General features: G+C 63.5%; 192 protein-coding genes, 3 tRNA genes, 1 pseudogene and 1 riboswitch (1 of these 197 cut by a window edge). Of the genes and pseudogenes, 98 read left to right on the forward strand and 98 right to left on the reverse strand.

Translation table 11 applies throughout. The annotated features are described in order from the left end of the window. Nucleotides 1-36: 36 nt before the first annotated feature. From dnaA to RND64_RS00055, 11 genes are all read left to right on the forward strand, one after another. A complete protein-coding gene (gene dnaA, locus RND64_RS00005) occupies nt 37-1677 on the forward strand; it encodes a chromosomal replication initiator protein DnaA (RefSeq protein ID WP_064863561.1) in 1641 nt (546 codons plus the stop codon). A 567-nt stretch (nt 1678-2244) separates the two neighbouring features. Further along, a complete protein-coding gene (gene dnaN, locus RND64_RS00010) occupies nt 2245-3411 on the forward strand; it encodes a DNA polymerase III subunit beta (RefSeq protein WP_064863560.1) in 1167 nt (388 codons plus the stop codon). 75 nt (nt 3412-3486) lie between these two features. After that, nucleotides 3487-4437 carry a phosphogluconate dehydrogenase (NAD(+)-dependent, decarboxylating) gene (gnd, locus tag RND64_RS00015; RefSeq protein WP_064863559.1) on the forward strand — a complete coding sequence of 317 codons (951 nt, stop codon included), beginning with the start codon at nt 3487-3489 and terminating at the stop codon, nt 4435-4437. Nucleotides 4438-4449: 12 nt separating this feature from the next. Further along, nucleotides 4450-5646, forward strand: a complete 1197-nt coding sequence (recF, locus tag RND64_RS00020; RefSeq protein ID WP_064863558.1) for a DNA replication/repair protein RecF — start codon at nt 4450-4452, stop codon at nt 5644-5646. Further along, nucleotides 5643-6206: a DUF721 family protein gene (locus RND64_RS00025; protein ID WP_005205889.1), complete on the forward strand. Its 564-nt coding sequence runs from the start codon at nt 5643-5645 to the stop codon at nt 6204-6206. The genes recF and RND64_RS00025 overlap by 4 nt, the downstream gene beginning before the upstream one ends. 391 nt (nt 6207-6597) lie before the next feature. Continuing rightward, nucleotides 6598-8640, forward strand: coding sequence for a DNA topoisomerase (ATP-hydrolyzing) subunit B (gyrB, locus tag RND64_RS00030; RefSeq protein WP_331436324.1), 2043 nt, complete (start codon nt 6598-6600; stop codon nt 8638-8640). A gap of 26 nt (nt 8641-8666) precedes the next feature. Further along, complete coding sequence (gene gyrA / locus RND64_RS00035) at nt 8667-11156, forward strand: DNA gyrase subunit A (RefSeq protein WP_331436325.1); 2490 nt, start codon at nt 8667-8669, stop codon at nt 11154-11156. A gap of 142 nt (nt 11157-11298) precedes the next feature. Beyond that, entirely contained in the window at nt 11299-12300 is a 1002-nt protein-coding gene (locus tag RND64_RS00040) for a DUF3566 domain-containing protein (protein ID WP_005205883.1), read from the forward strand. Between the two features lie 420 nt (nt 12301-12720). After that, nucleotides 12721-13815 (forward strand): IS110 family transposase, encoded by a 1095-nt coding sequence (locus RND64_RS00045; RefSeq protein WP_064861632.1) that lies wholly within the window; start codon nt 12721-12723, stop codon nt 13813-13815. Nucleotides 13816-14033: 218 nt separating this feature from the next. After that, a tRNA-Ile gene (locus tag RND64_RS00050) sits at nt 14034-14107 on the forward strand. A gap of 63 nt (nt 14108-14170) precedes the next feature. Further along, nucleotides 14171-14243, forward strand: a tRNA-Ala gene (locus tag RND64_RS00055). Nucleotides 14244-14488: 245 nt separating this feature from the next. Here the strand turns inward: RND64_RS00055 and RND64_RS00060 are convergent. The 3 genes from RND64_RS00060 to RND64_RS00070 form a co-directional block, all read right to left on the reverse strand. Next, a complete protein-coding gene (locus tag RND64_RS00060; protein ID WP_331436326.1) occupies nt 14489-16123 on the reverse strand; it encodes a hypothetical protein in 1635 nt (544 codons plus the stop codon). Between the two features lie 3 nt (nt 16124-16126). After that, nucleotides 16127-17092 carry a hypothetical protein gene (locus tag RND64_RS00065; protein WP_331436327.1) on the reverse strand — a complete coding sequence of 322 codons (966 nt, stop codon included), beginning with the start codon at nt 17090-17092 and terminating at the stop codon, nt 16127-16129. A gap of 148 nt (nt 17093-17240) precedes the next feature. Then, the gene (locus RND64_RS00070; RefSeq protein WP_007241293.1) at nt 17241-17447 is read right to left on the reverse strand and encodes a hypothetical protein; all 207 of its coding nucleotides are present in this window, start codon (nt 17445-17447) and stop codon (nt 17241-17243) included. A 383-nt stretch (nt 17448-17830) separates the two neighbouring features. On the opposite strand from RND64_RS00070, the gene RND64_RS00075 reads away from it, so the two are divergent. The 6 genes from RND64_RS00075 (at nt 17831) to RND64_RS00100 (ending at nt 28215) form a co-directional block, all read left to right on the forward strand. After that, a complete protein-coding gene (locus RND64_RS00075) occupies nt 17831-19354 on the forward strand; it encodes a type I restriction-modification system subunit M (protein WP_331436328.1) in 1524 nt (507 codons plus the stop codon). After that, on the forward strand, nt 19354-20553 hold the full coding sequence (locus RND64_RS00080; RefSeq protein ID WP_331436329.1) for a restriction endonuclease subunit S: 1200 nt from the start codon (nt 19354-19356) through the stop codon (nt 20551-20553). Before RND64_RS00075 ends, RND64_RS00080 begins: the two co-directional genes overlap by 1 nt. A 160-nt stretch (nt 20554-20713) precedes the next feature. Then, nucleotides 20714-24157 carry a DEAD/DEAH box helicase family protein gene (locus tag RND64_RS00085; RefSeq protein WP_331436694.1) on the forward strand — a complete coding sequence of 1148 codons (3444 nt, stop codon included), beginning with the start codon at nt 20714-20716 and terminating at the stop codon, nt 24155-24157. Nucleotides 24158-24356: 199 nt separating this feature from the next. Next, nucleotides 24357-25118: a hypothetical protein gene (locus RND64_RS00090; protein ID WP_331436330.1), complete on the forward strand. Its 762-nt coding sequence runs from the start codon at nt 24357-24359 to the stop codon at nt 25116-25118. Between the two features lie 7 nt (nt 25119-25125). Then, nucleotides 25126-27258: a hypothetical protein gene (locus RND64_RS00095; protein ID WP_331436331.1), complete on the forward strand. Its 2133-nt coding sequence runs from the start codon at nt 25126-25128 to the stop codon at nt 27256-27258. Between the two features lie 528 nt (nt 27259-27786). After that, complete coding sequence (locus tag RND64_RS00100) at nt 27787-28215, forward strand: DUF1622 domain-containing protein (protein WP_331436332.1); 429 nt, start codon at nt 27787-27789, stop codon at nt 28213-28215. Here RND64_RS00100 and RND64_RS00105 read toward each other — a convergent pair whose 3' ends face one another. From RND64_RS00105 to RND64_RS00115, 3 genes are all read right to left on the reverse strand, one after another. After that, nucleotides 28216-28989, reverse strand: a complete 774-nt coding sequence (locus tag RND64_RS00105; RefSeq protein WP_331436333.1) for a cutinase family protein — start codon at nt 28987-28989, stop codon at nt 28216-28218. Nucleotides 28990-29168: 179 nt separating this feature from the next. Further along, the gene (locus tag RND64_RS00110) at nt 29169-29381 is read right to left on the reverse strand and encodes a DUF4190 domain-containing protein (protein WP_210734719.1); all 213 of its coding nucleotides are present in this window, start codon (nt 29379-29381) and stop codon (nt 29169-29171) included. A gap of 1119 nt (nt 29382-30500) precedes the next feature. Continuing rightward, entirely contained in the window at nt 30501-30677 is a 177-nt protein-coding gene (locus RND64_RS00115; RefSeq protein ID WP_231895104.1) for a hypothetical protein, read from the reverse strand. Between the two features lie 68 nt (nt 30678-30745). On the opposite strand from RND64_RS00115, the gene RND64_RS00120 reads away from it, so the two are divergent. Both RND64_RS00120 and RND64_RS00125 read left to right on the forward strand, forming a co-directional pair. Then, nucleotides 30746-31276: a peptidylprolyl isomerase gene (locus tag RND64_RS00120; protein ID WP_082933721.1), complete on the forward strand. Its 531-nt coding sequence runs from the start codon at nt 30746-30748 to the stop codon at nt 31274-31276. Nucleotides 31277-31473: 197 nt separating this feature from the next. Continuing rightward, nucleotides 31474-32178, forward strand: coding sequence for a rhomboid family intramembrane serine protease (locus RND64_RS00125; RefSeq protein ID WP_331436334.1), 705 nt, complete (start codon nt 31474-31476; stop codon nt 32176-32178). A 127-nt stretch (nt 32179-32305) separates the two neighbouring features. Here the strand turns inward: RND64_RS00125 and RND64_RS00130 are convergent, their stop codons facing one another. Beyond that, a complete protein-coding gene (locus RND64_RS00130) occupies nt 32306-32791 on the reverse strand; it encodes a hypothetical protein (protein ID WP_049699176.1) in 486 nt (161 codons plus the stop codon). A 79-nt stretch (nt 32792-32870) separates the two neighbouring features. Beyond that, complete coding sequence (gene crgA, locus RND64_RS00135; protein WP_005205869.1) at nt 32871-33161, reverse strand: cell division protein CrgA; 291 nt, start codon at nt 33159-33161, stop codon at nt 32871-32873. A gap of 428 nt (nt 33162-33589) precedes the next feature. On the opposite strand from crgA, the gene RND64_RS00140 reads away from it, so the two are divergent. Beyond that, a complete protein-coding gene (locus RND64_RS00140; RefSeq protein ID WP_049699444.1) occupies nt 33590-34297 on the forward strand; it encodes an aminodeoxychorismate/anthranilate synthase component II in 708 nt (235 codons plus the stop codon). Between the two features lie 45 nt (nt 34298-34342). Here the strand turns inward: RND64_RS00140 and pknB are convergent, their stop codons facing one another. The 7 genes from pknB to RND64_RS00175 form a co-directional block, all read right to left on the reverse strand. After that, complete coding sequence (gene pknB / locus RND64_RS00145) at nt 34343-36292, reverse strand: Stk1 family PASTA domain-containing Ser/Thr kinase (protein WP_049699175.1); 1950 nt, start codon at nt 36290-36292, stop codon at nt 34343-34345. After that, nucleotides 36289-37755 (reverse strand): protein kinase domain-containing protein, encoded by a 1467-nt coding sequence (locus RND64_RS00150; protein ID WP_049699174.1) that lies wholly within the window; start codon nt 37753-37755, stop codon nt 36289-36291. Before RND64_RS00150 ends, pknB begins: the two co-directional genes overlap by 4 nt. Continuing rightward, the gene (locus tag RND64_RS00155; protein WP_049699173.1) at nt 37752-39254 is read right to left on the reverse strand and encodes a peptidoglycan D,D-transpeptidase FtsI family protein; all 1503 of its coding nucleotides are present in this window, start codon (nt 39252-39254) and stop codon (nt 37752-37754) included. Before RND64_RS00155 ends, RND64_RS00150 begins: the two co-directional genes overlap by 4 nt. After that, entirely contained in the window at nt 39251-40690 is a 1440-nt protein-coding gene (locus RND64_RS00160; protein ID WP_049699172.1) for an FtsW/RodA/SpoVE family cell cycle protein, read from the reverse strand. Before RND64_RS00160 ends, RND64_RS00155 begins: the two co-directional genes overlap by 4 nt. Further along, nucleotides 40691-42208, reverse strand: coding sequence for a PP2C family protein-serine/threonine phosphatase (locus RND64_RS00165; protein WP_331436335.1), 1518 nt, complete (start codon nt 42206-42208; stop codon nt 40691-40693). Then, nucleotides 42205-42669 carry an FHA domain-containing protein FhaB/FipA gene (locus RND64_RS00170; RefSeq protein ID WP_049699170.1) on the reverse strand — a complete coding sequence of 155 codons (465 nt, stop codon included), beginning with the start codon at nt 42667-42669 and terminating at the stop codon, nt 42205-42207. The genes RND64_RS00165 and RND64_RS00170 overlap by 4 nt, the downstream gene beginning before the upstream one ends. 202 nt (nt 42670-42871) lie before the next feature. Next, nucleotides 42872-44131, reverse strand: a complete 1260-nt coding sequence (locus tag RND64_RS00175; RefSeq protein WP_049699169.1) for a DUF3662 and FHA domain-containing protein — start codon at nt 44129-44131, stop codon at nt 42872-42874. Nucleotides 44132-44508: 377 nt separating this feature from the next. Here RND64_RS00175 and RND64_RS00180 point away from each other — a divergent pair. Then, nucleotides 44509-44594 (forward strand) — tRNA-Leu (locus RND64_RS00180). 435 nt (nt 44595-45029) lie between these two features. Here the strand turns inward: RND64_RS00180 and RND64_RS00185 are convergent. The 5 genes from RND64_RS00185 to RND64_RS00205 form a co-directional block, all read right to left on the reverse strand. Continuing rightward, a complete protein-coding gene (locus tag RND64_RS00185) occupies nt 45030-45395 on the reverse strand; it encodes a MarR family winged helix-turn-helix transcriptional regulator (RefSeq protein ID WP_200903255.1) in 366 nt (121 codons plus the stop codon). Nucleotides 45396-45418: 23 nt separating this feature from the next. Further along, a complete protein-coding gene (locus RND64_RS00190; RefSeq protein WP_049699167.1) occupies nt 45419-45673 on the reverse strand; it encodes a hypothetical protein in 255 nt (84 codons plus the stop codon). A gap of 161 nt (nt 45674-45834) precedes the next feature. After that, entirely contained in the window at nt 45835-46935 is a 1101-nt protein-coding gene (locus RND64_RS00195) for a serine/threonine-protein kinase (protein ID WP_049699166.1), read from the reverse strand. Further along, nucleotides 46932-47390, reverse strand: a complete 459-nt coding sequence (locus RND64_RS00200) for a hypothetical protein (RefSeq protein WP_152930079.1) — start codon at nt 47388-47390, stop codon at nt 46932-46934. The genes RND64_RS00195 and RND64_RS00200 overlap by 4 nt, the downstream gene beginning before the upstream one ends. Nucleotides 47391-47647: 257 nt before the next feature. Further along, nucleotides 47648-51097 carry a DEAD/DEAH box helicase family protein gene (locus RND64_RS00205; RefSeq protein WP_049699443.1) on the reverse strand — a complete coding sequence of 1150 codons (3450 nt, stop codon included), beginning with the start codon at nt 51095-51097 and terminating at the stop codon, nt 47648-47650. A gap of 291 nt (nt 51098-51388) precedes the next feature. Here RND64_RS00205 and RND64_RS00210 point away from each other — a divergent pair, with 291 nt between their 5' ends. Continuing rightward, nucleotides 51389-53098: a GIY-YIG nuclease family protein gene (locus RND64_RS00210; RefSeq protein ID WP_152930078.1), complete on the forward strand. Its 1710-nt coding sequence runs from the start codon at nt 51389-51391 to the stop codon at nt 53096-53098. 62 nt (nt 53099-53160) lie between these two features. On the opposite strand, the gene RND64_RS00215 is transcribed toward RND64_RS00210, so the two are convergent. Further along, entirely contained in the window at nt 53161-54303 is a 1143-nt protein-coding gene (locus tag RND64_RS00215) for a restriction endonuclease subunit S (RefSeq protein WP_083444384.1), read from the reverse strand. Beyond that, nucleotides 54300-55823: a type I restriction-modification system subunit M gene (locus RND64_RS00220; RefSeq protein WP_049699163.1), complete on the reverse strand. Its 1524-nt coding sequence runs from the start codon at nt 55821-55823 to the stop codon at nt 54300-54302. The genes RND64_RS00215 and RND64_RS00220 overlap by 4 nt, the downstream gene beginning before the upstream one ends. Before the next feature lie 922 nt (nt 55824-56745). Here RND64_RS00220 and RND64_RS00225 point away from each other — a divergent pair. Both RND64_RS00225 and RND64_RS00230 read left to right on the forward strand, forming a co-directional pair. Next, nucleotides 56746-57273: a hypothetical protein gene (locus RND64_RS00225; protein ID WP_331436336.1), complete on the forward strand. Its 528-nt coding sequence runs from the start codon at nt 56746-56748 to the stop codon at nt 57271-57273. Between the two features lie 86 nt (nt 57274-57359). Continuing rightward, the gene (locus RND64_RS00230) at nt 57360-57611 is read left to right on the forward strand and encodes a hypothetical protein (RefSeq protein ID WP_152930077.1); all 252 of its coding nucleotides are present in this window, start codon (nt 57360-57362) and stop codon (nt 57609-57611) included. 109 nt (nt 57612-57720) lie between these two features. Here the strand turns inward: RND64_RS00230 and RND64_RS00235 are convergent, their stop codons facing one another. Further along, nucleotides 57721-58740 (reverse strand): HIT family protein, encoded by a 1020-nt coding sequence (locus RND64_RS00235; RefSeq protein ID WP_083444383.1) that lies wholly within the window; start codon nt 58738-58740, stop codon nt 57721-57723. After that, on the reverse strand, nt 58737-59228 hold the full coding sequence (locus RND64_RS00240) for a TIR domain-containing protein (protein ID WP_049699160.1): 492 nt from the start codon (nt 59226-59228) through the stop codon (nt 58737-58739). Before RND64_RS00240 ends, RND64_RS00235 begins: the two co-directional genes overlap by 4 nt. A 246-nt stretch (nt 59229-59474) precedes the next feature. Here RND64_RS00240 and RND64_RS00245 point away from each other — a divergent pair. Both RND64_RS00245 and RND64_RS00250 read left to right on the forward strand, forming a co-directional pair. Then, nucleotides 59475-60619, forward strand: a protein-coding gene (locus RND64_RS00245) for an IS3 family transposase (protein ID WP_442903957.1) whose coding sequence is annotated in 2 segments (ribosomal slippage) — nt 59475-59742 and nt 59742-60619 — 1146 coding nt in all. Because the reading frame shifts where the segments join, the coding sequence is not laid out codon by codon here. 247 nt (nt 60620-60866) lie between these two features. Next, nucleotides 60867-61904 (forward strand): hypothetical protein, encoded by a 1038-nt coding sequence (locus tag RND64_RS00250; RefSeq protein WP_152930076.1) that lies wholly within the window; start codon nt 60867-60869, stop codon nt 61902-61904. An 804-nt stretch (nt 61905-62708) separates the two neighbouring features. Here the strand turns inward: RND64_RS00250 and RND64_RS00255 are convergent. The 3 genes from RND64_RS00255 to RND64_RS00265 form a co-directional block, all read right to left on the reverse strand. Then, nucleotides 62709-63377 carry a TetR/AcrR family transcriptional regulator gene (locus RND64_RS00255; RefSeq protein WP_049699441.1) on the reverse strand — a complete coding sequence of 223 codons (669 nt, stop codon included), beginning with the start codon at nt 63375-63377 and terminating at the stop codon, nt 62709-62711. Between the two features lie 105 nt (nt 63378-63482). Next, nucleotides 63483-64904 carry an amino acid permease gene (locus tag RND64_RS00260; protein WP_049699158.1) on the reverse strand — a complete coding sequence of 474 codons (1422 nt, stop codon included), beginning with the start codon at nt 64902-64904 and terminating at the stop codon, nt 63483-63485. Nucleotides 64905-65067: 163 nt separating this feature from the next. Further along, complete coding sequence (locus RND64_RS00265) at nt 65068-65985, reverse strand: DUF5995 family protein (RefSeq protein WP_235434360.1); 918 nt, start codon at nt 65983-65985, stop codon at nt 65068-65070. 182 nt (nt 65986-66167) lie between these two features. On the opposite strand from RND64_RS00265, the gene RND64_RS00270 reads away from it, so the two are divergent. The 4 genes from RND64_RS00270 to RND64_RS00285 all read left to right on the forward strand — a co-directional run bounded on the left by RND64_RS00270 (nt 66168) and on the right by RND64_RS00285 (nt 72294). Beyond that, nucleotides 66168-67637: a class I adenylate-forming enzyme family protein gene (locus RND64_RS00270; RefSeq protein ID WP_049699157.1), complete on the forward strand. Its 1470-nt coding sequence runs from the start codon at nt 66168-66170 to the stop codon at nt 67635-67637. Nucleotides 67638-67741: 104 nt separating this feature from the next. Beyond that, entirely contained in the window at nt 67742-69577 is a 1836-nt protein-coding gene (locus RND64_RS00275) for a DUF3556 domain-containing protein (protein ID WP_049699156.1), read from the forward strand. A gap of 3 nt (nt 69578-69580) precedes the next feature. Further along, complete coding sequence (locus tag RND64_RS00280) at nt 69581-71002, forward strand: phytoene desaturase family protein (RefSeq protein WP_049699155.1); 1422 nt, start codon at nt 69581-69583, stop codon at nt 71000-71002. After that, nucleotides 70999-72294 carry a PucR family transcriptional regulator gene (locus RND64_RS00285; RefSeq protein WP_049699154.1) on the forward strand — a complete coding sequence of 432 codons (1296 nt, stop codon included), beginning with the start codon at nt 70999-71001 and terminating at the stop codon, nt 72292-72294. Before RND64_RS00280 ends, RND64_RS00285 begins: the two co-directional genes overlap by 4 nt. A 147-nt stretch (nt 72295-72441) precedes the next feature. On the opposite strand, the gene RND64_RS00290 is transcribed toward RND64_RS00285, so the two are convergent. Continuing rightward, complete coding sequence (locus RND64_RS00290) at nt 72442-73365, reverse strand: phosphatase PAP2 family protein (RefSeq protein ID WP_235434359.1); 924 nt, start codon at nt 73363-73365, stop codon at nt 72442-72444. A 285-nt stretch (nt 73366-73650) separates the two neighbouring features. On the opposite strand from RND64_RS00290, the gene RND64_RS00295 reads away from it, so the two are divergent. From RND64_RS00295 to RND64_RS00355, 13 genes are all read left to right on the forward strand, one after another. Further along, nucleotides 73651-74034 carry a cupin domain-containing protein gene (locus RND64_RS00295; protein ID WP_049699153.1) on the forward strand — a complete coding sequence of 128 codons (384 nt, stop codon included), beginning with the start codon at nt 73651-73653 and terminating at the stop codon, nt 74032-74034. Nucleotides 74035-74039: 5 nt separating this feature from the next. Then, complete coding sequence (locus tag RND64_RS00300) at nt 74040-74624, forward strand: dimethylamine monooxygenase subunit DmmA family protein (RefSeq protein WP_049699152.1); 585 nt, start codon at nt 74040-74042, stop codon at nt 74622-74624. Beyond that, nucleotides 74621-75622, forward strand: coding sequence for a PDR/VanB family oxidoreductase (locus RND64_RS00305; protein ID WP_049699151.1), 1002 nt, complete (start codon nt 74621-74623; stop codon nt 75620-75622). Before RND64_RS00300 ends, RND64_RS00305 begins: the two co-directional genes overlap by 4 nt. Before the next feature lie 23 nt (nt 75623-75645). Beyond that, on the forward strand, nt 75646-77217 hold the full coding sequence (locus RND64_RS00310) for a heme-dependent oxidative N-demethylase family protein (protein WP_152930075.1): 1572 nt from the start codon (nt 75646-75648) through the stop codon (nt 77215-77217). Continuing rightward, complete coding sequence (locus RND64_RS00315; protein WP_049699149.1) at nt 77214-78212, forward strand: PDR/VanB family oxidoreductase; 999 nt, start codon at nt 77214-77216, stop codon at nt 78210-78212. The genes RND64_RS00310 and RND64_RS00315 overlap by 4 nt, the downstream gene beginning before the upstream one ends. A 157-nt stretch (nt 78213-78369) precedes the next feature. Then, nucleotides 78370-79416: a heme-dependent oxidative N-demethylase family protein gene (locus RND64_RS00320; RefSeq protein ID WP_049699148.1), complete on the forward strand. Its 1047-nt coding sequence runs from the start codon at nt 78370-78372 to the stop codon at nt 79414-79416. Between the two features lie 169 nt (nt 79417-79585). Further along, a complete protein-coding gene (locus tag RND64_RS00325; RefSeq protein WP_049699147.1) occupies nt 79586-80965 on the forward strand; it encodes an ammonium transporter in 1380 nt (459 codons plus the stop codon). Nucleotides 80966-81278: 313 nt separating this feature from the next. Beyond that, a complete protein-coding gene (glnT, locus tag RND64_RS00330) occupies nt 81279-82625 on the forward strand; it encodes a type III glutamate--ammonia ligase (protein ID WP_049699146.1) in 1347 nt (448 codons plus the stop codon). A gap of 162 nt (nt 82626-82787) precedes the next feature. After that, nucleotides 82788-83684: a glutamine amidotransferase gene (locus RND64_RS00335; RefSeq protein ID WP_049699145.1), complete on the forward strand. Its 897-nt coding sequence runs from the start codon at nt 82788-82790 to the stop codon at nt 83682-83684. Then, nucleotides 83672-84403, forward strand: a complete 732-nt coding sequence (locus RND64_RS00340; RefSeq protein WP_049699144.1) for a protein glxC — start codon at nt 83672-83674, stop codon at nt 84401-84403. Before RND64_RS00335 ends, RND64_RS00340 begins: the two co-directional genes overlap by 13 nt. Nucleotides 84404-84677: 274 nt before the next feature. Then, nucleotides 84678-86012 (forward strand): FMN-binding glutamate synthase family protein, encoded by a 1335-nt coding sequence (locus RND64_RS00345; RefSeq protein ID WP_049699143.1) that lies wholly within the window; start codon nt 84678-84680, stop codon nt 86010-86012. After that, nucleotides 86009-87199, forward strand: a complete 1191-nt coding sequence (locus RND64_RS00350; protein WP_049699142.1) for an NAD(P)/FAD-dependent oxidoreductase — start codon at nt 86009-86011, stop codon at nt 87197-87199. The genes RND64_RS00345 and RND64_RS00350 overlap by 4 nt, the downstream gene beginning before the upstream one ends. Nucleotides 87200-87202: 3 nt before the next feature. Next, complete coding sequence (locus RND64_RS00355) at nt 87203-87937, forward strand: helix-turn-helix domain-containing protein (protein ID WP_416259128.1); 735 nt, start codon at nt 87203-87205, stop codon at nt 87935-87937. Nucleotides 87938-88256: 319 nt separating this feature from the next. Here RND64_RS00355 and RND64_RS00360 read toward each other — a convergent pair whose 3' ends face one another. After that, nucleotides 88257-88955, reverse strand: coding sequence for a glycoside hydrolase family 16 protein (locus RND64_RS00360; protein ID WP_235434358.1), 699 nt, complete (start codon nt 88953-88955; stop codon nt 88257-88259). 764 nt (nt 88956-89719) lie between these two features. Between RND64_RS00360 and RND64_RS00365 the strand changes: the two genes are divergently transcribed. Beyond that, nucleotides 89720-90955, forward strand: coding sequence for an AAA family ATPase (locus RND64_RS00365; protein WP_083444381.1), 1236 nt, complete (start codon nt 89720-89722; stop codon nt 90953-90955). A gap of 14 nt (nt 90956-90969) precedes the next feature. On the opposite strand, the gene RND64_RS00370 is transcribed toward RND64_RS00365, so the two are convergent. Beyond that, entirely contained in the window at nt 90970-91506 is a 537-nt protein-coding gene (locus RND64_RS00370; RefSeq protein ID WP_083444380.1) for a hypothetical protein, read from the reverse strand. A gap of 164 nt (nt 91507-91670) precedes the next feature. Here RND64_RS00370 and RND64_RS00375 point away from each other — a divergent pair, with 164 nt between their 5' ends. After that, the gene (locus RND64_RS00375) at nt 91671-92315 is read left to right on the forward strand and encodes a TetR/AcrR family transcriptional regulator (RefSeq protein ID WP_049699140.1); all 645 of its coding nucleotides are present in this window, start codon (nt 91671-91673) and stop codon (nt 92313-92315) included. A gap of 6 nt (nt 92316-92321) precedes the next feature. On the opposite strand, the gene RND64_RS00380 is transcribed toward RND64_RS00375, so the two are convergent. The 5 genes from RND64_RS00380 to RND64_RS00400 form a co-directional block, all read right to left on the reverse strand. Continuing rightward, the gene (locus RND64_RS00380; protein WP_049699139.1) at nt 92322-93530 is read right to left on the reverse strand and encodes an acyl-CoA dehydrogenase family protein; all 1209 of its coding nucleotides are present in this window, start codon (nt 93528-93530) and stop codon (nt 92322-92324) included. Then, entirely contained in the window at nt 93527-94912 is a 1386-nt protein-coding gene (locus tag RND64_RS00385) for an LLM class flavin-dependent oxidoreductase (protein WP_049699138.1), read from the reverse strand. Before RND64_RS00385 ends, RND64_RS00380 begins: the two co-directional genes overlap by 4 nt. A 497-nt stretch (nt 94913-95409) precedes the next feature. After that, on the reverse strand, nt 95410-96366 hold the full coding sequence (locus tag RND64_RS00390) for an adenosine deaminase (RefSeq protein WP_197494620.1): 957 nt from the start codon (nt 96364-96366) through the stop codon (nt 95410-95412). Nucleotides 96367-96388: 22 nt separating this feature from the next. Beyond that, a complete protein-coding gene (locus RND64_RS00395; protein WP_049699137.1) occupies nt 96389-97102 on the reverse strand; it encodes a GNAT family N-acetyltransferase in 714 nt (237 codons plus the stop codon). A 26-nt stretch (nt 97103-97128) separates the two neighbouring features. Next, entirely contained in the window at nt 97129-98424 is a 1296-nt protein-coding gene (locus RND64_RS00400) for a TY-Chap domain-containing protein (RefSeq protein ID WP_049699434.1), read from the reverse strand. Between the two features lie 211 nt (nt 98425-98635). Between RND64_RS00400 and RND64_RS00405 the strand changes: the two genes are divergently transcribed. After that, nucleotides 98636-99892, forward strand: a complete 1257-nt coding sequence (locus RND64_RS00405; RefSeq protein ID WP_049699433.1) for a lipase family protein — start codon at nt 98636-98638, stop codon at nt 99890-99892. Here the strand turns inward: RND64_RS00405 and RND64_RS00410 are convergent. Further along, on the reverse strand, nt 99846-101597 hold the full coding sequence (locus tag RND64_RS00410; protein ID WP_049699136.1) for a DUF3556 domain-containing protein: 1752 nt from the start codon (nt 101595-101597) through the stop codon (nt 99846-99848). The genes RND64_RS00405 and RND64_RS00410 overlap by 47 nt on opposite strands. Nucleotides 101598-101688: 91 nt before the next feature. Further along, nucleotides 101689-102849, reverse strand: a complete 1161-nt coding sequence (locus RND64_RS00415) for an epoxide hydrolase family protein (RefSeq protein WP_049699135.1) — start codon at nt 102847-102849, stop codon at nt 101689-101691. A 140-nt stretch (nt 102850-102989) separates the two neighbouring features. On the opposite strand from RND64_RS00415, the gene RND64_RS00420 reads away from it, so the two are divergent. After that, nucleotides 102990-103316, forward strand: a complete 327-nt coding sequence (locus RND64_RS00420) for a DUF2853 family protein (RefSeq protein WP_331436337.1) — start codon at nt 102990-102992, stop codon at nt 103314-103316. Nucleotides 103317-103879: 563 nt separating this feature from the next. Here RND64_RS00420 and RND64_RS00425 read toward each other — a convergent pair. Then, complete coding sequence (locus RND64_RS00425) at nt 103880-104851, reverse strand: ketopantoate reductase family protein (protein ID WP_049699133.1); 972 nt, start codon at nt 104849-104851, stop codon at nt 103880-103882. Between the two features lie 126 nt (nt 104852-104977). Here RND64_RS00425 and RND64_RS00430 point away from each other — a divergent pair, with 126 nt between their 5' ends. After that, a complete protein-coding gene (locus tag RND64_RS00430; RefSeq protein WP_049699432.1) occupies nt 104978-105463 on the forward strand; it encodes a pyridoxamine 5'-phosphate oxidase family protein in 486 nt (161 codons plus the stop codon). Nucleotides 105464-105799: 336 nt separating this feature from the next. On the opposite strand, the gene RND64_RS00435 is transcribed toward RND64_RS00430, so the two are convergent. Both RND64_RS00435 and RND64_RS00440 read right to left on the reverse strand, forming a co-directional pair. Further along, the gene (locus tag RND64_RS00435; protein WP_049699132.1) at nt 105800-107455 is read right to left on the reverse strand and encodes a nuclease-related domain-containing DEAD/DEAH box helicase; all 1656 of its coding nucleotides are present in this window, start codon (nt 107453-107455) and stop codon (nt 105800-105802) included. Between the two features lie 241 nt (nt 107456-107696). Next, nucleotides 107697-108779 carry an HNH endonuclease gene (locus RND64_RS00440; protein WP_049699131.1) on the reverse strand — a complete coding sequence of 361 codons (1083 nt, stop codon included), beginning with the start codon at nt 108777-108779 and terminating at the stop codon, nt 107697-107699. A gap of 168 nt (nt 108780-108947) precedes the next feature. Between RND64_RS00440 and RND64_RS00445 the strand changes: the two genes are divergently transcribed. Further along, complete coding sequence (locus tag RND64_RS00445; RefSeq protein ID WP_235434357.1) at nt 108948-109658, forward strand: N-acetylmuramoyl-L-alanine amidase; 711 nt, start codon at nt 108948-108950, stop codon at nt 109656-109658. A 12-nt stretch (nt 109659-109670) separates the two neighbouring features. Here the strand turns inward: RND64_RS00445 and RND64_RS00450 are convergent, their stop codons facing one another. Next, a complete protein-coding gene (locus RND64_RS00450; protein ID WP_235434356.1) occupies nt 109671-109997 on the reverse strand; it encodes a PASTA domain-containing protein in 327 nt (108 codons plus the stop codon). Nucleotides 109998-110246: 249 nt separating this feature from the next. After that, nucleotides 110247-110759, reverse strand: a complete 513-nt coding sequence (locus tag RND64_RS00455; RefSeq protein WP_152930074.1) for a MarR family winged helix-turn-helix transcriptional regulator — start codon at nt 110757-110759, stop codon at nt 110247-110249. Between the two features lie 114 nt (nt 110760-110873). Between RND64_RS00455 and RND64_RS00460 the strand changes: the two genes are divergently transcribed. Next, nucleotides 110874-111815 (forward strand): NADP-dependent oxidoreductase, encoded by a 942-nt coding sequence (locus RND64_RS00460; RefSeq protein ID WP_049699431.1) that lies wholly within the window; start codon nt 110874-110876, stop codon nt 111813-111815. Nucleotides 111816-111948: 133 nt separating this feature from the next. Then, on the forward strand, nt 111949-112344 hold the full coding sequence (locus RND64_RS00465) for an excalibur calcium-binding domain-containing protein (protein WP_083444377.1): 396 nt from the start codon (nt 111949-111951) through the stop codon (nt 112342-112344). Nucleotides 112345-112374: 30 nt separating this feature from the next. On the opposite strand, the gene RND64_RS00470 is transcribed toward RND64_RS00465, so the two are convergent. Then, complete coding sequence (locus RND64_RS00470) at nt 112375-113997, reverse strand: long-chain fatty acid--CoA ligase (protein WP_049699127.1); 1623 nt, start codon at nt 113995-113997, stop codon at nt 112375-112377. Between the two features lie 227 nt (nt 113998-114224). Next, the gene (locus RND64_RS00475) at nt 114225-117299 is read right to left on the reverse strand and encodes a DUF3427 domain-containing protein (protein WP_049699126.1); all 3075 of its coding nucleotides are present in this window, start codon (nt 117297-117299) and stop codon (nt 114225-114227) included. A 198-nt stretch (nt 117300-117497) separates the two neighbouring features. Here RND64_RS00475 and RND64_RS00480 point away from each other — a divergent pair, with 198 nt between their 5' ends. After that, nucleotides 117498-119333, forward strand: coding sequence for a DUF2075 domain-containing protein (locus RND64_RS00480; protein ID WP_049699429.1), 1836 nt, complete (start codon nt 117498-117500; stop codon nt 119331-119333). Between the two features lie 14 nt (nt 119334-119347). After that, nucleotides 119348-120847, forward strand: a complete 1500-nt coding sequence (locus RND64_RS00485; protein ID WP_290727225.1) for a P-loop ATPase, Sll1717 family — start codon at nt 119348-119350, stop codon at nt 120845-120847. 70 nt (nt 120848-120917) lie between these two features. On the opposite strand, the gene RND64_RS00490 is transcribed toward RND64_RS00485, so the two are convergent. Continuing rightward, nucleotides 120918-122180 carry a vWA domain-containing protein gene (locus tag RND64_RS00490; protein WP_049699124.1) on the reverse strand — a complete coding sequence of 421 codons (1263 nt, stop codon included), beginning with the start codon at nt 122178-122180 and terminating at the stop codon, nt 120918-120920. Between the two features lie 96 nt (nt 122181-122276). On the opposite strand from RND64_RS00490, the gene RND64_RS00495 reads away from it, so the two are divergent. From RND64_RS00495 to ggt, 3 genes are all read left to right on the forward strand, one after another. Then, nucleotides 122277-122987, forward strand: a complete 711-nt coding sequence (locus RND64_RS00495; protein ID WP_049699123.1) for an NUDIX hydrolase — start codon at nt 122277-122279, stop codon at nt 122985-122987. Nucleotides 122988-123246: 259 nt separating this feature from the next. Then, a complete protein-coding gene (locus tag RND64_RS00500) occupies nt 123247-123738 on the forward strand; it encodes a hypothetical protein (protein ID WP_049699122.1) in 492 nt (163 codons plus the stop codon). Nucleotides 123739-123993: 255 nt separating this feature from the next. Beyond that, on the forward strand, nt 123994-125955 hold the full coding sequence (gene ggt, locus RND64_RS00505; RefSeq protein WP_049699121.1) for a gamma-glutamyltransferase: 1962 nt from the start codon (nt 123994-123996) through the stop codon (nt 125953-125955). A 19-nt stretch (nt 125956-125974) separates the two neighbouring features. Here the strand turns inward: ggt and RND64_RS00510 are convergent, their stop codons facing one another. Continuing rightward, complete coding sequence (locus RND64_RS00510; RefSeq protein ID WP_049699120.1) at nt 125975-126436, reverse strand: polyketide cyclase; 462 nt, start codon at nt 126434-126436, stop codon at nt 125975-125977. A 150-nt stretch (nt 126437-126586) separates the two neighbouring features. After that, nucleotides 126587-126704, forward strand: a riboswitch (SAM riboswitch). Between the two features lie 22 nt (nt 126705-126726). Here RND64_RS00510 and RND64_RS00515 point away from each other — a divergent pair. The 5 genes from RND64_RS00515 to RND64_RS00535 all read left to right on the forward strand — a co-directional run bounded on the left by RND64_RS00515 (nt 126727) and on the right by RND64_RS00535 (nt 131328). Then, nucleotides 126727-127725, forward strand: a complete 999-nt coding sequence (locus tag RND64_RS00515; RefSeq protein WP_049699119.1) for an amino acid ABC transporter permease — start codon at nt 126727-126729, stop codon at nt 127723-127725. A 35-nt stretch (nt 127726-127760) separates the two neighbouring features. Beyond that, a complete protein-coding gene (locus tag RND64_RS00520) occupies nt 127761-128546 on the forward strand; it encodes an amino acid ABC transporter ATP-binding protein (RefSeq protein WP_049699428.1) in 786 nt (261 codons plus the stop codon). Between the two features lie 88 nt (nt 128547-128634). Beyond that, entirely contained in the window at nt 128635-129573 is a 939-nt protein-coding gene (locus RND64_RS00525) for a transporter substrate-binding domain-containing protein (protein WP_049699427.1), read from the forward strand. A 383-nt stretch (nt 129574-129956) separates the two neighbouring features. Continuing rightward, nucleotides 129957-130553 (forward strand): sulfite oxidase-like oxidoreductase, encoded by a 597-nt coding sequence (locus RND64_RS00530; RefSeq protein WP_049699118.1) that lies wholly within the window; start codon nt 129957-129959, stop codon nt 130551-130553. 58 nt (nt 130554-130611) lie between these two features. Next, entirely contained in the window at nt 130612-131328 is a 717-nt protein-coding gene (locus RND64_RS00535; RefSeq protein ID WP_049699117.1) for an FAD-binding oxidoreductase, read from the forward strand. 186 nt (nt 131329-131514) lie between these two features. On the opposite strand, the gene RND64_RS00540 is transcribed toward RND64_RS00535, so the two are convergent. From RND64_RS00540 to RND64_RS00560, 5 genes are all read right to left on the reverse strand, one after another. Continuing rightward, on the reverse strand, nt 131515-132888 hold the full coding sequence (locus RND64_RS00540) for an ABC transporter permease (RefSeq protein WP_049699116.1): 1374 nt from the start codon (nt 132886-132888) through the stop codon (nt 131515-131517). Beyond that, nucleotides 132885-133637, reverse strand: a complete 753-nt coding sequence (locus RND64_RS00545; protein ID WP_049699115.1) for an ABC transporter ATP-binding protein — start codon at nt 133635-133637, stop codon at nt 132885-132887. Before RND64_RS00545 ends, RND64_RS00540 begins: the two co-directional genes overlap by 4 nt. 108 nt (nt 133638-133745) lie before the next feature. After that, nucleotides 133746-134387, reverse strand: coding sequence for a response regulator transcription factor (locus RND64_RS00550; RefSeq protein ID WP_049699114.1), 642 nt, complete (start codon nt 134385-134387; stop codon nt 133746-133748). Continuing rightward, a complete protein-coding gene (locus RND64_RS00555; RefSeq protein WP_049699113.1) occupies nt 134384-135565 on the reverse strand; it encodes a sensor histidine kinase in 1182 nt (393 codons plus the stop codon). Before RND64_RS00555 ends, RND64_RS00550 begins: the two co-directional genes overlap by 4 nt. 38 nt (nt 135566-135603) lie before the next feature. Continuing rightward, complete coding sequence (locus tag RND64_RS00560) at nt 135604-137034, reverse strand: serine hydrolase domain-containing protein (RefSeq protein ID WP_270485268.1); 1431 nt, start codon at nt 137032-137034, stop codon at nt 135604-135606. 299 nt (nt 137035-137333) lie between these two features. Between RND64_RS00560 and RND64_RS00565 the strand changes: the two genes are divergently transcribed. After that, nucleotides 137334-137831: an HNH endonuclease gene (locus RND64_RS00565; protein WP_005206366.1), complete on the forward strand. Its 498-nt coding sequence runs from the start codon at nt 137334-137336 to the stop codon at nt 137829-137831. A 27-nt stretch (nt 137832-137858) separates the two neighbouring features. Here RND64_RS00565 and RND64_RS00570 read toward each other — a convergent pair whose 3' ends face one another. Further along, the gene (locus RND64_RS00570; protein WP_270485264.1) at nt 137859-138557 is read right to left on the reverse strand and encodes a PE-PPE domain-containing protein; all 699 of its coding nucleotides are present in this window, start codon (nt 138555-138557) and stop codon (nt 137859-137861) included. 306 nt (nt 138558-138863) lie between these two features. On the opposite strand from RND64_RS00570, the gene RND64_RS00575 reads away from it, so the two are divergent. Together RND64_RS00575 and RND64_RS00580 are read left to right on the forward strand one after the other, a co-directional pair. Further along, nucleotides 138864-139976 carry a ferredoxin reductase gene (locus RND64_RS00575; RefSeq protein ID WP_064868622.1) on the forward strand — a complete coding sequence of 371 codons (1113 nt, stop codon included), beginning with the start codon at nt 138864-138866 and terminating at the stop codon, nt 139974-139976. Nucleotides 139977-139985: 9 nt separating this feature from the next. After that, nucleotides 139986-141224, forward strand: a complete 1239-nt coding sequence (locus RND64_RS00580) for a fatty acid desaturase family protein (RefSeq protein ID WP_270485259.1) — start codon at nt 139986-139988, stop codon at nt 141222-141224. A gap of 49 nt (nt 141225-141273) precedes the next feature. On the opposite strand, the gene RND64_RS00585 is transcribed toward RND64_RS00580, so the two are convergent. Further along, on the reverse strand, nt 141274-142479 hold the full coding sequence (locus tag RND64_RS00585; RefSeq protein WP_270485256.1) for a PucR family transcriptional regulator: 1206 nt from the start codon (nt 142477-142479) through the stop codon (nt 141274-141276). Nucleotides 142480-142623: 144 nt separating this feature from the next. On the opposite strand from RND64_RS00585, the gene RND64_RS00590 reads away from it, so the two are divergent. Beyond that, entirely contained in the window at nt 142624-144153 is a 1530-nt protein-coding gene (locus tag RND64_RS00590; protein WP_331436339.1) for a flavin-containing monooxygenase, read from the forward strand. A gap of 69 nt (nt 144154-144222) precedes the next feature. On the opposite strand, the gene RND64_RS00595 is transcribed toward RND64_RS00590, so the two are convergent. The 9 genes from RND64_RS00595 to RND64_RS00620 form a co-directional block, all read right to left on the reverse strand. Beyond that, nucleotides 144223-145017: a DUF3558 family protein gene (locus tag RND64_RS00595; protein WP_331436340.1), complete on the reverse strand. Its 795-nt coding sequence runs from the start codon at nt 145015-145017 to the stop codon at nt 144223-144225. An 8-nt stretch (nt 145018-145025) separates the two neighbouring features. Further along, nucleotides 145026-145676, reverse strand: coding sequence for a DUF3558 family protein (locus tag RND64_RS23085; RefSeq protein WP_414652030.1), 651 nt, complete (start codon nt 145674-145676; stop codon nt 145026-145028). Next, a complete protein-coding gene (locus RND64_RS00600) occupies nt 145677-146066 on the reverse strand; it encodes a hypothetical protein (protein WP_270485252.1) in 390 nt (129 codons plus the stop codon). It abuts the gene before it with no gap. A gap of 41 nt (nt 146067-146107) precedes the next feature. Then, the gene (locus tag RND64_RS00605; RefSeq protein WP_270485250.1) at nt 146108-147151 is read right to left on the reverse strand and encodes a DUF3558 family protein; all 1044 of its coding nucleotides are present in this window, start codon (nt 147149-147151) and stop codon (nt 146108-146110) included. A 40-nt stretch (nt 147152-147191) separates the two neighbouring features. Next, entirely contained in the window at nt 147192-147842 is a 651-nt protein-coding gene (locus RND64_RS23090; RefSeq protein ID WP_414652029.1) for a DUF3558 family protein, read from the reverse strand. Further along, nucleotides 147843-148232, reverse strand: a complete 390-nt coding sequence (locus RND64_RS00610) for a hypothetical protein (protein ID WP_270485247.1) — start codon at nt 148230-148232, stop codon at nt 147843-147845. It abuts the gene before it with no gap. A 41-nt stretch (nt 148233-148273) separates the two neighbouring features. Further along, entirely contained in the window at nt 148274-148948 is a 675-nt protein-coding gene (locus tag RND64_RS23095) for a DUF3558 family protein (protein ID WP_442903962.1), read from the reverse strand. After that, entirely contained in the window at nt 148926-149354 is a 429-nt protein-coding gene (locus RND64_RS00615; protein ID WP_270485245.1) for a hypothetical protein, read from the reverse strand. Before RND64_RS00615 ends, RND64_RS23095 begins: the two co-directional genes overlap by 23 nt. Nucleotides 149355-149563: 209 nt before the next feature. Further along, complete coding sequence (locus tag RND64_RS00620; RefSeq protein ID WP_270485243.1) at nt 149564-151207, reverse strand: DUF6777 domain-containing protein; 1644 nt, start codon at nt 151205-151207, stop codon at nt 149564-149566. Nucleotides 151208-151467: 260 nt separating this feature from the next. Between RND64_RS00620 and RND64_RS00625 the strand changes: the two genes are divergently transcribed. After that, nucleotides 151468-152100 (forward strand): pyridoxamine 5'-phosphate oxidase family protein, encoded by a 633-nt coding sequence (locus RND64_RS00625; protein ID WP_414652028.1) that lies wholly within the window; start codon nt 151468-151470, stop codon nt 152098-152100. Between the two features lie 250 nt (nt 152101-152350). Here the strand turns inward: RND64_RS00625 and RND64_RS00630 are convergent, their stop codons facing one another. Then, nucleotides 152351-154072 (reverse strand): AMP-binding protein, encoded by a 1722-nt coding sequence (locus RND64_RS00630; RefSeq protein ID WP_270485237.1) that lies wholly within the window; start codon nt 154070-154072, stop codon nt 152351-152353. 111 nt (nt 154073-154183) lie between these two features. Here RND64_RS00630 and RND64_RS00635 point away from each other — a divergent pair, with 111 nt between their 5' ends. Beyond that, a complete protein-coding gene (locus RND64_RS00635; RefSeq protein WP_270485236.1) occupies nt 154184-154987 on the forward strand; it encodes a LuxR C-terminal-related transcriptional regulator in 804 nt (267 codons plus the stop codon). Nucleotides 154988-154989: 2 nt separating this feature from the next. Next, complete coding sequence (locus RND64_RS00640) at nt 154990-155784, forward strand: IclR family transcriptional regulator (protein ID WP_270485234.1); 795 nt, start codon at nt 154990-154992, stop codon at nt 155782-155784. Between the two features lie 174 nt (nt 155785-155958). On the opposite strand, the gene pcaC is transcribed toward RND64_RS00640, so the two are convergent. Genes pcaC through RND64_RS00665 form a run of 5 tightly spaced genes read right to left on the reverse strand, consistent with a single transcriptional unit; the run spans nt 155959 to nt 160121 of the window. Further along, nucleotides 155959-156327, reverse strand: coding sequence for a 4-carboxymuconolactone decarboxylase (pcaC, locus tag RND64_RS00645; RefSeq protein ID WP_270485232.1), 369 nt, complete (start codon nt 156325-156327; stop codon nt 155959-155961). Then, nucleotides 156324-157562 (reverse strand): lyase family protein, encoded by a 1239-nt coding sequence (locus RND64_RS00650; protein WP_270485230.1) that lies wholly within the window; start codon nt 157560-157562, stop codon nt 156324-156326. The genes pcaC and RND64_RS00650 overlap by 4 nt, the downstream gene beginning before the upstream one ends. Next, nucleotides 157559-158110 carry a protocatechuate 3,4-dioxygenase subunit alpha gene (gene pcaG / locus RND64_RS00655; RefSeq protein ID WP_270485227.1) on the reverse strand — a complete coding sequence of 184 codons (552 nt, stop codon included), beginning with the start codon at nt 158108-158110 and terminating at the stop codon, nt 157559-157561. The genes RND64_RS00650 and pcaG overlap by 4 nt, the downstream gene beginning before the upstream one ends. Continuing rightward, complete coding sequence (gene pcaH / locus RND64_RS00660) at nt 158107-158949, reverse strand: protocatechuate 3,4-dioxygenase subunit beta (RefSeq protein WP_270485226.1); 843 nt, start codon at nt 158947-158949, stop codon at nt 158107-158109. Before pcaH ends, pcaG begins: the two co-directional genes overlap by 4 nt. Beyond that, nucleotides 158934-160121 carry a 4-hydroxybenzoate 3-monooxygenase gene (locus RND64_RS00665; RefSeq protein ID WP_270485223.1) on the reverse strand — a complete coding sequence of 396 codons (1188 nt, stop codon included), beginning with the start codon at nt 160119-160121 and terminating at the stop codon, nt 158934-158936. The genes pcaH and RND64_RS00665 overlap by 16 nt, the downstream gene beginning before the upstream one ends. A 137-nt stretch (nt 160122-160258) precedes the next feature. Here RND64_RS00665 and RND64_RS00670 point away from each other — a divergent pair, with 137 nt between their 5' ends. From RND64_RS00670 to RND64_RS00710, 9 genes are all read left to right on the forward strand, one after another. After that, nucleotides 160259-161032, forward strand: coding sequence for an IclR family transcriptional regulator (locus RND64_RS00670; protein ID WP_270485221.1), 774 nt, complete (start codon nt 160259-160261; stop codon nt 161030-161032). 87 nt (nt 161033-161119) lie between these two features. After that, nucleotides 161120-162133 (forward strand): PDR/VanB family oxidoreductase, encoded by a 1014-nt coding sequence (locus RND64_RS00675; RefSeq protein ID WP_270485220.1) that lies wholly within the window; start codon nt 161120-161122, stop codon nt 162131-162133. A 60-nt stretch (nt 162134-162193) separates the two neighbouring features. After that, entirely contained in the window at nt 162194-163432 is a 1239-nt protein-coding gene (locus RND64_RS00680) for a cytochrome P450 (protein ID WP_270485218.1), read from the forward strand. 62 nt (nt 163433-163494) lie between these two features. Further along, nucleotides 163495-164931, forward strand: a complete 1437-nt coding sequence (locus RND64_RS00685; RefSeq protein WP_270485215.1) for an aldehyde dehydrogenase — start codon at nt 163495-163497, stop codon at nt 164929-164931. 105 nt (nt 164932-165036) lie between these two features. Further along, entirely contained in the window at nt 165037-167529 is a 2493-nt protein-coding gene (locus RND64_RS00690; RefSeq protein WP_270485213.1) for an ATP-binding protein, read from the forward strand. A 158-nt stretch (nt 167530-167687) separates the two neighbouring features. Beyond that, on the forward strand, nt 167688-167888 hold the full coding sequence (locus RND64_RS00695) for a ferredoxin (RefSeq protein ID WP_270485212.1): 201 nt from the start codon (nt 167688-167690) through the stop codon (nt 167886-167888). Continuing rightward, nucleotides 167885-169072 (forward strand): NAD(P)/FAD-dependent oxidoreductase, encoded by a 1188-nt coding sequence (locus RND64_RS00700; protein ID WP_270485209.1) that lies wholly within the window; start codon nt 167885-167887, stop codon nt 169070-169072. Before RND64_RS00695 ends, RND64_RS00700 begins: the two co-directional genes overlap by 4 nt. Nucleotides 169073-169088: 16 nt before the next feature. Beyond that, a complete protein-coding gene (locus RND64_RS00705; RefSeq protein ID WP_270485208.1) occupies nt 169089-170273 on the forward strand; it encodes a cytochrome P450 in 1185 nt (394 codons plus the stop codon). Nucleotides 170274-170330: 57 nt separating this feature from the next. Then, a complete protein-coding gene (locus tag RND64_RS00710; protein WP_270485205.1) occupies nt 170331-171446 on the forward strand; it encodes an NAD(P)-dependent alcohol dehydrogenase in 1116 nt (371 codons plus the stop codon). 75 nt (nt 171447-171521) lie between these two features. Here RND64_RS00710 and RND64_RS00715 read toward each other — a convergent pair whose 3' ends face one another. Further along, on the reverse strand, nt 171522-171791 hold the full coding sequence (locus RND64_RS00715; RefSeq protein WP_049699098.1) for a DUF7218 family protein: 270 nt from the start codon (nt 171789-171791) through the stop codon (nt 171522-171524). A gap of 187 nt (nt 171792-171978) precedes the next feature. Between RND64_RS00715 and RND64_RS00720 the strand changes: the two genes are divergently transcribed. Next, nucleotides 171979-172560 carry a Rho termination factor N-terminal domain-containing protein gene (locus RND64_RS00720; protein WP_270485200.1) on the forward strand — a complete coding sequence of 194 codons (582 nt, stop codon included), beginning with the start codon at nt 171979-171981 and terminating at the stop codon, nt 172558-172560. A 20-nt stretch (nt 172561-172580) separates the two neighbouring features. Here the strand turns inward: RND64_RS00720 and RND64_RS00725 are convergent, their stop codons facing one another. From RND64_RS00725 to RND64_RS00735, 3 genes are read right to left on the reverse strand one after another with little or no spacing between them, the layout of a single operon-like run. Next, a complete protein-coding gene (locus RND64_RS00725) occupies nt 172581-172958 on the reverse strand; it encodes a hypothetical protein (protein ID WP_270485197.1) in 378 nt (125 codons plus the stop codon). Further along, nucleotides 172951-173301: a hypothetical protein gene (locus RND64_RS00730; protein WP_331436341.1), complete on the reverse strand. Its 351-nt coding sequence runs from the start codon at nt 173299-173301 to the stop codon at nt 172951-172953. The genes RND64_RS00725 and RND64_RS00730 overlap by 8 nt, the downstream gene beginning before the upstream one ends. 8 nt (nt 173302-173309) lie before the next feature. Beyond that, nucleotides 173310-173837 (reverse strand): hypothetical protein, encoded by a 528-nt coding sequence (locus tag RND64_RS00735; protein WP_331436342.1) that lies wholly within the window; start codon nt 173835-173837, stop codon nt 173310-173312. Nucleotides 173838-174049: 212 nt separating this feature from the next. On the opposite strand from RND64_RS00735, the gene RND64_RS00740 reads away from it, so the two are divergent. Genes RND64_RS00740 through RND64_RS00750 form a run of 3 tightly spaced genes read left to right on the forward strand, consistent with a single transcriptional unit; the run spans nt 174050 to nt 176769 of the window. Next, entirely contained in the window at nt 174050-175105 is a 1056-nt protein-coding gene (locus tag RND64_RS00740; RefSeq protein WP_331436343.1) for an alcohol dehydrogenase catalytic domain-containing protein, read from the forward strand. A gap of 10 nt (nt 175106-175115) precedes the next feature. After that, nucleotides 175116-176411 (forward strand): helix-turn-helix transcriptional regulator, encoded by a 1296-nt coding sequence (locus RND64_RS00745; protein WP_331436344.1) that lies wholly within the window; start codon nt 175116-175118, stop codon nt 176409-176411. Beyond that, nucleotides 176365-176769, forward strand: coding sequence for a hypothetical protein (locus RND64_RS00750; RefSeq protein ID WP_331436345.1), 405 nt, complete (start codon nt 176365-176367; stop codon nt 176767-176769). The genes RND64_RS00745 and RND64_RS00750 overlap by 47 nt, the downstream gene beginning before the upstream one ends. Here RND64_RS00750 and RND64_RS00755 read toward each other — a convergent pair. Further along, on the reverse strand, nt 176756-178522 hold the full coding sequence (locus tag RND64_RS00755; protein ID WP_331436346.1) for a sigma-54-dependent Fis family transcriptional regulator: 1767 nt from the start codon (nt 178520-178522) through the stop codon (nt 176756-176758). The two genes, RND64_RS00750 and RND64_RS00755, sit on opposite strands and share 14 nt — an antisense overlap. A 191-nt stretch (nt 178523-178713) precedes the next feature. On the opposite strand from RND64_RS00755, the gene RND64_RS00760 reads away from it, so the two are divergent. The 8 genes from RND64_RS00760 to RND64_RS00795 all read left to right on the forward strand — a co-directional run bounded on the left by RND64_RS00760 (nt 178714) and on the right by RND64_RS00795 (nt 188854). Beyond that, nucleotides 178714-180315, forward strand: a complete 1602-nt coding sequence (locus tag RND64_RS00760; RefSeq protein ID WP_331436347.1) for a flavin-containing monooxygenase — start codon at nt 178714-178716, stop codon at nt 180313-180315. A gap of 46 nt (nt 180316-180361) precedes the next feature. Continuing rightward, complete coding sequence (locus RND64_RS00765) at nt 180362-181567, forward strand: serine hydrolase domain-containing protein (protein ID WP_331436348.1); 1206 nt, start codon at nt 180362-180364, stop codon at nt 181565-181567. Nucleotides 181568-181695: 128 nt separating this feature from the next. Continuing rightward, nucleotides 181696-182790 carry an S-(hydroxymethyl)mycothiol dehydrogenase gene (locus tag RND64_RS00770; protein WP_267625661.1) on the forward strand — a complete coding sequence of 365 codons (1095 nt, stop codon included), beginning with the start codon at nt 181696-181698 and terminating at the stop codon, nt 182788-182790. Next, nucleotides 182787-183416: an MBL fold metallo-hydrolase gene (locus tag RND64_RS00775; RefSeq protein ID WP_049699089.1), complete on the forward strand. Its 630-nt coding sequence runs from the start codon at nt 182787-182789 to the stop codon at nt 183414-183416. The genes RND64_RS00770 and RND64_RS00775 overlap by 4 nt, the downstream gene beginning before the upstream one ends. Before the next feature lie 205 nt (nt 183417-183621). Further along, nucleotides 183622-184911 carry an MFS transporter gene (locus tag RND64_RS00780; protein WP_331436637.1) on the forward strand — a complete coding sequence of 430 codons (1290 nt, stop codon included), beginning with the start codon at nt 183622-183624 and terminating at the stop codon, nt 184909-184911. A 124-nt stretch (nt 184912-185035) separates the two neighbouring features. Then, complete coding sequence (locus RND64_RS00785; RefSeq protein ID WP_270485171.1) at nt 185036-185494, forward strand: DoxX family protein; 459 nt, start codon at nt 185036-185038, stop codon at nt 185492-185494. Nucleotides 185495-185549: 55 nt separating this feature from the next. Next, on the forward strand, nt 185550-187343 hold the full coding sequence (locus RND64_RS00790) for a SulP family inorganic anion transporter (RefSeq protein ID WP_331436349.1): 1794 nt from the start codon (nt 185550-185552) through the stop codon (nt 187341-187343). Then, complete coding sequence (locus tag RND64_RS00795) at nt 187340-188854, forward strand: ATP-dependent DNA ligase (RefSeq protein WP_331436638.1); 1515 nt, start codon at nt 187340-187342, stop codon at nt 188852-188854. The genes RND64_RS00790 and RND64_RS00795 overlap by 4 nt, the downstream gene beginning before the upstream one ends. Nucleotides 188855-189216: 362 nt before the next feature. Here the strand turns inward: RND64_RS00795 and RND64_RS00800 are convergent, their stop codons facing one another. From RND64_RS00800 to RND64_RS00865, 14 genes are all read right to left on the reverse strand, one after another. Further along, complete coding sequence (locus tag RND64_RS00800) at nt 189217-189507, reverse strand: GIY-YIG nuclease family protein (RefSeq protein ID WP_270485166.1); 291 nt, start codon at nt 189505-189507, stop codon at nt 189217-189219. Between the two features lie 319 nt (nt 189508-189826). After that, nucleotides 189827-190624: an IclR family transcriptional regulator gene (locus tag RND64_RS00805; protein ID WP_331436350.1), complete on the reverse strand. Its 798-nt coding sequence runs from the start codon at nt 190622-190624 to the stop codon at nt 189827-189829. A 162-nt stretch (nt 190625-190786) separates the two neighbouring features. Continuing rightward, a complete protein-coding gene (locus tag RND64_RS00810; RefSeq protein ID WP_387314173.1) occupies nt 190787-192361 on the reverse strand; it encodes a GMC family oxidoreductase in 1575 nt (524 codons plus the stop codon). Next, nucleotides 192358-193905, reverse strand: coding sequence for an APC family permease (locus RND64_RS00815; protein ID WP_331436351.1), 1548 nt, complete (start codon nt 193903-193905; stop codon nt 192358-192360). Before RND64_RS00815 ends, RND64_RS00810 begins: the two co-directional genes overlap by 4 nt. 17 nt (nt 193906-193922) lie before the next feature. After that, nucleotides 193923-195428, reverse strand: coding sequence for an aldehyde dehydrogenase family protein (locus tag RND64_RS00820; protein ID WP_064865332.1), 1506 nt, complete (start codon nt 195426-195428; stop codon nt 193923-193925). Then, entirely contained in the window at nt 195425-197137 is a 1713-nt protein-coding gene (locus tag RND64_RS00825; RefSeq protein WP_331436352.1) for a BCCT family transporter, read from the reverse strand. The genes RND64_RS00820 and RND64_RS00825 overlap by 4 nt, the downstream gene beginning before the upstream one ends. 31 nt (nt 197138-197168) lie before the next feature. Continuing rightward, complete coding sequence (locus tag RND64_RS00830) at nt 197169-199625, reverse strand: GcvT family protein (protein ID WP_331436353.1); 2457 nt, start codon at nt 199623-199625, stop codon at nt 197169-197171. A 184-nt stretch (nt 199626-199809) separates the two neighbouring features. Beyond that, nucleotides 199810-200658, reverse strand: a complete 849-nt coding sequence (gene purU / locus RND64_RS00835; RefSeq protein ID WP_331436354.1) for a formyltetrahydrofolate deformylase — start codon at nt 200656-200658, stop codon at nt 199810-199812. A gap of 10 nt (nt 200659-200668) precedes the next feature. Then, nucleotides 200669-201268 (reverse strand): sarcosine oxidase subunit gamma, encoded by a 600-nt coding sequence (locus RND64_RS00840; RefSeq protein ID WP_331436355.1) that lies wholly within the window; start codon nt 201266-201268, stop codon nt 200669-200671. After that, on the reverse strand, nt 201261-204065 hold the full coding sequence (locus RND64_RS00845) for a 2Fe-2S iron-sulfur cluster-binding protein (RefSeq protein ID WP_331436356.1): 2805 nt from the start codon (nt 204063-204065) through the stop codon (nt 201261-201263). Before RND64_RS00845 ends, RND64_RS00840 begins: the two co-directional genes overlap by 8 nt. Beyond that, a complete protein-coding gene (locus tag RND64_RS00850) occupies nt 204062-204328 on the reverse strand; it encodes a sarcosine oxidase subunit delta (RefSeq protein WP_331436357.1) in 267 nt (88 codons plus the stop codon). The genes RND64_RS00845 and RND64_RS00850 overlap by 4 nt, the downstream gene beginning before the upstream one ends. A gap of 43 nt (nt 204329-204371) precedes the next feature. Further along, nucleotides 204372-205580 (reverse strand): sarcosine oxidase subunit beta family protein, encoded by a 1209-nt coding sequence (locus RND64_RS00855; protein WP_331436358.1) that lies wholly within the window; start codon nt 205578-205580, stop codon nt 204372-204374. 7 nt (nt 205581-205587) lie between these two features. Continuing rightward, nucleotides 205588-206619 carry a hybrid-cluster NAD(P)-dependent oxidoreductase gene (locus RND64_RS00860; RefSeq protein ID WP_331436359.1) on the reverse strand — a complete coding sequence of 344 codons (1032 nt, stop codon included), beginning with the start codon at nt 206617-206619 and terminating at the stop codon, nt 205588-205590. Then, nucleotides 206619-207896, reverse strand: coding sequence for an aromatic ring-hydroxylating oxygenase subunit alpha (locus RND64_RS00865; RefSeq protein ID WP_331436640.1), 1278 nt, complete (start codon nt 207894-207896; stop codon nt 206619-206621). The genes RND64_RS00860 and RND64_RS00865 overlap by 1 nt, the downstream gene beginning before the upstream one ends. A gap of 423 nt (nt 207897-208319) precedes the next feature. Between RND64_RS00865 and RND64_RS00870 the strand changes: the two genes are divergently transcribed. Next, nucleotides 208320-210035 carry a flavin-containing monooxygenase gene (locus RND64_RS00870; RefSeq protein WP_290723579.1) on the forward strand — a complete coding sequence of 572 codons (1716 nt, stop codon included), beginning with the start codon at nt 208320-208322 and terminating at the stop codon, nt 210033-210035. Nucleotides 210036-210100: 65 nt separating this feature from the next. On the opposite strand, the gene RND64_RS00875 is transcribed toward RND64_RS00870, so the two are convergent. The 11 genes and pseudogenes from RND64_RS00875 to RND64_RS00925 all read right to left on the reverse strand — a co-directional run bounded on the left by RND64_RS00875 (nt 210101) and on the right by RND64_RS00925 (nt 222092). Beyond that, nucleotides 210101-210985, reverse strand: a complete 885-nt coding sequence (locus RND64_RS00875) for an anti-sigma factor (protein ID WP_290723577.1) — start codon at nt 210983-210985, stop codon at nt 210101-210103. Further along, complete coding sequence (gene sigK, locus RND64_RS00880) at nt 210978-211547, reverse strand: ECF RNA polymerase sigma factor SigK (protein ID WP_005207638.1); 570 nt, start codon at nt 211545-211547, stop codon at nt 210978-210980. The genes RND64_RS00875 and sigK overlap by 8 nt, the downstream gene beginning before the upstream one ends. Before the next feature lie 146 nt (nt 211548-211693). Beyond that, complete coding sequence (locus tag RND64_RS00885; protein WP_290723571.1) at nt 211694-212524, reverse strand: DUF1295 domain-containing protein; 831 nt, start codon at nt 212522-212524, stop codon at nt 211694-211696. Beyond that, nucleotides 212521-213891: an SAM-dependent methyltransferase gene (locus RND64_RS00890; RefSeq protein WP_290723634.1), complete on the reverse strand. Its 1371-nt coding sequence runs from the start codon at nt 213889-213891 to the stop codon at nt 212521-212523. The genes RND64_RS00885 and RND64_RS00890 overlap by 4 nt, the downstream gene beginning before the upstream one ends. A gap of 247 nt (nt 213892-214138) precedes the next feature. Continuing rightward, nucleotides 214139-214852: pseudogene (locus tag RND64_RS00895) on the reverse strand (DUF1365 domain-containing protein); the annotation flags it as partial. Beyond that, entirely contained in the window at nt 214849-216198 is a 1350-nt protein-coding gene (locus tag RND64_RS00900; RefSeq protein ID WP_331436360.1) for an NAD(P)/FAD-dependent oxidoreductase, read from the reverse strand. The gene RND64_RS00900 and the pseudogene RND64_RS00895, both read right to left, overlap by 4 nt. 76 nt (nt 216199-216274) lie before the next feature. Next, entirely contained in the window at nt 216275-216691 is a 417-nt protein-coding gene (locus tag RND64_RS00905; protein WP_331436361.1) for a YccF domain-containing protein, read from the reverse strand. Between the two features lie 39 nt (nt 216692-216730). Further along, nucleotides 216731-218602 carry an ABC transporter ATP-binding protein gene (locus tag RND64_RS00910; protein WP_331436362.1) on the reverse strand — a complete coding sequence of 624 codons (1872 nt, stop codon included), beginning with the start codon at nt 218600-218602 and terminating at the stop codon, nt 216731-216733. Next, the gene (locus RND64_RS00915) at nt 218602-219582 is read right to left on the reverse strand and encodes an ABC transporter permease (protein WP_049700269.1); all 981 of its coding nucleotides are present in this window, start codon (nt 219580-219582) and stop codon (nt 218602-218604) included. Before RND64_RS00915 ends, RND64_RS00910 begins: the two co-directional genes overlap by 1 nt. Beyond that, complete coding sequence (locus RND64_RS00920) at nt 219575-220501, reverse strand: ABC transporter permease (protein ID WP_083444445.1); 927 nt, start codon at nt 220499-220501, stop codon at nt 219575-219577. Before RND64_RS00920 ends, RND64_RS00915 begins: the two co-directional genes overlap by 8 nt. 4 nt (nt 220502-220505) lie before the next feature. Continuing rightward, the gene (locus RND64_RS00925; protein ID WP_387314418.1) at nt 220506-222092 is read right to left on the reverse strand and encodes a peptide ABC transporter substrate-binding protein; all 1587 of its coding nucleotides are present in this window, start codon (nt 222090-222092) and stop codon (nt 220506-220508) included. A gap of 214 nt (nt 222093-222306) precedes the next feature. Between RND64_RS00925 and RND64_RS00930 the strand changes: the two genes are divergently transcribed. The 8 genes from RND64_RS00930 to exaC all read left to right on the forward strand — a co-directional run. Further along, entirely contained in the window at nt 222307-222564 is a 258-nt protein-coding gene (locus RND64_RS00930; protein ID WP_049700268.1) for a hypothetical protein, read from the forward strand. 107 nt (nt 222565-222671) lie between these two features. After that, a complete protein-coding gene (locus RND64_RS00935; protein ID WP_049700267.1) occupies nt 222672-223940 on the forward strand; it encodes a helix-turn-helix domain-containing protein in 1269 nt (422 codons plus the stop codon). 88 nt (nt 223941-224028) lie between these two features. After that, nucleotides 224029-224697: a response regulator transcription factor gene (locus RND64_RS00940; protein ID WP_270485136.1), complete on the forward strand. Its 669-nt coding sequence runs from the start codon at nt 224029-224031 to the stop codon at nt 224695-224697. Nucleotides 224698-224771: 74 nt separating this feature from the next. Next, a complete protein-coding gene (locus tag RND64_RS00945) occupies nt 224772-225872 on the forward strand; it encodes a sensor histidine kinase (RefSeq protein WP_331436363.1) in 1101 nt (366 codons plus the stop codon). Further along, the gene (locus tag RND64_RS00950; RefSeq protein WP_331436364.1) at nt 225860-226861 is read left to right on the forward strand and encodes a hypothetical protein; all 1002 of its coding nucleotides are present in this window, start codon (nt 225860-225862) and stop codon (nt 226859-226861) included. The genes RND64_RS00945 and RND64_RS00950 overlap by 13 nt, the downstream gene beginning before the upstream one ends. A 183-nt stretch (nt 226862-227044) precedes the next feature. Next, nucleotides 227045-228142, forward strand: a complete 1098-nt coding sequence (locus RND64_RS00955; protein WP_152930130.1) for a baeRF11 domain-containing protein — start codon at nt 227045-227047, stop codon at nt 228140-228142. Between the two features lie 3 nt (nt 228143-228145). Continuing rightward, complete coding sequence (locus RND64_RS00960) at nt 228146-229111, forward strand: linear amide C-N hydrolase (RefSeq protein ID WP_049700263.1); 966 nt, start codon at nt 228146-228148, stop codon at nt 229109-229111. Between the two features lie 157 nt (nt 229112-229268). Next, a protein-coding gene (gene exaC, locus RND64_RS00965; protein WP_049700262.1) for an acetaldehyde dehydrogenase ExaC crosses the window boundary here: on the forward strand, nt 229269-230686 show its 5' portion. Its footprint extends 106 nt past the window's final position; only the first 1418 of its 1524 coding nucleotides appear in the window; it begins with the start codon at nt 229269-229271; the stop codon falls past the right edge of the window.

Raw genomic sequence — 230686 nt, forward strand, 5'->3', positions numbered from 1 at the left:
ATGCTGGTAATTTTCTCGGGGTGGGAAGGCCTGACCGTGACTTCTGATCGCGACTCGTTCGGCGAGGTCTGGCAACAGGTCGTCGCAGAGCTCAACGACGATTCCGCCGGCGGAGACCACGAACTTCTCACCCGGCAGCAAAAAGCCTGGCTCTCGCTCGTGCAGCCACTCACCCTCGCCGAGGGATTCGCACTGCTCACCGTCCCGACGCCGCTGGTCCAAGAACAGATCGAGCGCACGCTTCGCGACACCATCCGCAGCGCACTCTCACGTCACCTCGGGCAACCCGTCGACCTCGGGGTGCGGATCGCGACACCCCCGCCGAGCACAGACACCCCCGCCGAGCAGCCATCCCAGGTCGGGGTTCCCCGCTCATCGGCACCTGCCGGGGGAATCGGCCAAGCACCTATCTCCACATCGGGCGTCGACGTGAGCGACTTCGGCAACGGCCAATTCCCGCTCCGCCAGCCTGCCCCCACAGACCATGCAACCTCCGACTCCCTGAGCACCGACTCATTCGGCGCACAGCAGTCCCCTCAACTGTCGACGCCCGCTACCAACGGAGCAGCGTCGGATTCGCGAGGTGCTCCGACCAACTGGCCGTCGTACTTCGCAGAACGCCCGACCGCGGCACCCACACCCTCTGGCGCCAATCTCAACCCCAAGTACACCTTCGACACCTTCGTGATCGGAGCGTCGAATCGCTTCGCGCACGCGTCGGCCGTTGCCGTGGCCGAAGCCCCGGCGCGCGCGTACAACCCGCTGTTCATCTGGGGTGAGTCGGGACTCGGCAAGACGCACCTGCTCCACGCCGCCGGCCACTACGCCCAACGGCTGTTCCCGGGAATGCGCGTCAAGTACGTCTCCACCGAGGAATTCACCAACGACTTCATCAACTCGCTGCGTGATGACCGTCGAGTCGCGTTCAAGCGCCGCTACCGCGACGTCGACGTACTGCTCGTCGACGACATCCAGTTCCTCATCGGCAAAGAAGGTATCCAGGAAGAGTTCTTCCACACCTTCAACACGCTGCACAATTCGAGCAAGCAGATCGTCATCTCCTCCGACCGACCGCCGAAACAGCTTGCGACACTTGAAGATCGGCTCCGCACGCGATTCGAGTGGGGACTGATCACCGACGTTCAGCCACCCGACCTCGAGACGCGCATCGCCATCCTGCGCAAGAAGGCGCAGATGGACAGCATCGCTGTTCCCGACGACGTCCTCGAACTGATCGCGTCGAAGATCGAGCGCAACATCCGCGAGCTCGAGGGTGCATTGATCCGCGTCACCGCGTTCGCCTCCCTGAACAACACCGACCTCGACAAGTCGCTCGCAGAGGTTGTCCTTCAAGCGCTGCTACCCAACTCCGGCACCCTGGAGGTCAGCGCGGCGTCGATCCTCGCGATCACCGCGGAGTACTTCGACATCTCGGTCGACGAACTCCGGGGGCCCGGCAAGACCAGGGCAATCGCGCAGGCGCGTCAGATCTCCATGTACCTGTGCCGAGAGCTCACCGACCTCTCGCTGCCGAAGATCGGCGAAACCTTCGACCGTGACCACACCACGGTCATGTACGCCGAACGCAAGATCCGCAAGGAGATGGCCGAGCGTCGCAAGGTCTACGACCACGTCCAGGAGCTCACCGCGCGCATCAAACAGCGCGCTGTCGGCTGACCGGATCCTTCTGAACCCCTCGAGTCCCTTCGCTCCAACACGGCGCGGAGGGACTTGTCATCTCCAGGCCCAAACCACAAGTCTCAACCCCAACCCAAGGGTCTCCGACGATCTGATCGGGTGGATTTTCATGTCATCTCGACGTCGCCGTCCACCGTTCCAGGGTCTCGGAAAGGCTGTGGATCGACTGTGAGTAAGAGAGGTCTTGATGTGTACAGAACGTGGACGATGCTCGAACAGAATTCGTCATGTGCACAACTCGACCGACCCACCCAGGATCCGTACACGTTCGATCCACAACCCTGTCGGTGCTCTGACATGGGATCCGTCGTGTTGTCCACAGTTTGCACAGTGCCTATGACTGTTATGGATCCCTCTCTTAAAAGAACTTCTTTTAAGAAGCCGTTGTGCACACCTCGCTCGAGCCGCGGCGTCGACTCGTCTGGATCTGCCTCGCACAAACGCTCGGCGCGGCGTGGCGACTTGACCCCAACGACTCCCCGTCACGCGATCGCGCTCTAGAGTGGGAACTCCTGGCGAATACCGAGAGAAGGGCAACCACCGAGCATGAAGTTCCGTGTCGCGCGTGACGAGTTCGCCGATGCCGTCGCCTGGGTAGCGCGCAGTTTGCCGTCTCGCCCGCCCGTTCCCGTGCTCGGTTGTGTGGTCCTCCTGGCCGACGACGCTGGGCTGACCGTCTCCGGCTTCGACTACGAGGTCTCGGCACAGCAGCAGATCGGCGCCGAAGTCGCAGAACCGGGGCAGGTGCTGGTGTCCGGGCGTCTGCTGGCCGATATCACCAAAGCTCTTCCGAACAAGCCGGTCGACGTCTCGCTCGACGGATCCCGCGTCGCCATCACCTGCGGCAGCGCGAAGTTCTCGCTGCCGACCATGCCCGTCGAGGACTACCCACAGCTTCCTGACGTCCCGGCCGTCACCGGACTGATCCCGGCGCAGGTGTTTGCCGAGGCCATCTCCCAGGTCGCCGTCGCCGCCGGCCGCGATGACACACTCCCGATGCTCACCGGCGTGCGCGTCGAGATCGACGGCAAGACCGTCGTCCTGGCGGCCACCGATCGCTTCCGCCTCGCGGTACGCGAATTGGAGTGGGAGCCAGCCGATTCCGGTGCTTCGGGTGCGGTCCTCGTGCCGGCGAAGACGTTGTCCGAAAGCGCGCGGACCGCGAGTTCCGACTCCGGCGACGTGAAGCTGGCATTTGGCAGCGGTTCAGCACTCGGTGGCGAGGGGATCCTGGGCATCGTCGGCGAGACCAAGCAGACGACGACCCGTCTCCTCGACGCCGAGTTCCCGAAGTTCCGCCAGCTGTTGCCCGCGAGCCACACCGCCATCGCGACCATCGAGAGTGCACCTCTCATCGAGGCGATCAAGCGTGTGGCGCTGGTCGCTGAACGCGGTGCACAGGTGCGCATGGAATTCCGCGACGGATCCGTACTGCTCACGGCAGGCGGCGACGAAGCAGGCCGCGCCGAAGAAGAGCTGCCCGTGCAGTTCTACGGCGAGCCGCTGACCATCGCGTTCAACCCGACGTATCTGCAGGACGGACTCTCCGCGATCGGCGTCGCAGTCGTCGACTTCGGATTCACGACGCCGAGTCGTCCCGCGGTACTGCGCCCGTCGACCGGCGACGAACCCATCGCCGACGAATCCGGAGCGTTCGTCGCACCCGACAGCGTTTTCACCTACCTGCTGATGCCGGTTCGCCTGCCCGGATAGCGGCTCATGCGCTGAGGCCGAGTAACGAAACATCAAGGCAGCACTGATCTTTCACGCACACGCGAAGGGGAAGCCATGCAGCTCGGGCTGATCGGCCTCGGCAAGATGGGTGCCAACATGCGCACCCGTATCGAGCGCGGTGGCCATGAGGTCGTCGGATACGACCCGCGCCCGGAGGTCTCCGACGTCGCGTCGATGGCCGATATGGTGGCCGCGCTCGACGCACCTCGCGCGGTGTGGATCATGGTGCCCTCCGGCGAACCCACCCAGCAGTGCGTCGCAGAACTCGCAGGCCTGCTGGATTCGGGCGACGTCGTCGTCGATGGCGGTAACTCGCGGTACACCGACGATGAGCCTCACGCAAAAACCTTGGGCGACAAGGGAATCGGTTACCTGGACTGCGGTGTTTCCGGCGGTGTGTGGGGCTTGGAAAACGGATACGGCTTGATGGTCGGCGGATCCGACGCCGACGTCGAGCGGCTCATGCCGATCTTCGATGCACTCCGCCCGCCGGGTGAGCGAGCCGACGGATTCGTTCACGCCGGACCCGTCGGCGCAGGCCACTACGCCAAGATGGTGCACAACGGCATCGAGTACGGCCTGATGCATGCCTACGGCGAGGGTTACGCTCTACTCAACGCCGAGCCGCTCATCGTCGATGTCGAAGGCACGATGCAAGCCTGGACACAGGGCACGGTGATCCGGTCGTGGCTCCTCGACCTTTTGGTTCGCGCCCTGCAGGAAGATCCGGGCCTCACCGAAATCTCCGACTACACACCGGATTCCGGTGAAGGTCGATGGACCGTCGAGGAAGCGATTCGCCACGCGGTGCCTGCCAATGTCATCTCGGCGGCGTTGTTCGCACGCTTTGCGTCGCGGGAGAAGGGCGGTTCGCCCGCGCTCAAGGCAGTGTCGGCGCTGCGTAACCAGTTCGGCGGACACTCCATGCAGAACACCGCGGGCAAGAACGTCGGCGAGACCGGAACGCCGGTTCAGAATCCGTCGAATACCGCTCCGCCCAACTGATCTCGACGTCCCGTGTTTGTTCGTGAACTACACCTGCGCGACTACCGATCGTGGCCGTTGGCCGACCTCACCCTTCGCCCCGAACCGACGATCTTCACCGGCCGCAACGGTTTTGGAAAGACCAACCTGCTCGAAGCGCTCTTCTACATCGCGACACTTCGGTCACATCGGGTGAGCTCTGACGCGCCGCTGGTCCGATCCGGGGCGACGTCAGCGTCGGTCGGAGCGACCGTCGAGAACGCTGGTCGTGAACTCGCGGTCAGCCTGCAGATTGCTGCCGAGGGGTCAAATAAGGCCTGGCTCAACGGATCTCCGTGTCGACGCCCACGCGAAATCCTCGGTGTACTGCGTGCGGTGCTGTTCGCCCCGGAAGACCTACTACTGATCCGCGGCGATCCGAGCGATCGTCGACGCTTCATCGACGAGCTCGTCGCCCAGCGCGGACCCCGTTGGGCTGCAGCACGTTCCGACTACGACCGGGTGCTGCGGCAACGGTCTGCGCTGCTCAAGACTGCGGGCGCGGCGCTGCGTCGAGGGGGCTCCGACGCCGACTCGGTGATCAGCACCCTCGACGTGTGGGATGCTCAGCTCGCCGATCTCGGTGGCCAGGTGACCGCTGCGCGGATCGAGGTACTGCGTGATCTCGAACCACACTTCGTCGCGTCGTACTCGTCGATCGCTCCGCATTCTCGTCCTGCCTCGTTGAGCTACCGCGCGTCGGCGGGGCCGGAGCTGGTGCCTGCGCGCGACGTCGAACCAGATTCGGAAATAATCGCGACACAACTACTCGAGCGGCTTGGGCAGACGCGCACCAAGGAGATCGAGCGCGGCGTCAGTCTTGTCGGTCCGCACCGCGACGACATCGACATCGTTCTCGGGTCCGAGGTGGCCAAGGGTTTCGCTTCGCACGGAGAATCGTGGTCGCTCGCGTTGGCGTTGCGACTCGGGTCGGTCGAGCTCGTGCGCAGTGAGGGGATCGAACCCGTCATCATGCTCGACGACGTCTTCGCTGAACTCGACGCCGCGCGACGTCGCAAACTGGTGGAGTTCACCGCCGGTGCCGAACAGCTGCTGATCACCGCTGCTGTCGCCGAGGACATCCCCGAAGGTGTCGGCGGCAGACGTATCGGAGTCAACGTTGTCGACGAGGCCGACGGCACGCGGCATTCCGAACTGATGTCCGAGGCAACTGAGAGCATGGACTCATGAGCGACACCCCCGAAGAGCAGCCAGGCACCGAGTCGCCTGGTGGCGACGCGTCGAGCGGGTATGAGCGGGCACGCCGCGCCTTGGAGGAGGCACGGGCGTCGGCGCGTGCTGCGGGCAAGTCGGTGGGTCATGGCCGGGCGTCGCCGATTCGACGTCCGCGCGGGTCGTCGAGTCGTCGACGCTGGTCGGGCGCCGGCCCGGATTCGCGGGATCCGCAGCCCTTCTCCAGGCTCGTCGGCGGCCTGGCGCGCGACCGCGGGTGGGAGCCTCAGATCGCCGAGGGCACGTTGTTCGGGCAGTGGCTGCAAATCGTCGGACCGGACATCGCCGCGCATGCCAAGCCAGAAGCGTTGCAGGACAAGGTACTTCACGTACAGGCCGAGTCGACGGCGTGGGCGACGCAGCTGCGGTATGTGCAGCGCCAGATCCTGGCGAAGATCGCCGCGGCCATCGGCGACGACATAGTGACGTCGTTACGGATCACGGGCCCCAAGGCGCCGTCGTGGCAAAAGGGCAAACGCAACGTGCCCGGGCGGGGTCCTCGCGACACCTACGGCTGAGCCAGACGAAGCCGGGCGAGAGGCGACATACACGCCGACACCGACAAACCTCGTCCGACGCGGCTCTGAGCCGACTTTTATCCCAAGACCACCGCCGATCGCGCTTCTTGTGCAGAAAATCGTTCTGAGCGCGCGTTAGCGGCCCCGGATGGTGCTTCCTGAGCGAATGAGGCAGTACACTGGAGACACTTGTCCCGGCAGGGGAGATAAGCAGCCGTGACCGGCGGTCACATACGCGAGCGGGCGAAGGCCCGGCATCTCGTCGTGTGTCCGTGGTCGGCGCTGGTCACGTCACCCTGCCCAGCATGACACGACTGGAGTCCAGCCGTGAACGAGACAGCGCGTACACACACCAGCGCAGTCGAGAGCAGAAGAGGAGCGGACGCACCCCGTGGCCGACACGAATGACAAGAAGAGCCGTAAGAAGCCAGGTGAGTACGGTGCCGAGTCGATCAGCATCCTCGAAGGACTCGAAGCAGTCCGTAAAAGACCAGGTATGTACATCGGCTCGACCGGTGAGCGGGGCCTGCACCACCTGATCTGGGAGGTCGTCGACAACTCCGTCGACGAGGCCATGGCCGGCTACGCCAGCAAGGTCGACGTGACGTTGCTCGAGGACGGCGGCGTCGAGGTCGTCGACGACGGTCGCGGTATCCCGACCAGCATGCATGCGACCGGCGTACCCACCGTCGAGGTCGTCATGACGCAGCTGCATGCAGGCGGCAAGTTCGACTCCGACGCGTATGCCGTGTCCGGTGGTCTGCACGGCGTGGGTATCTCCGTCGTGAATGCGCTGTCGACCAAGGTCGAGTTGGAGATCAACTACGGCGGTCACCACTGGGAGCAGACGTACAACTACGCCAAGCCCGGGCCGCTGGTCCAGGGTGCGGCGACGCGCAAGACGGGTACGACTGTCCGGTTCTGGGCCGATCCGGAGATCTTCGAAACCACCACTTACAGCGCCGAGACCGTTGCGCGTCGTCTGCAGGAGATGGCCTTCCTCAACAAGGGCCTCACCATCACGCTGACCGACCGGCGACCGCAGACCGCCGCGGCCGACGCCGTCGTCGAAGGTGACGAAGACACCGCTGAGAAGCCCAAGACCGCCGAGGAAGAGGCGGTGGCTCCCACCGTCACGAAGCCGCGGACCCGCACGTATCACTACCCCGATGGCCTGATCGACTACATCAAGCACCTCAACCGCACCAAGACGCCGATCCACCAGTCGGTCATCGGTTTCACCGCCAAGGGCACCGGTCACGAGGTCGAGATCGCGATGCAGTGGAACTCGGGATACTCCGAGTCGGTGCACACCTTCGCGAACACGATCAACACCCACGAGGGCGGCACCCACGAAGAGGGCTTCCGCGCGGCTCTGACCTCGACGGTCAACAAGTACGCGCTCGACAAGAAGCTCCTCAAGGAGAAGGACGGCAAACTCAGCGGCGACGATATCCGCGAGGGTTTGGCAGCCGTCATCTCCGTCAAGGTCGCCGACCCGCAGTTCGAGGGTCAGACCAAGACCAAGCTCGGCAACACCGAGGTCAAGAGCTTTGTGCAGAAGACGTGCAACGAGCACCTCGGTCACTGGTTCGAGGCCAATCCTGCCGAAGCCAAGATCGTCGTCAAGAAGGCCGTCGACTCCGCGCAGGCCCGCCTCGCGGCTCGCAAGGCGCGAGAGTTGGTGCGCCGCAAGACCGCAACGGATATCGGTGGCCTGCCCGGCAAGCTTGCCGACTGTCGCAGCAACGACCCCACCAAGTGTGAGGTCTACATCGTGGAGGGCGACTCCGCCGGTGGCTCGGCCAAATCCGGCCGCGACTCGATGTACCAGGCGATCCTGCCGATCCGCGGCAAGATCATCAACGTCGAGAAGGCCCGCATCGACCGCGTCCTCAAGAACACCGAGGTCCAGTCGATCATCACCGCGTTCGGCACCGGCATCCACGACGAGTTCGATCTCGCCAAATTGCGCTATCACAAGATCGTGCTGATGGCCGACGCAGACGTTGACGGCCAGCACATTTCGACGCTGCTGCTGACGTTGCTGTTCCGCTTCATGAAGCCGCTGATCGAGAACGGTCACGTCTACCTGGCACAGCCGCCGCTCTACAAGCTCAAGTGGCAGAAGCGCGAACCCGAATTCGCTTACTCCGACCGTGAACGCGACGGACTGCTCGAGGCCGGTCGGGCCGCGGGCTGGAAGATCAACACCGACGACGGCATCCAGCGCTACAAGGGCCTCGGCGAGATGAACGCGAAGGAACTCTGGGAAACCACAATGGATCCCGCCGTTCGCGTGCTGCGCCAGGTGACCCTCGACGACGCCGCCGCGGCTGACGAACTCTTCTCCGTGTTGATGGGCGAGGATGTGGCCGCGCGCCGCAGCTTCATCGCCCGCAACGCGAAAGACGTTCGCTTCCTTGACGTCTGATCTCTCACGAATCGAAAAGGATACTGATGACTGACACCACACTCCCGCCAAACGGGGGAGCGGGCGATCGCATCGAACCGGTCGATCTCGGCCAGGAGATGCAGAACAGCTACATCGACTACGCGATGAGCGTCATCGTCGGTCGCGCACTACCCGAGGTGCGCGACGGACTGAAGCCCGTGCACCGTCGACTTCTCTACGCGTCCTACGACGCCGGGTTCCGCCCAGACCGCGGTTACGTGAAATCCGCGAAACCCGTTGCAGAGACGATGGGTAACTACCATCCCCACGGCGACAGCGCGATCTACGACGCGCTGGTGCGCCTCGCGCAGCCGTGGTCGATGCGGTACCCGCTGATCGACGGTCAGGGCAACTTCGGTTCGCGCGGCAACGATGGCGCGGCCGCCATGCGTTACACCGAGGCACGCCTCACGCCCCTCGCGATGGAGATGTTGCGCGACATCGACGAGGAGACAGTCGATTTCACGCCCAACTACGACGGCAAGACCAACGAGCCGACGGTTCTGCCCGCACGTATCCCCAACCTGTTGATCAACGGGTCGGGCGGTATCGCGGTCGGTATGGCCACCAACATCCCGCCGCACAACCTCAATGAGGTTGCCGACGCGGTCTTTTGGGCTCTGGAGAATCCCGAGGCCGACGAGGAAACCATGCTCGCGGCGTGCATGGAAGCCATCAAGGGGCCCGACTTCCCCACGGCCGCACTGATTGTCGGCAGCCAGGGCATCCGCGATGCCTACACGACAGGCCGCGGCAGCATCCGTATGCGAAGCGTCGTCGACATCGAGGAGAACAAGGGCACCACCACCCTCGTCGTCACCGAGCTGCCGTACCAGGTCAACCCCGACAACCTGATCGCGTCGATCGCCGAACAGGTCAACGAGGGAAAACTCAAGGGCATCAGTCGAATCGAGGATCAGTCCTCCGATCGCGACGGCATGCGCATCGTCGTCACCCTGCGTCGCGACGCCGTCGCCAAGGTCGTGCTGAACAACCTCTACAAGCACAGCCAGTTGCAGACCAGTTTCGGCGCCAACATGCTGTCCATCGTCGACGGCGTGCCGCGCACCCTGCGTCTCGACCAGATGATCCGCTACTACGTCGCGCACCAGATCGACGTCATCGTGCGTCGTACGCGGTACAGGTTGCGCAAGGCAGAAGAACGCGCGCACATTTTGCGCGGTCTCGTGAAAGCCCTTGACGCACTTGACGAAGTGATCGCACTGATCCGTGCGTCGGCCAACACCGACGCGGCGCGACAGGGCCTCATCGGTCTCCTCGACATCGACGAGATCCAGGCCGACGCCATTCTGGCGATGCAGTTGCGTCGTCTGTCCGCACTCGAGCGCCAGAAGATCATCGATGAGTTGGCCGAGATCGAACTCGAGATCGCCGACCTCAAGGACATCCTCGCCAAGCCCGAGCGTCAGCGCGCCATCGTGCGTGACGAGCTCAAGGTGGTCGTCGAGAAGTTCGGCGATGAGCGTCGAACAAAGATCATCGCCGCAGACGGAGACGTCACCGACGAGGATCTCATCGCGCGCGAAGACGTCGTCGTCACCATCACCGAGACCGGATATGCCAAGCGCACGAAGACCGACCTGTACCGCAGTCAGCGACGTGGCGGCAAGGGTGTGCAGGGTGCAGGCCTCAAGCAGGACGACATCGTCAAGCACTTCTTCGTGAGCTCCACCCACGACTGGATCCTGTTCTTCACCACCAAGGGTCGCGTCTACCGCGCCAAGGCGTACGAGCTTCCTGAGGCCAACCGCACCGCGCGCGGCCAGCACGTCGCCAACCTGCTGGCCTTCCAGCCGGAGGAGCGGATCGCTCAGGTCATCCAGCTCAAGACGTATCAGGATGCGTCGTATCTGGTGCTCGCCACCCGCAATGGTCTGGTGAAGAAGTCCAAGCTCGAAGACTTCGACTCCAACCGCTCTGGCGGTATCGCGGCCATCAACCTCCGCGGTGAGGACGAACTTGTCGGAGCACAGCTCTGCAGCTCCGACGACGACCTGCTGCTCGTCTCCCAGAAGGGCCAGTCGATCCGGTTCCACGCCGACGACGAGACCCTGCGACCGATGGGACGCCAGACCTCCGGCGTTCAGGGCATGCGCTTCAACGGCGACGACGAGCTGCTCTCGCTCAACGTCGTGCGTGAGGGCACCTACCTCCTGGTCGCGACGTCGGGCGGCTACGCCAAGCGCACTCCGATGGACGACTACCCGGTGCAGGGCCGCGGCGGCAAGGGAGTGCTGACCATTCAGCACGACCGCAGACGCGGCGTACTGATCGGCGCGATCATCGTCGACGACGATTCGGAGCTCTACGCGATCACCTCGGGCGGCGGTGTCATCCGCACGGCCGCCAAGCAGGTGCGCAAGGCCGGACGTCAGACAAAGGGTGTCCGTCTGATGAACCTCGATGAGGGGACAACCCTGATCGCCATCGCACGGAACGCCGATGAGCCCGACGTCGAGGCTGCTGCCGAGTAGCCCTGGGGGTTCGGCGCGCCAGTGTCGACCCCACGGCGGTCGCTTCAGCCAGTGGGAGCGGTTCAACCGTTAGTGTGGTGTGCAACGCCGGCCCGCGTCGTTGTGGCTGGGATAGCACGCGTTATGGAGTGAGGGAACACGAGTGAGCACACCGAACGACCCGGACGACAAGAAGTCGACGACCGGCCGGCCTTCGGGCCCCACCGACTCCGGTAATCCCGGGGGTCCGGCTCGGTCGTCCGGTCCGGGTCCTTCGGGTGCTCAGAACTCCGGGTCAGACGCGGTGACCCATCCCTCGATGCCATCGAAGAACCAGAGCCCGGTCGGAGCTCCCAAGCAGGGTGGCCTGGTGCCGCCCTGGCAGCGCGGTGGAGTGCCGCCGCAGGCACCCAACGGCCAGAACGGCCCGCCACCAAATGGGGGCCTGCCGCCAAACGGAAAGGGCGGCCCGCCGCCGAGTGGAAAGGGCGGCCCGCCGCCGCGCGGCATGGTGACCTCCGAACCGGCCGGGGGACAGGCACCGGTCACCAAGCTCGACAATCCCGCCCGCACGGACGGACCGTCTCGCCCGGCTGCGTCGTCGACCTCTGTGGGGGGCGGCACGGGTGCACGTACCGGCTTTGTCGAGTCACCTACGCGGACGATCGTGCGCGACCCGTCCGAGGACGAGCAACTGCCCGACCTCGACCAGATTCATCACACCGCAGAGGTTCGCCAACCCGCTGAGGTAGCTGCTGCGGCGGCTCCGCGCCCGGCACCGGCTCAGGTCGGTCATGCGACGGCGCTGCGTGCCGCCGTGCAGATCCGCCGGATCGACCCGTGGGCCACATTCAAGATCTCCGCCGTGCTCGCTGTCGTCGGATTCTTCATCTGGATGATCGCCGTGGCCGTGCTGTACCTGATCCTCGACGGCATGGGCGTCTGGGACCAGATCAACAGTTCGTTCGGCACCCTTGTCACCGCCGACGGGTCGTCGAGCGAGGGCGACGTCATCGGTGCAGGCACGATCTTCGGCTACGCCGTGCTGCTCGGCGCGATCAACGCGATCCTGCTGACCGCCATCGCCACCATCGGCGCGTACATCTACAACCTGTGCGCCGACCTCGTCGGCGGCGCCGAGGTAACGCTGGGGGATCTGGACTAGCCGACCCCGCTGGTGGGGCTGACCGCCGCTGGTGGAGTTGGCTCGCGCTGGTCGAGCTGGCCCCGCTGGTCGGGCTGAGCCCCGCTGGTCGGGCTGAGCCCCGCTGGTCGGGCTGACCCCCCGCTGGTCGAGCTGAGCCCCGTTGGTCGAGCTTGTCGAGACGGTGAGGATGGGAGTGCGGCTTGATCGAGTGTTCTGACTTTTGTCGAGACTGACCCCGGTTGGGTGTCTTGAAGTGGACCTGTCGATCCCGGTCGGGTCGTGGACACACCCTTGGTTCGACTGATGGAGCCGGGTGAGGCAGTGACTTCATAGGAACCTGTCGGCAGCGGTTATGGCCGACTCTTCACCGTCCTGTCCGCCTCACCCGGCGATGTCATCCCCGTGCCGTAGGACACGACTCAAGGAGACATAACCGCGATGACCAGCATGACCGTTACCCCGCCGCCGCTGCAACCGATGTACGGCGGAGTCGACACCCATAAAGACACCCACCACGCCGCGGTCGTCGATACCGATGGCCACCGCATCGCTGACCGCGAGTTCGCAACCGGCCAGCACGGTGATGATCAGATGTGTGCCTGGCTGACGCAATGGCCGATCGAGGCGATCGCCGTCGAGCAAACCGGCACCTACGGTGCCGGCCTGACACGTTCGCTGCACGCTGAGGGCTACCGCGTCAAAGAACTCAACCACCCCGATCCCACGGTGCGCGCGTGCGCAGGCAAATCCGATCCCATCGATGCCTACAGCGCAGCGCAGGCAGCCCGCACCGGGCGAGCCTCCATCACCCCGAAAGACCGGACCGGGATCATCGAGTCCATCCGAATGATCAAGGCCGCCAGAGCATCCGCGATCAAAGCACGGACCGCCGCGGTCAACCAGATCCGCGACTTCACGATCATCGCACCCCAGATCCGCGACAAGCTCACCGGCATGACCACCACCGGCATGATGGCCGTCATCATCACCTGGCGACCCCACCGCGACCACCTCGACGACCCCGTCCAAGCCGCCAAACTCGTGCTCCGTCAGGTCGCGATCCGAGTCCGTGAACTCGACGCCGAAATCACCGCCTACACCCGCCACCTCGACACGTTGACCGCCCAGATCGCGCCACGGCTGCGTGCACTGCCACAAGTGGGCACCCTCAGCGCTGCGCAACTGTTGATCACCGTCGGTCAATGCCCCACCCGAATCAAGACCGACGCCCAGTTCGCGCGGCTGTGTGGGATCGCCCCGATCCCGGCATCCTCGGGTAAAACCCACCGCACCCGCCTGCACCGTGGCGGCGACCGTCAAGCCAACTGCGCGATCCACCTCGTCACCATCGGCCGGCTCAACCGACACGAGAAAACCATCGCCTACCGCGACCGCCGAACAGCCGAAAACCTCTCCACCAAAGACATCATCCGCGCCGTGAAACGCTACGTCGCCCGCGAACTGTTCTACGCCCTCAAAGCAGACCTCACCGCCTGGGACACCAACCAAAACAACCACGCCCACACCACTTGACGGACTATAGGAACGTCCACTCCGGCAGGCCGCACTCGGTGGTCGTGCCGACTCCCGCTGATCGTGCCGACTCCCGTTGGTCGAGCTTGTCGAGACCACTCCGGCAGGCCGCACCCGCTGGTCGTGCCGACCCCCGCTGGTCGAGCTTGTCGAGACCACCCTGACCAGCCGTTTTGGTTGTTGACGACCTCGTCGGGTAACCTCAATCCTCGGTTCACGGGCCTATAGCTCAGGCGGTTAGAGCGCTTCGCTGATAACGAAGAGGTCGGAGGTTCAAGTCCTCCTAGGCCCACTGCGAGTGGTTGTTCGTCAGCCCGTTTCGCAACCCGTCGGTCGTGTTTTCGACGCCCGACACGGGGCCTTAGCTCAGTTGGTAGAGCGCTGCCTTTGCAAGGCAGATGTCAGGAGTTCGAATCTCCTAGGCTCCACAAGCGGCATGTTTGCCTATGTCATAGTCTCTAGTTTGGATAAGTCGTAGAAATACGACGAAATTCCGGACAGCGGCCTACTAATGACATCAATTTGCGATAGCGCTTCTGAACTCGAGATCCGATCGGCTGAGAAGATCCGCGGACGCACCCAATTAGCGCAGAATTTCGGTCTCCGGGCAGCATCGGACTCTGGAAGTTCCGTGGAGAGGTGTGTCGTCCGTAAGATGGCCCCGAGAGGCAGATCAGCCGCCTGGTGGTGGTCGGTCACCCTTGCTGATCTTTGCGCGCTTCGCTGAGGTCTCGTGCGCCGGTAATTTCGGCGGCGCCATCTTCGTGATCGGGTACGCGGCTGGTATGGCTAGTCTGCGTGTGCGGAAGTGGTTAGTGATGCACTCGTGGTTGTACGCAAAGAGTGTGAAGCCGAGCAGGAAGGCGTTTTTCACCCGCCCGAAGACCCGGGTGTAGCCGCGGTCCATTCGAAACTCGGTACGTAGGGCGCTATTGGCTGCTTCGACAGCATTGCGCCGGTGATAGTCCTGGTTCCAATCGGTCGTGCCATAGAGGTTGCGTTGGCGAATATTTGGGAAGTAGTCGTCGCGTAGGGTGACCGATAGGGAGCATCCGCACTTTTCGTCGTTGCATTCGGTTACAGGTCGGGTCAGCCGCTCTTTCATTGAGACTTGATTGTTGGGGCAGCAGATCTTGGACGGTGCATCGGTTCTGACCGGGCCACGGAAGCGTTGCTTACCATCGGTCTTCTTCCCCATTGATCGGAACGCGTAGGCTGTGCGGTCGTCATAGAGCGACATCAGTGCTGTGCGGTCCGATGATGTCATGCCCACGGTGAATGTGGGGAGTTCTCGCAGGTGCTTGGGTAGCGCGTCAGTGAACAGCGTTCCGTCGACGATGATGGTGCCGGGCTCGGGTCCGGGGCGTTGGCGCCGCTGATTTTGGGTCAGGTCGAAGACGGGCGCAATGCCGAGCTTGCGCAGTGGGCCTGTCCAGAATTCTGTCTTTGCATTGTTGTAGGCGCGGTCAGCGGTGACGTCGGTGATGTTATGGCCGGTGGCATGGAGCTTCTCGATGATCCCGATTGCCGCTCGGGCGTGGTGACTGCCAGCGGGTGTGAGGTTGGCAGCAGCGATGAAACCTGGGACTTCGTCCTGGCCGCGCCACGGCCGTGCGTTGACTGCAAGCGTGAGGTCGTAGCCGACGAACGCTCCGGCAGGCTTGTTGTTGTGCGCTGAGCGGTGTCCATCGCGCGCATCGGGGTCGGCGGTTCGTTGCAGGCGGTTATCCGAGCGGAGTACTGGCCAGGTGCCCCTTTTGCGGACCGCTTTGGGATCCGCGTCTGGTTCGCTGTCGGTCTCGTGGCTGGTAGGTGCTTGGTCGCTGGTGCGATTCCAGAAGGCGCGAATCCTGGCGAACGACTCGTAGTCGGTGGAGTCGACTGCCAGGGACATAACGGGCGGCTGCGGCACCGTGTGCTGAAAGACGCCGTTCATTAGCTCGACGACGTCGACTCTGTCGGCGTCGACCAGGACCTTCACACGTGCGGCAAAGTCAGTTGTCTGACTATAAGACAGGGATTTGAGGCCGAGCTGGCGTCTTTGATCCGACGTAAGGCCGAGGAAGGTGTCGTAGATGTTGGTGAACAGCATCCGCCGCTTCTCGATCGCATTGATGAAGCCGAGTGTGAAGAACTGGAAAGGCGTGAACTCCCGGGGCCGACCGTTGTTGTCTTCCACCATGATCGCATGAAGGTGATGGCGCGCGGGCGCGCGGAGCGCACTGTCGAATGCGATCTCGAAAACCTTCGTGCTACAGCCTGGGCCGTCGCCGAGGTCCTTCGTTCTATAGCGCGGGATCTTACCCATGAGTCAGAAGTCGTAGAGCCGTGCGTCCGAAATGATGTCTGCAGACGCAGCCATCTCGGTAAGTCGAGCGAACACCGCATCGGTGAATGTGAGCGATCTGCACCCGTACGCGGCCATCACCGATGGCAGCGGTGCAGATGAGGCTAATGCGTCAAGAGCCCAGGTTTGGCGAAGTCGAGACATGGTCAGCGGTCGAAGGCCCTCTGGAAGATCACAACGAGCGAGCAGGTTGGAGATCGTCTCCACCCGCGGCAGTGGCTTGTCACGAACGAGTACTGCACCAGGGGCCAAAGTATCGATGAGACCCTCAAGAAGAGGTGCGTAGCGCGATCGGACGGGAACAATCCGACCTGGCAGGATAATCCTCATCCTGCCGGGCGATGCGTTGATGAGGCTGTTTGTTGTGAGAGAGGCGACCTCATCGGGTGTCAGCCCGGCCCCGAGACCCAGGCCGAGAAGTGATTGAAGTACGCGGCGTCGAGAGGGGCTGGATTGGGAGTCAACGCATTTGACCAGCCACCGGCACTGTTCGTCTGTGTAAGGCGGCCGGCTCTTGGAGGTTGGATACACCGGTGCCGGTGAGTCCCAGCGAGCTCTCCGAGTGACGCGCCGTCCGACCGTCCGGAGGACCGAACGACGCGTTCCGCGACTGACGGGTGAGAGATGTTCACACGCCGTGGCCACATAGTGTTCGACGACCTCGGGTACGAAGAGCCGCTCGCGCTCACGGGAGCGCTGCTGATCGACCGCCCAGGCGAGGAAATGGGTGACTGCCAGCATGTGATGATCGACGGACGTTCCTGTCGCGGGCTGAGAGTCGCGGACGATTTGACGCACTTCGTCTTCGATCACGCGCCATGTCGTTTCCTGTATCTGTCGAGGCACGTAGCCGTCGATCGCGACGTCGATCGGCAGATTCCTCATGGCTTGGTCACCACCAGGACGGAACGTGTCGAGATCGACACGCATATGTTGCGAGTGGGGGCGTGCGGAAAGACAGCAGGTAGCATCAATGGGACTCCGTGGAGGGGTTTGATGAAGCAGCGGCGCCAACCGCTGTGAGATGTCAGGCGCTGGTCAGCAGATCGGCGTCTGATGTCGTTTCTGTGACTTAGGTTTATGCCTCTACGTCATCGACCTCTTCCAGCCCGCGTTCTAATGCGTCGGCGCCGGCACGCGATACCGACTGTCCATTCGCCTGGGCCATCCGATAAAGGCGGGCAGCAAGTGGAGTCGGCAGACGCAGCTCGACGCGCGTTACGTCGCCGGGCTTGTTGATACGCGGCGAACCGAAGTGTGCGGCCGGAACATCGGCGTCCTTCATCAGTGCCTCCTACCGGGTAGTTCCGGGGACTTCCGGGATTAATGCCACCACACTCCGAGGCGTTGGTCGGGACGCATTCTGGCCTCGTCATGGCTGCATCGCGCGCGTAGTGCGCACACCACGCGTAGTGCGCACGGTGCGCGGTATGCGCATCAAGGGCAGCCGAAAGTGCAGGTAGGGGCTGTGCAGCTACTTGCTGGCTCGCTTGTGTGGAGCATTTGGCGTGAACGGCGGACGACGACTCACGTCCTCAGGGCGCGCATCACAAGTCAAAAGTTGCGTTTGCCGTTGGGCGTGTCGCACCAAGGTCGTCCGCGAACTGTCTGAGAGACGCGCTATACAGTTCTGCTCGGGTTCACCACGACTGTTGGGAGTACGCGAGAGTGATCACAGGAGAACAGAAGAGCAAGGTCGACGCCGTCTGGGACGCATTCTGGTCGGGCGGCATCTCCAACCCGTTGGAGGTGATGGAGCAGATCACCTACCTGCTGTTCATCCGACGGCTCGACGACGAGCAACAACTCGCCCTCAATCGCGCTAACCTCACCAAGAAGCCGGTCACCGGCAACCCATTCCCGGTCGAGCGGACCGAGCTGTGCTGGTCGGAGTTCAAGAATTACGTGCCCGACGATATGTTCCGGACTGTGGACGAGGACGTGTTCCCGTTCATCCGCACCATGCGTGACGAGGACTCTACCTACGCCCACTTCATGAAGGACGCCCGCCTGTCCATCCCGAATCCAGGGATGCTGACCAAGGTTGTCGACTTGCTCGACAAGATCGAAATGCGCGACCTCGACACCAAGGGCGACGTCTACGAGTACATGCTCGCCAAGATTGCCAGCTCCGGACAGAACGGCCAGTTCCGCACCCCCCGCCACATCATCAAACTGATGGTCGAGATGATGGCACCCGAACCCGGCGACACCATCGTCGACCCCGCGTCGGGCACATGCGGATTCTTGGTCGCGGCCACTGATTACATGCGCGAGCACCACGCGCGTGACATCAACTCGGGCAAGGGAGCTAGGCACTTTCACCACGAGATGTTCCACGGCTTCGACTTCGACAACACCATGCTTCGCATCGGCTCGATGAACATGCTGCTGCACGGCGTCGAACAACCCGACATCCGCTACCGGGACTCCCTCGCCGAAGCCAACACCGGAGATGCCGGTGCCTACTCCCTGGTACTCGCCAACCCGCCTTTCGCCGGCAGCCTGGACTACGAGAACACCGCCAAAGACCTCCAGCAGATCGTCAAGACCAAGAAGACCGAGTTGTTGTTCCTCGCCTTGTTCCTGCGTCTGTTGAAGCCCGGCGGCCGCGCAGCGGTGATCGTGCCCGACGGCGTCCTGTTCGGCTCGTCCAAGGCGCACAAGACCCTGCGCAAGATGCTCGTCGACGACCACAAACTCGACGCCGTTGTGAAGCTCCCATCCGGAGTCTTCAAGCCATACGCGGGAGTGTCGACAGCGATTCTCTTCTTCACAAAAACCAACTCAGGCGGCACCGACCACGTCTGGTTCTACGACGTCCAGGCCGACGGATACTCGCTCGACGACAAGCGAACCGCGTTGATCGATGGTGACAAGCTCGGGCCGCTGGCCGAACTCGCGGACGACCAGCACGCCAAGAACAACCTGCCCGACGTCCTCGCCCGCTGGGCCGAACGCGACGGCACAGAACTCAAGCGCGAGCGGACAGAGCAGTCCTTCTGCGTTCCGCGGAACGCCATCGAAGAACAGGGCTACGACCTCAGCCTCAACCGTTACAAAGAAATCGTCCACGACGAGGTCGAACACCGAGCACCTGAAGAGATCCTCGACGAACTCGACAAGCTCGAGCTCGACATTCAATCCGGGCTCGCCGAGCTCCGGCAGATGTTGGCAGGTGGCAACGACTGATGCCGAATGTAGCGACACTTGCCTCGGTGGCTGACGTCTTTAATGGCAAGACACCAGCAAAGAGCGAACACCGGGAATCCGGATTCCCGGTGTTGAAGATCCGCGATGTCGATGCAGCTGGTCAATTTAAGGGTGTGTTCGAGTCGTTTGTGGAGCCAGCATTCGCCAATAGGTTCGTAGCGAAGCATGCGCAGATTGGCGACGTGCTCGTTCTCAATGCTGCCCACAATGCGTCACACGTGGCATCGAAGACCCACCGTGTGGAGGATGGCAACGTTGGCGCTCTAATCACGGGTGAATGGTTGACCATACGCCCAGACGTGAGTCAGTTAGAGGGATCGTATCTGGCTCATTGGGTCACGAGCGCACCAGTTCGGGCTGCCATGAAGGACTGCGTAAAGGGAATCCATCTCTACCCGAAAGATGTCGCGCAGCTAAAGATTCCGCTCCCTCCCCTCTCCGAACAACGCCGCATCGCAGCCATCCTCGACCAGGCCGACACCGTCCGTACAAGACGACGACAGCGAGACGTCCTCCTTCATAGCGTTGAAGCGGCAATCTTTCAAAGTATTTTTGGACCGGAATCATCTGGCCCTCGGTGTTGGCGAAGCATGCCGCTTAAAGCACTTAGTCTTGACGGTTTAAAGAACGGCGCTTACTTCCCTAAAGAACGCTACTCGGATGACGGAATAGAAATGGTGCACATGGCAGACGCATTCTACGATCTGATACCTAGAGGCGGTTTGCGAAGGGTATCAGCGAGTAGCGAAGAAATAGAAAAGTACGCAGTGATCGAGGGCGATGTCTTGATCGCACGGCGTTCATTGAATTATGCGGGAGCCGGCAAGCCGTCTCTCGCAGCCACGAGCAGCGAACCGCTTCTATTCGAGTCATCTCTGATCAGAATGAGGCTGGACCCTTCCCTAATCCTCAAGGAGTACCTGTTTGGTGTGTTGAGTTCGAAGGAATTTAAGAGAACCAAACTATCGAAGATAGTTACGGGCACTACTATCTTCGGCGTCAGTCAGTCCAATATGGGTGAATTAGCTATTCCAATTCCACCGATGGAACTGCAGAACCGGTATCGAGACATCCTCACCGAATTCAGAAGAATGTCACCAGGTATCGATACTTTTGCATCCGAACTCGATCACCTATTTGCTTCTTTACAGTCCCGCGCCTTTCGGGGTGAACTGTAAGAAGTACGTGTCGAGCGACATCTCTGTACCCTGCAAGTCCAGCGGTGGGAGGTCGAATCGGCGCGATCAAACCTGTCATACGAGCGATATAGTCTGACCGGCTTGCGCAAATCGGCACACGTCTTGTGCCAAGATCGGACATGGTTAGGGAGGAGGGATGGTGGCTGGGAACTTCGACTTTCTGCAGGGCGAGTGGCCGCAGGTTTATGCGTCGGCGAAGAATGCCGAGCGTGATGCGCTGTTCGACAGCCGTTCCACTTGCTTCTATGCGCGGCGGACGGTCGAGGCGGCCGTCAAGTGGCTCTACACCGTCAATGGCCTGGACAAGCCGTACAAGGATGATCTGTCGGCCCGCATCCATGACCCGGCGTTTCAGGCGCTCGTGCCGGGCACGGTGCAGACGAAACTGGACCTGATTCGAAGGGCTGGCAACCACGCAGTCCACGACGACCGCCCGATCGGGCAGGAATCCGGCATCCGCCTGCTCGAGGAACTGTTCCACGTCCTGTCGTGGCTCGCCCGTACCTACGCAACCCAGGCCGACTCGAAGCCAACCCCGGAGCAGAAGCTCGACCGAGCCACACTCCCGAAGCCGGGTGGCGGGGCGGCAGTGGCCAAGACGATGGCACAGCTGCAGAAACTCGGTGTCGAGCTCGAGGCCAAGGATGCTCAACTCGAAGAAGCCGCCAGTCTGCGCGCTGACCTCACCGAGCAACTGCTGGCGCGCGACGAGCAACTCAAGGCGGCTGACGCCACCCATGCCAGCCTCGAGGAGCTGGTCGCCCAGTTACGCGCCCAGGTCGCCGCCGCGCAAGGTGCTGCAGCCAAGCATGCCGATACCCACGACTACGACGAGGCCCGCACCCGCACCGACATCATCGACCTGCTGCTGCGTGAAGCCGGGTGGGATGTCGACGCCCCGAGGGTGCGGGAGTACCCGGTGACCGGGATGCCCCACGGCAAGAACGGTTTCGTCGACTATGTGCTGTGGGGCACCGACGGACGTCCTCTGGCGGTGGTGGAAGCCAAACGCACCTCCAAGGACGCGACCGTCGGACAACACCAGGCCAAGCTCTATGCCGACTGCCTCCAGCAGATGCACGGCCAGCGCCCGATCATCTTCTACACCAACGGTTTCGATACCTGGTTGTGGGACGACGAGAACTACCCACCACGGGAAGTTGAGGGTTTCTACACACGCGACGAGCTCGCCCTGGCGATCCAGCGCCGCACCACCCGCAAGAAACTCGCCGACGTTGACATCAACACCACGATCGTGGAACGGCCCTACCAGACGAGGGCGATCCGCAACGTCACCGAAGGCTTCGAGATCAACCGCCAACGCGCCGCGCTCCTGGTGATGGCCACCGGATCCGGTAAGACCCGCACGGTGATCGCCCTATCGGACATGCTGATGAGGGCCAACTGGGCCAAGCGCATCCTGTTCCTCGCCGACCGCAAAGCGCTGGTCAAGCAAGCCGCCAACGCTTACAAGACGTTTCTGCCGGATACATCACCGGTCAACCTGTTGACTGAGAAGAATACCGACGGTCGTGTCTACGTGTCGACCTATCCGACGATGATGGGGCTGATCAACGACCTCGACAACGGTCGGCGCCGGTTCGGCCCCGGGCACTTCGATCTCGTCGTCATCGACGAAGCCCACCGGTCGGTGTACCAAAAGTATCGACGGATCTTCGAATACTTCGACTCCTATCTCCTCGGGCTTACCGCTACTCCTAAAGACGAGGTCGACTACAACACCTACCAGCTGTTCAACCTCGAAACAGGCGTCCCCACAGACGACTACAGCCTCGACGAAGCGATTAAAGACGGCTATCTAGTGCCACCACGGGCCGTGACCGTGCCACTGGCCTTCCCGCGCCAGGGCATCAAGTACGACGACCTGTCCGACGAGGAGAAGAAGCGCTGGGAAGGAGAGGACTGGGGCGAAGACGTCGACCCGGACGAGTACCCGGACGGAGTCTCCTCTGAGGCGGTCAACAAATGGCTGTTCAACACCGACACCGTCGACAAAGCACTCGAAGTTCTCATGACCCGCGGCCATCGCGTCGCCGGTGGGGACCGGCTCGGTAAGACGATCATTTTTGCCAAGAACCAGAAACACGCAGACTTCATCGCACAGCGCTTCGACCACAACTACCCGCAATACAACGGGCAGTTCGCTGCCGTAATCACCCACGCCGTGTCCCACGGTCAAGATCTCATCGACCAGTTCTCTCAACCGGATACAAGCCCGCACATCGCGATCTCCGTCGACATGCTCGACACCGGCATCGACGTCCCCGACGTCGTCAACCTAGTGTTCTTCAAACCCGTGCGGTCGAAGACCAAGTTCTGGCAGATGGTCGGCCGCGGCACCCGCCTGCGCCCCGACCTGTACGGACCAGGACAAGACAAGACCGACTTCTTCATCTTCGACCTCTGCGGCAACGTCGAGTTCTTCAACGCGCACCCGGCACCGGCCGAAGCACGCCTGCCGGCGTCACTATCGGAGCGACTGTTCACCGCCCGCACCGACGTCGTGTGGGCACTTGACCGCTCCCACACGAACATCGACCTGCGTGAACAGATCACTGACGTCCTGCACACCCAGGTCGCGGGAATGAACCTCGACAACTTCCTGGTCCGGCCGCGCCGCAAGCAGGTCGAGGTCTACCGCGATCGCGGCAAGTGGGAATCGCTGACCGAACAGAAGGTCCGCGACATCGTTGACAACCTTGCCGACCTCCCCACCACCATCCGCGATACGGACGAAATGGCCAAACGCTTCGACCTCATCGTCCTGCGCGGACAACTCGCCATCATCGAAGCCGACGACACAACCCTCGAACGTCAAGAAGACAAAGTCCGCACCATCGCCGACGGCCTCCTCGAGCAACTCACCATCCCCAAGATCAAAGCCAAGGAAGAACTGCTGAGAGAAGTCGCATCCGAGGAGTGGTGGGACGACGTCACCCCAGAGATGCTCGAAGACGCACGTAAAGAGTTGCGCTCCCTCGTCGGGCTACTCGAGAAGACAAAGCAACCAATCGTCTACACCGACCTGCAAGACACCTTCACCGGCGACGTCACCGAAGTCGATATGCCACACACGGCGACCGGTACGGATAGGGAACGCTTCAACGCCAAGATGCGCGACTACCTGCGACGACAACCGGACAACCTAGCGCTGCAGAAGCTGAGGACCGGGAAGCCATTGACCGAAGCCGACATCGACTCGCTCCAGGAACTCCTCGCGCGGAGCGGTGCTGGTTCACCGGAGGAACTCCAACAGGCGATCGATGACGCTCATGGCCTGGGGCGTTTCATCCGATCGCTCGTAGGCCTTGACCAGCAGGCCGTTAATGCAGCGTTCGCGGAGTTCATGAATGACAGAAACGCTACTGCAGACCAGATTCATTTCGTTGGACTGATTATCGACCATCTCACGCACCGTGGGGCGATGGATGCCGGACAACTGTACGAGCCCCCGTTTACGGATCGCGCACCCCGAGGACCAGACGATCTATTCGATATAGGACGACTGCGCCGAATTGTGAATGTCATCGAATCTTTTGATTCCGAAGCGGAAGTTGGCTGAACCGGATGGATGAATATTAATGGCCGATGCTTTCAGGGTTCGCGGTGGAGTCATCCGACCCATCAGAATTTCGGATGTAAATGGTGTAGCTTCAGATCATCTCCTAATCGTGTCGCGGAGTGGGGACAGGGCAAACACCTACGGCCAAATCTGCGACTGCGAGAAACTTTCTCAAAACGGATTTCGACGCCTCAGCACTATGACCGTGCGGCAGAGATCAGGAGTAGCCACGATACTTACAGATCTGGCCGCGTGTCGTCATTTCACACGAATATTGATTGAAGTTCATAGTGACACGGCTATCGATGATCCCACTGAACAAAAGGCAGATATCGACGATGTTATAAATTCGGCCAAAAGGATCATGGCTGACTGTTCTCGTGCCGACAAGGTATCCGAATTCTGTGACCGATACTCGAGTTGGATGCACGAAGATCTCCAGATCAACCTAAATGAGGTTCTTCGCGGCCCATACACGGCGGCCTTAGCGTGGAAGCCGGGGAGTTCTGATGTGTCAATTCTTGACCAGCTGCAACCTTTGCTATCAGCGAGAAGCTCGCTGGTTGATGTGGAGGCGGTTGCAGTTACTAATGTGACTGATCCTCGTGTCGTCTCGACTGTGCGCTTGGCCGGACAAAAGGTGGAGGCGGCACTACTCGGTTTAACCGCATGGCAGACCGCCATCCTTGAAAGCACTGCACAGGAGCTGGCTCGGGTCGCAGCGAGAAGTGAAAGGCGGGAGCGCAGTCACGACCGCCGTATCGCTGACCTTGGAGCAGTCACCTTGTTCCCGATGCTGCTGTTCGCGTTTCTCGGAGCGAATATCCTGCCTGGCGTCAAGTTCAGTGCGGATCTTCCAGGGGTGCCGGTGTTGATCGGATCAGTGATTGTCGGAATAATCATAGCAATATCTGGTCGTTCTTGGGTGCGTCGTGTCACCCAACGAGAAGATATAGGTTAGGAACAGAATGGACCTTGAGTCACTCTTGAAGTTAATCCCGCAGCGATCGGAAAGTCTGGAATCGGCAATTGACCCGCCGATCGGAATTAGGCTACCGGAGCTTGAGCCCGGAAAGGTCTTTGTCAAGCCGCGTCTCCTCATGGCTGCAGGCTACGGTTCACCCGAACCTTATTCGGCACCCCGCGTTGCACTGATATCCGCATCCGCTGCGGTCGGCAAGTCAATGCTTGCGGCATACTTGGCGCGTCAAACAAAGAACCCTTACTGGGACCTTGGCCGATTTGCAATGGGGTCCGGATTCTTCTCGGGGACTCTATCTTCTGCGTATGGTGTATCGAACTACGCGGCAGCGATTGATGACATGCAAAATGGCCGACTATGTCTGGTACTTGACGCAGCGGACGAGGCGATCGTGGCTTCGACTACTACCAACTATGTCGCGGCGCTGGCAAATCTAGCTGAAATTGTACGGGACACTCGTTCACCCGAATATGCGGCTATCATATTTGGACGACCCGAAACCATACAGGACACCTATTTTTACCTCGACGAAGCCAGTGTTCCGTGCGCAGTTTACGAAGTTGCCTATTTTGGTCAGAACGAGGCGAAAGAGTTTGTTTCTTTGCAGGTGAATGCTGCCGAAGATACAGTGATCGACGAGCTCTCGCAGTTCATTGAAACATTTTTCGATAGGGTTAAAGAGGCTTTTGGGGCAGACTCGTGGGACGTGGTCGGATCATTCCTCGGGTATGCACCCGTACTAGATTCGATGGCACTATTCTACTGTGAGAGCGACAATCCTTATAAAGAACTGAAGCACTTCATATCTGACGGCGGAAAGACTTGGAGCCTGATCGCCGAGATGCTCGAAAGTGTTCTTGAGCGAGAAACTGAAAAGTTCGCCACTAGCTTCGGAGGTGCCGACGAAGCCAAGCGAGCCTTCGCAAGGTCAGCCTACGACAGTGCAACTCAGGTCCGCTGGCTGTTGTCGGATGAGGTCCGCACTTTGACTGCTGATCCCGACCTCGACCTCGTAATTAGAGATGAATGGCTGGATGACCTCGAGCACGGGCTTCACCAACAGTTTGAGGATCACCCGTTCTTGAAATCTTCCAGGGGTGAACACGCAGCAAATATCCTATTGGGCTTTACAAGTGTAGCGTTCCGCGATTATGTTCTCGCAAAGTACCTGATGGAGCCTGACTCGGACTATTTAGAGGTGCTGGCTTCCTACTGGACTCAACCCGACGTCGTTCCGTCACCTATGCTTTCACGGTTCATTCGGGCAACAGTCGCCGAGAAACCAGATCTGACTCTTGCTCCAGAATGTCTAATGTTCCTATTTGACTCACACGCGGAGCAGATCACCGGCACCGAGCCGACCGTTCTGTATTTGGAGTGGGGTGATACAGACGATCTTGACGATCTTGACGATCTTGAGATGCGAGTCACTTGGCGACAGGTTGGAGCCAAGGAGTCGCAATCCTGTTTGGTGAGCTCTCCTTCTGCCGCTGGCGAAGTCGAGTTGTGCCGATCGATTTCGATGGCTGCGATCGACCTCCCCGGAGCCACTGTGCGGGTCGGTCTCCAGCTTGGAGAGAGTGATCTCGGACCTTCTGCGGCAGTTCGATGTGGTGAGTTTGTTGCTCAATGCGCTGAATTGCACCTCAATGGAACCGCGGCTGACGGCCGATTTGATGCTCTTGTGGGTACTGACGTCAGGTGCGAGAAGGTTTCAGGTGGTGTGCGGCGTATCACGGGTGCTAGAAGCCAATTCACACTACATGTCCCAACTGCGCCGCATCCGTGGAAGCCGTTCTGCTTGGAGGAAAGAGACGAACGCCCACCCAGTTCCTCCGACCTTCTGTTCACTGCACTGGCGGTCCGTCGGATTGCGCTCTGGTTCAGCCGAGGTGGTACGCGTTTCTCACGTGAGAAGCTTGACACAATCATGGCGAAAGGTCGGGCCTCGAGGCCGGTGTTCGACTTTCTTATGAGCACAAACAGAATCTGGATTGACGGCCCGTTCTATCGGCTGGACCTCGGTTTCTCAATCGCATCCGTCCAGTCTCTGGACCTCGGGGATACTTCGTACCGGGACCTGATCGCAGAGGTACAGGAGGCGATCGACGGGCGTTGACGCTTTGTCCAAGGGCTCGGAGTCGGATACTTGACAGGGGGCAGTGGTAATGAGCAGCGTCGAGACTTGTGTAGAGTGCCGATGCGCCAGCTGCGGTGGAAGGTGTGCCAAATCGTCGACTCCGCCGTGCCAGCAGTTCTCTACTGCATGGGCGAGCCGAGGTCAGACACAATTCCAAACATGCCCAAGCAAGACTTCGCGGCTGATCTTGGTCGCCACTACCCGAGCACGCACACCGTGCGCCGGCTGGTTCAAGTTCGTATGTCCCTCGGAGCCATGTCAGGTGCCCGGCGGTGTCCCGCGCAGTTTCTCGGGGAAGAGTCCCTCCCAGGCGCAGAAACTAGGGGAAATGACCTTTCCGCGGGTCCTGTACCTTTCCTCGAGTTATTCCTAGGGGAAGGGTGCGAGACACGGGGAAGAATCCCGCGGAGGCGCTGAAACTCGGAGAAGAGTCCGCCCGCCGCGTACACCGCCACAACGCGTGTCGTTGCACCGCCGCGGCGGCGAACTGCTGCGTACTCTCTCCACATGCACATCGAGGAAGTCTTCTCCGGGGTCGCTGTGGCGTTCGAGGCGATCGGTGCGTTGACGATGGTCCTCGGCTTCATCATGTCGCTGATATTGGCCGGTCGAGCTCTCAAACGAGGTGAGGGCGGCCAAACCGCCTATTCGACGCTGCGCAACACCCTGGGTGCAGCGATCCTTCTTGGCCTCGAGGTGCTGGTGGCAGCGGACCTGATCCGCACGATCACATCCAAGCCGTCGATCGAGGACGCGCTGATCCTCGGAATCATCGTCTTGATCCGGACCGTGCTGTCGATGTCGATTCAGATCGAGATCGAGGGCGTCGTGCCGTGGAAGCGTGCGCTGCTGACCAGTGGTGCTTCCCTGGCCGGCAGAGAGATAGCGCGCGACGCGGCCGCACAGGCCGCCGCGTCGCGCACCACCAACCACTGACTACAGCCGTGCGGCCGCGTACTGCGCGGCCTGGACGTTCATGCCGTTCACGGCGTACAGCACGTGCAGCCCGTTCGGCTGACCGACCGGAGCGCCGTCGCATACGACGTCGCCCGCGATGCAGTAGGTGACGGTCTTGGGCTTGTACCGCGGTCCCACGTTCATCTCAGGTGCTCCGACGTCGCGGATCCACCGGTCAGACGGCGGAGCGAACAGAACGACGGCCTTCACATGCGGTTCCACCTCGGCCGGCATGGCCTTGGGAGCCTGCGACGCGTACTCGGCGTACCGCGCGGGAACGGCAATCCCGCTGTTTGCTGCGTATGCCGCGACCGCGCCGCCCTGCGAGTAGCCGCCGAGGACGATTCCCGTCTTCGGGCACCGAGCCGCGGTTGCCCTGATGTGATCCTGCGCATCCGTGATGCCGTCGACCACATTACGGACAAACGCCACACGGTTGTTGAAGTTGTTGCTGGCGGGGTAGTTGACACCATAGACAGCTACCGACTTGCCCGGCAGTTGCGATCTCAGAGCCTGCGCAAACGACAATCCCGTCAGCCCGACGGGCGGCGCGGTTTCAGCCGTTCCGCGAGCGAACACAACCTCGACATCCGGACACGACGCCGCAGATGCATGTGGTGCTGCGGCGAGAACACCGCCGGCAGCGACGACGAGCGAACCCGTCAGGAGCGCTAGCCGACGTACGACACTGTTCTGAGGCGAGATGCGACGGTCACGCCCGGAACGCGAGCGTGGAAAAGAGAGCTTCGGCATGGAGATCCTTTGCGGAGTCGTGCGCCGGCGGACGTCGATCAGAGCCGACTGTGGACGAGAGTACTCACGGTATTCGTCCAATGTGGCGGCTCGGATGGGCCGGAGTGCACACCTATTGACCGATCGCTGAGTCAATAGCAGCACCTGACCGGAAGACAACCGGCCAGGAGACAACCTGGTCAGAAGACGAAGATGAACAGGTACACCAGAAGTGCTACGACAGCGACGGCAACCCACGTCCACCCAAGACGGATTGCCACGGTCGCGAACGGAGCCCCGTACTGACGCCGCGAGCGGATCTCATCGCGTGCGCGGTAGCCGAGATAGATGCCGATCGGCGACGTGATGCCCAGTAGCGACAACACGAATGCCCAGATCGCCGTACGGTTCATCGTCGTTGTTGACGACGATGCCGGTGCTGCAGTCCGAGGCGGGGCCACGGGCTCCTCCTGGTCTTCTACGCGGGAACCGATGCCTTTGCGGTTCGACGGTTCATTCACGGCCGAGTATGCCTGCGTTGCTGATGCCTCGTCCGGGCCGACCGGCCGAGCGTCGCGTGAGGGAGTGCTCGCAGGAACATTGCGCTGGGGCGGAACGAACACACGTTCTCCAGCTCGTGCATATTCGTTTGCGCTGGAACGGCTTTCGGTCGGCGGCGGCGTCGTACCCGCTCGTCCGCTCGGATCACCGGCGCGTGGGGGAGGGACGCCCGGCGCACCGATCGGAGCTCTGCGTCCCGGGGGCGGTGGCACCGGCGCGCCCTGCCGCTGCGGTGGCACGGACCCCTGTCCCGACGGTCTTCCCGCCGTCTGTCCGGTTCCTGGAGCGGGCTGCGCGCCGGGCGCGGGCGGACGTTGCGGCGGGGCGCCGACCTGCCATCCCGGTCGCGGACCGGTGTTCGGCGGAAGCGGCCTACCGCCCTGTGCGGGTGCCGGGCCGTTCCCGGTCGCGGGACGTGGGGGCGGCGGTCTGTTTCCGGTGAAGGTGGGATTGGCGCCACGCGGGCCGGGACCGGTGCCGGGTTGATCGCCGGGAGTGCTGCGCGGGGCAGGACCACCGTCGCGACGCGCTGGATCCACGCTCCGCGGTGCAGGTCCGCTGTCACGCGGGACGTAGCCGTTATCCCGCTGCGCAGGCCCGACGCTGCGCGAACCAGGCCCGACCTCGCGAGGCGCTGGCCCGCCTTCGCGCGGAGCAGGGCCGCCGCTGCGTTCGTCGGGGCGGACAGACCAGCCCGACGACGGTCCGTTTGCGCGCTCCCACGGCGCGGGAGCAGGCGATACGGAGTCCCGCGCAGGTGTGGGTCGCGACGTGGAACCCGTCGTCGGCTGCGAAGGCCTGTCGGACCCATCGTCGCTCGTGAGGGGAGCAGACCACCCCGATGCTCGGTTCACGCCCGACTCGCTGTCGGCGTCGTCGGCTCGGGTGTCGTCGGAGTTCACGGGTCCAAATTACCTGCACCGGTGTCCCGAGACCGCATGGACCGTCGACTCGGTGACCCTGCGGTCTCGCTACTCGGCGTCGGGAGCAGCGCTGATCGTGGGCGGCAGTTCGTCGATCCGAGGAACCGTTGCCGAGATCGGTGGGGGCTCCTGCCGACTCCGACGAAGTACGACGATGACGGCCGCCGCTACGGCTGATACCAGCGCGAGTCCCCCTGCGATGGCAAGCACCTGCTTCTTCTGCATGTGCACAGCGTGCCAGTTCGCTGCGGGCGGATGCCACTTCTGACACCTACCGGCGCTGAGGTGGTTGTATGGAGGGCGTGAGTATTGAAACGCAGACCGCGACCATCCACACCAACCGCGGTGACATCGTTGTCGACCTGTTCGGAAATCACGCACCCAAGACCGTTGCCAACTTCACCGGCCTCGCCGATGGCAGCAAGGAGTACAGCGAGCCCAACGCTTCCGGAGGCAACTCCGGACCGTTCTTCGACGGCTCGGTGTTCCACCGCGTCATCGAGGGCTTCATGATCCAGGGCGGCGATCCGACGGGCACCGGCCGCGGTGGCCCCGGATACCGCTTCGAGGACGAGTTCCACCCGGAGCTCTCCTTCGACCGTCCGTACCTCCTCGCGATGGCGAACGCCGGACCGGGAACCAACGGATCGCAGTTCTTCATCACCGTCGGCCCGACGCCGCACCTCAACCGTCGCCACACCATCTTCGGTGAGGTGACTGATCCCGCATCGCAGCAGGTTGTCGACGCGATCGCGACGACGTCCACCGACCGCTCCGACCGTCCGCTCGACCCGGTCGTCATCGAGAAGATCGAGATCAACTGAACACACCGCAGCAACCGGCGCGCGCGTCGCAGGTCTGCTACCGGCACCCCGACCGCCCGACCTTGCTCTCCTGCAGCAGGTGCGGGCGGTCGGCGTGTCCGGAGTGCCTCGAGCCGTCGGCCGTCGGGCAACACTGCGTCGAATGTCGCGGCGACGACGGATCGCGGCGCGCGGCGTCGAGCCTCGGAACCGCACAGATGTCGACACCGACGGTCACTCGCAACACTCCGATCGGGACTTATGCGCTGATCGCCGTCAACGTGGTGATCTTCGCGCTCTGCGTGATCCAGGCAAAGTCGTTCGACGCCGGGCTCGCGCCTCTCTTCCAGCACGGCGACCTCGTCAGAGCCGACGTCGCCAACGGCGAGTACTGGCGACTTCTCACCGCAGGTTTTCTCCACTTCACCGTGATGCACATCGCGCTGAACGTGATTTCGCTCTACATCCTCGGCCGTGACCTCGAGACCGCGCTCGGACACAGTCGCTTCCTGATGGTCTACTTCATCGCGCTTTTCGGCGGCAGCGCCGCGGTGATGCTGTTCGAGGCGGGCAACGTACGCAGTGCCGGCGCCTCCGGCGCGATCTACGGACTCATGGGCGCAATGCTCGTGATCGTCCTCAAGGCCCGAATTTCCCCGACCGGAGTCATCACGATCATCGTGATCAACCTGGTCTTCTCGGTGACGATGCCCGGGATCTCGCTGGCCGCCCACATGGGTGGTCTTGTCTTCGGTGCCGCCGCGACGGCCGCCGTCATCTACCTTCCAGCTCGGCTTCTGCCGGACGAGTCGCGTACCCAGCACAACGCTTCGCGAGTGGGGTGGATCGCGCTGATCGTGCTGCTCGTCGTTGCGATCGCGCTCGGCATCATCGCCGGAAGTTCGAGGTCGGGTCTGCTCTGAGCAGGCTTCCACGACACCTGCAATCGATAGCTCAGTTAGTTGTCCACAGGAGTTACCCACAGTGGGGATGAATTACACACATGTAATTCGGCCTCGCGCGACGTAGTTCGACGGTGTTCGAGATGGGTCAGCCGTCGACGTCGAACCCGGCCTGACGCAACTGCACCGCGACGTCGGAGGGTGCGGCGCCGAGATCCCAGCGGCCGAAGACGTAGAGCTTGGTGTCGAGTCGTAGACCGTCCGATTGATCTGTCGGGGCGGCGTCGTCGGGGATCACGTCGATCTCGAGTTGCCCACTACGACGTCCGATGCGGCGGATGTTGAGCACCTTGATCTGATCGATCTGCGCGGGCGTGCAGTCACGCGTGCCCGATAGCGTCCGGATGTGCAGGACTGGTCCGGGACTGACGGCGAGGCGCGGTCGAATCGCCCACGCGTACGCGCCGAACGCCAGCAGCAGCACGCCTGCGACGACCATCAGGACCATGCCGGCGGGATCCGACGCCGCGATCACGCCAAGGATCACAAGAAGTAGGCCGCCGACCAGCAGTGCGGCGGCAGCAGGTCGCGGCGTCGACCATTCGCCTGTGGACAAGTCGGAACGGTTATCCACAGCAGTTACTCACAGTGGGGATGAATTACACACATGTGATTAACGGCTGTGGATGATTGTCCGAGCCTGTTGTCGCAGGTCAGCGCCATCTCATGGTCATCAGAAGGCCGACGACCATCAGGGCGAAGCCGATCAGGAAGTTCCACGATCCGAGGTTGGCCATCCAGTGGAGAACCTGGCCCTCGCCGCCGTAGGTGGTTGAGCTCGCAGCGAGGTAGTAGACGATCAGCCATGCGAGGCCGAGGAGCATCAGACCGAGCATGACGCCCACGTAGATGCTGCTGGAGGGACCGGTCTTGACCTTGACCGGCGTGCGCGACGCCGGGTTGATCGTGTAATCGGTCTTCTTCCGGACTTTAGACTTCGGCATGACTTCCTCTGTTGGGTGCAGATCACTCGCCTTACACGGTATCTCACCTGGTCGCCGCGACCGACCCCGCTCGCTGGTCGAGCTGCCCCACTGGTCGGGCTTGTCGAGGCCCCGCTGGTGATTTCGACTCGGCTGCTCGCTTCGCTCGCGGCCGGCTCAATCAGCGGGATGGACCCACCCGCTGGTCGACGGCCCCCGCTGGTGATTTCGACTCGGCTGCTCGCTTCGCTCGCGGCCGGCTCAATCAGCGGGAAGGACCACCCGCTGGTCGAGCCGCCCCCGCTGGTCGAGCCTGTCGAGACCTCCCACCCGAGCTGCACCCGCTGGTCGAGCCACCCCCGCTGGTCGAGCTTGTCGAGACCACCCCGCGACGCCCCGAGTAACCTGAGCCTGTGAATACGCCCGCCGTCGACGAATCCGCGCAGCCCCTGGGCCGCGTGCTCGTCATCGACAACTACGACAGCTTCGTCTACAACCTGGTCCAATACCTCGGTCAATTGGGCGGCTCCGCCGCGGGTCAATTAGGCGGCCCCGCCGGCCTCGACGTCACCGTCTGGCGCAACGACGATCCGGTCCTCTCCGACGCCGACGGCGAGTTCACCACGGAATCACTGCGTCGAGCTGTCGAAGGATTCGACGCCGTACTGCTCAGCCCCGGCCCGGGCACTCCACAGCGCGCGGGCGCGACCATCCCGCTCGTGCGGCTCGCGGCGTCGGACGAAATCCCGCTGCTCGGGGTCTGCCTCGGACATCAGGCGATCGGCGCAGCCTTCGGCGCTACAGTCGACCGCGCACCGGAACTCCTGCACGGCAAGACGTCGCAGGTCATCCACGACGACGACGGCGTCCTGGCCGGACTACCGGATCCCTTCACCGCGACGCGCTATCACTCGCTCACTGTGCTCCCCGAGACCATCCCCGACGAACTCGTCGTGACCGGGCGCACCGACACCGGCATCGTCATGGCCATGCGTCACCGCGACCTGCCCATCCACGGGGTCCAGTTCCACCCGGAGAGCGTGCTGACCCAGGGCGGACATCGGATGCTGGCCAACTGGCTCGCCGTCGCGGGCATCAAGGTCGACGCCGGTCTGGTCGACGCGCTCGAACAGGAGATGGCCGCCGCGCTGGGCTGACGGGCGAGCCTGGGCCGACCCCTGCAGGAACCGACCGCTCGAGCCCTAGTTCGGCAACAGGCTGAGCTGCCCGACGGTCACGGTGACAGCGTCGTTGCGGCTCAGTTGTGAGCCCGCGGCAGGCTGCTGGTCGACGATCTTGCCGATGTCCGGACTGCCCAGCGGCACGCCCTTCGTCGACTGTGTGAGCGTCGAGTCCGACCATCCGCGCGACTGCAGCGTCGAGCGTGCCTGCTCGGGTGTCTGACCGCGCAGGTCGGGCATCGTGAACTGGTTGCCGCGCGAGACCGTCACCTGAACCGTGCTGCCCTCGTCCACCGATGTTCCGGCGGACGGGGACGAGCTGATGATCTCGCCGACAGGCCGATCAGAGTCGCCCTGCACGACCACCATCTTCAGATTCGACTGCTCGAGCAGCGTGCGGGCCTGGTCCTCACGCATACCGACGACGTCGCGCACGGTCACCTGACGAGGCCCTGACCCGACGTGCAGCACGACGGGGCTGTTGACCGCGGCGTTGGTTCCGGACGCGGGTGTCGTGCTCACGACCTTGCCGTCGAGTGCCGCCGTCGAATCGACCTCGTCGGTCCGGATGTTGGTGAATCCGAGCACCTTCAGCGCGTCGGTCGCCTCCTCCGGTGTCTTGCCCTGCATCGACGGCATCTGGTGCCGTGGAGGCCCGGAGGACACGTACAGCGTCACCTCGGAGCCGTCGGGTGCCAGCACGTTCGCGCCCGGCGCCGACCTGGTGGCCGTCCCGGCCTTGACGTCGAGGCTCGGTTCCTGGAGCTGTTTGACCTTGAATCCCGCACGCAGCAGGTTGCTCTCGGCGTCTTGCGACGACAGTCCACTCACCGATGGCACCGCGATCTGCCGCGCACTCTCCGACGCCCACGGGGCCCACCACAGCAATAGTCCTGCCAGCAGCAGCACCACGAGCGCGGCCGATCCCAGGACCAGTCCGCGGGACCGGCGTCGAATAGGGGTGTTGTCACTGGAGCGTCGAGGAGCGTTGCCGTCCGAACCGCCGGAGCCGTCGCCGCCACCACCCCCGGTGCCGCCACCGTCCGAGCCGCGCGCCGCGCGTCGAGGACCGGTGTCGAGGAACTCCGTACGATCCTCGTCGGTCAGCAGCAGCGGGGCCGACGGGCGGCCGCCCGCGAGCACGCGGATCAGGTCGGCGCGCAGTTCGGCGGCGGACTGATACCGGTTCTCCTTGTTCTTGCTCATCGCCTTGAGCACCACGGAGTCGAGCTCGCGTGGGATCTCCGGTCGGATCGACGACGGCCAGGGCGGGTCCTCGTGAACGTGCTGATGGGCGACGGCGACGGGCGAATCACCCGTGAACGGCGGTTCGCCGGTCATCAACTCGAACAGCACGCAGCCCATCGAGTAGATGTCACTGCGCGGATCGACCTTGATGCCGCGCGCCTGCTCCGGCGAGAGGTACTGGGCGGTGCCCATCACGGTCGACGTCTGCGTCATCGTCGACGTCGAGTCGCTGATTGCTCTGGCGATGCCGAAGTCCATCACCTTGACCGCGCCGGCCTTGTCGATCATGACGTTGGCGGGCTTCATGTCGCGGTGCACGATCCCGTTGCGGTGGCTGAAGTCCATGGCCGCGGCGACGTCGGCCATCCACGTCATGGCCTGCCGCGGAGACACCGGACCGTTGGCACGCAACACATCTCGCAGTGTCTCGCCGTCGACGTACTCCATCACGATGAACGGCAGCGGCCCGTCGGGTGTCTCGGATTCGCCGGTGTCGAACACCTGGACGATCGTCGGGTGATTGAGCTTCGCGGCGTTCTGCGCCTCGCGTCGGAAGCGGAGGTAGAACGACGGATCACGTGCGAGATCGGCGCGCAGCACCTTGATCGCGACGTCCCTGTTGAGCAGCAGGTCGCGAGCGAAGTGCACCTCCGACATCCCTCCGAAACCGAGCGTCTCGCCCAGTTCGTAGCGGTCGGAGAGATGGTGCGGGGTCGCTGTCATCGGCTCGGCAGACAGAAGGGCGGACAGAACTGTCCGGTCACGGTGGGTGCACCGGAGTCGCCATCGGTCGTGGTCGGCTCCTCGGTTTCCTGTTGGGTCGTCTCTTCTTCGGTCGTCGGTCGCTCGGTGGTGGTCGGACGACGCGTCGTCGTGGTCTGCTCGCGGGTCGTCGTCTCAGGTTCTTGCTGTTCGGCAGTGGTCGGGACAGCGGTCGTGGTCTGTGTGACCGTCGTCGACGGCGTCGGCGTCTCCGACGATCCCGAATCCAGGTTCGCCAGCCAGAAGCCGATCAGTCCGATGGCGCCGAGCAGCAGCACTCCCGCGATACCCGCGAGCACCTTCTGGCCGGTGGTCCACCCGTTGTTGTTGTTCGACGGAGGCGTCGAGCCGGTCTGCGGGTACGAGGTTTGGTGGTACGAGGTCTGCGGATATGAGGTCTGGCCGTATGCCGTCGGAGCCCGACCGGTTCCCTGCGTCGCGCTGCGTGCGGTTCCCGTGGGCGGCACACCGCTCGTCATCGCGCGGGTCGCGCCGGTTCCGCGTGCGAGCGCGGCTCCACCTGCGGCTCCCGCCGCAGCGGCTCCGGCAGCACCGATGGCTCCGGCGCCGCCAGGGGTAGGAGGTCGACGTCCCGCACGCACCGCGGCCACGGCGTCGGCGAACTCGCCACCGTTGGCATAACGCTGCTTGGGATCCTTCGACAACGTGATGTCGATCAGCTCGCGCACCGACGCAGGCACGTTCGCAGGCAGCGGCGGCGGGGTCTCGCGGATGTGCTTCATCGCGACGGTGATCGCGCCATCACCGAGGAATGGTCGACGCCCCGTCAGCGCCTCGTATCCGACGACGCCGAGCGAATAGACGTCCGACGCCGCCGTCGCCTCGTCACCGGTGGCCTGTTCGGGCGAGATGTACTGGGCCGTGCCCATGACCATGCCGGTCTGGGTGACCGGTGCGGCGTCGACCGCCTTCGCGATGCCGAAGTCGGTGATCTTCACCTGGCCCGCGGGTGTGATGAGGATGTTGCCGGGCTTGACGTCGCGGTGCACGAGGCCTGCGGTGTGCGCGGCCTGCAGCGCGCGGCCGGTCTGCTCGAGCATGTCGAGCGTGTTGGTCAGCGACAGCCGTCCGAGCCGTGAGATCACTGAGTTCAGCGGCTCGCCGTCGACGAGTTCCATCACCAGATAGGCGAGCGGACCGCCGCCTGCGCGGTCGGGCGTTTCGCCGTAGTCGAAGACGTTCGCGATGCCGGGGTTGTTCAGCTTGGCCGTCGTCTGCGCCTCGGTGCGGAAGCGAGCGGTGAACTCGGGATCGTCGGAATACTCGGCCTTGAGCACCTTGACCGCGACACGACGGTTCAGTCGCGTGTCGACGGCCTCCCAGACCTGTCCCATGCCGCCGGTCGCGATGAGCCGGATCAGGCGATAACGGTCGGCGATGATCGTGCCGTTCTGCAGGCTCATCGTCCACCTCCCACCAGTGAGTTGATCACAGCTCGTCCAATCGGTGCGGCGACGGTTCCGCCGACCGAGTTCACACCGTAGTCGCCGTTCTCCACGATCACGGCGACAGCGATCTGCGGATTCGACGACGGTCCGAACGCGATGTACCAGGAGTACGGGGTCTCCGAGTCGCCACCTGCGCTCGTGTCGGAGTGCTCGGCCGTGCCGGTCTTCGACGCGATCGACACCGGACCGCCCGCTCCCGCGGTTGCCCGTTCCGACTCGACCATCATGCTGGTCAGCGTGGCCGCCTGGTCGGAGGTGATCGGTTCGTTAATCGTTGTCGGCTGAGTTGTGCTCAGCGTGCGCAGATCTGCCGATTGCAGTTTATCCACCAGATAGGGCTGCATCCGCACCCCACCGTTGGCGACGGTCGCTGCGATCATCGCGTTCTCCAGCGGGGTCAGGCGCACGTCACGCTGTCCGATCGCCGACTGCGCCAGCGCGGCACGGTCGGGGATCTCGCCGACGGTCGATTGCGCGACCGGCATCGGAATCTCCGGTCCGGCTTCGTCGAGGCCGAAGCGTCGAGCGGTGTCTTTGAAGTTCGACGTCGCGTTGGGCATCTTGTTCGTCACGAGGTCGGCGAAAGCGGTATTGCACGAGTACTTCAACGCCGTGACCATCGAGACAGTGCCGCCGGACGATTCCGGGCATGTCTCGCCGCCGTAGTTGGGTAGCGAGATCGTGGTGTCGGGCAGCGGGAACTGCGACGCCGCGGTGAGGCGCACGTCGGGCGACACCCCTGCCCGCAGCGCCGCCGCCGAGGTGACCACCTTGAACGTGGACCCCGGCGGGTAGAGCTGGTTGATCGCGCGGTTGAGCATCGGCTCCGAACCGTTGGGGTCGTTCCACGACGACCAGGCCGTCTCGCGCACCGACTGGTCGTGGCTGGCGAGCTTGTTCGGGTCGTAGCTGGGCGTCGACACCATCGCGAGGATCTTGCCCGTGTTCGGCGCTATCGCGACGACCGCACCGCGACAACCGCCGCTGCAGCCGTTGCGCATCTGGTTGTAGGCCACACGCTGCAGACGGGGATTGATCGTCGTCACGACGTTGCCGCCGCGCGGATCCCGCCCGGAGAACATGTCGGTGAAGCGCTGCCCGAAGAGCCGGTCGTCGCTTCCGGAGAGAAACGAGTTCTCGTAGCGCTCGACCTCGGTGCTGCCGTACTGGTACGAGAAGTAGCCGGTCACCGGCGCGAACGCCTCGGCACCCTCGGGTGGGTAGCTGCGCAGGAACTTCAGCCTGCTGTCCGTGGGCACCGACACCGCAACGACCTCGCCGCCAGCGGTGATCGCACCGCGCTGGCGCGAGTACTCGTCGAGCAGCACGCGGTTGTTGCGCGGGTCGGATTTCAGGGCGTCGGCCTTGAAGACCTGAACGTAGGTGGCGTTGGCGAGCAACACGATGATCATCACGATGACCACCATCGACACCCGGCGGATCGGAGCGTTCATGGTTGCCGCACCGCCTGTGTCGGCAGCGACTCGATGGGCTTCGGCGTGGGCCGACGCTTCGTCGGGTCGGGTTCGCGCGCGGCGTTGGACACGCGGATCAGTAGCGCGAGAAGTATGTAGTTCGCCAGCAACGACGACCCGCCGTACGACACGAACGGCGTCGTGAGACCGGTCAGCGGGATGAGCTTTGTGACGCCACCGACGACGACGAAGATCTGCACGGCCATCGTGAACGAGAGGCCGGTTGCCAGCAGTTTGCCGAAGCTGTCGCGGACTGCGACGCCTGTGCGCAGACCGCGCATCACGAAGATCAGGTAGAGCATCATCACGGCAGTGAGCCCGACAAGGCCGAGCTCCTCACCGATGGTCGCGATGATGAAGTCGGTATTGGCGAACGGAACGATATTGGGCCGGCCGGAGCCGAGTCCGGTGCCGAACAGCCCGCCGGTCGCGAGCCCGAAGAGGCTCTGTCCCACTTGATAACCGGTGGTGTCGAAGGTGGCGAAGGGGTCTTGCCACACCTGAACGCGCACCTGCAGATGTGGGAACAACTGGTACGCGAGTACCGCTCCCGCGACGAAAAGCGTGACGCCGATCGCCACCCAGCCCGCTCTGCCGGTGGCGACGTAGAGCATCGCGAGGATCGTCGAGAAGATCAGCAGCGGGCCACCGAGGTCGTTCTCGAGGGCGAAGATGCCGATGGTCACCAGCCACGCGATCAGCAGTGGTCCGAGGTCGCGTGCGCGCGGCAGGTCCATGCCGAGGAAGTGCTTGCCCGCCGTCGTGAACAGGTCGCGCTTGGAGACCAGCAACGCCGCGGTGAAGATGATGATCAGGATCTTGGAGAACTCGCCGGGCTGAATGTTGAAGAGCGGGGTGCGAATCCAGTTCTTCGACCCGTTGATCTCCGACATCGACGACGGCAGGATCGCCGGGATCGCCAGGAAGATCACGCCGCCGAGGCCGAGTGTGTACGCGTAGCGCGAGAGCGTCCGGTGATCGCGGATGAAGATCAGGATCATTGCGAACGCGATGATGCCGAGCAGCGCCCATAACAGCTGCTGATCGGCGTTGTTGGTCTGCTCGGTCGGGCTGATCTCTTCGCCGCGCGGACCCGACCCGAGGTCGAGGCGGTGGATCAGCACGAGCCCGATTCCGTTGAGCGCGGCCACAATTGGCAGCAGCACCGGATCGGCGTGGGGCGCGTACCGCCGTACGACGAGGTGCGCGATCGCGAACAGCACCGTGTAGGCGGCGACGTACTTGAGAAGATCCCACGTCAACGATTGACCCTGCGCGGCCTGCACGATGATCAAGGCGATCGTCACCACACCGATCGCGAAGATCAACAGGATCATCTCGACGGTGCGCCCGGTCTGGCGGGCCGGTTCACGCGGCGGCGCGTGCTGCGCTTGCGGATTCGACGGCTGCGACATCTACGGTTCCCGACACGGTCCGTCGTCGAACTGAGGCTGCGCAGGCGTCGAGGCGGAGGGGGCGGGCGTCGACGACGGTGCCGGACTCGACGGCTCGGCGACCGGCGGCAGTGTGAACCGCGCGGGGAGTGCGGTGTTCGGAGCGGGGCTCGCGGGAGGCGGGGTGCCGGGTGTCGGGGCTCCGGGTGTCGCACCCGGCGCCGGGGCGGGCTCGGTGGTGCTCGGCGCGGGTTGGCATAGGGGCAGGAAGGTGAGTCGACGCACCCGGTTGCGGGCGTCGTCGAGGTCGACTTTGCTCACCCCGAACGTGCGCACGGTGTTCACGCTCGCCGAGTCGAGGTCGGAGAGGCTCAGCTGGCGGCACTCGTCCTTGCTGTCGACCGACTGGAAACTGACGGTCGGGGCGTCGGTCGCGACGTTGGTGACGCAGACCTTCTCCGACGCCTTGCTCGACGAGAAGAAGAGGATCTTGTCGGGCGAGCCCTGGAAGATGGTGACCTTGCCGTTGTCCTCGCCGACGTAATACGTGCTGCGCAACAGTCCGCGCGTCAAGAAGAAGCCAGCGATCAGTGCCGCGATGACCAGCGCCACAATGCCTGCGAATATCCAACGGCCCCAACGACTTCGACGCTGCGCGGGTTCGTTGTCGTCATCGTTGAGGATCGTCGGGCGCTGGGGTGCGGCCGCCGGTGGACGCAGTGCTGCGGCTCTACCTGCAGCGGTCTTGGGATCGGGCGTGTAGTTCTGCTCGGAGTCGTCGCCCGCCGCACCGCCGACGATGGGTCGCGACTCGCCGTACTGCGTGTCGACGACGTCGGCGAGCACGACGCTGACATTGTCGGGGCCGCCGCCGCGCAGTGCGAGTTCGATGAGGCGGTCGGCGCATTCCTTCTCGTCGTCGATGGAGCCGAGCGTCTCGGAGATGGTCTCCTCGCTCACGACGTCGGAGAGGCCGTCGCTGCACAGCAGGTACCGATCGCCCGCGCGTGCCTCGCGGATCGTGAGTGTTGGCTCGACCTCTGTACCGGTCAACGCGCGCATGATGAGGGAGCGCTGCGGATGGGTGTGCGCCTGTTCGGCGGTGATGCGACCTTCGTCGACAAGGGTCTGGACGAACGTGTCGTCGCGCGTGATCTGGGTCAGCTCGCCGTCGCGGAAGAGGTAGCCGCGCGAGTCGCCGATGTGCGCAAGCCCGATCCTGCTGCCCGCGAACAGGATCGCGGTCAGCGTCGTGCCCATGCCGTCGAGGTCGGGCGAGCGTTCGACCTGTGCGGCGATGGCCGCGTTGCCGCGGTGGGTCGCGCGGTCGAGTGCGGCGAGCAGATCGCCGCCGGGCTCGTCGTCGTCGAGTGTGCGCAGTGCCTGGATGACCAACTGGCTGGCCACTTCGCCTGCCGCGTGTCCGCCCATACCGTCGGCGAGTGCGAGCAGTCGAGGGCCGGCGTAGAACGAGTCCTCGTTGTTCGCGCGGACCAACCCACGATCGCTCCGCGCGATGTAGCGCAACACCAGTGTCACGGGCGCAACTCGATCACGGTCTTACCGATACGGATCGGCGTGCTCAACGGGACGCGCACGGCTGTGGTCACCTTCGAACGGTCGAGGTAGGTGCCGTTCGTCGAACCGAGGTCTTCGACGTACCAGTCGTCGCCGCGGCGCGAGAGCCGTGCGTGGCGCTCGGAGGCGTAGTCGTCGGTGAGGACCAGCGTCGAATCGTCGGCTCGGCCGATCAGGACTGGCTGCTGACCCAGTGTGATGCGCGTATTCGCGAGTGCGCCGTGCGTGACGACCAGGTAGCGCGCCGACCCCTTGGCCGTCGCGGCTTTTCGACGACGACGGTCGGCCCCGGTGTAGCGGGAGAGAGGCGAGCCCGACGCTGTGGCGATGTCGGCACGGAGGGTGCGGATGACCGCGTAGACGAACAACCAGAGGAGGACCAGAAACCCGATACGGGTCAACTGCAGAACCAAGCCCTGCATCTAGTCCTCACCTCCCACGCATCCGTCACTACAAAGTACGTCCGTGTGCCGACGCTTCGCGCGCGACAACGGATCCCGACTGCATCTTATGGGCCAGAGTCCCGATCACCGTCATTCGAAAGTGACAGTTGTGTATCGACGCCCGGCGTCATCAGACGATGCCACGGGCGCCGATTCGGCTAACTGGCAGGTGCAGCCGGTCTTACTGGAACCGGACGGTGATGTCCGAATGACCGATGCGAATGCGGTCGCCGTCGGCGAGCTCCCAGCTGTTGACCTGGACGTCGTTGACGGTCGTGCCGTTGGTGGAGTTGAGGTCGGTGAGCATGGCGGTGCTGCCGTCCCAGCGGATCTCGACGTGGCGACGCGAGACGCCGGTGTCGGGGAGGCGGAACTGCGCGTCCTGGCCGCGACCGATGACGTTGGAGCCCTCACGCAACTGGAATGTGCGGTTGCTGCCGTCTTCGAGGAGCAGCGTGATCGCGGCGGGTGCGTAGCCACCGGGGTGTCCGTAGCCCTGGTCATATCCGTAGCCGGGCTGCTGTGCGTAACCCTGCTCGTAGCCCTGCTGGCCGTAGCCCTGGTCGTAACCCTGCTGCGGGTAGCCCTGGGCGTAGTCGTAGTCCTGCTGGCCGTAGCCGGGCTGCTGTGCGTAGCCCTGGTCGTAGCCGGGCTGCTGTCCGTAACCCTGCTGCTCGTAGCCCTGCTCGTATCCGTAGCCGGGCTGCTGGCCCTGCGCCGGGTAGTAGCCGCCCTGCTGGCCGTAGCCGGGAGCCTGCTCGTAGCCCTGTCCGTAGCCGCCCTGCTGGTAGTCGTAGCCCTGCTGGGCGTACTCCTGGCCGTGTTCCTGCTGGCCCTGGCCGTAGCCCCGGGCGTCGTCGTAAGCGGGTTCTGCGCCTCGCCGCTGGTCGTAACCGGGATTCTGCGTCATGGCTGGGACTCCTACTTGTTGTGGTGCGTGTGGTTGTGGGGGCGGACCGGAAGTCGGCGGCTGGGCTCGCGGCCCCGGGGGCCGACCACGTGCGGCCCGCGGTGGTTCTGAAGCATCGTTACCCGCGCCTGTAGCGGATCCGACCGGACGCGGGCTCGCATCCGGATCGACCCGACCACGGGCACGGAAGATACCGGTGTGCAACGACGGCGATTGGTCGAACTCTACGACGACCTTTCCATACGTCTGCCATCCGTTGTCGGCGATGAAGTTTTCCAGGTGCTTGGAGAAGGTCTTGCGGTTCAACTCGTACTCAGTGGCGATGTGCTGGTGGTCGGTCGGGCTGAACAACAACGAGTAGCTGTTCGCCGCCAGCACCGTGCCGTCGCCGAGGCTCTCCAGCGACTCCTCGGCCTCGCGCTGCAGGCCGTTCTCGATCTCCTGCGGAGCAACCTGACCACCAAAAACGCGCGCAAAGCCGTCGTCGACGGCCCCCTCGAGCTTGCGCTCGAATCGTTGCAGGATTCCCATCGTCGACCTCCCTTCGCAGCCCTGGTGGCGTGTCGTCGTGCAAGTGACCTTGATTGATGATACCGATACTTACGGCTAACACCGTCTCAGATCAACCGCCGCAGCTTCAACTATGACTTCAGGGTCGGGCTTGATCGCGCTGGTCGAGCTTGTCGAGACCACTCGCTGCCCGAGCCTTGGCCCCGCTGGTCGAGCTTGTCGAGACCACCACGCCGCTAATCGAGCCAACCCCCGCTGGTCGAGCGCTACCGCCGCTGGTCGAGCCCGTCGAGACCACCCGCCCGCCCGAGTTTTACATCGGCGCCGCATTGTTGCTATCGTTCTCCAGTCGTCGAGCTACCCAGTTCGACGACATGCCCGCCGAATTCGGCGGCCACGGGCGAGTGGCGGAATGGCAGACGCGCTGGCTTCAGGTGCCAGTGTCCTTCGGGACGTGGGGGTTCAAGTCCCCCTTCGCCCACCACGAGCAGTTCATCGCAAATTTGCTGCAGGGGTCAAGCTGGTGAATCCGGTTTGACCTCTGTTTTTGTGTACGTGGGAGGTCGCTGTTCGGCATTATCGGCGCCGGCGGGACATGAGATTTGAAGATCCCCGATTGCGCTAATCCCGTCTGTTTGGAGGCGGGCTCGCTCGAGTTTTGTCCGGCCTCGAGGTCCACTTGTGAGAGGAACCCTGCCGGGGCGAGCGGGCGCATACTCAAGTTGAGTGGGCGACAGCGGGTAATGCGAGGGTGAAAAACTGGCCCCGATACGGGGACGCGCGAAGAGCCAGAACGTGTGAAACACTGACCTCCGAGCAGGCATGTTTGGAAATGGTGTTGACCAGCGGCTCATCACAGATCCTCCGAGCAATAGCACAGCGAGAATGTCGCACTGGCACACCAATCCGCGGCGTTGACTCATTGCGTGTCTCCGTTTGCCATCTGATGTCCGGCAGGTGTTTGGCCGTATGCACTGAGGGCGTCGCCTTCCATCGGTCCGAGAGAGGCCACTAACTCTTCAGCGAAGGACCAGGCCGAGCTGTCCACCTTCTCGTAGTAGGTCCTACCGGCGGTCGTAGGTAGCCGCTGGATCAGCCCGGCCTCTGCCAAGTCACGCAGCGGGTTCTGTATCGCGCTGAGAGAAGGCAATCCCAGGTCAGCTGCGAGATCGCTCGGATTTATCACGTCCTCGGACTGCGCGATCCATGACATGACTGCTAATCGGTGGATTTGCCCGAGGACAATCTTCGATAGCCGCTCCATTGGGTTACTAGGCATGGCCATTGAAGCATGTTACGTGAAACGAGTTACACGAAACATGTAATCTGGTCTGCATGGAGATGCTGGCAGAGGCCGACCGCATCGGCAACCTTGATGCGCTGGTCTTGGCTGCCGTTGTTGCACTGGATAAGGCGCGTGGCGTCGACCGCACCTACACCGTTCTTCCCCGTCATGGGTGGGCGATGTCCGTATTCGCCGAACAGTTGATCGCTGGGTTTGGCCAGTCCGCCGAAGGGCAGTGCTTGGGCGTCCTGTCCGATCCGCAACGCGGAGTCGTCCAACCGCGTGTCACCGCCTCATTCGAACGACTGAGCGCTGCTGGATATCTAATCCCTGTGGGGGTTGGTGAATGCGCGGGCTGGAGTCTGTCGACCCGGTGGCGATCCGAGGCCCACAACATGGGCCGAGCAGTCGGGCACGCCATAATCCTTCAGCAAAGCGCTCAGCGAACGGTCGCGATCCTTGACGCTTGGTCGAAGACCTTCCGGACGGGACGGCCGCCGAGATCTGGCACATCGACATCCTCGGCAGCCCTGCGCCAACCGCGCCCGGCGTGAGTAAGAATGCTCATCCGGTAATCGCCAGATCGCACCATATGCCGCGCTTCGACACGGACTTTGCGCTGCTCGTACAGGAATGGTGCTTCCCAACAGCCTATGTCGGTCTGTTCCCAGTCAATCGCCGTGACATGCGCTAATGCCTCGTCCATCTCCTGCGCTGACTGGTATCGCTGACCGGGGTCTCGGTGGGTCGCCTTTGCATATACGCGCCGCATGGAACTCGAGGCCCAGAGTGGCAGGGCCTGATCTGAAATCGTGAGCGGTGTTCGACCGGCACTTATTCGCTTGATGATCAACGAGATTGGATACTCGGCGAATGGAAAATGGCCGCCGAGGAGCTCCCTCAGCACAAGTCCGATCCCGTAGATATCGCTCGCCCTAGTTAGCATCTTGCTCGTCGCAAACTCAGGTGGGCTGTACAGGGTCGGATTGTTGAGGGCTCTGACTTCGCCTCCGTCATTGAAGCGACCCGCGAGGCCGAGATCGGCCACTCTCGCGCGGTAATTGTGACACAGCAGGACGTTTCCGCTCTTTATGTCACGGTGGCCGATCCCATGTACCTCATGGATTTCCGCCAGACCGCGCAATACTGCCTGCGTGATCGCGACGGCTTCTGAAGCCCTGAATTCTTCCCCCCGTAGCTGAGCATCAGTGATCGACCCCCGTTCGAAGTAGGGTGTGATGATCTCAACAACCCGCAGCGGCGCTGGATAACCGCTCACCTCTGCTGCCCCCAACACCGGTACAACGTTGTTGTGCTGGATCGACTGTAGTGTCGCGGCCTCTGGTAAGGCATCGTCAATCTGCGATATCTCGATGCGTTTGCCGACTCGCTTGCAATCCAGGAGTGGGTCATGCCAGACGCGAACTTCATTGATCCCCTCGGGGATACTGCGAAGGCATTCGAATGGCAACGACAGAACATGCTGGTCCCGTCGCTGTGTAGACGAGCCGGTGTGCGGTTGACTCGCCTCGCCGTTCACCTCAAGGCCTTTAGGGCATAGACGGATACGGCACTAGCTTCTGCCATGCCTGTCGTCCAGTAAGTGGGAGCCTCTGTCACTCCGAGCGTCTTATAGTCAAACTGTTTGAGTTGGTTGGCTTCGAGCGACATGGAAGCCCCAACTGCGTTCGTTGTGTAGGTGGTGGCATCGATGTGGAGAGCTGATGCCCCCTGGAGCACGGCGCAGATCGCGAAAACCCTATTGAACGCGGCAGAGTACTTTAGATTGCTGAACGCTCTGGTCTGGAGAATGGCGACCGCGTTCACACCCATTGGGGAAAGATGCTGCCGAAACCGGTCTATCAAGTCTGCAAAGCGCGCCGTGTCAGGAAGCGCATTGTTGCTCTCGATGCGCTTTGTCGAGATCAGCAGTGGTGTATCACAACCACTTTCCTCTACAACAGCCACATTGATCCCTCCACTCTTGACGTGCACCCCAGCAATTCTCTTCATTTCTCACAACCTGTATTGTTGAACAAATACTGCAACTCCTTGAATTCACCAGATTCAGAGGGCCTGATCAAGATTTGAGGACGCTATGTCTCTGAGACATCCACCTCGAAAAGCTTGGTTTTAACTACTCCGCAGATCGGCCTCCTTTGGAACACGTGCCCTGGTTACCATCGAATCGTTCGAATCCGGTGCCGACTCCTATGTTTCAAACGCGCGTCGAACTGCTTTTGTCGTCGCAACTACGCAGACTCCTGATCCGCTGATGAGCTGATCTGCTCGATCGTATCCATCAGGCGGGACACAACGTCCATCGCAAACACTTGCGTTGGACCTTGGGGGGCGTTGTCGATGAAGGGCGGGTCAAAGATCTGCGATGAATCCATTGCACCGTTTCGGGTGAGGTATTCGGTGACGAGTCCGATGAAGTGGATCTGGTCGGCAGTCGCATTCACGTCGTCTATGAACTCGGCAAAGGCCTCGTTGACCGACTGCCGATCCAGCCCTACAAGCGATCGGATGAAGCGCCCGAGGCCGTGCGCGTCATTGATTGCCTGCTGAAGCTCGTCCTCCGAGCCTGCGCCACTTCGGGTGAGGAGTTCCTGGAGCGAGTCGATGTCGGCCTGTGTCAATGGCTTTCCGGTCCGCAGCTTCTGGAGCGCAAGATTGTCGGGTTGTCGTCGCAGGTAGTCGCGCATCTTGGCGTTGAATCGCTCCTTGTCGGTACCAGTCGCCATGTGCGGCATGTCGACCTCGGTGACGTCGCCGGTGAAGGTGTCTTGCAGATCGGTGTAGACGATCGGCTGCTTTGTCTTCTCGAGTAGCCCCACGAGGGACCGCAATTCCTTGCGCGCGTCCTCAAGCATCTCGGGGGTGACGTCGTCCCACCAATCCTCGGAGGCGACTTCGCGGAGCAGTTCTTCTTTGGCTTTGATCTTGGGGATGGTGAGCTGCTCGAGGAGGCCGTCGGCGATGGTGCGAACTTTGTCTTTCTGACGTTCGAGGGTGGTGTCGTCGGCTTCGATGACGGCGAGTTGGCCGCGTAGGACGATGAGGTCGAAGCGTTTTGCCATTTCGTCGGTGTCTCGAACGGCCGTGGGTAGATCAGCGAGGTTCTCGACGATCTCACGGACCTTCTGTTCGGTCAGCGATTCCCATTCGCTGCGATCACGGTAGACCTCCACTTGCTGGCGGCGTGGCCTGACGAGGAAGTTGTCGAGGTTCATTCCAGACACCTGAGTGTGCAGCACGTCGGTGATGCCGTCGCGCAGCTCAGTGTTCCTGTGGGACCGGTCGAGCGCCCAGACGATGTCGGTGCGGGCGGTGAATAGCCGCTCAGATAGGGAGGCTGGCAGCCGGGCTTCGGCAGGTGCCGGGTGGGCGTTGAAGAACTCCACATTGCCGCAGAGGTCGAAGATGAAGAAGTCGCTCTTGTCCTGCCCAGGGCCGTAGAGATCGGGGCGTAGGCGGGTGCCGCGTCCGACCATCTGCCAGAACTTGGTCTTGGACCGGACGGGTTTGAAGAAGACCAGGTTAACGACGTCGGGAACGTCGATCCCGGTGTCGAGCATGTCGACTGAGATTGCGATGTGCGGGCTGGAATCTGGTTGGGAGAACTGGTCGATCAGGTCTTGGCCGTGGGAGACGGCGTGGGTGATGACAGCGGCGAAGTGGCCGTTGTACTGCGGATAGTTGCGGTCGAAGCGTTGGGCGATGAAGTCGGCGTGTTTCTGGTTCTTGGCGAAGATGATGGTCTTGCCAAGGCGATCACCACCAGCAACGCGGTGGCCGCGAGTCATGAGGACCTCGAGAGCTTTGTCGACAGTGTCGGTGTTGAAAAGCCACTTGTTGACTGCCTCTGACGACACCTCGTCGGGGAACTCGTCGGGATCGACATCTTCGCCCCAGTCCTCGCCCTCCCAGCGTTTCTTCTCCTCCTCGGACAGATCGTCGTACTTGATGCCCGATCGCGGGAACGCCAGCGGCACCGTCACCGCGCGCGGCGGTACCAGATATCCGTCCTTGATAGCCTCGTCGAGACTGTAATCGTCTGTGGGAACACCTGTTTCCAGGTTGAACAGTAGGTAGGTGTTGTAGTCGACCTCGTCCTTGGGGGTGGCGGTCAGCCCGAGGAGGTAAGAGTCGAAGTACTCGAAGATGCGACGGTACTTCTGGTACACCGAGCGGTGGGCTTCATCGATGACAACCAGGTCGAAGTGGCCGGGACCGAAGCGCCGTCGGCCGTTGTCGAGGTCGTTGATCAACCCCATCATCGTCGGATACGTCGACACGTAGACCCTGCCGTCGGTGGTCTTCTCGGTGAGGAGGTTGACCGGTGACGTGTCCGGCAGGAATGTCTTGTACGCGTTGGCCGCCTGGTTCACGAGGGCTTTGCGGTCGGCGAGGAACAAGATGCGTTTGGCCCAGTTCGCGCGCATCAACACGTCCGACAGGGCAATCACGGTGCGGGTCTTGCCGGACCCGGTGGCCATCACGAGTAGTGCGGCGCGTTGGCGTTTGTCCTCAAAGCCTTCGGTGACGTTGCGGATCGCGCGTGTCTGATAGGGGCGTTCGACGATTGCTGTGTTGATGTCGACGTCGGCGAGTTTCTTGCGGGTGGTCCGGCGTTGGATCTCAAGCGCGAGTTCGTCGCGGGTGTAGAAGCCTTCGACTTCGCGTGGCGGGTAGTAGAGGTCGTCCCACAGCCAGGTGTCGAATCCGTTGGTGTAGAGGATGATCGGACGTTGCCCGTGCATCTTTTCGAGGCAGTCGGCGTAGAGCTTGGCTTGGTGCTGACCGACGGTCGCATCCTTGGAGGTGCGTTTGGCCTCGACCACCGCCAACGGTAATCCGTCGGTGCCCCAGAGCACGTAGTCGACGAAACCGTTCTTGCCGTCGGGCATGCCTGTCACCGGATACTCGCGGACCCGGGGGGAATTAACATCCCAACCGGCTTCACGCAGCAGCAGGTCGACGATGTCGGTGCGGGTGCGGGCCTCGTCGTAGTCGTGGGTATCGGCGTGCCCGGCAGCTGCTGATTGTGCCGCGGCGACCTGCGCGCGCAGCTGCGCTACGAGTTCTTCCAAGCTGGCATGGGCGGCGTCGGCGGCCTTGAGTTGTTCATCGCGGGCCAGCAACTGCTCGGTGAGATCAGCGCGCGCACTCGCGGCTTCTTCAAGTTGGGCGTCTTTGGCCTCGAGCTCGGCGCCGAGCTCCTGCAACTGCGCCATCGTCTTAGCCACTGCCGCCCCGCCACCCGGCTTGGGTAGCTTCGCCCGGTCGAGTTTCTGCTCGGGTGTCGGCTTGGAATCCGGCTGGGACGCGTACGTGCGCGCCAGCCACGACATCACATGGAACAGCTCCTCGAGCAGCCGGACACCGGATTCCTGACCGATCGGACGGTCATCATGCACCGCGTGGTTGCCAGCCCGTCGAATCAGATCAAGCTTGGTCTGCACCGCGCCTGGAACGATCGCCTGGAAGGCAGGATCGTGGATGCGGGCTGACAGGTCGGCCTTGTACGGCTGGTCCAGATCGTTGACCGTGTAGAGCCATTTGACCGCCGCCTCGACCGCACGCCGTGCGTAGAAGCAGGTGGAGCGGCTGTCGAAGAGCGCATCGCGTTCAGCGTTCTTCGCAGACGCGTGAACATGAGGCCACTCACCCTGCAAGAAATCAAAGTTACCGGCCACGATGCCTCCCTTCCAGCCTGTCCGATCTTGACACATACCCCGCAGAATCTCGGCAAGCCAGACAGAATAGGCCGCTGGTCCGACAGAGCGCACTCGCCAACTTCCACCGGAACACTGTCGGTGACGGCGGGAACAATCAGACTGCTCGACCACCATGCAACGGAGAATCAGATGCCACTCGCCACCACGAGAACTGCGTTCCTAGCTGACCTGCTCAACGAACTCAGCGTGTTCCCGCTCGCTGCTTGCGACTTCGCCATACGGCTATGTCCTTGCGAAGGAGTATTGACGTTGACCGTCGAGTTCCTCGAAGAGGATGGCGGCGGCGAGTTCGTGAAGACCTACGACGGCGATCGCTGGGTAGATAACGATCCCACGGTTGACGGGGAAGATTCGGAATCCTCAGGTCTATGGACCCCGCTGATTCCTCACGATGTTTCGGAGATCGATCCGGGCGACGAAGATGCATTTTCCGACCAAGTAGATGCCACCCTTGAGGCACACGCTGCGTTGATCGACCTATTCACGACACTCGTCGCAAGTGGTTGGCAAGTGACGGTGCAACACGGAGCTGCCGAAGATGGCACACCGCAGATCACACTCCGCGCGGATGCGCCAGAGCTCGACCACGACCGCGCGTACACCGCAGTACGAGCCATGCGTCTGCCGACGGGCTTCTCACGCGTTGAGGCCACATACAAGCAAGGGGCAGGCGACGGAACAGAATCGTGGGGTTTTCCCCACGAGCAGGTCAGCGCTGTAACACGCAGCGGCACAATACAAACCATCCGACTCAAGGACATGTTCACGTTTGCGCTGTGCAGCTCAGCAACGTGGACACTGACCCCCGATCTCGACGCTCCAATCCAGCGGCATACCTCCGGTAGCTCGATGAAAACATCCATCGTCACCCAGCCGCCGATAAAACAGGCACCTACCCAAGACGAGATCGATGAACGGCGGAGAGCTGTGGACCAATGGGCTACGAGCAACGACTTCACATCGCCAGTCCACCCCGCAATGCCCGCAAATGTGCAGCGAGCCCTCGACGCACTCGACTCCGGAAACGCCGGCTATTACCTTCTAGATTTCACTAACGGCGATTGCTACTTAGGCCAGTCGATATCCATCGCCGATCGGCTCAAAGGACACCGCAGCACACACAAAGACATTCGCGGAATCCGCCTACGGCCGGATATCGAAGCAGGAAGCATCGTGAACCCGCTGCGACACCTCCTCGACCACGAAGCGACCCTGATCCACAGCGTCCAACAAGCTGGACTTCCGGCACGAAACAAAGCTCAAATGACCTACGCCATCGGCGATGACAGCTCGCTAGATGACATCTTCAGGAAGAACGGGACAACTTCCGCGGCATGGCTCGCCGATCCCATCGGCGTCAACGCGCACAAGCAAATAGCCCATTCGCCCAACCAGAGCCGAAGAAGCCTGACGGCCGCCGAAGACGACTACAGGGTGTGGCTCAAACGCACTGGAGAGCACGCCGACACAGTGCGTTCGTTGTTACGGACTTACATGGAGCGATGTCTTCCGCTTCCGCGCCACACCGAATACCAGCACTGGGTATTGAGCTCTCCGCGCAACACTCCATATTTCCGCACCCTGTCCAATCTCAGCATTCGGAACACCGAAGCGTTCAGAACCATGATCGACAAGGACAAACATCTACGAGGAATGCTGCATGTCAACGGCGTTGAACTCCTTGGAGAGTCAATGTCCGACGACGCCTTGATCAGATTTATGCGTCAACACCCTGGAGTGTGCGTTACGGAAACCGACTTTCAGGAGGCCGGGCCCTTCAACTTGATGCTGTGGGCACCAGACCTCACCTCGATTGATGACCTCCTCGATGACACTGCAGTCACTCGCGCAGCCGCAACCGCAGCCTTGCATCTCATGAAGAAAGGCAAGATGGGGAAAAACAAGAACTCACACAATCCCGTCTTAGTGAACGCCATTCTGCGCACGACAGGACAATAAACCAGATGTGAGCGTGAGTCTTTTTTGCAAAGCCAAACCCTCGAACTTGTGGTCAACATCGCTCACAGTTCACCACTGAACGCACGAGATTGGAGAGCGTCGAACAGCATTTTTGTTGCAGCCAAAGCCTCTCGACCCATTTCGCCGCGACATTCCGACGCCGCGGCGAAGTCACAGAATTTCTGTTGCTGTCCCACAGCGGGTAGAGGTATTGCGAAATCACGGATCTGTTTGAAGTTCAAGCCGGGCTTCGTCTGACCATACTGACTCGAACGAATCTGTCGCTGCCCCCACACTTCTGAACACAGAAATGCGGACAGGTACCTTGGTAGTAACCGCTCGGTATCCGTCCTAAGTATCGAGACATGCTGACTTATGTATGCCCCGGAGAGGCTCGAGGGCAGCGCCGCTGCCCGTCCGATTCGCGATCCGGTAATGGTTAGCAGTACATCGCCTTCCCGTGTACGTGTTCGACCAGCTTCTGCGTTGTCTGGCGCAGACACATATACCAAGTCATCATCGGAAATTGAGTTCATTTGAACGTCCAACGATCGGATGAAGCGGTCACCACGATCAGCGTAGTACTTCGCCCAACCTCTGCCTCCGCTGGTCACGAAGGTTAATAGATCTCCGAGCGGTGCTTGGGGTGCGCCTGCGGCGAAATGTTGGAATGCGGCGCCGCCAAGGTCATCCAGAACAGAAACTGCATGTAGACGCTTGGCGCGCAGGGTATCGGCGTGGTCGAGGATGGCTGCGATGCGGCGTTGTTCGGGTAGGGGAGGGAGAGGAACACTGAACTTGGCCAGTTCCGTCGGACTCAGCCTCGGGAGATTCGCTCCGGAGCTTCTGCTATCAGCAAGAGCCACTTGGGATGGCTGGCGAAGAAAATGCAGAAGGTAGCGGCGGTCAAGTTCTGGTCCAGGGCGAATCGGAAGAATGTCAGTGCTACAGACACCGGGGAAGTCCGGAGCCTCAATCTTCGCTAGGTACGGTCGGAGCTTTCCGTAAAGAATGTGATCGTCACTAAAAGTGAACTTGGTACTCGCGAGTTGGCCGCTCACCACTTGTTCGACGTCAACGAACCCGCCTCCGGACTTGATGTTTTCCAATCCAACATATGTAGTGCCGTCCTGAATCTCACTCGGTGCAACCCCCAAGCGCTCAATCAGTGCGACATCCCCCAACTGCGCTTCGCGCCAAGTCACTTGGCACCACCGGCGAGCATCTGGCGTAGCTCGGCGAGGCCGGTTTGGATGTCGAGTTCGAGTTTGGCGAGTTCGTCGAGGATCTCTTCGGGTGCTCGGTGTTCAACCTCGTCGTGGACGATCTCCTTATACCGGTTGAGGCTGAGGTCGTAGCCCTGCTCCTCGATGGCGTTCCGCGGAACGCAAAAGGACTGCTCGGTGCGCTCACGCTCGAGTTCGGTGCCGTCGCGTTCGGCCCAGCGGGCGAGGACGTCGGGAAGATTGTTCTTAACGTGCTCGTCGTTAGTGAGTTCGGCGAGCGGTCCGAGGTTCTCGCTGTCAAGGAGCGCGATTCGCTTGTCGTCCAACGAGAATCCGTCCGCTTGGACGTCGTAGAACCAGACATGCTCTGTGCCGCCTGAGTTTGTCTTGGTGAAGAACAGGATCGCTGTGGAGACCCCCGCGTAAGGCTTGAAGACGCCCGACGGCAGTTTCACGACGGCGTCGAGTTTGTGGTCGTCGACCAGCATCTTGCGGAGGGCCTTGTGCGCCTTGGAGGAGCCGAAGAGCACGCCGTCGGGCACGATCACGGCCGCCCGCCCACCAGGCTTGAGCAACCGCAGGAACAAGGCGAGGAAGAGTAGTTCGGTCTTCTTGGTCTTGACGATTTGCTGGAGGTCTTTGGCGGTGTTCTCGTAGTCGAGGCTGCCGGCGAAGGGTGGGTTGGCGAGCACGAGGGAGTAGGCGCCGGCGTCTCCGCTGTTGGCTTCGGCGAGTGAGTCGCGGTAGCGGATGTCGGGTTGCTCGACTCCGTGTAGCAGCATGTTCATCGATCCGATTCGCAACATGGTGTTGTCGAAGTCGAATCCGTGAAACATGTTGTGGTGAAAGTGCTTGGCTCCCTTGCTCGAGTTGATCTCGGCGGCGTGGTGATCGCGCATGTATTCGGTGGCGGCAACGAGGAAGCCGCAGGTTCCTGAGGCCGGGTCGACGATGGTGTCGCCGGGTTCGGGCGCCATCATCTCGACCATGAGTTTGATGATGTGGCGGGGTGTGCGGAATTGGCCGTTCTGTCCTGCGCTGGCGATCTTGGCGAGCATGTACTCGTAGACGTCGCCTTTGGTGTCGAGGTCGCGCATCTCGATCTTGTCGAGGAGGTCGACGACCTTGGTGAGCATGCCCGGGTTGGGGATGGAGAGGCGGGCGTCTTTCATGAAGTGGGCGTAGGTGGAGTCTTCGTCGCGCATGGTGCGGATGAGCGGGAACACTTCTTCATCGATGGTGCGGAACATGTCGTCGGGGGCGTAGTTCTTGAACTCCGACCACGACAGGTCGGTGCGGTCCACGGGGAACGGGTTGCCCGTGATGGGCTTCTTGGTGAGGTTGGCGCGGTTGAGGGCGAGCTGTTGCTCGTCGTCGAGGCGGCGGATGAACAGCAGGTAGGTGATCTGCTCCATCACCTCCAACGGGTTAGAAATGCCGCCGGACCAGAATGCGTCCCAAACGGCGTTGACCTTGCTCTTCTGCTCTCCCGTGATCACTCTCGTGTACTCCCAAACAGTCGTGATGAACCCGAACAGAACTGTATAGCGCGTCGCTCCGACAGCTTGGCCGAGGCGACACGCCCGAAGGTAGATCCGATCTTCGCCGTCTGCTGTGTGTCCTGAGGACCTACATCGTCGCCCTTCGTTTGCTGGAAACGCTCCACGAGGGCGAGCCGGCAAGTGGCCGCACAGCCTCTACCTGCACTTTCCGTCGCCCTTCAATGCTGCATAACGTGCGTTAGGCCTGTTCGTCAGCCTCTCAGGGTTCAGCGCGGAGGGATTACGCGACTATCAGCGTGGCACACCTTTTAGGCCATCGGCGGTCATGACCTGTCGCTCGTCCTCGAGAGAGGGATCGGCGTCGAAGACCTGTTACGTGCCAAAAAGCGCTACGCCAATGAAACAGGCAACTGCACGCTCGCCGCCAGCAGCTGCCTCTCGACGCTCTAACGACGGAGAGCGCTGGCCGCTAGGCGTGTCGTGCGCGTACGTGTGGTCTGTGACAACCGTGTGCGCGCAAGCTTGCCCGAGCCTGGGTGTAGCCGACCGAGCCCCTGCGTCTATCCGCGCGGCCCGGGCACTCGTCGCTGACGCCAACCCGATTGGGCGACATCATCATTGAATCCGCCTGTCTGTAACAAAATTGACGTTCCGAAACTTGAGTCGTTGCGGTGTTCGATGCGGGCAGGGCATGCGGCGTGGGGCTGGGTGGTCACGCGCCACAGACATCCGGGTGTCAGCTCCGGTCGAAGAGTGCGCTGCTTTGTCCGGTCGAACACTTGCGGTGGCCATGCGAATACCCCAATCGGAGCATCGGGAACCCGTCTACAGGACGCTCATCGAGGTTGACTGGGTTGCCCGCTGCCGCGTGGCGGCGTAGACACGTCGTAAGTCGTCTAGGTTCGCCGGAGGGGTTGTTGTGTCTGATCTGACCGATTGCAAGCAGGCGCTGCTCGACGAGTTGAGCAGGCTGGTCGATGAGCGGTTCGCGATGGCCGAGGATGCCGGTGTCGACGCCGAAGTCTTCGCCGACACCCAGCGGATAGCGACGGCGATGGCCGCTGCCTTGCCATCGGTCACGGTGCACGACCAGCGAGTGGGGCCGTTCTACGACACTGCCGGATTGACCTCGTGGCTCGGTGTGAGCAAGCAGGCGATCGCCAAACGCGTCAAGAACAACACTCTCATCGGCTGCCAACTCGAGTCGGGTACCTGGGTGTACCCCACATGGCAGTTCACCGATGCCGCCAAGGTCGACCAACATCTGCTGCAGGTGTGGCAAATCCTGCGCGAACACATCAACGCGTGGACCGCTGTGCTCTGGATGTGTTCACCCAACCCCGCCCTCAACGACGAAACCGCGGTTCGCTACGCGACCGGCGGCGGCGACGAGTTCGCTGAGGTCCTGGCCGCCGCACACGCCGACGCTGCACGCTGGGCGGCATGAGGGGTAGCGCTTCGCACACCGGACGAACGAGATGCGCGTACTCCCCGACGGGGACCGTGTCACACACCCTCGACGACACAGTCTCAGTGATCGCGCCCGTCGAGATCACGAATGCGGGGCGAATGGCGGCGGAGATGAATCAGCTCGGGTTCCCACTATCGGCTCTCGAGGAGCGACAGCACATCGTGATGGTTCGTGACGCGCTCGGAATGCAGGTGACCCTGCCGGTGGGGCTCCTTCCGGACGTGACGGTGAGCAACATGTTCGCTGCTGCGGATGTGCTCCAGGTGATTCGGATCTCCGACTCTTCGCGGCTCAGGCTCTCGCGTTCGCGGTGACCGGGGCATGGCCGATCGGAGGATAAGTAGATCGATCTGCGACGGCGAGCGGGGCCCTTGGTCGAATCCTCGCATCGGGAATGCTGACCCGGCGGGGAGGGTAGCTTCGCTAGGGCCGTGGCGGCTCGGGGATGTTTGCCGGGATGGGCACAGAGGTGACCGTTGTATGCGTCGGCGGTGGCGATTGAATGTTCTCCCGCGAGCCCACCGGTGTGGGGCGGGTGACGGCTGCAGCGATCAGGACGCCGACCCCGAGGACGAGCATCGCGACGTAGAAGGGGGCGATAGACCATGACCGCCAGACAGACCATTCCGGGAGGTATGACTGCTTGAGCTTCTGCCACCTCGTCTTTTCGGGCGTGCCGTCCGCCAGCGGCTCGTCGGCGTCTGTCGGATCGAGAGTGAACCGTGGGACCATGCGTTCCGCTCGCGCGACCGTGTTGTAGAGCTTCCGGAACGCCTTCTCGCTGCGCAGGTAGTTGGCGTCGAGGTAAGCGAAGAGGATTACCGCGACAACACCGAGGAGGGCCAGTGGCCATAGGTGCTGGGTGAGCGCGAAGCCGAAGGCTGCTGTTGTGACCGGAAGGAGCCATCCCTTCGCAGACGAAGACGCCGCAGATTGTCGCGTCACCACAGCCTGGATGTAGTCGAGGTGCTTGCGTCGATCTTCGGGCGACAACTCTGGCTGCGCGAGCGGCGGAGTGGACTGAACCGCAGCTTTCACGCGACGAAGCGCGTCGTCCTTGCTAGCTTCCGTGTAGTCGGTCTCTGGTGGCCAGATCGGTCCCATCGCGTCCCCACCTCGTCGAGGGACGAGATGCACGTGAAGGTGGTGCACGGTCTGGGTAGCGGCATCTCCGTTGGACTGGATGACGTTGAGACCCTCCGGCAGCAGCGCGATGCGTAGCGCTGAGGAGAGAAATACTGCTGCAGTCGATAGTTCCGCCAATTCCTCCGGCCGCAGTCCCCAGATGTCTTCCACATGCCGCCTCGGCACCACAAGTACGTGACCTAAGACGGCCGGTTCCGTCGGAAAGAACGCGACGACATGCTCATTCCGGTACACCTCTCGGACGTCGGGATCGGTCCCAGCGACGATCGTGCAGAACGGGCACTGTTCAGGGTTCACAGCAGTCGAGTCTTTGCCTGCCCCACCCAGTTCTCCAGGTTTTTGGACAAACACGCGTAGGTGGCCTTGGTGTCAATTTGTCCCTGCCAGTTCGTCTGTGTCGGGTCGAACACTGGAACGCCGCTCACAGCCGGAACCTTGGCGAACGGGTCGGCTCCGCGACGGTCGGCACCGGAACCCATCGATGCCAGGCCATGGATGCGCACACCGACTAGTGGCTTCTTGTCGTTCCACGCCTTCTCGATCTCGTACAACACCCACGGTCGAGAAGCGGTCTCTTGACCAATCAGAACGACAACGGCGCGCTTATAGGCCATCTCCTTGTGGATCCAGTCCTTGATCGCCTGCGCGCCCTGTCGGCGGACCGCCTCCCACTGCTGGGCGCCAAGTAGCGGTTGGCCCTCGAGCGCTCCGATCTGTCGGACGAGTTGCACTCGGTGCACGTCGCGCTCGTAATGGAACGAATAGAACACGGTCTTGGTTGCCATCGTTGGCTCCTCTCAACGCCTCGGCGTCTGCCGGAGGCTACAGCTCGTTGAGGTTAGCTCTCAGGTCTGACACATCTCCCGCGCGCAATAGCCTCGCGGTGGGCGGCATGACTATTTCAGTCCCGGCGGCCAGGAGGTTTCCAATGCAAAGGTTGGCGTGACACTGGCGTGTCCCCCGTGAGCCGGTCCGGGTTGTTTTAGAGTCCTGATTGCCCTGATGAGGGCGGAGAAGGGACGATGAAGAACATGGCAGGACGCAAGCGTCACTCGGCGGAGGACATCGTGCGCAAATTGCGCCGGGCCGATGAGTTGGCCGCGGAAGGCAAGACCGGCGAGGAGATCGCTGCCGATCTCGAGGTGTCGGCGGCCACGTTGTACAACTGGCGCCGCCAGTACGGCGGCATGGACGGCGACGCCGCGAAGGAACTCAAAGAGCTGCGCGAGCAGAACAGCCGACTCAAGCGGCTGCTCGCCGATGCCGAGCTCGAGAAAGACGCGCTGCGGGAGATCGCCAAGGGAAAATTCTGAGCCCGACCGCCAAACGCGCCGCCATCGACATGCTCAAGGACGTCAAGAGCATGTCAGAACGGATGGCGTGCAAGGTAGTTGGGCTTTCCCGTTCCGCCTATCGACGGCTGCCGCAAGCGCACACCCCGGCCGATCCCGACGCCGCACTGCGCGAGCAGCTACGCACGTATGCCCGCAAGAACCCCCGGCACGGGTTCCGGCGCGCGTGGGCACACCTGCGCTTCGACGACGGCATCGAGATCAACAAGAAGAAAGTGCATCGGTTGTGGAAAGAAGAGGGCCTGCAAGTGCGGCGCGCTCGGCGCCGCAAACGCGCCGGCCAGTCATCGGTCCCGGTCGTTGTCGCGGACGCACCGAAAGTGGTGTGGGCATTGGACTTTCAGTTCGATTCCACCGTGGATGGGAAGAAGATCAAGATCGCGTCCATGGTTGACGAACACACCCGGATGTCGTTGCTGAACATCGTGGACCGCTCGATTCCGGCTGAGCGGTTGATCGAGGAGTTGGAGAAGACGTTCGCGATCTGGGGTGGCCCGCCGATGGTGCTGCGCATGGACAACGGCCCTGAGTTCATCTCAGAAGCCCTGCAGGCGTTCTGTGCAGGGTCGGTCGGGATCTCCTACATTCCGCCCGGCACACCGTGGAACAACGGGTTCATCGAGTCGTTCAACAACCGGTTGCGCGACGAGTGTTTGAACCGCAACTGCTGGCCCACACTGATCGAGGCCCGCGTGGTCATCGACGACTTCAAAGACGACCACAACCACCGACACCGGCACTCAGCGCTGGGCTACCAAACGCCGGCCGAGTACGCTGCCGGATGCACCCACCAACATCACCCCGTGGGCTGCGAGATCGACTGACGATCACAACAAGGAACTGGCTCTAGAACTGCCTGGACCGGTTATCGGGGACCTGCCAACACCACAACGCTTCGGCGGTGAACCATCAGATCGTCCTGTCGGGCTAACGCCCAGGACGACACGCCCAGCCCAGCTATGTTCGTAACGTCATCGGGAGCTATTACTGATGGGTAGAAGAATCTGCCCGTTTGAGCTGTCGGTACCGGCCTATACGCTACTCGTGCTGTGGCTACTAAGGAGAGACAATATGGGCTATGCGTTCGGCAATCCTCTCGCCGTCACGATCCATCCGCAAGGGATTGCGTCGTGGTCGGATATTCAGAGTGACCGGGGTCTGCGGGAGAGGATTAACTCCTCGCATCTGTATATGGTCGTTATCCGTCCTTCCGTCACAGTCTCAATATCTCGCGATCGACTCGATATCGAATCACGCAATCCTGATGACGCGCGCTATTCGTATTGCGTCGAGACTTCTCTAATTGGTTTTGAAGCCTTCTGTCATGGGAAAAAGGTGCAGGATGTAGATTGTGGAGACTGGTGCTATTCTCATGACGTTGCCGCAGAGGTGCTATACCAAGGACTTGGCGCCGGCTGTTATGATGTGGGAACATACCTCGAACTGCTGAGCTGGGATGTCCTATACGTAGGAATGTCTTACGGCAAGGGCTATGGGTCACTAGTCGAAAGACTGTCCAAACACAGCACTATTCTTCGAATAATGGACGAGCACAGCGGATTGCCCTACGATATCCGCATAATTCCGATGACCTGCACGCAGTCAGCAGTCTTAGGGGGTTTTGTAGCTGGGCGTCCATTGCCTACCGTGGGACGGGTTCAAGAATTTGTGTCGCGAGATGGGCGCCTCGAATCTTTGGATATCGTAGCTGTTCTGGAGAATGTGCTAATTTCGTATTTCAAGCCCAATTACAACTCGACGTTGAAGGACTGGCCTGTTTCCAAGTATGTTTCGGCAATGGAGTCTGTCGGTATAGATTCGTTGCTCGTCTACCTCGATGGCTCCGAGGATACTTTTTCGGTGAAGACTGACTACAGAGATTGCCCCGAGCGCGGCCTTGCGCTGGTTGCTGAGGTGAGTGGCTCACAGCGAGTTTGGAACACTGCCTATCAGTCCGCGCTCGATTACGATCGCTCGATCGTCCCGGATCCAGTCGACCTAGGTTCGATCATGTGTGCAGCAGTTGCAGAATTTCGCGTGTCTAAACCTAGGGCGCGCTTCTACTCCGATGCTCTTATCGAGAAATGTCAGGACCAGCACTTGAATTGAACGCAAGACCAGTGACTTAAGTCAGGTTGCGTCGGACTCACTAACAGTTCGGGTCAGAAGGTTTGCCACCGAACCGGGCCAGGTGCCAGGCGGCGTGGGCGCGCTGACGACGGAGTTGTGTGGCAATGGGTACTAGAGACTCGACGAGCGGTTCAACTCGGCCTCAGGCCTCTGATCTTGCCTGATGCGTCGAGCCTGCTACGGCAGATGCTCTGTCCCAGGGACTCGGGGTGTTCCTTCCCCTCGGTAGTTTCGTTCACCGTTGTGCTGAGCACACGGGTCATCGCGAGTGGCAAGGGTGCCATTTGCGGGCTATTCCGGCATCTCTCACCTTCATGCAGTTCGACCTGTCATTTTGTACTCAATGGTCTGACAATAAGCGTCTGCCGACCGCGATGGCGCTCGACCTTGACGAGGCACGTACACAACTCGGTCGTCAGCGAGGCGCCACGACAATAATTTCGATGGCCTCGCGCTGAGGTCGCAGTTGTGTACGTAGAACAGTGGCCTTGCGCTGTGAAACCTTCTAAGAACTTGCCCGGGAAGAGGCTCGTGCACATCGAACTCGGGCCCGCACGACGCATGGCGCCTGAAGGATGACAGCCTCTCCTATGAGGCAGCGGAGCACAACGCGCGAGTGTCGACGCAGTCGACAGAACGATTCTCGGCCCGCGTGCGACGCTGCTGAAGCGTCGAAGCGGCCAGCTGAACCCAGCGCGCGGGAAGATCGATAGTCAATGTTGATCGCAGCACCCCGAGGTCGCCGGCGTGTGCAGGACAAGGTCCGTAGCCGATTCGGCCGACCTACTCCGCCCGCGTCACCAACGACAGCAGGACGCCGGTCATGGTGTCGACGGACAGCACGTGCTCGCCCTCGCGGCCGACGTACTCGAGCGAGAGCCCGTTGATCAGCGCGAGAACGAGCACGGCGGCGTCGAGCGGAGGCACCCGCAGTCGCAGGTGTCGAGCAGCCACGACCTCTTCGATGTTCCTCGCGAGCGATTCGGCGAGCTGCGCCCGCGCAGCGGTGTAGTCCTCCAGGAGTTGCGGGTCCCGATCGACCTCCGACCGGAACTCCGCGAACACCACATTTGTCCGGTACGTGTCCCGGATCTGCTTCAGGATCATCAGCGCCAGGAAGCGCATGTCCGTCTCGGGGTCGGCGCTCTCCGACGTCGGCACCAGCGCGGGCGCGGTGAAGGCCGTCGCCCGCTCGGTGAACACAGACGACGTCAGGTCCATGAACAGCGCGCCCTTGCTGGCGAAGTTCGAGTACACCGCGCCCTTGGAGTATCCGGCGCGCCCCGCGATCATCTCCAACGACGCGTTGGCGTATCCCCGTTCGAGGAAGACCTCGCGCGCGGCCGCCCTGATGTCGGCCTGAACGTTCGCGCGGCTCGGCCTGCGCTTCGGTTGGGGCTCGACGTCGGCTCCGGCGCCTGGGGAAGTGGAGCTTGACGATTCCGCGGTCATCGGGACATTATCGATCACGGCCGTCAGTACCAGCGGTATCGAGAAGTGGAGATTCACTCGAGTACGTCGGGGGCGTCGATGCGCCACCCAACCGGCACGTCGACGTCACGAGACCTCTTCTCGGTACCGCGTCTGAGGACCCTCGTCGTCGGAGTGGTAGCGGCTGCGTCGCTGCACGATGAATCCTGCCGAGACGATGATCATCGCGGAGATTGCGGAGAAGATGATCGCCTGCCGTTGATCGTTGTCGAAGACCATCAAGATCAGTACGGCGAGAATGAACAGCATCACCACACCGGTCAGGTACGGGAACAGCCACATCCGCACCGGCGGCCGGTGACCCTCCGCGCGCAGTACGCGTCCCAGCCGCCACTGGCTCGCCGCGATCGTCAGGTAGACAAACAGCGCGATGGCACCGCTCGTAGCGAGCAACCACGCAAAGATCTTGTCCGGCAACACATAATTGCCGACCACTGCCAGGAATCCGACCACCATCGACATCAACACCGCAACCCACGGCACTCCCTTCGGCGTCAGGCTGCGCACCACCTGCGGGGCGTCGTGCCTGGTTCCCAGCGAGAACATCATGCGCGACGCCGTGTACAGCGCCGAGTTCAAACACGACGCGACGGCCGTCAGGATGACGATGTCCATGATGATCTTCGACCCCGGAATCCCGATGGCCTCCAACACCGACTGGTACGAACCGTTCTCGAGTTTGTTGTAGGGCATCAGTGCGACGACGACGAAGATCGACCCGATGTAGAACAGCGAGATCCGCCAGATCACCGAGTTGACCGCTTTGGTGATGCCGCGTTCGGGGTTCGGAGATTCTGCGGCGGCGATCGTCACGATCTCAGTGCCCATGAATGAGAACATCGTGATGAGCATGCCCGCGATCACCGCGCCGAACCCGTTGGGCATGAACCCATCCGGCTGCCACAGGTGACTCACACCGCTGACTTCTGAGCTCGGAATCCAGCCGAAGATCGCTGCGACGCCAACGAGAATGAACGCCACGATCGCGACGACCTTGATCAGCGCGAACCAGAACTCGAACTCTCCGTAGTTGCCGACGCTCGCGAGGTTCGTGATGGTCAGCAGCAGTGTCACGGCAAGCGCCCAGATCCACTGTTGACCACCGACCAGGTCGGTGAGGATCGCGGCTGCGGCCGTCGCTTCGACGGGTATGACGAGCACCCAGAACCACCAGTAGAGCCAGCCGACGGAGAAACCCGCCCAGCGGCCGAGCGCGCGGTCGGCGTACACCGAGAACGAACCGGTGTCGGGGTTTGCCGTCGCCATCTCACCGAGCATCCGCATCACCAGCACCACCAGGGTGCCGGCCAAAGCGTAGGAGATCAGCACGGCCGGTCCGGCCTTCTCGATGGCGTTCGCCGATCCGACGAACAGACCTGCGCCGATGACTCCGGCGATCGAGATCATGGTGATGTGCCGGGGCTTCAGATTCGACCCCAGCGAGGTGGGCGCTTCCTCCGTGGAGCTATGTGACTCGGTGGTTGCCATCGCTATATGACGTCCCTTCGAAACGGTATTGACCCGATGTGGTGCGGGTGCTGCTTGTGGCGGTACGGCCCGATGTGTGCGGGCATGTCAGTTACCGACGCTTAACCCTACGGAAGGCCCCGCGACTCCACAGAAGAATGCGCCAACGTCGCGAATGTCCGAATCACCGTAGTGCACCCCATGTTTCGAATGCGGCGAGTGCGGCGTCGCCGGTATTCCACAGTGCGTCGATATCGACGACGGCGGCGTCGTGAGTCCGACGATCCTGCAGCGCCAACCCGTTGCCGAACGTCAGCACGTTGTAGCCGACGTCGGCCGCGCGCAGCATCGGCCCAGTCGCCTTTCCGGCTCCGACCAGCCGGTCGAGTCCCTCACCGAAGAAGTAGAAGCGGAACGTCGGTCCGAGGTCGACGTGATACGCACGGTCTGTCTCACGGACGATCGAATCACCATGTGCGGCAATGGCATCGACGAGCCGGAAGTAGTCCGACGCATCGTCGACCGTTGTGCGCGCATCTGCGGTGGCATACGCAAGGTCGACGGTGATGTGAGCGTTGTACCCGCTGAGCGCGGCGCGTTCACCGGAGACGCTGCAGGTGCGCGCCGATCCGAAGTACCGCTGCCAATGCGGTGGCACCGAGCCACCCGAGAACTCGGCGTGCGTCGCGTCGAGGAAGCGGTTGAGCAGTCGCAGGCTGATCACGGGAGCCCAACGCGGGTTGCGGAACGTCGACGGTTGGTGCTGGAGCGGCATTACCGCGTCCCGCTCGACCGCCGCCAATCCGAGGGCGAACAACCCTCGCCGGTCACGGTGCGCGGTGAGAATGTCGGTGATCTGCCACAGGCGACCTACCTGACGTTCCAGGACCGGAAGCGCCGTCGTACCCGGTGACGCGTCCGCGGTGTCCGACAGTTCGACGATCCGCCGGACCTCGCTCGCCGACAGCGGGCTACCGCACGCCTGTGAAACATCAGCACCGGCCGTCGGCGTAGCCACGGCTGCGCCCGCTCCGGTCACCGCGCCACCGGCGACCGCGAGCGCAACGATCATCCTCACCAGCGTGAATCTGGGTGCGCTCATCATCCGATGCTACGGTCGGCGTCGCTCGACGGCAGCGCTTGCGACGAATATGCAAGCCAACGGCGGTTCTGTGCTCAGAGCACAAAGGTCCGACGAAAGTCTGGTGCGCGGGGCCGTTCTCGGTCACACGGACTGCTATTAGTGTTCTGGCTCACATCCACCTAGTAGAGGACCTATTCATCGTGAGCGCACCGTCGTATTTTCCCTGGGAGCTGGCCCATCGTGCAGCCGCACCATGCGTCCGCGACGACCACACCGAACTCGACTACGCGAGCTTTGCCGCCAGAGTCGACGCCGCAGCCGAGCAGTTCGACGCACTCGGAGTCCGACGCGGCGACGTCGTCGCGACGTTCCTGCCCAACCGGGTCGAACTTCTCATCGCGATCGCCGCCGCCTGGCGCCTCGGCGCCATCGCGACACCGGTCAACCCGGCGTTCACCGCGAGTGAGGCGCAGTATCAGCTCGACGACTCGGGTTCCCGCCTCGTCCTCGTCGACGACGACGCCCTGTCCGGCACGTCTGAGCGCAGCATTCTTCACGTCGACGACCTCGCAACCTCCGGCTCGTCGTGGACACCTCCGGAGCCTCCGGCGATGTCCGACGACGCGCTGCTCATCTACACCTCGGGATCGACCGGCCGCCCCAAGGGTGTGCGTCTGGCCCACGACAACCTGTACTACATGGCGTCGACGATGAAAGACCTGATGTCGTTGACCTCGGCCGACCACGCGCTGCTGGTGCTGCCCCTCTTCCATGTCAACGCGATCTGCGTCAGCTTCCTCGCGCCGATTCTGGCCGGCGGCCAACTCAGCATCACCGGGAAGTTCTCGCCGTCGCGCTTCTTCACCGACCTGCACTCGCTGGCGCCGACCTACTTCTCGGCAGTGCCGACGATCTACGCGCTACTCGTTTCCCACCCCGACGTCAGCGCAGAGGCCTTCGCCTCGTTGCGATTTGCGATCTGTGGCGCCGCCCCGATCTCGAAGGAACTGCTCGACCACGTCGAGTCGACGTTCGGCGTCCCGATCCTGCAGGGCTACGGACTCACCGAGGGCACCTGCGCCTCGGCGTGCAATCCCCTTGATGGACAACGGAAGACGGGAACCGTCGGACCTGCGCTGCCCGGCCAGACCATCCGAATCGTCAGTCCCGACGGCAACGACGTACCCACCGGCGAACCCGGCGAGGTACTCATCTCCGGCCCCAACGTCATGCGCGGCTACCTCAACCGCCCGGACGCCACCGCCAGCACCGTCGTCGACGGTTGGCTGCACACCGGCGACGTCGGAACCCTCGACGCCGACGGCTATCTCACCCTGGTCGATCGCATCAAGGACATGATCATCCGCGGTGGAGAGAACCTCTACCCCAAGGAGATCGAGAACGCACTCGCCACCCACCCGTCGGTTCTCGAGTGCGCGGTGGTCGGAGCCCCCGACCCCATCTACGGCGAGGTACCGGTCGCGTTCGTGGTCGCCTACCCGGACCAGCCGGTTCGCGAAGCCGAACTGACCGACCACGTCGCCTCGATCCTCACAAAAGCGAAGCGGCCCAACGAGATCAACGTCGTCGATCAACTTCCCCGCAACCCGGTGGGCAAGATCGACAAACCAGGACTACGACGCCAAGTCCGCGAACCCCAACCAACGTAGAACCCAACCAACGTAGAACCCAGCCCGCACAACACGTTCCGAGCGCCCGACCGCGTCCTCGGTCGATAGCGCCTGCCCGAAGACCTTCAGATAAGGAGAACACCATGGGTCTCGTACAACCCGACTTCCCACCGGTTGACCCGGAAACCTTCCTCGACAAACCATTCTTCGACCGGATGCGCGTGCTCAGCACGCACTGGGCCGAGTACGGCTTCGGTACACCCAAGATGCTCCAGGTGATCTACCTGGTGAAGATCCTGGTGCTCTACTTGGCCATCGGTCTGAGCATCGCGACCTTCACCTCCGGCCTGAACGTGCTGCACGTGTCGCAGTGGTGGAACGAGCCGATCATCTACCAGAAGGCCATTCTCTGGACCCTGCTGATCGAGGTGCTCGGACTCGGCGGCTCCTGGGGACCGCTCGCCGGCCACTTCAAGCCGATGACCGGCGGGTTGCTGTTCTGGCTGCGCCCGCAGACGATCCGGCTCCCACCGTGGCCCGGCAAGGTGCCGCTGACCAAGGGCGATTCGCGCACCGTCTTCGACGTCGCGATCTACGCACTGCTCCTGGTCGCCACCGTTGTCGCACTGGTACTTCCGGGTGTGCAGTCGAGCTGGCTCAACGCCGTGGCACCCACCTCCCACGGCCTGGTCAATCCGGTTCTGATCTACCCGGTGATCGCACTGCTGGTCATCATCGGCCTGCGCGACAAGGTCATCTTCATCGCCGCGCGCGGTGAGCAGTACCTCCCCGCCCTGATCTTCTTCGGCTTCCTGCCCTTCGTCGACATGATCCTCGCGCTCAAGCTGCTGATCGTCACGGTATGGGTCGGCGCGGGTGTTTCCAAACTGGGACACCACTTCTCGATGGTCATCCCGCCGATGATGTCGAACACGCCATGGCTGACGATCAAGGCCCTCAAGCGCGCGAACTACCGCGACTTCCCCAACGACCTCCGACCGTCGAAGGTTGCAGGCGGTATCGGCCACGTGCTCGGCACCATCGTCGAGGTGGCCACGCCACTGGTCCTGCTGTTCTCCACCAACAAGTGGCTCACACTCGCCGCGGTGGTGTTGATGGTGGGCTTCCACCTGTTCATCTTCTCGACGTTCCCCCTCGCGGTCCCGCTCGAATGGAACCTCCTGTTCGCCTATGCAGCGATCTTCCTGTTCTGGGGCTACCCCGCATGGGACGGCTTCGCACTCACCGATACGACGATGCCGTGGGCAATGGTCCTCATCGCTATCGCGCTCTGCTTCTTCCCGGTGCTCGGCAACCTGCGCCCGGATCTCGTGTCGTTCCTCCCGTCGATGCGGCAGTACGCAGGCAACTGGGCGTCGGCCACCTGGGCATTCGCGCCTGGTGCTGAGGAGAAGCTGGAACAGCACATCGTCCGCTCGTCACCCAACACCCGCACCCAGCTGATGGCGTCGTACCCGCCCGAGGTCGCCGACGTCGTGATGCATCAGATGCTTGCCTGGAGGTCGATGCACAGCCAGGGCCGTGCGCTGTACTCGTTGATGAGCCGCCACCTCGGCGACGACATCAACACCTACACCCTGCGTGAAGGCGAGTTCGCGTGTAACTCGTTGGTGGCGTTCAACTTCGGTGACGGCCACCTGCACAACGCGAAGATGATCGCCGCCCTCCAGCGACGCTGCAACTTCGCTCCGGGCGAGTTCCTCGTCGTGTGGATCGAGTCGCAGCCCATCCACAAGGGCACCCAGGAGTACCAGGTGATCGACGCCGCGCTCGGTGTCATCGAGCGGGGTACGTATCGGGTCACCGATGCCATCGCCGAGCAGCCGTGGCTGCCCAACGGGCCGATCCCGATCAACGTCGAATGGACGCTCGACGTTGACGTGGCCCGCGCGTTGACTGATCCTGAGGTGATGACCGAACCCAAGATGCGCGGCGCAGGCGCGCAGGAGCAGGTGTAGCCAGTGACCTCAGCGGTCATAGTCGGCGGCGGGCCCAACGGGCTCGCCGCCGCCCTGCACCTTGCTCGCAACGACGTCGACGTCACCGTGCTCGAAGCCGCCGACACCGTCGGCGGTGGCGCGCGGTCGGGAGAGCTGACGCTGCCCGGCGTCATCCACGACCACTGCTCGGCATTCCATCCGCTCGCCGTCGGTTCACCGTTCTGGCGAGACGTCGGACTCGAGCAATACGGACTCGTGTGGCGGTGGCCCGAGATCGATTGCGCCCACCCGCTGGACTCCGGAGACGCAGGCCTGCTCTATCAGTCGATCGACGAGACGGCCGCGGCGCTCGGCGAGGATGGTCGACGCTGGCGCCTGCTCTTCGGTGATGTGGCAAGCGGATTCGACGACCTGTCCGCAGACCTGCTCCGCCCGATCATCAACATCCCTCGACATCCCCTGCGGCTGGCAGCATTCGGGCCGCGTGCGCTATTGCCTGCGTCTGCCGTCGCACGCGTGTTCCGCACACCGCGGGCGCGCGGGCTGTTCGGAGGTATCGCTGCGCACGCGTTCAACCGCCTCGACCGTCCGATGACCGCGTCTCTCGGCATGATGATCGCCGCGAGCGGACATCGCTACGGATGGCCTGTGGCAGAAGGGGGTTCGGGCGCAATCATCGACGCCGCGGTATCGGCGTTGCGCTCGTACGGCGTCAAGATCGAGACCGGGGTCCGGGTCAGCGCCCGCACCGACATCCCCGACGCCGATCTCGTTCTCCTCGACGTCTCACCCGAGCAGGCTCTCGCCATCTACGGCGACGAGATGCCGTCGCGGATCGCGCGGTCGTATCGGCGATACCGCGTCGGATCGTCGGCGTTCAAGGTCGACTACGCGATCGACGGCGACATCCCGTGGACCAACCCGGACTGCGGTCGTGCCGGAACCGTGCACCTCGGCGGCACTTTCGACGAGGTGGCCTCCACCGAAGCCAGTCGCGCCGGCGGTGTCATGGTGCCGAATCCCTTTGTGCTGCTGGGTCAGCAGTACGTCGCCGACCCCACCCGGAGCGCCGGCAACGTCAATCCCGTGTACGCCTACGCCCACGTGCCCAAGGGTTACGAAGGCGACGCCACCGACCTCGTCACGCAGCAGATCGAGCGTTTCGCACCGGGCTTCCGCGATCGGATCCTCGCGACGCGCAGCACAGGAACCCGTCAATTGCACGACTACAACGCCAATTTCGCCTCGGGCGACATCATCGGCGGAGCCAACGACGGGCTACAGATGCTGATGCGACCACGCACAGCACTCGACCCGTACTGGCTCGGCGTCGACGGCGTGTACCTGTGCTCACAGTCGACGCCGCCCGGCGCCGGTGTGCACGGGCTGTGCGGTGTCAACGCCGCCACGTCGGCACTGAAGAGGCTGGGTCGCAAGCGGTGAGTACCTCGATACCGGGCCTGCCCCTGCATGATTCGCAATTGCCGCCGTCCGCCACACCCGAGGTGCGGGCGGCAGTTGCGCAGGTGGGCAAGCGGTTGCGAGAGAACGAGTCCGAGATCGTTCGCTATCTCACGTCGTTGATGACGCGCGATATCGACCAGCTCGACGTCGATCCCGCCCTGGTCGAGATGCTCGAAGCCAGTGTGCACGGCAACGTCTCGACGATCCTGCATGTGCTGAGCAACGATATCCCCGTCGAGCATCTCCAACCGACGACGGCCGCGGTCGAGTACGCGCTACGCCTTGCTCAGCGTGACGTGCCGTCGAACTCATTGGTACGTGCGTACCACATGGGGCAGAACGAGATGCTGCGCATCATCTTCGGCTACGTCGACGAGCTCGATCTCTCCAAGCACGAGAGCCTCGTGGTGATGCGTCGAATCTCCGACGTCGTCTCGCAGTACATCGAGTGGATCACCCTCTACGTGTTCCAGGCCTACGAGGACGAACGTCGACGCTGGATCGGCGCCGAGGGCAACGTCCTGTCCTCGCGTATTCACGAGATCCTTCGCACGCCCGACGTCGACACCGATTCGTTCGAGCGCGAGTCCGGCTATTCCCTCGACCAGCACCACGTCGCGGTCATCATGTGGTCGGCCGACGAGGGCTCGAGAGATCTCGCCGTGCTCGACCGCGCCGCGCGGATGATGGCCACGAGGCTGTTCGCCGAGGGACCACCGCTCATCACCGCGATCGACCGCAGCACCGCCTGGATCTGGCTGCCGCTGGGGCGCAGCGACCGCGTCGTCGAGACGTCCGACGTCGCGCAGCGGGTGACCCTCCCGGCCGGTGTGCGCGTCGCGTTGGGACTCAACGCCTCCGGCATCGCCGGTTTTCGACGCTCCCACGAGCAAGCACTCGCAGCGTGGGGCCTCGCGACGATGCCCGGAAGCCTGGTCGCCGACGTCGTCGGTTTCGGCGACCGAGGAGTGGCCGTGGTGTCGCGGTTGGCCCGCGACCTCGAGTTCACCCGCGCATGGGTTCACGAGGTCCTGGGGTCACTGGCCGAGGACTCACCGAACGCCGCCGCACTCCGCGAGACGGTGTCGGTCTACTTCGCCACCGGCGAGAGTCACCTACACACCGCCGAGAAGCTCAACCTGCACCGCAACACCGTCAAGTACCGCGTCGACAAGGCCATGCGCGACACCCGCACCACCGACCGCCTCGACCTGGCCCTGGCCCTGACCGTGTGCGAGTTCCTCGGCACCGAGGTGCTAGCCCAGGACTGACCGTCGACCGGGCGCTCTATCCCGTCGACCGTGCGCCAAATCCCGTCGACTGGGCGCTGCAGATTGCCGACTGTGCGCGAGATCCTGCCGACTGTGCGCTGCAGACTGCCGACTGTGCGCTCTGTCGCGCCGACTGGGCGTCGAGCGTCAGCCGACGAGGTGGTGGTCGCGGCGCTGCTGGGTCCACGGATCGTCGACGCGGCGCCCCGCGATCCCGGCGCGGTCGCCGGACTTGAACGCGACCAGAATGCCGAGACACACGCCGACGACGCCCGCGACGAGCGCGGCGATGACGACCTGCTCGATTCGTGGGTAGTACACGGCGACGGTGATCGACGCCGCCACGACAGTCAGTAGGCAGACGGCAAACCCGACGACCCGGGGGATGGTCGTCGTGGATCCGCGATGCGGGTCGGGCAACAGCACGGCCGCGCCGACGATGAGCAAGGTCGAGATCGCGACATCGCTCGGGCGGTGCCAACCCGCGGCAACGAGACCGAAGTCGATGATCGCCGCCCAGGTTCCGCCAAGCGCGGCAACCCACGGACGCAGCAGCGGGGGAGCGGCCAGCGTCACCGCGACGACCAGCGCCGCGATCGCGGCAGCGTGCCCACTGGGCGCAGAGTTGTTGGTCTCCTCGATCCAGTCGTGGAAATGCGGGCGGTACGTGCCGTCACGGAGGGCACGGATGAGGACGATGGTGACCGGCGGAAACAGCAGAAGCGTGGCGGTCGTCGCGATCCGTGATCCGACGCCTCGGTGGCCGCGCTCAGACGGCAACACCGCGCCGACAACCACGAGCGAAACGACGATCGCCGCACCGATGACCCAGGTCAACGGATTCGAGACGACGCTCATCGACAGCCAGTAGGGCACCTGCGTCGCTGCCGGTAGTTCACGTCCATATTCCAGTAGCCGCTGATCGATGACCTGTCCCGCCGATGTCCGCACCGCGAAGACGAAGATGCCACCTGCTGCGGCGAAAGCCAGCAGCGCTGCCAACACAGCACTGACCACATACCCGATGGGTCGGCGGCCACGTGTCTGGTGCGCTGCGGACAGAGAACTCACCGGGTCACCGTATCGGCAGAACCTGGGAGAAATCTGGGATGCGGGCATGGCGAGTCGTGGGTGTTGATCAATTCGTGCCTGTGAATGACGGAACGGTCGCGATCGACCGCAGTTTCATATCAGTAGACAAAGTGTCACACAAGTCAACGTCGCCGTCACTCGGCCGAAACACACGGGTTGTCTCATATAAGGGAACGAAGTCCACTCACATGAATCACGCCGAACAGTCGATTAAAACCGGCAAAACGGATTGAACCGATCTTTCCCACCAGGATAGGAGAAACAATGTCGATCGACAGCACGAGCGCACTCGAATTCCGCGTCACCCCAGGTGCCTGGGAGAACCTCCCCAAGATGCCCGACGCCGAGTACCCCGGCACCGAGGGCTTCATCGGCGATGTCTACGAAAACCCGGACGGTAGCGAGATGTGCAGCGGCTACTTCGAACTGCGCCACACCGACTCGCCTCTCTACTACGAGTACGAGTACGACGAGATGAAGGTTGTCCTCGAAGGCGAGTTCCTCCTCGAGAACAAGGAGACCGGACAGAAGACTGTTGCGAAGGCAAAGGACGCCATCTTCTTCCCCAAGGGCTCCAAGATCTACTTCAGCACTCCCGACTACGCGCTCGCGTTCTACGCGGGCCACCGCGATTCGACGCTCCTGTAGATCCGATGTCGCAGCTCGCATACTCGAGCGTTCCGGCCTGGGCGCGCACGCAGGATGTGACCCCGCCGCCGAGCACCGACCTTCCCGACGCCACCGGCCGGGAGTACGTGCTCATCGGTGTGGGCGATCCCGCTGCGCAGCCCATGGCCGGCGCGCCGTCGGCCATCGACCTGGTGCGCGCATGGGCACAGGTGCTGTCTCCTGAAATCCGACGTTCCGTGCTCCTCGGTGATCAAGCTGACACCCTCGCGGGCCAGCTCCGAGAAACACTGCGCGACAGCACTGTTGGTGTCCGCGTCGTGATAGCGGGACCCACAGGCACGTGCCTGCGGTTGCGCGCCACCGCGATCGACGCTGGACTCGAAGACGACGAGATCAGCGTTGTCCCCGTCGGTTCTGGCCCAGTCGACATCTTCTGCTCGCACTGTCGCACCACAACTCGCACCATCGCGGCCATCGACGACGTGATCTCGTGCGACGGCTGTGACCGCGACCTCCTCGTCTACTACCACGTTTCACGACGCACCGGCGCCTTCCTCGGCTTCATGGTCGACGCCGAGACCGCCGAATCCCCAGGAGTCCCGCGATGACAGCACTTGCGGATGCCGACGCCGCGCCCGCGACGCCACAGACAGTGACACCGCCGACCACGTTGACGTTGACGGTGACGTCGATCATCAACAGCGCCAACGGGATACGAACGATCACGCTGGCATACCCGGACGGCTCAGCACTGCCCGGATTTGTTCCCGGGAGTCACCTCGTCGTCGCGGCGGGGAGACATTCCAACGCCTACAGCCTCGTCTCCGACGGTGCGAATCCCACCGAATACACAATCTCGGTGCTCCGCGTCGAAGAGGGAAACGGCGGTTCGCGATGGCTGCACGACGAACTCGCCGAGGGTGATCAACTCGAAGTCCGACCTCCCCGAAGCGCATTCGCGCCCGCAGCCCGCGCCGCAAAGCACCTCCTCGTCGCAGGCGGTATCGGGGTGACACCTATCGTGTCGCACCTTCGCGCTGCAGCGAGGTGGCAGCGGAACGTGCAGGTACTCTACGCATTTCGGCCCGGCTATGCCGCCCACGTCGACGATGTTTCCCGGCTTGCCGGATCGGGAGCGGAACTCTTCACAACACGCGCCGAGTTCTCGACGAGGCTCGCCGCGACACTCGAAGAACAGCCGGTGGGGACGCACCTCTACGTCTGCGGTCCCGCCGGCTTCATCGATCATGTCCTCGACTCCGCTACCGCCGCGGGGTGGCCGTCGTCGCGGCTGCATTCCGAGCGCTTCGGTATCGATGCGTTGGATGCGGGAGATCCCTTCCGGGTCAGGCTCACTCGCAGCGACCGAACTCTCGACGTTCCGTCGGGGACGAGCCTTCTCGAGGCCCTCGAGGCAAACGACATCGCCGTCCCGAACCTCTGCCGACAGGGCGTGTGCGGCGAATGCCGTATCGACCTGTGCGGCGGAGACGAACCCATCCATCGCGACCTGTTCCTCACCGACGACGAAAAGAAGTCGCGCACCGCGATCATGCCCTGTGTCTCGCGCGCAGGCGACGGATGCACCCTGGAGGTACCGCTGTGACAACGGCCCCGGTCCGACGACAGATGACGACCCCAGACCTGGTCTCGGCCTTCCCATTTCCCTTCGTCGACGACATCTATCGGTACAGCACGAACGTCGAACCCGCGAACCAACAGGTGATCACACCAGCCGGCCAGTGGGGAGACTCGGTAGCCGTGATCGACTCCGAGTACCACAGCGAACTCGCTGAACGCGCTGCAGTCCTCGACGCCGACCCGACGCGACGAGCAGTCCTACCGCACATGCGACCTGCCGCCTGGGACGCGCTCATGACCATGCTGCGTGAACTCGCACACGCCTACCCCGACACCATGCACCTCACCTCGCTCGGAGACGACGAATGGCATTGGTGCAACGACCTTCTCGCCGACGAGCGCACCTTCCGCTACGGCGACGAGGCAAGCCTCGGCGACGACCCGCTGCACTACCTCTCGACTCAGGTACAAGAAGACATCGCCCTTCTCGACCAGCGTGATGACCAACTCTTCGTCGATGCGGGCGTCATCACCTTCGCCGCCGACTGGAGCTTCGGATTCGACGTCGGAATGAGCTTCCTCGAGATTCATGGCCCGGTTCCGCGGGTACGCAAGATGGGTGTCATCACGCGTGCACACGAGTTCCTCAAGCGCCTGCAACCGCACGAACCGTACCGCCGCACCAATTGGACTATGACCATCGGACGTCGCCTCGACGTCTCCACGGAGCGCTACCCCGAGTGGGGCCCGGATCGGGAAATGATCCAACATGTCGACGACGCCGAGTTCGGACGTCTCGTGCACCTGCGCGTCGAGGTCCAACACCTCATTCGCCTTCCCGACTCCGGCGCGATCATGTTCGTGATCCGCACCTACCTGTTGCCCCTGGAGGCATTGGCAACCGTCGAACCGTGGCGGGTTCGCGCTGCGGAGGTCTTCGCGGAGCTTCCCGACGACATGGCCGACTACAAGGGCATCATCAAGTACCGCACACGAGCGTCGGAGTGGCTCCGCGCGCACGCAGTACCGCAGCCCTCCGCCGACGACAACATCACGTCCACAACAGAACTCGACAGCGCGCATAGCGTCGCGACGGAACCCGCTCACGGCCTGCCCGACTGGCCGTCGCGACCGCCAGAGGTCGACGCCGCGGGATCGGAATTCCTCATCGTCGCGGCGGGCGCGGCCGACGAGACCGCCCACACCGCACGCGCCTGGGTGCGCACCGCCGAGAGCATCGGCCCGACACGCCTGCTCGTGCTCGATTCGCTGACACACGACGACGACCGAACCACCTTGGTCGACGCCCTGGCCGCAACCCACACGGGCGCACGGATTCTCGTGACCGGCGGCCAGTACGACGTACTGACCGCACTTGCACTCGCACGCGAGTCAGGTGCGATCGCCGACGAACTCTCGGCGTTCGTCACCGACACCACTGATCTTCCGGTGTACTGCGCGCATTGCCGGGGCACATTCCGTGGGGTCGGCGCACCGGGCGGCGTCGTCGAATGTCCGGGTTGCGCACGACGTCTGGAGATCCACGAGCACCACTCGGCGTCCCGCGGCAGCTTCCTTGCCTCGGCCGTCGACGCCAGGGACCTGGAGGCACCGTCATGACGATCACGGCGGCACCCGCACACCTACACGACGGCTATCAGACCGGAACCCGCACGATGCGAGTCGTCGAGGTCCGACCTCTCACCGACGCCATCACGCACTTCCGGTTCGTGCCTATCGACGGCACACTGACCCCGTACCAACCCGGCAGCCACCTCATTGTGCAAGCGGGTGCGACACGTAACGCCTACTCGCTCGTCGACGACGGAATGTATCCCGACTCGTACGGGATCTCCGTGTTGCGCAAGGACACCGGGGGAGGATCGCAGTGGCTGCACACCAACCTCGTCGAGGGTGAACTGATCGAAATCGAAGGTCCGCGACCGATGTTCGCGCCCGTCCTCGACCAACATCGTGCGCTGCTCGTCGCCGGCGGCATCGGCATCACACCGATCCTCTCGCACGCACGTGCCGCAGCACGAGAGGGTCTGCCTGTGGAGGTTGTCTACTCCTACCGGCCGGGGCAGGGCGCACATCTCGACGACCTGCGGGCGCTCGCCGACCACCCCGACGTCACCCTCTACGAGGCGACCAGTGTCGAAGAGACGGTCGCAGTCCTCGCCGAACGTCTTGCTGCCCAACCGCTTGGCACTCACGCCTACGCTTGCGGACCCGCGCCGTTGCTTGACACCTACACGCGGCTGGCCTCCTCGGCAGGCTGGCCGGCGGCGCGAGTCCATCTGGAGCGATTCACCGCACCTGAGCAAGACCCCGGCGATCCCTTCTCGGTGAGCCTGGCCGACGGCACTGCGATCGACGTGCCGCCCGGGGTCTCCCTGCTCGAACGACTCCTCGACAACGGTGTCGACGTCAGCAACATGTGCCGACAGGGGGTCTGCGGCGAATGCCGAATCCCCGTGCGCGCCGGTCAGATAACGCACCGCGACTATGTACTGTCCGACGAGGAGAAGGCAACCGGCGACGCAATGCTCTGCTGCGTCTCACGCGGTGCAGGCGATTTGGTCCTCGACGTCGCCCCCACATCGCCTACCTGATCGAGCCCCCACCGACCGAGCCCCCCCACCGACCGAGCCCCCTACCGCTGATCGAGCTTGTCGAGATCACCCACCCGCCGACCGAGCTACCCCCACCGCTGATCGAGCTTGTCGAGATCACCAGCCCAACCCGCCCAACCGATTTCGAGGTGACCACATGACACTCACCGCAGACCAGTCGCCAGCCCACGCGCCTACCGGCGCGGCGGCCGACTTTCTCGCGCAACCCGTCGACCACCTGTCGAACATCCCGTGGCCGTTCCCCGACGAGCTCGAGGAGTTCAACTACTCCGTCAACGTCGAGCCGGCCCGTACCCCGCGTCGAACACGCGGAGGGGAGTGGGGCCGCAACCTCGTCGACTTGGGCGGAGCCGAGTACGCCTCGATCATGGCTGAGCGCAGGCGAATACTCGACGCCGATCCGTCTCGCGTGCGTATCCGACCCGGCATGGAGATCGCGTGCTGGGATCTGCTGCTGTACTACCTACGCGACCTCGCGCTCGCCTACCCGCAATTCATGCACCTCGATGAACTGGGCTCCGGCCGATTCCATTGGCGCAACGACCTTCTCGGCACCGACGCCGGGTTCACCCTCGGCGACACCTCAACACTGCCCAACGGACCGATGGACTTCCTCGCGCGTGAGGTCCCCGACGATCTTCTGCTCGTCGTCGAACGCGACGGCCGCCTGTACTTCGACGCCGGTGTGGTGACCTTCGCCGCAGCCTGGTCGGTGTCGTTCGACGTCGGCATGGATATGTACGAAATACATTCTCCTGTACCAGGTTTGATCCGCGATGGCATCGTCGCTAGGGCCGAGCAGTTCCTGCGTAGGCTGCCCGCCGATCAGGTCTACCGCCGCGTGAATTGGACCCTCTCGGCGTCGGACTCGCACAAGCTCGACGTCAGCCTCGAAGAGCTTCCCGAGTGGGGGCGCGACATCCCGGCTATGGTACGGGACAAGAACTTCGGTTCGGCCCGCTTGCGCATCGAGCTCGAGCACTTCATTCGACTCCCGATGTCGGGAGCCGTCACTTTCAATATTCGAACGTTCATGGCGTCGCTCGACGATGTGCGACGTATCCCCGAGTGGTCGGCCCAGCTGGCCACCGTCATCGAGACCCTCGACGAGCGCATCGCCGCGTACAAGGGCTTCCTCGACTACCGCGACGACGTCGTCGCATATCTCCGCCAACCCGCCTAACCCGCTGATCGCCCCACCCTTCGCTGATCGACCCACCCTCCGCTCTTCGACCCACCACCGCTGATCGACCCACCACCGCTGATCGAGCTTGTCGAGATCACTAACCCGCTGATCGACCCAACCCTTCGCTGATCGAGCTTGTCGAGATCACCCAACCCGAGGACCTTCCATGGAACAACTTGCCGCCCATGCGGATCTGTCGTGGATGCTTGCCGCATTCGTGTTCGTTCTGCTCATGTTTCCCGGGCTCGCCTTCTATTACGGAGGCATGCTCGGGTCGCGCAATGTGCTCAACATGATGACGATGGTGCTGATCACCCTCGGCATCACCAGCGTGCTCTACGTCGTGTACGGGTATGGACTGGTTTCGGGCCCTTCGGTCAACGGATGGGGGCTGATCGGCAATCCAGCCGACTACATCGGGCTCCTGAACTTCCAGACCGATGACGGCTCCGGGGGAACCCAAGTTCTCTATTACGCAGCGTGGTTCATCCTGTTCGCGGCGATCACCGTGGCGATCGTGGCCAGTGGCGCGGCCGGTCGTATGAAGTTCTCGGCGTGGCTGGTCTTTGTTCCCATCTGGTTGACGCTCGTCTACTTCCCGGTCGCCCACTGGGTATTCAGCGCAGACACCGACGACGCCAAGGGCGGCTTCCTGCTGAACAAGATCGGCATCCACGATTTCGCGGGCGGCACCGCGGTGCACATGAATGCGGGTGTCGCAGCTCTTGCGCTCGCATTTGTGCTCGGCGCGCGCCGCAAGCGCATGGAGCGCCCACACAACGTGCCGATGGTTCTTCTCGGTGGCGGCATCCTGTGGTTCGGCTGGTTCGGTTTCAACGGCAGCTGTGCCCTGGGCGCGACCTTCTTGACCCAGTTCGTCATCCTCAACACGCTGCTGGCCGGTAGCGCTGGCATGATCGGCTTCGCCATCATCGAGAAGATTCGTGAAGGCCACGTGACATCGTTGGGCGTCATCACCGGCGCGATCGCCGGCCTCGTCGGCATCACTCCGTCGGCCAATGCGGTCAATTCGATTGGTGCACTCTGCGTGGGACTGCTCGCGGCAGGCGTCGTCGCATTCCTGATGAGCATCAAGTCGCGCTTCAAGGTCGACGACAGCCTCGACGCCTTCATCGTCCACGGCATCGGCGGCATCGTCGGAACGTTCTGCATCGTGCTCTTCGCAGCGTCCGCCGCACCCGCAGGTCTGACGGGCATCCTGTTCGGCGGCGACTTCGGTCTCCTCTGGCGCGAACTCGCGGGCATCGTGATCACCTGCACGTTCTCGTTCGTGATGACCTGGCTCATCGCGAAGGCGATCGACAAGACGATTGGCCTGCGCGTCGACGCCGAGACCGAGACCCTTGGCCTGGACTCCACCATCCACGCCGAGACCGCCTACGAGATCCCCGCAGCAGGCGTCGGACACGCGCCGGGTGGCTTCTCCGGTCTTCACCCCGAGCGGGCTGCCGAGAACCTCGAGCACGAAATACCCACTGCCACAACTACCCAACCGGCGGGAGCCACGACAGCAACGTCATCCTGAGCAATCCTCGACCGTGAGAACGCCCGTGAGTGCGGAACGACCCGCCAACTCACGGGCGTTCCGCGTCCAGACGGGCCCATGCCCGCCGACCAGGCGTCATTCTCAGCCGACTGGGCGCTTCCTCCCGTCCACCGGGCGCAACATCCTGCCGACTGGGCGCTCCCTCCCGCCGAGCGTGCACCGGCCATCCCGATACCACGACCTCACGCGGGCTTAACGTAACCGCAATACCTCAAGTGTCTACTAGGACTAGACAAAGGTTCATACGAGTAGACATACTGGATTCACTCCCACCCGAACTCCCGGAGCAACCATGACTGACACCCAGACCCTCGCCGAGCTGTGCGAGGCCAGCAACACCAAGTTCATCCTCGCCATGTTCGTCGACCTGCGTGGCAAGCCATGCGCCAAGCTCGTCCCGGTCGAGGCCGTCGACGAACTGGCCACCGACGGAGTCGGTTTCGCCGGTTACGCCGTCGGCGCGATCGGACAGGAGCCCAAAGATCCTGACCTGATGGCCATCCCCGACGTCTCGTCGTTCCTCCCGGTCCCGTTCATCAAGGAGGGGCTGGCCATCGTCCACTGCGATCCCTACGTACTGGGAAAGCCGTGGCCGTTCGCTCCTCGCAACATCCTCAAGTCCCTGATCGCGCAGACCGCCGACGCCGGCTTCGAGCCCTGGGTCGGCGCAGAGGTCGAGTACTTCCTGCTCAAGCGCGACGCCAGCGGCTCGCTGATCACCGCAGACGCGGCCGACGACTCCGACCGACCCTGCTACGACGTCCGCGGCCTCACCCGCATGTACGACCACCTCACCACCGTCTCCACGGCGATGAACCAGCTCGGCTGGAGTAACTACGCCAACGACCACGAAGACGGCAACGGCCAGTTCGAGCAGAACTTCGCCTACTCCGATGCGCTGACCACCGCCGACCGTGTGATCACGCTGCGCTACCTGCTCTCCACGTTCGCGGCCGAGCGCGGCATGGTCGCCACCTTCATGCCCAAGCCCTTCGCCGAACGCACCGGTTCCGGTCTGCACCTTCACCTTTCACTCACCTCGGCAGGAAACCCGGTGTTCCCGAACGCAGCCGACGACGATGAGCGCGGCCTCGGCCTCTCACCACAGGCATACGGATTCGTCGGTGGCATCCTCGAGCACGCCCCAGCCCTGCAGGCTGTGATGGCGCCAACGGTCAACTCCTACAAGCGGACTGGTGCCACCGCAACCCGCTCGGGCGCTTCGTGGGCACCGCGAGTTCCCACCTACGGCGGCAATGACCGAACCCACTACGTACGCATCCCCGACGAGCAGCGCGTGGAACTGCGTGGCGGCGACGGCTCGGCCAACCCGTACCTGGCCATCGCGGCCGCACTCGGCGCGGGACTCGACGGCATCAAGCGCAGCCTCGACCCCGGCGCGCTCGGCACCTGCCCCAAGCACATCTCCTCATTGCCGCTCACTCTGCTGCACGCCGTCGAAGCGCTCGAAGCCGACACGGTTGTCACAGCCACGCTCGACGCCGCCATCCCCGACGAGTGGCCAGCCGACTCACAGACCGTCTCGCAGTACTTCTCGCACCTCAAGCGCGAGGAGTTCTTCGCCTGGCACTCCGCCGTCTCGCCCTGGGAGGTCGACCAGTACCTGACGGCCTTCTAGACCACCCGCCGATCGAGTTCCCCACCGCCGATCGAGCCCCACCCCGCTGATCGAGCCGACCACCGCTGATCGAGCTTGTCGAGATCACCCAAACCGCTGATCGAGCCGACCACCGCTGATCGAGCTTGTCGAGATCACCCCAACCAACGAAAGGTCCATGTCATGTGCGGAATCGTCGGGTTGCACCTGCGCAACCCCGATCTCTACCCCCGTCTCGGGGAACTCCTCTCCGGAATGCTGGGCGAAATGCAAGACCGCGGAGCAGATTCCGCGGGCATCGCCGTCTACGGCAACCCGGACTGGGCGCCCGCCGGGCACGGCTGCGTCTGCCTCCTCGACACCGACGTCGAACCTGCAGACGCCGCAGCCCTTCTCACTTCGACGCTCGGCACACCCGTCGCCGCGCAGAAGGTCGACGAGACGCTGGTCGTGTCGGCCGATCTCGACTCCGCAACCCTCCTCGACGCTGCCCGCTCGGCCTTTCCGACGGCGCTCGTCGCGGGATTCGGCTCCGACCTGACCGTGCTCAAAGGTGTTGGCGCGCCCCGCGATCTTGCACAGAAGTGGGAGCTGGCGGCGGCGTCGGGCTGGCAGGGCGTCGGACACACTCGTATGGCGACGGAATCGGCTGTGACCCCGTCGGGTGCACATCCCTTCGCCGTCGGCCCCGAACAGTGCCTGGTGCACAACGGTTCGTTCTCCAACCACGCGACAATCCGTCGCGAATTGCGCTCTCAGGGCGTCGAATTCGACAGCGAGAACGACACCGAGGTCGGCGCACGCTTCGTCGCTCATCAGCTCGCGCAGGGCAAGGACGTCGAAACGGCGCTGAAGGAAGTGTGTGCAACCTTCGACGGCTTCTACACACTCCTCGTCTCCAACCGCGACTCCTTCGCGGTGGTCCGCGACGCGATCGCCTGCAAGCCCGCAGTCATCGCCGAAACACCCGACTGGGTCGCGATGGCAAGCGAGTATCGCGCTCTCGCACACCTTCCCGGAGTCGACGAGGCTCGCATCTGGGAGCCCGAGCCCGAGGTGGTCTACGCATGGACACGCTGACAGCAACCCCATCCATATCCCCGTCCACGGAGAATCCGATGACCGACCTGTACTTCGATCTCGACACCACACCTCTTCGCGAAGTCAATTCGACTCTGCACGGCGACATTTCGGGCGAGGTGACGATCGACAACCCGCACGGCGCCCACAGCGTTGCGGCAGGCGTGAACGCTCCGGTGAAGATCACGGTCAACGGGCACGTCGGCTACTACGCGGCCGGCATGAACCAGCAGGCCGAGATCATCATCAACGGCAACGCCGGAACCGGTGTCGCCGAGAACATGATGAGCGGAACGGTCGTCGTCAAGGGCAACGCGTCCCAGTCGGCCGGCGCGACCGCCCACGGCGGACTGCTGGTCGTCGAGGGCGACGCCGCGGCCCGTTGCGGCATCTCGATGAAGGGTGTCGACATCGTGGTCGGCGGCAACGTCGGCCACAGCAGCGCATTCATGGCGCAGGCAGGCCGCCTGGTCATCCGCGGCGACGCCGGACACGGACTCGGCGACTCGATCTACGAAACCCGTCTGTACGTGCGAGGTTCCGTCGCATCCCTCGGCGCCGACTGCGTGGCCAAGCCGATGCGCAGTGAGCACCTCGAAGAACTCGCCGGACTCCTCAAGGCTGCCGGCTTCAAGGACGACGACCTGTCCGCGTACACCCGCTACGGCTCCGCCCGCGAGCTCTACCACTTCCACGCCGACAACTCGTCTTCCTACTGACGCCCGCTCACCCCGGCTGGTCGAGCTTGTCGAGACCACCGCCCAATGGCTGGTCGAGCCCGACTCTCGCTGGTCGAGCTTGTCGAGACCACCGCCCAACCGCTGGTCGAGCCCGACTCTCGCTGGTCGAGCAACCCCCGCCGGTCGAGCTTGTCGAGACCACCCACCCCACCGGTCGAGCACCCGCCCCGCTGGTCGAGCACCCGCCCCGCTGGTCGAGCCCCACTCTCGCTGGTCGAGCCCGTCGAGACCACTACCCACAACGGAGAATCCCATGTCCAACCTCAACAACGCGCAGCGCGGTCTGCGCGAGTCGGCGACCTTCGATCGCTCAACCATCGCCGAGATCCAACGCGCCGCGGAGACAGGCGTTTACGACATCCGCGGGTGGGGTGCCAAGCGCAAACTGCCGCACTTCGACGACCTCCTGTTCCTCGGCGCCTCCATGTCGCGCTACCCATTGGAGGGTTACCGCGAGCGCTGCGGCACCGACGTCACGCTCGGCACCCGCAACGCGAAGTACCCGCTGCACCTCGACACCCCGGTCACCATCGCGGGCATGAGCTTCGGCGCGTTATCGGCTGGCGCCAAGGAGGCGCTCGGACGAGGAGCGTCGGAGGTCGGGACGTCGACCACCACGGGCGACGGCGGCATGACCCCCGAGGAGCGCGGGCAGTCGAAGAACCTTGTCTACCAATACCTTCCGTCGCGCTACGGGATGAACCCCGACGACCTGCGCAAGGCCGACGCGATCGAGGTCGTCCTCGGCCAGGGAGCCAAGCCGGGCGGCGGCGGAATGCTGTTGGGACAGAAGATCACCGAGCGAGTGGCCGGGATGCGCACCCTCCCTGTCGGTATCGACCAGCGAAGCGCTTCGCGGCACCCGGACTGGACCGGCCCCGACGATCTCGCGATCAAGATCAACGAACTACGCGAGATCACCGACTGGGAGAAGCCGATCTATGTCAAGGTCGGCGCCACCCGCACCTACTATGACGTCAAGCTCGCGGTGCATTCCGGCGCCGACGTCGTGGTGGTCGACGGCATGCAGGGCGGAACAGCCGCGACCCAGGAAGTCTTCATCGAGCACGTCGGCATCCCCACACTCGCCGCGATTCCCCAAGCGGTGCAGGCACTTCAAGAGCTCGGAGTGCACCGGGAGGTCCAGCTCATCGTCTCCGGCGGCATCCGCAACGGAGCCGACGTCGCGAAGGCCATGGCACTCGGAGCCGACGCCGTGGCGATCGGTACCGCAGCGCTCATCGCATTGGGCGACAACGATCCTCGCTACCAGGACGAGTACGCGGCACTGGGATCGGCCGCAGGCTTCTACGACGACTTCCAGGACGGCAGGGACCCGGCCGGTATCACCACCCAGGATCCGGAGCTCTCCGCGCGCTTCGACCCGATCGCCGGTGGCCGACGACTCGCCAACTTCCTGCGCGTGACCACGATGGAGGCGCAGACCATCGCCCGCGCTTGCGGCAAGGCGCACCTGCATCACCTGGAACCCGAAGACCTGGTGGCGATCTCGATCGAGGCCGCAGCCATGGCGCGTGTTCCTCTCGCGGGCACCAACTGGATTCCCGGGACGGGAGCGGGTCTGTGAGTACCGAAACCGCATCCATCGTCATCATCGGCGGTGGCCTCGAGGGCGTCGCGACGGCATGGGCACTGGCGCAGCGCGGCATCACCGATGTTGTTGTGTGCGAGCGAGATACCGTCGGCGGTGGAATGACGGGCAAGTCGTCGGGCATCGTCCGCTGCCACTACGGTGTCAGTTCGCTCGCGGCCATGGCTGCCATCGGCCTCGAGGTGTTCGAAAAGGCCGAGGAGATCTTCGGCACCGACATCGGCTTCCGACAGACCGGCTACGTGGTCGGGGTCGGAGAGCCCAACGTCGAGAACCTACGGAAAAGCCTGGCGGCCCAGCGCGAGGTCGGAGTGCAGACCGAGGAGATGGATGTCTCCGAGGTGGCAAAGCTCTGGCCCGCAGCCGATCTGGAACCGTTCGCCGCGTTCGGCTGGGAAGAACGCGGTGGCTATGGCGACGCGTATCAGACCGCGCAGGCGTTCGCGGCGTCGGCGAGAGCAGCCGGTGTCCGAATCAAACAGGGCACCAGCGTTTCCGGTCTGCTGACCGACGGAGAGCGTGTCACCGGAGTCGAACTCGCCGACCACTCGACCATCTCCGCCGACACCGTCGTGGTCGCGACAGGTGTCTGGACCAAGCCCTTCCTCGACACGTACGGCATCGACGTTCCGATCACGGTGCACCGCGAGCAGATCGTGATGATCCATCCGGGCATGGAACTCGTTGCGGTGCCGGTGTTCTCGGATCTGGTGTCGTTGCAGTACGTCCGACCCGACGTCCGCGGGGAGATCCTGTTCGGAAACTCAGATCTCGCCGAGCTCGAGGTCGCCAACCCCGACGGCTACCTCAATCGCGCCGACGAGGCATTCCTCGACCTCACCGTCGACAAGGTCGGTACCCGATTCCCGGCGTTCACCGACGCGAGCATCACCAGCAGCTACGCGGGCTGCTACGACGTCACACCCGACTGGAACCCGGTGATCTCCACCGGTCCGCTCGATGGACTCGTCATCGCCGCGGGCTTCAGCGGACACGGCTTCAAGATCTCGCCTGCCGTCGGACGTCTCGTCGCCGACCTCGTCGTTGACGGTCGCAGCAACGATCCGCGCATCCCGGAGTCGAACTTCCGGCTCTCCCGCTTCGACGACGGCGACCTGCTCAAGACCAAATTCCCGTACGTCGGTGCGGGCGAGATGCGGTAGCGGATGTGTGCTCTCCACGGCGGAACACCGACGTCCGCCGGACCCCGGCGTCTACCCCGAGTGAAGTCCGTCTACCGATATGCTGGCGAGGTGACCGACGACGCTCTGATCCGTAACCAGTCGGGGACCGCGCGCGAACGTCCGGTCGATCAACCGGTCGAAGAACTCGAACTCGAATCGGCGATAGCGCACAACGTCCGACGTCTCCGCAGGCAGGAGGGGCTGTCGGTCGGCGACATGGCCGCCAAGGTCGGCATCTCCAAGGCCATGCTCTCCAAGATCGAGAACGCGCAGACGTCCTGCAGCCTGAGCACCTTGGCCGCGCTGGCCACCGCGTTCGACGTCTCGGTGACCTCGCTCTTCCGTGGCGCCGACCTCGAACGGTCCGCCGTGTTCGTCAAGGCGGGGGAGGGCTCGCAGATCGTGCGCGAAGGCTCCCGCGAGGGCCACGAGTACGAGATGCTCGGCTCGCTCCGCGGCGAGCACAAGCGCCTCGAATGCCTGCTGGTGACGCTCACCGAGAAGTCGGTGACGCAGCCGCTGTTCCAGCATCCAGGCACCGAGTTCATCTTCATGCTCGACGGAACGATGGACTACGCGCACTCACGTTCGGTCTACCGACTCAGCCCCGGCGATTCGCTACAACTCGACGGCGAGGGCGCCCACGGGCCGGTCGAACTGGTCGAACTCCCGATCCGGTTCCTCTCGGTCATCGCGTTCCCCGACTCGGCCATCTGACCGCCTAAGCCCGCCGGTCGAGCCACCCGCCGGTCGAGCGACCGTCGCTGGTCGAGCCAACTCCCGCTGGTCGAGCTTGTCGAGACCACCCCACCGCCGGTCGAACCGCCCATCCGCTGGTCGAGCTTGTCGAGACCACCCCACCCGCCGGTCGAGCCGAACCCGCTGGTCGAGCGACCGTCGCTGGTCGAGCTTGTCGAGACCACCCCGCCCGCTTGTCGAGACCACCGCAGGTGATTTCGACTCGGCAGCTCGCTCCGCTCGCGGCCGGCTCAATCAGCGGAAAAGGCCCCCGCTGGTCGAGCTTGTCGAGACCACCTCAGCTCGAGTACACCCGGATCCAGTCGAGCGTCATGTACGACGGATTCGGTGTCGTGAGGTCGGGGTCGCCGGGCCAGTCCCCGCCGACCGCGAGCGTCAGCAGGAGGTACGTCGGCTTGTTGAATACCCACTTCTTGTCGGCGCTCAACTGCGACGCCCGGTAGCTGCCGACCGTCCGTCCGTCGAGCGCGACGGTGATCGCATCTCGCGACTTCGTGACCGAGTACGTGTGGAAGTCGGTCGACAGATCGGCGATCGCACCGGAGTTGCCGAGTTTCCATGTCCCGCCCGAGGTCGTCGGCCCGTGCACGTGGTTGGTGTATGACGTTGTCACCGAGGGAGTTTCGATCACATCGATCTCGCCGCTCGCGGGCCACCCCACCGAGTAGATGTCCGTGCCCATCAGCCAGAACGCCGGCAGCAGACCCTTTCCCGCGGGCAGTTTGATCCGGGCCGACGCCGTCCCGTAGGTGAATGCCACCTTGCCGAGAGTGTTGAGGCGTGCCGACGTGATCGACGTGCCGTCGGAGCGGGCGGCGATCACCAGTCGGCCGTTGCCGTCGAGGTAGGAGTTCTGCCGCGAATTGGTGTAGGTCTGCCACTCGTTGTTACCCCAGCCACCGCCACCGGTCTCGAAGTTCCAGTTCGACGTCGACGGCGAACTGCCGGCCGCACCGTTGAACTCGTCAGACCACACCAACGTGGCTCCACGAGCAGGCGCCACATGTGAAAGCCCCAAGGCCGTCAACGAAGCGACAAGTGTGAGTGTCACCGGACCTGTCAGGCGGCGCAGCCGCGATGCGACGCGGCGTCGTAACGAGTGGGGGAGGGTCGGCCGGGGTGGGCGTCTGTGCATCGGGACGTTCTCCTCGTCGGTGCGATCCCCCGGTGATGACAATTCGGACACTATCGAATGATTGCCCCGTCTGCCAGCCGAACAGCCAACCTCGCAGCAATCTGTGATGCCGCGCCTATCAACGGCATTCAGCGTCCGCACCCAATTATCTCTCAGTCCCAGTCATCTCCAGTCACTCAGCGATCTCCCAGTCGACGTCGAGTGCCTCGCAAGTCTCGGTTGGCATTGTCGGTGATGTCAGAGAGAGCGCTCACCGACGAGCGGTCCGCCGAAGTGAAAGAGGTAGTCATGCCCATCCCGAACAACAACCAGCAGCAGCGCCAGAACCCCGCTCCGGCACAGCGTCGTCGCCGGGTGCGTCGCTTCGACTCGCGCACCCGGCGCTGGAACTGGGTGTGGGTCAACTGATCGGCGCTGCCCCACCACTTTCGCGAGACCCCGCCTGACCCAGGCGGGGTCTCGCCGCGTGAAAACCTCTTGCATCGCGTCGTCGATCGGTGCCAAGCTGACACGCTTGCCCACAGAAGGAGGACACCACGCCCGCAACAACATCCACGCTCGACGCGCTCGCCACGGAGCACCCTCATGTCCGACGCGCCGTCACCGTGGTCGCACAGTTGCTCAACGATGCGCTCCCCGAAGCCCCCGCGTCCATCGACACATTCCTGAAGACACATCTGCGCGCTGACCGGAACGAACTCTTCGTCCAGGTCATGTCCATCAACCCGGCCAGTAGAATCGCAGCAGGCCTCGTGCTCGGTGACCTGATCGAAACTGATTCGCCCGCAATCGGTCCGGACGAAGACGACGCACCTCCGCGGTGGGCAGAGCGCAGTATCGGCGACGACGAGTTCTCGGTACCCGCCGACATCTCGCTGGCTTTCACCCCCGACAACCCCTTCGGCAGTGGACCGTTGGTCATTTCGTCGTTGCTCAGCGATAACAACTCGAGAGCCACTATCTCGCTGTACGCGCCGAATGAACTTCGCGACATGGTGTCTTGTGCCGTCGTCGAGCTGCGTCGTCGTATCGATGCGCGTAATCCGTTGCGCGGCCGAGTGTTATCGGTATCGGTGATCTATAACGAGATCTCGCTGGCGGCTGCTCCCGAGCCGTCGACAACCCGCGCCGACATCGCGATCCCTGACAGCGTCTGGCGCGAGGTGGATCTGAGTGTCTCCGCGGTCACTTCTCGTCACGAGATCCTCACCGCGGCAGGAATGTCGACGAGTCGCGGTGTGCTGCTCGCCGGGCGTCCCGGTGTCGGTAAGACGGCGATCGCTCGGACGATCGCCGGTGAACTGCTCGGTGACTTCACCGTGGTCATCGTCGAATCCGCCGCAGTCATGGCCAAGCTCGGGTCCGTCTACGCCATGGCCGATGTCCTCGGGCCGCTCGTCGTGATCCTCGACGACGTCGACCTCTACGTCCGACGACGGGGCGACGGCGACGACTCCGCACTCGGTGCGTTGTTGGCGGCGCTGGACGGAGCGACGGCCCATGACCGCGTTCTCACGATCGCGACGACGAACGATCCGCGCGCCCTCGACGGCGCCGCCACGCGCGCAGCCCGTTTCGACACGGTGATCGAGCTCGACCCGCCCGATGATGCTGCGGCAGCAGCGATTCTGTCGGGTGTGCTCGCGAGAATCGGTGCCCTCGATGTCGACGTCGCACGGGTCGTCGCAGCACTGCCTCGTGATCGCAGTGGTGCTGACGTGAGCGAGATCGTCCGTCGCGCAATCCTCGTCGACGGAGCCGAAATCACGACAGCGACGCTCTTGTCGGTGATCGGTTCGCGCGCGCACGAGGCCGCGCTGCCGACGGGCACGTACCTGTAGCGAGCGCTACTCGGCTATCGCTGGCCGTCGACCGTCAGTTGGCTCTGGCGGGTCGAGTCCTCAACTGTCGGGAGGTGCGTCGACACGCCGCGCAGCGCGAGCACGATGGTTCCCGTCACCGATACATGTGGGGGCAGCTCGGCGTTGAGGGTGCGTCGATGCCCCGAAGCGTCGACCACCGTGATGTCGGCGAGGTGTGCGCCTGCGAGTTCGTTGCCGGGGAATGCGACGTCGGCGATGGCGGTGGTGAGTGGGAGCGCGGCGTCGACGTGGAGCACGGCGCGCTGCGCGGTGAGTTGCGCACTGCTGATCCGAGTGACAAGCGCGGGAAACCACACCGCCTCGGGGCACAGCGCCTGACTGACCGGCTCTCCCGACTCGTCGAGGAAGAACGCGACCTTGCGCCGCAACGACTCCTCCCGCAGTGAGAGGTCATTCACGAGGAAGTCGCACCCCGCGCAGCGAATAGGCAAGCGCCACTTCGTCGAATCGAACGATCTGGCCACGGTGACCCCTTTCAGAGAGGGCAGTATGTCGAACAATGTCACCACTTCGGTCTACGCTCGACGCCTTCCCGACGACAGCATGCGAGGCGCTAAGACTTCAACAACAGCGCTAAGAGTTCGTCAATGAGCTTGGCTCCCGTGCCGGACGACCGTCTGCACAGTCGGCCAGGAGCGCTGCCATGCGAGCATCAGCGAGTACTCTGACCTGCATGTCACGTGCCCCGGTCAAGCGTCGGACATCGTCACGGGCGCGGATCCTCGAGTCGGTGGCCACCATTCTCGAGTCCGGCGTGCGCTACGCGGATGTCCCGGTCGAGCGCATTCTGACAACAGCCAACGTGTCGCGGTCGACCTTCTACCAATGGTTCGACGACAAGGGCGATCTGATCGAGAACGCGGCTGAGCCCTTCTTCACCGCGTTTTGGGAGGTGTCGGACCAGTGGTGGATGCGAACCGAGCCGATGGGCCCTGACGACCTCGCCGACACCATCACACGCATGTTCCAACTCGGGCGAGAGCACGGTCCCGTCTGGCGCGCCTTTCTTGAAACGGTCGATCTCGACGCCAGGCTGAGGACCGAGTTCGGCGGCTTCCTCGAGCTGTATACGGCGAAGATGGCAGAACGTCTGCGCCAGGATCAGGCGGACGGCCTGGCCCCTGCCGACCTCGACCCCGACCAGACCGCACGATTCATCACCGTCACCACGCGGGGCAGCCTCCTCGACCTCACGAACGCCCCGGAGAAATTCGACGCCGAGTTCGCCGCATCACTCGCCCGCGCCTACTGGTTGACGATGTATGGGCCAGACTCTCCGGCTGTTGACGACGCGCAGACTGAAAGCAGTTCGACGTAGGTCGGTTCAGAAATAGCCGTTCGCCGGAAGCGCGGTGCCGTTGACCGCAAGATCGCCCAGTGCGATCGCCTTGTACGACGTCGGGTTGTGCAGTGTGATCGTCCTGATGTTGCGCCAGTGTCGATCCAGATTGCGTGCGCGACTGGCCGACGACGCTCCGCCAACATCGAATAGTGCTGTGGCAGCGGGCAATGCGACGGAGTCGACGTGCACCTTCACGCGCGCGGCGGCGACGGAGGCCCGCTCGAAGAGGGAGGCGTCGATCACGCCCTGCCGCGCGCACTCGAATGCCGCTTCGACGTCGCGCGCTGCGGCGAGAACAGCGGCGCGTGCGACGTGTGCAGTGGCGTCGATCTCGCCGATTGTCTTGAGTAGCACGGGATCGTGACGTGGTTCGTCGGCCGGTGCGTGGTCGAAGGTGCGTGTGCGACCACGCACAAGCTCGATCGCATCGTCGTTCACCGACAACAGGATTCCGGTGATGAGCGCCTGTAGGAAGAGCTGAAGCAGGGGAGCGTCGTTGGCGATTCGCGGAGCATCCGCTGCCGCGAGGTCGACGATCCCGAGGATGTCGTCGGCGTTGACCACCACATCGGTGAACTGCGTCGAACCGGTCCCGGTGCGGTGCTGGCCGATTCCGTCCCAGTCGTCGATCACCGATACACCCGCGCGGTCGACGGGAATGATGAGGCGTGCGAGTCGTTCTCCGCCCTGTGCATCGTCGACCGTCGCTTGGACGGCGATGAAATCGGCGAAAGCCGTTCCGGTCGAATAGAACTTCTCGCCGGAGAGTAGCCAGCCGGTATCGGTGGGGCGGATGGTCGTGGCAAATCTGCGAGCGCCAGCCGTACCGGCTCGCTCGCTTGTGGCGTTGCCGAAGATGGCACCGTCGGCAATCAGGGCACTCCATCGGTCACGGACTGGCCCGTCGGGAAGACGTTTCACCTGTTCGAGAAACCAGTAGTGCGCGCGGAGGATGTGGGCAGCGATCGGGTCGGCCCGCGCGAGATCGATGATGAACTCAACGAGTTCGACGACATCGGCTCCGCCACCTCCGTGTTCGGAGTCGAGTGTGAGAGCGGTGAGTCCTGCGTCACGCAGTAGCTCGATCTGAACACGCGGATCCTGGCCCGCCCGTTCACGTTCGGCCGATCCGGCTGCGATCTCGGCGAGCACCGAAGCACGATCGGCGACGACTCTCGTTGCCGCAGTCATGCCGACACCTCTTCACGGTTCGTGGTGAATGCGCCGCGGTAGCCCGCAGCGGGGTGCGTATCCGGTAGCCGGTCGCGACCGGTCAACTTCGCACGCACGGTGCCCGGTGCGTAATCACGTTGTGCCAGACCACGATCGCACAGAACCGGCAGGACATGCTCCGCGAATTCGACGTAGCTCCCCGGGATGGTCGCATTGATGACGTTCACGCCGCCGACGCCTGCGTCTCGCCACAACTCGAGGCGGTCGGCGATCTGTTCGGGAGTTCCCACGACTCGTCCTGAGCGGCTGCGCAACTCAGCGAGGTCGCGGACCGTCGGCTCCCGATCGGATACCGCCTCGCGCAGCCATAGCAGGGTGCTCTGGGTGCCCTGGGTCTCGATGTCCCCGATGGGCGTATCCAGATCGTAGTGGCCGAGGTCGATGCCGAGTCCGCCGGCGGAGTGCGCGATGATCGTGCTGGGGTCGATGAGGTCGTCGAGCTCGCGTGCCTTCCGCGCGGCTTCCTCTTCGGTGGAGCCGATCACGAACGAAAGCCCTTGGAAGAACGTGAGATCCTGCGGATCACGCCCGGCTCCAGCGACCAGCCGTCGAGTGTCGTCGATAAGTCCCTTCGCCGCAGCGGGATTCGGCGAGACGATGAACTGCGCCTCGGCGTTGCGGGCGGCGAAGCGTCGTCCTGCGGGTGACGAACCTGCTTGAAAGAGAACAGGTGTGCGCTGCGGAGATGGCGCGACGAGATGCGGTCCCTCGACGCGGTACCGCTCGCCGACGTGATGGATCTTGTGCACCTTGTCGAAGTCGGCGTGCAGACCGGATTCCTTGTCCTGGATGAGCGCGTCGTCGTCCCAGGAGCCCTCCCACAGTTTGTAGACGACGTCGACGTACTCCTGCGCCCAGGCGTAACGGTCGTCGTGGCGCGTGATGCCGTCGTAGCCGAAGTTGCGCCACGCGTTGCTCGACAGGCTGGTGACGATGTTCCACGCGACCCGCCCCCGCGAGGCGTGATCGAGTGTCGAGATCTTGCGCGCGAAGTCGAACGGATGCTCCTGCAGGATCGAACTCGTCACGGCGATACCGAGATTCTCGGTGTGCGAGGCCAATGCCGAAGCGAGGACCAGTGGATCGTTGCTCGGAATCTGCAGCCCCGAGTCGACAAACTTCTTCCAGTCACCCTGGTAGTCGTCGTAGAGGCCGACGACGTCTGCGAAGAAGATGAAGTCGAACTTGGCCTGCTCCAACGTCTTCGCGAGCGAGATCCAATGATCGAGGTCGTTGAAGTTCGTCTGCTGCGCCTCCGGTGCGCGCCAGGCTCCGTGCAGGATGTGCGACGTCGTGTTCATCGCGAACGCGGCGAATTTCAGTGGTTGGGGTTGGGCCATGCGCGTGACGTTACGACCGCGCCCGACGTGATGACTACTTGGAATCAGGGTGATGACAAGGGGCGACCAGGGGTGGCTGCAGGAGATCTTCGCTCCTCCGGGTGGCCTCGGCGAGTAGCCGGGGGTCTCCTAGGTAGTGCTGCGCCGATAACTCGCGTATCGGATTGCGGATACGACTCGGCGGCCGACCCGCGAGACTAGGTGTCGGCGGGTGCACGAGGTCCGTCTGGCAGAACTGTCTGGAGGACGCATGTCCGAGAAACCGATTCGACAGCAGCGAACAAGCCGACGCACCCGCCGTGTCGCGTTGATAGCGGTTCTCGTCGCCGTCGCGAGCGCGGCGATCATCGCGCTGGTGGCTCCGGGTTCGATTGTTCCGGGTCCAATCAGAGGGGTGTCCCGCAACTACGCGTGTACGAGGGCGGGAGGCCGCAGCATGGTGGCCGTTCAGTCTGGAACCGCGGATCATCCCAAATACATGTGCCGACCAAAAGTCTCTACGAAGTGGTGAACGACGCGTCGAACGAGTACTGCGCAATGGCGCGGAGCTGTTCGTCGCTCAGGTCGAGCTCGCGCCGCGCCTCGACGAATGCGTCACCGACGTACCCGCCGAAATAGGCCGGATCGTCGGAGTTGATGGTGACGACCAGTCCGGCGTCGAGTAGATCGAGCAGTGGATGATCGGAGAGCTTTTCGACGCCGCGCAGCCGCACATTCGAGAGCGGACACGTGGTGAGCGGGATTCGATCGGTGGCCAGACGCCTGAGCAGTGCGGGGTCTTCGAGGGCGCGGACGCCGTGATCGACGCGCTCGATGCCCAACACGTCGAGGGCCTCCCAGATGTACTGAGCCGGACCCTCCTCTCCTGCGTGCGCCACGACGTGCAGGCCCGCCTCTCGCGCGCGGTCGAAGACAGGCGCGAATTGTCCTGGGGGAAAGCCGACTTCGGCAGAATCGAGCCCGACCCCGATGAGGCTGCCGAAGAACGGCTCCAACGCGTCAAGCGTGTCGAGAGCCTCCGACACCGGCCGGTCGCGTAGGAAGCACGCGATGAGATCGGCATGCACACGTGTCTCCGCCGACGCCGTATCCAGTCCACGACGCAGCCCGCGGACGACGACACCGAGGTCGACGCCGCGCGACGTGTGCGCCTGCGGATCGAAGAAGATCTCCGCATGTGTGACGCCCTGCGACGCCGCCTTGCGCAGGTAGACGGCGGCGAGATCGGCGAAGTCGTCCTCGGTACGCAGCACGGCCATGCAGGCGTAGTAGAGGTCGAGGAAGTGGGAAAGGTCGGCGAAGGCGTGCGCGGCGCGCAGATGGTCGACGGACGCGTAGGGGAGTGCGACGTTGTTGCGGGCTGCCAGCTCGAACACCATCTCCGGTTCGAGGGTGCCCTCGATGTGGATGTGTAGTTCGGCTTTGGGCAGTGTCAGCAGCTCGGCGTCGTCCATGACATCCATCCTGCCGGGCGCGTCACTGTGGGGCGCGCACAGCCTGGAAGATCGCCTTTCGTCGACGGGTGAAACCCACGTTCTCGTAGAGCCGGATCGCCGAGACATTATCGGCCGACGCATGGAGGAACGGCAGGTCACCGCGCTCGCGAATCACGTCCACGACCGCGAGGACCACCGCCCTGGCCAATCCCTCTCCACGGAACGCCGGGTCGGTGCAGACCGCGCTGACCTCACTCCACCCAGGCGGATGCATGCGTTCGCCTGCCATCGCGATCAGCTTGCCGTCGCGTCGGATACCCAGGTAGGTACCGAGATCGATGGTGTGGCGTCGAAACGGTCCCGGACGTGTCCTTTCCACGAGATCGAGCATGTCGTCGACGTCGGAGTCGTCGAGTTCGACCACCCGCGGGTCGGTATACCCCTCGACGGCGTCGCCGATCAGCTGAACGCCGGTTATCCGCATCGAGCTCGTCCAGCCCTCCGGCGGCTCGACAGTCACGGTGGCGAGCGTGATGGAACCGTCAGGACCGACCAGCTCCGCCGCATCCTCCCAGTCGGAGATCGTCGGATCATCCGGCAGGGCGCACCAAGGTGCGACGTCGGCGGGATAGCGCAGCGCGTTGCCGTGTGTCTGTGCGAATCGCGAATGCGGCCCGAGGAGGGCGGAACGGGCGGGGTTGTCGAGGACTGTCTCATCGCGAACCGGGCCGTCGGGGGGAAGAACACTCGCCATTCACTCGACGATATGCGCCCATCGCGTCACGCACCTTTCGGGGTCGCGCGAGTAATCGCCTGCTCGAGCAAGAGGCAGAACTGGCGGTAGAAATCGACTGTGTCCGTGTGCAATTCGATCTCCTCCGACGCGGCGCCACGGATGCGCGATTCCGCGGCCAACACCGTGGCGTTGGCGAGGAGCTCGCGACACACACGGAGATAGTCGGTGAGCCGACCGACCTTCCCGTTCGTCAGATGCAGGACGCGTTCGGGTGTGAGTGCTTCGGAGAAGCCCAAGTCGAACAACGTCTGGAGCCCGACGGGTACGGAGCTCTGTGCGCAGGTGTGAGCACCGGGGCCGCCGGAGTTGAGCGCGTCGATCAACTCGCCCGCCTCATTGTTCAGAAAGCGCCGCCAGGTGCGCAGCGCCGCGTCGAGGTTGTGCGGATGGAACACTGCGGCGTCGACGACTCGCTGCGCATAGACGTGCTGATCGTGGACCACGATGGTGATCCCCGACCACCTCGACGAATATTCGGCGGTCAGAGTGCCGAGAAGTGCGGGATCGAGGAGTCGGTGCGTGAGCGTCGTCGTGAAAACGAGGCTCGGGCCGACATCGGAACCGACAATCGTGCACGGTACGGCGTCGAAGGCGGGCAGTTCGATGCACCTGTTGACGACTGACACCTGCCATCCGAAATGCCTCGCGAGCACGCTCCGGGTGACTTCGAGTAGTTCGTCGACACCCGAGATGACGAATCCGGGTGCGATGCATTCGGGAAGCGCATCCATGGCTCCGGCCATCTCACGCATCTCCGCGGTGTAGTGCTCATCCGTCGGCGGCTCGACGTTTCGGTCGGGCGCCTGCGGAACGACGGTCAGCTGACGTTCGGTGGCGGCCCCGGTCTCGTCGACCTGCCCCGCGTCGGAGTGCGTGCCGAAGGGATCGTTCACCGCGACGAACACGGGGTGAGCAACGTCGAAGATCTCACGCAGCGTCGACACGGCGACGTCGGCGACTGCGCTCGCGTCACGCTGGCCGGATTCGGCGATGTGCTGGCCCTTTCGGGGGAGGAACCGCCATCCGAGCTGTGCCAGGCGACCACGAATGCGTATCCACTCCGCTCGCCCGGCCCACGGCAGCGCAGTGCCGTCGAGCGTGCACCGCACCTTTCCGGAGCCCGTCTTGGTGAAGACGAGCAGCACGCGATATCGCTGGCCGTCTTGGCGGGCGATCTCGAGGAACTCCTTGCGCCCGAGGTCGGGTACGCGTGATGTCACGGTGGCGGCAAACTCGCGCCATGCGTTCTCGATGAGATTGTCGAAGCCGTGGGTGGACATGCGGTTCCCCATCCTGTTGTGCACCCTGGAGCACTCGCCGAGGTGCGAATGTGTGTTCGAGATGCAAGGTAGCCGCAGGGTCTGACACGTCGTGTTTGTCCAGTTCAGGCCTGTTGCTTCGTCTCTTTCACTCCAAGATGAGACGAGCGACTCGGAATTCTCCACCGGCGATCAATGTTGGTAACTACAAGTAGTAGCGAGGGGAGTGACCATGACAGCGCAAACGCTGACAACGACGTCGGCAGGTGCATCGACCGCAGTACGTGACAACCAGGACGACGTATCTGCCGGTCCGTTGCTGCCCGTCGACGACCATTTCTACGACGCCCCGGCGGATCTCGGTGACTACCGGCCCGGTGAGGTGATCCGGTCACGACAGGTCGAGCTCAAGAACTTCTGGGCGTCGAATCATCAGGCGTGGCAGCTGCTCTATCGATCGACCGACCTCGACGGCAACCCCGATGCGACTGTCACGACGGTCGTCGTGCCCGATCGCACCAAGCATCCGAATCCGGCGCTGTTGTCGTTCCAGTGCGCGATCGACGCCGTGACGTCGCAGTGTTTCCCGTCGTATGCCCTGCAGAAGGGTGCCGACGCGTCGCGCGCCGTCGCACCGTTCGAGTTCATGGTGGTGCGTCGTGCGCTCTCGAAGGGTTGGGCGGTCTCGATCCCCGACCACGAGGGTGCCAAGGGAGCATGGGGTGCGCCCCGTGAGCCGGGTTACCGTGCGTTGGACGGCATTCGGGCCGCGCTGGCGTTCGAGCCTCTCGGCCTCGAAGCGACGGCATCGATCGGAATGTGGGGATACTCGGGCGGCGGACTCGCCACATCGTGGGCCGCCGAGATGGCTCCGGACTATGCGCCCGAGCTGAATATCGTTGGTGCCGTTCTCGGTTCGCCCGTCGGCGACATGGCGTCGACGCTACTACGGCTCAACGGCGGCCTGCACGCAGGGCTTCCGATCCTCGTGGTGGCCGGCTTGCGTAGGGTCTATCCCGCGCTCGAACGCATGATCACCGAGCACGCAACGGAATTCGGGCGCCGCAGCCTCGACGAGGCCGCCACTCTTCCGACGCTCGCGGCGATCCGGCGCTTCCGCAACCACGATCTCGACGACTACTTCGACATCCCGCTCGCCGACGTGCTGGCGGATCCGGGCGTCGTGAAGATGATGGACGACCTGCAACTCGGTACACACGCGCCTGCCGTGCCGCTGCTGGTCATGCAGGCAGTGCACGATGAGGTGATCGACGCTGCCGACGTCGACGCGCAGGCGCAGCGGTACCGTGATCTCGGCGTGCCCGTCACCTACGTGCGCGACCTTGTCACAGAACACTATTCGCTGTTGCCGCTCTCAGGACCCCTCGCGGTCAGCTGGCTGACCCATCGACTCGACGGCCGGCCGGGCGAGGACAAGACGATCACTGCGATTGCCGGTCAGCGGGTGTCGCTGTCCAGGTCACGGTGACCGGGACCTCGTCGTCCCACGGCTGACGGGTCACCAGGTCCGCGACACGGACATAGCCTCGCTCGAATTCTCCTGTGGCAGCGTCGATCAGGCGATACTGCTGAGTCTGCCTGTGAATGGGCTGGGCGTCGACGAGCACGATACGGACCTCGCCCGGCTCGAACCCGCAGCGCTTCTGTAGCGACGCGATGAGTTGCTCGTTGGAGAGGTGGCCGTCGCCGAAGTTCCAGCCCATGGCCGTCGAACAGATGCGTTCGCCGTCTGTGAGCATGTAGTTCGATTCGTCGTGCCCGCCCATCGCGCGGTGGGCGAGCGTGAACAACGCACGCCCGTGACTGTTGAAGGCGCGGAACGCATATCCCATGTACAACGCCACCTGCGCTGCCTCCGGGCTACCGTAGATCCGCTGTAGCTGAGACGCCGGCAGAGCCGCGATCGCGACCACGTTCTTCTCCAACTTCTCCGACGCCGACGGCGTCATGCACCAGATCCCGGTGTCCCAATTGCCCGCGTAGTAGCGCATTCCCGGTAGGAATGACACCTTGCGCGGGAGGAGGTTTCCGATCACCACGGTGCCCGCCACCACGACGAACAGCAGGGCAACCCACCACGGCTGCTCGAGGTCGGCGAGGCCGAGATCGGCGTGGCCGACGAAGAGTGCGAGAACTCCGAACATCATGAAGACGTTCCACTCCAACGGAACTCCCATAGGAATGGAACTCAGAATGCCGAAGTGGAAGATCAGCATGATCGCCGCAGCAATCCACGTGAGCCATCCGCCATGGGAGAAGAACAGCACGATCGGCACGAGACCCTCGACCGCAGTGGAGAAGTGAGCGATCCACCGCGACGGCCTACCCGGCCGCAGGTCGTCCGGAAAGTCTTCGAAGAACAGTCGTTTCATCTTCGGAGACCGGATGACCGCGTTGTTCGACATCATGGTCGCGATCACAAACGGGAAGTGCTTGTTCAGCTTCGACGTTGCGGCGCCGAGCCAGATCACCAGAAAGATGACCTTGGCCGCGACGATCATGTCGACACCGGTGAGCAGGAACGTCACACACAGCGCGCCGTACACCTCGCCGCGCGCGGCGAGGAAGATTGTCTTGTCGCGCAACCCGATCAGCGCGAGAAGTGCGAGAATCGTCCAGATCTCCCATAGCGGCAACGCGCCGGTTGCCGTATCCAGATCGGTGAGTGGCCTACTACCCGGGCTGATGAGTGCGACGACCAGCATCACGAGAAGTGCTGCGTAGAGCGCGATGTCGACCGGCCCGCGCACATCGCCGCGCGTCAGTGGCACACGTGAAGGCCACGGTGGCTGACGAATTGTCCTGGGGCGCAACCAGTACAGAATCGAGCCCAGCGGCGGGAAGAAGCGGTTGTTGAGCGGGCCGAAGCCGCAACCGAGGCCGATGACCTCGAACAACATCGTGTAGAGCACGACCTTCTGGAAGACGACCGGCTCGTTGTACCACGACGCGACGTCGAAGAACCCGCCGATGCCCGGCGTCGCCGCGACGATCGCCCAGCCGACGAATACGTAAGCCAGGATCTTGCCGACGTAGAACAGGTGCAAGACAATGGGCGTGCCGAACCCGACCTCGGCCCACTGGCGCGCCATCGGCCGGATCTTCTCGGCTCGGGAACCCTGACTCCATGTCGGGAAGTCGACGTCGGGTCTGGTCTGTGTGATGAACCCCAATGTTCCGCCCTCACTGCCGATGGGTGCCGCAGCCTGGACGGTAACAAACCAAGCGAATGCTTGGTTGGGGTTCAGGGGTTTCCGACGCCGCTCATGCGTTGCGGTAGGGACGGAAGAACGTGCGCAGTTCGGTGGCGTAGCTCTCCGGCACCTCGAACGGCGCGAAGTGCCCGCCGCGAGCAGGCTCGGAGTGATACACCGTGTTCGCCGTACGCTCCAACCAGGCGCGGGGCGGTCGAACAACATCGCCACCGAAGATCGAGAACCCGGACGGGACGTCGACGTATCGCATACGGTCCTCGACCGGTATGGCCGCGTTGGCTCGGTATGTGCGGATCGACGATCCGATCGTGTTGGTGACCCAGTATTGCGTGACGAGCGTGAGGATTTCGTCTCGCGTGTAGATGCTGTCCAGGTCGCCGTCGCAGTCGCTCCACGACCGCAGCTTCTCGACGATCCACGACGCCACGCCGACCGGTGAATCGGCCAGGCCGATCGCGGCAGTCTGAGGTTTGGTGCTGTGCATCGCCGCATACGCGCCCTCGGTGGCCGACCAGCGCGCGGCGTCGTCGATCCAGGCGATCTCCTCGGGACTCAACGTTGACCTGTCGATGGTCGCGGGAGGTAGCCCGGCGTCGGTGCGATGCACCGCGACGACGCGGTCAGGCTGGGCGAGTGCGAGATAGCGGGCCACGTGGCTGCCCATGTCGCCGCCCGCGACGCCGTACCGCTCGTACCCGAGTAAGTGCATCAGTTGACCCCACATGCGCGCGATGTCTCGTGTGTCGGGCGTCGGCCCGCTGGGATGACTTGAGTATCCGAACCCAGGCATGTCGGGAACGATCAACGTGAAGGCGTCGGCCGGATCGGCGCCATGTGCGGCGGGGTCGGTGAGGAGCGGGATGACCTTCAGGAATCTCCAGAAGCAGTCGGGCCAGCCGTGGGCCAGCAGGACGGGAAATGCCGCGTCGGGGTCGGATGCAGGGCTGTGGATGACGTGGATGTCGAGGCCGTCGATAGTGGCCGTGAAGTGAGGCAATTCGGCGATCGTTGATTCGAATGCGGCCCAGTCGAAATCCGTGCGCCAGTAGTCGGCGAGATCGCGCACATACGACACATCAGTACCCATCGACCATCCACTGCCTTCCGGAGCGTCGGTCCACCGAGTGGTGCGGAGGCGTCGTCGAAGATCGTCGACTACGGCCGGGTCGGTGTGTGGAGTGAACGGCCGAATAGCGCTGGTGGCTGCCATGAACCAAGGGTAGGAGGTGCACGACGTGTCGTTGCTCGATGATCGACAGGGGGCGGACATTTGCGACAACCCGCGATTCATCAGACTTGATCGTCTTTACGGGCGTACCGTGTCGCCTGTACCAGCGACAACCCAATGGAGTGTCCCCATTGTCTGATGCCCTGGAAACCGTGAAGAAGTACGTCCCCGACGCCGACCCTGCCGTGGTCGAGAAGATGGCGTCGACCTATCGCCTCGCGCTGCAGAACGCCGACGCCGCTCTGGTGTCGGCAAGCGATCCCGCAGAACTCAAAACCGTGCGCGAGAACTTCCTGAAGAAGAAGCTCGGTCTGACAGAAACCGACGCCTACCTCGACAATGCGATCAAGGACGTGCTCGCGGAGATGAAGGACGGCAAGTCCAATCCGCGGCTCGCCGTGTACTACAAGCTCGCTGACAAGTTCGGCAAACTCGGCGTGTTCAAGTAGCGCTGTTCACCTGGTTTCCGTCTTCGGCGTCGACGTCTTCGTGGGAAGTCGTCGACGCCGAACGCGTGCAGGCGCCAATCCGGTTATCGGGCCGTGAGTCACCCGGCACGTCGGAGGGCGTTGAGATGCAACAGCATCCGAAGGCTGCTCTCAGGTCGCGTTGAGAGCGTGGCAAGGGTCGACGGGCAGAGTCGAAGACATGCACGAGACATCCACAGACCCCAACTCGCCGACCGAGATGTTCGCGGTTCCGACGTCGCATCGTGGCATCGGTCCGAGTACGCGCACCGAGCGGTTCCCGAGTTTGCGCGAGAACAGGGATCTTCCGACGCCCCTGCGCGACGAACTGGTCTCGCTACTCGGTTCGCACGGCTCCGACCCCGCTCGACGTCTCGGGCTCTCGCCCGACAGCGACCCGCGTGAGATCGCCGCAACAGCGCGCAGGATGTCGCAGGTGTGGCGCGAACGCTCGACCGATCCGCAGATGACATCCCGCGCGAAGAAGTTGTGCGGCATTGCGGCCGAGACCTGTGACGAGATCGTGCACGATATCGACAGTGCGCTCACGGACGGCCGAGACTCTCCAGCGCGACGCTCGCATCCGAACTCGCTGCCGACAGTCCTTCGCGCGCAAGCCGATTGGTCTCGTTCTGGACGAGCTCGTTGACCGGCGTCGCAATGCCATGGAGTCGACCGAGCAGCGCGATCTCGCCTGACAGATAGTCGGTTTCGACGCTGCCCGACCCACGCGCGACGCTCTGCCAGGTCGAACTGCCGAATGAAGCCTCTCCGGTGTCACGACGGATGATGGCATCGCCGCGCCGCTGCTTGTCGGTGGCCTCGGAGACGACATCGATGCCCGCCGCCGCAATGACCTCCTCACCTTCGGCTCGCGCGCGTCGGACAAGTTCATCGAAGGCGTCGCCGTCGTTGCGGTAGCTGGCGTCGATTCCGTTGACCAGGTTCATGATCAGTTTTCGATACTTCCACGCCATGATGTCGGGGCGTGGCTCGGAGAGGAACGTCGCGGCACGCAGCGCGGACGAAATAGATTGCGCCGCTTCGTCGATACCCGACGGATAACGCCCGATGTCGAGGATGCCGGGCCTGTTCGATGACGCCTGAACCACGACGCCGAGCTCGAGATGCAGGGCGGGCAGCATCACGCACAGCGAGTAGACACGTGGAAAGACGCGAAGCAACTCGCGTTCATTGGCGACGCCGTTCTGCGCCGATACGACCGGGGTGTCGAGAGGCATGTGCGCTCGAAGGTCGGCGATCGCCGCGGCGGTCTGTTGCGACTTGACGGCGAGGAGCGTGACGGAGTCGTCGCTCCAGTCCACTTCCGAGGCGTTTGACGCAAGCGTGGCCGAAACGGATTGGCGTCCTTCGGCGGTGTCGAGGACGAGTCCGTTCTCACACATCGCGCGCAGGTGATCGCCGCGCGCGACCAAGGTGGTGTCTGCCCCGGAAAGTGCCAGGTGAGCACCGATGACGCCGCCGATGGCCCCTGCACCGTAGATGACGAATCGCATGGTTCTCAGCGTAGGTGCGAGGCAGCTAGGTCGGCGATTGTGTGTTTCCGGTGCCGTCAAGTGAGCACGCGTCTGCCGCCGCTACGACGGTGGGCGCGGACAGCACTTGCGCGTAGCGTGAAAACCATGACTAATGACAACACCGAATTCGAGCACATCGGCGAGCTGATCTCCAAGGGTCGCGTCGCATTCGTCACCACCAGCGAGTCCGACGGTCGATTGCTGAGCCGACCACTCGCTGTGCTGGACCGGAAGTTCGACGGCGATCTGTACTTCTTCACCGTCGACCCGTCGCCCAAGACCGGCCAGATTGCCGAGGATTCACACGTCAACGTGAGCCTGCAGGCCGACGACAACTATCTCTCGATCGCCGGCACAGCGTCGGTGACCCACGATCAGAAGCTGATCGACGAGCTCTGGAACTCTCACGCAGAGGCCTGGTTTGAGAAGGGCCGCGAAGACCCGGGCGTCGCACTGTTGAAGGTGCACGCCGACTCCGCCGAGTACTGGACCCTGGACAGCCCCAAACCCGTTGCGCTGCTGAAGTATGCGAAAGCGATTGTGTCGGGCGAGCAGCCAGACGTCGCCACCAACGCGTCGGTTGATCTCTGAGTCGCTGATCGTAGTGCCAAAGAAGTTGGCCTAGAACAGAACTCGGGCTCGCTGCATTCGCTGTCAGAAGATGACGGTGTAAATGTAGTTCATGAGGTCGGTGTAGAAGTTCCACAACACTGTGAACATGACGGCTCCTTTCTTCGACGGCCCGCTATCCGCGTGACCAGATGGGACTCGTCTTCTCAGAGTGCGCGTGGCTTTAGCACGAAACAAGGGGCTACGGCGAGGCGAGCCGCCTGACCTGCGGGAATAAGGCCCGAACTTCATCCGAAGGCAGTACGACCGCTGATCTTTGGGGCGTGCAAATGACTAGCTGGAGCAAGGTGGGGCGAGTCAGTCGATTCCCAGCCGTCGCGCGACGTCGGGTCCGCCGACTGTCCGCACGAACTCGGGATCGCCGCACACCACGAGTTGCTCGCGCGCGCGTGACAGCCCGACATACAACCGTTCCGTCGACCGGTCTCTCGCCTGGGACTCGTTGAGCGCCAAAACAATCACTCGACGCTCCAGACCCTTGAATCCGAGTACGTGCCCGTAGAACACCTGCTCGTCGTCCCAGAACGTCGCCCAGTACGACGCGTTGCCCTCGGCTTGCCGCTCGATCTGTTCCGGGTGGCGACTGCCTGTGGTGAGTAGCGCGATGTCTTCGGCACGCCAGCCCTCGTCGAGTAGCGCGTCGATCTGGTCGTCTGCGGCTTCGAGGGCTTCCTCCGCAGTGCACGCGACGAATCGGATGTCGGGGCCTTCGCCGCCCTTCAGTTGCATACGTTGTCCGACAAGCGAACTGAATGTGCTCGCGATCTGACGTGTGTTGCGTAGGTTGTGATCGAGGACGATGGGCACGAGTGGAACGGGTGGCGAACCCTGTCGGTCGAAGACGCGCTGAGCCTCGTCGCTGAATACGTAGATGCCGCCGGTGTCCTGATCGCGCAGGCTTGCCAGCAACGGCGGCCACCACTCGTCGGCGAAATCCTGCGCCTCGTCGACGAGTATCGCGTCGAATCGCTTGCCGGGTGGGAGGGCTTCGGCGAGATCGTGCATCTGTTGTGGCAGTTCATGTTCCCAGAACTGCGACGCCGCTTCGGTGCGCACCGATTCGTCAGGCCCGGCGGCGGCGCCCCACTGCATACCGAGGTCGTGGAACTCACCGACGTAGGCCGGACGGTCCTTACGCTTCCACGCCGTCGTGATGCGCGTGAGGTACGACGCCAGTCCGTGTGAGTAACAGACCAGCGCCACGCGCTGCCCTGCACGCGTGAGGCGACGCGCCTGCTCGAGTGCGAGGAAGGTCTTGCCGCTGCCCGCGCCACCGCGGATCTCCACGCGCGGTAGTTGGTCGATGGCCCGCAGAATGACGGCTTGATTCGCAGTGAGGGCGTCGGCGACGCCTTCGTTCTCGATCGCTCGCGCGACGACATCGCGCTGTGGAAGACCCCGACCGCCGAGCGTCGTCTCGAGTTGTTCGATGCCGACAGCGTCGAGAAACCGTACATCGGTTCCCCTCTGCAACAACACTCTTCGGACGAGAGGCATGATCTGATCGAGCTGCGTGCGGTCGATGATCTTCCACCGCGGACACTCAGGCAGTGCGAAGTCTGAGGGGATTTCGGTGTGCGGGAAGACCACGAAGTGGTCCCAGCGTCGACGCCCCTGTGTCCATCGTGGATCGGATTCGACGAACTCACGCAGTGCGTAGCAGCTATCCAACGCCTGCTTGACAGGAGTGATCTCTTTCGGCGGTCGGCCGGTTCGCGCCTGCCACCACGACTCGCCGTCGTGCCATACTTCGCCACCCTTGACTTCGAGGCAGGCGATCCCGGCGCCCTCGATGGCCACCACGAGATCGATCTCGTGGTCTTTGTCGTGGTCGGTAACGCGTTGGTTCGCGATGAGGAGGTCGGCGTCGAGGAGTTGTTCATTCAGCAGCCGCCAGACCGACTCCTCGGTACTCGACGCGAAGCGGGGCGACGGCGGGATCGTGTGCGGCATGCGTCAACTCTCTCGGTCGGTCTTGTGCGCGGGGCAACTCACCGGGAGTGTCGCAGGTGAGCCCGACATCGCGGACACCGGGTGCCGCGCAGAAACTCGGGGGAAGAACTCTTCCTCGGGTTGTTGGCTTCCTCGAGAAGTTCCGCGCGGAAAGCGACGAGACCCACGGAAAGATCCCTTCCCCTACTTTCCGCGCCGCCGGTGCGGCTGCTCGACGACCCTCGACTACCGACGGCGATCCTCAGAGTTCGACGTCCCAACGCCCGAAGTCGACACGCTTGAGTGGCTGAATGTGTTTGGCGCCCAACCAGATCGGCGTCGTATCGGGTTGTGTGGAGTACAGGCCGTGCGACGCTGCCTCGACCCTGCCGTACTGACTCGGCCAGCGGATCTCGCCGGCGAGAGCGTCGATGACGTCTTGTCCCCGGTCGAGCGCGCGGATGACATACGCGGGCGCGGGCAGGACGTCGGATTTGCTTGTGTTGCAACTCGGGCACGCCAGGACGAGGTTGGCGAGGCCGTCGATTCCGACGCGCGACCACGGGAGGACATGGTCGACGTGGCGGCTGGTGCGCAAGTGAGCGTTGCAGTAGAAGCAATCGTTGCCGAAGTGTTCGGCGAGGATGCCTGCGGGGCGGGTGAGCGAGACGCGTTCGGTGCCGAAGAGGTGGTCGGCGATGTCGGGGCCGTCGTCGAGGATGTCGCGGTTCATATGCCGGACGTCGTCGACCCAGGCGAGTTGGAACGCGGGTTTCACCAGGGGTGCCAATCGCGCGAGGGTGTGGCAGACGCCCGCGAACAGCACGAGGCGGTTGCCGTGATCGGCGATGGCGCGAGTCGAAGCCTTGCCCATCCACGCGTCGTCGTAGAGGAAGCACTCGTGCGAGCCCGTGCCGACCTGCTGAAGCAGGTGCAGTGGATAGCGCACGAGATTCTTCTTGACCTTTGTGTGCGCCACTGAATACGCCTCGGGTGCAGCCAGTTTGGCGCTCTCGATCGGCATCTCACGCAGGCTCGGCGTACTGCAGTGTTCGCGTAGAGTGACCAGCGCGTCGAACACCACACCGCGCCCGTCGCGCGACTGCCGGAGAGTGACGTGGTCCTTCTCGCTGAGCGGGCGTAGCTGGGTCCAGTACTGGGCCATGACGCGGTCGGTCAGGTCGTCGAGGTCGATCGGGACTTCCGCGCTGGGATCGTCGGGGACGGATTCGACGGCGAGGTCGAGGAGCGCGACCATCACGGCGAGCTTGTACGTGGACGTCCGCCGACCACCCTCGAGCACAGCGACGAGCTGCTGGCCGAGCGTCAGGGGGTCCGTGGGCACGGGGTTGAGTGTAGTGAGCCGAGGTCTGCGCAGCGATCAGTCTGCGATCATCGCATGGTGCGCGTACAAGCGAGTGTGGCTCTCCTGCGGATGAGTGCCGTGGTTCTTGCGTGCTGCCTCAGTGGTTGCTGCGCGACGCAGAGTACGGACGCGGGCTATTCGTCCACGGTGTCGGCGGCGACTGGCGCGTCGTCGAAGGCGTCCTGTTCTCCTGTTGTGGTGGCGCTCGACCCGGGCCACAACCCCGTGCGTGTCGACGGATTCGACCCCGTGACCGGAGCGTCGCAGATCGACTACCCCAACGGCGCCGAGGACGCGAACGTGTTCGAGGTCACCACCGACGTGCGAGAGCTTCTGCAACACAACGGATATGACGTGGTGATGCTGAAACGTGCTGTCACAGAAAACGTTACGTATCGGCAGCGGGTCGACCGCGCGGTCACGGCGCACGCACGTGTCGCGATCAGTATTCACACGAGTCCCGGCGCAAATGACGTGTTCGTACAGCGCGTGGGGTTGTATCGCGAGGGAGTAGGAGCCGACGGCGCGACGCTGCGCATCACCTACCGCAACGAGGCAACAGCTGCCGCCAGTCAGCGCTATGGCCAGGCGATAGCAAGCGCTCGCACCCGGACGGAAGGAGTGCCGGTCATGTTGACCGACAACGACTTTGGGGGTCGCGCGCCGCTATGGACCGGCAATATCCCGATGATCGCGCTGATGTCCGACCGTGTGCCCTGGGTCTACAACGAGTTCGGACTCGACGACGCAGGCGGGTCGACGCCCCTTCCGTCGACGTGGCTCTCGAGGTACGCGCGGGGCATTGCCGACGATGTGCGGACCGCGCTTCACGTGGACGGGCACGGGTGCGCGGTGTGAGCCGATCTGTGGTCAGCAGGGGCTGGGTTCACCGATCTTGACCGCGGACAACACGGCCTCTCCCTCTGTGACAGGCGCGCCCGCGGATGGAGTCTGCGCGACGACGATCCAATTGCTGTCGACCACCTGCCTGCGTCCCTGGCCCGTCGCGTCCTTGCTGCGTGAGTAGAAGACGCCGGCTTCCTGGATGGTGTTCTGTGCTTCCTGGAGGTTCATGCAGACGACGTTCGGCATGGCAGCTGCCTTGGGTTCGGTGGTCGCCGGTGCCGCGGCAGGAGCTTTCGGAGTTGTTGTTGCCGTTGTTGTTTCGGTGACCTCGGCGGGTTGCGACGTGGTCACTTCTGCCGTCGTGGTGGTAGTGGTCGTCGTTGTTGGTTCCGAGCTCGAACCACTGCATGCGGTAAGGCCGAGTACTCCAGCGGCCACGAGTGCGCAGAGCGCGAGATGACCCTGTGTGCGAACGTGCTTCATCAGTCCTCCGACGGATAGTGTGTGACGACCCCCGACGTCAGATACTGGTAAACGTACGCATGCCTACCGACGCTATGTCCGATTCCGGATCGATTGGTCCGATCGGGGGACACAGACTCACTCCTCTGCGCCCGCGCCCTTCTTCCGACGCCGCGGAGCCGCTGAGCGAGGTGGGACCTGCCGCATGTGGTCGCGTGTGCGGGTAAGGATGTCGGCCAGCGACTCGATATCGGCGCGCGAGAGAGGTGCGAGCAGCATGTCGTTGAGGATCGCGATGTGGCCGGGGAAGACCTTCGCGAGAACGGCGCGGCCGTCGTCGGTGAGCGACACGTCAATGCTGCGCTCGTCGTCGGTCGACGGTGTGCGGGTCACGAGGCCGCGCTTCTCCAAGACCTGCGCCTGGTAGGTCATGCCGCTGCGGCTGTAGACGACGCCGTCGGCGAGATCGGTCATTCGTCGGCTGCCGGTCGGTGAATCACCCAGCGTCGCGAGTAACTGGAACTGGATGTAGCTGAGGCCTCCGACGTCTCGAAGCTGTTGTTCCACCGCATGTTTCAACAGGCTGGTGCTTTCGATGAGCCCGAAGTAGGCGGCGAGTTCGGTCGGGTCGATCCCGGGCTGCGGTGGCACCTCTCGAATCTATCATCTTGCTTCTAACTCGAAGCACTTGCTTTGAATTCGAAGTAAGTATACCGTCGTCGTCAGGTGCTTCAAATTCGAAGCACCACCGACGAGGAGGACATCATGAAGGCTGTACGGTTTCACGAAACGGGTGGTCCCGAGGTTCTGTGCTACGAAGACGTCGAGACTCCGACGGCAGGTCCGGGTGCAGTGCGAATCCGGGTCGCGGGCTCGGCGTTCAACCCCGCGGATGGCGGTCTGCGCGGCGGATTCCTCCCGATCCCGATCACGCTCCCGCACACCCCGGGTTACGACGTCTCGGGCACGGTCGACGAGGTGGGCGAGGGTGTCACCAGCCTGAACGTCGGCGACAGCGTCGTCGGATTCATTCCAATGGACGCCGACGGAGCCGACGCCGAATACGTTGTGGCGCCTGCTGATTCACTCGTGGCAGCGCCGACGACGATTCCGCTCACCGACGCTGCTGGCCTACCGTCCGTGGCGCTCACCGCGTATCAGGCGTTGTTCGAAGCGGGGGAACTCAAGCCGGGCCAGCGGGTGCTGATCAACGGGGCCGGTGGTTCGGTCGGTGGATACGCCGTACAACTCGCCAAGCGTGCGGGCGCGCATGTCATCGCGACGGTGAGTCCGCGTAGCGCAGAGGCAGTGACGCGTGCCGGCGCCGACGAGATCGTCGACTACACAACCACTTCCATCCTCGACGTGGTGACCGAACCGGTCGACGTTCTGCTGAACGTCGGGCCGATCACGGAGGAGGGCTTCAAGGCGCTCGTGCCCCTGGTTCGCGACGGGGGCGTCGTGGTGTCGACGACGCCGATGGTCCCGACTCCCGGCGACGACGAGCGCGGCGTGCGTGCAGTCACCATCTTCCTCCACCCCGACGCCGCTGTGCTCACCGAACTGGTGGGCCTTGTCGACAGTGGGGATCTGAAAGTCGAAATCGCGCAGCGGGTTCCGCTACCTGAGTTGATCAAGGTGCACGAAGAGGCCGAGGCGGGCCGGCTGCGGGGTAAGGTCGTCGTGGTTCCGTTTGGTGAGGACTGAGCGCCGCGCTTCTGCAGTCGACATCAGCCAGTGCGTCAGCAAGATTCGTCTGTTCGGCCGACGCTGGGACCGCCGACGATGTACTCGGCGTCCAGTACTGTCACTCATCGATATTCGAGAGATTGGGTGAGAGATGAACAAGAAGTACTCGGCCATCGCCGGGCTGGTTGCCGGAGGCGTCGCGGCCGGGCTGGTGGGATTTGCCCCGGTTGCGTCGGCGGCTCCGTCGCCCACGCCGGTGGCGTACTACAAGAATTGTCAGGCGGCCCGTGACGCGGGCGTCGCACCGATCTACCGCGGCCAGGATGGATACCGCTCGGCACTTGATCGCGATGACGACGGCGTCGCGTGTGAGACCGGATCGCGACCAGCGCCGAAGCCGGCCCCGCAGGCGCAGCCCGCTCCGCAAGCGCTGCCAGCTCCGCAAGCTCAGCCGAAACCTCAGGCCAAGCCCCAACCCAAGCCGAAGAAGGCTCCGAAGTCGAAGCCGAATCGTGGGGGTTGGGGCTCGGTCGAGTTCTTCTCGTAGCTCGCCCCCCGCGCGGAGGGCTCGCTTCACCTACAACCGGGTGACGTCGAGTCCTCCGTCGTGGAACGTCGAGCGCAGGCGCTTCTTGTCGAACTTGCCGACGCTGGTCTTGGGAACCTCGGGAATGATGGTCCAGTTCTCCGGGAGCTGCCACTTTGCGACCTTGTCGGACAAGAACTCTCGCAACGTTTCCGGCGTCGAATCGGAACCGTCACGCAGCACGACGGCGACGAGGGGCCGCTCGTCCCACTTGGGATCGGGCACGCCGATGACGGCGGCTTCGAGGACGTCGGGGTGTCCCATGACGGCGTTTTCGAGGTCGACCGAGGAGATCCATTCGCCGCCCGACTTGATGATGTCCTTGGTTCGGTCGGTGAGTGTGAGGTAGCCGTCGGGGGTGATCGAGCCGACGTCGCCGGTGCGCAGCCAGCCGTCGTCGAACTTGTCGGCGGCGTCGACGCCGTAGTAGGCGCCGGTGATCCACGGTCCGCGGACCTCGAGTTCGCCGACGGTCTTGCCGTCGTGGGGGAGTGTTTCGCCGTTGTCGCCGATGAGTCGCGCTTCCACCGACGCCGGGAAACGACCCTGCGTGTAGCGGTAGTGCCAACGCTCGTCGCCCTCAGTGCCGGCGGGTGGTCGGGCGACGGAACCGAGAGGCGAGGTCTCGGTCATGCCCCACGCGTGCAGCACGGTGATGCCGTGGTCTTTCTCGAAGACATGCATCAACGACGGCGGCACAGCCGATCCGCCGATGAGCACGTCCTTCATGGACGAGATGTCCTGCGGATGCTGCTCCAGGTACTGGTGCAGTCCCAGCCAGATGGTCGGGACCGCGGCCGCGAAGGTGGGCTGCTCGGCGGCGAGGAGCGCGGCGAGCGGCTCGGGCTGCAGGAAGCGGTCGGGCATGATGAGCGACGCCCCGATCATGAATGCCGCATACGGCAGACCCCACGACATCGCGTGGAACTGCGGTACGACGGCGAGCGCGCGGTCGCCTTGCTTGAGCGCAGGACCATCGGTCATGCACACCTGCATGGAGTGCAGGTAGATCGAACGATGGCTGTAGGCAACACCTTTCGGGTCACCGGTGGTGCCGGAGGTGTAACACATCGCGGCGGCAGAACGCTCGTCGACCTCGGGCCAGTCGAAGTCGACGGACTTCTCGGCGATCAGCGCTTCGTACGCATGAACCTGCACGCTGTCGGGAGCGTCGACGCCGTCGGTGGACTCGCCCGTCACGATGACGTGCTTGACGGTGGTCAGCTGAGGCAATTGCGGGTTGAGCAGCGGCAGCAGTGAGGGGTCGACGATGATGACCTGATCCTCGGCGTGGTTGGCCACGTGGATGAGCTGCTCGGGGAAGAGTCGGATGTTGAGTGTGTGCAGCACCGCACCCATCGCGGGCACGGCGAGGTAGGCCTCGAGGTGCTCGGCGTTGTTCCACATGAACGTCGCGACGCGCTGGTCACCGTCGACGCCGAGCCCGCGCAGTGCGTGCGCTAACTGTGCGCAGCGTCGTCCGACCTCGGCATATGTTCGACGCCGCGCGCCGTCTCCGGTCCAGGTCACTACCTCGGCGTCGCCGTGGACCGTGCTGCCGTGGCGCAGGATCTGCGCGATCTGCAGCGGGGCGTCTTGCATGGTGCTCTGCATGGGTGCTCCTGTGTCTCACGTGCCGGGCTGTGGCGCCCGCGGGGTCAGGGCGCCGTCGTGACGCCGGTCACGGTGTCGATTATGCAGGGTCGGGCGTGCGTGGCTGCGGGGTGTGTCCGATTTTGTCGCGGGAGGATCGGCCGGAGTTCGCTGCCCCGGGTGTGGCGACATTCCTGTCGGCTTACTGAGATACAACGCAGTAGAGACGAGCAGCAAGCTCTGTCGACCTAACTCGCCACCACCGACCCGCTCTCAAAGACGTCGATGGGCATCGGGCGGCGAAGCTTCCACGTGATTGCGATCGGACGTTCGCCTTGATGGCTGACGTAGTCGACCGGGCCGAGGAAGATGAATGGCGCAGCGCCGAAGTCGCCTTGGGGACGGTCACGGACGAACAACAGGATCTCGCGGCCGTTGGCCGGCTGCTCAACGAATCGCTGACCCACATCCGATTCAATGGCTGTGTTATTTGGCGACTCCCAATGGAATTCGGTGCGCGACACAGGGTAGTCGCGGTACATCGTCGTCGGACTGAACTCTCGTTCGTCCTTGTGCAGGTTAACGAACAGCGCTCCGGTGTTGTTGTTCCACGTGACGCCACCAGCCTGACCGCGCGCCTTGCGCTTAATGCTCGCAAAACCGATGGCTGCAAGCACCTCTTCGCGCCGGTACTGCGCGTGGGTCAGAAGTGGCACGTCGGACTCGCCATCGATGGCACGGGGAACGTGATGAATGCCGGCTGTCGACACGTCGAGTACTTGTCTAATCTCTAAGCACACAGCAGGATGGTGCCGTAAAAATGCCAATCCCGCGTCGTAGCTCGAGAACCCGCCGTGGTCTGGCCAGAGTGTCATGAAGAGCATGCGCGCGAAAGTTTGTTCGCGAGGTGTGAGCGTCTCGTAGCGCGGACCGTCCGACACAATCAGACGCCTGTAGCTGGCGGCTCGCTCCAAATCGTCGACGTGCGCCAGCGCGCGAACGCGTCGCAGCAGCGGTTCCTCGTCTGGCCCCGTAGCAGGGATCGATAGCCCTGCCTGGCGGAGAAGCGGTGTCCACGCGCGGGTGCCGCTGCCAGAGTAGATGTCAGAAAGTTCACCTCCGGTCGCGTGTAGGTAGTCGCCGAGGACTGGCGCGCGCACTTGTCGCACCGATTCGACGAGCGCACGCCGACGGTTCTTGGGTAGCGAGTGCTTAACGGAGTCGAGGATGATTTCCTGGGATTGCTGATCGAGAATTAGTCGGCTGGCGCCGGGTAGGTAGGGAAACTCGTCACTGATCTCGTCGACTAGCCGCTGCCCGCGGGCGCCTGTGAGCGACGTGAAGCGTGGCCCGAAGTTGAACTCTGCACGTTGGTGGCCGATGAAGTCGACCACGGTGAGGACAGACTTGCCATTGCTACGGCGCAGTCCGCGTCCCAACTGCTGGAGGAACACTGTGGCGCTCTGCGTTGGCCGCAACATCAGCAATGTGTCGACATCAGGAATGTCGAGCCCTTCATTGAAGATGTCAACCGCGAATAGACAGGTGACTTCACCGCGTCGGAGCTGACGGAAGGCGTCGGCGCGTTCAGGACCGCTGGTATTCGCGGACACCGCAATTGAAGGGAGCCCCTGCCGCGTGAACTCGCGTGCCATGTACTCGGCGTGCGAGATCGACACACAGAAGCCGAGTGCGCGCATGCGCGTGGGTGATGTCACGTAGTCACGAACTGCGTTCAGGATGAGCCGCGTCCGAGCATCATTTCCGGTGTAGACGTTTTCGAGCTCATGTTGGTTGTAGTCGCCACGCGACCAAGTGACACCGCGCAGATCGGTGTTGTCGGCGACACCGAAATAGTGGAAGGGGCACAGCAAATCTTGCTCCAACGCGTCCCACAGGCGCAGCTCATAAGTGGCACGATCACCGAACCAGTGCAGAATGTCGAGCGAGTCGCTTCGTTCAGGGGTTGCTGTCAGGGCGAGCAGTTCTCGAGGTTCTATGCGAGAGAGCAGGTTTGTATACGTGGACGCGGCGGCGTGATGAAACTCGTCGATTACCACGACATCGAAATCCTCGAGACGGACGGGCTCACCGCCTCTACCACTCAAGGATTGGATGCTTGCGAATACCTGTCGCCAGTGGGTAGGGCGACGACCGTCGACAAAGAGCTCACCGAAACTACCGTCGCCAAGCACCTCTCGATACTTACGCAGAGACTGCTCCAGGATCTCTTTGCGGTGGGCTACAAACAGCAGACTCAGATCTGCGCCCATTTCGTCGCGGAGTCGGCGGTAATCCAGCGCAGCAACGACTGTCTTACCGGTACCTGTGGCAGCGACCACGAGGTTGCGGTGCTGGCCATGGACTACGCGGGCCACATCGAGCGCCTCGAGGATGCGTTCCTGGTGCGGATAGGGTTGCACGTCAAGGCCGGACACGGTAATCGTTTCGCGGCCAGATCCCGACCCACCTGCCTCGGCGAGGGCAGCGTCGAGTCGGTCCGCGTCCTCAGCGGGGTCGTAGCGCTTAAAGCCCCGGTCGTTCCAGTAGGTGTCAAACGTGGCCTCGAACTTGCGGGTTAGCGCCGGTGTGGTGACGCTCGATAAACGCACGTTCCACTCCAGGCCGTCGACAAGCGCAGACCGTGACAAGTTGGAGCTGCCGACATATCCAGTGTCGAATCCAGAATTGCGCCGAAATAGCCAGGCTTTTGCGTGTAGTCGGGTAGATGCCGTCTCATAGCGAATCCGAACGTCGGCACCATATTTTGTGACTAGATCGTCGACGGCTCTGCGTTCGGTGGCGCCGCGGTAAGTCGTTGTGATGACTCGCAACTGAACGCCCCGCTCACTCAGCGCTCTCAACTCGCGTCCGATCACCGCAATGCCCGCGAAGCGGATGAACGCGCAAAGGAGATCCACCTGGTCTGCGCTTGTCAGCTCGCGTGCGATCTCACTGGCCATATTCGGCTCGCCCCGGGTGTTGGTCAGGAGGGCGACGTCGGAGAGTGGTGTCGCTGGTCTGACTGGTGCAGGCCTACCCGGGAGATGTAACGACCCAAGCACCTCATTGCGCGCGACGCTATCAACATCACTATCGGCCAGCCGGCTGATGATTGCATTCGCGGCATCTCGACGCTCGGACTTGTCGACGGACCGTAGATGGCGCTCGACGACGGAAGCGATATGCCGCGCATACACGTGCGGTTCGTCGTCCTCGGTGAGGTGCTCAAACTCGGCGTCGAGCTCTGACGAAGCGAGTTGCTGTTGAAGTCTCGCGGTGAGCACCGACTCGTAGATACCTGGAACCAGCGGATCGATCATCACAGGAGTAGATCACAGCGGTCCGACGAGAACTCGAAACCGTTGCGCGTTGAACCGGCACGATGTCGGAGTGAACCGATAGTCTGCGATACGTCATCCGCCACGGCCCGACAGACGCGTCACTAAGACAAGGCTCCAACCCGGGCGGGAAGTCCTTCGTGTCTTCCTGGAGCCGCAGTGTCGCTGTATCGGGGTTCGGTGTCTGGTGTACGCAGCCAGATCGCCGCAGACAAGCTCGTACCCGCCTTGACTGAACAGTTCGTCTACGAATTCGGGTATCACCCGTCGAAGGCCGAGGTGCGCTCGTGGGAGCGCAGTCTTGGTGTGCTCGTAGCCGATCTCGAAGACGCTGGTCTCGACGCGGCGGAGGTGCTCATCGAGTATCGCCTCCCGTTGACTAGCAAGCGTGCCGACGTCATCGTCTGCGGGCGTCACCCGAAGACTGGCGAATCGTCTTACGTCGTCGTCGAACTCAAGCAGTGGACGAAAGCGTCGATGGTCGCTGGAACAGACGACGTCGTCAACCTGGATGGCGTGGGGGAGCGCCTGCACCCGGTGGACCAGGTCGAGAAGTACTGCACGCACATCGCTGACTTCATGGCGACTTTGAATGGCAGTACGCAACAGTTGGCCGGCGTCGCTTATCTGCACAACGCGACCGATGACGATATCCGGACGCTGTGGAATCGACCCCAATCGACGACTGGCCGGATGTTTACCTCCCAGCGCAGAGGGGAATTCGTTGACTTTCTTCGCTCTCGCCTGGCCGAGGCATCTGGTGCTGAAGCTGCCGACCAACTCTTGAACTCAGCGGTCCGACCGAGTAAGCAGCTGATGTCACTCGCGGCTGAAGAAGTCCAGCACCGAGAGCAGTTCGTCCTTCTCGACGAACAGCAGGTTGCCTATTCGCAGGTTCTCCGAGCAGTGCAGGATGCAGCACGCTCGAACACAAAGCGCGTGGTCGCGATCGTTGGTGGTCCCGGATCTGGAAAATCAGTGATCGCGCTCAGCCTCCTAGGGGAGCTGTACCGACAGGGCCGTACTGCAGTGCACGCCACCGGATCGTCGGCATTTACGAAGACTCTGCGCAAGGTCGCGGGTGCACGATCGCCGAGGGTGCAGAAACTATTCACGTACTACAACAATTTTATCAACTCCGAACCGAACGACTTAGAAGTCTTGATCTGCGACGAGGCGCATCGCATTCGCGAAACGTCGACCAATCGGTTTACGCGAGCGATCAATCGGACCGGGAGGCCCCAGGTTGAGGAGTTGATCGACGCGGCTCGAACCCCGGTGTTTCTGCTGGACGAGCACCAGGTGGTCAAGCCGAGCGAGCGCGGCAGCGTCGAGGAGATCAAGCAGGCCGCTCGGAAGCTGGGCTCTGAGTTCGAACTGATCGAACTTGACGGCCAGTTCCGATGCGGGGGCAGCAGCGCCTACGACCACTGGGTCCGAAGGCTTCTCGAGCTCGAACCCGGCGGACCGATCGAGTGGGAGGGTGACGAAACCTTCGAAGTGAGCGTCGACGAGGCGCCGTCTGTGGTCGAGGACAAGCTCCAGCAGATGCTCGGTGAAGGCTACTCCGCGCGCATCGTTGCAGGCTATTGCTGGCGATGGAGCAACCCCGAGACCGGCCAGCCCTTGGCGACCGACATCGTCATCGGCGACTGGAAACGACCATGGAACAACCCAAAGTCGACGCGTCACGGTGATGCGCCCGGCCGTGAACTGTGGGCGACTGACCCGGCTGGCTTCCGTCAGATCGGATGCGTTTACACCGCTCAAGGATTTGAGTACGACTACGGCGCTGTCATTTTCGGTCCCGACCTGGTGTGGCGCAACGACCGCTGGGTCGCGCGGCCGGAGTACAACTTCGACAACCAGGTCAAGAAGGCCGACCATGCCTCGTTCGATCGTGCGATTCGGAACACCTACAAGGTGCTGCTGACGCGCGGCATGCGGGGGATGCGGATCTACTCGACGGACCCGGAAACGCAAGAACTGTTGCGAGCTTTGATGGGTAGCAAGTGAACGACGATGGCTCCGTGGGGGGAGCAGATTCTTTCGACTCCGAAGGGGCTGGACTCGAGGCTGTCGATAATGTTGGTGGTCTCGAGGCTGAATTCGATGAACTGCTGGAGGACTGCTTTGAAACTCACCCAGCATACTTGGAAGTTTTAGATATGCGGGGTTTCCTTGTGCTTGGAAGAAAAGGCACAGGGAAGACTGCGATGTGCAAGCAGTTGACCTCAGGGCGTGACCCCGAGATCTTAGCAAAGAGTTTTACTCTGCAAGACTATCCTTGGCGTCACGACAATCTCCAGGATGGCCTGAAGATCCCGGAGAACATGCGGTATACTTCCGCATGGAAGTACTTTCTGCTGCTGCGGGCAGCGGAACTAGTCGTCGAGAATGAAAGCTGCCGGCGATGGGATGCGCTTTCGAGTGGATCCATCAAAAGCCTGAAAGAGTTCATAGCTGATGCATATGGCTCAAAAAAGCCAAAATTCTCCAAGCTGTTCAATAGTGGCCGTAAAGCATGGAAAGCAAAAGGCGTTAACGCTGGGCCAAATATGTTGCACCTAGCGGGAGAACGTGAGGAAGTCTATATTCCTCCTCATATACAGGAAGTAAACAGGTTGATCGAAGGGCAAGTCCTGTCAAGTATGGATCCCGATATTCAGTACCTCCTGTGCTTTGACCAACTTGACGAGGGCTTCTCTGTTGCAGACCCTAGGTACATGGCCATGCTGGCGGGCTTAATACGAGCGTCGCGAGAGCTTTTCGCAGCATCCAAACAAGCTGGACTGAAGTTCAGTCCGGTAATATTCCTACGAGATGATATATACGATTCTCTCACCTTCGATCGAAAGAACCAAATCACAGAAAATTCTTCCATACGTCTACGTTGGAACTCGCTGCCGCCGAACGATGGGAACAATCTAAAAGAACTGGTAGAGCGTCGTTTCACTAGCGTACTGAACGCGGACGCCCAAGATGTTCTATGGGAAGATATCTTTGACTCCGGGGAATTGCAAGACGATGAATCCAGCCCCTCTTCGGTATTCAATGAGATATGTGAAAGCACTCTCATGCGTCCTCGAGACGTAATAAAGTTCCTCAACGACATGCTGGCTCACCTGCGGACTCAAGATCACATGCACGGGACTTACTTCGATAATGATTGCCTCGATTCCGCGAGGGAAAGTTACTCTCGGTACTTACTGGAGGAGACTAAGGACGAAATTGCCGGCGATCGTTCCATTCCCAATCAAATTTGGAGAGTCCTAGAGGATGTTGGTAGTGAACAGTTCGGCTTCGACCGATTCGAAGAGGTATATCTGGGCTACTGGAGCTCAGGTGACAGCGGCCCGATCGATGTGCTTGAGAATCTCTTCGAGCATTCTGTTCTAGGGTTCCTAGAAAATATCAACGGGCAACTGTCTGCGGTGTGGCGACATTCTGAACCGGATGCCAAATTCAAGCGGAGCGCAACGACTTTCCGGGTCCATCGGGGATTTCGCGAGTCGCTGGGGTTGTGCTAGAAAGTAGTATCCGATTCGTATTGGCGGAGCGACGTATTGGGTTTGAGGTATGTCGCTTCAAATTTCTCACTTACCGTCGACCACGCTTCCGGTTGCTCAGGTGGTACGAGTCCCGTGTCCGCTTCGAGACGTACCCGGCGCTGCCTGTGGCCGCGACAGATCCCAACTCCTCGATCATCTGCAGTTCGTCGTCGATCGCCGAGCGCTCAGGTGCAGAAGCGAGCAGCGCAGATGAGATCAAGCTCTGCCTCGAGGCATCGAGGAACGCACTTCCAGCATCCAGGTCGCCGCGCTCGTATGCCTCGGACGCCCGGAGCTTCGCTGCCTGGCCCTCCTGATACAGCTTCTCCGACTGTACGGTCGGGTTCGGTACGCGGCCAGCAGTCTCGTCGCCGGGCACCACGTTCACCGTCACCGGGAGCGTCACCGTGTGCTCGGTCAGCGTTGCCGACTCGACGTACCGCAGCTCGAGTTCGGCGATCTGCGCGACCCCCAACCCCGACACTCCGTCAACGGCCAACTTGAGCAACAGCTTTCGTTTCTCAGACCCGTACAGGTCGCCAAGTTCGATCGACACTTCGCCGTCGGCGACTTGGTGTGCGGGAAGGTCGTTGTACAGACTCAGCTGCACTTCCGGAACGAACCGCACCGTCAGTGTCACGGCCTGCACCGCCTTGGACAGCAGACCCTCCACCTCGCCGGAGATCGCAGATCCGGCGGCGTCGGGATTCTCGGCGAACACGTGATTCCCGTTGCCGGAGCGCGCGATTGCCGACAGCAGCGTCTCGTCGTATCCGGCGCCGTAGCCGAGCGTCGAGGTAACGATCCCGTCGGATGCAGCCTTCGACGTCAGCGAGGCGAACTCGTCGACCTCGCAGATCCCACTGTTGACGTGCCCGTCGCTGACGACAAGCACCGTGCCGCCGCGAATCTTGGATGCTTTGGCGGCGCGGCGCAGTTCCTGTAGGCCGCGCAGGTATCCCGAGGACAGATCGGTCATCCCGCCAGCGAAGATCGCGTCGACGAGTTGAGTGGCCTGCTGTTTGTCGGACAGTGGGCCGGCGGGCACGGCGACTTCAGCTTGGTCGTCGAACGTGACGACGCCGAAGACATCCTGCGGGTCGAGCCGTGCGATCACGTCCGCCAGCGCCTTCTTCGCGCCATCGAGGGGGGCGCCGTTCATCGATCCACTGCGATCCAGAACGATCTGCAGCGCGGACCGCGGGCGGTCGACGACTGGCGCGTCAGGAGCCTCGAGTTCGATGAGAACGGAAACCTCGTCGGCGGACTCATGCGCGACGACGTCGACATCGAGGGCGGTGGAGAACTTCATGATCTGCTCCTGATTCCCGCCCGGATGAACAACCAAGGCGACTTTGCGCGGAAGTGCGATTAGTAGTTTGCGCGAAACTTCGAATAGTGTCAAGGGGTGGCTACCGGCTCCGACTCGCGCCTCGCGGACCACCCGCGCCCGAACGTCGCCGTCGACATCGCGGTCCTGACCGTCGTCGACGGACAGTTACACGTTGTGGTGCAACGAGATTCAGACTCCGGGCAGTTATCGCTACCTGGCCGTTTTATCCGAGAGCGACGCACCGTCGACCAGACTGTGCGTGAGGTCCTTGAACTCAAGCTGGGGCTTTCACCCGATCACGTCCGACCGCACCTGCTCGCGGTCTTCAGTGATCCTGACCGAGATCCCCGCGGGTGGACGATCTCGATCGCACATGCCGTCGCGCTTGCTGCTTCAGCGCTGACGGACGTCGTCGGAGAGCTTGCTCCGCTCGACGCCGATGGGCATCTCGCGTCGGGGGAGCGGTTGCTCTACGACCATGACGAGATCATTGCATCTGCCACTGACAATCTGCGCGAGCGATATGAGGACCGCCCCGACCCCGACAGCCTGCTTCCCGAGCCGTACACGTTGTCGGACCTGCGCGAACTGCACGAGGCGATCCTTGGTCGACGCCTCATGCGTGACTCGTTCAATCGCCGCGTGCAGCCGTTGTTGGAACCCAAGGTCGACGGCCTGGGCGTTCCGGAAACGCGTGTCGGCGGTGGACGGCCAGCGAGGTTGTTTATGAAGAGTGCGCCGCCATCAGCGACGTTCGGATGGAAGCTGCCGAGTAAGGACGAGTGACGCAGCGAATACCCTTCTGCTTGCTTCGTGGAGAGCCTCAGCAGCCAACGGGTCCGCTCAGAACTCGCCCAAGACCCGAAGGTTCGACGCCGAGCGGCGTCCGCACTCCATTCGGGTTGAGGCCTGACAAGGTGTACTTCGAAAGCCCGCACTAGATCCGTGTCCTCTGTTCGTTTGCCGCTCCGCGCTTTCTTCCCCGCAATAGATGTCGGCGGCGCAGAATAGCCGCTAGCGAAAGACGAACAAAGGAGGGTGGATCATGTCGGGTGGCGGCAACGAGTCAGAAACAGGCGGCAAAATTCCTTCAGGAGAGCAGCAATCCGCTGCGTCGAAGTCTGACAAGTATGAGGGTTTCAATCCATTCACCGATTCGCGATTCAGGTTCGGGCTGTGGGCCGTCGGGTTCGCAATGGCAGGAATCGTCGGAATTGTGGTTGCGGCAGGAATTCTGTTCAACGACACCTCGGGTGTCGCTGTCGTGGGTTCTGCAGCGGGGGTTGCGGGCGCGGCTGTTGCAGCCTATTTCGGCCTATCGGCGACGGCAGAGGCATCAAAGGCCGTGGGCGCTGCGACTGCTACGGCCATGCAAGCGAACTCGGACAGTCAAGCAGCGACAAACGCGGTGAAAAACGCAGCCGGCAAAGCTGATGCGGCGGCCCAAGCAGCCGAAGGGGCGTCTGCCGCCGCTGTTCGCGCGGCTGACGCGGCGGACGAACTCGCTAAGTTGATGGCTGGTCGCAGCGAGACATGACAGGTGGTCAACGGCGGGCGGTTGGGCGATTCTTCGATAATCAGAATCCCGACAGAAGCGAGTTGTCTCTACTTCTGTCTGAACTGGGCCATGACGCAGAAGGGCTTCTGCCCACTGAATGATTCGGCCTACACACGTAGTGAATTCGCGTGTTCGAGCGACACGGCGCTGGCCGTCCCGGCTGCACTGTCTCGCCACTGAGCGATTCAGCCGCATTCACACGAACCGGACCTCGCTGCCCTACGCTCGAAAGGTATGCGCCGTCCACCGCACACCCGTCCGCTCCTCCGCGCCGCAGCGCTGGCCATGGCGCCCGCGCTGATCCTCGCGGCCTGCTCGTCGACAAACGACGACGCTGCCCATACGTCCGTCACCTGCGGCGAGATCCCGACGGGCACACAGATCGACTCCAGCGCGGCGCCAAAGTCGTCGCAGGACATCTCGACTCGACCCGAAGCTGCCACCGGCTATCGCACCGGGATGCAGCCGGTGCAGACCAACACCTACGCCGCGGCGACGGCCAATCCGCTGGCCACCAAGGCGGCGTGTGAGACGCTGCGGGACGGCGGTACTGCAGCCGACGCGCTCGTCGCAGCGCAGATGGTGCTGGGCCTGGTCGAACCGCAGTCGTCCGGCATCGGTGGCGGGTCTTTCGCTCTCTACTACGACGCCGCCAAGCACAAGGTCACCGCTTTCGACGGCCGCGAGACCGCTCCGGCGGCAGCCACCGAGGACTACCTGCGCTACATCAGTCCCACCGATCAACGTGAACCGATTCCGAGCGCGCGTGCATCAGGGCGCTCCATCGGTGTCCCCGGTGCCGTGCGCATGCTCGAGGAGATCCACGACGACTACGGTCGCACCGCCTGGAAGAACCTCTTCGATCCCGCAGTCAGCCTGTCCGACAACGGCTTCGACATCTCACCGCGACTCGCCACCGCAATCTCCGAATCGGCCGACGACCTCAAGGCCGACGACGACGCGCGCTCGTACTTCCTCAATCCGGACGGCACGCCGAAGACCGCGGGAACACGACTGACCAACCCCGCGTACGCGAAAACGTTGGGCGCGTTGGGAACCGACGGTGCGCAAGCCCTGTACACCGGAGCCATCGCCGACGCGATCGTCGCGAAGGCCGGCTCGACGTCGAACGGTATGACGCCGAGTCTCCTTACCACCGACGACCTCAAGAACTACAAGGCTATGCGGCGCGAACCAGTCTCCACCGAGTATCGAGGCCACCGCATTGTTGCGATGCCCGGACCGTCGTCGGGCGGCATCACTGTCGCCGCGACGATGGGCATCCTCTCCAACTTCGACATTCCGTCGATGGGGCCGACCGGCGTCGACCGCGACGGCGGGCACCCGAATCCCGAAGCGGTGCATCTCATCAACGAGGCCGAACGCCTCGCCTACGCCGACCGCGACAAGTACATCGCCGACCCCGACTTCATCCCGTTGCCGGGCAAGGGTGTTGCGACGATGCTCGATCCGACCTACCTGAAACAGCGTGCGGCACTGATCAAACCGAACACGTCGCTGGGTAAGGCACAACCCGGAGATCTCGGTGAGGTCCCGCTCGGTTCCTACACAGGCACAGAACACGGAACCAGCCACATCACCGTCGCCGACAAGTACGGCAACGTGGCGTCGATGACGACCACCGTCGAATCGGCGTTCGGCAGCTTCCACATGGTCGACGGCTTCATCCTCAACAACCAGCTCACCGACTTCTCCGCGGAGCCGCGCGACGACTCGGGAGCGCTTCTCGCCAACCGGGTTTCGCCGGGCAAGCGCCCGCGATCATCGATGGCTCCGACCCTCGTCATGCAGCCGGGAGCCAATGGTGAGCCGGACACCTTGACGGCCGCGCTCGGATCGCCCGGAGGCTCCGTGATCATCCAGTTCGTCGTGAAAACGCTTGTCGGAATGTTGGATTGGAACCTGAACCCGCAGCAGGCGGTATCGATGATCGACTTCGGCACAGCCAACACCCCGACGTCGAATGTCGGTGGCGAACATCCACTGGTCAACACTGCCAACGACGGCGCCGACGATCCGCTCGTCAAGGGACTGCGCGAACGCGGAGAGCAGGTGTCGGTCGACGATCAGTCGAGCGGGCTCAGCGCATTGCAGCGCTCAGGTAACGGCTGGGTTGGCGGGGCTGATCCTCGCCGGGAGGGCGCCGTGATGGGCGACGACGCGTCGTTGAAGTGAGGTCGACGTCGGCGGGACGCTAATGATCCTCAACCGTCCGCGCCAGAATCCCGAGTGTCGCGCGCAGCCCGGCCTCGGGGATGATCGGGAACCGGCCCTTGATGTCCTCGTTGGTCACGCGGCTCCAGTCGTAGTACGACGTGACCAGCGTGCCGTCGTCTGTCGGTTCGAGCCGGTAGCCGTAGCGGTGATCGAGTGGCGGTCGTACGGTTCCGATGATCGTCCATTCGATCCACCGGTCCTTCTCGAAGCCCGTAATGATCACCCGTACGTCGTATTTGCCCATCGGGAGGTCGTTGAGCGACTCGCGATCCATGTGAACGACGAACTCGTCGTCCACAGCGCTGACGGGCGATCCTTCCGCACTTTGCAACATGCCTGAGCTGTCGATGGCGACGTGACCTCCTGGCGAGGTCAAAAGCTCAAAGATCGCCGACGGTTCGGCATGGATCAGACGGGTGATCTCGAACAGCTCGGCCATCAGGTCTCCTCTTTTCGACGTTGTGCCCACGATATGTGTTGCACCAGAGTCGACGCCTCCGCGAACAACCCGACCTTCCACTTCGCGACCCTAAGAATCTCGCAGATTCATACCCTCGGCGCGACGGCGGCGCAGCACTAACGTGGCGTCGGTTATGAGTGTCAGCGCCCAGCCCTGGCTTGCTGGCCAGCAACCCTCCGTCGTGGTGGGGTGCTCCAGGTGACAACCCGACGGAAGCAGGCACTCGCCGCTGCCGTAACAACGACACCGAGGAACGAAGACCGATACCTGTGACAGCTGAACTTTCCGCTGCGCACTCGCGTCCGCTGACCAGCGAACCGCGTGACGCAGAACTGCTTTCGGCCAAGCTGGTCAAGGCGCGTAAGCCCGGCCAGTGGGTGAGTAGCGCCGTCGTCCTGGTTCTCGCAGCGATGCTGGTGCACACGCTCCTGACCAACCCGCGGTTCCAGTGGGATGTGGTCGGCGACTACTTCTTCCATGCATCAATCCTGCGCGGCCTCGGCCTGACCTTGTGGTTGACTGCGTCAGTCATGGTGTGCGGCTTCGCATTGGGGATTCTGCTCGCCGTGATGCGCTTGTCGTCGAACCCCATCTTGTCGACGCTGAGCGCAGGCTACGTGTGGTTGATCCGATCGATTCCGCCGCTTGTCCAGTTGCTCTTCTGGTATGAGCTGGCCTCGCTGTATCCTCAACTGTCACTAGGGATTCCGTTCGGTCCGGAGTTCGTCAAAGCCGATACGGCGCACTTGTTCTCGGGCGTGCTCGCTGCGTTCGTCGCACTGACCCTCGATGTCGCGGCGTTCGCAGCCGAGATCGTGCGCGGAGGCATCCTCTCCGTCGACCGTGGTCAGGCCGAGGCCGCAGAAGCGTTGGGGCTGAGTCGGTATCGCATCTTCCGTCGAATCATTCTGCCGCAGGCCATGCCGGCGATCGTCCCGGCGTCGGGCAATCTGCTCATCGGGCTGCTCAAGGCGACGTCGATCGTCAGTGTGATCGCCGTCCAAGACCTGCTCTACTCCGTGCAATTGATCTACCAGCAGAACTACCTGATCCTGCCACTGCTGCTGGTCGCGACCATCTGGTACATCATCGTCACCAGTGTGCTCTCCGTCGGGCAGTACTTCGTCGAACGTCACTACTCGCGCGGCAATCGCCGACCGCAACAAGGGTTCTGGACGACGATCCGGGAGAACTTGCCGCTGTTCGGGCGAGTGCGCACCGACCTCCGCAGATTTGATCGTCGTAACGAAGGTGCGGTGGGCGCGTGAGCTTTGCGACGACGCGCCGCGGGAAAACCGCAGCCCTGCGTGACGATACGGAGTACGACGAGACGCTACCTCTCGTCCGAATCCGAGGACTGCGCAAGAGCTTCGGACTCCACAAAGTCCTCGACGGCATCGACGTCGACGTCCCGAGGGGCACTGTGACGGTGTTGCTCGGACCGTCGGGCTCGGGTAAGTCGACGCTGCTGCGCTGCATCAACCACCTCGAGAAGCCCGACAGCGGCTTCGTCGAGGTGGGCGGTGAGATCATCGGATACCGGCCTTCGTCGGGAAAGCTGCACGAACTGTCCCATCGTGAGATCGCGCGTCAGCGTTCCACGATCGGGATGGTCTTCCAGCAGTTCAACCTCTTCGGTCATATGACGGTGCAGCAGAACGTAATCGAAGGACCGTTGGCCGCGGGCATCCCGCGCGGCGAAGCCGTCGCACGAGCCGGCGATCTGCTCGAACGTGTCGGCATGGCCGGACGCGAAAGTGCCTACCCGCGCCAGCTCTCCGGCGGTCAGCAGCAACGAGTCGCCATCGCACGAGCCTTGGCGCTCAAGCCACGCCTCATGCTGTTCGACGAACCGACAAGCGCGCTCGATCCCGAACTCGTCGGCGAGGTCCTGGCCGTGATCCGTGATCTCGCACGCAGCGGTATGACCATGGTGATTGTCACGCACGAGATCGGATTCGCCCGCGAAGTTGCCGACCAGGCGATCTTCCTCGACGGCGGGCGCATCGTCGAATCCGGTGCTCCCGCAGAGATTCTCGACGACCCGCAACACGAGCGGACAAAAGCGTTTCTCTCCGCGGTGCTGTGAGACTGCGCGAGGCCGGTTACGGCAGATGCATTTCCTCCTGCCGTAACCAGTTACCAGACAGATGAATTCAGACAAGGGGACCAGAACGATGAAGCACCGACCACGTATTCTCGCCCTGTTGGCCGCCAGTGCTGTGGTCGGGAGCATTGCGCTGAGTGGTTGTGGATCGTCGTCGGACGACACGACGAGCTCAGCCGAGGCGTCGGCCGTTCTGACACAGGACATCACCAGCAAGATCGTCAAGGACGATGCGATCAGCGCTGAACTGCCGGAGAGCGTGCGCTCAGCGGGAACCCTGACCGTCGGCACCACACAGACTCCCGGGACGTCGAGCCTGCCGCACGGCGGTGTGGTCGACGACAAGAACGTCGGACTCGATCTGGACTTGCGTGACGCGATCGGCAAGGTCCTCGGTGTCAACTGGAACGTCGAGTACGGAACGTTCGCCTCGATCATCCCCGGCGTCCAGAACGGGAAATACCAAGTAGGACAGGCGAACTTCGGAGTCACCGCCGAACGCGAGAAGGTCCTCGACTTCTCGACCTACCTCAACGACGGTCAGGGCTTCCTCGGCTCGAAACGTGTCGACCTACAGAAGGTCTCGACCATCACCGATGTGTGCGGCTACACCATCGCCACCACCCCCGGTTCGACCTTCCAGACACTGCTGAGCTCGCACGTCGATGACTGTGCCAAGATCGGCAAGAAGCCGTGGACCGTCCAGTACTTCAACGACACAGCGCCCATCTTCCTGGGTCTGGCGAACGGCAAGGTCGACCTGTTCTTCGGGCCGGTACTGAGCCTGAAGTACGACGAGAAGCACGTCGAGGGAACCAAGTTCCTCGGCCAGATCAGCTCCACACCAGTCGGATTCGTCACCGCAAAGGACTCGGGCCTGGCCAAGCCGATCTCCGATGCCGTGAACAAGCTGATCGAGACGGGGGATTACGCAAAGATCTTCGCCAAGTGGGGTGTCCCGGATACGGGCGTCGAGAAGTCGACGGTCAACCCGCCGAGCACCTTCTGATCGACGGACTGCCTCGCGGTCGCTGCGAGCGGCCTGGTCGCGGGTCGCTGTCGGTGCGCCGGTCCGTGGGAAGTAGGGGAAGTAGGGGAAGTCGGTGCTCGTCGGTCTGCGGGAAGTAGGGGAAGGGTTCTTTCCGCGACTTGCTGACCTTTCCGCGAGGAACAACTCGAGGAAAGCGAAGGAACCCACCGAAAGATTCTTTCCCCTACTTTCTGCGCCGCGGGGAGCTCCTTCCCCCACTTCCTGCCCGGCTGCAGACTCTTTCCGCTACTTCCTGCACCTCGACAGGCCTCTTCCCCGACTTCCTGCACGCCCGCGCGGCGCCCACCCCGCCGCTCCGCCGTTGACCTGCGACGACCCGGCGCGCGCCTACACTTGGTCGTATGGCGATAGTGAACCGGGGGTTCGTCGGGCGTCGCGATCGGATGGCTGATCGGCTGCCGCCCGGGCAGTACTCGACCGTCGACTTTCCTGTGCTGTCCGCCGAGCCGACGCCGGCGCTGCCCCATGACCGGTGGAGGTTGACGATCCAGTCGTCGGATCATCGTGCGCACAGTCTTGGCTGGTCTGACTTCCGCGACCTCCCACACCAGGACGTCACCACCGATATCCATTGCGTGACACGCTGGTCGAAGTTCGACACGCGGTGGCGCGGGGTGTCATTCGACGACTTGTTGTCGACGCTGCCCTGGGCGCCGGACGCTTACGTGATGGCTCACTGCTACGGCGGATACACCACCAACGTCCCGCTCGCCGACCTGACCGACGGGAAGGCGTGGCTCGCAGACACTTTCGACGGTGAACCCCTTGCGCCAGAACACGGCGGGCCGGTGCGGCTGCTCGTTCCGCACCTGTACTTCTGGAAGAGTGCCAAATGGGTTCGACGCCTGCGGTTCATGCCCAACGATGCGCCGGGCTTCTGGGAAGAGCGCGGCTACCACATCTACGGCGACCCCTGGCTAGAGCAGCGCTACTCGTGACGCCACTGCCCCTCACGCGGCTACTCGTGACACACCCGTCCGTGACACCGAAGGAGTGATGGCCGTGGACTGGCAGATCACGACGGTGGTCGGGTCGCAGATGCAAACGCCCACAGCGCGTTCACTGCGACTCGCGCTCAGCGAACCGATGAGCGCCGACGCGGGCGCGCACGTCGACATCCGACTGACGGCGGAGGATGGATACTCGACGGCCCGGCCCTACTCGCTCTCCGATGTCCGCGAGAGCCGCACCATCGAGGTGACCGTCGAGAAGGTCGACGACGGCGAGGAGTCCCCGTACCTCGTCGACGTCGTCGAGGTGGGCGAGCCGCTCGAGATCAGCGGACCGAACGGGCAGTGGTTTACGTGGGATCCGTCGCAGACGCGGCCGGTCCAACTCATCGGCGGCGGGTCGGGGATTGTGCCGCTCATGTCGATGATCCGACTCCGCGAGGTGAGCGCACCACTGACGCCATTCAACCTCGTGTACTCGCTGCGGGAGCCGAGCCGCCGCTACTTCGCCGACGAGTTGGATCAGCTGGTCGCGCACAATCGGTTGCCCGTCAACATCTTTCACACACGAGTCGCTGCGGATGGGGAGCGTCGTCGACCTGGCCGCGTGACCGCCGACGAACTCGCCGCAGCGACGTTCCAACCCGAGCGGGAGCCCATCGTCTACATCTGCGGACCCAACGGGTTCGTCGAACATTGTGCTCGAGCGATGCTCGACGCTGGGCACGACGCCGCACGGATCAGGACCGAGCGTTTCGGCTAGGTAGTGCTGACCGACAGGAGACGGCATGGCAACGAAGAACGCCTGGTAGTCCGTCCGGACGCCGACGCCAGAAACACGTGTAACTGACACCCGCGAGCGGAACTTCGCGCGCAGATGTCAGAAACACGTGCTTCTTGCAGACCGCGGGCGGGCCGGGCAGACCGCAGATCAACACACGGCCAACTCTCACGCCACCGCGAGCGCGTCGACGGGGGCGACGGCTACCGCGCGACGGCTCGGTGGCAGCGAGGCGGCGATCACGACGACGGCAGTGCCCGCGATGATCGCGACGAGTGCACCCCAGGGCAGCCCGACGGGGATGCCCGAGGTCGCCTTGCCGATGAGCGACTGGCTGCCGACGGTGCCGAAGATGACGCCGAGTACCAGGCCAGCGATCACTGCGGTTCCGCTGAGCGCCAGCGACTCGCGGACCACCATTGCGCGCACCTGCTTCGCCGTGAACCCCATGGCACGCAGCATTCCGATCTCCCGCGTGCGGCCGATCACGGTGAGCGACATCGTCGACACGAACCCGACGGCGGCGATGATCGCCGAGATCGCAATCATGGCAAGCAGGATCGCGGTGATGACCGACAGTGAGCGTTCGGTCTCGGCCATCTCGGCGGGCGGCATGTCCCAGCTGTGGATCGACTTCGTCAGCGAGCTCATCCCCGACGCGATGGTGGTCACCAGCGTGACGCCGACGAGCAGTCCGATGGTCGAGCGGGTCGTCCGTCGCGGGTCGGACACGGCGTTCTTGCGTGCCACGATCGACGGTGCGCTGGCACCGAACGCGGCACCCATCCACCGGACCAATTGCGGCACAATGCGTTGCGCGCCGATCAGCACACCCGTCGAGACCGACGCGGCACCGAGGAAGGCAACCGCGAAGCCGGTGAGATTGCCGAACTCACCGAGGTAGCACGCGAGCGCCAGCAACAACGCACCGAACACGATTGCGCCGCAAGCAACAACCGTCCGGAACGTACCGACCTTCGACCGCGCCCCGTGCGCCACCGCGGCACGAGTGAGCGTCGACCGTGTGCCCACCCGCGCAGCGATGGCCGCGATCAGGACGACAGCAATGCCGGCAGCAAAGACTCCCAGCGGTAGGAGTGGGTAGTCGCCGCTAGGCAGTTTTCCGTTGTGCAGCAGCGCTTCTCGAACGATGGTCATGACCACTGTCGCGCACACGATGCCGATCACGGCTCCGATCGCCGCGACCGTGACGACGGCCCTGGTGAGTCCAGCTCGCAACTGACGTGCGCTCGCCCCGATCAGACGTAGCAGTCTCAATTGTGCTCGACGACCCGCGATGACCGTGTCGACACCCGAACTGATCACGATCCCGGAGACGAACAGGGCAATACCGATGAAGACCGCAGCAACCACTGCAAGCGCCGCACCAGCAGAACCACCCTTCTTCTCCGAGAGCACCGACAGCATGCTCGCAGCGTCGACAAGCGTTGTCCCGTAAGCACTGGCGAGACCTGCGACGATGCCGACCGTCGACAACTCACGCAACGATCCGACGGTCAGCCGTGCCGATGTTGCCCTCATGCCGAGACCCCCTGCAAGCCGATGAGAAGCTCGGAGATCTCACGCGCGCCGAGGCCGCGGTACTCGCCGGTGATCTGGCCGTCGGCGAGCATGATCACGCGGTCGGCATACGACGCCGCGACGGGATCGTGCGTCACCATCGCGATGCCCTGCCCGTACTCGCGAACCGCGGTGGTCAACAGCGCCAACACCTCTCGGCTGGTACGTGTGTCGAGGGCGCCTGTCGGCTCGTCGGCCAGGATGATCGTCGGACGCATCGCGAGCGCGCGCACGATGGCGACACGTTGCTGTTGGCCGCCGGAGAGCTCCGCGGGCAGGTGGTCGAGGCGTTCGTCCAGGCCGAGTGACCGCACCAGGTGTGCGATCCAGTAGCGCGTCTGCGCGTCGAGTCGTGTCCCGGCAAGTACGAACGGGAGGTTGATGTTCTCCTGAGCTGTGAGCGTCGGGATGAGGTTGAACGATTGGAAGACGAAACCGATGTGTCTGCGACGCAGCACTGTTCGTGCTTCATCGTCGAGCGACCCGATGGGATTGCCGTCGACCCAGATCTCACCCGACGTGATGTCGTCGAGTCCAGCGACGACGTTCATCAGCGTCGATTTGCCCGATCCTGACGGGCCCATGATTGCCGTGAACTCTCGACGTCGCAGATCGAGCGACACGTCGCGTAGCGCATGGATCGGTTGGCTCGGGTCGCCGTAGCTTCGGAATACGTTGCGTAGCACCACAGATGCTGGTTCATTCGTCATGCAGACAACGCTAGGGAACGCGAATGCTCAAGTCGTCAGCCATGACGATGAAATCGGCTCGGTCCGCCGGACTACATCGCGTACATCTCGAGATGTATGTCGTGGCGGTCAGACCAACCCGTGGTCGTATGCGTACACGACGAGCTGCACTCTGTCGCGCAGCTCCAGCTTGGCGAGAATGCGCGAAACATGCGTTTTCACAGTGGCTTCCGAGAGTACCTCGGCGTCGGCGATCTCGGCGTTGGACAGTCCCTGTGCTGCCCGCACGAGTATCTCGCGCTCGCGTGGGGTCAGGCGGTCGTACTCGGGTCCGGGATCGCCTGCCCGCGTGCGGGTTTGCTCGAACAAGCGCCGTGTCGCCGACGCCGCTACCACCTGACTGCCGTTGGCGACGGCCCGGATCGAGGCGAGCAGGAAGTCTGGCTGCGCGTCCTTGAGGAGAAACCCACTGGCCCCTGCGGCGATGGCCGACGCCGCAGCCTCGTCGGCGTCGAACGTCGTGAGTACCAACACGCGCGGAGCGTCGTCGCCGAGTGCGCTGACGAGGTCTGCGGTCGCGGTGATGCCGTCGATGCCCGGCATGCGCACGTCCATCAACATGACGTCGGGGCGTGTGGTGCGCACGAAATCCAAGAGTGAGAGGGCCGACGACTCGTGTCCGACAACTTCCATGTCGGGCTGACTGTCGACGATCATCGCGATGCCCTGGCGGAACATGGGCTGGTCGTCGATGAGGGCGATTCGGATCACCGCGACACTCCTTTCGAGTCGACGTCGGAGGTGGCGGGCACGCGCAGTTCGACCAGCCAGGTGTCCTCGGTGGCGGTGCTGCGGGCCGTTCCGCCGACGAGCGCGGCGCGTTCAGCCATGCCGATGATGCCGCGGCCTGCGCCACCGGGGGAGAGCGGGGTGTCGGTCAACCCGTTGCGCACGGTGAGGTGGCAGCCTCCGGTCCAGTCGATCTCGACGGTGACTGGCGTGGCCAGGTCGCCGTATTTGAGTGCGTTGGTGAGTGCTTCGGTCAAGACGCGCTGCGCCATTCGTCCGACGGCAGGCTCGCTGGTCTGCTCGTCGCCGATCTCGCTCGTCTCGATCGTCATGCCCGCGGTCCGCATCCGCTCGTATAGGGTTTCGCGGTCGGCGCGGGAGGCGGCGACGGCGTCGTCGTTGTTGAGTTGGGCGAGCAGTCCGCGCACCTCGCCGAGTGATTCGCGTGCGGTGTCGGCGATGACGGTCAATGCGTTCCGTGCAACGTCGGGTGCGGTGTCGATGCTGTAGCGGGCACCCTCGGCCTGTGCGACGACGATGGTCAACGAGTGTGCGACGACGTCGTGCATGTCGCGCGCAAGACGTGTGCGTTCACGCTGTTCGTCGTAGAGGTCGAGCAGGCGTCTGCGTTCGAGCTGTGCGATGGTTTCGGCGACCTTGGCCTGCGCGACCGTACGACGCTGATACCGGATGAACCCGAACGTCCACCCGCCGATCACCACGACCGCCGCCAGGCAGAATCCGACGAACGTCGTGAACGCACGGTTGAGCAGGGACGGCTCGACTGTGTAGGCGTGCGGGAACTCCCACCCGGCGACGAGCGATCCGATGACGGCAACGGCGAGCGAACCACGTCGAACCCGACGGTCCGGATGCCCGCCGAGCGTCGCGAAGATCGGGAAGTAGGCGAGCGAGGCGAGTACGGCGATCTGGTCGGTCGCCACCTGAATCGCCGCGGATGCCAGCGTGAGCACGATCATCAGCGTCGGGGCGAGTCGTCGGACAGCGAGCGCGACGGTCACGAGCACCGCGGCAATGCCCGCGGGTGTCGACTGGTCGAAGTGCAGCCAGATCGCGATTGCACCGAAGAGCAGGGCCACGGCGACGTCGAGCATGAGGCCTCGACGGGTCAGGCCGCCGGCGTAAAGCGGGTCGCGCATGCGTCCAGAGTGTCAGATGGCGGGGTGCCGCCGGAGGCCTACCGCTTGCCGGGTGACTGAGGTGTCCCCGGTAGGCAGGTGATTGCGAAGCAGCCGGGGTTGCCCTGCAGGGGCGCTCGCAAGGGTGTCGAACCGCATTGCAGAACCGTGCAATTCGACGGCGCGTACGGTCCGAAACCCAACGCGCCCAACGCGATGTTCGGGTCGGCGAATTGGACCGGATCGAAGTCGAGGTTCATCGTCGGACGGTACGGTCCGGGGTCGGGAATCCTCGGCGTCCGGAAGGCAGCGACGAGCTTGCGGAAGAACTCGCGATACAGCTCACTGTTGAGGCTGGCGCTGAGAAGTGTTCCCGGGTCCGGTGAGACGTCGCCGAGAATCCCGTTCCAGCTCACCAACAATCCGAGACTGGGGACGATGAAGTTGTTCTGCTGCAGGAAGCCGACCATCGCGTAGGCGTCGGAGGGCAACCCGGCCAGAGGTGCCTGCTGGATCGTCTGTCGGGACGGGAATGACGGTCCGGTACACGGAGAGTCGTTGACCCAGAACAGATATCCGTAACAGCGGTTCGACGCAGATGGTGTGTGCGCCTGGCGGATGTAGTCGGAACCGATGATTCGTCGGCCGCCCCAGACCCCGTCGTTGAGCATCAGCAGCCCGAGCCGTGAATAGTCTTTCGGAGGCATGAACAAGAAGGCGTATCCGTAGGTGTGGCCGGACCGATCGCGCGCCCAGTAATAGTCGTGCTGCTTGATTCCCAAGGGCCCGAACAGTGTTCGCTGCGCAAACTCCTGCAGATCTTCTCCGACGGCGCGCTGCACGACGTACGCCAGGAGGTCGGGTCCGTGCTGGGTGTACTCGAAGAACGTGCCGGGCTTGTGCTGAACAGGCAGCGCGAGAGCCTCTTTCGCGATATCCGGGTCGACGTCGAGTCCCGCGGTCAGTGCTTCGCTGACGATCGACTGGCGCAGGCCCGACGATTGGGTCAACAGGTCGCGCACGGTGATCGCTGCATGTGAACGATCGACTGTCCCTGCGGGGAGATACTTCTCGATCGACGCCCCGAGATCGAGGCGGCCCTGCGTATAGGCGACACCGGCGAGCATCGAAATGACACTCTTGGTCGAGCTGAACAGATTCCACGGAATGTTTCCGGTCGCAGTGTTGAGTGGGCCGTTTCCGATCAGACAGTTGTTGCGATAGACCTCGATATGCGTCCGCATTCTCGACGCGGCGAATGCGATGGCGTCGTCCAGCTTTGCCTTGTCGATTCCGACACTCGACGGCGTGGCGGAATTGGGTGCCGCAGAGCCCTGCGGAAGGGCGCACCGGGCTTGGCTCGGCGCTGCGTCGGCGGTCGGCACAGTGGTCAGCGCGACCGGTGCCACCAGTGCGATCAGTGCTGCACAGGTCAGCAGAAGTCGCCGCCGGGAAGGCGTGAAAAGCCGATGCGCCTGATGCTCGAACACTGCGCTGACCCCCTGATAGTGAGAACAACTGACGTGCAGCGTGGCACGCGACTGATCGGGTGGTGTCGGCTTCGAGAAATGGAGGGCGATGCCGTTGAGATCGTGTGCAGATCGGCCCGCGGGGTGGCCACAGTGCACACATCCGGGCGCAGCAGTCGAGGGTCTGACCGAATATGTCATCGAAGTGAACGCCGGGCGGTATTTCGCCGCCACAGAACAAATGGCCTCGCGGGATCGACGTATTGCCATTAGCGTGGATCGCGCCACGTCCGAGCGCATACGGCATCGGGAGGACTGCCATGACAATCTTCGTCACCAACGCCGGGTTACAGATCCTGGCGCGTGTCACCTGGCGTCGTGCGGCCGTGTTGCTGACCACCGAAGTCGCCCGCAACGTCGAGGGCACACCGGTTGTGCGCGTCGTACATTCACCTACGGTGACGCTGCCGATTCACAAGGTGGTGGCCATCAAGCGCAACGCCTACCGACCTTATGCGGGCAAGTCGATGGATTCGTATGCCTCGACAGCGACCATTCTGCGCCGTGACCAGTGGATTTGTGCCTACTGCGACGGCCCTGCCGACACCGTCGACCACATCGTGCCGGTGTCCAAGGGCGGCAAGAGCACCTTCGGAAACCAGGTTGCGGCGTGCAAATCGTGCAACGGTTTCAAGGCCAATCGCACTCCGCGCCAGGCGGGTATGGCGATGAGGCACGCGCCTTTCGTCTATGACCCGTGGGCGCAGGACCAGAAAGAGGTCTGGGAACTGTTCACGTTGCGGCCGAAGACCGGGTAGTTGCCGTGGCGGATCACGATGAATCCGCTACGGCGCAACCACATACGTGGTGTTCCCGACGACCGCGCGAGTCTGATTCTGCGGGCTACTGATCGACGTCCACCAATATGACGTGTGCGCACCGCTGAATTTGTTGTTCGCCAACTTTTCCTGTGCGGCGGGGTTCGGCCCGTCAGGCCAGTTGTCGGTGTTCGCCCACCCGTCCCAGCGTCGACTGATGTCGGTCACCGTGTATCGAGTGTTGTCTGGTGCAGGCCGCAGTGTGACTCCGTCCAGTGTCTTCCCGAGGTCGCCGCCGAGACGTCGTTGCGGGTTCCCGATCAGAACAAACGAGAGGTCGGAGGCGCTCGGAGCCCCCGGCTTGCCCGCGTAAGCGCGGAGCCACTCGGATGCGATCTGGGCGCCCCGCGAGTAGCCGAAGACAATCTTCTTGCCTGGCGTATTGCGAATGGAGTCATTGAGATTGTCGCGACCCTTCAGCAAGCCCGCATAGGTCAGGTCGTTCGACGCAGGCACGCCCACCGGTGTGCCATGAGCGGGCGCGAAGCCGCTCAGCGTCGTGTTCATCGTCGCGGCGGCGAAAGCTCCGAGGCCGATCAGGAGTGGTTCGCAGGTAAGTACCGTCGTGGTCCTGTTGTCCGCAGCGAGGGCGACGCCTGCTGACCGTTCGGGCGGGCCGGGCCGCGGGGTCGAAAGGAGGATGGACGCGGCAAGCAGGGCGATCATGCAGGCTGCTGATCCTGCGAAATTTCTGTGCCGTGAGCCGAGTCTTCTGCGTCGTGAACGCAGCGGGACGTTGTCGCGATGGGCGTGGTGTGTGCGGGCGAGAGACATGGACGATTCGCCGTTCGGTAGGGGATGATTTCCCCCCTGTGACCAGGATTACCAACGACTGAGAGCATGTCGCTAGCTCGGCGAACGACCGTAAGCAAACTGTTAGCGGCGGCTAACGGAACGAACTCAAATGCGACTGTGACTCCCATCACGGACTGTGTGTACACTCGTTCACTACGAGCTACCGGAGGGAGGCTGGTGAATCTTCTCAAGTGGAGTAAGCGGCCTGCGGCCGACGTCGACGCGACGCGCCCAGAGGTCAACATCCTGCGAGGCCTGATCGCGCGAGCGACTACCCCTCTGCTACCCGACGACTATCTACATCTGATCAATCCACTGTGGAGCGCCCGTGAACTACGCGGACGCGTTGAGGACGTCGTCAAGGAGACCGCCGACAGCGCGACGGTGGTGATCCGCACGGGATGGGGCTTTCCCGAGAGCTATCAGCCAGGGCAGTACGTCGGCATCGGACTCGACGTCGACGGCCGCTGGCATTGGCGGTCGTATTCGCTGACATCCTTCGGCAGCAACGACGACAAGACGATCTCGATCACCGTCAAGGCAAACCCCGACGGCTTTCTGTCGACGCACCTCGTCGACGGTGTCGCGCCCGGCACAATCATTCGCCTCGCCGCGCCCAAGGGTGATTTCCACCTGCCGGAGCCGGTTCCCGACGCAGTCCTGTTCTTGACTGCGGGCAGTGGCATCACGCCCGTGATCGCGATGCTTCGCTCGATGAAACACCGCGAACAGACGCCCGACATCATTCACGTCCACGCCGCGCCGAGCCGCGACTCGGTGATCTTCCTTGACGAGCTGGAACAACTCGACGACGAAACACCCAGCTACACACTCGATCTACGCCTCAGTTCGGAGGATGGCAGATTCGACGTCACCCAGCTCGACGCCGCGGTTCCGGATTGGCGCGAGCGCTCGTGCTGGGCGTGTGGACCCATTGAGTTCCTCGACGACATCGAGGACGTGTTTCGCGAGAACGAGCTATCGGATCAGCTGCACATCGAACGATTCGCCATCGCACGCACCGACGTCGGTGGTGAGGGCGGCACGGTGACGTTCGCGAAATCGGGTAAGTCGGCCGATGTCGACGGTGCCACCACACTCCTTGAAGCAGGCGAGGAGTTGGGAATTCAGATGCCCTTCGGATGCAGAATGGGTATCTGCCAGACCTGCGTTGTTCCGCTCGCGGCCGGCTACGTCCGAGATCTGCGCAGTGGCGACGAACGACGTGAAGGTGACCGAATCCAGACATGTATCTCGACCGTGTCGGGTGAATGCACGCTAGACCTGTAGGGAGACTCCATGGCCATCACCGACATCGATCGGTACGCCCATCTCACAGAGGCCGACGTCGAGGCACTGGGTGCTGAACTCGACGCGATCAGACGTGACATCGAAGAATCGCGAGGTGTCGCCGACGCGAAATACATCCGACGCACCATCGCATTTCAGCGTGCGCTCGCCGCCGGCGGACGCGTGGTGCTGATGTTCAGCAACCGCAAACCCGCGTGGATTCTCGGGACCGGGATGCTCGGCGTCGCCAAGATCGTCGAGAACATGGAACTCGGCCACAATGTGATGCACGGGCAGTGGGATTGGATGAACGATCCCGAGATTCACTCGTCGTCATGGGAGTGGGACACCACCTGCCCGAGCGTGCAGTGGAAGCACTCGCACAACTTTGTGCACCACAAGTACACGAACATCGTCGGCATGGATGATGACGTGGGCTACGGCATCCTCCGTGTCACGCGAGACCAGCCGTGGGAATGGTGGAACGTCGGCAATCCGGTCTACAACTTCCTTCTCGCAACGTTTTTCGAGTGGGGCGTGGCGCTGCACCACCTCGAGACGGAGAAGTTGAGGACCGGCCAGAAGTCGTATCGCGCTGCGCTGAAGGATCTTCGGGTGATCGGGCGGAAGGTCGGGAAGCAGGCCGCCAAGGACTACCTGATCTTCCCCGCGCTCGCCGGACCCAACTGGTTCACCACGCTGACCGCCAACGCGACTGCGAACTTCATTCGCAACTACTGGTCGTACGCAGTGATCTTCTGCGGGCACTTCCCCGACGGTGCGGAGAAGTTCACTGTCGAGGAGTACGAGGAAGAAGACCAGCCCCGCTGGTACCTGCGACAGATGTTGGGATCAGCCAACTTTCGCGCAGGCCCGCTGATGCGATTCATGAGCGGCAACCTCAGTCATCAGATCGAGCACCACCTCTTCCCGGATCTGCCGAGCAATCGGTACGAGGAGATCGCGGTGCGTGTGCGCGAACTGTGCGACAAGTACGACCTGCCGTACACCACGGGCTCGTTGCAGCATCAGTACTGGTTGACGTTCCGGACTATCGCGAAGCTATCGGTGCCCAACGCCATGTTGAAGGCCAGCGCCGACGACGCGCCCGAGACGGCATCGGAGTTGCGCTTCAACATCATTGAGGGCACCAAGACGCACTTCGGCGTCGACCCGGACACGGGCCGTCGGCGCGGGCTGCGGTCGGCGCTGCGGGAGCTGCGGTCGTCGCGGGTGGCCGCTCGCTGAGGGTCCCCCGCTGATCGAGCTTGCCCACCGCTGATCGAGCTTGTCGAGATCACCCCCGCCAGCGCAGCACCTCAAGCGCGACGCCGACGTCGAGCAGGCTCTCGTCGAGCGGACGAGGCAGAAGCTCATCGGCCCGTGCGAGGCGTCGAATCACGGTGTTGCGGTGCGTATAGAGCGCTTCTGCGGTCCGAGAAGTGTTGCACTGCAGCCTGATCCAGGTTCGCACTGTGTCGAGTAGGGCTGAGTCGGCGTGTGCGAACTCGCCGAGAGTGTCGTCGACGAACGCCGCGGTGTCCTCGGCGGACGACATCAGCAGCGAGACCAGTCGGACGTCGTCGTACCTTACGAATCCGTGCGAGCCGCCGAGCTGCGCGACGATCCGCTGGGTCGCGAGCGCCTGAAAGTGGCTGGTGCGGAAGCCGTCGACGCCGGCGCCTGTTCTACCGACGGCGACGTCGATCAGTGGTGATGGCGAGACGCGCGCGATGTGTGCCTCATCGGTGGGCAGCCACATCCACAGCGACGCTGCGCTGGCCACGACGGTGAGCCGGCTGGCACACCCGCCCGAGGCGGCCAGCGTGTCGGCGGCAGATTCGAGAGTTGCTGCCTGTTCGGGGTGGCTGCTCCACAGGATCAACGCGGTGTGCGGTCCGAGGAGTCGGTAGCCGAGTTGGGTTTCGGCGCGATCGATGGGGATGGGTGCGCCTTCGAGAAGCAGTGCAACCGCTTCTCGACGCTGCGCGTGTGTGCCGCGGGTGAGCTCGCGTCGTTCGCTGCGCATCCTGTTGCTCGTCGCCTCGACGGTGTCGTCGATGTAGGTCGAGATGGAGATGAGTGTGATGTCGAGGAGTTCGCGCAGTTGTTGGGGGTCGTCGGTGAGGCTGAAGCAGACCTGCATCCACAGACGCCAGGCGACGCTTTGCGCGGTGCGGAAGGCGTCGAGTGCTGATTCATCGAGGCCGCGCCGGACGAGGTCGCGAGCGGTGGCGAGGATGTCGGGGCTGATCTCGGCGGGTACGCGTTCGCCGGGATGGACTACGTTGCTCCTCGCCCAACGCATGGTGTTCGCGAGGTTGGTGCGGCGAGTTCCCTCGGCGAGCACAGGGTCGTCGGCGATGGCCTTCATACGGATACCACCCAGTGAAGCGTCGTGGATGGCTTCGATCCATTCCTCGGGCGGGTCCAGGATGAGTTCGGCGCCGCGTCGGATCAAGCTTTTGATCTCGGGGGATACGTACGGCCACTCATCGGACATCCGAACAGTATGCACCTTGCGCGATGTTCATCGTGGGCACTTGGCACCTGGTGCGACGGCTAAGTGTGACGCACTCTGGAATGTAACAACGTATGGTGTCATATTTGCCGTGCGGGAAATCGAGCCAGATCTAAGGAGGCGCAGGTGCCCACAACAGCCACACCTGTCGAAACGTTGGACGTTCTGATCGTCGGGGCGGGTGTCTCCGGTATCGGAGCGGCCCACTACGTGACCAAGGAGATGCCGCAGAAAAGCTTCGCGCTTCTCGAGGGTCGCGAGTCGATTGGTGGCACCTGGGACCTGTTCCGCTATCCGGGTATCCGGTCTGACAGTGACCTGCATACGTTTGGATTCGAGTTCAAGCCGTGGGTCGACAAGCAGTCGATCGCCGATGCCGACCGCATCATGCAGTACCTTCGCGAGGCCGTCGATGAGGACAAGATCAACGAGCACCTGCGATTGCAACACAAGGTGACCGCGTTGAACTGGTCGTCGAGCGAGCAGTTGTGGACGGCAGAGATCGACCGCCTCGACACCGGTGAGCACATTCAACTGAAGGCGAGTTGGGTGTACTGCGGGTCGGGCTACTACAACTACGACGAGGGGTTCACGCCTCATTTCGAGGGTCGCGAGCGGTTCACCGGGCAGGTCGTGCATCCGCAGCACTGGCCCGAAGATCTCGACTATAAGGGCAAGAAGGTTGTCGTAATCGGAAGTGGCGCAACGGCTGTCACGCTGCTCCCCGCGATGGCGAACGAGACCGAGCACATCACGATGCTCCAGCGCACACCAACCTACATCCTCCCGCTGCCGAAGCACGACCCTTTTGCCAACGTGGCACGACGCATCCTCGGCGACGAGCGTGGCTACGCCGTGGCGCGGTGGAAGAACATTCTGCAGCAGCGCGTGTTGTACGAAGCGGCACAACGCTTTCCGAAGACGTCACGCAAGGTGATCCGCAAGGTCAACCAGGTTCTCCTGCCCGACGGATACGACGTAGACACGCACTTCAATCCGCCGTACAACCCGTGGGACCAGCGGCTGTGCGCGGTCCCGGATGCCGACCTGTTCAAGACGATTCGCTCGGGTAAGGCGTCGGTGGTGACCGACCGAATCAAGACGTTCACCGAGAAGGGACTCCTGCTCGAGAGCGGGACCGAACTCGAAGCCGACATCGTCGTCACTGCAACGGGTTTGAACGTACGACTGTTCGGCGGGATGGATCTATCGCTCGACGGCGAGCCCGTGGTGCTGCGTGACCACGTCATCTACCGCGGCATGATGTTGAGTGGTGTTCCGAATCTCGCACTCGCCGTTGGATATACGAACTCGTCGTGGACGTTGAAGATCGGGCTGATCGGCGAGTACTGGTGCAGGCTCATGGCGTACATGGATGCGCGTGGGTACCGCGAGGTGGCGCCTGTGGTGGATCCGAACATGGAGACACGTCCCGCGCTGGACTTCGGAGCTGGCTACATCAAGCGCGTCGAGGACCAACTGCCGCGCCAGGGTGCTGAGGAGCCGTGGAAGATGTCGATGAGCTTCTACAAGGACCGCAAGGCTCTGGGCGCTGACGTAGCGGACTTCGAGAACCTGCGGTTTACGAGGGCGGCTTCGCCGGCCGACGTCGGCTCGCCCGAGGGCTCCGAGCGCGTGGAGTCTGCCATCGGCTGACGAATCTTCTTATGGCGCAGGCGCGGGAGTCCGAGGGGGCTCTCGCGCCTTTGCTGTGTGGGGCTCTGTCTACTCGGGCATTTGGTCGATCGTCGCGCGGGTGAAAGCGATTGCCTTGTCGCAGATTTCGTCGATGGGCGGGCGGTCATGGTTGAAGTATGTCGAGGTGACAACTATTGCAGTTCCGGACTCGACGTAGGTATCGCAGATCCGTCCATCTGGCTCGGTGCTCACCGCCACGAGTCGGCCATCAACTCTGATGTCAGCGTTCCAAGTAACTGCTGTCGACTGCTTACTCTTATAGGTTGCGAGATCGGATGAGTTACCAACGGTTTGACTCAGGGAGGCTAGCCTGCGGCCTGAGTACTTCCATTTGCAACCTCGCGCAGTCTGAAAATCAACCGTGGCGGCGTCTCTGACGCTAAGGGGATCTAGTCCGGCATCTCGAAGAATGTCTGTGGTCGCCGATGTACATGGCTCGTACGAGGTTCCGTCGTTACCTGAATTCCAACGGCGCGGAAAAGTAGTCACGAAGGGGAGGGAATGGCCTTTGGCATCAGTCTGCCGCACTGTCTCATGGTCAGTGACTGTCGTGTTGGTACCGATCGCCGTGCTTCCGACGTCCGGCGCAGGCGTTCCAGATACTGCGCAACCGGTGAATAGAGTCGTAGCAGTGATCAACGCTACGGTCGCTAGGGTCTTTGGCAACTGCGCGGAATTGTGCGCTGGAATTCGCGAATGACTGAATGTCAGATCATGTGGATCTGTGTTGGTTCGATCGCTCTTCTCGGCCAATACCTGCAGTTTGTCCGCGGCATTAGACAGAACTTTGCGCGTTGTACACATCAGCTGAACTAAAAGCATTTTAGGTACTACTCGGGCATCTGGTCGATCGTCGCGCGAGTGAAAGAGACTACCTTCTCGCAGATCTCGTCGAGGGGTGGGGAATCGAGATACACGGAGAGATTAGTTACGACGATTGCTTCGCCAGAGCGCACAAAGGTAGTGCACTCGGGGATCGAGTTTGACGTAGCCACTGCGACGCGGCGGCCAATCAGCGACATGTCTACCCTCCAGTCTAGAAACTGAGCGTTAATCTGTTTGTAGGTATCGAGGTCAGGTTGGTTACCTACATATTGGGAAAGGGCGGCGTGTTCGCGATCGCTCAGTGACCATACGCATCCTCGCGCGGTTTGGTGATCGGCAGCTGCAGCGTCCCTCGCGGACTGCGGGTCGAGATTGTTGGCGACGAGTATCGAAGCGCTTGCTGAGGTGCAGGGTTCGTACGTGGTCCCGTCGTTTCCGTTGCTCCACCTTCGCGGAAAAACGGTGGTGAATGGAAGAGTACGACCTTGCGCGTCGGTTTGCCGAATGCTATCTACTGCGGGGGAATGCGCGGTCGAGCCTGCAGGGAGGCTCTCGGCAGTCGGCCGACCCTCAACAGTCCGGCAGAAGCTCAGGGTTAGAGCTAGCGCCAGAGTCAGTAGGAGACTTGTAGCCCCAGAACTGAAAACGGAACGCATCTATGCTCGTAGCCCGTTCGCGGTGGAAGAGTCCGCGTCGGTAAGGCGCGTGCCTGCGGCCTTGCAGGCTTCCTTCAGTGAAGTCAGGTCACCGACCTGCTGTCGCACGATCTTGCGCCACGACTCGACTAAAGCGGAGAGCCGGGTTTGAACTTCGCGACCCTCGACCAGTTCTCCGAAATGGTTAGCTTTCCCAACAGATTTTACGCGGGCGAGTTCCTCCTCCAACCCCGCCACACCGTCGGCGGCGGCCTTGGCGCGCCGCTCCCAATCGATGGTGCTGAACCGGACCGTGCCGCTGTCGTCGTCAGTGCTTGATTGCGGACGTCCAACCACCCGACACCAGGCCCGCTCCCGCACTCTACCGGGCATATTGAAGAAGTCAGTCATGTCCTTACCCTCGCAGCAGACTGTTGTATTTGCTCCACCGGCTACTCGGGCATCTGGTCGATCGTAGCGCGCGTGAAAGCGATTGCCTTGTCGCAGATTTCGTCGATGGGTGGAGGATTAATAGAAATAGAGAGGTTGGTAACGACGATTGCTTCGCCAGAGCGCACGAAGGTGGTGCACTCTGGGATTGATCGCGCCGTCGCAACTGCGACACGGCGATTAATCAACGAAATGTCATCACTCCAATTCATAAACCGTGCGTTCATTTGCTTATAGACATCGAGATCGGGTTGGTTGCCTACATATTGAGAGAGATCCGCGTACTCGCGGTCACTCAGTGACCATACGCAGCCGCGTGCGGTTTGGTGATCCGCAGCTGCAGCGTCCCTCGCGGACTGCGGGTCAAGGCGGCTGTCGGTGAGTATTGTTGTGGTTGCCGCCGTGCAGGGCTCGTACGTAGTTCCATCGTTTCCGTTGCTCCACCTGCGCGGAAACGCGGTTTCAAAGGGAAGAGCACGACCTTGCGCGTCGGTTTGCCGAATATCGTTTGTTGCACTGGCATGGCGATCGTTCAAGGCTGGGCGGAGGCTCTCGGGAGTCGGCTCCCCCTCAACGCTGAGGCACGAGCTGAGAATGAGAGTCAGGGCGATGGTCAAAAGGATCTTCGGAGCAACAGAACTGAAGACGTATCGCATATATTCTCGCAGGCCTTCGGTAGTGGAAGCGTCCGCGTCGTCGAGAGCATTGCCCGCCTCTCTGCAGCCCTTCGCGAATGAAGGTAGATCATCTATCTGCTCTTGCAGGCTATTCCGCCACGAGTCAACAAGCGCGCGCAGCCGAGCGTGCACCTCGAGCCCTTCCACGAGGTCGCCGAAGTGATTGCTCGTTGCAACGCGCTCCAACTTGTTGGACGCTTCCCGCAAGCCCGCCACATCCTCGGCGGCGACCTTGGCGCGCCGCTCCCAGTCGATGGTGTTGAACCGGACGGTGCCGCTGTCGTCGTTAGTGTTTGATGGCGGACATCCAACCACCCGGCACCAAGCCCACTCTCGGCCTCTACCGGGAATGGTGAAGAAGTCAGTCATGTCCGTACCTCGCAGCAGACTGTCGTATTTGCTTCACCGGCTACTCGGGCATCTGGTCAATCGTCGCGCGGGTGAACGCGATTGCCTTGTCGCAGATTTCGTCGATGGGTGGAGCGTCAATGGAGATAGTGAGATCGGAAACTACGATTGCGTCACCAGACCGAACAAAGGTTGCACACTCCGGGATGGATGGGGTCGTAGCCACTGCGACACGACGGCCAGACATTGAAATGTCAGCTCTCCAAGCGACGAACTGTGCATTCATCTGCTTATACGTATCAAGGTCGGATTGGTTGCCGACAAACTGAGAGAGTGAAGCGAGTCTACGGTCACTCAGTGACCATATGCAGCCTCGTGCGGTTTGGTGATCAGCGGCCGCAGCGTCCCTCGCGGAGGAGGGGTCAAGGTTATTGGCGATGAGTATTGACTCGGTCGCAGCGGTGCAAGGCTCGTACGTAGTTCCATCGTTTCCGTTGCTCCATCTGCGCGGAAACGCGGTATTGAAGGGAAGTGGCCGCCCATGGGCATCAGTTTGCCGCACGGTGTCCGTTGAAGGCGCAGTTCCGGTCGATGCGGTCGGTGAGACTTCGGCACTGGGCTGGCCATCAATGCTGTAGCACGAACTGAGTGCCAATACACAAGCTAGAACCAGCAGGGGTTTAGTGACCTCAGAACTGAACGCAGAACTCATCTATGCGCGCAAGCCGTCTGCGATGGAAGAGTCCGCATCAGCCAGATCGGTGCCAGCCGATCGGCAGGCTTGCGCGAGCGAAGTCAGGTCACCGATTCGCTTCTGCAGGGTCTTTCGCCAGGAGCCAACTAGAGCGCTGAGGCGAGCGTGAACCTCGCGTCCTTCCACGAGTTCTCTGAGATAGTCTGTCTTTGCAACAGAAGCTAACTGGGCGAGTGCAGCCTCCAACCCTGCCACCCCGACGGCGGCGACCTGGGTGCGCCGCTCCCAGTCGATGGTGTTGAACCGGACCGTGTCGCTGTCGTCGTTAGTGTTTGATGGCGGACGTCCAACCACCCGGCACAAAGCCCACTCTCGGCCTCTACCGGGAATGGTGAAGAAGTCAGTCATGTCCGTACCCTCGCAGCAGACTGTCGTATTTGCTTCACCGGCTACTCGGGGATCTGGTCGATCGTCGCGCGGGTGAAAGCGATTGCTTTGTCGCAGATTTCGTTTATGGGTGGAGGATCGAAATACGCCGACATGCGTGTGAAAACTATTGCGCTGCCAGAGTCCACCATCGCCGTGCATTCCCCGAGTTGGGGGTATGATCCCACTGCGACAAATCTCATATTGATCGAAGTATCTGATCGCCAAACAAACGACGTCGAGTTCTCGATTTTGTATTCACGTAACGGTCCGTTGTTCCCAACTATCTGCGTGATTGAGTGGAGAATCGAACCAGTGTAAGACCATGAGCACCCCCTCGCAGTTTGGTGGTCGGCAATTGCTGCGTCTTTTACCGACAACGGATCAAGGCCAGCGGCTTGGAGAGTTGAGATATCAGCTGCGGTGCAGGGTTCGTATGTCGTTCCGTCGTTGCCGTTACTCCAGCGCCTCGGAAAAACAGTTGTAAATGGCAGACGCCGCCCAGCGTCGTCAGTTTGGCGAACACCAGCGCTGGCGTCGGAACTCTCGGATGGAGTCGCCGCCGCGGATGTTGGTTCCCCCGGCACCACTCCTACTTGACTGCAGCCACCAACTGCAAACACAGACACGAGAAGGACGGTTGCTGCGCTCAAAGTCGCGCCGCTCGTTACGAGTCTATGCTTTGAGCTCATCTGCATTCAACGAGTCCTTTAGGCCCAGACCCTCGCCAGCGGACAAGCACTTGGCCCTCAACGAGTACAATGTATAGATCTGTGCCCTGAGCGTCGCTCGCCAGCTGTCGATTAACGCATTCAGCCGATTGTTTACTTCCTGGCCTTCAACGAGGTCTCCAAACTGATTAGCAGAATCAATGCTGGTCAGCGCACGAAGTGCCGCCTCCAACCCCGCCACACCGTCGGCGGCGACCTTGGCGCGCCGCTCCCAGTCGATGGTGTTGAACCGGACCGTCCCGCCGTCGTCTTTGGTTTTGCCGGGTGGTTGGACGTACGCCATCGAGCTGCGTTCCGTGCCGCCGAGGTTTGCGATGCCGTCCTCGGACTGTAGGTTCACAACTCCACCGGGCATGGTGAAGAAGTCAGTCATGTCCTTACCCCCCTCGCAGCAGACTGTCGCGCAAGCGCCAAGACAGTTAACCATGACAGTGGGCGGTTCGGGTGTCGGATTTGCCAGGGTGTGGATGATCAGTCGCGGCATCCTGCGACGAGGTCCGATGGCAGTCCTCGGCCCGCTGCAAAGAGAATCCCCTCCGGAAGCGCGTTGCCTCCGAAGGGGATCTCTCCGTGCGCGGGGAGTCAGCTCGTGGGAACTTCCTCGGTCGTGGTTGTCGTTGTAGTCGTCTCTTCGGGAGTTGTCGTCTCGATCGTGGTTTCCGGTGTCGTCGTCTCTGGAGTCGTTGTCTCCGTTGTTGTTTCCGGAGTCGTCGTTTCGATCGTCGTTGTCGTGGTGGTGGTCGACGTCTCGACTGTGCGCCAGGTCGCCGTTTCGATGTCGACCGACACCGATGATGATGAGTTCTCGGTCAGACCGAGCTTCCAGACCTGCGTCGTCGAGTCGGTCGATGACGTGACCGACGACTTCTCCAGCGAGGACGAGGACACCGTTCGTGCGACGTTGTCGCTGCAGGTGAGGTCGATCGTGCTTGTCGACGCCGAGCTCGGTGCCTGGCAGCTCACGCTGCGATCGTCGACGCGGAAGGTGAAGTTGCCGATGGCGTCTCCCGTTCCGGAGAACTGAGTCGGAACGGGTGCGGTGCTGCTCGAAGAACTGGCACTCGACGATTCAGACGCTGTCGATTCTGCCGCGGATGCGCCAGGAGTCTCCGACGCTGCAGCGTTCTGCTGTTGTGCGGATGCGGCTGACGAGTCGGGTGCACCTTCTGGCACACCGCCATTCGACTGTGCACGCTCGGCGACCTCGGCTGCGGCCTCGGTGCTGCCGGCGCGTGCGAGCCCGTTCTCGGCAGCGGCCTCGTCGGACTTCGCGACGAACGGAGTGTTCAACGCAGCAGGAGTCGGCAACGTACTGGCAAGCGGCGGAAGTCCACTCACGTCGATGATTCCGCCGACCGGGCGTTCGAACTGCTGTCCATTCGCCAGGTTGAGCAGCGTGAGCACTGCCGAAGCAGGGGTTGCGGTGTTCTGGGGCGCCTGATTGATCACGGTCGTGGTGTTGTTGACGACGGTGACGTTCTGAGTGTTGTAGGCGATCCGGGTCACCTCATGCGAGTGGTAGTCGTGCCACGGGTGTCCACTGAGGCGATAGCCGCCGAGAGGCGTCGACGCCGGCGGTGCCAGCGGATTACCGCACGCGCACCGCACACGCGGGACGCCTGCGCCGTCGACGAGAACCGCTGTGCCGGACTGCAACACCGACTGGTACGCGTAGGCGCTGCCACCCTGGTACGAGTGGTTGGTCACCCAGGTGTCGGCGGTCAGCACCACCGGAGTGAGGGTGTTGAGGTAGTAGGGGATCGCGGCGGTGTCGATGCCGAAGACGCTTGCCCACGCGCCGGCTTGGCTCGGGTTGTTAGATAGATAGTTTCCGAGAGCTGCTGTGTCGCAGGTCGAATCGCCACCTGCGTACAGGCCGGGCTGAGTGCCGGAGACCACGCGAGCACCGTTGTCCGCGGCACCCGCCTGCCGCGCGAGCTTGAGATTGCTCGGCAGTTCCTTGTTGGTCAGTGCGACGTTGGGGCCGAACGGATCTGGGCCCGCTTCACCGGAGGTCAGGAGACTGAGTCCGGGTATCCGAATGCCACCGTCCTTGCCTCGCAACACAAGAACGAGAACTGTGGCCAGAACCAGCGCGAACACCACAACGATCGCGACCAGTGCGATGGTCCGATTGCGTCGCTTCTGTTGGTCTCGCATCTGCTGGTACGGGCCGGTGGGCGGCATCGCCGGAGCGCCGAAGGTGCCGGAAGGGGGATATGACAATGGATTCTCTCCTGGTGTGCAGACGTGTAAGCGCGCATCACCGGTTCCCGCGACCGATGTCAGACAGGCACCAGTATCGAAATGTCTGATTCGCAGAGCAACCATTTGATCGTGAATTCACCCGTTCAGACCAAGAACTCGCATGTTCGGACTACATCGACCGGACCACGTGACTGCGGGAGAACGTCGAACTCGACAGTGACGCTGCGTGCCTCGTAAACGGGTGGCGCCGACGGCGATCGTCGCGAACGATGGTCGGTATGTCTACAGCCCCTGACACCCAGCCCGACGTGCTGACCACACTGACCCGCAAACCCGATCGTCAAGGCGATCGCGCATTGCTCGACGACATCCTCGACACAGCGCAGGTCGGAACGCTCTCGACAGTGGTCGACGGTTGGCCGTGGTCGGTGCCGATGCTGTTCGCGCGTGTCGGCGACGACATCATCCTGCACGGATCCACCGGTGCAGGCGCACTACGACAGGTGGCGTCGGGCGCTCCGGTCGCGTTTAGTGTCTTTCTGCTCGACGGAATCGTGGTGGCCGAGACTCTGTTTGACCATTCCGCCAACTACCGGTCAGCAGTGGTACGTGGTGTGGCACGCGATGCCGAACTTCCGGCCGAAGTGTTGGATGCACTGAGCGACAAGCTGATTCCCGGTCGTGTTGCTGAAACGCCAACGACGACACGCAAAGAGCTCGCCGCGACAACCGCGTTGCGGCTGCCGATCGTCGACGGCGAGTGGATTGCCAAGGCGCGGACTGGCGGACCCGGCGCCGACACCGACGCGTGGACCGGCGTGGTACCCGTGCGCACGGTGTTCGACGACCCGATCACGTACACCGGCGATCCCGCCGCCGTTCCAGCTTCGGTGCGCGCACTGGTTGGGTGAGGGAGCGTCGGGGTGGGTGGTCTCGACTCGGGTGCTCGCTGCGCTCGCGCCCGCTCGACCAGCGGAAAAGGTGCCATCCCGACCAGCCGGGGAAGGCGGCCGCTCGACCAGCGGAATGGAGCCCGGTCTTGGCGCGGGTGGTCTCGACTCGGGTGCTCGCTGCGCTCGCGCCCGCTCGACCAGCGGAATGGAGCCCCGCTCGACCAGCGGAATGGAGCCCCGCTCCACCAGCGCGGAAGGCGGCCGCCCGTCAGCGCTGACGCAGGACGAACCGCTGGATCTTGCCGCTCGGCGTCTTCGGCAGCGCGTCGACGAAATGCACCGTGCGCGGGTAGGCATGCGCGGCGAAGCCGGTCTTGACCAGTTGCTGCAGCTCGGTCTCCAGAGCGTCGTCGCCGCTGACGCCGTCGGCCAGTACGACGAACGCCTCGAGTACCTCGCCGCGCAGGTCGTCGGGTCGGCCGACGACCGCGACGTCGATAACCGACGGGTGGGTGATGAGGACGCTCTCGACGTCGAACGGGCCGATGCGATAGCCGGCCATGATGATGACGTCGTCGTCGCGGGAGCTGAAGAAGAAGTTGCCGTCGGCGTCGAGGTGGCCCGTGTCGCCGGTGAGGTACCAACGGCCGTCCTCGGTATAGCGCGATGCGGTCTTCTCCGGGGCGTCGAGGTAGCCGGCGAACCAGTAGCCGGTGCTGGCGGGGACGTCGATCGCGATCTGTCCCGTGACGTTGGGTTCGCTGAGCGGTGCGCCGGCGTCGTCGACGATTCCTGCGGCGAATCCGGGCATCGGCTGTCCCATCGAACCGGGGATCAGTGGTCGACGTAGGTCGTCGGCCCAGTGGTTGTTGATGAACATGCCGTGCTCGGTCTGGCCGTAGTGGTCGCGGACCTCGGTGCCGAGAGCGGTTCTCGCCCAGGTGATCACGTCGGGAGTCAACGGCTCGCCCGCCGACGATGCTCGACGCAGCGAGAAGCCGTTGATCGCAGGGTTCTTGCTCAATGAGCGGTACACCGTTGGCGCGGCAGCGAAGTTCGTGACGCCGAGTTCGGTGAGCACCGTGGCGGTGACCTCAGGGGTGAAACCCGCCTGCAGCAACACATTTGGTCGGCCGATCGCCATCGGACCGAGGATGCCGTAGTACAGGCCGTAGGCCCAGCCGGGGTCGGCGGCGTTCCAGAAGACGTCGGTGTCGGAGACGTCGAGTCCGTAGCGCATGTAGCAGGAGAACGACGCCAACGCGCGCAGCGGAACGGGCACACCCTTCGGCGCGCCTGTCGTGCCGCTCGTGAACAGCAGGATCAGGGTGCCGTCACCGCCGACCGCGACCGAGTGGTCGAGGGGATCGTTATCGGAGATGAGAGCGTTGAACTGCTCGCCCGCGACGATCGTGGTGAGGCCGTCGATGTCGTCGAGCTTCGACGCCTGGCTCGGCTCGGTGATCACGATGGAGGCGCCGCCCGCCCGCAGTCGCATCTCGATCGCGGGGGTGGCGAAGGCGGTGAAGAGCGGAATGTAGACGGCCCCGAGTCGGGCGAGTGCCAGCAGCGAGACGACGAGCTCGGTGCGTTTGCCCATGAGGACTCCGACGCGGTCGCCGCGCTCGACACCCATACCGGCGAGCGCGGTGGCGAGGCGTCGAGACTCCGCTGCGAGCTGGCCGTAGGTGATCTCGACAAGCTCGATCAGCGGGGGTTGCTCGATCAGCGGGGAGTGCTCGATCAGCGGGGACTGCGCGGCTTGCGGGGAGCGCGGGGCCTGCGCGGAGGGCACGGAATCCCGCAGCGAGACCGTGGTGAAGGCGATGGATTCGGGGTCATGGCGGTCTACCAGCAGCGACGCAGCGTTGGCGTCGGATGAGCCGAAAAGCTCCAGCCAGGCGTCGAGGTCGGCGGTGACAGCCGGGGTCAATTGCGCCTGAATCGACTCGCGTCGCGCGCGGTCGCCGGCCAAGGACGTCTGTGTCATATCCACACCTTTACTGCCAGAGTAAGCTGAATCACATTCGAGGAGTGATTCTCGAATGCGACGTCGCATGGGCAGAACCCCCCGAAGAGGGGTCAGGAGGTAGGTGGTGACATGGCTGAGTCGTTGACCGCGCCGGTCACCGATGCGTTGCGTCGTCTGCGTCGCGGCACGGGTGTGTCGTTGGCGTTCGGTGGTGTGGTGCACGGCTCGCGCGGTCTGCGTCTCCGACATTTCGTCGGCGACACCTACGGTGCGTTGAACGGCGTTGCCGTTGATGCCGGGCACGGACTCGGCGGCAAGGTCATGGCGCTCAATCGCCCGATGGTCGTCGACGATTATCTGCGTACCCCGCGGATCACCCATCGGTACAACGCGATCATCGCGGCCGAGGGCCTGCGTGCGGTGGCGGCCGCTCCGGTCATCGTCGAACGCAGGCCTGTCGCGGTGATCTACGGCGCTTTGCGAACCGACGAAGCCATTGGCGATCGGACGCTCGACGCACTCGCCGTCGAGGCGCGTGAACTCGAACAGCAGATCGTCGCCTCACGCGCGACGGTCGCCGCCGACGCCGCTGCGGGTGATGGACTTCGTGATCGGATCACCGAGGCCTACGCGCAGCTCCGCACACTGGCGAGAGACGTTGACGACGTCGCCGTCGCGGATCAGATCGCGCGTATCTCCGACCTCCTGCTCGACGGTGAATCGGACGAGCCCACGACGCTCAGCCTGACCCGTCGCGAACAGGATGTGGTCACCCTCGCCGCACTCGGCTACACCAATGCGAGAATTGCCGAGCAGTTGAACATCGGAGTGCAGACCGCCAAGGGATACATGAAAGACATATTGCGCAAACTCGGTGCGTCGAGCCGGCTGGAAGCCGTTGTCATTGCTCGACGTTCAGGGTTGCTTCCGTAGCTATGGCCGGAAACACGTCGGTTCCCGGAGCATCGGTTGCTGCGCGAACCCTCGCTCTACTCAGCACATTCGACGAGGCGCATCGTGCGTTGACACTCAGCGAGATGGCTCAGCGCGCCGATCTCGCCGTACCCACCGCGCATCGGCTCGTCGGCGAATTGGAACGCTGGGGTGCCCTTGTTCGACGCCCCGATGGGCGATACGTGATCGGCAGACGGGTATGGGATCTCGGCTTGCTCGCGCCGATCCAGACCGGAGTGCGCGAGATCGCCGAACCGTACGTCTACGACCTATACGCCGCGACAAAGGCGACGGTGCACATCGCGGTGCGCGAAGGAACGTCGGTGCTCTACGTCGATCGGATCTCCGGGAACGAATCGGTGCCGGTCGTGAGCAAGGTGGGCAGTCGATTACCGATGCCGCCGACTGGGGTCGGCAAAGTGCTGCTTGCCCACGCGCCCAGGGAGATTCGCGACGAGGTCATGGCGTCGTTGACGCGGGTTACGCCGAGGACACTGATCAGCCCGCAGCTCTTGGAGCAGCAGTTGCAGCGCGTGCGCGACGAGGGCTACGCAACGACGGCGGAAGAGATGACCGCGGGCGCGTGTTCGATCGCGGTACCAGTGTGGGGGCCGGACGGGGTGGTCGCGGCGTTGGGCGTGGTGGTTGGGACTCTTCGCGGAAACCGCCCGCGGCTTCTCGCGGCACTGCAGGTCGCGGCGCGAGGCATCGGGCGACAGCTCGGCGCCCCGGGGCCGGTTCCGCCCGGACGGGCGGGGGTCGCCGACAGCGCGTAGGTGGTCTCGACAAGCTCGACCAGCGGGGAGAGCGGCTCGACCAGCGACGGAGGGGCTTGGCCGACGGGGTGGGTGGTCTCGACAGGCTCGACCAGCGGTTGGGGCTCGGCCGGCGGTGGCGTGGTCTCGACAAGCTCGACCAGCGACGGAGGGCTCGACCGGCGTGAGGGCGGGTCAGGCCTCTTCCGCGAACGTCTGCTGCGCGATGCGGAAGGCCGTGTTGGCATCGGGCACACCGCAATAGATCGCGGACTGCATGATTACCTCCTTGATCTCGTCCAGGGTCAGGCCGTTGCGGCGGGCGGCGCGCAGGTGCATCGCGAGTTCTTCGTGGTGTCCGCGGGCGATGAGCGCGGTCAGCGTGATCATCGAGCGGCTGCGGCGGTCGAGGCCGGGGCGCGTCCAGATGGTGCCCCACGCGTACTCGGTGATGAACTCCTGGAACTCACGTGTGAGATCGGTTGCGGCAGAGGTCGCGCGGTCGACGTGGGCGTCGCCGAGCACCTCGCGTCGTACTGCCATGCCGTCGTCGTAGCGGCTCATCGGGGCCTCTCTGCTAGTCGGGTTCGGGTCAGCTCTTGCGCTCTGCGCAGCGTTGCGTCGACGAGAAGTGGTGCGAGGCCGACATTTTGACCACTCGGTTCATGGCCTGCAAGCTCGGCCATCGATCGTTGTTCGGACAACACCGAAGTCCCGGCGGCCGACAAGTTGAATGCCATCGCGTCTGCATGAACGTCGAGATTGCTCACCAGGTCCGTGGTCTGCGATGCCGCGACGACGCTGCGCCGCAACAGGTTTCGCAGGGTCGCCCATTCGGCGTGCCAGCCGCCCGGTGTGCGCTCGTCCACGGCATCGGCCGACGCGAGTTGCAACGTCGACGCCAGTGCGGGGGTGGTTATCGCGGCGCGTCGAATCAGTACCGACAGTACGGGATTGGCCTTGTGTGGCATCGTCGACGACCCGCCACCCGCGCCTTCGGTGACCTCACCGATCTCCGACCTGCTCAGCGTGAGAACGTCGTTGGCGATATGACTCCACGACGACATGGCGGTGGTTGCCGCAGCCGCGAAGCGGGTGAACGGAGTACGTACGACGTGCCAGGGTGTTGCTGCGTCGAGGTCGAGAGAGTGTGCGGCGCTCCGCGTCACCGCCAGCGCAGTCTCCTGCGGATTCTGTTGTGTGGCAGCTAGTTCGACGAGTGCCGACAACGTGCCCGCGGCGCCACCGAACTGGGCGGGGAAGTGCAGTCCCATGACTTCGTCGTACGCGTCGAGCACGCCGTCGAGCCAGTGCGCGACCTTCATCCCGAAGGTCGACGGCACCGCCTGCTGGGTCAGCGTCCGAGCGATCTGCGGGGTCGCGCGATACTTCTCCGCGAGGTCGCTGAGCACATCGACCTGGGTCAGCAACTCGCCAGCGATGCGAGTGAAGGCGCGTCGTGATTCGAGGACCAGCGCCGCGTCGACGACGTCTTGGCTCGTCATGCCACGGTGGAGCCAGCTCGCGGCGATGGGACTCAGGCCCTTGCGGAGCGCCGAAACGAGCGGGATGACCGGGTTGCCTCCGGCCTCGGCGTCGACCGACAGCTCCTCGAGATCGAGAGCAGCTGCAGCAGAGCTCAATTGGTCGACGGAGACCGCGGCGTCCGCAGGTGCCACCCGGTGTTCGACGAGGGCGCGAGACCACGCCGACTCCACGCGCAGCATCGCGTCGCGGATGGCGTCGTCGGTGAAAAGGTCTCCAGCCCGGTGGTCGCCGGGCCACAACAGATCGCTCACGACGTCCAGTGTTGCAGGAACACCGTCTCCGAATCGCCCTGTAGGTGAATGTCGAAGCGGTATCCGGTGTCGTCGGGGACCGCGATGAGTGTCGCCCGACGACCGGCATCGACACCGGAGAGCACGGCGTCCTCGTCGAGATTCTCGTGGTCGGGCACGTAGGCGCGGGTGAGCAGGCGGTCGAGCAGGCCGCGAGCAAAGACGCACACCGCGAAGAACGGCGCCTCGCCGGGACGCGTCGCGCCCGGTGTGACCGTGCTGAACGAATAGTGGCCCACACGATCGGTTTTCGCGCGGCCCCAGCCGGTGAAGGTGAAGCCGTCGCGCCGCAGGGATCCGGGGGCGGTCGGGATGCTGCCGTCGGTGTCGGACTGGCGGATCTCGATCAGAGCGTCGGGAATCGGCATGCCGTTGCCGTCGAACACTGTGCCGTGCAGACGAATTCGACTGGGATGACCTGACGGGACGAGTTCGTTGTCGCCCGGATAGGGCAGCGCGTAGTGGAAGAACGGTCCGACTGTTTGGCCGGGTGTCGGGGCGAGGCTCATTCTGCTTCCTCCATCGGGGTGCGTGCGCTACCGGTGAGCACGATGTCCCAGCGGTATCCGGTGCACCATTCGTGCTGGGTCAGGTCGTGGTCGTAGGTGGCGACGAGTCGTGCGCGTGCGGCGGGGTCGACGATCGACTGATAGATCGGGTCGAGGTCGAACAGCGGGTCGCCGGGGAAGTACATCTGGGTGACCAGTCGCTGCGTGAAATCGGTTCCGAACAGCGAGAAGTGGATGTGCGCAGGCCGCCACGCGTTGTGGTGGTTCTTCCACGGATACGGCCCGGGCTTGATGGTGGTGAAGTGATAGTTGCCCTCGTTGTCGGTGAGGCAGCGGCCGACGCCGGTGAAGTTGGGGTCGATGGGTGCGTGATGCTGGTCGCGCTTGTGGATGTAGCGCCCGGCGGCGTTGGCCTGCCAGATCTCCACCAGCTGGTTGCGCACCGGACGACCGTCGGAGTCGAGCACGCGCCCGGTGACGACGAGTCGCTCGCCGACGGGATCTCCGTTGGCCTGGATGGTCAGATCGGCTTCGAGGGGGTCGACGTCGCGCTGCCCGAATGCGGGCGCCCACAGTTCGATTCCCTCGGGGTCGGCGTGGTGCGGGTCCTTGGTCGGATGCCGCAGGATGCTCGACCGGTAGGGGGCGTAGTCGAGTCGGGGCCTGAGTTCTTCAGGGGCTCCGGCGGCACGTTCACGTCGGTATTTGGCTGCGAGCGAGCCGATTTCGGCATTGATCTGGGCTTGTGTCCCCGCCGCGGCGTCGGACGAGATGACGGGTCGGGCGGCGTCGACGTCGGGTGCTGCCTGCTCCTGACGCGGGATCAGTGGTGTGGCCATCCTGTGTAACCTTCTGCGAGATAGGTGGATCCGGCCTCGGACGAGACCAGTGTGGTGAGCTCACCGAGCTGTCGGAGCTCATCGAAGTCTGTGGCGTCGGAGATGCGGTGGAGCATCGTCGTCATCCAGTACGAAAAGTGTTGTGCCTTCCAGACACGTTCCAAAGCGCGCGCCGTGTAGGAGTCGAGCGCGGCGTCGTCGTTCTTGAGGAGCGTTCGTTCGATGACGTCGGCGAGGACGCGGACATCGGCGAGAGCAAGGTTGAGTCCCTTGGCGCCGGTGGGCGGCACCGTGTGGGCGGCGTCGCCTGCGAGGAGCAGCTTGCCGTCGCGCATCGGTGACTGCACGAAGCTACGGAAGGGCAACACGCTCTTCTGGATGATCGGCCCCTCCTTGAGCGCGAAGCCGTCGCTGCCCGCTAGGCGGCGCTGTAGTTCTGCCCAGATGCGGTCGTCGGACCAGTCGGCCGGGTTCTCGGTGGGGTCGCATTGGAAGTACATGCGCTGCACGGTCGGGGTGCGTTGGCTGATGAGCGCGAAGCCGTGCGGCGATCGGGTGTAGATGAGTTCGGGTGCGCTCGGCGGCGCCTCGGCGAGGATGCCGAACCATGCGAACGGGTACTCCCGGAAGTAGCGCTGCGGATCGTCGACGAGATCGCGGCAGATGCTGCGCGAGCCGTCGGCTCCGACGACGAGTTCGGCCGCGATCTCGTGACGTGCGCCGTTGACGTCGGAGTAGGTGACGCGGGGTTCCTCGCGGTGGTCGGTGACGGCCGCGTCGGAGATGCCGTAACGCAGGTCGCCACCATCGCGGATGCGTGCTGCGTGCAGGTCGAGGAAGACGTCGGTCTGTGGGTAGAGCCAGCACGACGCCCCGACGAGCTTCTGGAAATCGATGCGGTGGCTCACGCCGCCGAAGCGGAGGTCTATTCCCTGATGCTCGTGACCGTCGCGAAGGACTCTGTCGGAGACGCCCGAATCGAGTAGCAGTCGAACGCTGTCGCGCTCGAGAATGCCTGCGCGATGGGTGGTTTCGATCTCGTGGTGGGTCCGGTTGTCGATGACGACGCTGTCGATTCCTGCCACCGAGAGGAGATGTGAGAGCGCGAGCCCGGCGGGGCCGCCGCCGACGATGGCGACCCGCGTTCGTGTCGTGCTGGCGTAGTTGGTCATCTGTGACCTCCCTTCTGGGAGAACCATAGGGAGAGCTGAGTCACAGAACCTAGCAGAGCTTTTCGCTGAGTGAGAAAGCAGAGCGCAAGACAACGAAATCGGTGGCACCAGTCGTCGGAAACTGTCACCGTCGCTGCATGGCGAGATCCACCGCCGGCGAGTCGGTCCTCACGCGTGCCGTACGCATACTCGAAGTCTTCGACCCGGACAACGTGGCGATCCCACTCACTGTCATCGCCGAACAGGCCGACCTCCCGCTATCGACGGCTTCGCGACTCGTCGACGAGTTGGTGGCACACGGGCTGCTGCGCCGAGACCACAATCGCCGAGTTCGTATCGGAGTGCGATTGTGGGAACTCGCGTCCCGCGCGTCGCCGACTCGCGACCTCCGCGATGCCGCCATGCCATTTCTCGAGGATCTCCACGCGGTGGTTGGTCATCACGTCCAGCTCGGGGTTCTCGAGGACGACGAAGTGCTCTTCATCGAGCGACTGTCGAATCCGGGGGCGGTCATCAACGTCACCCGAATCGCCGGCCGGTTGCCTCTGCACGCCTCGTCGTCGGGCCTGGTGCTGCTCGCCAACGCCTCGCCCGCACTGCAGGACCAGATATTTCGACGTCCGTTGACGTCGTACACCGCCCAGACGATCACGGACCCGGAAAATCTGCGCGCTGTACTCGCAGAGATCCGTCGCACCGGCGTCGCCGTGTGTCCCGGGTTTATCCACGACGACGCGCTCGGGATTGCGGTCCCGTTGAAGAACAGCGCGGGCAAAGTGGCCGCGGCCCTGTCGGTGATCGTGCCGTGCACCGACAATCCGATGGCTCACATCCCCGCACTCCAAGCGGCCGCACACGGAATCCGTCGCGAGCTCGGCCGACCGATCGTTCCTGCGCCACCCGAGGTCTGACCGGAGCGGCACAGTCGCACCCGGCCCACTTCCATTCAATGGAAGTGGCGTTGTGCTGTGCCGTACATGCAGCCACTGTGTGTGACCATGACCACAGCAACTGCACCCTCGGATGCCGCGGGACGGGAATCCGACGTACCGCGCCTCGTCCCATCGGCCGCTGCGGACGGCCTGACGTTGAAGGTCGTCGACAAGCAGATGATCGCCGACGGCGTGTGCGCGATCACGCTCGCACACCCCGACGGGTTCAGGCTGCCCGACTGGGCGCCCGGATCGCACATCGACGTCGTCCTTCCGGGCGAAATGGTCCGGCAGTACTCGCTTTGCGGCGACCGCTGGAACCCGTTCTGCTACCGGATCGCCGTACTCCGGGAGCCGCAGGGTCGAGGTGGCTCGGCATACATTCACGACTGCCTGGACGTGGGCGATGTGCTGCCGATCGGTGGACCGAGAAACAACTTCGCACTCGTACCGTCGTCGCACTATCTGTTCATCGCAGGCGGAATCGGAATCACGCCAATTCTGCCGATGATCAGGCAGGCCGACCTCCTCGGTAGTGACTGGTCGATGCTCTACGGCGGTAGAACGTGGTCGTCGATGGCCTTCGCCGACGAACTCGCCACCGACTCGCGCGTGTCGGTTCGGCCCCAGGACCAGCATGGCCTGCTCGATCTCGACGAAGCATTGGCGGCGACTCCCGCAGACACCACCATCTACTGTTGCGGCCCCGCGCCACTGCTCGACGCCGTGGGAGCGGCGGCCAATCGACACCGCCCGGGCCGACTGCGTATCGAGCGGTTCGTAGCAGCCGAGTTGGCTGCACCCGCCCGCAACTGCGACTTCGACGTGCGCCTCGCCCGCAGCGAAAGGACCATCACCGTCGCACCAGACCAGTCGGTACTCGAGGCGATCAACGCCGCCGGCATCCCGATGCTCTCGTCATGCCGTCAAGGCATCTGCGGCACCTGCGAAGCCGACGTCCTCGACGGTATTCCCGACCACCGCGATTCGCTCCTGACCGACGCTGAGCGGGCAGCCAACTCCTGCATGTTCGTGTGCGTGTCCAGGTCGCGTTCGGACCAGCTCGTCCTCGACCTCTGATTCGACCCGAAAGTTCCGCGCCATGAGTGCTTCGGCCACCACACAAGAAAAGGCAGTCCGATGACCCTGACACACCCCGAAACGCATGCACCAGATGTCGGCTACGGCCTTCCAGAAACGGATGCCGACCCGTTCGGTTCGGAGATTCTCGAAGACCCCGGCGAGTTCCACGCGGCGCTGCGTGACGCGGGACCGTTGGTTCACCTCAAGCGATACGACGTCTACGCGATGGGCCGTTACGAGGAAGTGCATGCAGCGCTCACCGACTGGCAGTCATTCCAGTCCAGTGCCGGGGTGGGACTCAGCAACTTCCGCTTCGAAAAGCCTTGGCGCCCGCCGAGTCTGCTCTTGGAGACCGATCCTCCCGTCCATGACGCACCACGAGCTGTGCTGTCGTCGATCCTCAATCCGCGGGCACTGCGTCGCCTACGCGAGCACTGGTTCGCCGACGCTGAGGACTTCGTCGAATCCCTCCCGGACGGCGAGCTCGACGCGATCACCGATATCGCGCAAAGATTTCCGCTGCGGATCTTCCCGGATGCGGTGGGCATCGGCGCCGACGGCCGCGAGAACTTGCTTCCTTACGGCGACCATCTGTTCAACGCATTCGGACCGTCGAATGAACTTGTGCAGAAAGGGCTTCCGCGCATCGGGGAGGTCTCGGCATGGGTGAACCAACAGTGCGCCCGGGAGTCACTCGCGGCTACGGTGTACGGCGGTGAGCCTACTTTTGGCGGTCAGATCTGGGCGGCAGCAGACCGCGGTGACATCACCACCGAGCAGGCGCCGACCATCGTGCGCTCGCTCTTGTCGGCGGGCGTCGACACCACCGTGCTCGGTATCGGGGCAGTGCTCGCGAGCTTCGCCACCCATCCCGACCAATGGGAAATGTTGCGCCGCAACCCTTCTCTGGCGCGTATCGCGTTCGACGAGGCGGTGCGCCTCGAGTCGCCGGTGCAGACGTTCTTCCGCACCGCGACACACCCTGTGATGGTCGGCGATCACCTGGTGCCGGACGGCAAGAAGATCCTGATGTACCTCGGCTCGGCCAACCGGGATCCGCGCCGGTGGCGGAATCCCGACACCTTCGACCTGACGCGCGATCCTTCGGGGCACGTTGGTTTCGGCATGGGTATCCACCAGTGCGTCGGACAGCACGTCGCACGCCTGGAAGCCGAGGCGGTACTCGCGGCCCTGGTGCGCAGATTCCGTCGGCTCGACGTCGTCGGCGTCCCCCGTCGCCACCACAACAACACGTTGCGTGCGTGGGAACACTTCCCCATCGCACTCGTGCCCTGACTCCGATATCTACATCCATTCCCTGACAACAACATCCAGTCCACACAGAGGAAGAAGGACACATGATCACCTACGACAAGCTTTTCATCGGGGGATGGACGACTCCCGCGTCGAGCGAACGGATCGACGTCACCTCGGCGAGCACCGAGGAGCCCATTGGGTCGGTTCCCGCGGCTACCGAGGCAGACGTCGACGCCGCGGTTGCTGCTGCGCGTAGAGCATTCGACGATCCGCAGGGCTGGCCGAATTGGGAACCTGCCCGTCGCGCAGATGCGCTCGATCAGCTCGCCGACAAGCTCGAGGCCAAGGGTGAGGAGATGGCTCGTCGCGTATCCGCGCAGAACGGCATGCCGATCGCCATCTCCTCGCAGCTCGAAGCGGGCTTCCCGCTGGTTCTCCTGCGCTATTACGCGAATCTGTTGCGCGGCTTCGATTTCGAGGTCGAGCAGGACCACCTGATGGGTGGCAAGACCTACGTACGTCGCGAGCCGGTCGGCGTCGTCGGTGCCATCGCGCCGTGGAACTACCCTCAGGCGTTGGCCGCGTTCAAACACGCACCCGCGCTGGCGGCAGGGTGCACGATCGTGCTCAAGCCGTCACCGGAGACAGTCCTCGACGCCTTCCTGTTCGCCGAGGCGGTGGCGGAGACCGACATCCCCGATGGCGTGGTGAACATCGTGCCGGGTGGACGTGAGGTCGGCGCCTACCTCGTTGCCCATGCTGACATCGACAAGGTGGCGTTCACCGGCTCGACGGCAGCGGGCAGGCAGATCGCCACCACCTGCGGGCAGATGCTGCGCCCGGTCACGCTGGAACTGGGTGGGAAGTCGGCGGCCATCGTGCTCGACGACGCGAATCTCGATCTATCGGTGATGGGGGAGCGGCTCTTCGAGAGCCTGCTGGTCAACAACGGTCAGACCTGTTACCTGGGTACTCGAATCCTGGCCCCGGACAACAGGTATGACGAGGTGGTCGACACACTGGCCGCATTCATGTCGAGCCTTCCGGTCGGCGATGCACTCGATGCGTCGACGATGATCGGCCCGATGGCCAGCCGCACCCATCGTGATCGTGTCGAGGGATTCATCGATAAGGGGAAGGGCGACGGCGCACGCGTGGTGGTCGGTGGCGGGAGGAGTGAGCGAGACCGTGGCTGGTTCGTGGAGCCGACGCTGTTTGCCGACGTAGACAACAAGTCGACGATCGCGCAGGAGGAGATCTTCGGGCCGGTGCTGTCGGTGATCCGCTACTCCGACGATGACGACGCGATCGCGATCGCGAACGACTCCGACTACGGTCTCGGCGGTAGCGTATGGACCTCGGATCCCGAACGTGGACGCGATATCGCACGTCGCGTGCGGACCGGCACCATCGGAATCAATCGCTACCTTCCCGACCCCGGTGCGCCGTTCGGCGGTGTCAAGGACAGCGGGATCGGACGCGAACTCGGGCCGCAGTCTCTCGACTCATATCTCGTCTACAAGTCCATCTACGCCTGATCACACGCCGGTCGTCGGCGAGGGGAGTCGACGACCGGCGTCGGCGTGTCAGGTGTCCCGGATACGTCCAATCCAGAACTCCGACAGCGCAACGAAGGGCTGTGCATGACAACAGGGGTGACGTCGGCGTCGTCGGTCGGCATGGCGGCGCATACCGAGCGTCCGAACGTTCCGCGGCAGGGCGAGATCCGCTCGACCAGCTTTGTCGGGCGTCGACGGCAGATGTCGGAGATTCGCGCGGCGCTCGGTGCGTCGAGGCTGGTCTCGCTGACCGGTCCCGGCGGCGTGGGCAAGACGCGCCTCGCGCTCGAAATGGCACGCGAGGTAGGAAGGCTGTACCGCGACGGCGTCGCGTTGGTGGAGCTCGATTCTATTTCAGACGACGCCGAGGTACCGGCAGCGGTTGTTCACGCCCTCGGGATCAGTGACCAATCTGCCCGGGATCCGGTGCAGAAGATCGTCGACCATCTGTATGCCCGCGAAATGCTGCTCGTCCTCGACAACTGTGAGCACGTACTCGAGGGCAGTATTGCCGTCGCCGACGCGATCCTGCGGTCGTCGAGTCGGGTACACATCATGGCGACGTCGCGAATCTCTTTGGGTATCACCGAGGAACGACTGTGCTGTGTCCCGCATCTGACGATCCCGCCCGACGATGAACGCCACACGGCGGCCACGGTGGAGCAGTACGAGTCGGTGCGGCTGCTCGCCGAGCGCGCTGCTGCGGCAGCACCGGAGTTCACTCTCGATGACACCACTGCCACCGACGCAGCGCAGCTCTGTATCAGGCTCGAGGGTTCGCCACTGGCCATCGAGCTTGCCGTCGCGCGGCTGCGCACCCTGACGTTGTCGGAGCTCGTGGCACGTCTCTCGGATCGTTTCGCTTTGTTGTCCAAGGGAAGTCGATCTGCCGCTCCGCGGCAGCAGACTCTGCGCGCGATGATCGACTGGAGCTATGCGCTGTGCACGCCATCGCAGCGTCGTCTTTGGGCGCGATTGTCGGTGTTCGCAGGCGGATTCGATCTCACCGCGGCAGAGGGGGTATGTACGGGAGAAGTCTGCGATACGTCGGGGTCGACGCCCCCCGACGACGCCGTACCGTGTGCGCCGGGGATGATCGACCTTCTCGGTGAGCTGATCGATCAATCGTTGCTGTACGTGGATACGACCGGACCCACCAGACGATTCCGAATGCTCGAGACCATCAGGGAGTACGGGGCAGAACGCCTGGCTCTGCTCGGCGAGGCGGAGGAGATCGCGCAGCGACACTGTAGGTACTATCTCGAACTCACCGAGACGATCACCGAAAATTGGTGCGGCCCTGATCAACATGGAGCTGTCTGCAGTCTTCGCGACGAACGTAGCAACGTGCGCGCGGCGATGGACTGGTGTACTTCGCGAGGCGACTACGAGACAGCGCTGAGGATCTTCAGCGCACTTCGTTTTCGGTGGTACGCCGACGGCCACATTGCCGAAGGTCGACGCCGCGCAGATGAGCTCCTCGACAACGCGGCGTCGGACCGCGTTGCTCCACATGTCCGCGCGAATGCACTCTGGGTTGCCGCATGGGTGTGTCTGCTCCAAGGTGAGCACCGCGCCGCCGACCGTCGACTCGGCGAATGCGCTTGCCTGGCAGAGCAACTCGACGATCCGCTGATCGACGGCTACGTACACAAACTGCGAGGACTGACGGCACTGTTCACCGGTGAACTAGACCTTGCCGTCGACCACTATCGCGCCGCGACATCGGCGCTACGTGACTGCGACGAATGGCCGGGATACTTGTCGGCGTCCTTCCAGTACGCGTTGGCCCTGGCGTTGTCAGGACAGAGCGACGACTGTCGTGCAGTGACGTCCGACGCCTTGGCGGTGTGCGCCGAACACGACGAAAGGTGGGACCGCTCCTACATCCAATGGGTTCGCGCACTGGATGATTGGCTGCGCGGCGACTTGCAGAATGCCGAAGCCCTGGGACGTGAGGCTGTATCTCTCCACGTGATCTTCAACCATTCCGTCGGTACCGCTCTCATGACCGAGTTGCTTGCGTGGATCGCACAGTCGGCTCGTCTGTCAGATCGGTCCGCTGAACTGCTCGGCGCGGCAGGCGCGCTGTGGGACCGGTCGGGGACATCGATTGCCGCCTTCGGTCCCGATCTGTCCGGCCTACACGCCCAGTGTGAACTCGAAGTTCGAACTGAACTGTCTCCCAGCGGGTTACGAGATCACCTGCGCGGCTTCTCCGAACGGTCTCACGAGGAACTGCTCACGCGAGTGCTGGCGGACGAGCCGGCGAGTTCATCCTCTGAGGTCGACGGTGGCTGCTGCCCACTGTGTGGTGATGAATGCGCCGGAGATGTTCACGAGTTATGGCCGCAACCTTTGGCGATGAACTCAGCACACGAAAACCCGCTCACGAGTAGGCAGACCGAGATCGCCTCGATGGTCGCACGCGGCATGAGCAACAGGCAGATCGCCGAGCGCCTCGTGGTGTCGGTGCGCACCGTGGAGAGCCACGTCGAACGGTCCTTGGTGCGATTGGGTTTTCACACCAGGACCGAACTCGCTTCGTGGTACGTGGCCGCACATCCCAGCGCGTGACGTAGCGCTGGCGCCGCATGTTCATGACCACCGTGCAGTAGCCCAGCTGCGGTAGTGACTGCAGTAGTCCTACGGACGCCCCAAACCTCCAGTGTGACGACGATTGCATCAGCGCTGATTGAGTGCGCTACATCACGTCCACCACTGGAGGAGGAACGATGCGTGTCGAGTTCGACGAACCGCGTTGCGACGGATTCGGTTTCTGCGAGGAGGTCGCTCCCGAGGTCTTCGAGACCGACGACGAGGGAATGCTGACCGTTCTCATGGAGGAGATTCCCGATGAGCTCGCCGACAAGGTCGAAGCCGCGACCCGCGCTTGTCCGGTCGCTGCGCTCAAACTGGCGAAGACGCAGCAATGAGTGCACGCGGTGCCGTCATCGTCGGGGGTGCTCTTGCCGGAATGACGGCGGCCAGCGAGCTTGCCGACCTCGGATACCCGTATCCGATCACAGTTCTCGGGGACGAAGCACACCAAGCGTATGCGCGCCCACCGCTGTCGAAAGGTGTGCTCAAGGGGACCGAGGAGGAACAGTCGGTGCTGTTGCCCGATTGTCCCAGCGGCCAGATCAGGGTTCGTGTGTCGAGCGCGGTCACCGGACTCGACGTCGGGGCCAGGCAGGTTTCATTGGCTGATGGGCGCGTGATCGGCTACGACCACCTCATCATCGCCAGCGGTGGACGTCCTCGCCGACTCGGAGACGGCACCGGACAGCACGTCGTGCGCACGATCGACGACGCGCTCCGGCTGCGTGATGCGCTCGGTGAAGCCGATGACGTCGTAGTGATCGGCGGTGGCTTTCTCGGAATGGAAGTCGCCTCTGCTGCAGTCTCTTTCGGCGCTCACGTCCGCATCATCGACGTCCGCACACCGTTGGTGCCGGTGCTGGGCGAGACGCTCGGCAGCCTGACACTGGCGGCCGCACGCGAGCACGGGGTCAGCATCGAGGTCTGTCCCGGAGGAGTCGCCGTCGAATGCGAGGACTCGGGACAGGTCCGGAGGGTGACGTCGCGCGACGGGCGAGCATTTCCGGCGGACGTGGTGGTCACGGCGATCGGCGACGTCCCCAACACCGAGTGGTTGCGTGGAAGCGGGGTGACGCTAGACACGCAGGGCTGGGTGGTTGTCGACGGCTATGCGAGGGCACAGGGCGACGGCTTCGCGTCCGGCGAGATACTCGCAGCGGGCGATGTTGCCATGCTTCCACAGAATGGTGAGCTTCGGCGAATGCCGCACTGGGAGAACGCCATCGGACAGGCCAAGGCTGTCGCACGAACCTTGGTCGAGGGGCCAAGAGAGAAGTACACACCAGACCCCTACTTCTGGACCGAGGCGTTCGGCATCGCCTACAAGATTGCCGGACCGATCCCGCCACAAGGCGACTTGGAGGTCATCTCCGGCGACCTCAACGAGCGTCGCGCGCTGGTCCGGTGGTCGGGTCCCGCGGGAACGACGGTCGCCGCAGTGAACCACCGCATTCCCGTCACCAGGCTCCGCAGACAAGCACGAGAGCACCAGAACGTCCCAGCAGTTCAGTTTCAATGAGGAAGGAACCGTCACAATGACAACAGCCCCGATCTCGGTCGACAGTGACATCGATCTGTTCACCGATGAGGCACTGGACAATCCATTTCCGCTGTACAAAACGCTCCGTGATCTAGGACCTGCGACTCACCTGAGTGCACACGACATCTGGTTCCTGTCGCGCTACGACGTCGTTCGTGAGGCGCTCAGCGATTGGGAGACCTTCTCGTCGGCGGCAGGGCCAGGACTGAATCCGATCATCAACGAGGCATGGGCTCACGCGATCATCGCGGTCGACCCTCCTGTGCACACCAAGCTGCGCAAACTGTTCACCGATCGCCTCGGACCACGTCAGCTTCGTCCGTTGGCCGAGACGATCGACCAGCGTGCAGAAGAGCTCGCCGACCGACTCGTCGAGATGGGTGAATTCGACGGCGTCACTGACCTTGCCGAGGATCTGCCGGTCAACGTAATCATGGATCTCGTCGGCTGGCCGGCGGACGAGCGGGCGAAACTCCTCGACTTCGCGGCCGGCAGCTTCGACTGCTGCGGACCACAGAACGAACGCATGGCCAACGCCATGCCCAAGCTGGCCGGGTCGGTCGAGTACGTCACCGAGATGTTTGATTCTCGACGCCTCGCTCCAGGAACATTCGGAGCAACGATCGCCGACGCCGCATATGAGGGTGAGATTTCCAAGGACGACGCGCTCGGCCTGCTGCTGGCCTACGTGGTCGCCGCATTCGACACCACCATCAACGCGATGTCGACCGGAACATGGCTGTTTGCAAGGCATCCCGAGCAATGGCAGAAGCTGCGTGACGATCCGTCGAAGGTTGCCGCTGCGTTCAATGAAATCATCCGTCTCGAAAGCCCTATCCAGTACTTTTCCCGAAGCACGACCCGCGACGTGGATCTCGGCGAAGGGGTCGTGATCCCGAAGGATTCGCGGGTGCTGCACAGCTATGGCTCGGCAAACCGCGACGAGCGCCACTACGACGATCCGGATGTCTTCGATGTCGACCGAAACCCGATGGATCACTTGGGATTCGGACTCGGCAACCACGGTTGCGCCGGACAGAACCTGGCACGGTTGGAGGCCCTCGCGGTATTCAAGGCGCTGGTTCCGCGGGTACGTGGTTTCGAGTTGACCGGCGAACCGGTGCGCGCCCTCAACAACGTCACCCGCGGATTCGCCTCCGTCCCGGTGCGGATCTCCTGACCGTACTCATCAGCACCCCTGCTCACCACCACCACTATCCGAGAAAGAGACCAGACAATGACCGAAACACGTGCGGCCGTCATCGAATCCACCGGTGCGCCGTTCACCATCGACACGATCACCCTCGACGAGCCGCGCGCAGACGAGGTGGTGGTCCGCATCGTCGCGGCGGGCCTGTGCCACACGGACCTCGTAGTGCAGGGCGGCGCCATTCCGTTCAAGTTCCCCGGAGTTCTCGGCCACGAGGGAGCGGGCATCGTCGAACGCGTGGGCAGTGGCGTCACCAAGGTGAAGCCGGGTGACAAGGTGCTGCTCAGCTTCACCAGTTGCGGGCGGTGCGTGAAGTGCCGGGCAGGGCATCCCGCGTACTGCCTCGAGTTTGTGCCACGCAATCTCATCTGCGGTACGCGGCCCGACGGCAGCGCACCACTGCACCGAGGCGACGAGGAGATTGGTGGCAGCTTCTTCGGGCAGTCGTCGTTCGCCGAAGTTGCCTTGGTGACCGAGCGCAGCGTCGTCAAGGTTGCCGACGACCTGTCCGATGAGGATCTGTCGGTCATCGCGCCGCTAGGCTGCGGTGTCCAGACCGGCATCGGCGCGATCTGGAACATCTTGAAGCCAGAACCCGGGTCGACCATCGCCGTGTTCGGGAACGGCGCCGTTGGTTTGTCGGCGATCTACGCGGCGTCGCAAACTCCCGACGCCACGATCGTCGCGATCGATCTGGTCGCCGAGCGTCTGGAGACCGCGCGGGAGTTCGGCGCCACTCATACGGTCAACGCGTCGACACAGGATGTGGCAGAAGAACTCGGCAAACTCACCGGAGGCCTCGGACTCGACTACGCCGTCGAGACCACAGGGGTGCCCGCGGTGCTCAAGACAGCGGTTCTGGCGCTTGGAGTCGACGGCACCTGCGGTGTCATCGGAGCACCTTCCGTCGCTGGTGCAGAGGTCTCGCTCGGTGTCCAAGACATGCTGGTGGGCAAGAAGGTCATCGGTATCACCGAGGGCGACAGCGAACCCGAGACGCTCCTGCCGGTGCTGGTCGAACTGTATCGGAGCGGATCGTTCCCGCTGCGGTCGATCGTGGCGCACTACAAGCTCGACGAGATCAACGCCGCGACCGATGATATGCACCACGGCAAGACCATCAAACCGGTTATTCGACTTTGATCGTGGAGGGTTCGGCGGGTCTGCGGCTCGATGCCGCAGGCCCGTCGTCGTTTCTCGTTAGGTACCCGCGCCTCGTCAGTGCTCGCGCAGTTTGTCGATGAGGTCGTCCTTCTTCAGGTCCGAGTAGTTGTGGAGCCCGAGTTCCTTTGCCCGCGAGCGTAGTTCGTCGACGGTCCAGTCCTCATATGATCCGGACTCGCCGCCCTTCTCGCCGATCTTTGAACGGCCTTGCGCGGCAGCGGCATTGGCGATACGCGCGGACTTCTCCTTGGAGTTTCCCTCGTCGCGAAGCTTCTCGTAGAGCTCGTCATCTTTGATGGACGGACCCGGATCGCGCTCTGGCATGGGCGCCTCCTCGTCGGATTGAATCGGTCGGATTGTGGCGCTTTCCACGCTACGCGCCGAGCGGGTACACGACGACGTGCTCCGTCGCGACACGACAAGGTCGGCGAAAATCCGCCTCTAGCAGCAGGGGAGTGCCTACCCTCGGGTACGGGGGTCCTGCAATCTACGGCGACGAAGGGCAGAAGGCATGGGCGAGAAGAAGGCGATCAAGCGTCTGCAGAAGCAGATCGGCGAACTCCAACAGAGCCTCGACGATGTGCGGAAGCTGGCAGAGAAGCAACTCGGAAAAGCTGCGAGCGAAACCGACGCGCTGCGTCGAGAACTCTTGAAGCGCATAGGCGCGATCTCCGGTGAATCCGACGACAAGAAGGTCGAGTCATCGTCGGACGCGCCGCGGGCCGTCGTCGCACCGAAACCCACACCGAGCGCGTCGGCGTCGAAGCCGAAGCCTGCCGCGAGTGTGAAGCCCGCCGAGTCGACGACGGCCATGCCAAAGACTGCGGCACCAAAGACTGCGGCACCAAAGACTGCGGCGCCGAAGACAGCGGCACCCAAGACGTCGGCATCGAAATCTGCGGAGCCCAAGACGTCGACACCGAAAAATGCGGCGCCCAAGGCCAAGCCGTCTGGGACCACGCAGGCGGCGAAGTCGTCGGGAGCGAAGTCGCCGACGGTCAAGGAGTTGCGCGAGCAGGCGAAGGCCAAGGGAATCAAGGGCTACTCGTCGATGACCAAGGCGGAGTTGCTGAGCGCTATCGGCAGCGCGTGACGCCCGGCTCTGACCTGTTGCTACGCCTCGCGGCGGGGCTCGACGACGGTGAAGAAGCAGATCTCTCCCGAGACGGGGAAGTCTGGTAACTCGTCGATTTCGCGTCGAATGCGTTGCAGGACTTCATCTCGTGAGAGTTGCCACGGCGCGAAGGGTGTGGTCGCTGAGGCGGTCAGGTCGCCCGCTGACGCGCCGTTGTCGAGGAGGTCCGAGACCAACTGCAGGATCGTCGCGTTCAGCTTGTGGCGGCTGTAGTCGTGTTTGGTCAGCGAGGCGGCGGCGCCGACGATGGGGGAGAAGCCGACCCAGTCCACTTCGGCGTACTCGATGAGGTACTGAAACTCGGAGGCGTAGGTGGAGCCGCCACCTGTTGTGTCAGTGGCATTGTGATCAGTCACTCGTGAACCAGCAGATGTCGCCGGATACGGGTCCGTGTGGGTAGTGGTCCAACTCGTCGGAGATCTTCTGCAGGACCGCCTGCTTGTGAAGTGGCCAAGGAGCGAACCCCCGCTCGGTGGCATTCGTCAGGTCGCCCGCTTCGACTCCCGCGTCGAGCAAGTCGGAGATGATTCTGAGGCTGAGTGACTTGATGGATTCGGTGACCTTGAAGTCGCGGACGTACGACGCCGCTGTGGAGGTGATCGCCGAGAATCCGACCCAGTCGTCCCGGCACTCGTGGATCAAGGCCTCGACGTCTGCTGCGTACTGGGTTGGAAATTCTGCGTGTGGCGTGTTCGTCATGCGGTCGGTCACTTCTGCCCTCTCTCGGGCCTTCCGTAGCGTTGGGCGACGTCCCTCAGATGTCGCGAGGCGCTCGCCATGTCCGCTGCGTATTCATCGAATTGCGCGTGTGCCGCGTCCAGAGACTGTGGGGTGATCGCAGTTGCCAACGCTTGTCGCGATCCGGCGAGCAGCGCGTACTCGTCCACCGTGATGAGTAGTAGCGCGTGGAGGTCCGGGGTTGCGATCAAGACGTCGAAGGGAGCGTGATCCCAGAACCAGTCGCTCACCTGGGCGACCGGAATCTGAACTGCCTGGTTCTGACTCTGCTCGCCGATGTCTGCGGTGGTGATGCAGATGAGCTCGTCGGAAAGCTTTGCCAGAAAACGCAACTCGTCTGATGAGGGAAGCTCTGTGATCTCTTCTCGCGGAAGTACGTGAATCACGTTCTCCCGCAACCAGGACCTGGAGAAATGTTGTGTTCCCTCAAGGACGGTGTGGCGGATCGCGTTCGCCCTCATGCGTGAGGTTGGAAGATCCGGTCCGAAGTCGCCCATGTCGGCTACATCCTTTCAGACCCACTGTTGCCGGCACCTAGAGGCGCCCGAACCCGCGGCGTCGCGCACTTGTCAGATCTAGGCCAAGGTTGTTCGTCTCAACATGAGATCGCCCTCGCGAAGCCAACCATCATTCATGCGGTTCATCGCATACTGGGATGGGGAATCCGGGGGACACGCCGCACCGTCGTGCGGCTCGAAGGAGGCCAGGTATGAAAGCGCTTGTCTATCACGGTCCGGGAAGCAAGGCGTGGGAGGACGTTCCAGATCCTGTTCTGAAGGATCCGACCGATGCGATCGTCCGCGTCGAGACGACGACCATCTGCGGCACCGATCTACACATTCTCTCCGGCGACGTACCGGCGGTGACCAATGGGCGTGTGCTCGGGCACGAGGGCGTCGGCGTCGTCACCGAGGTGGGACCGGAGTGCACCCGTGTCAAAGTCGGTGACCGCGTCATCATTTCGTGCGTCACCAAGTGTGGCTACTGCGAATACTGCAAGCAAGGGATGACGTCGCACTGTCAGACGGTCGGCGGAATCGGGTGGATCTTCGGGCATCTCATCGACGGCACGCAGGCGGAGTTCGTGCGTGTTCCGTTCGCCGACAACGGACTCATCCCGCTACCGGCGGGAGTCACGGCAGAGCAGGGCGTGATGCTCAGCGACATCCTCCCGACCGGTTTCGAGATCGGTGTGCTCTACGGGGCCGTCAAGGAAGGCGACGTGGTGGCCGTGATCGGTGCGGGACCGGTGGGTCTCGCGTCGGTGATGACCGCTCGCTCGCGCGGGGCGTCGAAGGTCATTGCGGTGGACGGCAACAAGTTCCGTCTCGAGCGTTCACTGGACTTCGGTGCGACCGACACCATCGACATTCTTGCGGGAGGCAACACCGTCGAACAGATCAAGGAACTCAGTCGCGGTGGGCTTGGTGTCGACGTCGCGATCGAGGCGGTCGGCCTGGGCCCTGCGTTCCGTACCTCGCTCGACTGTCTACGTCCCGGCGGGCATCTCGCGAACGTCGGTGTGCACGGGAAGCCCGTCGAATTCCCGATCGACCGGGATTGGATCAACAACTTGACCCTGACGACCGGCCTGGTCAACGCAACGACAGCTCCCGAACTGCTCACAGAGATCGAACAGGGCAAGATCGCGCCCGAGAAGTTCGTGACCCATCACTTCACCTTCGACGAGTTCGATCGCGCCTACGACACCTTCTCCAACGCCGCCGACGAGCACGCACTGAAGGTGATCATCAGCAACGGGTGACAATGGTGAAGTGACGAGCGAAGGACTGTCCGAACGTTCGGGCGAGGTGACGACGACGCTGTCGGCAAGCCGGTGGCAGCAGTTCGCCGCCGTGGTGGATGGTCCGTTGCCGCAGATCGCCGAACGCTTCTCTAAGTTCCTGGCGTCGGCGCATCCGCACGACGCGCTGATCATCTACACCCGTGAGTGCACCGGCCGCCCGCGCAAGGTGGCCGGTGCCCCGGCGGTTGTCGAGCGAGTAACCATCGCCGAACTCGACGCGATCAAGGAGTCGGTCGAGCGAGGCGGCACTCTGCGCGGGCAGGTGGTCGTCGGCGGATCGCGGCGAAAGGTGCTCGTGGTCCGTGATGCGACCGACACGTTGTTGGTCCTGGTACCCAGGTCGGTGAAGTCGCGGACGGAGAGTGTCGACGAATTGCTGACCGCTTGGTTCGCGCTGGTGGCGACGTCGATTCGGCAGCAGGTGGCGCAAGCAAGCCCCGACTATCTGGCCGAGTCGCGGGCGGCGTCGACCGAACGGGCTCGGACGATCACCCAACTGACCGAGACACACGAGGACACGTTGTCGTCGATTCTCGGGACGCTGCGATCGCGCGACCTCGATGACGGGGTCGCGCGCACGCTCGCGGCGGAGACGGCGTCAGCCGCTTTGATTGCGTTGCGGTCGGTCGGTGATACCGATCGTGCGCTTGCGACCGAACCGATCGGCGTTGCCTTCCGACGGCTCCGGGCCGAACTCGAACCGGTGCTGCGTGACCTGGACTCCGACGTCGAGTTTGTGGAGCCGGAGGTTGACGCGACGCTGTCGGGCGAGATTGCGCACGCCGCGAGAGCCATCGTGCGCTCGGTCGCCGTGGCCGTCGCCGCCCAACCGGCCGTCGAACGGCTGCGGGTGGCGTGGGAGATCAGTGGTGACGATCTGCTCGTCGACGTGCGCGATCGAGGTCGGGGTGAACTCGACGGAGATGCGTTGTCGCGACAGCTCGCGGGGCGGTTGCGTGCGGTGGACGGGACGCTGGACGTCGAGTCGCTTGCCGGGTGGGGTAGTCGCGTGTGCGCTCGGATTCCGTTGGAAGCAAATGTCTCTCGCCCTGAGAAGGATCTGCTCGCGTCGTTGAATCCGCGTGAGCTCGAGGTTCTCGGGCATCTAGCGCTCGGTCGGCGGAACAAGGCCATCGCCGCGGAGCTCGGGGTGAGTGAGAGCACCATCAAGTTCCACGTCGCGGCGATTCTGCAGAAGCTGCAGGTGTCCAACCGCGGTGAGGCCGGGCTGCTCGCCGCGGGCGCGGGGATCACGGCGGGGTGATCTCGACAAGCTCGATCAGCGGGTAGGGCTCGATCAGCGGTGGGGTGATCTCGACAAGCTCGATCAGCGGTTGGGGCTCGATCGGCGGTGGGGTGATCTCGACAAGCTCGATCAGCGGTATGGGGCTCGATCGGCGGGTGGGGTGATCTCGACAAGCTCGATCAGCAGTATGGGGCTCGATCAGCGGTTATGTGGCTCGATCAGCGGTTATGTGGCTCGATCAGCGGTTGGGCGTTCGATCAGCGGGTGGGGCTCGATCGGCGGGTGGGGCTCGATCGGCGGGTGGGGCTCGATCGGCGGTGGGGCGCTCGATCAGCGGTTGGGCTCGGTCGGCGGCGGGGTGCTCACACCCCAGTGATGCCGTAGGTGTGGATCTTGCGGTAGATCGAGCTGCGCGACATGCCAAGCACTTGCGCGGCGCGGGCTCGGTTGCCGCCGGACTCTCCGAGCACGCGGACGATGGCGTCGCGCTCGGCGATCTCAAGGGTGGTGAGCACCCGGTGGGCGGTGGTTCGGCAGAAGCCGGGGAGGTCCTCGGGTTGTATCTCTCCGACAGGACGTCGATGAAGCGCGGACTCGAGCGCTGTGTGTAGTTGTGTCAGGTTCTGCGGCCACGAGTAGGCCGAGATGACGCGCATGGCCTGCGGGCTGATCCGGGTATTACGTTGCGGTGCAATCGACTTCAAGATGCGATCGACGAGGAGTTGCAGGTCTGGCCCACGAAGCCGCAGGGGCGGCAATGTGACCGAATGGTCGAATCGTGCAACCAGCCCGCCGTAGGTCGTGGCCGTCGTCGAAGGGCGCGACGACGAGGTCGCGGCGAGGATGTATCCGGCGGCCACGGCGTCGTCGATGACGGATCGCAACTCCCGTGGAACCTGTGCGGGGAGGCTGTCGATGTGTCGCAGGACCAGGAGGCCGCGACCATCAGCGGGAATTGGCAGGGACGTGGTCTGTCGGGGGTCCGCTGCGTCGATGACAACGATTGGGGCCGCTGGGCTATCGATGCGGAATGCGTCCATGAGAATCGAGAGGCGCCCGCTTCCCGGCTCGCCCAGGACGATCACGCTGGTGTTTCGCGTAAGCGAGTGTGCGACCTCGTTGTAGGCCGAGATCCAGCTGGGACTGCGCATGCCGCCCGCGGAGATCGTCGGCAATGATGCGATCCGGGAGTCGGTCTCGTCGGCCCCGCGATTGCCGAACCGATCCTCGTCGAGTACAGCCACCACTCCAACGACATCACCCCGGCTTGTGATGTGTTTGGTCCGCATTCGGATCTGCCGCCCGCTGTCGAGCGTGACTGTGTGCAGGGCATTGTCGTGTTTGGACATGAGGTACTCGGCGTACTGGCCGATGATCGCCTGCTCGTCGGGGTTCAGCAGCGACCGTGCGGCCTCGTTCGCCATCACGGTCTCACCCAGGGCGATCACAGCGCGACCCGGTCGCGCGGAGGCACGCAGATACGTCTCGAATACCGCGCGCGTGTCCTGGCTCCGGTCGAGGAGGAGGTTGCGGCTGATGTCGGTTGCTGCCGAGCGCACCAGAGCATCGACAAGGCTGTTCCAACTCTCCGCCAACATGCTCGCGTCGAGAACCCCGGCAACCCGCCCGGTCAGCGGATCGAGAATGGGCGCACCTGTGCACGCGAACTGAACGAGCGACTGGTTGAAGTGTTCGGAGCCGACGACGCTCACCGGCGCACCCACCTCGAACACCGTGCCCACCCCATTGGTCCCGATGGTGCTCTCCTCGAACGAGAACCCACGGTCGAAGTCCACGCGGTCGAGGACTCGCCCGACCGCCGTCGAACAATCACGGCGGTCGACGATCCTGGCCTGGGCGTCGGTGAGAGCGATAGTGACGGGAACGTCGGACATGTCGCCGGTGAGTCGCTCGAGCACCGGCCGGGCGCAGCGTGCCAGACGCGAGTCGAAGTCGATGTCGTCGTGGAAGGCGACCGTGTACTTGTCGGCATCGAGTCCAGCGGAAGCGCTCCTCGACCAGGACGCCGCCACGACGTCGCCGACGCCGGCGGCTCCCTGCGGTCCGTACTCCAGAAAATCGGCGCGAGCAGCAGCGATACGGAGTTGCTCGTCCCGCCTGTCACGCACGTCGGCGACTCCTTCCTGCCCCGAGGTGCGCCATTGTGACGCACGGCACAGCCGATTATTCATTGGTCGACGCCCCTGCGGCCACCACCGATCGGACAGGATTGCTGTCCCAATTTGGGACACCTCGGTTTTGTGAGACAGCACAAACATTCTCCACTACGTGACCACAATCACATCAATGGAGGAGCACGATGTCAGACAAGACGCTCGACGCTGTGGTGATCGGAGCCGGCGTGGCCGGTCTCTACCAACTGCATCAGCTACGCGAACAGGGCCTCGACGTTCGGGCCTTCGACACCGCGTCCGGTGTCGGCGGGACGTGGTACTGGAACCGCTACCCCGGCGCGAAGTTCGATTCGGAGGCCTACATCTACCAGTACCTATTCGACGAGGACCTCTACAAAGGCTGGAGCTGGAGTAGCCGATTCCCCGGCCAGAGCGAGATCGAGGAGTGGCTCAACTATGTTGCGGATGCGCTCGACCTTCGGCGCGACATCTCGTTCGACACCACGATCACGAGCGCCGTATTCGACGGAGACACCAACCGCTGGACCGTGACCACCGACAGCGGCGAGACCATCGACACCCAATACCTCGTCACATGCTGCGGAATGCTCTCGGCGCCGATGGCCGACCTCTTCCCGGGACAGAGCGACTTCGCCGGCAAGATCTTCCACACCGCGCGCTGGCCGCGTGACGGCGTCGACCTGTCGGGTAAACGCGTCGGCGTCATCGGCAACGGAGCGACGGGCATCCAGGTCATCCAGACGATCGCCGATCAGGTCGACCAACTGAAGGTGTTCATCAGGACGCCGCAGTACGCGTTGCCGATGAAGAACCCCAGCTACGGTCCCGACGATGTCGCTGCGTACAAGGCGCGCTTCGACGAGCTGAGGGAGAACTTGCCGAACACGTTCACGGGTTTCGAATACGACTTCACCGTCGCCTGGGCTGATCTCACGCCCGAGCAGCGTCGAGCACGTCTGGAAGCCGACTACGAGAACGGGTCGTTGAAACTCTGGTTGGCGTCCTTTGCCGAGATCTTCTCCGACGAGGAGGTCAGTGAGGAGGTCTCGGAGTTCGTGCGCGAGAAGATGCGCGCTCGACTGCAGGACCCGGAGCTGTGCGAGCTGCTGATCCCCTCCGACTACGGTTTCGGTACCCACCGCGTTCCGTTGGAGTCCGGTTATCTCGAGGTGTATCACCGCGACAACGTTCAGGCGGTGCCCGTCAAGAACAATCCGATCGCGAGGATTGTCCCCGAGGGAATCGTGCTCGAGGATGGATCACTCCACGAACTCGACGTGATCGTCATGGCGACCGGCTTCGATGCAGGCACAGGCGCACTGACGCGGATCGACATTCGTGGACGTGACGGACGTTCCCTCCGTGAGGACTGGGGCCGTGACATCCGCACCACCATGGGCCTGATGGTGCACGGCTATCCGAATCTGCTGACCACCGGCGCGCCGCTCGCGCCGTCGGCCGCGTTGTGCAACATGACGACCTGTCTGCAGCAGCAGACCGAATGGATCAGTGATGCGATCCGGCACATGCGTGCCAACGGCAAGTCGGTCATCGAGCCCACTGAAGAGGGGCAGGACGCGTGGGTGGCCCACCACGACGAACTGGCAGACGCCAACCTCATCTCCAAGACGAACTCCTGGTACGTCGGCTCGAACGTCCCGGGCAAGCCGCGCCGCGTTCTCTCGTACGTCGGAGGGGTCGGGGCCTACCGTGCCGCGACATTGGAGGCCGCAGCAGCAGGCTACAAGGGGTTCTCCCTGTCATGACGAAAAGTGTTGTTAATCAGAGAAATTCATCGAAAGGACAGATGAGATGACAAGTTCAGTCACTGGAGTCGACCGTGGTGTACTCAAGCGGTCGGACGACGCCATTCTGAAATCAGCAGTCGACGCCGACATGCCCGTGGCGGGCGTGGTGGCGATGGTGACGGATCGAAACGGCAACATCTACGAGGGCGCCGCAGGCAAGCGTCGAATCGACGGCGACGCCGCGATCACCACCAACGACGTCTTCGCCCTCTTCTCGACCACGAAGGCGATCACCGCGACCGCGGCATTGCAGCTCGTCGAAGAGGGCGCACTCGACCTCGACGCTCCCGCATCCGAGTACGCGCCCGAGATCGGCGAATTGCAGGTGATCGAGGGCTTCGGCGACGACGGTGCGCCACAGCTGCGCGCGCCGAGGTCGATTCCGACGACGCGCCAACTCCTCACCCACACAGGAGGTTTCGGGTACGACTTCTTCGACGAGGTCTACTCCCGCCTGGCCGACGAACAAGGTCAGCCAAGTGTCATCACCGCGACGAAAGCCGCACTCACGACGCCTCTGCTCTTCGATCCGGGCGAGCGGTGGCAATACGGCACCAACCTCGATTGGGTCGGTCAGGTCGTCGAGCGCCTTCGCGGTAAGCGACTCGGCGAGGTATTCGAGGAACGGATTTTCCAGCCCCTGGGTAGCCAGAACATGAGTTTCGTTCTGCGAGAAGACTTCCGCTCGCGTCTTGCGGAGATGCATGCGCGCAATGCCGACGGCACGTTGACACCGATGGACTTCGAGTTGCCGACGCCACCGGAGGTCGATTTCGGTGGGCACGGGCTATACGGCACCGTCGGTGACTACATGAAGTTCATCCGGATGTGGCTCAACGACGGAGCCGGTGAACACGGCCGTGTGCTCAAGCAGGAGACCGTCGAGATGGCGGTTCAGAACCACCTCGGCGATCTACCGGTGACCATGCTGCCCGGCGTGATCCCGTCATTGTCCAACGACGCGGAATTCTTTCCGGGCCAATCGAAGTCGTGGTCGTTGCCGTTCATGATCAACAACGAAGAGGCACCCACAGGTCGACCTGCGGGGGCGCTCGGCTGGGCAGGCCTTGCGAACCTCTTTTACTGGATCGATCGAGAGAACGGCTACGGCGGCTTCTGGGCGACGCAGATACTGCCGTTCGGTGATCCGACGTCGTTCACGAAGTACATGGACTTCGAGACCGCGCTGTACCGGTCGCTGGACCACTAGGGCCGTCGAACGGCATTCCTGTACTTTCGACCAGGTAGAACCATCCATTCGGATGGATGCATGTCTCGTGCCATGCCACAAGACTGTGTTGAGTACAAGGTTCTCACCATCGAGAGGTTGAAAGCGGAATGTCGCAGACGGTCAAGGGAGTCATCTCGCGTAGCAAGGGTGCGCCAACGGAACTCGTCGACGTGGTGGTGCCCGACCCCGGGCCCAACGACGTCGTCGTGGATATCCAGGCGTGCGGTGTCTGCCATACGGATCTCGCCTACAAAGAGGGCGGCATCAACGACGAGTATCCGTTCCTCCTCGGGCACGAGGCTGCGGGCGTCGTCGAGGCGATCGGTTCGGATGTCACTCACGTCGAGGTCGGCGATTTCGTCGTCCTGAACTGGCGTGCGGTGTGTGGTGAGTGTCGGGCGTGCAAGCGCGGGAAGCCCTGGTACTGCTTCGACACCCACAACGCGTCGAAGTCGATGACGCTCACCGACGGGACCGAACTGACGGCTGCGTTGGGTATCGGCGCGTTCATCGAGAAGACCCTCGTCCACGAAGGACAGTGCACCAAGGTCAATCCCGAGACCGATCCCGCGGTGGCCGGCCTGCTCGGCTGCGGCGTGATGGCCGGCCTCGGCGCTGCGATGAACACCGGCAACGTCGGTCGCGGAGACTCCGTCGCCGTCATCGGTTGCGGTGGCGTCGGCGACGCCGCGATCGCCGGTGCCCGACTGGCCGGTGCCACCAAGATCATCGCGATCGACCGCGATCCGGCAAAACTGCAGTGGGCAACCGAACTCGGCGCAACTCACACCATCAATGGTGCAGAGGTCGACGACGTGGTGACCGCCGTCCAGGACCTGACCGACGGCAACGGGGTTGACGTCGTCGTCGACGCTGTCGGGCGACCGGAAACGTGGAAGGAAGCCTTCTACGCCCGCGACCTCGCCGGAACCGTTGTGCTCGTTGGTGTTCCGACACCCGAGATGAAGCTCGAGATGCCGCTCGTCGACTTCTTCTCGCGCGGCGGATCGCTCAAATCGTCGTGGTACGGCGATTGCCTGCCCGAGCGCGACTTCCCGATGCTCATCGACCTCTATGAGCAGGGTCGACTCCCGCTCGACAAGTTCGTCACCGAGCGCGTCGGACTAGGCGACGTCGAGGCCGCCTTCGAGGCGATGAAGGGCGGCAAGGTGCTTCGCTCGGTGGTAGAGCTGAAGTCATGAGCAACGCGAGCATCGACAACGTCGTCACGTCCGGCACCTTCTCGCTCGACGGTGGGACGTGGGACGTCGACAACAACGTCTGGATCGTCGGCGACGACAGTGAGGTCGTCATCATCGACGCCGCGCACAGCGCAAAGCCGATCCTCGACGCTGTCGGTGACCGGACGGTGAAGGCGATCGTGCTGACACACGGCCACAACGACCACATCACCGTGGCCCCGGAGTTGTCGAAAGAGACCGGTGCGCCCATCCTGCTGCACCCCGGCGACACCATGCTGTGGAAAGAAACGCACCCCGACGTGACGCCGGGCAACCTCGACGACGGGCAGGAAATCGACGTCGCGGGAACGTCGTTGAAGGTCATCAACACGCCGGGGCATTCGCCTGGCTCGTCGGTGATCTACGCGCCGGAGCTCGGTGTGTTGTTCAGTGGCGACACGTTGTTCCAGGGCGGACCGGGAGCGACAGGACGGTCGTTCTCGAGCTTCCCGAAGATCATCGAGTCCATCAAGGAAAAGATCTTCGTGCTCGATCCCGAGACCAAGGTCTACACGGGGCACGGCGACGGCACGACGGTCGGCGCCGAGGCGCCCCATCTCGAAGAGTGGATCAAGCGGGGTAGCTAAGTGCGCTCAGCGCCGTGTTTTCGAGTCTCCATGTGAGCTCGGAAACACGGCCTGGTGCCCCGAAAACCTACCCACCTGCGAAGATCCCGAGGGGCGGGCGCGTAACCTCTCCGCGGTGAGTGAAGCCACTGTCCCTTCAACGGGTTCTGCTCCTGTCGATCCCGCTCGACCCGCAGTTCCGCGTAGCCGCATCGTCATCGCATCGATGGTCGGCACGAGTATCGAATTCTTCGACTTCTACATCTATGCGACGGCAGCCGTCCTCGTGTTTCCGACGCTGTTCTTCCCGAAGGGCAACGACACCGCCGCGCTACTCTCGTCGTTCGCGACGTTCGGCCTCGCATTTGTCGCGCGGCCGATCGGTTCGGTGTTGTTCGGACACTTCGGAGATCGCGTGGGGCGCAAGGCGACCCTGGTCGGTTCGCTACTCACGATGGGTATCGCCACCTTCGCGATCGGGTTGCTGCCGACGTTCTCCCAGATCGGTTATGCCGCACCGGCTCTGCTCGCGCTGCTGCGGTTCTGCCAGGGTCTCGGACTCGGCGGCGAATGGTCGGGGGCCGCGCTGTTGGCCACCGAGACCGCAGAGAAGGGCAAGCGCGCCTGGGCGGCGATGTGGCCGCAGCTCGGTGCGCCGATCGGCTTCTTCTTCGCCAACGGCATCTTCTTGCTGCTGATGCTCGGAATGGACTTCGACGCCAAGAGCGCTGCGACCAACCACGCATTCCTGACCTGGGGTTGGCGAATTCCGTTCCTGGCAAGCGCAATCATGGTGGTCATCGGGCTCTACGTGCGGTTGAAGCTCACGGAGACGCCCGTGTTCGCCAAGGCTGTCGAAGAGGGTAAGAAGGTGCGCGCACCTTTGGCTGAGGTCGTCAAGACCAGTTGGCGCCCGCTCATCGCCGGCACGTTCATCATGCTGGCCACGTACACGCTCTTCTACATCGTGACCACGTGGACGACGTCGTATGGAACCGGCAAGGTGACCGACGCGTCGGGCGTCAAGCTCTCCATCAGTTACGTCGACTTCCTTGGGCTGCAGCTTATTTCGGTGCTGTTCTTCGCAGCGTGCGTCCCGCTCTCGGGATGGCTCGCCGACCGTTATGGCCGACGTGTGGTGCTTCTGGTCATCACCGGTGCGATCGTCATCTTCGGTCTGTGCTTCGGGTGGTTGCTCAACCCGTCGTCGGTGACCGACACCGTCATGCTGGGCTTCCTCATCCTGGGTATGGCACTGATGGGACTGACCTTTGGGCCGATGAGCGCGATCCTGCCGGAGTTGTTCCCGACGAACGTGCGCTACACGGGATCTGGGATCGCCTACAACGTCGCGTCGATCCTCGGCGCTGCCGTTGCGCCGTTCATCGCGACGTGGCTGGTTGCCGACTTCGGTGTGGCGTGGGTTGGGGTTTACCTCGCGGTGGCCGGAGTACTGACGCTGCTGGCGTTGTGGTCGGTCCAGGAGACGCGGTCGGTGGACCTGTCGGAAGTCTGAGTGCAGGCGTCTGAGCGTCGAAAGTCTGGGCGTCGAACGTCTGAGCGTCGAACTTCAAGCGCGATTCCCTCGGAATCGGGTTTCTGGGGTTGCGATGCGGGAACCAGACCCTCATAGTTAGGCAATGCTTACCTCACTTGAGAAGGTCGCGCCATGGGCGATCGGCCTATTTCGTATCGTCATCGGCTTCCTGTTCTTCTGTCACGGCGCGTCGACGCTGTTCGGATGGCCGGTCGCGCCGTACGGCGGCGAGACCGCGGCGTTCGGAGCATGGCCGTCGTGGTGGGCCGCTGCGATAGAGCTGGTCGGCGGCATCCTGGTCATGCTCGGACTCGGCACTCGCGTCGCTGCGTTCATCGGTTCCGGTGCGATGGCCGTCGCCTATTTCTGGAAGCACCAGGGCGACGGTCTGCTGCCCATCGCGAACGAGGGCGACTCGGCCGCGCTGTACTGCTGGGCATTGTTCCTGTTGGTCTTCATCGGCTCGGGACGTCCGGCACTGGAGAACGTGCTTGTGCGTAAGCGCGCGGAACAGTCCGACGCCGCACCATCACAAGACTCGGCAGTGCGCACCGCTGCCTGATCAACGCGGGTAACGTCAGCGGGGTGATCGAACCGCTGAGCCCGGGCGAACGGCCGTGAGCCCGACGCGGGCCGCCGGATCGGAGCGCGCGTCCTCGACGTCGCTGCAACGCTTGCTGCCACCCGCGTTCCGTGGTTACCAGCGCGGGTGGTTGCGGGCGGACGTCCTTGCGGGCATCACGCTCGCGGCCGTCGCCATTCCGGAATCGATGGGCTACAGCACAATTGCCCACGTTCCGGTGGTTGCGGGAATCTATACCATCATCCTTCCGACAATCGTGTTCGCTGTTCTGGGTGCGTCACGGCTCATGGTGACCGGTGCCGACTCGGCGACCGCGGCGATCATCGGATCGGGCATCGCGGGCATCGGAGTCGCAGGCCTGCAACCGAACTCGGCGGAGTGGTTGGGCTTCGCGTCGTTGATCGCAATCGTGACGGGACTGATGCTGGCAGTGGCCAGGATCGCGCGACTTGGGTTTCTCGGCGACTTCCTCTCCACCGCTGTGCTCGTCGGCTTCCTCGCAGGCACCGGGATCAGTGTGCTGACCGGGCAGATTCCCGGCATGCTGGGGATCTCCGGTAGCGATGGTCGGATATGGGAGCGCTGGGAACACCTTGCGCGCGAACTCGGCTCCATCCGATGGACCGCGGTGGCGTTCGCCGTTGCGACGCTGGCGTTGCTGATCGTAGGCAAGCGGTGGGTGCCCCGCCTTCCGATGCCGGTCATCGTTGTGGTGGCGTCGATCGTGCTGGTATACGCCTTCAACTGGTCCGATGATGTGCCGGTGATCGGCGAGTTGCACGGCGGTTTTCCCGAATTCGGACTTCCCGACTATGTCACGTGGCGCGACATACCGAAGGCCGCGACGGTTGCAATCGGCTGCGCGGTGGTCATTCTCGCCCAAAGTGCGGCCACAGCACGAAGTTTCGCGCAGCGTCACGGCGAGAACGCCGATGTCAATCGCGACATCGTCGGACTGTCTGCGGCCAACATCGTCGCAGGCTTCTCGTCGACATTCGTGGTCAACGGCAGCCCCACCAAAACCGAACTGCTCGAATCCGAACATGGTCGGACCCAGGTCGCCAACATTACGATGGCGCTGATCGCGCTGATCGTCGTGGTCTTCTTCGACGGCGCGCTCGCCTACATGCCACACGCCGTGCTGTCCGCGATTGTCGCGGTGGTGGCGGTGCGGCTGATCGACATCGACCAGTTCCGTCGGATGTGGCGGGTGTCGAAGTACGACTTCACCATTGCTCTCCTGACCGCCGTGGTGGTGCTGGTTCTCGGCGTGCAGAACGGCGTGGTCGTTGCGATGGGAGTGTCGCTTCTGGCGATAGTGCGCAGGCAGTATCGTCCCGAGCGGTTCGTGGTCGGGGTATCCGACCATGGGCGTCGTCGACGATACGAGTCGGCCAAGCCGGGTGCGGAGTCGATGCCAGGACTCATCGTGTTCCGTTACGACGCGGATCTGTTCTACGCCAACGCCAGTCGATTCTCCGATGAGGTGGCCGCGCTGGTTCGGGCGGCTCCGCACCCGGTGCGTTGGCTAATACTCGACTGCACAGTGATCGGCGACGTCGATTACACGGCCTCGGTCATGCTGAAGGATCTGATCACCTTCGTGCACAAGCGGAATGCTCATTTCGTCCTCGCGGGCGTGGATCCCGAACTCGGGGACACACTTTCCGACGAGGGAGTGCTCTCGGAGCTGAACTCCGACCACGTGTACCTGACGGTCGGCGCCGCGGTCCGTGCGTACGAGGCGGCGTATCCCGACGCGGTAGAAGCGGCACGGTCGGAGGGCTCGTCGGATGTATCGCCGGATGCATGGAAGCAGGAGTCGTGAAACTCGGGCAGGTCGTGGAAGCGTCGGCGCAGATGGCTGCGACCCGGTCACGCAAGCTCAAAACAGCCGAATTGGTTGGGCTCCTTGGTACTGCGTCGAAGGATGAACTACCCATCGTGGTCACATGGCTCTCCGGCGAGGTGCCGCAGGGCAAGCTGGGGGTCGGCTGGCGGTCGCTGGTGAACCTCGATGTGGACGGTGCCGAGGAGTCGAAGCTCGACGTGATCGATGTCGACGACGCGTTCGAGCAACTCGCCGCGGCCAAGGGAGCGGGGTCGGCAGCAGTCAGAAACAGCGTGTTGACAGGGCTTTTCGCGAACTCGACGCCGCCTGAACAGGACTTCCTGCGACGGTTGCTGACCGGTGAACTGCGGCAGGGATCGTTGGCGGGGCTGATGGTCGACGCGGTGGCGCAAGCGACGGGTCAACCCGTCGATTCGGTGCGACGCGCACACATGCTGACCGGATCACTATCGGAGACAGCGGTATTGGCCGCACATGGCGGTGACGAGGCGTTGCGTGGAGTGCGGCTACAGGTCGGACGCGCGATCGCACCGATGCTTGCGACTCCCGCCGACGACTTGCCGAGCGCGCTTGCCGACCTCGGCCCCGACATCGTTGTCGACTTCAAACTCGACGGTGCACGAATTCAGGTGCACCGTAACGGCGGTGACGTGCGGGTGTTCACCCGCACGTTGCGGGATGTGACCGATAGGGTGCCCGACCTTGTCGAGGTTGTGCTCGGGTTGCCCTGTGAGACAGTCATTCTCGACGGTGAAACGCTGATGCTCAGCGACGACGGCCGGCCGCGACCGTTCCAGGAGACCATGAGCAGGTTCGGATCTGCCGCAGACGAGACGAATCCTCGACTGCTGCAACCGTTCTTCTTCGACTGCCTGCATCTCGACGGCCGTGATCTGATCGACCTGCCGCTGTCGGAACGACTCGAGGCTCTGGATTCGGTGGCACCAGGGCTCCGCATTCCGTCTGTGGTCGACCCCGATGTCGAAGCGGCACAGGAACAATTCGCAGCGGCCATAGCGGAAGGCCACGAAGGGGTCATGGTCAAGTCGCGCAGCGGTGTGTACGCCGCGGGGCGTCGTGGCCGGACGTGGCAGAAGGTCAAACCGGTGCACACGCTCGACCTCGTGGTACTAGCCGCCGAGTGGGGATCGGGGCGTCGACGCGGCTGGCTATCGAATCTGCACCTGGGTGCACGCGACCCCGACGGCGGGCCGCCGGTGATGGTCGGCAAGACGTTCAAGGGCCTGACCGACGAGATATTGCGTTGGCAGACAGAGGAGTTCCCCAAGTACGAGGAGTCGCGTACGGAGTGGGCGGTGTTCCTGCGGCCGGAGATAGTCGTGGAGATCGAACTCGACGGTGTGCAGCGTAGTTCCAGGTATCCGGGCGGGGTTGCCTTGCGGTTCGCCCGGGTGCTGCGGTATCGGCCCGACAAGACCGCCGCCGACGCCGACACCATCGACACCGTCCGCGGGCTGCTGCCGTAGGGGGCGCTGGTCGAGCCGCCGCTCGCTGGTCGAGCCGCACCTCGCCGGTCGACGTAACCCCGCTGGTCGAGCTTGTTGAGACCACCCCACCGCTGATCGAGCCATCCCCCGCTGGGCGAGGCAACCCCCGCTGGTCGAGCTTGTCGAGACCACTCATCGCTGGCCGATCCCTCCCGCCGCTGGTGATTTCGACTCGGCTGCTCGCTCCGCTCGCGGCCGGCTCAATCAGCGGAAAGGGCCCCACGCGCGGGTCGAGTGCTGCCCCGCTGGTCGTGCCAACCCCGCTGGTCGTGCCAACCCCGCTGGTCGAGCCAACCCCCGCTGGTCGAGCTTGTCGAGACCACCTCACCGCAGCCGAGCGTCTAAGCCCCGTCTTGTCGGTTGCGTGAGAGTTGTTGCAGCAACTCATAATCTCCAGCAATGAGAGCCTTCCGCTTACCGCGGGACCAGTTCTGAACGCGCTTCTCCAGCGCGTACGCCTCTGCGATAGTTGGACATTCGTGTTGGTACACGAGCCGTACAGGCAGCCTGCAGCGCGTGTAGCGACTGCCCTGACCGCTGTTGTGCTGCTCGAGCCTCGACTCGACGTTCTGGGTGCTGCCCACGTAAAAGCTGCCGTCAGAGCACTCGAGGATGTACAGGTAGCCGGTCATCCGACAACTATGCACTCACCGCTCGACTATCGAATTTCTCTGTCCACAGGCCGTTTAGTGGTCTCGACAAGCTCGACCAGCGGGGGGCTCCGCCGGCGAGTGGGGGCTCGACGGCGAGTGGGGTGGTCTCGACAAGCTCGACCAGCGGGGTTGGCTCGACCAGCGAGTGGGGCCCGACCAGCGGTGAGCGCTCGACCAGCGGGTGGAGGCTCGATCAGCGGTGGGGGCTCGACCGGCGAGTGGGGGCTCGGCCGGCGGTGGGGGCTCGACCAGCGGTGGGGGGCTCGACCAGCGAGTGGGGGCTCGGCTGGTGGCGGCGTCAGCCGCGGTAGCCCAGGCGGCGGCTGACGGTGTCGGCGGCGCGCACGACGCCCTCGGCGAGTTGGGGGGCGTCGGCCGGGTCGAGGCGGTAACGCGGGCCCGAGATGCTCAGCGCCGAGACCACGGCGCCTGTGCTGTCGCGGACGGGAGCGGCGAGGGCGACGAGCCCGACTTCGAGTTCTTCGTCAGCGAGCGCCCAGCCGCGGGCGGAGGAGGCTTCGAGGTCGGCGATGAGCTGATCGAGGTCCGTGATGGTGTTGTTGGTGAAGCCGGGCAGCTCGTCGGAGTAGAGCGTGCGCAGCTCTCGTTCGCTCAAGCCGGCGAGCAGCGCCTTGCCCGACGAGGTGGCGTGCGCGGGCGACGGCTGGCCGATCCAGGTCTTCAACGCAACGCTCGACGACCCCTGCGACTCGACGACGTTGATTGCCTGCGCGGCGTTGAGGACCGCGAGATTGGTCGTCTCCCCGGTCTTCTTGGCCACGTCGTCGCAAACGTCTTGGCCAAGTTTGGCGAGATCCATTGTCGCGGTGGTCGATCCGGCGAGCCTCACCACCGTGAAGCCGATGCGATACTTGCGGCCACCCGGCGCCTGCTCGACAAAGCCGCGCGATTCCAGCGAGGCCACGATCCGCGAGACCGTCGACTTGTGGACTCCGAGAGCGACAGACAGTTCGGTGATACCCGCAGCGCCTGCGTCGGCGATCAACTCCATGATCTGCAGCGCGCGGTCGACGGACTGCACGGCGCCACCTGCGGTCTTGTCGTGGTCGTGTGCGTCGGTGGACATGATGCTCATGAGCCTACCTGTCGATTCCATTGGGTTGAGGCTGCCGGCCACTTACCGAATCTGCACGTACACAATCCGGTCGTGAGCGGGCCGCCATAGAAAAAATCTCCTCGGCCTCCCGCTGACGTACGACTTGTGTACGTACAAGGCGAACTCGACACGGATGAGCGCTCATTGGCTTCCGTCCGCAGCTTTGATCAGGTCGGCACACTTCTCGGCCATGGTCATCACCGTGATGTTCGGGTTGACGACGGGCAGTTTGGGCATGGCCGAGGCGTCGACGACCCGCAGACCCGCCACCCCCTTCACCCGCAGTTCGGGATCGAGCACCGCCATGGGGTCCGACGCCGCGCCCATGCTCGCGGTACCCGCGGGGTGGTAGACGGTGTTGTGCGTCTTGTGCATATAGTCGATCAGCTCGTCGTCGGTCACGGCGTCGAGACCCGGCGCCAATTCGCGAGATACCCACTCCGCCAACGGACTCTGCGCACCGATCTCGCGCGCGAGTCGGATTCCCGCGAGCATCACCTGTTCGTCGTGGCCCTCGGGATCGGTGAAATAGCGCGGGTCAACCCGGGGCCGGTCGCGGAAGTCGCGCGACCGCAGTCGCACCGTTCCCCGGGAAAGACCCTGCGTCACATTGGGTGTGAGGCAGAACCCCGACTCCGTGGTGGGGTAGCCCCATCGGAGTGTGTTCATGTCGAACGGCACGCTGCCGTAGTGCATCATCAGATCCGAGTGGTCGAGGCCATCACGTGTCGTGGCGAAGAGGCCGATCTCCCACCACTGTGTCGACTCACTGACCATCGGCTGCGACGCCTCCCAGAACACCAGACCTTCGACGTGGTCGTCGAGGTTCTCCCCGACGCCGGGCGAGTCGACACGCACCTCGACGCCGATCTCACGGAGGTGGTCGGCCGGCCCGATTCCGCTGAGCATCAACAACTTGGGAGTGTCGATGGCGCCCGCGGTCACGATGACCTCACGTCGTGCGTCGACGGTGTCGTATCCGCTGAGGTCTGGCCGCAGGAACGTGACGCCGGTGGCTCGCAAAGAGTCGTCGATGACGATCCCGCTGACCCAACTGTCCGTCAGTACAGTCAGATTCGGCCGCTTGTCGAGGATCGGATGCAGGTAGGCGTGCGACGACGACATGCGTTCGCCGGCTTCATTGGCGTTGATCTGCAGCCAGCCGGCGGCATTGAGATGCCATTCGTCGCGGTTGAATGCGACGGTGTCGAGACCGACCTTGGCGGCCGCATCCAAAACCGCCTGGCCGCAAGGATCGTTCGGCGGTACGTCGCGCAGCCGGACAGGCCCGTCGTGTCCGTGTGGATAGCCCTGGTACGTACCGTCGGCGACGTTGTTCTCCACGCGCGCGACGTAGGGCAGTACGGCTTCGGGTCCCCAACCGCTCGCGCCCATTGCCTCCCAGTCTCGCAACCCTTGTGCCAAGGGCCAGAAGGCGATACACGAGTTGTGCGACGAACATCCGCCCAGCACCTTTGCCCTGGCGTGTCGTAGGAAGCTATTGCCCTTCTCCTGCGGCTCGACGGGATAGTCCCAGTCGTAGCCGGAGTCGAGTAGGTGCATCCAGTCGGCCAAGACAAGGATCGCAGGGTCGTCGACGTCGCTCGGTCCGGCTTCGATCAGGCAGACAGTCACATCGGGATCTTCGGAAAGTCGGGCGGCGAGAACACATCCGGCGGTTCCACCGCCCGCGATCACGTAGTCGTAGGTAGTCACTGCGCGGCCTCCGTGGCGATGTCGTTGGTACTCGAATGCGATGCCAGTACACCGATGTTTCGACGACCCACGGTGAAGTACCAGAGCAGTCCGAGTCCGAGGATGATACCGATATAGACGAACGCCCCCCACGTGTTGAACCACGGTGTGCCGTACACGGCCGAACGTGGCCAGGCCAGGTTGAGCGCCATTCCGATGCCCCAGACGACGGCCAGTAGGTTCACCGCCAGTCCCCACCGCCCCATCGTGAAATAGCCGCCCTCGGCGAGATCCTTCGGCGGCCACTCACCGCGAAAACGCTTGAGCAGCATGGGCATCGTGACCAAGAGATACGCAAGATAGATCATGATGATCGCGATCGACGTCAGCACCGTGAAGATCTTCGGCTGACCGATGTTGATCACGAGTATCAGTATGGCGAGAATCCCGATGACGAAAGCGGGAATGACCGGGGTCTGGCGCTTCGGGTCGACCTTTGCCAGGTGGGAGCCGAAGGGCAGCGCGTTGTCGCGGGCCATCGCAAACATCAGTCGGATCCCTGCCGTGTGCACCGCGAGTGAGCAGACGACGACCGCGATGACGATGGCGACGAGGAAGATCTTGCCCAGCGGTCCCCACATCACGGATTCGACGATGTACTGCAGGCTTCCGTCGGGTTGTCCGAGCTTGGGATCGTCGAGGTCCGGGGCAGCCATGATCGCGAAGACGAGAATCGCACCGCCGATGACGAACGAGGCCAGAATTGCGCGCAGGATCGCTTTCGGCGCGGTGCGTCGTGGTTCGACGGTCTCCTCACCGAGTGAACTCGCGGTGTCGAAGCCGTACATCACATAGCCCGACGCCAACGACGCGACGAGGAATGCGCCGAGGTAGCCGCCACTCTCGCCGGCCCCGTAGCCATGTGTGGAGAAGAAGACCTGCGGACCCCGAGTCACGTTGCACGCCAGAATGACTGCGATGAGTACCGCTGCGATCAACTCGACGAAGACGCCGACACTGTTGATCATCGCCATGAGCCGCACGCTCCACGCGTTGATGGCAGTGGTGATGGCGACCAGGATTGAGCCGAGGATCACCGCGTTGACCGCGTACGACGTCGCGGTGGAACCGTCGCCGTAGATCTGGAAGCCGCTCCACAGTCTCGGCAGGTTGAGCTGCAATGCCAACACGACGGCCGCCAGGGTGACGATCGATGCGGTGAGCATCAACCAGCCGGCCGACCATCCCACCAGCTGCGTGCCCAACCGCTTTGCCCAGTTGTACACCGAACCCGCGACCGGGTACTTCGCCGCGAGCTCCATGAAACACAGTGCGACACAGAGCTGCCCGACGAAGACGATCGGCCACGACCACAGATAGGCGGGTCCGGCGGTCCCGAAGCCGAAGTAGAAGAGCTGGAAGGTTCCGGTCAGAATGGAGATGTAGCTGACGCCCGCGGCGAAGCTGGCGAACTTGCCGATACTACGGTCGAGTGACTGTTTGTATCCGAAGTATTCGAGGCCGTCGGCCTCGGAAGCTGTTGTCGGCGTGGACTCTGTGGCCATTGTTCCTCATCGCGTGATCATTCCGGTCCGAACCACCGCGACGCCGACGGCGCGGTGTTGTGCCAGATGTGCTTTGTTTCTTGATATTCCGCTAGCCCGGTCGGGCCCAGTTCGCGCCCGTTGCCGGACTTGCCGAATCCTCCCCATTCGGCGGCTGGTGTGTAGTAGCCGAAGTCGTTGAGCCATACGGTCCCGTGGCGCAGGCCGCGAACCATCCGTTCGCCTAGCGCGGCGTCGGAGGTGCGGACCCCAGCGGCCAGACCGTATTCGGTGTCGTTGCCGAGAGCGAGTGCCTGCTCCTCGGTCTCGAATCGTTCGACGGTGAGGATCGGCCCGAACGTCTCGTCGCGGACGATGGTCATCGATCGGTCGCAGTGGTCGAAGATGGTGGGGGAGAAGAAGTAGCCGCCGGGATCGAGATCGTCGCGATCTGGCCGTCCGCCGCCGCAACGCAGCACGGCGCCTTCGTCTTTCGCCGACGCCACGTAGGCGTGCATCTTGTCGAGCTGTGCCTGGGATACCAGAGGGCCGGTCTCGCTCGTCGGATCGAGCCCGTCACCCATGCGAATGGTGCAAGCGCGCACGACGAGCGCGTCGACGAAGTCGTCGGCGATGGACGACTGCACGATGAGCCTTGTGCCCGACGAGCACACCTGACCCGAGTGTAGAAACACTCCGGTGAGTACCTGGTCGACCGACGATTCCCAGTCGGCATCGTCGAAGACGATGTGCGGGTTCTTTCCTCCGAGTTCGACGGCAACCTTGGTGACGTGCTTGGCCGCGGTCTCGGAGATCACGATGCCGGTCTGCAGGCCGCCGGTGAACGAGATGAAGTCGACGTCGGGGTTGTCGGTGAGTGCTTGACCGAGAACGGCACCGGAACCCTGCACCAGGTTGAGTACGCCGGCGGGAACTCCGGCCTCTTCACACAGCCTGACGAACGCGATCGTCGAAAGAGGCGTCACCTCACTGGGTTTGGCGACCATGGTGCAACCCGCAGCGAGTGCCGGCGCGATCTTCCACGAGATCTGCAGAAGCGGATAGTTCCAGGGCGCGATGAGAACACAGACCCCGATCGGTTCGCGGATCACGCGGCTGATGACGGCGGGGTTGCCGACGTCGACGACCCGATCGGCAGACGTCTCGACGAGCGAGGCGTAGTAGCGGAAGACCGATTCGACATCGTCGATGTCGATCTCGCTCTCCGCCAACGTCTTTCCGGTATCGAGCGTCTCGATGTACGCGAGGTCTGCTTTGTCGCGGACCAGCAGGTCGGCGATACGGCGTAGGAGTGCGGCCCGCTCGGCGACCGGCGTCGACGACCACTCGCCGGCGTCGAACGTTGTGCGCGCAGCGGTGACGGCGGCAGTCGCGTCGTCGGCGCTCGCCTCGTCGACAGAGATGAACTCGGTCCCGTTCGCAGGGTTGATCAGCGCGCGGACGCCGCCGTCGGAGGCGGCGCGCCACGTGCCGTCGATGTAGAGCTGATGGTCGCCGATCAGCCCCGCGAGCGGTTGGGTCATTCGGTTCTCTTGCCTTCCGTGGTTCTCTTGTCTTCCGTTGCGGGCGGGATGGTTTCGACGGTGTCGTTGACGAACGGTGCGATGGGGTCGCCGGTCTCGGGGTCGAGCACCGCGAACTCGCTGGTCTCGATTTTGACAGCCTCCTCGCGGATGTGCTCGTCGACGCGATCGGACAGCAGGCCACGAGCGACGATCAACGGGTCGCGGCGCAGATCCATGTACAGCGACACACACATGCCGACCATCACCAACACGAACGGCAGCGCGGCGATGATCGCCATCTGTTTTATGCCGGTGAGCCCGTCGTCGCCGCTGACGGCCAGCAGCACTGCGGCGACCGCACCGGTGGACACACCCCAGAAGATGGTGATCCATCTACTCGGTTCCGGGGTGCCCCGCTGCGAGAGCGTACCCATCACCAACGACGCCGAATCCGCGCCGGAGACAAAGAAGATGGCGACCAAGATCATTACGAGAGCGGAGGCAATCGCTGTCCACGGCATGTTGGCCAGGACGTCGAACAGCGTGTCTTCGCTGGCGCTGGTGGCGGGATCGAAAGCCAGTTTGCCGTCGGTGAATTCACGTATGGCTGATCCGCCGAAAATGCAGAACCACAACAGCGACACCACGGTTGGCACGATCATCACGCCGACAACGAACTCGCGGATGGTGCGGCCCTTGGAGATCTTCGCGAGGAACATTCCGACGAAGGGGGTCCACGACACCCACCACGCCCAATAGAAGATGGTCCACGACGCCAGCCAGCTCTCGCCGTCGGCGTCGACTGTCGCGCCCGACCGTGCGGAGAAACCGAGGGCGTCGTTGGCGTAGGCGCCCATCGTGGTGGGCAGGAGATTGAGGATGAACACGGTTGGGCCGACGACGAATACGAAGACCGCGAGGATCAGCGCCAGCACCATGTTGATGTTCGACAGCCACTGGATTCCCTTGGCGATACCCGACACTGCCGACGCGACGAATGCGGCGGTCAGCACCGCGATGATCGCGACGAGAACCATGGTCGACGGGTTCTTCACCCAACCGACCTTGTCCAAGCCCGAACCGATCTGCAGCGCACCGAGTCCCAGTGACGCGACGGTGCCGAACAGCGTCGCGAAAATCGCAAGAATGTCGATGATCTTGCCGACCGGGCCGTTCACCGAATTGCCAAGCAGCGGAGCGAAAACCGCGCTCATGAGCTGGCTACGGCCAAGACGGTAGGTGGAGTATGCGATGGCCAGGCCGACCACCGCGTACATGGCCCAGGGGTGAAATCCCCAGTGGAACATGGTGGTTGCCATTGCGACTTGCACGTCGCGAGCCGAGTATCCCGGCGGTGCCTCGACGAAGTGGAACAGCGGCTCGTATGCGCCGAAGAACATCAGGCCGATGCCCATGCCGGCGCTGAACATCATCGCGATCCAGCTCACGGTGCGGTACTCGGGCTTGTCGCCGTCCTTGCCGAGCGGGATGCGCCCGTACTTGCTCAGGGCGAGCCAGACCGCGAAGATCACGAAACCGGTTGCTGTGAGAATGAACAGCCAGCCGAGATTGCCGGTGATCCAGTCGAGAACGGTCGACGAGACGGACGTGAGATTGTGGGGCTTGACCAGACCCCAGATCAGAAACGCGATGATCAGTGCTGCCGTCACACCGAACACCACCGGGTCGAGTGTGTAGCGTTTCCGCACATCATTCATGTTCGCCATAGCGCCTCTTTTCGCAGGTAGCGGTGGACACTTACTGCTTGATTCGAGCCATCTCGGGGTCGACCACCGGATCCGAGATCACTAAGGCACCATACGACGTGCGCAAGTAATCGACCTCAACGGCCGTGAGATCGGGCAGGTCCGAAGGCAGCCACGCATACGCCAGACACGCGCCGATCGTCGGCGACCACCCTGCGCTCGTGACGTATCCGACGACCTTCCCGTCGACGGTTACGGGCTCCTTCCCAAGCACCACTGCCGCTGGGTCGTCGAACTTGATCGTGCGCAGGCGTGATGTGCATTCCCGCTGGTCCAGGGCCTTCTTTCCGACGAAGTCCTGCTTCGACGACTTCACGGCAAAGCTGAGCCCGGCCGCAGCCGGGGTGTGCTCGGTCGTCATGTCGGCGCCGGCGGATCGGTAGCCCTTCTCGATGCGCAGTGCGTTGAACGCGATCCGGCCCGCGGCGATGATGCGGTACTCGGCACCCGCCGCCATGAGGAGGTCCCACAAACCGCGGCCGTACTCGGCGTCGGCGTAGATCTCCCAGCCGAGCTCACCGACGTAGGAGACCCGCATGAGAGTCACGGGCACGGACCCGATGGTCGTCTGGACGCAGCGGAAGTACTTCAGGCCGTCGTTCGTGAGGTCGGTTGGCGTCAGTGGTGCGAGGACGTCGCGGGCGGATGGCCCCCAGAGTCCGATGCAGCAGGTCGCGCCGGTGATGTCTCGGAGCGTGACGCTCCGGTCGTTCGGAAGATGTCGCGACATCCAGTCGAAGTCAATCGGTCCGTTGGCCCCGACCTGGAACAGATCAGCACCGAGTCGGGCGACCGTCAGGTCCGACCGGACGCCGCCTGCGTCGTCGAGCATGAGCGTGTAGGTGATGGAGCCGATCGACTTGTCGACGTTGTTGGTGGTCAGTCGTTGCAGGTAGTCCGCGGCTCCGGGACCGGAGACTTCGTAGCGGGTCAGCGGTGTCATGTCGTACATCGCGACATGACTGCGAGTCCACGCTGCTTCTGCGACCGAGATCGGCGACCAGTTGCGCGCGGACCAGTTGTCGCGTTGCGGGATCTGCATGCCACCGGCGACGAGTTCGTCGAGTATCGCCTGATTGGCCTCGAACCACGCTGGACGCTCCCACAGATTCGCGACCCAGAACTCTGCGCCCAAAGCGGCTTGCCGGTCGTAGAACGGGCTGGTGCGTACGCCTCGTGGAGCGGCAACCTGATCGTGTGGGTGGATGATGTCGTACACCTCGACGAACGACTGCGAACTCGTCGTGAGGATGTAGTCGTCTGTGAGAGCGGCGTTTTCGAACCGATACAGATCGAACTCGTGGGTGTCGACGGCGGGTGTGCCGTCGACCATCCACTCGGCGACGGTGCGCGCGATGCCCGCGGAGTGCGTGACCCACACCGCCTCGGCGACCCAGAATCCCTTGAGGTCGCGGTGTTCTCCGACGACGGAGTGCCCGTCGGGGGTGAACGAGAAGATTCCGTTGAATCCGTCGTCGACCTTTCCGGTTGCGAGTTCCGGTATGAGCGTGATGGTTTGGTCCCAGGCTTCGGCGAAATCGTCTGGCGTGAACATCAGTTTCGACGGCATCTCCTCGAGCGAGACCGTCGAGTCGTAGTCGAGTGCGTTGACGTCGCTCGGCATGGGGCGATGGCCGTAGTAGCCGATGCCGAGGCGGTCACCGTGCTCGCGGTAGTAGAGGTCGTGGTCCTGATGCCGCAGGATTGGCAGCGAAGCCTCTGCGACAACAGAATTGGCGCCGTGTCGGGATTCCAGCGGCGTGGTGTATGCGTATTGATGTGCCATCGGTACGAGGGGGATGGTGAGTCCGACGCGACGGCCGAACTCTCTTCCCCAGAAACCCGTGCAGCACACCACGATGTCGGCGTCGACGACCCCGGTCGCGGTGCGGACGCCACGTACCTCACCGTTCTCTTCGACGACGTCGATCACCTCGGTGTGCGGCACGAACCGTGCCCCACGTGAAACTGCCCGCGTCGCTTGGGCTTCTGCCGCCCGCAGTGCTTTCGCCAGGCCATCGCGCGGCGTGAAGAACCCGCCGACGATTTGGTCAGGGTCGAGCAGGGGGTGGCGTTCGAGACACTCTGCGGGAGAGAACAGCTCATGTTCGACGCCGCGCGAGGCCGCCCAGCCTGCCTTGCGGTGGAGGTCGTCCAGGCGGGCCTCGGTGGTGGCCACCTCGAGCCCTCCGACGTGACTGAAACACCAGCCGTCGGGATGCTCGAGCGCGGAGAACTTCTCGAGGGTGTAGCTCGCGAGCTCGGTCATCGTCTTCGACGGATTGGTCGCGAACACGAGACCCGGTGCGTGCGAGGTCGATCCACCGGTGGCGAAGAGCGGCCCGCGGTCGAGGACCGTCACGTCGGCCCAACCGCGCGCGGTGAGCTCGTCGGCCAGCGAGGTGCCGACGATGCCTGCGCCGACGATGACGACTTTGGGAGTGGGCATGGGGTTCCTTTGGTGGGGGTGGTCTCGACAGGCTCGACCAGCGGGGTTGGGCTCGACCAGCGGTTGGGCTCGACCGGCGGGCGGCGGTGGTCTCGACAAGCTCGACCAGCGGGTTGGGCTCGACCGGCGGTGGTCTCGACAAGCTCGACCAGCGGTTGGGGCGCTCGACCGGCGGCGGGGCGGGCTAGCTGAACACCACGGTGCTGGTTCCGTTCATGAGCACGCGGTTCTCGCTGTGCCAGCGCACGGCGCGGGAGAGCGCCAAGGCCTCGGCGTCGCTGCCGACTGTGGCGAGCCTGCGTGGGTCGTGGGTGTGATCGATGCGGATCACCTCCTGTTCGATGATCGGGCCTTCGTCGAGGTCCGCGGTCACGTAATGCGCTGTCGCGCCGACGTACTTGACGCCGCGTTGATGGGCCTGGTGGTAAGGCTTGGCGCCCTTGAAGCCCGGGAGGAACGAGTGGTGGATGTTGATCGCCCTGCCGCGCAGCTTCGCGCAGGTCTCGTCGGACAGGATCTGCATGTATCGGGCGAGCACGACGAGGTTGGCGTCGAACTCGTCGACCGTTGCCAGAAGTCGCGCCTCTGCATCGGCCTTGGTGTCCGGCGACACGGGCAGATGCCGGAACGGAAGTCCGGCCGAGGTGGCCATCGGCTCCAGATCGGTGTGATTTGATACGACGGCGACGAGCCCACCTCCGAGTGTCCCTGCGCGCCAACGGAAGATCAGGTCGTTGAGGCAGTGGCCGAGCTTGGAGACCATGACGACGATCCGCGTAGGCGTGCGATCGTGGATCTCGAACTCGGCGTCGATCCCGGTGGCGAGATGTTCGAACGCGCGGGTCACGTCGTCGGCACTCGATTGGCGAGCGGACGCGAATTCCGTTCGTACGAAGAGGGTGTGCGTTGTCGGATCGTCGAACTGTCGATGGTCGATGACCTCGCAGCCGTGACTGAACAGGAACGACGAGATCGCATGCATGATCCCGCCGCGGGAGGGACACCGCAGGGTGAGCGTGAAAGTCGAGGGCATGAGTGGGCTTTCAGGTTAGGGAGTTCGTGTCAGTGGGCGTCGTGTCTGGGGGAGTCGGCACCACATACTCGGTCGCGGCGTCGACGAGCCAGTCAGCGAGGTAGTCGGCGAACGAGGAGCGCACGAAGAGTGTGTACGAGTCGTCGGGTTGGTTGCGGTGGATCACGACGCCGGTCTGGGCGAACAGGGTCGAGATTGCGCGGTCGGGTGGGAACGCGTTGTCGGACAGATCAACTGCGCAACCGTGGGCCAGGATCGTGCGAGCGCGGGGTCCGCCGAGGACGAGCCTGGTGCGCTGCGACGTCGCATCCATGACGTAAGCGTTGTCGCCTGCGCGGGACACGACGTCGTCGAAGAATGCGTGGCCTGTCACGCCCTGGCGATAGAGCAGCCACTCGGTGGGGCCGAGCCAGACCGCGACCTCGCCGTCGCTGCGTCGTAGTTCGCAGACGCCTGGCAGGTCGAGGCGTGCGATGGCATCGACGTCGGAGGTACGGACAATCGCCTGTGCCACTGGCTTTTCAGCGAGTTGCACTGCGGGCGCGATCGCGTCGAATGCCACCTGTCGGCCGCTCAGCGGCGAGCGCGGTGCGAGCGAGATGTCAGCCATCGCGACGGGTTCCTTCCTGGTCGACGAATACCGGTGACGTGACCTCGACCTCGACGAGGCGGTCTCCGACGGGCACCGACAGCCGGGAACCGACCAGATCCCGGCCACCCTTCACGAGCGCCAGTGCGAACGGCCGACCGAGCTCGGCGCTGAGATAGCTGGAGGTGACGTGACCGAGCATCGGAACGGGTGGCGGTGGCAGCGTGCCGTCCGGACTGTGCGTGATGATCTGCGATCCCTCCGGCAACACCGTCGACGCATCGGTCGGCAGCAGTCCGATGAAATGCTTGCGCAACGGATTACGGTCGGAGGCACGGGAGAACGAGCGCTTTCCGATGAAGTCGGACTTCTTCTTCGATACCACCCAACTCATGCCGAGATCGTGCGGCGTGACCGTCCCGTCGGTGTCCTGGCCGATGATCGGATACCCCTTCTCGGCGCGCAATACGTGCATGGTCTCGGTTCCGTACGGCGTGATCTCGTAGCGTTCACCGGCGTCGAGGAGTGCACACCACACGTCGAGTGCGTATTCCGCAGCAACGTTGACCTCGAAGGTGAGCTCGCCGGAGAAGCTGACGCGCCCGATACGGATCGGAACGCCGTCGAGAGTGGTGTCGCGCCAGTCCATGAAGCCGAACGCGCCGTTGCTCACGTCAAGGTCACCGAACACGGCACCCACGACGTCCCGAGATCGCGGTCCCACAACGGGGAACGTGGCGACGTGATCGGTCAGCGAGGTGGTGAACACCTGCAGCTCCGGCCATTCCGTCTGGTGCCACTCCTCCATCCAGTCGAGGATGGCCGCCGCATTTCCGGTGGTGGTGTAGACCGTGTAACGGTCGTCCGCGATGCGCATGACGGTGCCGTCGTCCTTGACCATGCCGTCGGGGCCACACATGACGCCGTAACGAATCTTGCCGACCGCAAGTGTGCTCATCATGTTCGTGTAGAGCATGTCGAGGAAGGCGGGGGCGTCACGTCCCGCGACATCGATGACACCGAGCGTCGAACCGTCGAGGATGCCGACTCCCGAACGGACAGCGGCACATTCACGGAGCACAGCCGATGCCATGTCTTCGCCGCCGCGTGGATAGAAGCGTGGACGCTTCCACTGGCCGACGTCCTCGAACACCGCCCCGCGATCACTGTGCCACTCGTGCAACGCGGTTCGTCGAACCGGGTCGTAGCGATCGCCTCGGTCGCGACCTGCCAAGGCGGCGAACGACACCGGGGTGTACGGCGGACGGAACGTCGTGGTTCCGGTGTCGGTGACGTCGACGCCGAGCAACTCCGCGACGATGCCCGAAGCGACGATGCCAGACGTCTTGCCCTGATCGTGTGCCGTACCGATCGTGGTGTAGCGCTTGACATGCTCCACAGACGTCATCCCGGCGCCGACGGCACGCTCGACGTCGGTGACCGTGGCATCTCGCTGGAGATCGACAAACGATGTCGCAGCGTCGGATTCGGCAACTCGCCAACACACTTCTGTCGCGGCCGGGGTGCGTTCACCGACGTGCGGAATGGCTCGGAACTCGGGTGCCACGACGCCGAGCGCGCGCACTGCTGATAGCCCTGCTCGACGCCCGTCGGCCAGACACGATGGCGTGGTGAGCATTCCGGCTGCCGCGCCCGCGATCTCAGTGGTCGGTAGCGTTCCCGTGGGTAGAAAGGCTGCGGCTGAGGCGTCGAAGGTCAGCGGACCGCGCAGTTGACTCCACAGGTGCGCAGCGGGATTCCAGCCTCCTGAGACCAGCACGGTGTCGCAGTCGAGTGACGTGCCATCCCGGAGGCGCACACCCGCTACCGAATCGGTGCCGAGAGCCTCGACCACGGCGTCGTCGACACGCAGTGAGATCCCGAAGGCCGCAGCCTGTTCGGCGAGATCGGTCGACACGGTGGCGCGCACGTCGACGATCGCACGGACCTCGACTCCTTCCTGCGCCAACGCGAACGCGGCGTCGTATGCGGCGTCGCAGGCGGTGAAGACGACGGCGCTGGTGCCGACGAGTACTCCGTATCGGCGGAGGTAGTCAGCCGCCGCACCGGCAAGCATGACACCGGGTAGGTCGTTGTTGCCGAAGATGATCGGACGTTCGTGTGCGCCCGCGGCGATGACGATGTGTCGGGCACGGATTCGATGAATGCGCTGCCGCGAGATGTGCTGTGGCGCGTCCGTTCCCAGATGGTCGGTGCGACGTTCGACAGCGAGGACGAACCCGTCGTCGTATGCACCGAACGCCGTGGTTCGGATCAATCGGGTGGTGGTGGGCAGCGAGTCGAACTCGGCGACGGCGTCGTCTACCCAGGGCGCCCACGGTGTTGCGCCGCCGGGCTCGGCGCGCTCGTCGAGGAGCATGACCTGTAGGCCTGCGCGGGCGGCGATCAGTGACGCCATGAGGCCTGCGGGTCCGGCGCCGACGACGAGCAGGTCGGGATGGTGGTGCAGCGAATCGTAGCGGGCGGTGTCGACGTCGAATGACAGGCGGCCCAGTCCCGGCACGCCGTGCGCGACGAGGCCGGGACACAGCTCGACTGTTGTCGCGGGAACCATCGGTTCGCTGTACGGAGCGTCGACACCGATCTGCGCGGTCGCATCGTCGGCCCACGATCCCGTGACACCACGGGAGCGATGGAGTATCACGCTGCTGGTGATCGAGCGAACTCCGTTGGCCAGCAATGCCGATGCCAGTGAGTCGCCTGCGTAACCGGTGTACGTGGCACCGTCGAAGACGAAGTCGATGGGGGTATCGCGATCGACACGTCCGCCGGAGGGGGTGCGGAAGGTCTGAGTCATCGGGAGGTCTCCTCGGCCGGTGCCGGCACGATCGCGTAGGTGACGGTGTCGCGCTGGACGGTGAACCACTGCCGACAGCCTGCGCTGTGGCACCAGCGTTCTGTCAGTGCGCCTATGGGGTTGGGGCGGAAAAACAGATAGCGTGCCCACGCGGCGTCGTCGAGGTCGGCGGGCCGGTCGGGGTAGGCGACGCCCGCGGCGGCACCGTAGTGGAACTCGACTTCTTCGCGTGGCCCGCAGTGCGGGCAGGTGATGAGCTGCAACGGATCTCCTGGTACTCGGTGGCTGCGGTTTCAGTAACGGTGCTCAGTGCGCTACCGCTGCGGCGCCGTGTTCGTCGATGAGCTCGCCGGTGGTGAAGCGCTCGATGGTGAACGGCGCGTTGATCGGATGTGGTGCACCGGTCGCGACGGTATGCGCGAGGCACCAACCGACGGCTGGTGTCGCCTTGAAACCGCCTGTGCCCCAGCCGCAGTTGAGGAACAGATTGTCGTACGGCGTGGTGCCGAGGATCGGTGAGGCGTCGGGGGTGACGTCGACGATGCCCGCCCATGTCCGAAGCAGCCTGGCCCGACCGAAGATCGGGAACAGTTCGACGGCCGCCGCCATCTGGCGTTCGATGATGTGGAAGGCGCCGCGCTGGCCATATCCGTTGTATGAGTCGACGCCCGCTCCCATCACCAGCTCGCCCTTGTGCGCCTGCGAGACGTACACGTGCACCGCGTTGGACATCACGACGGTGGGGTGGACGGGTTCGAGGAGTTCGGAGACGAGTGCCTGCAGCGGGTGGCTCTGGAGCGGAAGGTCGATGCCGAGTGGGTCGGCGAGCGTCGAGGTGTGGCCTGCGGCGCACAGTGCCACGGTGCCTGCTCCGATACGCCCGCGGCTGGTGTTGACCGCGGTGATCTTGCCCGCGTCGGTCTCGAACCCGAGGACCTCGCAGTTCTGGATGATGTCGACGCCGGCGTCGCTCGCGCTGCGGGCGAATCCCCATGCGACCCAGTCGTGCTTCGCGATCCCGCCGCGCGGCTGAAATGTGGCACCCAGGACGGGATAGCGGATGTCGGCGGAGGTGTTGACGATGGGGCAGACCTCGGCGACCTGCTTGGGATCGAGCCATTCGGCGTCGATTCCGTTGAGCCGGTTGGCTTCTACTCGGCGGACCGAGTCGCGGACGTCCTGCTCGGTGTGCGCGAGGTTGAGCACACCGCGCTGGCTGAACAGGATCGGATACCCGAGCTCGTCCTCGAGTCCCGCCCAGAGCTTGAGGGAGTGCTCGTAGATCGCGGCGCTCTCGTCCCACAGGTAGTTGGAGCGGATCAGCGTCGTGTTGCGTGCCATGTTGCCGCCTGCGAGCCAACCACGCTCGAGCACAGCGACATTGGTGATCCCATGATTGCGTGCCAGATAGTGGGCGGTGGCGAGGCCGTGACCGCCGCCGCCGACGATCACCACGTCGTAGTTGGGCGCGGGATCGGGGTTGCGCCAGAGGAAGTCTGGATGGGGGCTGGTCATGGGGTCCTCACAGATCGATCACGACGGGCGAGAGTGGTTCGGAGCAGCAGAGCAGGATCTTGCCCTGCTCGATTTCGCGGCGGTGGATTCCGCCCTGATGGTTCATCACGACGTCGCCCGAGGTCTTGGTCACCTTGCACGAGCCGCACAGGCCGACACCGCACGACGACGGGAGCGTGACTCCCGCAGCCGCAGCGGCGGCGAGGATCGTCGTACCTGCGCCGACGTGAATACGGCGTGCGCGGCGGGTGAAGTCGACGCTGACGCCGTCGGAGGCAGCGCCCTCGTCGCTGGTTGGCAAACGAAAGCCGAAGCTCTCCTCGTGAATTCGCGTCAGCGAGCCACCTGAGGCGACGAGAGCCGAACGGACACCCGCACGGAACTGTCCTGGGCCGCAGAGGAAGACCTCTCGCTCAGCGAGATCCGGGCAGATGCGTGCAAGGGCAGCGGCGTCGAGTCGGCCGCGATGGCCCGACCACGCGGCGCCCGAATCATCGTCGGTGAGGCGCGTACAGGCAAAGGCGACAGCGACTTTGGGGTGCGTGACGGCGAGGTCGTCGAGCTCGGTGCGGAACGGGATGTCGTCGAGCGTGCGGGCGCTGTGGATGAAGACGATGTCGGGGGTGGTGCTGCTGTCGGAATCGGTGGCGGCCCGCAGCATCGACATCACCGGGGTGATGCCGCTGCCGGCGGAGATCAACAGGAGCTTGGTTGCGGCCTTGTCGATGTAGCTGAACCGGCCGAGTGGTCCGGACGCGGTGATGGTCCGACCTTCAGACATGTTGTCGTGCAACCAGTTCGACACGTGTCCGCCGACTTTGCGTTTGACCGAGATCGACAGGGTGTCCGGGCGGGTGGGCGACGACGAAATCGAGTAGCACCGTTCGACGACGCGCCCATCGATCTCGATTCCGACTGACAGGAACTGCCCTGGGTTGAACACGAATGTGTACGGCTCGACCGCGCGAAACGTGAATGTCGCCATGTCGCGGGTGAGCTCGGTGCGGTCGACGCACACGAGGAGGTGGTCGGTGCTCATCACGCGCTCTCGGCGATCTGATCGGGTGTGGTGTCGGTGTCGGCGTCGAGTCCGAGGTTGACGCGCAGCCGTGTGATGTACCAGTTGATGAACGCCTCGACCTGGAACTCCGACGGTCCGTACGGGCCGGGAACGTAGGCGGGATCGGCGATGCCACGGTGCGCGAGCCGAACCAGGTCGGCATCCTGCTGGTTGGTGATCTCCCAGACCCCGGTGAGTCGATCGAGGTCGTAGTCGACTCCCTCGACGGCTTCGGGGTTGACCAGCCAGGTGGTACGCACGAGCGTTTCGTCGGGCCGAATCGGTATGACGGAGAACAACACTGCGTGATCGCTGGTCACGTGCAACCACATGTTCGGTTGCAGGTGCATCGAGAGTCGGCCGAGTCGGCGGTCGGGTAGGTCGTCGGAGAGCGGGCGTGTGCACGCGGTGGTTCCGTCGAGTGTGAACGACTCGCCCGCGAGATCCATTGCCTCCCGCTCGATGTGGAATCCCGTTGGGCGGGAGTCGAGTTGGGCGATGCGTCGATAGGGGAGGCCGAAGCGAGTCCAGGTGTCGGTGAGTTCCGCGGTGGCGCGTCGATAACGTTCCACGACAGCGGTGAGCCGGTCGGGGATGGCGTCGGAGTCGCTGTAGCCCCAGGTCGGAAAGAAGACGTTCAGGAGTTCCGGATGGCCGCCGCAGTGGTAGCACTCGCGGTTGTTCTCCATTGCGAGCTTCCAGTTTCCGTTCTCGACAAGGTCGGTCTGCTTGGCGACCTTGGCCTCCGAGAGTCGGTGAGGCGCGAGATACGGTTCGACGATGCGCGCGACGTCGTCGATGTCGGTGGGCGGGTCGTCGGCGAGGCAGATGAAGACGAGGCCTGCGATGGTGCGGACTGCGACGGAGCGGAGCGAGAAGCAGCGCTTGTCGAAGTCGGGTGCCTGAGCCTCGGCGTACATGAGGCGGCCGTCAGTGCCGTAGGTCCACGAGTGGTACGGGCAGACGATGGTGCCGGTCGAGCCGTTTGCCTGCGTGATCAGACGGGCTCCGCGGTGGCGACAGACGTTGTGGTGGGCGCGGACGTTGCCGAGGTTGTCACGCGTGACGATGACCGATCGCGTTCCGAATTCGACGGTGACGTAGTCGCCGGGCTCTGCGATCTCGGCTTCGGCGGCGACGAAGAGCCACTGCTTGGCGAAGATCTCGTCGAGATCGACGTCGAACCACTTCTGCTCGACGTAGCACTGGCCCGGGAGGCTTTCGCTGACGACGCGCGTGTCGATGACAGCGCACATGGTCGGATCGGCTCGGTGCGCGGTCGACTGCGCATTCTGCTGGGGCGGATCAGTGGGCATCGGCCATCGAAGTCTCTCTTGGCGGCGTATGGGATCGCGGTGGCTGGGGCGGGGCCTGGGGGTTGTGAGAGCGCTGTTTGGAGTCGGCGGCGACCCCATGCTGCTAGTTGCGTATACCGCAACGAATAGCAACTGATGCAACAAGTGTGAATGCTCCGGTCGTGTCTGTCAATCGGGCGCACGTAGTTATTTGGCGACGATTCAGGGTGGCGCGCAATCCGTGTCGGCTTGGCCCGAATTGACCGAAGTGCCGGTTGACCTGCGGATATGGCGATCCCGTCCGTGGCGAGGTGATGTTAGCCTTGCCTAAATAATGGTCGACCGGTTGCCGATCCCGGCGCCGGAATACTCGAAGGAATTGCCGTGAAGGTGTGTGTGGTTGGTGCGGGACCGTGTGGCCTGACGACGATCAAGCAGTTGCGCGACGAGGGGCACGACGTTGTCTGCTTCGACAAGAATGCAGATCTCGGTGGCCTGTGGTTGCGCCACGAAGGCGACAGCGAGCAGATGAAGGCCTACGACAACCTCATGCTCACGATCTCGATGAAACTCATGGCCTACTCGGATCACCCATTTGCCGACGGCCGCGTGTTCTACACGCGCGCGCAGTATCTGGAGTACTTGCGCGAGTACGCGGCCCGATTCGGTCTCGCCGAGAGCATCGCGTTCGGCTCCGAGGTCACCGATATCCGCCGCGACGACCGGGGCTGGACGGTGACGGTCTCACGCGGGGGCGCGACGTCGTCGGAGAGCTTCGACGCCGTCGCTGTCTGCTCTGGACCATTCAAGACGCCCAACCGCGCGATCGCGGGGCTCGAGGGTTTCACCGGGGAGATCGTGCACTCGTCGGAGTACCGCAACAGCGACCGTTTCGCGGGGAAGCGGGTTCTGATTGTCGGAATGGCCGAATCCGGTGCAGATCTCGTGCGCGAAATCGGTGACGTGGCAACGGAATGCACTCTTGCGATCCGCTCCTACACCTACCTGTTGCCGCGTGTGTTCAACCGTACGAGGACGACCGACAACGGAACCGTCCGTGCGCATGCGCATGAGATGTGCAGGAGGTCGGCGGAGTATCCGTTCGTGCTCGACACGTCATGGGGCCGCAACTCGGTGGTCAAGGCGCTGTTCCTGGCGATGTCGGTGGTGCTGGGTGTGTTCACCACTGTGGCAGGTGTGGTGCGGGCGTACGCGGGCAGGGCGCCGGGAGGTCGGCGCACCGTTGAGCCCGACGTGAATCCTCTCGGCCAGCCGATGGAGCCGGCGAAGATCGACGTGGACACCCTCGACAACGAGGCCAACTGGGACATGATTCGCACCTGGAATCGACGGTCGCATCCCGACGGTAGCTGGGCGCAGCGTGCGATCTTCTGCAAGAACGTCAGCTTCGTCCCGAGTCTCGTCGACGGACGAGTAGCGTTGAACGACAGTGGAATTGCCGGCTCCGACGGTTCGACGGTGCGCTTCCGTGACGAGAGCTCGGCGGAGTTCGACGCGATCGTGCTGTGCACCGGCTTCACCACCGAGAAGCTGTCGATAGGCGACCTTCAGGTCAAGGACGGCAACGTGCGCAACCTCTACAAGCACTTCCTGCACTCCGAACACGACGGCACCGCGGCGTTCATCGGATTCGTCCGGCCGTTCTCGGGTGGCATCCCGATCTGCGCGGAGATGCAGGCGCGGTACTTCGCGCAGTTGTGCAGCGGAAAGCTCGCCGCGCCGTCGAATATCGACGAGCGCATCGGTCGCGAAAAGGAGTGGGAAGAGCACTGGACTGCGCTGAGTCCTGGCCACACGGAGGCGATCCCGTCGCAGGTGCTGTACCTGGACGCACTCGCCAGCGAGATCGGCTGCCTGGTGCCTGCCTGGCGAATGATGTTGAATCCCAAGCTGTTTATCCAGTTGTGGTTCGGGAGTTTCAACCAGTCGTGCTATCGCATCGTCGGGCCGCACAGGCTCGGGAAGGCAGCGCTCGAGGACCTGTACTCCGAGACCGTCGAAAACCGTTGGCAGATGGCCGGTCAGCTCGCGCTGCTGCAACTGATGCCCAAGCGCGTGCACCCGAAGCATCTGATCTGAAAGTTGTGTGGGACACACGGGTACAAAAATGTCCCCGTGTGTCCCACACAACTGCGGCGCGGAACCTAGCTCAGCGGCAGTTCGGCCACAAAGCTGCTGGTCGGAGTCGTCGAACCGCCAGGCGGCTCGACGGTGAACGCCAGCGACTTCGCGTTTCCGATGTGCGGGATGACCGCGGTGGTCGACGGGGCAACGTCCTTGTCGGTCATGGTGCCCGCCGACGTCGCGCCCTCGGGGCCGACCAGCCACATCTGGTAGACCGTCCCGGACTTGGGTGGTGGCACGTCGTTCATGACCAGCACGCCCGCGTCTGCGCTCTCGGAGTATGCGACGGTCGCGCGGCCGGTGGCGACCGAACCCGACGAGGTGCGGATGTCCTTGGCGTCGAACACCTGCTGCGCGGTGGTCTGTTGAGGCTCGTTGTCGGACGAGAGATTGGCGCCGACGACCCAGCCGACGGCTCCGATCGCGACAGCCACGATCGCCGCGGCCGCGAGGTAGAGGATGCGACGGTTGCGTGGGGTGGTCTCGACTCGGTCCTCCGCTGGCGCTCCGGACCGGCTCGACCAGCGCGAAAGGTCCGCCGGTGCGTCGGCTGCCTGGGGCTGGCGGGAGGGGTCTTCTGCTCCGGACAGGCGGGAGGCGTTCACGGCCGAGGGGCGGGGCGAGGGGGCGTCGTCCTGGGGCTCGGTGCGGATGAGGTGTAGCAGGCGGTCGCGCAGTTCTGGTGGCGGCGCCGCGGATGTGGTGGAACTGACCGAGGCCATCGCCTCGCGGGTGAGTCGGACGTCGCGGTCGAAGGCGGCGCGGTCGGTGTCCGACGCCTTCGCGCGGCGTCGGGCAACCGAGTCGCGCTCGGCCGCGCCGAGTGCGTCGAGGCCGAGCATCGGTGCAAGACTGACGAGGTTGTCGTCCGAAGGTGCTGGGGTAGTGGGATTTTCGTCAGACATCACGATCTCCGAGGCATGAGCGGAGGCGAGCCATTCCGTCGCGGATACGGCTCTTGATGGTGGGGAGAGCCACCGACAGTCGCTCGGCGACCTCGCGATAGGTGAGCCCCTCGTAGTAGGCGAGGCCGATCGATTCGCGCTGGACGTCGGTCAGCGTCTCGAGGCAGCCGCGGACCTGAGAGCTCGTCTCCCGTTTGTCGACGGCCTCGCTGACCTCGTCGAACGTCGAGGTGTAGTCCTGTGCTCCGTAGTTCTCCTCGCGGCGGCTGCTCGCGGTCTCCGATCGCACACGGTCGACGGCGCGGCGGTGTGCCAGGGTGATCAGCCAGCTCAGCGCCGAGCCGAGGTCGGCGCGGAACGTCGACGCAGATCGCCAGACCTGCAGGTAGACCTCTTGCGTGGTCTCCTCGCTGTAGCCGGGGTCGCGCAGAACACGCAACACCATGCCGTAGACACGATGGCTGGTGAGGTCGTAGAACTCGGCGAATGCGAGCTCGTCTCCCGAAGCGATCTTCTCCAGAAGTGCGGGCAGCCGGTCGCCGGCATCGTGGTCAGCGGTCACCGACAGGCCTCTGCGTTCATCGCAGTTCACCCTAATTGGCGACGTGCTGACCCTCAACCACACCTGAGTCTTGCGTTCAGCAGAACTCGGCGACCAGGCCGAACTCGTCGACCGGGCTGGAGGTGTTGGGGCTGCGAGCAGGGCGGTCATGGCGCGTGGCCCTGACTACCCGCCCCCTCACGCGTCTTCGGCGGTAGAGGGAAGAAGTACGACGTGCGCTGCTGGTACTCGGGGTAGCCGTCGCGTTTGCTCATCGACTGCTCGAGTAGACGCGCGCCGGTTGCGAACACCAGGAAGTAGGTCATCACGACGGGTGAGAGCACGGTCAGAACTCCGGGCCACGCCGACGCGGCGATGAGCCACATGCCCCACCACACGGCGGAGTCGCCGAAGTAGTTGGGGTGACGCGTCCACGCCCAGAGCCCGCGGTCCATGATCTTGCCCTTGTTGGACGGATCGGATTTGAACGACGTCATCTGCGCGTCGCCGATCGCCTCGAACGAGATACCGACGGCCCAGAGCACGACACCCGCGATCAGCACGATCCACCAGATTCCGTGCGTCGCGTGCGTGACCGCGGAGACCTGCAGCGGCAGCGACACGAACCACTGTGCAGCCCCCTGGGTTCCGAAGATCTTGCGGATCACGCGCCCGGCCGAGGGATTGTCGCCGAGAACCTTTGCGTAGCGCGGGTCTTCACCCTTGCCGCGAACCTTGCCCAGCATGTGCCAGGTCAGTCGCAGACCCCACACCGTGACGGCGACGGCCAGAATCCATCGTCGGGTGATGTCGCCGCCACCGAGAATCAGTGCGATCCAGCCGATCCCGACGAATCCGAATCCCCAGATGACGTCGACGACGTTGTAGTGCCCGAGACGACGTCCCACCGCAAACGTGATGGCCTGCAGGACAACGATGAACAGCAACGACGCTCCGGTGACCACGCCGAAGCCCGCCCACCCGGTCAGCCCTGTCATGAGTCGGTGCTCCCGGCGGAGTCGTCATCACGGGTGAAGACGAGTTGATGCACGTCGAGGTAGCCCGCGCGAAATCCGGCCTCGGAGTAGGCGAGATAGAACTGCCACATGCGCATGAACGTCGAATCGAAACCGAGGTTTTCGACGTCGGCGCGGCGAGCGGTGAAGCGTTCGCGCCACAGTCGCAATGTCTCGGCGTAGTGATGGCCCATGGACAGGTTGTCGCGCAGGCGAAGTCGGGTGTGCTCTGCGGTGACGTCGCGCAGTGCGGGCAGAGAGGTAAGCTGCCCGCCGGGAAAGATGTACTTGTGCACCCAGGTATAGGTGTTCCGCGAGGCGCGCATCCTGTCGTGGGGCATGGTGATGGCCTGGATGGCCACGCGGCCTCTGGGTGCAAGCACCCGATCGATCGTCGAAAAGTAGACGGGCCAATACTTTTCGCCGACGGCTTCGATCATCTCGACGGAAACCACGGCGTCATAGGTACCTGTGACGCTGCGGTAGTCGAGCAGGTCGATCTGCACACGGTCGGCGAAGCCCGCCTCGTCGACGCGCTGCATTGCGAGCTCGCGCTGCTCGCTCGAGAGAGTCACCGATCGCACGGTGGCTCCGCGTGCTGCAGCCCGCAGACATAGCTCGCCCCAGCCCGTTCCGATCTCGAGGACGCGCGAGCCCGGGCCGACCCCCGCCGCATCGAGCAGGCGATCGACCTTGCGGCGCTGCGCATCTGCGAGGTCGTCGAATCCGGCCTGAGACGTTGGTTTGGGAGTTTTCGCGGCGTCTGCGTCGAGGGACGGGTCGTCGAACAGGGCGCTCGAGTAGGTCATCGTCTCGTCGAGGAAGGTCGCGAAGAGGTCGTTGGAGAGATCGTAGTGTCGCGCGATGTTGCTGCGCGTGTTGGCGGCGGTGTTCTCCTCGTCGGCGGGATGTCGGGGGAGGACGAGTGCGCGCAGGGTTTGCAGCGGCTTCGGGACGAGCCGGGCGACTCGTTCGGCGAAGGGGGTGAGGACGCCAACGAGGTCGTCGGTGGTCCAGTCGCCCGCCATGAAGGCTTCGCCGAATCCGATCAGACCGCCGGAGCCGACGCGACGTGAGAACGCGACCGGGCGACGAACGATCATGCGCGGCAACACCGAATCGGTCTTGCTTCCGCGACGTGAGCCGTCGGGGAACTCGATGCGGACTCCGATCCCGGTGGTCGCATGTCGGAAGAGCCATGCTGCGGCGCGACCACGGACTCGTGCGGCCGCGCCGGTGGGTACGGCCGCGACGTCGGGCCAGCGGCGAGCGTCGGCCGCGGTGAGATCGGTGCCGAGCGCGGGCGGCGGGGTGTCATGCGAGTCGGAGTCGGTGGCGGGACTACTCATCGGTGACCTTTCGGGTGGGGGTGGTCTCGACAAGCTCGACCAGCGGTGGGGGCTCGGCCGGCGGGGGTTGACGCTCGGCCGGCGGTGGTTGACGCTCGGCCGGTGGTGGGGGCTCGACCGGCGGGGTGGTCTCGACAGGCTCGACCAGCGGTTCCGTGGGCTCGACCAGCGAGGGTTGAGGCTCGACCAGCGGGGTGGGCTCGACCAGAGGTTCCGTGGGCTCGGCCGGCGGGGCGGAGTCCTGCGGGGGGCGGGGCACGATCGGAAGTCGTTTGGCCCACAGCTTGATTCCCTGGAACCGGATGCGGGCCGAAACTACGAGCGGGGCGAGCGGCGCGCGCATCTGGGTCGCGACGATCGCACGCGACGTCGCGGGTTCGATGCGCCCCGACAGCGATGCGACGAAAGGCTCGTGACCGTCGCGCTCCAGGACGATCGAGACGGCGACGCGACCGTCGGCAGGCGGCGGCATCCGCAGGCGGTAGTTGCCCGACACGTCGTTGAAGGGCGAGACGTAGAACTCCTTGTCGACTTCTGCGCGCCCGTGGTCGTCGAGTTCGACGACGTAGCAATGCCGGCCACCGTAGGTGTTGTGGACCTCGGCGACCGCGTATGCCAGCGAACCGTCACTGCGATGGCACCAGTAGACGCTGAGCGGGTTGAAGACGTAGCCCGCGACGCGCGGTGACATCAGCGCGACGACCTTTCCGTCTGGAGGGCGTTTGCCGACGCTGAGGAGGTGGGTGTTCAGGCGATCGCGCAGCGTTTGGCCGTCGACCATCGGTTCGGGGAAGTGGTCGGCTCCGCGGAATCGAGCGAAGGGTCGTAGCGGCGCGGAAAGTGTTGGCAGGCTGTCGATATCGACGAGCCAGGAGACACTGCGGTAGGTGAAGGCGTGCCGCAACGGCGATAGGCGGGTGTGGGTGACGCGACTATGCACTAGTTGGGCGTTCCCGGTCATGCCGACTCCCGCTCGTCGACGACCGTGGTCTGCCGCGCGGAATCCCATGCGACACCGAGACGCTCCGCGGCGCGTGCTCCGGAGAGCGCGCCGTCCTCGTGGAAGCCCCACCCGTGGTAGGCGCCCGCGAAGACGATCGCGTCGGTGTTGATATCCGGTAGCAGTGCCTGTGCTGCAACCGATTCCGTGGTGTACACGGGGTGCTCGTATGTCATCTCGGCGATGACGGTCGACGCATCGACGAGGTCGGTGCGGCCCAGTGTCACCAGCATGCGGGGATGCTCGGGATTCAGGCGCATGAGCCGGGTGAGGTCGTAGGTGACCGCGACCTGCGAGTCGTCGACTGCCCCCGACGCGTCGCCGTGGATCTGGTAGTTCCACGATGCCCACGCGCGGCGTGCCCGTGGCATAAGTGAGATATCAGAGTGCAGCACAGCAGGTTTCGGTGCGTACTCGATGGCGGCGAGAACTCGACGCTGCTGCGGGGTCGGGGCGTCGAGCAGTCGGAGAGCCTGGTGAGGATGGGTGGCGACGACGACCGCGTCGAAGTTCTGTGTTCCGGATGAGATGGCGAGTTCGACTGTGCCGTCGGAGTTCTCGGAGATGTGCCGGACCGGGGTGCTCATGTGGACTGCGCCGCCGCGGCCTCGGACACCGTCGGCGACGGCCTGGACATACGTGTCCGACCCGCCGTCGACGGTACGCCACGTCGGTGACCCGAACACCGACAGCATGCCGTGGTGATCGAGGAAGGTGAAGAGGTAGCGCGCAGGGTAGCGGCTCGCGGTTGCCGCGTCGCACGACCACACCGCGGCGACGAGCGGCAGCATGAAGTGTTCGCGGAAGTACGGGGAGAAGTTCTCGCGGTCGAGGAAGTCGTCGAGCGGCTCGTCGGAGTCGGGGGTATCGAGGAGTGCGCGCGCCGCCCGGTGGAATCGGGTCACCTCGCCGAGCATGCGCAGATAGCGGCCTCGCGTGGCGTTGCGCGGGGTGGGGAACAAGCCGGAGAAGCCGAGGGCGCCCGCATACTCGAGGCCGGTCACCGTTGAGCTGACCGACATCGACATGTCGGTGTCCTTGGTTGCCACGCCCAGCTCGGCGAAGAGGCGCAGGAGCGTTGGGTAGGTGCGGTCGTTGTGGACGATGAAACCGGAATCGACGCCGACGACACTTCCGTCGGGCATGGGCACCGAGTGCGTGTGGGCGTGGCCGCCCAGTCGGTCGTCGGCTTCGAATAGTGTCACCCGGTTGCTTCCGGAGAGCACATGTGCAGCGGTCAATCCCGCGACCCCGCTGCCGACCACGGCGACGTTGGAGGGCGGGACGGATCGCTGGCGGATACTCATGCCCGGTGTTCGGATCCGGTCACGGGAGTGGATGGGTCGAATCGAACGGAGTGTCTCGTCTGCGTCGATTCACGGGTCAGGCTGCTCGCGTCGCGCCCATGATCGGGTCGTTGCGCACCGCATCACTGGGCACGATCCGCGCGCCGAGAGGCACGAGTGAGATCGGGATCATCTTGTAGCTGGCGATGCCGAGCGGTATGCCAATGATCGTCAGACACATCGCGATTCCGGTCGTGAGGTGCCCGATTGCCAGCCACCAACCTGCGACGATGATCCAGATCACATTCCCGATCACCGACCACGCTCCCGACTGGGGATCGCGGACCACTGTCCGACCGAACGGCCACAGTGCGTAGTTGGCCATCCGGAACGACGCGATACCGAAGGGGATCGTGATGATCAGGATGCAGCAGATGATGCCCGCGATGACGTAGCCGAGCGCCATCCAGAAACCACAGAGAACCAACCAGATGATGTTCAGCAACGTTTTCATCTGTCCATTGTCGCCCTTCGACGACGCCGAGCGCGAGGATTACTGCTGAAGTTCGAGGTTTCGCCCGGGGATGGCTGCGAGTAGTTCACGCGTGTAGTCCGACGTCGGGTTCTCGTACACGTCGTCGACGGTGCCGTCGTCGACGACCTTGCCCTTGCGCATGACGAGCACGCGGTCGGCGATCTGACGGACGACGGCCAAATCGTGTGTGATGAACAGGTACGTCAGGTCGAGTTCGTGCTGCAGGTCGTCGAGGAGGGTCAGGATCTGCTCCTGCACCAGGACGTCGAGGGCGGACACCGCCTCGTCACAGACGACGACCTCGGGGTTCAGCGCCAGCGCACGTGCGATCGCGACCCGCTGACGCTGCCCGCCGGAGAGCTCGTTGGGAAACCGCTGCATCACCGATGACGGGAGTGCGACGAGGTCGAGGAGTTCGCGAACGCGTGCGATGCGGGACGCCTTGTCGCCGATATTGTGCACGACGAGCGGCTCGGAGATCGCACGGTAGATCGAGTACATCGGGTCGAGCGAGCCGTACGGGTTCTGGAAAACCGGCTGCACGCGGCGTCGAAAAGACTTGGCCTGAGCGCCTTTCAGCGACGTCACGTCGCTGCCGTCGAATTGGACTGTGCCCGAGGTTGGTTCGAGGAGTCCGAGCACCATGCGCGCGACCGTCGACTTACCGGAGCCGGACTCGCCGACGACTGCTGTGGTGGTGCCGCGGTAGAGCGTGAAGCTGACGTCGTCGACGGCGCGGAACGGCGTTGCCTTGCGGAACGGGACCGAGCCGCGGATCGGGAAGTCCTTCACGAGATTCGACGCGACGACGACCGCGGTGGGGGTGGTCTCGACAGGCTCGACCAGCGAGGAGGTCGGCTCGGCCGGCGGGGTGGTCGGCTCGGCCGGCGGGGTGGTGGTCTCGACAGGCTCGACCAGCGGTGCGGAGGTCGGCTCGGCCGGCGGGGTGGTGGTCTCGACAGGCTCGACCACCGGGTTGGGCTCGACCAGCGGCTTGGGCTCGACCGGCGGGGTGGGCTCGGCGGGCTTGTGGCGGTCGGCGCGGCGCGACGAGAGCGACGGCGCGGCGTCGACGAGTCGCTTGGTGTACTCGTGATGCGGGTTGGTCAGGATCTCCTGTGCCGGGCCGGATTCGACGATGCGGCCGCGGTACATGACCACCAGGTGGCTGGCGCGCTCGGCGGCGAGGCCGAGGTCGTGGGTGATCAGCAGGACGGCCGTGCCGAGTTCGTCGGTGAGCGAGGCGAGGTGGTCGAGGATCTCGCGCTGCACCGTGACGTCGAGTGCCGACGTCGGTTCGTCGGCGATCAGCAGCTTGGGCTTTCCGGCGAGACCGATCGCGATGAGCGCGCGCTGTTTCATGCCGCCGGAGAACTCGTGCGGATACTGCGCCGCGCGCTTCTCCGGATCGCGCAGGCCGGCCTGTCGGAGCACCTCGACGGCACGTGTGCGTGCCTCGCCTCGTTTGGCCGCACCGTTGGCGACGAGCGTCTCACGAACCTGGAAGCCGACGCGCCACACCGGGTCGAGGTTGGTGTTGGGATCCTGTGGCACGAGGCCGATTCCGCTACCGCGCACCTTCTCGAACTCACGTCGCGAGGCCTGTGCGAGGTCCTTGCCGTCGAACAGTATTTTGCCGCCGGTCACGGTGCCGTTGCCGGGCAGCAGCCCGAGAACCGCTGCGGCGGTCGTCGACTTGCCCGAGCCGGATTCGCCGACGATGGCGACGGTCTGACCGGGATACACGGTGAGTCCGACGCCGCGCACCGCGGGCACGTCGCGCCCGCGTGAGCGGAAATCGACTCGTAGGTCGGAGATTTCGAGCAGCGGTGCCGGTGCGGCAGCCTCGTTCTCGGAGGTCAGCTCGGAGTTCGTTGTGTCCGTTGTCATCAGCGGGTCCTCGCCTTCGGGTCGAGTGCGTCGCGCAGCACGTCGCCGAGCATCATGAACACGAGGACCGTGATGGCAAGTGCGGCAGCGGGATAGAACAGGATGGGCTGACCTTCGCGCAGCAACTGCTGGCCTGCGGCGATGTCGATGCCCCAGGAGACGGCGGTCGACGGCAGGCCGATGCCCAGGTACGACAGGGTCGCCTCGGTGACGATGAAGACGCCGAGCGAGATCGTCGAGATGACGATGACCGGGCCGAGCGAGTTCGGCAGCACGTGGGTGAACAGCGTGCGCAGCCGTGACGAGCCCAGCGAGCGCGACGCGTCAACGAATTCTTCGTTGCGCGCCGAGATCGCGGAAGAGCGTGCGATACGGGCGATTTGGGGCCAACTGAAGATCGCGAGGACCAGCACCACCGTGTAGACGGTGCGCGCCGAGATCATCTGCATGGTGACCACGGCCGCCAGGATGAGCGGGATGGCGAAGAAGATGTCGGCGAGGCGGGAGATCAGCGAATCGAGCCATCCGCCGTAGAAGCCCGCGAAGATGCCGAGGAGTCCACCGACGAGCACCACCGCGAGCGTCGTCAGAATGCCGACGAGTACGGAGTCGCGCGCGCCGTAGATCACGCGCGCGTAGATGTCGTGGCCCTGCAGGTCGGTGCCGAACCAGTGCGCGGAACTCGGTGAGAGCAGTGAGTCCTCGAGGTTTGCGTACCGCGGATCCTGGTGTGCGAACAGGCCGGGGAACGCGACGATCAGCAGGATGAGGACGAGCAGGATCATCGAGACGATGAACACCGGCTTGGTCCGGATCTCCTGCCACGCCGACTTCCAGAAGCCTGCTGGGTCGACATCGTCGACGAACTCGTCGACCTTGAGTAGCTCGACATCTTCGGCGTCGGCGACGAAGCGGTCCTGGCCGGGAAAGAAGCTGGGGTACGCGTTCAGAGCTGCGTCGGTGCGTGGGGTCTCAGGCATAGCGAATCCTCGGATCGAGTGCGGCATAAAGCAAGTCGACGACGATGTTGCAGACGAGGTAGATCAGCACGAGCACCGTGACGAAGGAGACGACGGTCGGGGCCTCGCCGCGGATGACCGCTTGATAGATCGTTCCGCCGACGCCGGGGATGTTGAAGATGCCCTCGGTGACGACGGCTCCACCCATCAGCACGCCGACGTCGGTGCCGATGAACGTGACGACCGGAATCAGTGAGTTGCGCAGGACGTGCACGGTGATCACGCGGGGTCGTCGAAGACCCTTGGCCGACGCGGTGCGTACGTAGTCGGCGGTCAGATTGTCGGCGACCTCCGACCGCGTGAGCCGCACGATGTAGGCGAAAGAGACTGCGCCGAGTACGAATCCGGGAAGGATGAGGTGATAGAAGTCGAGGTTTCCGCCGACGGTGACCGGGAACAGATGCCACTTCACACCGAGCAGGTACTGCGCGACGAAGCCGAGCACGAAGATCGGTATCGCGATGATGATGAGAGTGACGATCAGGATCGCGGTGTCGTACCAGCGTCCCTTGTTCAGGCCGGAGATCACACCGAACACCACGCCACCGATCGTCTCGACGACCAGCGCGATCAGGGTCAGGTTGACCGTCACCGGGAACGCGCGTTTCATCACGTCGAACACCGGTTGCCCGGAGAACGACGTGCCGAAGTCGAGATGGAACACCCCGCCGATGTAGTTGAAGTACTGCACGTAGAACGGTTGGTCGAGGTGATACTGCGCGCGCAGTTGCGCAATCAGGGCCGGGGACATGGGTTTTCCGCCACCGAGAGCCGCGATGGGGTCGGAGGGGACGAGAAAGACCATGGCGTAGATGAGGAACGTGGCGCCGAAGAAGACGATCACCATCTGTCCCAGACGGATGAGGAGATATCTGGTCACCGGGTCACTCCTTCGCTTCCTTGGTGATGCTCGGGTAGTCGGGCAAGCCGTTCCAGGCCAACTGCGCGGTCACTTCCGGCCCGGTACCGCCGGCGCCGATGTAGTCCCACAGCGGAATGTTCGGCAGGTCCTTCAGCAGGGTTTCCTGTGCGACGTTGGTGAGCCGGTATGACTCGTCGTCGGACCGCGCACGCTGCGCGGCAGTCAGCCGTGCGTCGAACTCCGGCGAGACGTATTGCGAGTCATTGGATCCGGCTCCCGTCACGAAGATCGGCGCGAGGAACTCCAGCATCGACGGGTAGTCGCCCTGCCAGCCCGTCCTCGCGGCGGTCTTGATCGTCTTGCTCGTGATCGCCGAGCGGATCTGCTTGAACGTCGGCTGCGGAGCGCCGTGTGAGTCGATACCGAGGGTGTTCTTGATCTGGTTGCACACCGCGTCGACCCAGACCTGGTGATCGCCGTCGGAGTTGTAGGCGATTTGGAAGGATCCGCTCCACGGCGCGATGGCGTTGGCCTCCTGCCACAGTTGTTTGGCCTTCTCGGGGTTGTAGTCGAGGACGTCGCTACCCGGGATGTCGTCGCTCCATCCGGGTAGGGAGCGCGCCGTGAAATCCCTTGACGGCGTGCGCGCACCACGGAAGACGACCTTGGTGACCTCCGGACGGTTGATGGCCATCGAGAGCGCCGCACGACGCAGCTCTCCTTCGCGCCCCGCGGAGAAGTGTGGCAGGTAGTAGGGGATCGCGATCTGCTGGTTGGACGCCGTCGGCTTGGTCAGTGCGTGCGCGCCGAGCGCCTTCTTGTAGGAGTTGAGCGCACTGACCGGCACAGTGTCGGTGACGTCGAGATTGCCGGAGGTGAGGTCGGTGTAGGCGGTGTCTAGGCTGGAGTAGAGGACGAAGTTGATTCCGCCGTTGCGCGCCTTGTCGGGACCCTTGTAGTCGTCGTTGCGCACCACATTGATCTGGACGTTGTGTCGCCAGGCGTCGGGACCCGCCATCTTGTAGGCGCCGTTTCCGATCGGGTGTTCGCCGAATTCCTTTGCGCCCTCGGTGAAGAAGACGTCGGGAAGCGGCTTGAACGGCGTGAAGCCCAGTCCCAGTTTGAAGTCGATGTTCGGTTGCGTCAGGCGAACCGTGAAGGTGTGGTCGTCGATGACCTTCAGGCCCGACATCTGATCGGCCGTCGAATCCTCGCCTGCGACCGCCTCGTATCCGTCGATCGGCTCGAAAAAGCTCTGCTGCAGTTGGGCGTTCTTCGTTGCGGCGCCGAAATTCCATGCGCGAACGTAGTTTTCGGCCTTGACGGGTGTTCCGTCAGTGAACTTCCAGTCCTTCTTGAGATGGATTGTGTAGTTCTGGTTGTCCGTGGTGTCGACGGACTCGGCGTTTGCCAGTGAGGGTTTGCCGTCGGCGTCGTACGAGTACAACCCGGTGAACAGCGCATCCACCACGCGGCCACCGCCGTTTTCGGCGGTGTTCGTCGTGACGAGCCCGTTCTGCGGTTCGGTGCCGTTGGCACTGATGATGGCATCCGGACCGGTCGTGTTGACCGTCCGCGCGCCGTCCATGCTGCAGCCCGTGGCGACCATGGTGGTCGCCGAGGCGAGTGCGAACAGGACGAGCGCGATGTGCCGGCGTGGACGATGACGGCGTCGCAAACGAGCCTCCCCCGGATCATTGTTTTGTAGACATTCCTACTGACCTTACGACCAAAAAAGTTAGACCTGCTCACGAAAATGGACTAATCGGACAGTGAACTTCTCCGGCCCTGCTCGCAGCAGGGAAGATCGATACCCTGGTGTCGTGAAAACCAGCTCGTACGAGCAGACCCGCGTCGTTTTGTGGTCGGTTGTCACCACGCTTGTCCTGATCGTGCGCTTCTCGGCGGTCTTGTTGACCGTCGTCTGCGTGATCGCGTGGGCGATCGCGATGGTTCGCGATTCGTGGAACAACACGTTCTTCGTTCCCGCGATCGTGTCGGCGGTTTCGCTCCTCGTCAGCACGTATCTGTACAGCTATTTGCGGGCGCGGTACCCGCGCCGCAACGGCCGCCTGCTGTAGTCGGTGCCGCTCGCACTTCGGTGTTGTTGCTGAGATCACACTCTCCACGGCACAATTGGGTGAACGTCGGGTGTCGATCAGCCCCGACGGGATCACTTGGAGGGCGCATGACCGACGCTGCTGCGGTGTCCTCGACGATCCGCCGGGCGTACGAGGAGTTCTTGGCAAGCGGTGCGGTCCCCGAGACTGTCCGATCCTTGGTCGGCGATTCCTGGGCGCGTTCGCTGCAACGTGGCATCGACCCGGCGGCGGGCGCCGTCGAAGCGCAGGCGATGAGCGACGAAGAGTTCGTGCGCTATCGCGAGGCGCATCCCATCACGGCGGTGCGTCCAGTCGTGCAGTCCCTGATGCTCGACGACATCGCCGACTCTGGTGTTGTGCTTGCGCTGACCGACAATGTCGGTCGGCTTCTGTGGGTGGAGGGCGAGGCGTCTGCGCGTGATCGCGCCAGCCGGATCAACTTCATCGAGGGGTCGGTGTGGAGTGAAGAGGTGGTCGGCACCAACGCTCCGGGACTCGCGCTGGCCACCGGTCGCGGCGTGCAGGTGGTGGGGCCGGAGCACTTCTCGAGTCCCGTTCAGGAGTGGAGTTGCGCGGCAGCGCCGGTGCACGATCCCGCGACCGGCCACGTCATCGGAGTGATAGACGTGACCGGTGGGCGCGAGGTGGCCGCTCCCTTCGCGTTGGCGGCCGTGCGTTCCGTTGTGGCCGTCGTCGAGCGTGAACTGAAGGCAAGGGCCGTCGACCTTTCCGTTGCGTCGACCTTCGAGGCCGGCTCTCAGGCAAGACTGACGGTGCTCGCCGACAACGCCTATCGCTGGCAGCGTGGGGGAGATGGTGCCAACGGGAGGTCGCTGTCTCGGCGTCACGCCGAGATCCTCCTGCTGCTGCAGCACTATCCCGAGGGCCTGAACACCGAACAGCTCGCGTTGATGCTCGCCGACGACGGCATCGACCCGGTCACCGTCCGCGCCGAGATCTCTCGTTTGCGCCGCGACCTCGGTACCGATGTGATCGAGTCCAGGCCGTACCGACTGACCGTCGAATTGTCGTCTGACGTGGGAGATCTTCGTGAACAGATCTCGGGCCACGGCGATCTCGTTCCGGTCATCGAAGCGATCGGTCGCGGTGGGTTGCTCGTCGAGTCGAACGCTCCCGGGATCACCGAATTGTTCGAAGAGCTTCGCGAGGACGTCCGCTCGCGGGTCATCGCCGAGGGGCAGGTCGCCGCGCTGCGGGCCTGGACGTCGTCGGTGCATGGCCGCGACGACCTGGCCGCGTGGCGCAGATTTGAGCATCGACTACCCGTTGGGCACCCCGACCGCGCGCTCGTCGGGGGGCGGATCAGGATTCTCGACCGCCGGTACGGTCTCTAACGGTTTCGCGAAACAGTAAAACCGCTGGTCAAGCGCAAATTCGACGCGCCTGATCACAGTAGATCCGCTATCGTTGATCCCCGAGAACATGAGCACAGGGACCAGCGAAGTGACCGCGCAAGCACGGATCGGGATCGTCGACGATCACCCAGCGGTGATGGTCGGCGTGGCGACGATCGTGAATCACGAGCCGGATATGCACGTTGTTGCAACCGCCGCCTCGGTAAGCGAACTGATCGCCACCGGTCAGTCCTTTGACGGAGTGATGCTCGACCTACTGCTTGCCGATGGCTCGACTCCCACCGAGAACATCGCCTCGCTCGGTTCGCTGAATGTCCCGGTGCTCGTCTACACGTCGGGGGACCGCCCTGCGCTGGTACGTGAGGCTGCGCGAGCCGGTGCCGCGGGGATGGTGCGCAAGTCGGAGGAGCCCGGCGAGATCGTCGAGGCCGTTCGCCTCGTGGTGCGGGGAGAAGTCGCGGCATCGGCAGACTGGGCGGCTGCGATCGAGAGCGACCCGCAGTTCGTTCCCGTTCAGCTTTCTCCACGTGAAGCCGAGATCCTCGGTCACTACGCGGCCGGTGAAACCGCTGTGCGCGTTGCGCAGTTGTTGTTCATTTCTCGGGAGACCGTCCTGGACCATATACGTCGAATCCGGGTGAAGTACGCCGCGGCGAAACGTCCGGCTCCCACCAAGATCGACCTCTATCAGCGGGCGTTGGAGGACGGGATCGTCGCGCCGATACCGCAGATCTGACGGATGCCCTGAACGCCGCATTTCTGCAGCCTGAAGGGCTGACGATCACACAGACGAATCGGACGCTGGGATGGTTGATCGCCATTGGTGGCGTCATTCTGCTGCTCGATCAAACTGTCTTCGTCTACTCGGATGCCGCCGAGGTCGCGACGTGGTGGAACTTCGGCGGACTCGTCGTATGCGGGTGTGTGGTGATTCTCGCCTGCTTCGGCAGGATGCTTGCGCCGTCGGTGCTGTGGATCGCTTGGCGTGTGGTTCCGGCATTGTTCTGGGCGCTTCAAGCTTCTTGGTGCGTTGCCTACTTCGGGACTGAACGCGCTACCGCGGTCCCGTGGCTCTGGACTGTTGAGCCGGCGGTCATCACACTTCTGCCGCTTGTTGTGCGCCCTGCATATGCTGTGGTCGCCGCGCTGTTCGTGTCGGCCACGCCCGCGCTGAGCTCCTTCGTCGTGTTCGGTGCCATCCCGCACGGGATCGCCCACAGCACCTTCGATGCGCTTGGAAACCTGGTGTACGTGGTGGTGTTCATCGGGCTGAGCACACAGCTCGAACGGCTCAGTCGTGCCGAGTCGGAGGTTCGACGACAACGTCGCCGCGCATTCGACGCTGCCGCGACGTCGGAGAAGCGCGCCGAGATGACCAGGCTTGTGCACGACGAAATCCTGTCCACCTTGTCGGCTGCCCTTCTCGTCGGTGATTCGCCACCACCCGTCCTGCGCGAACAGGCGCACCAGGCCAAGTGCATTCTCGACGAGGCGCTCGCCGACGACAGACCGGTCATCGCGGGTCGGATCGATACCCACGAAGCCATGGGACGACTGTCGCGAGCGCTGAAACGTGCCGATCCGGAGATCGCTATCGCCACACGGATAGAGGCGGACGCCGTCGCTCTCGACGTCGCAGAGGAGACTGCGCGCGCCGCTCTCGAGGCAGTACGTAACAGCGTGCGTCACGCGGGGCCGTCGGCGCGTCGCGAAGTTCTTGTCGCCATCTCCGATGCCCGCGTGCGCATGGCGATCCGCGACGACGGGTGTGGGTTCGATCCTGATGGGCAGGCCGCCGGCTTCGGTCTGACCGAGAGTATTGCCGGGCGCATGAATCGACTTGGTGGAACCGCAACCATCAGGTCCGCGCCGAACGCCGGTACGGAGGTGGTCTTGCGATGCCCAACCTGACGACCGGCAGCACCCGCGCGGGTGGGCTTGCCACGTGGCCTGCGAGATGGAGTTTTCTGCTCCTGTGGTCCACCGGGGTCGCACTTGTCGTAATCGACTCACCCGACTCTGTGTTCGATGCCAAGACTCTCGTCGTCTTCGCCGCTGCACTGGTAGGTGCTCTGCTACTGACCACCCCGACACCGGGGCCACTGCGTCCCGGTCCAGCGCTCGCGTTGGTGCCGATCGCATTGCTCGTCGGCATGACCTCTCTCGCCGCCTCGCCGCTGTCCGGGGAGACGTGGGGCCTGACGTTCGGCGCGTACCTCGTCGCCTTCCTGATACCGCGTGGCAACCCGCGAATCGGTGCACTGGGCAGCGCGTTGTTCATCGGCTGCATCATCGCGTGGTCAGCACTTCACGACCTTTCTCAGCACCAGCTTGCCGATGCACTGGGCATTCCCATCGGATGCGTCATGGCAGCCGTCGTCTGGAGGCTGGTACTGCGGTCGATTGTCCGTCGCGAACGGATGCATCGCAGTCAATCCGAGCGGATATTCGAGGATGCGCTCGCTCGAGCGGCGCACGATTCCCGGAAGGACCTCAGTGAGATCAGGACTGTTGTCGAGCCCATCCTGACTCGACTCGCCGCGGGCGACGAGATCGATGAGCGCTTTCGCAACGACATCGTGAGACTGGAAGCGGCGCTACGCGACAGGATCAGGGTTCCACGAGCGCACAATCGCCTGCTGATCGACCAGATCGAGCGGCTGCGAGAACGTGACGTCGCGGTCGTGCTGCTTGGCGAGCCGAACACCGACGGGGATGCGATCTCCGACGATCTGGCGATCAGCCTGGCGCGATTGATCGCATCTGTTGAGTCCGGGAAGGTGACGATCCGGGTGTTGCCGGATGGGCGCGCTGCCGCGGCAACCGTGGTCATGCCCACCGCGAGCGGAGTCGAGCAGATCGTCCTCGCAGACTGCGGAAAGATCCTCTCCCGTATCTGACGGGAGAGGCGGGTTCTCAGCTCGTCGGTTGGGTGAATGGTCGCGATCCCCTAGAAGCGGGGATACCGGAGTCGATCGCTGTCGCACTAACGTTCTGCTGGGCGTGCGTCGCCGGTCGTTGCTCGGGCGCGCACGCATTGCCATCGTCTACTTCTCCCGGAGTTGGTCCTCATGCATCTCGATATGCCCACGCCCCACGACATCGAGCACCTTGCGGCGGCACGCGACCCACTCAGCGCAACGCTCTACGTTCCCACTACCCCGGGCGGCATCGACGCCGATTCCAACCGCTTGGCCGCGCGCGGTCTCTGGGAGCCGGTGCTGCTCGAGATGTACGGGCGTGCCGATAAGCGAGATGTCTGGCCGATCGAAGAAATGATGAACACCCTGCTCGACGACGACGAGTTCTGGGAACATCTCGGTCGGAGCCTCGCGATCTTCGTCTCGTCGAAGGGCATAGTCGAGTTCCGGCTCCCCAACTCCTTCGAGTCCTATGCGACTCTGGCCGACCGGTTCACCATCACTCCGCTACTGCGTGCGACGACCTTTCCGAACGACGCTTACACACTCGCGCTGTCGCAGAACGGCGCCCGGCTGATCGAGATCTCGGCTGACGAGCCGCCGAGGGAGGTGACCGTGTCCGACATGCCGCGCAGCGCCGAGAAGGCAGTGGGTCTGCGCTCGATCGGTGGACGGTCTCCGTACGGCAGGTTGCACGGAGACGAGGGCCGCAAGGTGCGGCTGACGCAGTATGCGCGTGCGGTCGACCATGCGATTCGTCCGACACTGAACGCTGCGTCGCTGCCACTTGTCGTGGCCGCGACGCAGCCACTCGCGGCGATCTTCACCAACCTGAGCGGATACCGGCACGTCGTCGCGGCTCCGCTGCGGGGAAATCCCGACGAGATGACCGACGCCGAGATCGCCGCCGAAACCAGGGTCGTGCTCGACCAGCTCAACGAAGCGAGCCTCGATGAGCTGCGTACCACTTTCAAGGAACGACGCAATTCGGGTAGAGCGGTCACCGACCTGGCCGAACTTGCCCGAGCGGCAACCTTTGGGCAGGTCGACACCGTCATCATCGACATGAACGCCCACGTTGCCGGCCACATCGACATCGGCGGCGCGCTGGTCCTCGACCCTGCAGACGACCTCGATGTCCTCGAGGAGATCGCGCGGGCCGCACTGGGTACCGGTGCCCGTGTGATGAGCGTGCGGTCCGACGATCTACCCGACGGTGTCTCCGCTGCCGGGCTCCTGCGATTCGCTACCGAGGGCTGACCGATGTGCACACGAATCCTGTGGAACAAGAGCGAGCCGTACGTCGTAGCGCGCACCATGGATTGGCCCGACACCACGATGCCGGTGATCACCGCGATGCCACGTGGAATCGCGCGCGACGGTGCGCTTGCAGGCGGGGAAGAGATCGCTGAGAACGGTGCTCGCTGGACGTCGAAGTACGGTTCGGTCGTCACGACGATCTACGGCGTCGGAACCGCGGACGGCATGAATGAGCGTGGCTTCGGCGCACACCTTCTCTACTTGGAGAATGCTGACTTCGGTGAGCGTGATCTGCGCAAGCCGGCAGTGGGAGCGCATTTGTGGACTCAGTATCTCCTCGACCAGGCGGCTACCGTCGCCGAGGCGGTGGACCTGCTCGACGAGGTCCAGATCGTCATGATGTCCGCTGAGGGCCACAAGGCCAAGACCCACCTCGCCATCGAGGACGCCACCGGAGACTCCGCGATCGTCGAGGTACTCGACGGCACCGTTCGGGTTCACCGTGATCGTCGATACACGGTCCTGACCAACGAGCCACCGTATCGAGAGCAGCTGAGACTCCTGGAGCAGGAGGACTTCTCGGCTCCCAATGACCGGATTCCGCTCGACGGCAATGTCAATCCGGTGGCGCGTTTCCAACGAGCGAGTTACTTCACCAAGATCCTCCCGCATCCGACCGGAGCTCGGGAGGCTGTCGCGGGAGTGCTGGCCATCGCGCGGAATGTCTCGATTCCGTTCGGCGCACCGTACGAGGGTTTCGGTCTGTACAACACCGAGTACCGCACGGTCGCCGACCTGACCAACCGGCGGTACTTCTTCGAGCTGACCACCGCACCCAGCGTCCTCTGGGTGGAGTTCGACGAGCTCGATTTCTCGGAGAGCGACCGCTGCCTCGTCATCGATCCGGCAGATGTCTCGCTTACCGGAGACGTCACGAAGGCCATGGCAGTGGCCGAGCTGCCGTTCTGATTCAGTGCTCTGAACTGCGACGATGCGACGCCGCAACGTTGCAAACGTGACTGCAACGTGGCTGCAACCACTTTGCTCCTAGTGTGTGCAACAGATCACACACGGCCTATCGAGTGGCTTGTGTGGCAACGAGAAAATGGCACTGAGGAGCTACACAATGACTGTCTACGCAAAGCCGGGTACCGACGGCTCGGTGATGTCCTTCGAGTCCCGCTACGACAACTGGATCGGCGGACAGTGGGTCCCGCCCGTGAAGGGGCAGTACTTCGAGAACCCGTCGCCCGTCGACGGCAAGACCTTCTGCGAGGTCGCGCGCTCGACCGCCGAGGACATCGACCTCGCGCTCGACGCAGCGCACAAGGCCGCTCCGGGATGGGGCAAGACGGCTGTCGCGGAGCGCGCGCTGGTGCTGCTGCGTATCGCAGACCGCCTCGAGGAGAACCTCGAAAAGATCGCCGTCGCCGAGACCTGGGACAACGGCAAGGCTGTCCGTGAGACCCTCGCCGCAGACATCCCGCTGGCAATTGACCACTTCCGCTACTTCGCGGGCGCTCTGCGTGCTCAGGAGGGCTCGATCTCGGAGGTCGACGAGGACACCGTCGCCTACCACTTCCACGAGCCGCTCGGCGTCGTCGGCCAGATCATCCCGTGGAACTTCCCGATCCTGATGGCTGTGTGGAAGCTCGCGCCCGCTCTCGCCGCGGGCAACGCCGTTGTACTCAAGCCTGCGGAGCAGACCCCGGCGTCGATCCTGTACGTGATGAGTCTGATCGCCGACATCCTCCCCGCGGGTGTCATCAACGTGGTCAACGGCTTCGGTGTCGAGGCGGGCAAGCCGCTCGCGTCGAGCAATCGCATCCGCAAGATCGCGTTCACCGGTGAGACCACGACCGGCCGTCTGATCATGCAGTACGCCTCGGAGAACCTGATCCCGGTCACCCTCGAACTCGGCGGCAAGAGCCCCAACATCTTCTTCAACGACGTGATGGCTGCCGACGACGGCTTCTTCGACCGTGCGCTGGAGGGCTTTTCGATGTTCGCGCTCAACCAGGGCGAGGTGTGCACCTGCCCGAGTCGCGCGCTCATCCAGGAGGATATCTACAACGACTTCATCGAGAAGGCCGTCGACCGTGTCTCGAAGATCAAGCAGGGCAACCCCCTCGACACCGAGACCATGATGGGTGCGCAGGCGTCGAACGATCAGTACGAGAAGATCCAGTCGTACCTCGCGATCGGCCGGGACGAGGGTGCCAAGGTCCTCATCGGTGGCGAGGCTGCTCACCTCGGTGGCGACCTCGAGGGCGGCTACTACATCAAGCCGACCGTCTTCTCCGGACAGAACAACATGCGCATCTTCCAGGAAGAGATCTTCGGTCCGGTGCTGGCCGTCACGACCTTCAAGGACTACGCCGACGCCATCCACATCGCCAACGACACCCTCTACGGATTGGGCGCGGGCGTGTGGAGCCGTGACGGTGCCACCGCCTACCGCGCAGGCCGCGAGATCCAGGCCGGACGCGTGTGGACGAACACCTACCACGACTACCCGGCACACGCCGCGTTCGGTGGCTACAA

This window comes from Gordonia sp. w5E2 (assembly GCF_036540975.1).
GTDB classification, from domain to species: domain Bacteria; phylum Actinomycetota; class Actinomycetes; order Mycobacteriales; family Mycobacteriaceae; genus Gordonia; species Gordonia jacobaea.

What these genes read in the sequence shown, in the direction of transcription:
- RND64_RS00155 (WP_049699173.1), bottom strand. Translation starts at nt 39,254, where the DNA reads ATGAACGCTCCGATCCGCCGGGTGTCGATGGTGGTCATCGTGATGATC.
- RND64_RS00940 (WP_270485136.1), top strand. Translation starts at nt 224,029, where the DNA reads ATGAGCACAGGGACCAGCGAAGTGACCGCGCAAGCACGGATCGGGATC.
- RND64_RS00070 (WP_007241293.1), bottom strand. Translation starts at nt 17,447, where the DNA reads ATGAAGGACGCCGATGTTCCGGCCGCACACTTCGGTTCGCCGCGTATC.
- RND64_RS00475 (WP_049699126.1), bottom strand. Translation starts at nt 117,299, where the DNA reads ATGATCGATCCGCTGGTTCCAGGTATCTACGAGTCGGTGCTCACCGCG.
- RND64_RS00090 (WP_331436330.1), top strand. Translation starts at nt 24,357, where the DNA reads ATGACCGTGCGGCAGAGATCAGGAGTAGCCACGATACTTACAGATCTG.
- RND64_RS00380 (WP_049699139.1), bottom strand. Translation starts at nt 93,530, where the DNA reads ATGACTGCGGCAACGAGAGTCGTCGCCGATCGTGCTTCGGTGCTCGCC.
- RND64_RS00600 (WP_270485252.1), bottom strand. Translation starts at nt 146,066, where the DNA reads ATGACTGACTTCTTCAATATGCCCGGTAGAGTGCGGGAGCGGGCCTGG.
- RND64_RS00045 (WP_064861632.1), top strand. Translation starts at nt 12,721, where the DNA reads ATGACCAGCATGACCGTTACCCCGCCGCCGCTGCAACCGATGTACGGC.
- RND64_RS00255 (WP_049699441.1), bottom strand. Translation starts at nt 63,377, where the DNA reads ATGACCGCGGAATCGTCAAGCTCCACTTCCCCAGGCGCCGGAGCCGAC.
- RND64_RS00060 (WP_331436326.1), bottom strand. Translation starts at nt 16,123, where the DNA reads ATGGGTAAGATCCCGCGCTATAGAACGAAGGACCTCGGCGACGGCCCA.
- RND64_RS00715 (WP_049699098.1), bottom strand. Translation starts at nt 171,791, where the DNA reads ATGCCAGAGCGCGATCCGGGTCCGTCCATCAAAGATGACGAGCTCTAC.
- RND64_RS00955 (WP_152930130.1), top strand. Translation starts at nt 227,045, where the DNA reads ATGCCCACGCCCCACGACATCGAGCACCTTGCGGCGGCACGCGACCCA.
- RND64_RS00160 (WP_049699172.1), bottom strand. Translation starts at nt 40,690, where the DNA reads ATGTCGCAGCCGTCGAATCCGCAAGCGCAGCACGCGCCGCCGCGTGAA.
- RND64_RS00760 (WP_331436347.1), top strand. Translation starts at nt 178,714, where the DNA reads ATGTCAGACAAGACGCTCGACGCTGTGGTGATCGGAGCCGGCGTGGCC.
- RND64_RS00415 (WP_049699135.1), bottom strand. Translation starts at nt 102,849, where the DNA reads ATGGCAGCCACCAGCGCTATTCGGCCGTTCACTCCACACACCGACCCG.
- RND64_RS00400 (WP_049699434.1), bottom strand. Translation starts at nt 98,424, where the DNA reads ATGTCCACCCACGGCTTCGACAATCTCATCGAGAACGCATGGCGCGAG.
- RND64_RS00275 (WP_049699156.1), top strand. Translation starts at nt 67,742, where the DNA reads ATGGGTCTCGTACAACCCGACTTCCCACCGGTTGACCCGGAAACCTTC.
- RND64_RS00635 (WP_270485236.1), top strand. Translation starts at nt 154,184, where the DNA reads ATGGCTGAGTCGTTGACCGCGCCGGTCACCGATGCGTTGCGTCGTCTG.
- RND64_RS00500 (WP_049699122.1), top strand. Translation starts at nt 123,247, where the DNA reads ATGTCGGGTGGCGGCAACGAGTCAGAAACAGGCGGCAAAATTCCTTCA.
- RND64_RS00545 (WP_049699115.1), bottom strand. Translation starts at nt 133,637, where the DNA reads ATGACGAATGAACCAGCATCTGTGGTGCTACGCAACGTATTCCGAAGC.
- glnT (WP_049699146.1), top strand. Translation starts at nt 81,279, where the DNA reads ATGACTGACACCCAGACCCTCGCCGAGCTGTGCGAGGCCAGCAACACC.
- RND64_RS00735 (WP_331436342.1), bottom strand. Translation starts at nt 173,837, where the DNA reads ATGGGCGACTTCGGACCGGATCTTCCAACCTCACGCATGAGGGCGAAC.
- RND64_RS00595 (WP_331436340.1), bottom strand. Translation starts at nt 145,017, where the DNA reads ATGCTTTTAGTTCAGCTGATGTGTACAACGCGCAAAGTTCTGTCTAAT.
- RND64_RS00525 (WP_049699427.1), top strand. Translation starts at nt 128,635, where the DNA reads ATGAAGCACCGACCACGTATTCTCGCCCTGTTGGCCGCCAGTGCTGTG.
- RND64_RS00820 (WP_064865332.1), bottom strand. Translation starts at nt 195,428, where the DNA reads ATGACCCAACCGCTCGCGGGGCTGATCGGCGACCATCAGCTCTACATC.
- RND64_RS00770 (WP_267625661.1), top strand. Translation starts at nt 181,696, where the DNA reads ATGTCGCAGACGGTCAAGGGAGTCATCTCGCGTAGCAAGGGTGCGCCA.
- RND64_RS00250 (WP_152930076.1), top strand. Translation starts at nt 60,867, where the DNA reads ATGGGCTATGCGTTCGGCAATCCTCTCGCCGTCACGATCCATCCGCAA.
- RND64_RS00805 (WP_331436350.1), bottom strand. Translation starts at nt 190,624, where the DNA reads ATGAGCATCATGTCCACCGACGCACACGACCACGACAAGACCGCAGGT.
- RND64_RS00815 (WP_331436351.1), bottom strand. Translation starts at nt 193,905, where the DNA reads ATGGCCACAGAGTCCACGCCGACAACAGCTTCCGAGGCCGACGGCCTC.
- RND64_RS00775 (WP_049699089.1), top strand. Translation starts at nt 182,787, where the DNA reads ATGAGCAACGCGAGCATCGACAACGTCGTCACGTCCGGCACCTTCTCG.
- RND64_RS00695 (WP_270485212.1), top strand. Translation starts at nt 167,688, where the DNA reads ATGCGTGTCGAGTTCGACGAACCGCGTTGCGACGGATTCGGTTTCTGC.
- RND64_RS00150 (WP_049699174.1), bottom strand. Translation starts at nt 37,755, where the DNA reads ATGAGCCTGCAGAACGGCACGATCATCGCCGACCGTTATCGCCTGATC.
- RND64_RS00265 (WP_235434360.1), bottom strand. Translation starts at nt 65,985, where the DNA reads ATGAGCGCACCCAGATTCACGCTGGTGAGGATGATCGTTGCGCTCGCG.
- RND64_RS00110 (WP_210734719.1), bottom strand. Translation starts at nt 29,381, where the DNA reads ATGAACCGTACGGCGATCTGGGCATTCGTGTTGTCGCTACTGGGCATC.
- RND64_RS00535 (WP_049699117.1), top strand. Translation starts at nt 130,612, where the DNA reads ATGGCCGTGGACTGGCAGATCACGACGGTGGTCGGGTCGCAGATGCAA.
- RND64_RS00345 (WP_049699143.1), top strand. Translation starts at nt 84,678, where the DNA reads ATGTCCAACCTCAACAACGCGCAGCGCGGTCTGCGCGAGTCGGCGACC.
- RND64_RS00890 (WP_290723634.1), bottom strand. Translation starts at nt 213,891, where the DNA reads ATGAGTAGTCCCGCCACCGACTCCGACTCGCATGACACCCCGCCGCCC.
- RND64_RS00780 (WP_331436637.1), top strand. Translation starts at nt 183,622, where the DNA reads ATGGTCGGCACGAGTATCGAATTCTTCGACTTCTACATCTATGCGACG.
- RND64_RS00310 (WP_152930075.1), top strand. Translation starts at nt 75,646, where the DNA reads ATGACGACCCCAGACCTGGTCTCGGCCTTCCCATTTCCCTTCGTCGAC.
- RND64_RS00865 (WP_331436640.1), bottom strand. Translation starts at nt 207,896, where the DNA reads ATGTGCGCTGTCATCGACACGCGCGTCGTCAGCGAAAGCCTCCCGGGC.
- RND64_RS00490 (WP_049699124.1), bottom strand. Translation starts at nt 122,180, where the DNA reads ATGAAGTTCTCCACCGCCCTCGATGTCGACGTCGTCGCGCATGAGTCC.
- RND64_RS00665 (WP_270485223.1), bottom strand. Translation starts at nt 160,121, where the DNA reads ATGACCAACTACGCCAGCACGACACGAACGCGGGTCGCCATCGTCGGC.
- ggt (WP_049699121.1), top strand. Translation starts at nt 123,994, where the DNA reads ATGCGCCGTCCACCGCACACCCGTCCGCTCCTCCGCGCCGCAGCGCTG.
- RND64_RS00185 (WP_200903255.1), bottom strand. Translation starts at nt 45,395, where the DNA reads ATGGCCATGCCTAGTAACCCAATGGAGCGGCTATCGAAGATTGTCCTC.
- RND64_RS00700 (WP_270485209.1), top strand. Translation starts at nt 167,885, where the DNA reads ATGAGTGCACGCGGTGCCGTCATCGTCGGGGGTGCTCTTGCCGGAATG.
- RND64_RS00105 (WP_331436333.1), bottom strand. Translation starts at nt 28,989, where the DNA reads ATGCCGAAGCTCTCTTTTCCACGCTCGCGTTCCGGGCGTGACCGTCGC.
- RND64_RS00395 (WP_049699137.1), bottom strand. Translation starts at nt 97,102, where the DNA reads ATGGCGAGTGTTCTTCCCCCCGACGGCCCGGTTCGCGATGAGACAGTC.
- RND64_RS00935 (WP_049700267.1), top strand. Translation starts at nt 222,672, where the DNA reads ATGACCGACGCTGCTGCGGTGTCCTCGACGATCCGCCGGGCGTACGAG.
- RND64_RS00120 (WP_082933721.1), top strand. Translation starts at nt 30,746, where the DNA reads ATGGAGGGCGTGAGTATTGAAACGCAGACCGCGACCATCCACACCAAC.
- RND64_RS00625 (WP_414652028.1), top strand. Translation starts at nt 151,468, where the DNA reads ATGTCTACAGCCCCTGACACCCAGCCCGACGTGCTGACCACACTGACC.
- RND64_RS00065 (WP_331436327.1), bottom strand. Translation starts at nt 17,092, where the DNA reads ATGCGTGTCGATCTCGACACGTTCCGTCCTGGTGGTGACCAAGCCATG.
- RND64_RS00240 (WP_049699160.1), bottom strand. Translation starts at nt 59,228, where the DNA reads ATGGCAACCAAGACCGTGTTCTATTCGTTCCATTACGAGCGCGACGTG.
- RND64_RS00260 (WP_049699158.1), bottom strand. Translation starts at nt 64,904, where the DNA reads ATGGCAACCACCGAGTCACATAGCTCCACGGAGGAAGCGCCCACCTCG.
- RND64_RS00025 (WP_005205889.1), top strand. Translation starts at nt 5,643, where the DNA reads ATGAGCGACACCCCCGAAGAGCAGCCAGGCACCGAGTCGCCTGGTGGC.
- RND64_RS23090 (WP_414652029.1), bottom strand. Translation starts at nt 147,842, where the DNA reads ATGAGTTCTGCGTTCAGTTCTGAGGTCACTAAACCCCTGCTGGTTCTA.
- RND64_RS00765 (WP_331436348.1), top strand. Translation starts at nt 180,362, where the DNA reads ATGACAAGTTCAGTCACTGGAGTCGACCGTGGTGTACTCAAGCGGTCG.
- RND64_RS00690 (WP_270485213.1), top strand. Translation starts at nt 165,037, where the DNA reads ATGACAACAGGGGTGACGTCGGCGTCGTCGGTCGGCATGGCGGCGCAT.
- RND64_RS00875 (WP_290723577.1), bottom strand. Translation starts at nt 210,985, where the DNA reads ATGTCTGACGAAAATCCCACTACCCCAGCACCTTCGGACGACAACCTC.
- pknB (WP_049699175.1), bottom strand. Translation starts at nt 36,292, where the DNA reads ATGACAGCGACCCCGCACCATCTCTCCGACCGCTACGAACTGGGCGAG.
- RND64_RS00845 (WP_331436356.1), bottom strand. Translation starts at nt 204,065, where the DNA reads ATGACTCAGACCTTCCGCACCCCCTCCGGCGGACGTGTCGATCGCGAT.
- RND64_RS00740 (WP_331436343.1), top strand. Translation starts at nt 174,050, where the DNA reads ATGAAAGCGCTTGTCTATCACGGTCCGGGAAGCAAGGCGTGGGAGGAC.
- RND64_RS00405 (WP_049699433.1), top strand. Translation starts at nt 98,636, where the DNA reads ATGACAGCGCAAACGCTGACAACGACGTCGGCAGGTGCATCGACCGCA.
- RND64_RS00340 (WP_049699144.1), top strand. Translation starts at nt 83,672, where the DNA reads ATGGACACGCTGACAGCAACCCCATCCATATCCCCGTCCACGGAGAAT.
- RND64_RS00785 (WP_270485171.1), top strand. Translation starts at nt 185,036, where the DNA reads ATGCTTACCTCACTTGAGAAGGTCGCGCCATGGGCGATCGGCCTATTT.
- RND64_RS00910 (WP_331436362.1), bottom strand. Translation starts at nt 218,602, where the DNA reads ATGACAACGGACACAACGAACTCCGAGCTGACCTCCGAGAACGAGGCT.
- RND64_RS00630 (WP_270485237.1), bottom strand. Translation starts at nt 154,072, where the DNA reads ATGACACAGACGTCCTTGGCCGGCGACCGCGCGCGACGCGAGTCGATT.
- RND64_RS00730 (WP_331436341.1), bottom strand. Translation starts at nt 173,301, where the DNA reads ATGACGAACACGCCACACGCAGAATTTCCAACCCAGTACGCAGCAGAC.
- RND64_RS00800 (WP_270485166.1), bottom strand. Translation starts at nt 189,507, where the DNA reads ATGACCGGCTACCTGTACATCCTCGAGTGCTCTGACGGCAGCTTTTAC.
- RND64_RS00300 (WP_049699152.1), top strand. Translation starts at nt 74,040, where the DNA reads ATGTCGCAGCTCGCATACTCGAGCGTTCCGGCCTGGGCGCGCACGCAG.
- pcaC (WP_270485232.1), bottom strand. Translation starts at nt 156,327, where the DNA reads ATGAGCCGCTACGACGACGGCATGGCAGTACGACGCGAGGTGCTCGGC.
- RND64_RS00095 (WP_331436331.1), top strand. Translation starts at nt 25,126, where the DNA reads ATGGACCTTGAGTCACTCTTGAAGTTAATCCCGCAGCGATCGGAAAGT.
- RND64_RS23085 (WP_414652030.1), bottom strand. Translation starts at nt 145,676, where the DNA reads ATGCGTTCCGTTTTCAGTTCTGGGGCTACAAGTCTCCTACTGACTCTG.
- RND64_RS00905 (WP_331436361.1), bottom strand. Translation starts at nt 216,691, where the DNA reads ATGAAAACGTTGCTGAACATCATCTGGTTGGTTCTCTGTGGTTTCTGG.
- RND64_RS00585 (WP_270485256.1), bottom strand. Translation starts at nt 142,479, where the DNA reads ATGTCCGATGAGTGGCCGTACGTATCCCCCGAGATCAAAAGCTTGATC.
- RND64_RS00460 (WP_049699431.1), top strand. Translation starts at nt 110,874, where the DNA reads ATGAAGGCTGTACGGTTTCACGAAACGGGTGGTCCCGAGGTTCTGTGC.
- RND64_RS00680 (WP_270485218.1), top strand. Translation starts at nt 162,194, where the DNA reads ATGACCCTGACACACCCCGAAACGCATGCACCAGATGTCGGCTACGGC.
- RND64_RS00390 (WP_197494620.1), bottom strand. Translation starts at nt 96,366, where the DNA reads ATGGACGACGCCGAGCTGCTGACACTGCCCAAAGCCGAACTACACATC.
- RND64_RS00375 (WP_049699140.1), top strand. Translation starts at nt 91,671, where the DNA reads ATGTCACGTGCCCCGGTCAAGCGTCGGACATCGTCACGGGCGCGGATC.
- RND64_RS00540 (WP_049699116.1), bottom strand. Translation starts at nt 132,888, where the DNA reads ATGAGGGCAACATCGGCACGGCTGACCGTCGGATCGTTGCGTGAGTTG.
- RND64_RS00950 (WP_331436364.1), top strand. Translation starts at nt 225,860, where the DNA reads ATGCCCAACCTGACGACCGGCAGCACCCGCGCGGGTGGGCTTGCCACG.
- RND64_RS00720 (WP_270485200.1), top strand. Translation starts at nt 171,979, where the DNA reads ATGGGCGAGAAGAAGGCGATCAAGCGTCTGCAGAAGCAGATCGGCGAA.
- RND64_RS00465 (WP_083444377.1), top strand. Translation starts at nt 111,949, where the DNA reads ATGAACAAGAAGTACTCGGCCATCGCCGGGCTGGTTGCCGGAGGCGTC.
- RND64_RS00325 (WP_049699147.1), top strand. Translation starts at nt 79,586, where the DNA reads ATGGAACAACTTGCCGCCCATGCGGATCTGTCGTGGATGCTTGCCGCA.
- RND64_RS00510 (WP_049699120.1), bottom strand. Translation starts at nt 126,436, where the DNA reads ATGGCCGAGCTGTTCGAGATCACCCGTCTGATCCATGCCGAACCGTCG.
- RND64_RS00855 (WP_331436358.1), bottom strand. Translation starts at nt 205,580, where the DNA reads ATGACCAGCCCCCATCCAGACTTCCTCTGGCGCAACCCCGATCCCGCG.
- RND64_RS00685 (WP_270485215.1), top strand. Translation starts at nt 163,495, where the DNA reads ATGATCACCTACGACAAGCTTTTCATCGGGGGATGGACGACTCCCGCG.
- RND64_RS00675 (WP_270485220.1), top strand. Translation starts at nt 161,120, where the DNA reads ATGACCACAGCAACTGCACCCTCGGATGCCGCGGGACGGGAATCCGAC.
- purU (WP_331436354.1), bottom strand. Translation starts at nt 200,658, where the DNA reads ATGCCCTCGACTTTCACGCTCACCCTGCGGTGTCCCTCCCGCGGCGGG.
- RND64_RS00710 (WP_270485205.1), top strand. Translation starts at nt 170,331, where the DNA reads ATGACCGAAACACGTGCGGCCGTCATCGAATCCACCGGTGCGCCGTTC.
- RND64_RS00470 (WP_049699127.1), bottom strand. Translation starts at nt 113,997, where the DNA reads ATGCAGAGCACCATGCAAGACGCCCCGCTGCAGATCGCGCAGATCCTG.
- RND64_RS00320 (WP_049699148.1), top strand. Translation starts at nt 78,370, where the DNA reads ATGACACTCACCGCAGACCAGTCGCCAGCCCACGCGCCTACCGGCGCG.
- dnaN (WP_064863560.1), top strand. Translation starts at nt 2,245, where the DNA reads ATGAAGTTCCGTGTCGCGCGTGACGAGTTCGCCGATGCCGTCGCCTGG.
- RND64_RS00570 (WP_270485264.1), bottom strand. Translation starts at nt 138,557, where the DNA reads ATGATCGCCCTGCTTGCCGCGTCCATCCTCCTTTCGACCCCGCGGCCC.
- RND64_RS00425 (WP_049699133.1), bottom strand. Translation starts at nt 104,851, where the DNA reads ATGCGATTCGTCATCTACGGTGCAGGGGCCATCGGCGGCGTCATCGGT.
- RND64_RS00885 (WP_290723571.1), bottom strand. Translation starts at nt 212,524, where the DNA reads ATGACAGGGCTGACCGGGTGGGCGGGCTTCGGCGTGGTCACCGGAGCG.
- RND64_RS00530 (WP_049699118.1), top strand. Translation starts at nt 129,957, where the DNA reads ATGGCGATAGTGAACCGGGGGTTCGTCGGGCGTCGCGATCGGATGGCT.
- RND64_RS00115 (WP_231895104.1), bottom strand. Translation starts at nt 30,677, where the DNA reads ATGCAGAAGAAGCAGGTGCTTGCCATCGCAGGGGGACTCGCGCTGGTA.
- RND64_RS00830 (WP_331436353.1), bottom strand. Translation starts at nt 199,625, where the DNA reads ATGCCCACTCCCAAAGTCGTCATCGTCGGCGCAGGCATCGTCGGCACC.
- RND64_RS00385 (WP_049699138.1), bottom strand. Translation starts at nt 94,912, where the DNA reads ATGGCCCAACCCCAACCACTGAAATTCGCCGCGTTCGCGATGAACACG.
- RND64_RS00125 (WP_331436334.1), top strand. Translation starts at nt 31,474, where the DNA reads ATGTCGACACCGACGGTCACTCGCAACACTCCGATCGGGACTTATGCG.
- pcaG (WP_270485227.1), bottom strand. Translation starts at nt 158,110, where the DNA reads ATGAGCCTCGCCCCGACACCCGGCCAAACAGTCGGACCGTTCTTCCAC.
- RND64_RS00335 (WP_049699145.1), top strand. Translation starts at nt 82,788, where the DNA reads ATGTGCGGAATCGTCGGGTTGCACCTGCGCAACCCCGATCTCTACCCC.
- gnd (WP_064863559.1), top strand. Translation starts at nt 3,487, where the DNA reads ATGCAGCTCGGGCTGATCGGCCTCGGCAAGATGGGTGCCAACATGCGC.
- RND64_RS23095 (WP_442903962.1), bottom strand. Translation starts at nt 148,948, where the DNA reads ATGCAGATGAGCTCAAAGCATAGACTCGTAACGAGCGGCGCGACTTTG.
- RND64_RS00565 (WP_005206366.1), top strand. Translation starts at nt 137,334, where the DNA reads ATGACAATCTTCGTCACCAACGCCGGGTTACAGATCCTGGCGCGTGTC.
- RND64_RS00170 (WP_049699170.1), bottom strand. Translation starts at nt 42,669, where the DNA reads ATGCAGGGCTTGGTTCTGCAGTTGACCCGTATCGGGTTTCTGGTCCTC.
- RND64_RS00305 (WP_049699151.1), top strand. Translation starts at nt 74,621, where the DNA reads ATGACAGCACTTGCGGATGCCGACGCCGCGCCCGCGACGCCACAGACA.
- RND64_RS00435 (WP_049699132.1), bottom strand. Translation starts at nt 107,455, where the DNA reads ATGCCGCACACGATCCCGCCGTCGCCCCGCTTCGCGTCGAGTACCGAG.
- RND64_RS00960 (WP_049700263.1), top strand. Translation starts at nt 228,146, where the DNA reads ATGTGCACACGAATCCTGTGGAACAAGAGCGAGCCGTACGTCGTAGCG.
- RND64_RS00900 (WP_331436360.1), bottom strand. Translation starts at nt 216,198, where the DNA reads ATGAGTATCCGCCAGCGATCCGTCCCGCCCTCCAACGTCGCCGTGGTC.
- RND64_RS00580 (WP_270485259.1), top strand. Translation starts at nt 139,986, where the DNA reads ATGGCCATCACCGACATCGATCGGTACGCCCATCTCACAGAGGCCGAC.
- gyrA (WP_331436325.1), top strand. Translation starts at nt 8,667, where the DNA reads ATGACTGACACCACACTCCCGCCAAACGGGGGAGCGGGCGATCGCATC.
- RND64_RS00705 (WP_270485208.1), top strand. Translation starts at nt 169,089, where the DNA reads ATGACAACAGCCCCGATCTCGGTCGACAGTGACATCGATCTGTTCACC.
- RND64_RS00670 (WP_270485221.1), top strand. Translation starts at nt 160,259, where the DNA reads ATGGCGAGATCCACCGCCGGCGAGTCGGTCCTCACGCGTGCCGTACGC.
- RND64_RS00925 (WP_387314418.1), bottom strand. Translation starts at nt 222,092, where the DNA reads ATGGTCGCCACGGGCTGCAGCATGGACGGCGCGCGGACGGTCAACACG.
- RND64_RS00640 (WP_270485234.1), top strand. Translation starts at nt 154,990, where the DNA reads ATGGCCGGAAACACGTCGGTTCCCGGAGCATCGGTTGCTGCGCGAACC.
- RND64_RS00840 (WP_331436355.1), bottom strand. Translation starts at nt 201,268, where the DNA reads ATGGCTGACATCTCGCTCGCACCGCGCTCGCCGCTGAGCGGCCGACAG.
- RND64_RS00555 (WP_049699113.1), bottom strand. Translation starts at nt 135,565, where the DNA reads ATGCGCGACCCGCTTTACGCCGGCGGCCTGACCCGTCGAGGCCTCATG.
- pcaH (WP_270485226.1), bottom strand. Translation starts at nt 158,949, where the DNA reads ATGGCCACACCACTGATCCCGCGTCAGGAGCAGGCAGCACCCGACGTC.
- RND64_RS00610 (WP_270485247.1), bottom strand. Translation starts at nt 148,232, where the DNA reads ATGACTGACTTCTTCACCATTCCCGGTAGAGGCCGAGAGTGGGCTTTG.
- RND64_RS00615 (WP_270485245.1), bottom strand. Translation starts at nt 149,354, where the DNA reads ATGACTGACTTCTTCACCATGCCCGGTGGAGTTGTGAACCTACAGTCC.
- RND64_RS00355 (WP_416259128.1), top strand. Translation starts at nt 87,203, where the DNA reads ATGTGTGCTCTCCACGGCGGAACACCGACGTCCGCCGGACCCCGGCGT.
- RND64_RS00860 (WP_331436359.1), bottom strand. Translation starts at nt 206,619, where the DNA reads ATGAGCACCGACCACCTCCTCGTGTGCGTCGACCGCACCGAGCTCACC.
- RND64_RS00295 (WP_049699153.1), top strand. Translation starts at nt 73,651, where the DNA reads ATGTCGATCGACAGCACGAGCGCACTCGAATTCCGCGTCACCCCAGGT.
- RND64_RS00915 (WP_049700269.1), bottom strand. Translation starts at nt 219,582, where the DNA reads ATGCCTGAGACCCCACGCACCGACGCAGCTCTGAACGCGTACCCCAGC.
- RND64_RS00315 (WP_049699149.1), top strand. Translation starts at nt 77,214, where the DNA reads ATGACGATCACGGCGGCACCCGCACACCTACACGACGGCTATCAGACC.
- RND64_RS00100 (WP_331436332.1), top strand. Translation starts at nt 27,787, where the DNA reads ATGCACATCGAGGAAGTCTTCTCCGGGGTCGCTGTGGCGTTCGAGGCG.
- RND64_RS00175 (WP_049699169.1), bottom strand. Translation starts at nt 44,131, where the DNA reads ATGGGAATCCTGCAACGATTCGAGCGCAAGCTCGAGGGGGCCGTCGAC.
- RND64_RS00825 (WP_331436352.1), bottom strand. Translation starts at nt 197,137, where the DNA reads ATGGCGAACATGAATGATGTGCGGAAACGCTACACACTCGACCCGGTG.
- RND64_RS00605 (WP_270485250.1), bottom strand. Translation starts at nt 147,151, where the DNA reads ATGACTGACTTCTTCACCATTCCCGGTAGAGGCCGAGAGTGGGCTTGG.
- RND64_RS00430 (WP_049699432.1), top strand. Translation starts at nt 104,978, where the DNA reads ATGACTAATGACAACACCGAATTCGAGCACATCGGCGAGCTGATCTCC.
- RND64_RS00080 (WP_331436329.1), top strand. Translation starts at nt 19,354, where the DNA reads ATGCCGAATGTAGCGACACTTGCCTCGGTGGCTGACGTCTTTAATGGC.
- crgA (WP_005205869.1), bottom strand. Translation starts at nt 33,161, where the DNA reads ATGCCGAAGTCTAAAGTCCGGAAGAAGACCGATTACACGATCAACCCG.